Annotated in this window: 201 protein-coding genes, 7 tRNA genes, 1 other RNA gene and 1 pseudogene (2 of these 210 only partly in view); 75 read left to right on the forward strand and 135 right to left on the reverse strand. The window is 67.7% G+C overall.

Annotated elements, in window-relative coordinates:
• The 4 genes in view from J2X20_RS04640 to J2X20_RS04655 are tightly spaced (at most 25 nt apart) and all read right to left on the reverse strand, a layout consistent with a single transcriptional unit that may run on beyond the window.
• Positions 1-508, reverse strand: the start of a protein-coding gene (locus J2X20_RS04640; RefSeq protein ID WP_310261506.1) for an ABC transporter substrate-binding protein. Its footprint begins 1,052 nt before the window's first position; 508 of the gene's 1,560 nt are visible here — the first part of the coding sequence; the start codon lies at positions 506-508; the stop codon falls past the left edge of the window.
• A complete protein-coding gene (locus tag J2X20_RS04645; RefSeq protein WP_310261510.1) occupies positions 505-2,514 on the reverse strand; it encodes an amidohydrolase family protein in 2,010 nt (669 codons plus the stop codon). Before J2X20_RS04645 ends, J2X20_RS04640 begins: the two co-directional genes overlap by 4 nt.
• A gap of 25 nt (positions 2,515-2,539) precedes the next feature.
• Complete coding sequence (gene rnhA, locus J2X20_RS04650) at positions 2,540-3,025, reverse strand: ribonuclease HI (protein WP_310261512.1); 486 nt, start codon at positions 3,023-3,025, stop codon at positions 2,540-2,542.
• Entirely contained in the window at positions 3,022-3,726 is a 705-nt protein-coding gene (locus J2X20_RS04655; RefSeq protein ID WP_409034128.1) for a class I SAM-dependent methyltransferase, read from the reverse strand. Before J2X20_RS04655 ends, rnhA begins: the two co-directional genes overlap by 4 nt.
• Positions 3,727-3,766: 40 nt before the next feature.
• Here J2X20_RS04655 and gloB point away from each other — a divergent pair, with 40 nt between their 5' ends.
• Together gloB and J2X20_RS04665 are read left to right on the forward strand one after the other, a co-directional pair.
• On the forward strand, positions 3,767-4,552 hold the full coding sequence (gene gloB, locus J2X20_RS04660) for a hydroxyacylglutathione hydrolase (protein WP_310265096.1): 786 nt from the start codon (positions 3,767-3,769) through the stop codon (positions 4,550-4,552).
• On the forward strand, positions 4,549-6,120 hold the full coding sequence (locus J2X20_RS04665; RefSeq protein ID WP_310261518.1) for a transglycosylase SLT domain-containing protein: 1,572 nt from the start codon (positions 4,549-4,551) through the stop codon (positions 6,118-6,120). Before gloB ends, J2X20_RS04665 begins: the two co-directional genes overlap by 4 nt.
• Before the next feature lie 13 nt (positions 6,121-6,133).
• Here J2X20_RS04665 and J2X20_RS04670 read toward each other — a convergent pair whose 3' ends face one another.
• The 4 genes from J2X20_RS04670 to dnaX are packed head-to-tail and all read right to left on the reverse strand — an operon-like array spanning position 6,134 to position 9,353.
• The gene (locus J2X20_RS04670; RefSeq protein WP_310261521.1) at positions 6,134-6,526 is read right to left on the reverse strand and encodes an MAPEG family protein; all 393 of its coding nucleotides are present in this window, start codon (positions 6,524-6,526) and stop codon (positions 6,134-6,136) included.
• Positions 6,527-6,541: 15 nt separating this feature from the next.
• Complete coding sequence (gene recR, locus J2X20_RS04675; protein ID WP_310265105.1) at positions 6,542-7,129, reverse strand: recombination mediator RecR; 588 nt, start codon at positions 7,127-7,129, stop codon at positions 6,542-6,544.
• Positions 7,126-7,452: a YbaB/EbfC family nucleoid-associated protein gene (locus tag J2X20_RS04680; protein ID WP_310261524.1), complete on the reverse strand. Its 327-nt coding sequence runs from the start codon at positions 7,450-7,452 to the stop codon at positions 7,126-7,128. Before J2X20_RS04680 ends, recR begins: the two co-directional genes overlap by 4 nt.
• A 14-nt stretch (positions 7,453-7,466) precedes the next feature.
• Entirely contained in the window at positions 7,467-9,353 is a 1,887-nt protein-coding gene (gene dnaX / locus J2X20_RS04685) for a DNA polymerase III subunit gamma/tau (protein WP_310261527.1), read from the reverse strand.
• Between the two features lie 45 nt (positions 9,354-9,398).
• On the opposite strand from dnaX, the gene J2X20_RS04690 reads away from it, so the two are divergent.
• Both J2X20_RS04690 and J2X20_RS04695 read left to right on the forward strand, forming a co-directional pair.
• Entirely contained in the window at positions 9,399-10,508 is a 1,110-nt protein-coding gene (locus J2X20_RS04690) for an AIR synthase-related protein (protein ID WP_310261529.1), read from the forward strand.
• Positions 10,509-10,510: 2 nt separating this feature from the next.
• Positions 10,511-10,897 carry a SirB2 family protein gene (locus J2X20_RS04695; protein ID WP_310261532.1) on the forward strand — a complete coding sequence of 129 codons (387 nt, stop codon included), beginning with the start codon at positions 10,511-10,513 and terminating at the stop codon, positions 10,895-10,897.
• Here the strand turns inward: J2X20_RS04695 and J2X20_RS04700 are convergent.
• Complete coding sequence (locus J2X20_RS04700) at positions 10,872-11,447, reverse strand: TetR/AcrR family transcriptional regulator (protein WP_310261535.1); 576 nt, start codon at positions 11,445-11,447, stop codon at positions 10,872-10,874. The genes J2X20_RS04695 and J2X20_RS04700 overlap by 26 nt on opposite strands.
• 85 nt (positions 11,448-11,532) lie before the next feature.
• On the opposite strand from J2X20_RS04700, the gene J2X20_RS04705 reads away from it, so the two are divergent.
• Complete coding sequence (locus J2X20_RS04705; RefSeq protein WP_310261539.1) at positions 11,533-12,000, forward strand: nuclear transport factor 2 family protein; 468 nt, start codon at positions 11,533-11,535, stop codon at positions 11,998-12,000.
• A gap of 20 nt (positions 12,001-12,020) precedes the next feature.
• Positions 12,021-12,118: signal recognition particle sRNA small type (gene ffs / locus J2X20_RS04710), an RNA gene on the forward strand.
• A 118-nt stretch (positions 12,119-12,236) separates the two neighbouring features.
• Here ffs and J2X20_RS04715 read toward each other — a convergent pair.
• The 7 genes from J2X20_RS04715 to J2X20_RS04745 all read right to left on the reverse strand — a co-directional run bounded on the left by J2X20_RS04715 (position 12,237) and on the right by J2X20_RS04745 (position 22,824).
• A complete protein-coding gene (locus J2X20_RS04715; protein WP_310261543.1) occupies positions 12,237-12,656 on the reverse strand; it encodes a hypothetical protein in 420 nt (139 codons plus the stop codon).
• Between the two features lie 24 nt (positions 12,657-12,680).
• Positions 12,681-13,616, reverse strand: coding sequence for an OmpA family protein (locus J2X20_RS04720; protein WP_310261546.1), 936 nt, complete (start codon positions 13,614-13,616; stop codon positions 12,681-12,683).
• 19 nt (positions 13,617-13,635) lie between these two features.
• Entirely contained in the window at positions 13,636-14,004 is a 369-nt protein-coding gene (locus J2X20_RS04725) for a DUF4398 domain-containing protein (protein WP_310261549.1), read from the reverse strand.
• 193 nt (positions 14,005-14,197) lie between these two features.
• A complete protein-coding gene (locus J2X20_RS04730) occupies positions 14,198-16,579 on the reverse strand; it encodes a protein kinase domain-containing protein (RefSeq protein ID WP_310261553.1) in 2,382 nt (793 codons plus the stop codon).
• A gap of 9 nt (positions 16,580-16,588) precedes the next feature.
• Positions 16,589-18,358: a serine/threonine protein kinase gene (locus J2X20_RS04735; protein ID WP_310261556.1), complete on the reverse strand. Its 1,770-nt coding sequence runs from the start codon at positions 18,356-18,358 to the stop codon at positions 16,589-16,591.
• A 214-nt stretch (positions 18,359-18,572) separates the two neighbouring features.
• Complete coding sequence (hrpA, locus tag J2X20_RS04740) at positions 18,573-22,406, reverse strand: ATP-dependent RNA helicase HrpA (protein ID WP_310261559.1); 3,834 nt, start codon at positions 22,404-22,406, stop codon at positions 18,573-18,575.
• Positions 22,407-22,431: 25 nt separating this feature from the next.
• The gene (locus tag J2X20_RS04745) at positions 22,432-22,824 is read right to left on the reverse strand and encodes a VOC family protein (protein WP_310261562.1); all 393 of its coding nucleotides are present in this window, start codon (positions 22,822-22,824) and stop codon (positions 22,432-22,434) included.
• Positions 22,825-22,912: 88 nt separating this feature from the next.
• Between J2X20_RS04745 and argA the strand changes: the two genes are divergently transcribed.
• The 14 genes from argA to J2X20_RS04815 all read left to right on the forward strand — a co-directional run bounded on the left by argA (position 22,913) and on the right by J2X20_RS04815 (position 43,477).
• A complete protein-coding gene (gene argA / locus J2X20_RS04750; protein ID WP_310261564.1) occupies positions 22,913-24,256 on the forward strand; it encodes an amino-acid N-acetyltransferase in 1,344 nt (447 codons plus the stop codon).
• 80 nt (positions 24,257-24,336) lie between these two features.
• Positions 24,337-24,615 carry an oxidative damage protection protein gene (locus tag J2X20_RS04755; RefSeq protein WP_310261567.1) on the forward strand — a complete coding sequence of 93 codons (279 nt, stop codon included), beginning with the start codon at positions 24,337-24,339 and terminating at the stop codon, positions 24,613-24,615.
• A 404-nt stretch (positions 24,616-25,019) separates the two neighbouring features.
• Positions 25,020-25,316 carry an H-NS histone family protein gene (locus tag J2X20_RS04760; protein WP_310261568.1) on the forward strand — a complete coding sequence of 99 codons (297 nt, stop codon included), beginning with the start codon at positions 25,020-25,022 and terminating at the stop codon, positions 25,314-25,316.
• A 315-nt stretch (positions 25,317-25,631) separates the two neighbouring features.
• Positions 25,632-28,793, forward strand: coding sequence for a putative bifunctional diguanylate cyclase/phosphodiesterase (locus tag J2X20_RS04765; protein WP_310261571.1), 3,162 nt, complete (start codon positions 25,632-25,634; stop codon positions 28,791-28,793).
• A gap of 9 nt (positions 28,794-28,802) precedes the next feature.
• Positions 28,803-30,707: a DNA primase gene (dnaG, locus tag J2X20_RS04770; protein ID WP_310261573.1), complete on the forward strand. Its 1,905-nt coding sequence runs from the start codon at positions 28,803-28,805 to the stop codon at positions 30,705-30,707.
• Positions 30,708-31,055: 348 nt separating this feature from the next.
• On the forward strand, positions 31,056-33,305 hold the full coding sequence (gene rpoD, locus J2X20_RS04775; protein WP_310261578.1) for an RNA polymerase sigma factor RpoD: 2,250 nt from the start codon (positions 31,056-31,058) through the stop codon (positions 33,303-33,305).
• Positions 33,306-33,467: 162 nt separating this feature from the next.
• A complete protein-coding gene (locus tag J2X20_RS04780) occupies positions 33,468-34,436 on the forward strand; it encodes an adenylate/guanylate cyclase domain-containing protein (RefSeq protein ID WP_310261581.1) in 969 nt (322 codons plus the stop codon).
• 3 nt (positions 34,437-34,439) lie between these two features.
• A complete protein-coding gene (gene hemH, locus J2X20_RS04785; RefSeq protein WP_310261584.1) occupies positions 34,440-35,522 on the forward strand; it encodes a ferrochelatase in 1,083 nt (360 codons plus the stop codon).
• Positions 35,519-35,941 carry an RNA-binding S4 domain-containing protein gene (locus J2X20_RS04790; protein WP_310261587.1) on the forward strand — a complete coding sequence of 141 codons (423 nt, stop codon included), beginning with the start codon at positions 35,519-35,521 and terminating at the stop codon, positions 35,939-35,941. Before hemH ends, J2X20_RS04790 begins: the two co-directional genes overlap by 4 nt.
• A gap of 81 nt (positions 35,942-36,022) precedes the next feature.
• On the forward strand, positions 36,023-36,547 hold the full coding sequence (gene grpE / locus J2X20_RS04795; protein WP_310261591.1) for a nucleotide exchange factor GrpE: 525 nt from the start codon (positions 36,023-36,025) through the stop codon (positions 36,545-36,547).
• A 36-nt stretch (positions 36,548-36,583) separates the two neighbouring features.
• Positions 36,584-38,581, forward strand: a complete 1,998-nt coding sequence (gene dnaK, locus J2X20_RS04800) for a molecular chaperone DnaK (protein WP_310265107.1) — start codon at positions 36,584-36,586, stop codon at positions 38,579-38,581.
• A gap of 68 nt (positions 38,582-38,649) precedes the next feature.
• Positions 38,650-39,801, forward strand: a complete 1,152-nt coding sequence (gene dnaJ / locus J2X20_RS04805; RefSeq protein WP_310261594.1) for a molecular chaperone DnaJ — start codon at positions 38,650-38,652, stop codon at positions 39,799-39,801.
• A 254-nt stretch (positions 39,802-40,055) separates the two neighbouring features.
• On the forward strand, positions 40,056-41,696 hold the full coding sequence (locus J2X20_RS04810; protein WP_310261597.1) for a response regulator: 1,641 nt from the start codon (positions 40,056-40,058) through the stop codon (positions 41,694-41,696).
• A gap of 89 nt (positions 41,697-41,785) precedes the next feature.
• Entirely contained in the window at positions 41,786-43,477 is a 1,692-nt protein-coding gene (locus tag J2X20_RS04815; protein WP_310261601.1) for a phosphoethanolamine transferase, read from the forward strand.
• Here J2X20_RS04815 and J2X20_RS04820 read toward each other — a convergent pair.
• Positions 43,474-44,598 carry a PA0069 family radical SAM protein gene (locus J2X20_RS04820; protein ID WP_310261604.1) on the reverse strand — a complete coding sequence of 375 codons (1,125 nt, stop codon included), beginning with the start codon at positions 44,596-44,598 and terminating at the stop codon, positions 43,474-43,476. The two genes, J2X20_RS04815 and J2X20_RS04820, sit on opposite strands and share 4 nt — an antisense overlap.
• A gap of 97 nt (positions 44,599-44,695) precedes the next feature.
• Here J2X20_RS04820 and J2X20_RS04825 point away from each other — a divergent pair, with 97 nt between their 5' ends.
• The 4 genes and pseudogenes from J2X20_RS04825 (at position 44,696) to J2X20_RS29525 (ending at position 49,068) form a co-directional block, all read left to right on the forward strand.
• The gene (locus J2X20_RS04825; protein WP_310261606.1) at positions 44,696-45,445 is read left to right on the forward strand and encodes a hypothetical protein; all 750 of its coding nucleotides are present in this window, start codon (positions 44,696-44,698) and stop codon (positions 45,443-45,445) included.
• 77 nt (positions 45,446-45,522) lie between these two features.
• Positions 45,523-46,809, forward strand: a complete 1,287-nt coding sequence (locus tag J2X20_RS04830) for an MFS transporter (RefSeq protein WP_310261607.1) — start codon at positions 45,523-45,525, stop codon at positions 46,807-46,809.
• A 255-nt stretch (positions 46,810-47,064) separates the two neighbouring features.
• Positions 47,065-47,856, forward strand: a pseudogene (locus tag J2X20_RS29520) (PAS domain-containing protein); the annotation flags it as partial.
• Complete coding sequence (locus J2X20_RS29525; protein ID WP_476453985.1) at positions 47,851-49,068, forward strand: ATP-binding protein; 1,218 nt, start codon at positions 47,851-47,853, stop codon at positions 49,066-49,068. The pseudogene J2X20_RS29520 and the gene J2X20_RS29525, both read left to right, overlap by 6 nt.
• A gap of 6 nt (positions 49,069-49,074) precedes the next feature.
• Here J2X20_RS29525 and dnaB read toward each other — a convergent pair whose 3' ends face one another.
• From dnaB to ppsA, 7 genes are all read right to left on the reverse strand, one after another.
• A complete protein-coding gene (dnaB, locus tag J2X20_RS04840) occupies positions 49,075-50,499 on the reverse strand; it encodes a replicative DNA helicase (protein WP_310261613.1) in 1,425 nt (474 codons plus the stop codon).
• A gap of 155 nt (positions 50,500-50,654) precedes the next feature.
• Positions 50,655-51,107, reverse strand: a complete 453-nt coding sequence (rplI, locus tag J2X20_RS04845; RefSeq protein WP_310261617.1) for a 50S ribosomal protein L9 — start codon at positions 51,105-51,107, stop codon at positions 50,655-50,657.
• A gap of 12 nt (positions 51,108-51,119) precedes the next feature.
• Positions 51,120-51,410: a 30S ribosomal protein S18 gene (rpsR, locus tag J2X20_RS04850; protein WP_119045494.1), complete on the reverse strand. Its 291-nt coding sequence runs from the start codon at positions 51,408-51,410 to the stop codon at positions 51,120-51,122.
• Positions 51,411-51,455: 45 nt separating this feature from the next.
• Positions 51,456-51,749, reverse strand: coding sequence for a primosomal replication protein N (priB, locus tag J2X20_RS04855; protein WP_310261623.1), 294 nt, complete (start codon positions 51,747-51,749; stop codon positions 51,456-51,458).
• Positions 51,750-51,799: 50 nt separating this feature from the next.
• Positions 51,800-52,162 carry a 30S ribosomal protein S6 gene (rpsF, locus tag J2X20_RS04860; protein WP_119045492.1) on the reverse strand — a complete coding sequence of 121 codons (363 nt, stop codon included), beginning with the start codon at positions 52,160-52,162 and terminating at the stop codon, positions 51,800-51,802.
• A 300-nt stretch (positions 52,163-52,462) separates the two neighbouring features.
• Entirely contained in the window at positions 52,463-54,520 is a 2,058-nt protein-coding gene (locus tag J2X20_RS04865; protein WP_310261626.1) for a sodium:solute symporter family protein, read from the reverse strand.
• A gap of 73 nt (positions 54,521-54,593) precedes the next feature.
• The gene (gene ppsA, locus J2X20_RS04870) at positions 54,594-56,990 is read right to left on the reverse strand and encodes a phosphoenolpyruvate synthase (protein ID WP_310261629.1); all 2,397 of its coding nucleotides are present in this window, start codon (positions 56,988-56,990) and stop codon (positions 54,594-54,596) included.
• 306 nt (positions 56,991-57,296) lie between these two features.
• Between ppsA and J2X20_RS04875 the strand changes: the two genes are divergently transcribed.
• From J2X20_RS04875 to J2X20_RS04885, 3 genes are read left to right on the forward strand one after another with little or no spacing between them, the layout of a single operon-like run.
• On the forward strand, positions 57,297-58,598 hold the full coding sequence (locus J2X20_RS04875; protein WP_310261631.1) for an HD-GYP domain-containing protein: 1,302 nt from the start codon (positions 57,297-57,299) through the stop codon (positions 58,596-58,598).
• 44 nt (positions 58,599-58,642) lie between these two features.
• Positions 58,643-59,464, forward strand: coding sequence for a posphoenolpyruvate synthetase regulatory kinase/phosphorylase PpsR (ppsR, locus tag J2X20_RS04880; RefSeq protein WP_310261633.1), 822 nt, complete (start codon positions 58,643-58,645; stop codon positions 59,462-59,464).
• The gene (locus J2X20_RS04885) at positions 59,464-60,348 is read left to right on the forward strand and encodes an EamA family transporter (protein WP_310261636.1); all 885 of its coding nucleotides are present in this window, start codon (positions 59,464-59,466) and stop codon (positions 60,346-60,348) included. Before ppsR ends, J2X20_RS04885 begins: the two co-directional genes overlap by 1 nt.
• Positions 60,349-60,350: 2 nt before the next feature.
• Here J2X20_RS04885 and J2X20_RS04890 read toward each other — a convergent pair whose 3' ends face one another.
• The 5 genes from J2X20_RS04890 to J2X20_RS04910 form a co-directional block, all read right to left on the reverse strand.
• The gene (locus tag J2X20_RS04890) at positions 60,351-60,680 is read right to left on the reverse strand and encodes a hypothetical protein (protein ID WP_310261638.1); all 330 of its coding nucleotides are present in this window, start codon (positions 60,678-60,680) and stop codon (positions 60,351-60,353) included.
• 14 nt (positions 60,681-60,694) lie between these two features.
• Entirely contained in the window at positions 60,695-62,164 is a 1,470-nt protein-coding gene (glgA, locus tag J2X20_RS04895; protein ID WP_310261640.1) for a glycogen synthase GlgA, read from the reverse strand.
• A complete protein-coding gene (gene glgC, locus J2X20_RS04900; RefSeq protein ID WP_310261642.1) occupies positions 62,161-63,420 on the reverse strand; it encodes a glucose-1-phosphate adenylyltransferase in 1,260 nt (419 codons plus the stop codon). The genes glgA and glgC overlap by 4 nt, the downstream gene beginning before the upstream one ends.
• 77 nt (positions 63,421-63,497) lie before the next feature.
• Complete coding sequence (locus J2X20_RS04905) at positions 63,498-64,640, reverse strand: PepSY-associated TM helix domain-containing protein (RefSeq protein WP_310261645.1); 1,143 nt, start codon at positions 64,638-64,640, stop codon at positions 63,498-63,500.
• On the reverse strand, positions 64,637-64,813 hold the full coding sequence (locus J2X20_RS04910; RefSeq protein WP_310261648.1) for a hypothetical protein: 177 nt from the start codon (positions 64,811-64,813) through the stop codon (positions 64,637-64,639). Before J2X20_RS04910 ends, J2X20_RS04905 begins: the two co-directional genes overlap by 4 nt.
• A gap of 180 nt (positions 64,814-64,993) precedes the next feature.
• Between J2X20_RS04910 and J2X20_RS04915 the strand changes: the two genes are divergently transcribed.
• Positions 64,994-67,117 (forward strand): TonB-dependent siderophore receptor, encoded by a 2,124-nt coding sequence (locus J2X20_RS04915; RefSeq protein ID WP_310261651.1) that lies wholly within the window; start codon positions 64,994-64,996, stop codon positions 67,115-67,117.
• 42 nt (positions 67,118-67,159) lie between these two features.
• Here J2X20_RS04915 and J2X20_RS04920 read toward each other — a convergent pair whose 3' ends face one another.
• The 3 genes from J2X20_RS04920 to J2X20_RS04930 form a co-directional block, all read right to left on the reverse strand.
• Positions 67,160-68,320, reverse strand: coding sequence for a DUF2325 domain-containing protein (locus tag J2X20_RS04920; RefSeq protein WP_310261654.1), 1,161 nt, complete (start codon positions 68,318-68,320; stop codon positions 67,160-67,162).
• Positions 68,321-68,379: 59 nt separating this feature from the next.
• Positions 68,380-68,568, reverse strand: coding sequence for a hemin uptake protein HemP (hemP, locus tag J2X20_RS04925; RefSeq protein WP_310261656.1), 189 nt, complete (start codon positions 68,566-68,568; stop codon positions 68,380-68,382).
• A 146-nt stretch (positions 68,569-68,714) separates the two neighbouring features.
• On the reverse strand, positions 68,715-69,794 hold the full coding sequence (locus tag J2X20_RS04930) for a porin (RefSeq protein WP_310261660.1): 1,080 nt from the start codon (positions 69,792-69,794) through the stop codon (positions 68,715-68,717).
• A gap of 209 nt (positions 69,795-70,003) precedes the next feature.
• Between J2X20_RS04930 and J2X20_RS04935 the strand changes: the two genes are divergently transcribed.
• Complete coding sequence (locus J2X20_RS04935; protein WP_310261663.1) at positions 70,004-70,675, forward strand: ion channel; 672 nt, start codon at positions 70,004-70,006, stop codon at positions 70,673-70,675.
• 9 nt (positions 70,676-70,684) lie between these two features.
• Here the strand turns inward: J2X20_RS04935 and J2X20_RS04940 are convergent, their stop codons facing one another.
• From J2X20_RS04940 to rpsB, 17 genes are all read right to left on the reverse strand, one after another.
• Positions 70,685-74,017, reverse strand: a complete 3,333-nt coding sequence (locus tag J2X20_RS04940; protein WP_310261666.1) for a YCF48-related protein — start codon at positions 74,015-74,017, stop codon at positions 70,685-70,687.
• 140 nt (positions 74,018-74,157) lie between these two features.
• A complete protein-coding gene (locus tag J2X20_RS04945; protein WP_310261669.1) occupies positions 74,158-74,928 on the reverse strand; it encodes a TrmH family RNA methyltransferase in 771 nt (256 codons plus the stop codon).
• A complete protein-coding gene (gene rnhB, locus J2X20_RS04950; RefSeq protein ID WP_310261671.1) occupies positions 74,925-75,566 on the reverse strand; it encodes a ribonuclease HII in 642 nt (213 codons plus the stop codon). Before rnhB ends, J2X20_RS04945 begins: the two co-directional genes overlap by 4 nt.
• Entirely contained in the window at positions 75,538-76,662 is a 1,125-nt protein-coding gene (gene lpxB / locus J2X20_RS04955; protein WP_310261674.1) for a lipid-A-disaccharide synthase, read from the reverse strand. The genes rnhB and lpxB overlap by 29 nt, the downstream gene beginning before the upstream one ends.
• 3 nt (positions 76,663-76,665) lie before the next feature.
• Entirely contained in the window at positions 76,666-77,454 is a 789-nt protein-coding gene (gene lpxA, locus J2X20_RS04960) for an acyl-ACP--UDP-N-acetylglucosamine O-acyltransferase (protein WP_310261677.1), read from the reverse strand.
• 4 nt (positions 77,455-77,458) lie between these two features.
• Positions 77,459-77,941 carry a 3-hydroxyacyl-ACP dehydratase FabZ gene (gene fabZ / locus J2X20_RS04965; RefSeq protein WP_310261680.1) on the reverse strand — a complete coding sequence of 161 codons (483 nt, stop codon included), beginning with the start codon at positions 77,939-77,941 and terminating at the stop codon, positions 77,459-77,461.
• Positions 77,938-78,996 (reverse strand): UDP-3-O-(3-hydroxymyristoyl)glucosamine N-acyltransferase, encoded by a 1,059-nt coding sequence (gene lpxD / locus J2X20_RS04970; RefSeq protein ID WP_310261683.1) that lies wholly within the window; start codon positions 78,994-78,996, stop codon positions 77,938-77,940. Before lpxD ends, fabZ begins: the two co-directional genes overlap by 4 nt.
• A gap of 12 nt (positions 78,997-79,008) precedes the next feature.
• Positions 79,009-79,515, reverse strand: a complete 507-nt coding sequence (locus J2X20_RS04975; RefSeq protein ID WP_409034129.1) for an OmpH/Skp family outer membrane protein — start codon at positions 79,513-79,515, stop codon at positions 79,009-79,011.
• Positions 79,516-79,517: 2 nt separating this feature from the next.
• The gene (gene bamA, locus J2X20_RS04980) at positions 79,518-81,800 is read right to left on the reverse strand and encodes an outer membrane protein assembly factor BamA (RefSeq protein ID WP_310261690.1); all 2,283 of its coding nucleotides are present in this window, start codon (positions 81,798-81,800) and stop codon (positions 79,518-79,520) included.
• Between the two features lie 95 nt (positions 81,801-81,895).
• Positions 81,896-83,266 (reverse strand): RIP metalloprotease RseP, encoded by a 1,371-nt coding sequence (gene rseP / locus J2X20_RS04985; protein WP_310261692.1) that lies wholly within the window; start codon positions 83,264-83,266, stop codon positions 81,896-81,898.
• Positions 83,263-84,429, reverse strand: a complete 1,167-nt coding sequence (ispC, locus tag J2X20_RS04990; protein ID WP_310261695.1) for a 1-deoxy-D-xylulose-5-phosphate reductoisomerase — start codon at positions 84,427-84,429, stop codon at positions 83,263-83,265. The genes rseP and ispC overlap by 4 nt, the downstream gene beginning before the upstream one ends.
• Positions 84,426-85,262, reverse strand: a complete 837-nt coding sequence (locus J2X20_RS04995) for a phosphatidate cytidylyltransferase (RefSeq protein ID WP_310261697.1) — start codon at positions 85,260-85,262, stop codon at positions 84,426-84,428. Before J2X20_RS04995 ends, ispC begins: the two co-directional genes overlap by 4 nt.
• A 10-nt stretch (positions 85,263-85,272) precedes the next feature.
• Positions 85,273-85,992, reverse strand: coding sequence for a polyprenyl diphosphate synthase (uppS, locus tag J2X20_RS05000; RefSeq protein ID WP_310265109.1), 720 nt, complete (start codon positions 85,990-85,992; stop codon positions 85,273-85,275).
• Positions 85,993-86,003: 11 nt separating this feature from the next.
• Positions 86,004-86,564 carry a ribosome recycling factor gene (gene frr, locus J2X20_RS05005; RefSeq protein ID WP_310261700.1) on the reverse strand — a complete coding sequence of 187 codons (561 nt, stop codon included), beginning with the start codon at positions 86,562-86,564 and terminating at the stop codon, positions 86,004-86,006.
• A gap of 20 nt (positions 86,565-86,584) precedes the next feature.
• A complete protein-coding gene (gene pyrH / locus J2X20_RS05010; RefSeq protein ID WP_310261702.1) occupies positions 86,585-87,295 on the reverse strand; it encodes a UMP kinase in 711 nt (236 codons plus the stop codon).
• A 92-nt stretch (positions 87,296-87,387) separates the two neighbouring features.
• Positions 87,388-88,281, reverse strand: a complete 894-nt coding sequence (tsf, locus tag J2X20_RS05015) for a translation elongation factor Ts (RefSeq protein WP_310261705.1) — start codon at positions 88,279-88,281, stop codon at positions 87,388-87,390.
• Positions 88,282-88,350: 69 nt separating this feature from the next.
• Positions 88,351-89,097: a 30S ribosomal protein S2 gene (gene rpsB, locus J2X20_RS05020; RefSeq protein WP_310261709.1), complete on the reverse strand. Its 747-nt coding sequence runs from the start codon at positions 89,095-89,097 to the stop codon at positions 88,351-88,353.
• Between the two features lie 311 nt (positions 89,098-89,408).
• Between rpsB and J2X20_RS05025 the strand changes: the two genes are divergently transcribed.
• Together J2X20_RS05025 and J2X20_RS05030 are read left to right on the forward strand one after the other, a co-directional pair.
• A complete protein-coding gene (locus J2X20_RS05025; RefSeq protein ID WP_310261711.1) occupies positions 89,409-90,659 on the forward strand; it encodes an NAD(P)/FAD-dependent oxidoreductase in 1,251 nt (416 codons plus the stop codon).
• 10 nt (positions 90,660-90,669) lie between these two features.
• On the forward strand, positions 90,670-92,022 hold the full coding sequence (locus J2X20_RS05030) for an NAD(P)H-hydrate dehydratase (RefSeq protein ID WP_310261714.1): 1,353 nt from the start codon (positions 90,670-90,672) through the stop codon (positions 92,020-92,022).
• 3 nt (positions 92,023-92,025) lie between these two features.
• On the opposite strand, the gene rnr is transcribed toward J2X20_RS05030, so the two are convergent.
• Positions 92,026-94,326 (reverse strand): ribonuclease R, encoded by a 2,301-nt coding sequence (gene rnr, locus J2X20_RS05035; RefSeq protein ID WP_310261717.1) that lies wholly within the window; start codon positions 94,324-94,326, stop codon positions 92,026-92,028.
• Between the two features lie 68 nt (positions 94,327-94,394).
• On the opposite strand from rnr, the gene J2X20_RS05040 reads away from it, so the two are divergent.
• A tRNA-Leu gene (locus tag J2X20_RS05040) sits at positions 94,395-94,479 on the forward strand.
• Between the two features lie 263 nt (positions 94,480-94,742).
• Here the strand turns inward: J2X20_RS05040 and J2X20_RS05045 are convergent.
• From J2X20_RS05045 to J2X20_RS05140, 20 genes are all read right to left on the reverse strand, one after another.
• Complete coding sequence (locus tag J2X20_RS05045) at positions 94,743-95,264, reverse strand: phosphoribosyltransferase (RefSeq protein WP_310261720.1); 522 nt, start codon at positions 95,262-95,264, stop codon at positions 94,743-94,745.
• A 31-nt stretch (positions 95,265-95,295) separates the two neighbouring features.
• Positions 95,296-96,627 (reverse strand): adenylosuccinate synthase, encoded by a 1,332-nt coding sequence (locus tag J2X20_RS05050; protein WP_310261721.1) that lies wholly within the window; start codon positions 96,625-96,627, stop codon positions 95,296-95,298.
• 44 nt (positions 96,628-96,671) lie between these two features.
• On the reverse strand, positions 96,672-97,835 hold the full coding sequence (locus J2X20_RS05055; RefSeq protein ID WP_310261723.1) for an ATP phosphoribosyltransferase regulatory subunit: 1,164 nt from the start codon (positions 97,833-97,835) through the stop codon (positions 96,672-96,674).
• 73 nt (positions 97,836-97,908) lie between these two features.
• On the reverse strand, positions 97,909-98,091 hold the full coding sequence (locus J2X20_RS05060) for a DUF2065 domain-containing protein (protein WP_310261726.1): 183 nt from the start codon (positions 98,089-98,091) through the stop codon (positions 97,909-97,911).
• A complete protein-coding gene (hflC, locus tag J2X20_RS05065) occupies positions 98,088-98,984 on the reverse strand; it encodes a protease modulator HflC (protein WP_310261728.1) in 897 nt (298 codons plus the stop codon). Before hflC ends, J2X20_RS05060 begins: the two co-directional genes overlap by 4 nt.
• A 15-nt stretch (positions 98,985-98,999) precedes the next feature.
• Complete coding sequence (gene hflK, locus J2X20_RS05070) at positions 99,000-100,247, reverse strand: FtsH protease activity modulator HflK (protein ID WP_409034131.1); 1,248 nt, start codon at positions 100,245-100,247, stop codon at positions 99,000-99,002.
• Positions 100,244-101,485 carry a GTPase HflX gene (gene hflX, locus J2X20_RS05075; protein ID WP_310261731.1) on the reverse strand — a complete coding sequence of 414 codons (1,242 nt, stop codon included), beginning with the start codon at positions 101,483-101,485 and terminating at the stop codon, positions 100,244-100,246. Before hflX ends, hflK begins: the two co-directional genes overlap by 4 nt.
• A 10-nt stretch (positions 101,486-101,495) precedes the next feature.
• The gene (gene hfq, locus J2X20_RS05080) at positions 101,496-101,738 is read right to left on the reverse strand and encodes an RNA chaperone Hfq (protein ID WP_056198163.1); all 243 of its coding nucleotides are present in this window, start codon (positions 101,736-101,738) and stop codon (positions 101,496-101,498) included.
• 81 nt (positions 101,739-101,819) lie between these two features.
• Positions 101,820-103,157 carry a ribosome biogenesis GTPase Der gene (gene der, locus J2X20_RS05085; RefSeq protein WP_310261744.1) on the reverse strand — a complete coding sequence of 446 codons (1,338 nt, stop codon included), beginning with the start codon at positions 103,155-103,157 and terminating at the stop codon, positions 101,820-101,822.
• Positions 103,154-104,290, reverse strand: coding sequence for an outer membrane protein assembly factor BamB (gene bamB / locus J2X20_RS05090; RefSeq protein WP_310261746.1), 1,137 nt, complete (start codon positions 104,288-104,290; stop codon positions 103,154-103,156). Before bamB ends, der begins: the two co-directional genes overlap by 4 nt.
• A complete protein-coding gene (locus J2X20_RS05095) occupies positions 104,287-104,958 on the reverse strand; it encodes a YfgM family protein (RefSeq protein ID WP_310261749.1) in 672 nt (223 codons plus the stop codon). The genes bamB and J2X20_RS05095 overlap by 4 nt, the downstream gene beginning before the upstream one ends.
• A gap of 43 nt (positions 104,959-105,001) precedes the next feature.
• Positions 105,002-106,309 carry a histidine--tRNA ligase gene (hisS, locus tag J2X20_RS05100; protein ID WP_310261754.1) on the reverse strand — a complete coding sequence of 436 codons (1,308 nt, stop codon included), beginning with the start codon at positions 106,307-106,309 and terminating at the stop codon, positions 105,002-105,004.
• On the reverse strand, positions 106,306-107,568 hold the full coding sequence (ispG, locus tag J2X20_RS05105) for a flavodoxin-dependent (E)-4-hydroxy-3-methylbut-2-enyl-diphosphate synthase (RefSeq protein ID WP_310261757.1): 1,263 nt from the start codon (positions 107,566-107,568) through the stop codon (positions 106,306-106,308). The genes hisS and ispG overlap by 4 nt, the downstream gene beginning before the upstream one ends.
• Positions 107,565-108,488 (reverse strand): RodZ domain-containing protein, encoded by a 924-nt coding sequence (locus J2X20_RS05110; protein WP_310261759.1) that lies wholly within the window; start codon positions 108,486-108,488, stop codon positions 107,565-107,567. Before J2X20_RS05110 ends, ispG begins: the two co-directional genes overlap by 4 nt.
• A gap of 3 nt (positions 108,489-108,491) precedes the next feature.
• A complete protein-coding gene (gene pilW / locus J2X20_RS05115; RefSeq protein ID WP_310261762.1) occupies positions 108,492-109,283 on the reverse strand; it encodes a type IV pilus biogenesis/stability protein PilW in 792 nt (263 codons plus the stop codon).
• Between the two features lie 29 nt (positions 109,284-109,312).
• Entirely contained in the window at positions 109,313-110,422 is a 1,110-nt protein-coding gene (gene rlmN / locus J2X20_RS05120; RefSeq protein ID WP_310261765.1) for a dual-specificity RNA methyltransferase RlmN, read from the reverse strand.
• Between the two features lie 39 nt (positions 110,423-110,461).
• Positions 110,462-110,890, reverse strand: coding sequence for a nucleoside-diphosphate kinase (gene ndk, locus J2X20_RS05125; protein ID WP_132574374.1), 429 nt, complete (start codon positions 110,888-110,890; stop codon positions 110,462-110,464).
• Between the two features lie 83 nt (positions 110,891-110,973).
• Positions 110,974-112,947: a pseudouridine synthase gene (locus J2X20_RS05130; protein ID WP_310261770.1), complete on the reverse strand. Its 1,974-nt coding sequence runs from the start codon at positions 112,945-112,947 to the stop codon at positions 110,974-110,976.
• A complete protein-coding gene (scpB, locus tag J2X20_RS05135; protein ID WP_310261772.1) occupies positions 112,944-113,672 on the reverse strand; it encodes an SMC-Scp complex subunit ScpB in 729 nt (242 codons plus the stop codon). Before scpB ends, J2X20_RS05130 begins: the two co-directional genes overlap by 4 nt.
• A 250-nt stretch (positions 113,673-113,922) precedes the next feature.
• On the reverse strand, positions 113,923-114,921 hold the full coding sequence (locus tag J2X20_RS05140; protein ID WP_409034132.1) for an RluA family pseudouridine synthase: 999 nt from the start codon (positions 114,919-114,921) through the stop codon (positions 113,923-113,925).
• 43 nt (positions 114,922-114,964) lie between these two features.
• On the opposite strand from J2X20_RS05140, the gene J2X20_RS05145 reads away from it, so the two are divergent.
• On the forward strand, positions 114,965-115,780 hold the full coding sequence (locus J2X20_RS05145; protein WP_310261777.1) for an outer membrane protein assembly factor BamD: 816 nt from the start codon (positions 114,965-114,967) through the stop codon (positions 115,778-115,780).
• A gap of 248 nt (positions 115,781-116,028) precedes the next feature.
• Here J2X20_RS05145 and J2X20_RS05150 read toward each other — a convergent pair whose 3' ends face one another.
• Both J2X20_RS05150 and J2X20_RS05155 read right to left on the reverse strand, forming a co-directional pair.
• The gene (locus tag J2X20_RS05150) at positions 116,029-117,990 is read right to left on the reverse strand and encodes a DNA repair helicase YoaA (protein WP_310265113.1); all 1,962 of its coding nucleotides are present in this window, start codon (positions 117,988-117,990) and stop codon (positions 116,029-116,031) included.
• Between the two features lie 342 nt (positions 117,991-118,332).
• Complete coding sequence (locus J2X20_RS05155; protein WP_310261781.1) at positions 118,333-118,536, reverse strand: YdcH family protein; 204 nt, start codon at positions 118,534-118,536, stop codon at positions 118,333-118,335.
• 61 nt (positions 118,537-118,597) lie between these two features.
• Between J2X20_RS05155 and J2X20_RS05160 the strand changes: the two genes are divergently transcribed.
• Positions 118,598-119,368 (forward strand): PP2C family protein-serine/threonine phosphatase, encoded by a 771-nt coding sequence (locus J2X20_RS05160; protein WP_025564417.1) that lies wholly within the window; start codon positions 118,598-118,600, stop codon positions 119,366-119,368.
• Here the strand turns inward: J2X20_RS05160 and J2X20_RS05165 are convergent.
• From J2X20_RS05165 to J2X20_RS05185, 5 genes are all read right to left on the reverse strand, one after another.
• The gene (locus J2X20_RS05165) at positions 119,365-119,952 is read right to left on the reverse strand and encodes a hypothetical protein (RefSeq protein ID WP_310261789.1); all 588 of its coding nucleotides are present in this window, start codon (positions 119,950-119,952) and stop codon (positions 119,365-119,367) included. The genes J2X20_RS05160 and J2X20_RS05165 overlap by 4 nt on opposite strands.
• Positions 119,949-121,049, reverse strand: a complete 1,101-nt coding sequence (zapE, locus tag J2X20_RS05170) for a cell division protein ZapE (protein ID WP_310261792.1) — start codon at positions 121,047-121,049, stop codon at positions 119,949-119,951. Before zapE ends, J2X20_RS05165 begins: the two co-directional genes overlap by 4 nt.
• A gap of 52 nt (positions 121,050-121,101) precedes the next feature.
• Positions 121,102-122,523: a dihydrolipoyl dehydrogenase gene (gene lpdA, locus J2X20_RS05175; RefSeq protein ID WP_310261795.1), complete on the reverse strand. Its 1,422-nt coding sequence runs from the start codon at positions 122,521-122,523 to the stop codon at positions 121,102-121,104.
• A gap of 18 nt (positions 122,524-122,541) precedes the next feature.
• On the reverse strand, positions 122,542-123,810 hold the full coding sequence (gene odhB, locus J2X20_RS05180; RefSeq protein ID WP_310261800.1) for a 2-oxoglutarate dehydrogenase complex dihydrolipoyllysine-residue succinyltransferase: 1,269 nt from the start codon (positions 123,808-123,810) through the stop codon (positions 122,542-122,544).
• Positions 123,811-123,900: 90 nt separating this feature from the next.
• A complete protein-coding gene (locus J2X20_RS05185; protein WP_310261804.1) occupies positions 123,901-126,756 on the reverse strand; it encodes a 2-oxoglutarate dehydrogenase E1 component in 2,856 nt (951 codons plus the stop codon).
• A 298-nt stretch (positions 126,757-127,054) separates the two neighbouring features.
• Here J2X20_RS05185 and J2X20_RS05190 point away from each other — a divergent pair, with 298 nt between their 5' ends.
• Positions 127,055-127,897, forward strand: coding sequence for an isopenicillin N synthase family dioxygenase (locus J2X20_RS05190; RefSeq protein ID WP_310261806.1), 843 nt, complete (start codon positions 127,055-127,057; stop codon positions 127,895-127,897).
• Positions 127,898-127,941: 44 nt separating this feature from the next.
• On the opposite strand, the gene J2X20_RS05195 is transcribed toward J2X20_RS05190, so the two are convergent.
• Positions 127,942-128,535 carry a 3'-5' exonuclease gene (locus J2X20_RS05195; protein WP_310261809.1) on the reverse strand — a complete coding sequence of 198 codons (594 nt, stop codon included), beginning with the start codon at positions 128,533-128,535 and terminating at the stop codon, positions 127,942-127,944.
• Between the two features lie 68 nt (positions 128,536-128,603).
• A complete protein-coding gene (locus J2X20_RS05200; protein ID WP_310261811.1) occupies positions 128,604-129,170 on the reverse strand; it encodes a DUF1579 domain-containing protein in 567 nt (188 codons plus the stop codon).
• A gap of 47 nt (positions 129,171-129,217) precedes the next feature.
• Between J2X20_RS05200 and J2X20_RS05205 the strand changes: the two genes are divergently transcribed.
• Positions 129,218-129,628: a winged helix-turn-helix transcriptional regulator gene (locus tag J2X20_RS05205; RefSeq protein ID WP_310261813.1), complete on the forward strand. Its 411-nt coding sequence runs from the start codon at positions 129,218-129,220 to the stop codon at positions 129,626-129,628.
• A 3-nt stretch (positions 129,629-129,631) separates the two neighbouring features.
• Here J2X20_RS05205 and J2X20_RS05210 read toward each other — a convergent pair whose 3' ends face one another.
• Together J2X20_RS05210 and J2X20_RS05215 are read right to left on the reverse strand one after the other, a co-directional pair.
• Entirely contained in the window at positions 129,632-130,282 is a 651-nt protein-coding gene (locus tag J2X20_RS05210; RefSeq protein ID WP_310261817.1) for a dihydrofolate reductase family protein, read from the reverse strand.
• A gap of 121 nt (positions 130,283-130,403) precedes the next feature.
• Positions 130,404-131,447, reverse strand: coding sequence for a hypothetical protein (locus tag J2X20_RS05215; RefSeq protein ID WP_310261819.1), 1,044 nt, complete (start codon positions 131,445-131,447; stop codon positions 130,404-130,406).
• Between the two features lie 65 nt (positions 131,448-131,512).
• Here J2X20_RS05215 and pdxR point away from each other — a divergent pair, with 65 nt between their 5' ends.
• The 4 genes from pdxR to J2X20_RS05235 are packed head-to-tail and all read left to right on the forward strand — an operon-like array spanning position 131,513 to position 136,445.
• Positions 131,513-132,961, forward strand: coding sequence for a MocR-like pyridoxine biosynthesis transcription factor PdxR (gene pdxR, locus J2X20_RS05220; protein ID WP_310261822.1), 1,449 nt, complete (start codon positions 131,513-131,515; stop codon positions 132,959-132,961).
• An 8-nt stretch (positions 132,962-132,969) separates the two neighbouring features.
• Positions 132,970-133,260: a hypothetical protein gene (locus tag J2X20_RS05225; RefSeq protein WP_310261825.1), complete on the forward strand. Its 291-nt coding sequence runs from the start codon at positions 132,970-132,972 to the stop codon at positions 133,258-133,260.
• A 57-nt stretch (positions 133,261-133,317) separates the two neighbouring features.
• Positions 133,318-134,886 (forward strand): ABC transporter substrate-binding protein, encoded by a 1,569-nt coding sequence (locus J2X20_RS05230; RefSeq protein ID WP_310261827.1) that lies wholly within the window; start codon positions 133,318-133,320, stop codon positions 134,884-134,886.
• Positions 134,883-136,445 (forward strand): ABC transporter substrate-binding protein, encoded by a 1,563-nt coding sequence (locus J2X20_RS05235; protein ID WP_310261830.1) that lies wholly within the window; start codon positions 134,883-134,885, stop codon positions 136,443-136,445. Before J2X20_RS05230 ends, J2X20_RS05235 begins: the two co-directional genes overlap by 4 nt.
• A 35-nt stretch (positions 136,446-136,480) precedes the next feature.
• Here J2X20_RS05235 and J2X20_RS05240 read toward each other — a convergent pair whose 3' ends face one another.
• Positions 136,481-136,855, reverse strand: a complete 375-nt coding sequence (locus J2X20_RS05240; protein WP_310261832.1) for a nuclear transport factor 2 family protein — start codon at positions 136,853-136,855, stop codon at positions 136,481-136,483.
• A 173-nt stretch (positions 136,856-137,028) separates the two neighbouring features.
• Here J2X20_RS05240 and J2X20_RS05245 point away from each other — a divergent pair, with 173 nt between their 5' ends.
• The 3 genes from J2X20_RS05245 to J2X20_RS05255 all read left to right on the forward strand — a co-directional run bounded on the left by J2X20_RS05245 (position 137,029) and on the right by J2X20_RS05255 (position 140,473).
• On the forward strand, positions 137,029-137,994 hold the full coding sequence (locus J2X20_RS05245) for a LysR family transcriptional regulator (RefSeq protein ID WP_310261836.1): 966 nt from the start codon (positions 137,029-137,031) through the stop codon (positions 137,992-137,994).
• Between the two features lie 94 nt (positions 137,995-138,088).
• Positions 138,089-139,654 carry an ABC transporter substrate-binding protein gene (locus tag J2X20_RS05250; protein WP_310261839.1) on the forward strand — a complete coding sequence of 522 codons (1,566 nt, stop codon included), beginning with the start codon at positions 138,089-138,091 and terminating at the stop codon, positions 139,652-139,654.
• A 168-nt stretch (positions 139,655-139,822) separates the two neighbouring features.
• Positions 139,823-140,473 (forward strand): trimeric intracellular cation channel family protein, encoded by a 651-nt coding sequence (locus J2X20_RS05255; RefSeq protein ID WP_310261842.1) that lies wholly within the window; start codon positions 139,823-139,825, stop codon positions 140,471-140,473.
• Positions 140,474-140,531: 58 nt separating this feature from the next.
• On the opposite strand, the gene J2X20_RS05260 is transcribed toward J2X20_RS05255, so the two are convergent.
• The 5 genes from J2X20_RS05260 to J2X20_RS05280 all read right to left on the reverse strand — a co-directional run bounded on the left by J2X20_RS05260 (position 140,532) and on the right by J2X20_RS05280 (position 147,218).
• Entirely contained in the window at positions 140,532-142,292 is a 1,761-nt protein-coding gene (locus J2X20_RS05260) for a beta-1,3-glucanase family protein (protein ID WP_310261846.1), read from the reverse strand.
• A 330-nt stretch (positions 142,293-142,622) separates the two neighbouring features.
• A complete protein-coding gene (locus J2X20_RS05265) occupies positions 142,623-143,576 on the reverse strand; it encodes an NAD(P)H-dependent flavin oxidoreductase (protein WP_310261848.1) in 954 nt (317 codons plus the stop codon).
• A gap of 10 nt (positions 143,577-143,586) precedes the next feature.
• A complete protein-coding gene (locus J2X20_RS05270; protein WP_310261850.1) occupies positions 143,587-145,374 on the reverse strand; it encodes an acyl-CoA dehydrogenase in 1,788 nt (595 codons plus the stop codon).
• 77 nt (positions 145,375-145,451) lie between these two features.
• The gene (locus tag J2X20_RS05275) at positions 145,452-146,384 is read right to left on the reverse strand and encodes an electron transfer flavoprotein subunit alpha/FixB family protein (RefSeq protein WP_310261852.1); all 933 of its coding nucleotides are present in this window, start codon (positions 146,382-146,384) and stop codon (positions 145,452-145,454) included.
• Positions 146,385-146,462: 78 nt separating this feature from the next.
• Positions 146,463-147,218, reverse strand: coding sequence for an electron transfer flavoprotein subunit beta/FixA family protein (locus tag J2X20_RS05280; protein ID WP_310261853.1), 756 nt, complete (start codon positions 147,216-147,218; stop codon positions 146,463-146,465).
• A 174-nt stretch (positions 147,219-147,392) separates the two neighbouring features.
• Here J2X20_RS05280 and murI point away from each other — a divergent pair, with 174 nt between their 5' ends.
• Positions 147,393-148,220 carry a glutamate racemase gene (gene murI / locus J2X20_RS05285; protein WP_310261856.1) on the forward strand — a complete coding sequence of 276 codons (828 nt, stop codon included), beginning with the start codon at positions 147,393-147,395 and terminating at the stop codon, positions 148,218-148,220.
• Between the two features lie 5 nt (positions 148,221-148,225).
• Here the strand turns inward: murI and J2X20_RS05290 are convergent.
• The 12 genes from J2X20_RS05290 to J2X20_RS05345 all read right to left on the reverse strand — a co-directional run bounded on the left by J2X20_RS05290 (position 148,226) and on the right by J2X20_RS05345 (position 159,456).
• Positions 148,226-148,314: transfer RNA gene (locus J2X20_RS05290), tRNA-Leu, on the reverse strand.
• A gap of 68 nt (positions 148,315-148,382) precedes the next feature.
• Positions 148,383-148,458 (reverse strand) — tRNA-Gly (locus tag J2X20_RS05295).
• Between the two features lie 46 nt (positions 148,459-148,504).
• Positions 148,505-148,580 (reverse strand) — tRNA-Gly (locus J2X20_RS05300).
• A 23-nt stretch (positions 148,581-148,603) separates the two neighbouring features.
• Positions 148,604-148,677: transfer RNA gene (locus tag J2X20_RS05305), tRNA-Cys, on the reverse strand.
• Positions 148,678-148,751: 74 nt separating this feature from the next.
• Positions 148,752-148,827 (reverse strand) — tRNA-Gly (locus J2X20_RS05310).
• Positions 148,828-148,932: 105 nt separating this feature from the next.
• Complete coding sequence (gene lon / locus J2X20_RS05315) at positions 148,933-151,347, reverse strand: endopeptidase La (protein ID WP_310261859.1); 2,415 nt, start codon at positions 151,345-151,347, stop codon at positions 148,933-148,935.
• A gap of 71 nt (positions 151,348-151,418) precedes the next feature.
• Positions 151,419-152,687: an ATP-dependent Clp protease ATP-binding subunit ClpX gene (gene clpX / locus J2X20_RS05320; RefSeq protein ID WP_310261862.1), complete on the reverse strand. Its 1,269-nt coding sequence runs from the start codon at positions 152,685-152,687 to the stop codon at positions 151,419-151,421.
• A gap of 133 nt (positions 152,688-152,820) precedes the next feature.
• The gene (gene clpP / locus J2X20_RS05325; RefSeq protein ID WP_310261864.1) at positions 152,821-153,429 is read right to left on the reverse strand and encodes an ATP-dependent Clp endopeptidase proteolytic subunit ClpP; all 609 of its coding nucleotides are present in this window, start codon (positions 153,427-153,429) and stop codon (positions 152,821-152,823) included.
• A gap of 113 nt (positions 153,430-153,542) precedes the next feature.
• Positions 153,543-154,856, reverse strand: coding sequence for a trigger factor (gene tig / locus J2X20_RS05330; RefSeq protein WP_310261869.1), 1,314 nt, complete (start codon positions 154,854-154,856; stop codon positions 153,543-153,545).
• Between the two features lie 29 nt (positions 154,857-154,885).
• Positions 154,886-154,972: transfer RNA gene (locus J2X20_RS05335), tRNA-Leu, on the reverse strand.
• A gap of 145 nt (positions 154,973-155,117) precedes the next feature.
• Complete coding sequence (locus tag J2X20_RS05340; protein ID WP_310261872.1) at positions 155,118-158,303, reverse strand: efflux RND transporter permease subunit; 3,186 nt, start codon at positions 158,301-158,303, stop codon at positions 155,118-155,120.
• A gap of 13 nt (positions 158,304-158,316) precedes the next feature.
• Complete coding sequence (locus J2X20_RS05345; RefSeq protein WP_310261875.1) at positions 158,317-159,456, reverse strand: efflux RND transporter periplasmic adaptor subunit; 1,140 nt, start codon at positions 159,454-159,456, stop codon at positions 158,317-158,319.
• 144 nt (positions 159,457-159,600) lie between these two features.
• Between J2X20_RS05345 and hpnC the strand changes: the two genes are divergently transcribed.
• The 3 genes from hpnC to hpnE are packed head-to-tail and all read left to right on the forward strand — an operon-like array spanning position 159,601 to position 162,562.
• Positions 159,601-160,425 (forward strand): squalene synthase HpnC, encoded by an 825-nt coding sequence (gene hpnC, locus J2X20_RS05350; RefSeq protein ID WP_310261877.1) that lies wholly within the window; start codon positions 159,601-159,603, stop codon positions 160,423-160,425.
• Entirely contained in the window at positions 160,422-161,270 is an 849-nt protein-coding gene (hpnD, locus tag J2X20_RS05355) for a presqualene diphosphate synthase HpnD (protein ID WP_310261881.1), read from the forward strand. The genes hpnC and hpnD overlap by 4 nt, the downstream gene beginning before the upstream one ends.
• Entirely contained in the window at positions 161,267-162,562 is a 1,296-nt protein-coding gene (gene hpnE / locus J2X20_RS05360; protein ID WP_310261884.1) for a hydroxysqualene dehydroxylase HpnE, read from the forward strand. Before hpnD ends, hpnE begins: the two co-directional genes overlap by 4 nt.
• On the opposite strand, the gene J2X20_RS05365 is transcribed toward hpnE, so the two are convergent.
• Entirely contained in the window at positions 162,484-163,587 is a 1,104-nt protein-coding gene (locus tag J2X20_RS05365; protein WP_310261885.1) for a TIGR03790 family protein, read from the reverse strand. The two genes, hpnE and J2X20_RS05365, sit on opposite strands and share 79 nt — an antisense overlap.
• Before the next feature lie 70 nt (positions 163,588-163,657).
• On the opposite strand from J2X20_RS05365, the gene J2X20_RS05370 reads away from it, so the two are divergent.
• Positions 163,658-164,428, forward strand: coding sequence for an IclR family transcriptional regulator (locus J2X20_RS05370; RefSeq protein WP_310261887.1), 771 nt, complete (start codon positions 163,658-163,660; stop codon positions 164,426-164,428).
• Between the two features lie 21 nt (positions 164,429-164,449).
• Here J2X20_RS05370 and J2X20_RS05375 read toward each other — a convergent pair whose 3' ends face one another.
• The 5 genes from J2X20_RS05375 to pssA all read right to left on the reverse strand — a co-directional run bounded on the left by J2X20_RS05375 (position 164,450) and on the right by pssA (position 170,751).
• Complete coding sequence (locus J2X20_RS05375) at positions 164,450-165,085, reverse strand: hypothetical protein (RefSeq protein WP_310261890.1); 636 nt, start codon at positions 165,083-165,085, stop codon at positions 164,450-164,452.
• Between the two features lie 14 nt (positions 165,086-165,099).
• Positions 165,100-166,104 (reverse strand): D-alanyl-D-alanine endopeptidase, encoded by a 1,005-nt coding sequence (gene pbpG, locus J2X20_RS05380; protein WP_310261893.1) that lies wholly within the window; start codon positions 166,102-166,104, stop codon positions 165,100-165,102.
• A 397-nt stretch (positions 166,105-166,501) separates the two neighbouring features.
• Complete coding sequence (locus J2X20_RS05385; RefSeq protein ID WP_310261896.1) at positions 166,502-168,043, reverse strand: 2-isopropylmalate synthase; 1,542 nt, start codon at positions 168,041-168,043, stop codon at positions 166,502-166,504.
• Positions 168,040-169,728, reverse strand: coding sequence for a 2-isopropylmalate synthase (gene leuA / locus J2X20_RS05390; RefSeq protein ID WP_310261899.1), 1,689 nt, complete (start codon positions 169,726-169,728; stop codon positions 168,040-168,042). The genes J2X20_RS05385 and leuA overlap by 4 nt, the downstream gene beginning before the upstream one ends.
• A 198-nt stretch (positions 169,729-169,926) precedes the next feature.
• A complete protein-coding gene (pssA, locus tag J2X20_RS05395) occupies positions 169,927-170,751 on the reverse strand; it encodes a CDP-diacylglycerol--serine O-phosphatidyltransferase (protein WP_310261902.1) in 825 nt (274 codons plus the stop codon).
• 71 nt (positions 170,752-170,822) lie between these two features.
• Between pssA and J2X20_RS05400 the strand changes: the two genes are divergently transcribed.
• Positions 170,823-171,158, forward strand: coding sequence for an NIPSNAP family protein (locus tag J2X20_RS05400; protein WP_310261904.1), 336 nt, complete (start codon positions 170,823-170,825; stop codon positions 171,156-171,158).
• Between the two features lie 3 nt (positions 171,159-171,161).
• Positions 171,162-171,569 (forward strand): DUF1810 domain-containing protein, encoded by a 408-nt coding sequence (locus J2X20_RS05405; RefSeq protein ID WP_310261907.1) that lies wholly within the window; start codon positions 171,162-171,164, stop codon positions 171,567-171,569.
• 57 nt (positions 171,570-171,626) lie between these two features.
• Here J2X20_RS05405 and ilvC read toward each other — a convergent pair whose 3' ends face one another.
• From ilvC to J2X20_RS05420, 3 genes are all read right to left on the reverse strand, one after another.
• Entirely contained in the window at positions 171,627-172,643 is a 1,017-nt protein-coding gene (gene ilvC / locus J2X20_RS05410) for a ketol-acid reductoisomerase (protein ID WP_310261911.1), read from the reverse strand.
• A gap of 49 nt (positions 172,644-172,692) precedes the next feature.
• Complete coding sequence (gene ilvN / locus J2X20_RS05415) at positions 172,693-173,184, reverse strand: acetolactate synthase small subunit (protein ID WP_310261914.1); 492 nt, start codon at positions 173,182-173,184, stop codon at positions 172,693-172,695.
• Between the two features lie 166 nt (positions 173,185-173,350).
• Positions 173,351-175,138 carry an acetolactate synthase 3 catalytic subunit gene (locus J2X20_RS05420; protein ID WP_310261917.1) on the reverse strand — a complete coding sequence of 596 codons (1,788 nt, stop codon included), beginning with the start codon at positions 175,136-175,138 and terminating at the stop codon, positions 173,351-173,353.
• Between the two features lie 230 nt (positions 175,139-175,368).
• Between J2X20_RS05420 and J2X20_RS05425 the strand changes: the two genes are divergently transcribed.
• The 8 genes from J2X20_RS05425 to J2X20_RS05460 all read left to right on the forward strand — a co-directional run bounded on the left by J2X20_RS05425 (position 175,369) and on the right by J2X20_RS05460 (position 180,449).
• Complete coding sequence (locus J2X20_RS05425; protein ID WP_310261920.1) at positions 175,369-175,935, forward strand: RNA polymerase sigma factor; 567 nt, start codon at positions 175,369-175,371, stop codon at positions 175,933-175,935.
• Positions 175,932-176,405 (forward strand): DUF3619 family protein, encoded by a 474-nt coding sequence (locus tag J2X20_RS05430; RefSeq protein ID WP_310261924.1) that lies wholly within the window; start codon positions 175,932-175,934, stop codon positions 176,403-176,405. Before J2X20_RS05425 ends, J2X20_RS05430 begins: the two co-directional genes overlap by 4 nt.
• 55 nt (positions 176,406-176,460) lie before the next feature.
• Entirely contained in the window at positions 176,461-177,237 is a 777-nt protein-coding gene (locus J2X20_RS05435; RefSeq protein WP_310261927.1) for a DUF3106 domain-containing protein, read from the forward strand.
• A complete protein-coding gene (locus J2X20_RS05440; protein ID WP_310261929.1) occupies positions 177,234-177,746 on the forward strand; it encodes an RDD family protein in 513 nt (170 codons plus the stop codon). Before J2X20_RS05435 ends, J2X20_RS05440 begins: the two co-directional genes overlap by 4 nt.
• The gene (locus tag J2X20_RS05445) at positions 177,743-178,120 is read left to right on the forward strand and encodes a diacylglycerol kinase (RefSeq protein ID WP_310261931.1); all 378 of its coding nucleotides are present in this window, start codon (positions 177,743-177,745) and stop codon (positions 178,118-178,120) included. Before J2X20_RS05440 ends, J2X20_RS05445 begins: the two co-directional genes overlap by 4 nt.
• A gap of 18 nt (positions 178,121-178,138) precedes the next feature.
• Entirely contained in the window at positions 178,139-178,924 is a 786-nt protein-coding gene (locus tag J2X20_RS05450) for an AraC family transcriptional regulator (RefSeq protein ID WP_310261933.1), read from the forward strand.
• 65 nt (positions 178,925-178,989) lie between these two features.
• Positions 178,990-179,601, forward strand: a complete 612-nt coding sequence (locus J2X20_RS05455; RefSeq protein WP_310261936.1) for a LysE family translocator — start codon at positions 178,990-178,992, stop codon at positions 179,599-179,601.
• Positions 179,602-179,666: 65 nt separating this feature from the next.
• Entirely contained in the window at positions 179,667-180,449 is a 783-nt protein-coding gene (locus J2X20_RS05460) for a substrate-binding periplasmic protein (RefSeq protein ID WP_310261940.1), read from the forward strand.
• A gap of 3 nt (positions 180,450-180,452) precedes the next feature.
• On the opposite strand, the gene J2X20_RS05465 is transcribed toward J2X20_RS05460, so the two are convergent.
• A complete protein-coding gene (locus J2X20_RS05465) occupies positions 180,453-180,791 on the reverse strand; it encodes a P-II family nitrogen regulator (RefSeq protein ID WP_268151514.1) in 339 nt (112 codons plus the stop codon).
• 33 nt (positions 180,792-180,824) lie between these two features.
• Positions 180,825-182,819 carry an NAD(+) synthase gene (locus tag J2X20_RS05470; RefSeq protein ID WP_310261943.1) on the reverse strand — a complete coding sequence of 665 codons (1,995 nt, stop codon included), beginning with the start codon at positions 182,817-182,819 and terminating at the stop codon, positions 180,825-180,827.
• Between the two features lie 61 nt (positions 182,820-182,880).
• Here J2X20_RS05470 and J2X20_RS05475 point away from each other — a divergent pair, with 61 nt between their 5' ends.
• A complete protein-coding gene (locus J2X20_RS05475; protein WP_310261946.1) occupies positions 182,881-184,041 on the forward strand; it encodes a GNAT family N-acetyltransferase in 1,161 nt (386 codons plus the stop codon).
• A 16-nt stretch (positions 184,042-184,057) separates the two neighbouring features.
• Here the strand turns inward: J2X20_RS05475 and ppa are convergent, their stop codons facing one another.
• Positions 184,058-184,588 carry an inorganic diphosphatase gene (gene ppa, locus J2X20_RS05480; protein ID WP_310261949.1) on the reverse strand — a complete coding sequence of 177 codons (531 nt, stop codon included), beginning with the start codon at positions 184,586-184,588 and terminating at the stop codon, positions 184,058-184,060.
• Positions 184,589-184,749: 161 nt separating this feature from the next.
• Between ppa and J2X20_RS05485 the strand changes: the two genes are divergently transcribed.
• Together J2X20_RS05485 and J2X20_RS05490 are read left to right on the forward strand one after the other, a co-directional pair.
• On the forward strand, positions 184,750-186,915 hold the full coding sequence (locus J2X20_RS05485; protein WP_310261951.1) for a sodium-translocating pyrophosphatase: 2,166 nt from the start codon (positions 184,750-184,752) through the stop codon (positions 186,913-186,915).
• Positions 186,916-186,990: 75 nt separating this feature from the next.
• A complete protein-coding gene (locus J2X20_RS05490) occupies positions 186,991-187,833 on the forward strand; it encodes a J domain-containing protein (protein WP_310261954.1) in 843 nt (280 codons plus the stop codon).
• A gap of 38 nt (positions 187,834-187,871) precedes the next feature.
• On the opposite strand, the gene J2X20_RS05495 is transcribed toward J2X20_RS05490, so the two are convergent.
• Genes J2X20_RS05495 through J2X20_RS05505 form a run of 3 tightly spaced genes read right to left on the reverse strand, consistent with a single transcriptional unit; the run spans position 187,872 to position 191,620 of the window.
• A complete protein-coding gene (locus J2X20_RS05495; protein ID WP_310261957.1) occupies positions 187,872-188,306 on the reverse strand; it encodes a hypothetical protein in 435 nt (144 codons plus the stop codon).
• 50 nt (positions 188,307-188,356) lie between these two features.
• On the reverse strand, positions 188,357-191,062 hold the full coding sequence (locus tag J2X20_RS05500; protein WP_310261959.1) for a protein kinase domain-containing protein: 2,706 nt from the start codon (positions 191,060-191,062) through the stop codon (positions 188,357-188,359).
• A gap of 3 nt (positions 191,063-191,065) precedes the next feature.
• On the reverse strand, positions 191,066-191,620 hold the full coding sequence (locus tag J2X20_RS05505) for an ECF-type sigma factor (RefSeq protein WP_310261962.1): 555 nt from the start codon (positions 191,618-191,620) through the stop codon (positions 191,066-191,068).
• Positions 191,621-191,840: 220 nt separating this feature from the next.
• Between J2X20_RS05505 and J2X20_RS05510 the strand changes: the two genes are divergently transcribed.
• A complete protein-coding gene (locus tag J2X20_RS05510) occupies positions 191,841-192,353 on the forward strand; it encodes a diguanylate cyclase domain-containing protein (RefSeq protein ID WP_310261964.1) in 513 nt (170 codons plus the stop codon).
• 10 nt (positions 192,354-192,363) lie between these two features.
• Here J2X20_RS05510 and J2X20_RS05515 read toward each other — a convergent pair whose 3' ends face one another.
• The 6 genes from J2X20_RS05515 to J2X20_RS05540 form a co-directional block, all read right to left on the reverse strand.
• Entirely contained in the window at positions 192,364-193,074 is a 711-nt protein-coding gene (locus tag J2X20_RS05515) for an ABC transporter ATP-binding protein (RefSeq protein ID WP_310261967.1), read from the reverse strand.
• Positions 193,071-193,841 carry an ABC transporter ATP-binding protein gene (locus J2X20_RS05520; RefSeq protein WP_310261970.1) on the reverse strand — a complete coding sequence of 257 codons (771 nt, stop codon included), beginning with the start codon at positions 193,839-193,841 and terminating at the stop codon, positions 193,071-193,073. Before J2X20_RS05520 ends, J2X20_RS05515 begins: the two co-directional genes overlap by 4 nt.
• A complete protein-coding gene (locus tag J2X20_RS05525) occupies positions 193,838-195,133 on the reverse strand; it encodes a branched-chain amino acid ABC transporter permease (RefSeq protein ID WP_310261973.1) in 1,296 nt (431 codons plus the stop codon). Before J2X20_RS05525 ends, J2X20_RS05520 begins: the two co-directional genes overlap by 4 nt.
• Positions 195,133-196,092 carry a branched-chain amino acid ABC transporter permease gene (locus tag J2X20_RS05530; RefSeq protein ID WP_409034155.1) on the reverse strand — a complete coding sequence of 320 codons (960 nt, stop codon included), beginning with the start codon at positions 196,090-196,092 and terminating at the stop codon, positions 195,133-195,135. The genes J2X20_RS05525 and J2X20_RS05530 overlap by 1 nt, the downstream gene beginning before the upstream one ends.
• Positions 196,093-196,225: 133 nt before the next feature.
• Positions 196,226-197,482: a branched-chain amino acid ABC transporter substrate-binding protein gene (locus J2X20_RS05535; RefSeq protein WP_310261979.1), complete on the reverse strand. Its 1,257-nt coding sequence runs from the start codon at positions 197,480-197,482 to the stop codon at positions 196,226-196,228.
• An 87-nt stretch (positions 197,483-197,569) separates the two neighbouring features.
• Positions 197,570-199,216, reverse strand: coding sequence for a 3-(methylthio)propionyl-CoA ligase (locus J2X20_RS05540; RefSeq protein WP_310261981.1), 1,647 nt, complete (start codon positions 199,214-199,216; stop codon positions 197,570-197,572).
• A 134-nt stretch (positions 199,217-199,350) separates the two neighbouring features.
• Here J2X20_RS05540 and J2X20_RS05545 point away from each other — a divergent pair, with 134 nt between their 5' ends.
• From J2X20_RS05545 to J2X20_RS05570, 6 genes are all read left to right on the forward strand, one after another.
• Positions 199,351-200,799, forward strand: coding sequence for a protein adenylyltransferase SelO (locus tag J2X20_RS05545; RefSeq protein ID WP_310261984.1), 1,449 nt, complete (start codon positions 199,351-199,353; stop codon positions 200,797-200,799).
• Positions 200,796-201,212, forward strand: a complete 417-nt coding sequence (gene msrB / locus J2X20_RS05550; RefSeq protein ID WP_310261986.1) for a peptide-methionine (R)-S-oxide reductase MsrB — start codon at positions 200,796-200,798, stop codon at positions 201,210-201,212. Before J2X20_RS05545 ends, msrB begins: the two co-directional genes overlap by 4 nt.
• On the forward strand, positions 201,209-201,841 hold the full coding sequence (locus J2X20_RS05555; protein WP_310261988.1) for a septation protein A: 633 nt from the start codon (positions 201,209-201,211) through the stop codon (positions 201,839-201,841). Before msrB ends, J2X20_RS05555 begins: the two co-directional genes overlap by 4 nt.
• The gene (locus J2X20_RS05560; protein WP_310261990.1) at positions 201,838-202,098 is read left to right on the forward strand and encodes a BolA family protein; all 261 of its coding nucleotides are present in this window, start codon (positions 201,838-201,840) and stop codon (positions 202,096-202,098) included. Before J2X20_RS05555 ends, J2X20_RS05560 begins: the two co-directional genes overlap by 4 nt.
• 76 nt (positions 202,099-202,174) lie before the next feature.
• Positions 202,175-202,978 carry a peptidylprolyl isomerase gene (locus J2X20_RS05565; protein WP_310261992.1) on the forward strand — a complete coding sequence of 268 codons (804 nt, stop codon included), beginning with the start codon at positions 202,175-202,177 and terminating at the stop codon, positions 202,976-202,978.
• 77 nt (positions 202,979-203,055) lie between these two features.
• A complete protein-coding gene (locus J2X20_RS05570; RefSeq protein ID WP_310261995.1) occupies positions 203,056-204,282 on the forward strand; it encodes a cystathionine gamma-synthase family protein in 1,227 nt (408 codons plus the stop codon).
• Here J2X20_RS05570 and J2X20_RS05575 read toward each other — a convergent pair.
• Positions 204,279-204,950, reverse strand: a complete 672-nt coding sequence (locus J2X20_RS05575; RefSeq protein ID WP_310261999.1) for an ABC transporter ATP-binding protein — start codon at positions 204,948-204,950, stop codon at positions 204,279-204,281. The two genes, J2X20_RS05570 and J2X20_RS05575, sit on opposite strands and share 4 nt — an antisense overlap.
• Between J2X20_RS05575 and J2X20_RS05580 the strand changes: the two genes are divergently transcribed.
• Entirely contained in the window at positions 204,949-205,593 is a 645-nt protein-coding gene (locus J2X20_RS05580) for an arylesterase (RefSeq protein ID WP_310262002.1), read from the forward strand. The two genes, J2X20_RS05575 and J2X20_RS05580, sit on opposite strands and share 2 nt — an antisense overlap.
• Positions 205,594-205,599: 6 nt before the next feature.
• Here the strand turns inward: J2X20_RS05580 and J2X20_RS05585 are convergent, their stop codons facing one another.
• Positions 205,600-207,663, reverse strand: a complete 2,064-nt coding sequence (locus J2X20_RS05585) for a DUF6600 domain-containing protein (RefSeq protein WP_310262005.1) — start codon at positions 207,661-207,663, stop codon at positions 205,600-205,602.
• Positions 207,664-207,736: 73 nt separating this feature from the next.
• Entirely contained in the window at positions 207,737-208,276 is a 540-nt protein-coding gene (def, locus tag J2X20_RS05590) for a peptide deformylase (protein ID WP_310262008.1), read from the reverse strand.
• A 47-nt stretch (positions 208,277-208,323) separates the two neighbouring features.
• Between def and J2X20_RS05595 the strand changes: the two genes are divergently transcribed.
• The 6 genes from J2X20_RS05595 (at position 208,324) to J2X20_RS05620 (ending at position 216,247) form a co-directional block, all read left to right on the forward strand.
• A complete protein-coding gene (locus J2X20_RS05595) occupies positions 208,324-209,283 on the forward strand; it encodes an MBL fold metallo-hydrolase (protein WP_310262011.1) in 960 nt (319 codons plus the stop codon).
• 290 nt (positions 209,284-209,573) lie between these two features.
• Complete coding sequence (nirB, locus tag J2X20_RS05600) at positions 209,574-212,096, forward strand: nitrite reductase large subunit NirB (protein ID WP_310262014.1); 2,523 nt, start codon at positions 209,574-209,576, stop codon at positions 212,094-212,096.
• 16 nt (positions 212,097-212,112) lie between these two features.
• Positions 212,113-212,436: a nitrite reductase small subunit NirD gene (nirD, locus tag J2X20_RS05605; protein ID WP_310262016.1), complete on the forward strand. Its 324-nt coding sequence runs from the start codon at positions 212,113-212,115 to the stop codon at positions 212,434-212,436.
• A gap of 29 nt (positions 212,437-212,465) precedes the next feature.
• Positions 212,466-213,278 (forward strand): formate/nitrite transporter family protein, encoded by an 813-nt coding sequence (locus J2X20_RS05610; RefSeq protein ID WP_310262018.1) that lies wholly within the window; start codon positions 212,466-212,468, stop codon positions 213,276-213,278.
• A gap of 7 nt (positions 213,279-213,285) precedes the next feature.
• Complete coding sequence (locus J2X20_RS05615; protein WP_310262020.1) at positions 213,286-215,013, forward strand: bifunctional protein-serine/threonine kinase/phosphatase; 1,728 nt, start codon at positions 213,286-213,288, stop codon at positions 215,011-215,013.
• A gap of 124 nt (positions 215,014-215,137) precedes the next feature.
• Positions 215,138-216,247, forward strand: coding sequence for an EAL domain-containing protein (locus J2X20_RS05620; protein WP_310262023.1), 1,110 nt, complete (start codon positions 215,138-215,140; stop codon positions 216,245-216,247).
• A gap of 18 nt (positions 216,248-216,265) precedes the next feature.
• Here the strand turns inward: J2X20_RS05620 and J2X20_RS05625 are convergent, their stop codons facing one another.
• The 12 genes from J2X20_RS05625 to J2X20_RS05680 all read right to left on the reverse strand — a co-directional run.
• Positions 216,266-216,508, reverse strand: coding sequence for a DUF2789 domain-containing protein (locus tag J2X20_RS05625; RefSeq protein ID WP_310262026.1), 243 nt, complete (start codon positions 216,506-216,508; stop codon positions 216,266-216,268).
• A 34-nt stretch (positions 216,509-216,542) separates the two neighbouring features.
• On the reverse strand, positions 216,543-217,424 hold the full coding sequence (yddG, locus tag J2X20_RS05630) for an aromatic amino acid DMT transporter YddG (RefSeq protein WP_310262028.1): 882 nt from the start codon (positions 217,422-217,424) through the stop codon (positions 216,543-216,545).
• Between the two features lie 38 nt (positions 217,425-217,462).
• Positions 217,463-218,935, reverse strand: a complete 1,473-nt coding sequence (gene ntrC / locus J2X20_RS05635) for a nitrogen regulation protein NR(I) (protein ID WP_310262031.1) — start codon at positions 218,933-218,935, stop codon at positions 217,463-217,465.
• Between the two features lie 34 nt (positions 218,936-218,969).
• Positions 218,970-220,067, reverse strand: a complete 1,098-nt coding sequence (glnL, locus tag J2X20_RS05640; protein ID WP_310262034.1) for a nitrogen regulation protein NR(II) — start codon at positions 220,065-220,067, stop codon at positions 218,970-218,972.
• A gap of 26 nt (positions 220,068-220,093) precedes the next feature.
• Complete coding sequence (locus J2X20_RS05645) at positions 220,094-220,588, reverse strand: hypothetical protein (protein ID WP_310262036.1); 495 nt, start codon at positions 220,586-220,588, stop codon at positions 220,094-220,096.
• A 99-nt stretch (positions 220,589-220,687) separates the two neighbouring features.
• The gene (glnA, locus tag J2X20_RS05650) at positions 220,688-222,103 is read right to left on the reverse strand and encodes a type I glutamate--ammonia ligase (protein ID WP_310262039.1); all 1,416 of its coding nucleotides are present in this window, start codon (positions 222,101-222,103) and stop codon (positions 220,688-220,690) included.
• Positions 222,104-222,267: 164 nt separating this feature from the next.
• A complete protein-coding gene (locus J2X20_RS05655) occupies positions 222,268-223,059 on the reverse strand; it encodes a competence/damage-inducible protein A (RefSeq protein ID WP_310262042.1) in 792 nt (263 codons plus the stop codon).
• Positions 223,060-223,064: 5 nt separating this feature from the next.
• Complete coding sequence (locus J2X20_RS05660) at positions 223,065-223,898, reverse strand: EI24 domain-containing protein (protein WP_310262044.1); 834 nt, start codon at positions 223,896-223,898, stop codon at positions 223,065-223,067.
• Positions 223,898-224,872: a sterol desaturase family protein gene (locus J2X20_RS05665; RefSeq protein ID WP_310265115.1), complete on the reverse strand. Its 975-nt coding sequence runs from the start codon at positions 224,870-224,872 to the stop codon at positions 223,898-223,900. The genes J2X20_RS05660 and J2X20_RS05665 overlap by 1 nt, the downstream gene beginning before the upstream one ends.
• A complete protein-coding gene (locus J2X20_RS05670) occupies positions 224,872-225,708 on the reverse strand; it encodes a polysaccharide deacetylase family protein (RefSeq protein WP_310262047.1) in 837 nt (278 codons plus the stop codon). The genes J2X20_RS05665 and J2X20_RS05670 overlap by 1 nt, the downstream gene beginning before the upstream one ends.
• The gene (locus tag J2X20_RS05675; protein WP_409034133.1) at positions 225,705-226,691 is read right to left on the reverse strand and encodes a YncE family protein; all 987 of its coding nucleotides are present in this window, start codon (positions 226,689-226,691) and stop codon (positions 225,705-225,707) included. Before J2X20_RS05675 ends, J2X20_RS05670 begins: the two co-directional genes overlap by 4 nt.
• A gap of 69 nt (positions 226,692-226,760) precedes the next feature.
• Positions 226,761-226,969, reverse strand: partial view of a TIGR00266 family protein gene (locus J2X20_RS05680; RefSeq protein ID WP_310262050.1) — the final stretch only. Its footprint extends 604 nt past the window's final position; the window shows 209 of its 813 coding nt (coding positions 605-813); its start codon lies off the right edge, out of view — the gene reads right to left on this strand; it ends in the stop codon at positions 226,761-226,763.

The raw sequence follows: 226,969 nt of genomic DNA on the forward strand, positions 1-226,969 counted from the left end.
CAAAGCTCAGCGCCGACAAAAAGGACGCATCGCGCTCGGCCAGCGTGAAGCGGACCTGGTGCTCGCCCAGCTTCTCGACTTTGGTGATGAGCTTTTCCCAGCCGAAGGACACCACATAGGGCGACACGCTGGGGAAGGCCTTGGCGAAGGCGCTGTCACGGCTGAGCAGGCGGCCGAAGGTGAAGAGCACGTCGTCGGCATTGAACTCGCGCGTCGGCTTGAAGCCTTCGGCGCTGTGCCAGGTCACACCCTTGCGCAGCTCGAAGGTATAGGCCAGGCCGTCTGGGCTGACGCTCCAGCTGGTGGCCAGGCCCGGAATGAGCTGATCGGTGCCACGCTTGACCTCGATCAGCGTGCTGAAGATGGGCAGATGGGCGACATGGTCGATGCCACTGTCGGTCATCGCCGGGTCGAAGGTCTTGGGGCTGCCCGCGGCGCAGAAGCGCAGCGTGGTGTCGGCCTGCGCGATCAGCGGCAGGGTCAAGAGCAAGGCCGCGAGACGCTTCACTTGACCACCTCTGCTGAAGGCACGAAAGGCAGGATGCCCATGGTCTGGTAGAGGGCCGACGGCGACAGGGCCTGCTCGCCCTTGATGACGAGGGCGATGCGGCGGATGGCGCGGATGTCGGCCACCGGATCGCCGTCGACCAGCACGAGGTCGGCACGCTTGCCGCGCTCGATGCTGCCGATCTCGCCCAGGCGGTCGCTGTACTTGGCGCCGTTCCACGTCGCGATCTTCAGCGCCTGCGCGGCCGGGATGCCGGCCTGCACATAGAGCTCCAGCTCGCGCTGGAAAGCGAAGCCCGGCGTCGCGTCGGTGCCGGCCACCAGCGGGATGCCCGCGGCATGCATGCGGCGCAGCAGGTCCATCATGACCTTCCAGCTCGCCCCCCAGCGCTTGGCCTTGGCCTCGTCCAGGTCGACCTCGGCCGACAGATAGCCGCGCTGCACGACGGCGGGCAGATTGGCCGCCACCATCACATAGCTCGGGCTGGGCTGGCCCTGGCGCTGGGTGTAGGTGGCCTCGAAGGCCGTCATGGTCGCGTCGACGACGGTGCCCTTCTTTTTCAGCAGGGCGATGAAGTCCTGGGTGCGGCGATCGTTGAGCTTGAGGTCGGCCGCCTTGTCACCGACGAGGTTGAAGCGCAGCAGGGTGCGCGTGTCGTCACCCTTGCCGACCAGGAAGTTCAGCGTGACCTGGTTGATGTGGTGCAGCTCGTCGTAGCCGGCCTCCACCGCCTGGCGCGCCGTCATGAAGGCCGGCACATGGCCGCCGGTGCGCAGGCCCAAGCTCCGCGCATGGGCCACCATGGGCTTGACCCATTCGGGACGGATGGAGTTGTAGAGCTTGAGCTGGCGATAGCCGCGGGCGGCATACCAGTCGATGGCGGCGAGAGCATCGGGCAGGTTGTCGGGCACGAAGTCGGCCTGCGACGAGAAGGGGCTCTTGCCTTCGATGAAGCCATTGGCCGCGATGCGCGGGCCCAGCACCTCGCCGCGCTCGATGCGTCCGCGCAGCTCGGCCAGGTCGGCATTGCTGTTGCCGACATCGCGCACGGCCGTCACGCCCGAGGCCAGGTTGAGCAGCAACGCGCTGGCATCGAGATGGGAGTGCATGTCGATGAAGCCGGGCAGCAGGGTGCGGCCTTTGCCGCTGATGCGCTGCTCGGGCGCGGCACTGGTCAGGGCGCCGGGCTTGGCGATGGCCGCGATGCGGCCCTCGAACAGATAGACGTCGGACGGGCCGCGCAGCACGGCCGCTTGCGAGTCGAACCAGCGCACGTTCTCGATGACGGTGAGGCCGGGCAGCGGTTTGGGCAGCTCGGTCGCGAGCTTCTGCAGCCGCGCGATCTGGGCCGCCTTCTGCGCATCGGCCAGGCGGTCCAGCTCGGCTTCGAAGCCCTGCAGCAGCGTGCCGCCCCAGCCCGGGTCCACCTTGGCGAACAAGGCCTGGTTGTCCTCGCGCAGCCAGAGGTAGCTCGGATCGAGGTCGAAGCCCTGGATGGCATAGAGGCCGACCTCGAAGCTGGCGCCGGCCGGCTTCAGTGTCTGCACCCGCTCGATCGAGATCTGGCCCACCGGCAGGGCCGCGGCGCGATGGCCGGGGCGTTGCAGCAGGGTCCTGGCCAGGCGGCCGGCCCAGGCGGGCGTGGACTGCACCGGCAGATAGACGAGGTCGCGCCCCGCCCCGGGCCGCTCGCCCTGGTCGACCGGCGAGCGCCACGCGGCGCGGCCATCCTTGAGCGTGAAGCTCTCGTCGATGCGCGCGCCATAGGTCGACACGCCCTCGGTGCGATAGCTCAGCCAGGCGCCATCGGGGGCGAACTCGACGACTTCCTTCTGGTCGGGGCCGCGGCCGTTGTTGCGGTAGCTGTGGTCGGTCTCCAGCCGCGTCGCCGTCTCGTTGACCAGCAGACGCCCGCAGCTGACCTTGGCACACATCACCGTGTAGGTCTGAGCCTGGGCAGCGCCTGCCAGCATCAGCAGCGCGATCAACGGGGTCAGGAGCTTCATGGGCACGTTTCCCTTTTTGGGGGCTTCAGGTGGCGCGCACTTTACTGAGGGAGGCGACGCCCTTGTTGGCCAGCATGTCAGCGCGCTCGTTGCCGGGGTCGCCGGCATGGCCCTTGACCCAGCGCCACTCCACGCTGTGCAGTTTGCGCAGCGCGTCCAGGCGCTGCCAGAGGTCGGCGTTCTTGACCGGCTTGCCGTCGGCCGTCTTCCAGCCGCGGCGCTGCCAGTTGGTGATCCATTCGGTGATGCCCTTGCGCACGTATTCGCTGTCCAGGTAGACGACGACATCGCAGCTGCGCTTCAGCGACGCCAGGGCCTCGATAGGGGCGGTCAGCTCCATGCGGTTGTTGGTCGTCTCGCGCTCGCCGCCGAAGAGTTCCTTGTCGTGGCCACCGCTGGACAGCCAGGCGCCCCAGCCGCCGGGGCCGGGGTTGCCCTTGCAGGCGCCGTCGGTGTAGATGGTGACCTGGGGCTTCTTGATGGCCAGCGCAGGCTTCGGTGTTTCGGTCATTCTTCTTTGTGGTGATTGTTCAGCGCGACGGCCGGTGCGGTCTTGGCCGCCACGCGCTTGTTCTTGGCCAGGCCGATCATGCGCATGCCCTGCACGCGCTTGACTGCCTGGATGAAATACACGGCGCCCAGCACCGGCCACCAGCGCGAGCCGACGCCGTCGACCCAGCGCCAGCGCTGCAGCCAGGCCTCGGAGCGCAGCGGCGGCCGGTAGATGCCGAAGCGCGCGGCCTCGACGTCGAAGCTCAGCAGCTTGAGCCAGTCGCGCATGCGCCAGTAGCCGATGAAGTCGCCCTCGCGCGGCAGGTAGGGCTCGCCGCGGCGCTTGAGGCGGCCCAGCTTCTGGCGCAGCCCCCAGAGGCTGGCAGGGTTCAGCCCGAAGACGATGAGGCGGCCTTCGGGGCGCAGCACGCGCTCCACCTCGCGCAGCAGGGCATGGGCGTCGCAGGCCAGCTCCAGCGCATGCGGCAGCAGCACGAGGTCCAGGCTTGCACTCTCGAAAGGCAGGGCGTCGAAGTCGCAAAGCAGGTCACGGCCGACCAGCCAGCGATGCGGCATGCGGTTGGTCAACAGACCGTCGAGTTCGGGCAGGCCGAGTTGTAAGGCGTGAAACCCGAACAAATCGGTCACGGCCGCATCCACCTGGGCTTGTTCCCAGGCCAGCAGATGACGGCCGGGCGGTGTCTGCAGCCAGGCTGCCAAATCTATACTCGGCGCTTTATCTGTCATGGGTGATGCGCCTTTGACGCTGACGCCGATTCCTGCTTTTGACGACAACTACCTCTGGCTGCTGGACAACGGCCGCGAGGCCCTCGTCGTCGATCCCGGTGACGCCGCGCCCGTGGTGGCAGCGCTCGACGCCCGGGGCCTGACGCTGGCGGGCATTCTATTGACCCACCACCACGGCGATCACGTCGGCGGCGTGAACGCGCTGCGGCCGCGCCTGCAGGGTCCTGTCTACGGCCCCGTGCACGAGCAATTGCCCGAGCCGGTGCAGCGCCTGCACGGCGGCGACAGCGTCGAGCTGCTGGGCCTGAAGTTCGCCGTCATGGACGTGCCCGGCCATACGGCGGGTCACATCGCCTACTTTGCCGCCGCGGTGCCGGGTGGCGACCCGCTGCTGTTCTGCGGCGACACGCTGTTCAGCGCCGGCTGCGGCCGCCTCTTCGAAGGCACGCCGGCGCAGATGCACGCATCGCTGCAGTCGCTGGCCGCCTTGCCCTCCGCGACGCGCGTCTGCTGCGCCCATGAATACACCTTGTCCAACCTGCGCTTTGCACGCGAGGTGGACCCCGGCAACGCGGCCCTCCTTGCCTATGCCGCCTGGTGCGAAGCGGAGCGCGCCGCCGGCCGCCCCACGCTGCCGGGCCGCATCGGCAACGAGGTTCGCATCAACCCTTTCCTGCGCTGTACCGAGCCGGCCCTGCGGGACGCCGCGCGTCGCCACGCCCCCCTCAAACTTCCGGCCGCGCCCAGCCCGGTCGACGTCTTCGCCACGCTGCGCGAATGGAAGAACGGATTCCGATGACGCTGATTTCCCGACTCACCCCGCTGGCGGCCGCCCTGCTGCTCGCCGCCTGTGCCACCACCTCCCAGCCCGCGCCGGACGAAGCGCCGGCAGCCCCGCTCTCCCCACCCGCCGCCCAGGCCGTCGCCAGCATCACGGCCGAACCGACCCCGCCCGCCGTGCCGGCGCGCGCCATGGCCGCCCAACTGCTGGAAGACAACCTGCGCCCCGGCGAGAAGATCGACCTCGACAACCCCGACGTGAACGCCGACCTGTGGGCCCGCGTGCGCAAGGGCTTCCAGCTGCAGGACCTCGATGACGACTGGGTGCGCAAGGCCGAGGCCTGGTACAGCGCCCGGCCCGACTACGTCGAGCGCATGACCACACGCGGCAGCCGCTATCTCTTCCACATCATGGAGGAGGTCGAGAAGCGCGGCATGCCTGCTGAGCTGGCCCTGCTGCCCTTCATCGAGAGTGCCTTCGTCACCCACGCTGTGTCGACGGCCAAGGCCACCGGCATGTGGCAGTTCATGCCCGCCACCGGCCGCGACTTCGACCTGAAGCAGAACATCTTCCGCGACGACCGCCGCGACGTGCTCGCGTCCACGCGCGCCGCACTCGACTACCTCGGCCGCCTCTACAAGCAGTTCGGCGACTGGCATCTGGCGCTGGCCGCCTACAACTGGGGCCCGGGCAATGTGCAGAAGGCCGTCGCCCGCAACCAGAAACTCGGCCTGCCGACCGATTACGCCAGCCTCAAGATCCCCGACGAGACGCGCTACTACGTGCCCAAGCTGCAGGCCGTCAAGAACATCGTCTTCGCGCCCGACCGCTATGCGCTGACCCTGCCGGTGGTGGCCAACCACCCCTATTTTCTCAGCGTCAAGATCGAGCGCGACATCGACGTGTCCCTCGCCGCCCAATTGGCCGGCATCTCGCTGGAGACCTTCCAGCAGTTCAACCCGCAGATGAACAAGCCGGTCATCCTGGCCGCCGCCACGCCGCAGGTGCTGCTGCCCTATGACCAGGCCAGCGCCTTTGCCGAGAACCTGGCGCGCCACAGCGGCCCCATGGCCAGCTGGACGGCCTGGGTCGTGCCCAAGACCATGAGCCCGGGCGAGGCCGCCAAGCGCGCCGGCACCAGCGAGGCCCTGCTGCGCGACATCAACAGGATCCCGCCCAAGATGCTGGTCAAGGCCGGCTCCACGCTGCTGGTGCCGCGCGGCGAGCATGTGCATGCCGATGTGTCCGAGCGCCTGGCCGACAGTGCCAGCCTCAACCTCGCACCCGATGCGCCGCCGCTGCGCCGCGTCAGCCTCAGGGCCGGCAAGGCCGACACCGTGGCCGTCATCGCGGCGCGCTACAAGGTCAAGGCCGAACAGGTGGCGCAGTGGAACAAGATAGGCGCCAACGGCCGCTTCAAGCCCGGCCAGGCCATCGTCGTCTACACGGCGACCGCACCGGCCAAGGCGCCCGTGGCCAGGAACACCACGCCCGCCAAGAGCGTGAGGGTGGCGGCAGCCAAGCCGCAACCCAAGGCCAAGGTGGCCGGCAAGGGCCGCACCGTCGTGGCCGCGGCCACGCCCTGAAGGCCTGCTAGCCCTAGCTGACGAAGAAGAGGGCGACGCAGGCCGCCAGGCCTGCTGCCCACACCAGTGAGCGCAACGAGGCCAGGTCGGCCAGATAGAGGGCGATGAAGCCCAGGCGCGCGGCGATGAAGCCCATCGCCAGCGCGTCCACCGTCGCCTGGCTGGCCTGGTGCTGGTGAGCCACGAACAGCCCGGCCATGAAGATGGGCAGGGCCTCCCAGCTGTTGGCCTGGGCCGAGTTCGCGCGCGCCTGCCAGCCGCTCAGATTGGCCAGCCATTCGCGCGGCCGGTGGTTGTCGAAGCCGCCGTCACGGCGCCGCTTGCCGAAGCCCTTGGACTTGGCCAGCCAGGTGCAGCCCAGGGGCAGCAGGCAGGCCACCAGCAGACAGATCTGGGCCATCGTCATCGGGATCTCCTCCTCTTATCGGCGGTCACTCAAGGCATGGGCGATGGTGCCCAGGTCCACGTATTCGAGCTCACTGCCCACCGGCACGCCGCGCGCCAGCCGCGTCGACTTGATGCCGCGGGCGCGCAGGGCCTCGGCCAGCACATGAGCCGTGGCCTCGCCCTCGGCCGTGAAGCTGGTGGCGAGGATGACCTCCTCGACGCCTTCTTCACCCGCCCGCGCCAGCAGCTCTGCCGCGCCGATCTGACGCGTGCCGACACCGTCCAGCGGGCTCAGCCGTCCGAGCAGCACGAAGTAATAGCCGCGATAGGAGGCCGTGCGCTCCAGCGCCGCCTGGTCGGCCGGCGTCTCCACCACGCACAGCAGCCTGGCATCGCGCTCGGCATCCGCGCAGACACTGCAGATCGGCGTCTCGCTGAAGGTGTGGCAGCGCTCGCAATGCTTGATGCGCTCACCCGCCGCCGCCAGCGCGTCGGCCAGGCGCGGCATGGCCAGCCTGTCGTGCTGCAGCAGGTGATAGGCCATGCGCTGGGCCGATTTCTGGCCCACGCCGGGCAGGCGCTTGAGCGCCTCGATCAGCGATTCAAGCGCCGTCAAGATCAGAAGGGAAATTTCATGCCCGGGGGCAGCGGCATGCCTTGCGTGAGCTTGCCCATCTTCTCGGCGCTGGTGGCCTCGGCGCGGCGGGCCGCATCGTTGAAGGCAGCGGCGACGAGGTCTTCCAGCATGTCCTTGTCATCGGCCAGCAGGCTGGGGTCGATGGTGACGCGGCGGACTTCGTTCTTGCAGGTCATCAGCACCTTGACGAGGCCGGCGCCGCTCTGGCCCTCGACCTCGATATTGGCGAGTTCTTCCTGCGCCTTCTTCAGGTTGTCCTGCATCGCCTGGGCTTGCTTCATCAAGCCGGCGAGTTGGCCCTTCATCATGATCGTGTCCTTGTCTAGGGAGTGGGAGTCAGCACGGGCTGCACGGAGCCCGGCAGGATGCGTGCCGACGGGAATTGGGAAAGCAGCGTCCGCGTCATCGGATGCTGGGCGGCCAGGTCCTCGGCCGCGCGTTGCTGGGCCTCGGCACGGGCGACCGTGCGCAGGGCGATGGAGTCTTCGGCGACGCCGGCCTCGATGTCGAGCTTGGCGTTCAGCGCCGCCTCGAGCTTGCTGACCAGGGCCGGCGCGCGCAGCGATTCGCGCTCGACGCGCAGCTTCCAGACCTCGCGGCCATCGACGCTGCTGCAGCCCAGGGCCTGGGCCTGACGGGCCAGCTCGCCCGTCATGCCGACGAGATTGACCGCCGCGATGCGCTCGGCCCATTGGCCCCCCTCGGGCGTCTCGCGCAGTTCGGCGCGGCGCGGGGTTTCGGACTCACGGGCAGCAGCGGGCGCCGCGGGTGCCGGTGCGTCATCGGCGTCCATCCACGGCGGTGGCGCGTCATCGGGAGGCGCACCATCGAAGTCCGCGGCCTCGTCTTCGGCCAGGGCCTCGACCGGCTTGGGGCGCAGGCGATCGCTGAGCCGGGGCGCGGCCGGTGGCTCGGCGACCGCGGGCGCGGCCACCACCGGTGCAGGGGCCACGGGCCTGGGTGCGACGACGGGCGCAGTCACGGGTGCAGCAACCGGTGCAGCCATGGCCACCGGGGGCGTCACCTTGGGCAGGGGCACGGCGACGACGGCCTTGGCCACCGCCGGCGGCCTCACCAGGGCCGCGGCCTTGACGGCCTTGGGCTGGGTGCCGGCCGGCCGGAAGGCCAGCATGCGCAGCAGCACCATCAAGAGGCCCGCGTATTCGTCGGGCGCCAGATGCAGCTCGGCGCGGCCATGCAGGGCCATGCTGTACATCAGCTGGATCTCGTCGGCCGGCAGCAGAGTGGCCAGGCGGCGGATCTCGGCGGTCTCGGTGTCGGCGTCGTCCAGGGCCGAAGGCGCAGCCTGGGCCAGGGCCATCTGCTGCAACAGCGTCGCCAGGTCCTCCAGCGTGCCGGCGGCCGACAGGCCCGCGCCACGCAGCGCATCGGCCTGGGCCACGACAGCCTCGCCGCTGGCCGCCGCCAGCGCATCGACGATGGCCACCACATGGCCACGGTCCACGCTGCCCAGCATCTGGCGCACGCCGGCTTCGGAAAGCGCCCCGGCGCCGAAGGCAATGGCCTGGTCAGTCAGCGACAGCGCATCGCGCATGGAGCCGCGCGCCGCACGCGACAGCAGGCGCAGGGCGCCAGGCTCGGCCGGCACGCTCTCGGCGCCCAGCACATTGCCGAGGTGCATCTGCACGTCCGCCGCGGCCATGGGGCGCAGATTGAACTGCAGGCAGCGCGACAGCACGGTGACGGGCACCTTCTGCGGGTCGGTCGTCGCCAGCACGAACTTCAGGTAGTCGGGCGGCTCCTCCAGCGTCTTCAGCATCGCGTTGAAGGCGGTGTTGGACAGCATGTGCACTTCGTCGATCATGTAGACCTTGAAGCGCCCGACCACCGGCTTGTAGACGGCCTGGTCCAGCAGCTGCGAGATCTCCTCGACACCGCGGTTGGAGGCCGCGTCCAGCTCCACATAGTCGACGAAACGGCCGGAATCGATGTCCCGGCAGGCCGGGCAGACGCCGCAGGGCTGGGCCGTGATGCCGCCCGTGCCGTCAGCTCCGGTGCAGTTCAGGCTCTTGGCCAGGATGCGCGACACCGTCGTCTTGCCGACGCCCCGGGTGCCGGTGAACAGATAGGCGTGGTGCAGCCGGCCCTGGGTCAGGGCATTGGCCAGGGCTTGCACGACATGCTCCTGGCCGACGAGCTGCTCGAAACTCTGCGGACGGTATTTGCGGGCCAGGACCTGATAACTCATGGGGCAGGATTCTATGGGTGGGGCCACCGGGGATAATCCCGCGCCATGACCTCGCAAGCCCCCCTCACCTACGACCAAGCCGGCGTCAATTACGACCTGATCGACCCGCTGAAGATCACGGCCCAGCGTGCCGCCGCCGCCACCGCCTCCCACCTCGCCGGCCACGGCTTCAGCGAGGTCAAGGCCTCGCGGGGCGAATCGGCCTATGTCGTGGACGTGGGGCCGTTCTACATCGCCTCCATCGTCGAATGCCTGGGCACCAAGACCCTGGTGGCCGACGAGATGGCGAAATTGACGGGCAAGAGCTTCTTTGCCGGCATCGCCCAGGACACCATCGCCATGGCGGTCAACGACCTGATCACCGTCGGCGCCACGCCCCTGGTCGTGCAGGCCTACTGGGCCGCCGGCGGCAGCGACTGGTTCGGCGACGCCCAGCGCGCGCAAGCCCTGGTGGCCGGCTGGAAGGCCGCCTGCGACACCTGCCAGGTCGCCTGGGGCGGCGGCGAGACGCCGGCCCTGGCCGGCATCGTCGAGGACGGCCGCATCGACCTGGCCGCGTCCTGCACCGGCCTCATCAACCCCAAGGAACGCCTGTCGGTGGGCGACAAGCTCGGTGCCGGTGACGCCATCGTGCTGCTGGCCTCCAGCGGCATCCACGCCAACGGCCTGAGCCTGGCCCGCAAGCTGGCCGAGCGCCTGCCCCAGGGCTATCTGACCGAGATCGAGCCCGGCGTGACCTATGGCGAGGCCCTGCTGGCCCCCACTGCGCTTTACTCGCCCGTCACCGAGGCGCTGTGGAAGGCCGGCATCGCGCCGCACTACTGCGCCAACATCACCGGCCACGGCTGGCGCAAGCTGCTGCGCCACCCCAGCGCCCTCACCTACCGCATCCACACGGTGCCGCCCAAGACGGCGGTGCTGGACTTCATCCAGAAGCAGGCCGGCCAGGACGACCGCGAGGCCTATTCGACGCTGAACATGGGTGCGGGCTTCGCCATCTTCGTCAAGGCCGAGGACGCCGAACGCACCGCGCAGATCTCGCGCGACTGCGGCATCGAAGCCTGGGTGGCGGGCAAGGTCGAGGCGGGTGAGAAGCAGTTGCTGATCGAACCACTGAACATCCGCTTCAGCGAAGACGACCTCGCGCTGCGCTGAACGTGAGTTGGTACTACACCCAGATGATCCAGTGGCATGTGCTGCTGGCCTGGTGCAGCGTGGGCCTGTTCTTTGTACGCGGCCTGCTGGTCCAGTTTGGCCCGCCGCCGGCGCAGGCCTTTGCCAAGGACGCGCGCCTCTTGGTGGTGGTGTTCGGCGTCAATGCCTGTCTCGTCGTCACGGGCCTGAGCCTGTGGGGCTCCATTGGCTACAACCCCATGCGCGACTGGTGGCTGGGCATCAAGCTGGTCGCGCTGGTGGGCTACATGATTTGCGGCCACTGGGCCATGAGCCAGGCGCGCCTGCACCTGCTGGGCTATCTCACCGCCTTGGCGCTGCTGGCCCTCGCGATGGACCTTTCGATCAACCGGCAGTTCCTGCCGGGCTGAGCACCGACTTCAGCAGCAGCGACAAGGCCGCCAGCGCGGCCTCGGTGTCGCCGAGCACCTGCGCCTGAACGATGGCGCCATCCACCGCCAACGCCAGGGCGCTGGCCCGCGCAGCGCGCCCGCGGCCGGGAGGCAAGACCCTGGCAATCGCATCGGTCATGTCCTGCTTGTGGGCGCGCGCTGCGTCCACCACGCCAGCATGCACGGGCCCGACCTCGCCCACGCTGTTGATGAAGGCGCAGCCCCGGTAGTCGGCGCTGCAGAACCATTCACGCAAGGCCGGCACGATGGCCAGCGCCGTACCGCCATGGCGTGCCAAGGCGTCGCTGAACCAACCCATCCAGAGCCGATGACGGCGCCCGAGAAAGGCGACGATGAGGTCGTCCTTGCTGGGGAACTGGCGATAGAAGGTGACCTTGGTGACGCCGGCCTCGGCGATCACGCGGTCGATGCCGGTGGCGCGGATGCCGTCGCGGTAGAACAGACCGTAGGCGGCGGCCAGGATGCGCTCGCGCGGCGTGGCATCGGATGAAGCAGGAACATCAAGCATTCGGACCAGTGTAGACCGACCTGTCCACATGCCCTAGACTCGTCTGTAGACAGACCTGTCTACATCATCACTTCACCACGCCATCATGGACACCAAGCCACCCCTGCCCCCATTCACTCGCGAATCTGCCGTCCACAAGGTCCGCCTTGCGGAAGACGCCTGGAATTCCCGTGACCCGGCGCGCGTCGCCCAGGTCTACACGGAGGACACGCGCTGGCGCAACCGCGCCGAATTCCTCGCTGGCCGCGAACAGGTGAAGGAATTCCTCGCCCGCAAATGGGCCCGGGAACTCGACTACCGGCTCATCAAGGAGCTGTGGATTCACGACAGCCACCGCATCGCCGTGCGCTTCGCCTACGAGTGGCATGACGATTCCGGCCAGTGGTTCCGTTCCTACGGCAACGAGAACTGGGAGTTCAACGACGCCGGCTTCATGCAGCGCCGCTTCGCGAGCATCAAGGACCTGCCCATCGCCGCCACAGATCGCAAATTCTTCTGGCCACTGGGCCGCCGACCGGACGACCACCCGGGGCTTTCAGAGCTGGGCTGCTGAGCCCGACTACAATGCACCTCGACGGGCCTCCCCGCATGGAAGCGCGCCCAACCGGGTCAGGTGGGGAACCAAGCAGCCCTAAGCGTTGCAACCAGTGCCGGGGGTAAGGCTCGTCACCCTCCCCTTCTTCGGCCCTCGAGCGAGGGGCTCGCTTCGCCGGTGACCCGCACAAGGCAAGCGGCCGGCGTCTGCTTGAGCAGGCCGGCCGATCGAGTCTCAGCAAAACGAGGGGCGTTTCAGCCGCCCGGCGACTTCGGAATGTCGGTCGAGCGCACCACCAGCGTCGTCAACTGGCCGCCCCCCTCCACGCTGCCCGTGACGATGCCTTCGCGCACACGGCGCTCGCACATCTCGCGATCTTCCACAGGCTGGGCCTGGCAGCGCTTGAGCGCGTTGTTGGCCCACTGATCGGGCCGGTCCCCCGGCGAGATCAGCTTGCCCTGGCGGGCCTGCGCATAGGCCGCGCCAGCTTCCTTCAGGCAGACGTCGCGCGGCTGGTTGGTCTGGCCGGTCATGCAGTTGGCGCGTTCGCGCTCGTACTGCAGGCGCAGCGGATCGACATTCTTGGCTGCCTTGGGGGCGGCCTGGGCAACGCCGCCCAGGGCAAGCAGGGCGGCTGCCAGCCAGGCGGCGGTATGACATCGGCGCATGTTCATGGTGATCTCCTTCAAGGTTCAGCCTCAGCCGCGGGCGCGCACCGGCTGGTTGTCGTTCGAGATATAGACCTCGACGCGGCGGTTCATGGCGCGGTCGGATGTGCTTGAGTTGCTGGCCACCGGATAGGCCTCGCCATAGCCGCGGGTCGCGACACGGGTCGGGTCGACACCCTGAGCACGCAGCGCCTCAGCCACGGCCTGCGAGCGGCGTTGCGACAGCGTCAAGTTGGCCGAGTCGCTGCCGACGCTGTCGGTGAAGCCCTCGATCAGCACGCGGCGGTCGGGATGCTGGTTCAGGTAGTGCGCCAGCTTGGCGATGGACGCCTGGGCCGCTGGCTTGATCTCGGCGCGGCCGAATTCGAACAGCACGTCGCCCAGCGTCACCAGCATGCCGCGATCGGTCTGCTTGGCCTGCAGGTCGGCCAGCTCCTGCGCCAGCGCTGCGGCCTGGGCCTGGGCATTGGCGGCCTGGGCTTGAGCGTTGGCAGCGTCTGCATTGGCAGCGGCGGCCTGCTGGCGGGCAGCATTGGCATCGGCGCTGGCGTTGGCAGCCGCGATCTGCGCATTGGTGGCCTGGGCCTGCGCCACATTGGCGCGGTTGGCGTTGGCATCGGCGCGGGCGCGCTCACGGTCGGCCTCGGCCGCCTTGATGGCCTCTTCCTGCGTCGCGGCGCGGCCAATGGCCATGGCGGTGCGGGCCTGGGTGGCGGCCACATAGGCGGCGGAGTCGATGTCGGCCGGCGCTTCGCGCTTGGCACTCAGCTCCTCGGCGCGGCGCAGCGAGTCGGAGGCCTTCTTGATGTCCAGCGAGGCGTACTTCAGCACGGCCGGATCGGCCTCGGCGCTGTGCACGGTGGAACGCGCTTCACGCAGGGCGGGCGTGACGGTGGGGGCGCTGGCGCAGCCGGCGAACAGTGCAGCGGCGGCGGCCAGGGTGGTCAGTTGGGCAAGGGTCTTCATGGCGGGTCCTTTCGATGAATCAGGAACGGTTCAGCTGCACCTGCAGCTGCCGGATGCTTTCGTTCACCTCGGCCAGGGCGCGGCTGGAACGGGCGGAGCGTGCCGTCGCCTGGGCGAGGGCGGCATCGGCCGCTGCCTCGTCGGCCAGCTGGCGGGCCGCCACATAGTCCTTGCGGGCCATCGCGGCGTTGGCTCGGGCCAGCTTGTCGCGGGCCGTGGTCAGCTCGGCCGGTGCTTCGGCAGCGTTGCCGGAGGCTTGATCGACGGCGGAATTGGCCACCGCCATCTGTTCCTTGGGCGCGTCGCCGTGGGTGGCGCACGCCGACAGGGCTGCGGCGGCAAATGCCGCCAACAAAACAGCCCGGCCATTCATCGATTGGTGATTCATACGAACTCCTGTGGTTTAAATACCCGGCGTTCGCGCATCACGGCCCCGCCGGGCTCGGGTTCTCTCAGGATGCAGATCGAGTATTCGCCATCGCCCCTGCCCGCCCAGTCAGCGGGCCGGTGCGACACCGGTCAGCCTGAGGCCTCAAGAGTTGTGGGATATGCCCTACACCCCTGTCGGGAGGGCGTTGGACTCAGCCGGTTGCCTGCCTGAAGGCCATCACGGCCTGGTTGCGCAGGGTGCGGAGCAAGGACAGCTCCTTCTCGCCCAACTGCACGACGCCGGCCTGGGGGTGGTCGGCATAGATCAGCCCGAGGGGTGAGCCCTTGAGCATCAGCGGCAGCAGCAGAAAGCTCTGCGCCTTGAGTTCACCGCGGAACCAGCTCGGCATGCGGGAGGCGATGTTGTCCGCCCGTGCGTCCTGGATCAGCGTGTCGGCGCCTTTCAGGCAGACGGCGGCGATCAGATCCAGGGGCTGGGTCGCGAGGTCCACGCGCAGCAGCGGGGCCAGGCGCTCGACATCGGCGCCGACGCCGAGCCGACCCGTCAACGCCTGGCCACGCGCATCGCGCAGGCAGAAGACGACGCGACGAAAACCCAGGGCGCGGTAGATGGTCTCCAGGATCATGCGCAGCACGGCATTGAGCTGGAAGTTGTCGACCATGGCGTCGGTGATGTCCTGCACGCCGGCGGCCAGCAGCTGGGTGGCCTGTTCGGCGCGCGAGACGGGGGCGGTGTCCTGGGTGCGCTCCATGACGACGGTGGGCGCAAGCTCGTGGGCCGTCAGCGAGTCGTGCACCGACGGGGTCAGCGGCGCCAGCAGACGCTGGGCGCGCGAGTCGCGCGGCAGGCGCAGCTCCAGCGCCTCGGTGGTCTGGGCGAGATGCTGGCGTGCGGTGTCGGCCGCCTTCTCGAAGGTCTCGGCACTGATGCCCAGCGCCCGCGAATGCCGCTGGGCCATCGCACGCAGCCTGGCATGGGCCTGCTCCGGCGGCGTGTTCAGGATCAGGTCGGCCATGTCGTTGCTGGCGCGGGCCAGCCAGCGCTGGCGCTCGGTGCCATCGTCCAGCGGCCGCTGCGGCGGCTCGCCGCTGGGGCGGCGCATGGCGCGCTGCAGGCTGTCCGGCAGCCCCCATTGCTTGGCCACGCCCAGGCCCAGGGCCTCATAGCTCATGCCCAGCACCTGGGCCGAGGCCGAGGCCTCGCTGAGCGCGGCCTGGCCATCCTCGGCGGGGCTGACGAGGCGGCGCACGGCGTCGGCTTCCTCGGGGAAATAGAACTCGGTCAGCGAACGACCGAGGTGATGGAACATCGCGCCGAGGAAGGCCTCCTCGGCCTCGCGGGGATTGGGGCAGAGCTCGCGCGCCAGCGAGGCTGCCATCAGCGAGCGCAGATAGTCCTCGCGCAGCCGCTTGGCATGGCCCTTGTTCTCCATGCGCTCCAGCAGCACCAGGCTGAGGGCCAGGTTGCGGATGCCGGCGAAGCCGATCAGTGCCACCGCCCGCGACACCGTGCTGATGCCGCCACCGCCCGTGTGCCGGTACTGGGCCGTGTTGACCAGGCGCAGCAGCTTCTGCGTCAGTGCCACGTCCTTGAGGATCTCGTTGGACAGATTGGCCAGGCTCTCGTTCTCGGACTGCGTCAGGCGCTGGATGCGGCCGATGGCATCGCTCAGCGCCGGGAAGTCGCTCTTGTGGCGCATGCGGCGCAGCAGGAAATCCAGCACCGGCGCGTCCTGGGCTTCGGCGTCGGGCTCGGCCACCGGGCGCAGCCAGGCGGCCAGCGCATCGCGCAGCAGGGCGGCGCTGGGCCAGCGCGCGGAGGGCTCGCGGGCCAGGCCGCGCTGCACGATGGCGCGCAGGGCGTCGTCCACGCTGGGGTCCAGGCCGGAGGGCAGGACGAGGTCGGTGGTCTGCACGCGCTGGATGGCGCGCCAGGGATCGGGATCGTGGTTGAGGCGCTGACCGCTCAGCATCTCGGCCAGCATCACGGCGGCCGCGAACACGTCCATCTGCGGATGCGGCGGCGCGCCGCGCGCGGCCTCGGGCGAGATATAGCCGGGCGTGCCGACGACGCGTGACGGCGCGTTGGCATCGGTCGACACCCGCGCGGCGATGCCGAAGTCCATCACACGCGGCCGGCCGCGCGCGTCGATCAGGATGTTGCTGGGCTTGAGGTCGCGGTGCACCAGGCCGGCGGCATGAGCGGCGGTCAGGCCGTCCAGGATGCCCAGCATCAGCGTGACGGCCTCGGCCGTCGTGGGCTTGGGCCCGGCGCGCAGGCGCTGGCTCAGCGTGCCGCCGCTGACGTATTCGAAGACGAGGTAGGACCAGCCCCCCTGGGTGTCGGCCTCGAAGACCGGCACGATATTGGGATGGGTCAGGCGGCTGACGGCCCGGGCCTCGTGCAGCCATTCGTCGACGCTGCCGGGCTCGGCCATGGCCTTCAGCAGCTTGACGGCCACCTCGCGGTCCAGCAGCGGGTCATGGGCCAGCCAGACCGTGGCCTGGGCGCCCTCGCCCAGGCGCTGCAGCAACCGGAAGCGGCCGAGCTGGGGAGGCAGGTCGTCGGCCATGGCGCGGGTCTAGGAGCCGCCGCGGGCGGACAGGCGATCGCGCAGGGAGCCCGCCGGCGCGGAAGCCTCGGCGGCGGGGGCAGCCGGCGGCTTGCTGGCGCCGGGGTTGAGGGCTTCCATGACCTCGCGCAGGCCCACGCCCAGTGCCTTGGCGTAGCGGCGCGTGGCGGCCTCCACGCCCGCGCGGCGGCGCGCCTCGGGCTGGCCCAGGGCGTCGACCAGCTCGTTGGCGAAGCTGCAAGTCAGGCGCAGCGTGTCGGCATCGCTGCGCGGCGGATGCACGGCGGCGTCCAGCGGCTGGCGGCGGATCATCTGCAGCAGCTCGTCACCCAGGCCCCAATGGCGGGCGACGGCGCTGCCCAGGGCGTCGAGGTCGCAGCCGAGCACGGCATAAGCCGCGGCCTGCTCGCTCATGGACGGCGGATTGGGCTGCTCCTCGGTGGCCTCGGGCGGCACCATCAGCTGGCGGATCTGCTGGGCGTCGTCGGGGAAGTGGTATTGCAGCAGCAGGCGCCCCAGGTTCTGCATGACGGTGATGAGGTGCACGACCTCGCCGTCATAGCCCGCCGGGCGCAGGGCCTGGGCTACCTGGGCGGCCTTGGTCACGCGGGCCATCAGCTGGCGCAGCATCTCGGCGGCCACCGGCGGCAACGGCCCCGGCCAGGGCTTGAGGGAGTTCGCGGCGTATTGCAGCCCGTCCAGGCCCAGCATCTGGATGGCGCGCTGCATGTTCAGGATGGTCTGGCCCTGGTGGCCGGAAGCCTTCAGCGCGTTGTTGACGCGGCGCACCAGCTCCAGGCTGAGGGCCATGTCCTTGAGCACATATTCCGACAGCGCGCTGGCATGCTGGGCCTCCAGGCCCGAGCCGCCGGTGAAGCGGTGCATGCCCGAGGTCGTCGTCGGCAGATGACCAATGCGTTGCAGCTTGTCCAGCAGCAGCACGATGGGCCCGCCGTCGTCATAGGCCGCGGCCTGGCGCCAGCCGTCCAGGGCGCGCCAGAAGCTGCGCGCCAGGTGATAGCGCTGGCGCAATTGGCGGTCGGTGGCGCGGTTGCAGATGGCGCGCAGCGGATCGGGGATGGGGTGGGGTGTCTCCCAACCCAGGCGCACCATCTCGCGGCCCACCGGCTGCATCTGCTGCACGACATGCTGCAGATCGTTCTCCTCCAGCACGGGCTTGCCGCTGAGGATGCGATGGAGCAGCAGGCCGACGCAGAGCACGTCCTCCTCGGCCGACTCGCGCACGGCGCGGCGCGTCACGGCATTGAAGTCGACGGTGGCGGGGAAGACTTCCTGCGCGACCTCGAGGCCGATCAGGCGCACCTTGTCGCTGGCGTCGATGACGAGGCTGGCGGTCTGGATGTCGCGATGGGCATGGCCGGCATCGTGGGCAAAGGCCAGGCCTTCGAGCAGCTGGGCAATCCAGCCGGCCGCGTCGATAGGCAGGGGGGCGGGCTGGCGGGCCAGGCGCTCGTCCAGGGTCTCGCCCAGGGCACGGTCATAGGCCACATAGGGCCAGTTCTCGACCTGGCCGATCTCGAAGGGCGGCGCGAGATTGGGGTGCTGGATGCGCTCTGCCCCCTGGGCCATGCGCAGCCAGTGCTCCAGGGCTGCGGCGCTGTTGGGCTTGTCGCGCGGCATGCACAGCACCAGCTCCTGGCCATGGCGCGGGTCGAAGACGCGCCAGATCAGGCTGCGAGCGCTCTTGGACAGCAGGGCGCGCAACTCGAAGTGGCCAAAGCCTTTCAGCGGTGGGGCGGCAGGGCTGGTTTCAGGCACGGCGGACGTGGACAGGCTGTAACAGTTGGTGTCCCTGCATTGGACTCCAGGCTAGAGGGACCGAGCTTGCAGCCAAGCGTCGAAATGCGACGGATTTCCTCCCCATCCCACCGCAATCGCCGGCTTGTGTGCATGAGCTCACAGTCTGCCGCTTGTACACCTGCGCCCGCCACGGGCACGTCAGTCAAACCCTGGTTTCACCGCAAAGCTGGCCTCAACTTGTCAGCTGAGACCAAACCTTGTCGAGTCGTTTCACGCTCACCGGCTGCGGCGTCCTGAGCTCCTGAGCAAACAGGCTGACACGCAACTCCTCCAGCTGCCAGCGGAAGTCGTCCAGCCGCGCATCCTTCACCCCCTTGAGCTCGGCCAGGCGGCGGGTGTAGCGCTGCTCCAGGGGCTTGACCTCGCTCATCAGCTTGGCATCGCGGGCCGCGTCGGCGCGCAGCTTGTCCAGCCGCGCCGTGATGGCCTTGAGGTAGCGCGGCAGATGCTGCAGCTGGGCCCAGGGCGTGTCCAGCGCAAAGCGCTTGGGCACCAGGCGCTGCAGCTGGGCGGTGATGTCGTCCGCGACATCCTTGGCCGGGCGCGAGTCCTTGAGCTTGCGCGTGGCGTTGGCCAGCTCCTGCAGCACGGCATGCGCAGCACGGGCCACTTCCTGGGCGATGAGGTTGAGCCGGCTGCGGCCTTCCTCGATGCGCTTCTTGAAGCTCATCGCATCGGTGGGCAGCGGGTCGCCCAGGAAGGCGCGGTCCAGGGCCACGCCGATGATCTGGTCGCGCAACTCCTCGGCCGTGCCCAGGCCCATGTAGAGGACCGACATGCGCTGCAGGTCGGGAATGTTCTTCTCCAGGAACTTCAGCGGCTCCTTGAGCTGCAGCGCGATCAGGCGGCGCAGGCCGGCGCGGTGCCTGGCGGCGGCCACTTCGGGCTCGTCGAAGACCTCGATCTCGACCGCATTGCCCTTGTCGATCAGGGCCGGGAAGCCGATCAGCGTCTGGCCACCCTTGCGCACTTCCAGCAGCTCGGGCAACTCGCCAAAGCTCCAGTCCGTGTAGCTCTGGCTGGCATCACGGGCGGGCGCGGCGGGCTTGACGATCTCGGCGCGGACGCCACGTTCGGGCTGGGGCTTGGGAGCCGGTTCGGCAGCCGGCAGCTTCAATGCCGCCAGCGCCTGGAAGGCCGACCTCGCCTGCCCGCCCAGCTCCGCCTTCAGCGCGGCGAGCTGCCGCCCCTGCCCCAACTGACGGCCATGCTCGTCAACGATGCGGAAGTTCATGAACAGATGCGGCGGCAGCTGCTCCAGCTTGAAGTCGTTGCGCTGCACGGCGAGCTGGGTGCGGTCTTTCACGGCCCTGAGCAGCGTGTCCACCAGCCCCCCCTGGCAGAAGGGCTGCAGCTCGATGAACTCGGCGACAAAGTCCGGCAGCGGCGTCAGCCGCGCGCGCGGCTTCTGATGCAGGCTCTTCAGCAGGGCCGTCACCTTCTGGGCCAGCATGCCGGGCACCAGCCATTCGGCACGCTCCTCGCTGACCTGATTGAGCGCAAAGATGGGCACGGTCACGGTCAGCCCGTCGCGGGCGTCGCCGGGCTGGTGCAGATAGTTGGCCGCGCAATCGACGCCGCCCAGGCGGATGACCTTGGGAAAGGCCTCGCTGGTGACGCCGGCGGCCTCGTGACGCATCAGTTCGTCCTGGCTGAGCTGCAAGAGCTTGTCGTCGCTCTTGCTGGCCTCGCGCCACCACTTCAGCAGCGTGGCGCCGGAGAAAACGTTGGCCGGCAGCTTGTCGTCGTAGAAGGCGTAGATGAGCTCATCGTCCACCAGCACGTCCTGGCGGCGCGACTTGTGCTCCAGCGCCTCGACCTTGCCGATCTGGCGCCGGTTGTGGCCGATGAAGGGCAGCTGCTTGACGAGATCCTCGGGCAGATCGTCGTTGACCAGGCCCTCGCGGATGAAGATCTCGCGCGCCGCCTTGGGGTCGACGCGACCGAAATTCACGCGCTTGTTGCTGTACAGCACGATGCCGTACAGCGTCGCCCTCTCCAGGGCCACCACCTCCGCGGCCTTCTTCTCCCAGTGCGGCTCCAGCAGCTGGGTCTTGATCAGGTGGCCGGCAATGGGCGGCAGCCATTGCGGCTCGATATTGGCGATGCCGCGGCCATACAGGCGCGAGGTATCGACCAGCTCGGCCGCGACGATCCAGCGGCCGGGCTTCTTGGACAGATGCGCGCCGGGGTGGCGCCAGAACTTGATGCCGCGCGCGCCGAGGTACCAGTCCTCGTCGTCGCTCTTCTGGCCGATATTGCCGAGCAGGCCGGCCAGCATGGACAGATGCACCTGCTCATAGGTGGCCACGCTCTGGTTGAGCCGCCAGCCCTGCTCGGCGACGACGGTGTGCAGCTGGGAATGGACATCGCGCCACTCGCGCACGCGGCGCGGGCTGACGAAGTTGTCGCGCAGCAGCTGCTCGTGCTTGCGGACCGACAGCTTGTGGCCGCCCTCCTCGCCCTTGGATTCGCCCAGCCATTTCCACAGCTTGAGATAGCCCATGAACTCCGACTTCTCGTCATCGAACTTCTTGTGCTTTTCGTCGGCCGCCTGGGCCTGCTCCATCGGCCGGTCGCGCACGTCCTGGCCCGACAGGGCCGAGGCGATGACCAGCACCTCGGTCAGCGCGTCGCGGGTGCGGGCCTCCAGGATCATGCGGCCCACGCGCGGGTCCAGCGGCAGGCGCGACAGCTCCTTGCCCAGGGGCGTCAGCTCGTTGGCATCGTCCACGGCGCCCAGTTCGGCCAGCAATTGGTAGCCGTCGGCAATCGCCTTGGGGCGCGGCGCCTCCAGGAAAGGAAAGCGCTCCACGTCGCCCAGGTGCAGGGCCTTCATGCGCAGGATGACGCCGGCCAGGCTCGACCGCAGGATTTCCGGGTCGGTGAACTTGGGCCTCTCGTTGAATTCCTTCTCGCTGAAGAGGCGGATGCAGATGCCATTGCTGACCCGCCCGCAACGGCCCGCGCGCTGGTTGCTGGCGGCTTGGCTGACGTTCTCGATCAGCAACTGCTCGACCTTGTTGCGATAGCTGTAACGCTTGACGCGCGCCAAGCCGGGGTCGATGACGTAGCGGATGCCCGGCACCGTCAGCGACGTCTCGGCCACATTGGTCGCCAGCACGATGCGGCGCTGGCCGTGGGGCTCGAAGACACGGTCCTGCTCCTGCTGGGACAGGCGCGCGAACAGCGGCAGCACCTCCACGCCCGGCGGGTGATGCTTGCGCAGCGCTTCGGCCGCTTCGCGGATCTCGCGCTCGCCGGGCAGGAAGACCAACACGTCGCCGCCGCCCTCGCGCCACAGCTCGTCCACCGCATCGGTGATGGCGTTGTTGAGATCGTATTCGCGGCTCTCCTCGAAGGGCCGGTAGCGCTGCTCGACCGGGTAGAGGCGGCCCGACACCATCAGCACCGGCGCCGGCCCCTTGGCCGACTCGAAATGCTTGGCGAAGCGGTCGGCGTCGATGGTGGCCGACGTGACAACGATCTTCAGGTCGGGCCGACGCGGCAGCATCTCACGCAGATAGCCGAGCAGGAAGTCGATGTTGAGGCTGCGTTCGTGGGCCTCGTCGATGATCAGCGTGTCGTAGGCCTTCAGCAGCGGGTCGCTCTGGGTCTCGGCCAGCAGGATGCCGTCGGTCATCAGCTTGACCGAGGCGCCCTTGGACAGGCGGTCCTGGAAGCGCACCTTGTAGCCGACGACATCGCCTAGCGGCGTCTTCAGCTCCTCGGCGATGCGCTTGGCCACGCTGCTGGCGGCAATCCGCCGCGGCTGGGTGTGGCCGATCAGGCCGCCGCCGTTCAGGCGCCCACGGCCCATCGCCAGCGCGATCTTGGGCAGCTGGGTGGTCTTGCCGGAGCCGGTCTCGCCACAGACGATGACGACTTGATGCTCGGCCATGGCCGCCATGATTTCGTCGCGGCGCGACGAGACCGGCAGGCTTTCGGGGAAGGAAATGGAAAGAGCCGGTTGAGGCAACCGGCTCTCGGGTCGTTCGGAATTCATTGAGGCGGGATTGTCCCGCAGAGCGTCACTCGGTCCGCGGGAAGTAGCTGATGACCTGGATGACGGCGCCCTGGGGGTCCTGCAGCACGGCCATGCGGCCGATGGTGGGGATGTCGAAGGGACCGGCGCAGACCGTGCCGCCCAGGCTCTTGGCCTTCTCCACCGTGGCGTCGCAGTTCTCGACGGTGACGTAGGCGCCCCACATGGCCGGGCCAGGCGCCGGGGGCGTCATGACGCCGCCCACCGCGACCTCGCCCACCTTGATGACGTGGTAGTCGCCCTGGCCCATGTTCATGGTGTCGAAGGTCCAGCCGAACAGGCTGCCGTAGTACTCGCAGGCGGCCTTGGGATTGGGCGTGCCCAACTCGTTCCAGCTGAAGGCGCCGGGGGTCATGTAGACGTCTTGATAGTCCTTCATCGCGGTCTCCTTGGGGGTGGGAGGCGCATCGTCGGCAGCAGGCATGACAGCGTCAAGTCCGGTTCGTCAGGCTTCACAATTCGTCCCCATGACCGGTCTTGTCTTTCCCCACACCTTCGTGCCCTGGTTCCGCGCCGTGGCGCCCTATATCCACGCCTACCGCGGCGAGACCTTTGTCGTCGGCATGCCGGGCGAGCTGGTCGCCGCGGGCAAGCTGAACGCCTTCGTGCAGGACCTGGCCATCCTGCACGCCATGGGCATCAAGATCGTGCTGGTGCATGGCTTCCGGCCCCAGGTCAACGAACAGCTGGCCGCCAAGGGCCAGGTGCCGCGCTACAGCCATGGCCGCCGCATCACCGACGCCGTCGCCCTGGACTGCGCCCAGGAGGCCGCCGGCCAGCTGCGCTTCGAGATCGAAGCCGCCTTCAGCCAGGGCCTGCCCAACACACCCATGGCCAATGCCACGGTGCGGGTCGTCTCGGGCAATTTCCTGACCGCCCGGCCGGTCGGCATCGTCGACGGTGTCGATTTCCAGCATTCCGGCCTGGTGCGCAAGGTCGACGGCGCCGCCATCCAGCGCGCCATCGACATCGGCGCCATCGTGCTGCTGTCGCCCTTCGGCTTCTCGCCCACGGGCGAGGCCTTCAATCTGTCGATGGAGGACGTCGCCACGTCCACCGCCATCGCCCTGCAGGCCGACAAGCTGCTGTTCGTCTGCGAGGTCGACGGCGTGCCGGAGAACCCGGACGACCCGGAAAGCCCCATCGACACCGAACTGGCCGTGGCCGACGCCGACCGCATGCTGGCCAAGGCCGCCCCCAATCCCGAGCCGACCGACGTGGCCTTCTATCTGCGCCACTGCGCCGAGGCCTGCCGCGCCGGCGTCGAGCGCTCCCACATCATCCCGTTCGCGGTGGACGGCGCCCTGCTGCAGGAGGTCTACACCCACGACGGCATCGGCACCATGGTCGTCGACGAGAAGCTGGAGAGCCTGCGCGAGGCCAGCGCCGACGACGTGGCCGGCATCATCCAGCTCATCGAGCCCTTCGAGCGCGACGGCACCCTGGTCAAGCGCAGCCGGACCGAGATCGAACGCGATGCCGAGCTCTATACCGTCATCGAGCATGACGGCGTCATCTTCGGCTGCGCAGCGCTATACCCTTATGTCGAGGCGCGCACCGCCGAAATGGCGGCGCTGACCGTCTCCGCCGAAGTGCAGGGCCAGGGCGACGGCGACCGCCTGCTGAAAAGAATCGAGCAGCGCGCCAAGGCCATGGGCCTGGACAGCATTTTCGTGCTGACCACGCGCACCATGCATTGGTTCATCAAGCGCGGTTTCCAGCAGGTCGACCCCGAATGGCTGCCCGAGGAACGCAAGCGCAAATACAACTGGGACCGCCGCTCGCTCGTGCTGGTCAAACGATTCAACTAGCCCCACCGGGCTGGCCCAAACGGCCTGCGCGCTAAAGTGCTGGCCGTTTCCCTTTTCTCTCGTGTTTGTAGGAGTCCGTCATGCCCCGCACCGTTCAATGTGCCTATCTGAAGAAGGAAGCCGAAGGGCTGGACTTCCCGCCCTACCCCGTCCAAACCGAACTCGGCAAAAAGGTCTGGGAAAACGTCAGCAAGGAAGCCTGGGCGGCCTGGATGAAGCACCAGACCATGCTCGTCAATGAAAACCGCCTGAACCTCGCCGACCAGCGTGCCCGCCAATACCTGATGCGCCAGGCTGAACAGTTTTTCTTCGGCACAGGTGCCGAAGCGGTGGCGGGCTATGTCCCGCCAGCGAACTGAGCGGGACTCAGTTGAAAAACTGGGGGAGCGCTCACCTACGCGCAGCGCAGGTGATGCGATCACAGCAATTCTTCTTCGGCACGGGTGCCGAAGCGGTGGCGGGCTACGTCCCGCCCGCCAGCGAATAAGCGCGGCGCAATTCAGCGCCCATACACAGAGGGCCGGGACGAAAGTCGCCGGCCCTTTCTCATTCAACCGCCCCGCCCGCGGCCAAGCCGATTGGGCAATTAACCCGAACTCGCGAGAAACTCGTCGCAACCGGCCAACGAAAACCCTTGCATTTATCCACCCCGTCGCGATTTAATTCGTCCACGGAGATACTCGCGGCCCGCCGCCCCAGCTCCAAGGCCGCCGCGGGCAACCGTTGCGGGCCTCCCCGCTCAAATCGCAAGAGGAATAGCAGCATGTCCACCCTGAAAGAACTCCTGGCTCAGCGCGAAGCCCTTGATCAGCAGATCAGCCAAACCAAGGACCGCGAACGCAGCGAGGCAGTGGCCAAGGTGAAATCCCTGATGAGCGAATATGGCCTGACGGTGGCCGACCTCAGCATGCGCACGCCCAAGCCGGCCAAGGTGTCCAAGGTGGCGGCCAAGTATCGCAATCAGGCCACCGGCGAAACCTGGAGCGGCCGCGGCCTGCAGCCCAAATGGCTGAAGGCGGCCATTGCCGGCGGCGCCAAGCTGACCGATTTCGCCGTCTGACCCGGAAATCCCGGCGCCGTTTCGACGGCCGGGTTTGAAAAGATTTCCGCCGCCCGCCTGCAGCGCGGGCCGCCAGCAGGGCCATCCATCTACGGGATGGCCCTTTTCCTTTTTGGTGCATGTCACGCCTAAACTGCGCCATGCCTTTCGTCACGCCGTCCGAAGCCCAAATCTCGGGGTTTTCACCGAGATCGATGGGCCATGGCGGCGATGAGATTGCGCCAATGCCCGGCCGCTGCCCTCTTTCTCCATTCATCCTGGCATCGCTGCGCTGGCGCGCGTTGACCCGGGTATCGGCCTGAGGCCCGCCGAGACATGGATCTGCATTCCGGCGTCCCGGAATCCATCGACGGCCAGGCGCCTGACCTGAGCGTCCAGGCGCCGCCGTCATCGACCCTGCCACCCGGCCCGCGCCGCATCCACGACCGCCGCGGCTGGCGCCGGCTGCGCCGTGTCGGCCTGGGCGCCCTGGCCGGCCTGGGGGGCGGCGTCATCACCGCCTGGGGGCTGGCCGCCGACGCCCTGCCGCCGCTGCTGCGCATCCCGCAGCCCGCCGCCGCCGCGCCCGCCCAGGATCTGCTGCTGCCCTTGCTGCTGGCGGCCCTGGGCCTGCTGGCGCTCTGGCGGCTGAGTGCCTGGGTGCTGCCCCTGGTCATGGCCGGCCTGCTGCTGGGCGGCGGGCTGCCCCTGCTGGTCCGTTCGCCCGCCGACCCCGCGGCCGCGCTGGACCTGCTGCTGTCGGCCCCCGTGCTGACGGCACTGGCGCTGCCGCTGCTGGCTCTTGTCCTGAACCGCACCCTGCTGCGCCGCCTGCGCCTGACGGGCCGGCTCGCCGGCCGGCGTGAAGTCCTGCTTTTCGGCCTGTTGGGCGGGCTGGCCGCGCCGACGCTGGCCGGCCTGTTCACCCTGGCGGCGCTGAAGGCCGGGGGCTTGAGCTGGCCCGTCGCGCTGGTCGGCGCCCTGGAGTTGGCAGCCGCCTGGGGCTTTGCGCTGCTGAGCACCGGCACCATCCTGCAGGCCAGCACCCAGCGCCCACGCCGCGGCGGCCGCTGGACGGCCCGCGTGCTCACCGCGGTGGCCGTGCTGGCCCAGGCGGGCCTGGCCTGGCTGCCCGAGCCCGGTGCCGCCTTGCTGCTGCCCCATCTGCTGCTCTGCCTGCACGCCCTGCAGGCATCGCCACGCACCAACGCCCTGCTGGGCGCCGGCCTGCTCGGCCTGTGGGCGCTGAGTGCGCCGCCGACCCTGGTCTCCTACGCACTCGGGGGCGGCCTGGCCTTGCTGCCCCTGGCCCTCATCGCGCTGAGCCACCACCAGTTGCGCGACCGCGACGGCTGGCGCAGTGCCCTCGACGCCCAGGGCCTGGCCCTGGCCGAGTGGCGCCTGCCTGAAGGCCGCCGCCATGCCTCGGCGCGCTGGCAGGCCCTGACGACGCCCGTCGACGGCACCAAGGCCGGCACCGCACCGCTGGACTGGGTGCGCCTGGCCCACCCGCGCGACCGCGAGCCGCTGCGCCGGGCGCTGCGCGAGCTGCTGGGCGACCCGCAACGCAAGCAGCTCGGCCTGTCGCTGCGCCTGGCGGCGGACGGCGGCGACTGGCGCTGGCATGAATTGCAGGCCCATGTGCCCCTGCGCGACAACCGCGGCCGTGCCCGCGGCCTCATCGCCACCCTGGCCGACGTCAGCTGGCGCCACACGGCCGAAGAGCGCGAGCGCATGTCGGCCACCCTCTTCCAGCAGGCCAGCGAGGGCCTGGCCATCGTCGACACGCAGTGGCGCATCGTCGAGGCCAACCCTGCCTATTGCGACATCCTCCATGCCCCCCGCGAAGCCCTCGTCGGCCGGGTGGCCACGCCGCTGAGCATCGCCAATCTGCAGCGCAGCGGCCACCAACCCGCCGAGTTGCAGGCCGCCCTCAACGACGGTCTGTCCTGGAGCGGCCAGTTGCATGCCGAGCTGGACGACGGTGGCCAGCATGTCTTCGCCGCCAAGCTCAGCCCCGTGCCTGAGTCCGAAGGCGTCAGCCCGCGCTGGCGGCTGCTGAGCCTGACCGACCTGGGCGAAAGCATCCGCCAGCAGGACTTGCTGCGCCGCAGCCTGCGCTTTGACGTCGCCACCGGGCTGCCCAACCGCGACGAGTTCATGCGGCGGCTGCAGCAGGCCCTGAGCGCGGCCAACCGCGACGGCTTCAAGCTCGTCATCGGCCTCATCGACCTGGACGAGTTCGCCCGCGTCAATGCCGAGCATGGCCCGCTGGTCGCCGATGCCGTGCTGCTGCAGCTCAGCGGCCGGCTGCAGGCCACGCTGCGCGGCTCGCGCGGCGCAGCGCCCGACACCGCCGACCAGCTCGCCCGCCTGCATGGCGACGAGTTCGCCGTGCTGATGCGCGTGCAGACGCCGGAGGAAGCCCAGCGCGCGTCGGACCGCCTGCTGGGCCTGCTGTCCACGCCGGTGGCCATCCGCGAAAGCCGGGTCGGCAACGGCCTGGCCATCGAGATCGGCGCCAGCATGGGCGCCACCCTCTATCCCCAGGACGACGCCGACCCCGAGACCCTGCTGCGCCACGCCGGCCACGCCCTCTACCGGGCCAAGCACGCCGGCCGCGGCGGCATCCAGTTCCACGACACGACGCTGGACCAGCGCGACGAGGCCGGGCTGATCGCCGTCGCCCGCCTGCAAAAGGCCCTGGACAGCAACGAACTGCTGCTGCACTACCAGCCGCAGATCGACCTGCGCACCGGCCAGGTCATGGGCGTGGAAGCCCTGCTGCGCTGGCAACACCCCGAGCGCGGCCTGCTGGCGCCGGCCCATTTCCTGCCCCTCGCGGAGACGACCGGCCTGGCCGTGCAGATCGGCGACTGGGTCATCGAGCAGGCTCTGGCCCAGGCGACGGCCTGGCTGCGCGCCGGCGTCAACGACGGCAAGGGCCTGCCGGTCAGCGTCAACGTCGGCGCCCGCCAGTTGCGCCGCCACGACTTCCCGCAGCGCCTGCAGGAACTCATCCAGCGCCAGTCGCCCGAGGTCGCCCACCTGCTGCACCTGGACGTGCTGGAGTCCGACGCTCTGGCCGAGACGGTTGCCACCCAGGCCCTGATCCAGCGCTGCCTGGGCCTGGGCGTGGGCATCGCGCTGGACGACTTCGGCGCCGGCTACTCGCGGCTCAGTTCGCTGAAGCGCCTACCCGTCGACACCCTCAAGCTCCACCGCAGCTATGTGCAGGGCATGCTGGGCGACGCCCAGGACCTGTCGCTGGTGGAGAGCGTCATCGGCCTGGCCCGCAACATCGGCTGCGCCGTGCTGGCCAAGGGCGTCGAAAGCCGGGCCCATGCCCGCGAGCTGTTGCGCCTGGGCTGCCGCCTCGGCCAGGGCAATGGCATCGCCGCCGCCATGGCGCCGTCGGCGCTGCCGGGCTGGATGGATGCCTTCGGCAACGGCGACTGGGTGGGCCAGTTGCGCAGCCCCTCCCAGGCCAATCTCTAAAATCCACGGGTGATCCCGCCCGGCTTTATCCATGACCTGCTGGCCCGCGTCGACATCGTCGAGGTGGTGGGCCGCCACGTCGACCTGAAAAAGGCCGGCATCAACCACAAGGGCCTGTGCCCCTTTCACGGCGAGAAGTCACCCAGCTTCATCGTCAGCCCCAGCCGCCAGACCTATCACTGCTTCGGCTGCGGCGTGCACGGCAACGCCATCGGCTTCCTGATGGAACACACCGCCGCCACCTTCGTCGAGGCGGTGGAAGACCTGGCCCAGCAGGTCGGCATGGTGGTGCCCCAGGACGAGCGCAGCCCCGAGCAGCGCGAGCGCGCCAAGGCCGAGAAGGCCAGGCAGCAGAGCCTGACCGACGTGCTGGCGCGCGCGGCCGACTTCTACAAGGCCCAGCTGCGCAAGTCGCCCCGGGCCGTGAGCTATCTGAAAGGGCGTGGCTTGACGGGCCAGATCGCCGCCCGCTTCGGCCTGGGCTATGCGCCCGAGGGCTGGCGCTCGCTGGCCAGCGGCTTCCCGTCCTATGACGACCCGCAGCTCGTCGAGTCCGGCCTCGTCATCACGCCCGACGCCGAGCCCGGCGAGGACGCCAAACGCTACGACCGCTTCCGCGACCGCATCATGTTTCCCATCCGCAATGTGCAGGGCGAGGTCATCGGCTTCGGCGGCCGGGTGCTGGACAAGGGCGAGCCCAAATACCTGAACTCGCCCGAGACGCCCGTCTTCAGCAAGGGCCGCGAGCTTTACGGCCTGTATGAAGGCCGCCAGGCCATGCGCCAGCGCGGCTACGCCCTCGTCGTCGAGGGCTATATGGACGTGGTCGCCCTGGCCCAGTACGGCATCGGCAATGCCGTCGCGACATTGGGGACGGCCTGCACGGCCGACCACGTGCACAAGCTGTTCCGACATACGGAATCGGTCGTCTTCAGCTTTGACGGCGACGCCGCCGGCCGTCGCGCCGCCGTGCGGGCGCTGGAAGCTGCCCTGCCCCATGCGACCGAGACGCGCAGCGTCAAATTCCTCTTCCTGCCGACCGAGCACGACCCCGACTCCTATGTCCGGGAACTCGGCACCGAGGCCTTCGAGCGCTGCGTCGAGACGGCGGTACCGCTGTCTCGCCAGCTCATCGCCGTCGCCGGCGAGGGCTGCGATCTCGGCACCCCCGAAGGCCGCGCCCGCATGTTGAACCAGGCCCGGCCGCTATGGAATCTGCTGCCCGACAGCCTGCTGCGCCGGCAATTGCTGGGCGAACTGGCGCGACAGGGGCAGATGCCCGAAGCCGAATTGCAGGCGCTGTGGTTGGGCGAACCGGCGCCGGCCGTTGGTCCAGGCACGTCGACCGAAGCCTCGCCCGACAAACCTCGCTCCCAACCCAAGGGCGAGTGGAAGCCGAAGGGGGAGTGGAAAGCCAAAGGCGACTGGAAGCGCAAGGGTCGGGACGAAGAACCTCGCCCCGCCGGCCCGCGCGCCGCGCCCGCCACCGCGGCCGACCACACCGTGCGCCTGTTGCTCCAGCACAGCGAGCTCTGGGACGGCCTGACCGCCGAAGACCACACGCTGCTGCACGACCTGCCCGGCGAACACGGCGACCTCATCCGCTGGCTGGAACGCGAGCTGACCCATCATGGCGCCATGCCCTGGGCCGCCGTCGAAGCCGGCCTGGCCGCCGCCGACTTGGCTGACGCGGCCGGCCGGGTCATCCGCCCCGCCCGTGACCTGGGCGTCGAAGCCGAGCCAGCCAAGGAGCTGGCCGCCACCTTGCGCCAGCTCTGGCTCAGCCACGTCAAGGCCGAAATCCAGCGCCTGCTCGCCCAGCCCCGGCTGAGCGACGCCGACCGCCTGCGCTATCGCCAGCTGTGCCAGCGGGCTGACGAACTCAAGGGAGCCGGCGGCGCGGAAGCCGCCTGATCAGGGTTTACCTGTCACAGTTTTGCAATTCGAGTGCAAATCGCTGATAATCTTGTGTTTTCCGCGCGCGTCAACAAGAGTGACGGCAGAGAAATGCCGGACCCGGCCACCCAGCGACACTGGGCAACCCGATCAGGGTTTTGATGGCCAAAATATCCGCCAGCTCTGCATACCAAACGATCACGCCAGCTTGTTCGCGCCACGCCAGGGTCCCTCGATCACGCGCTGATTGACACCCTGACGACGAAAGCCACCGCCCCCATGCCCCGCCGGTTTGATGCCGAGCCCGGGCTGGCCGCGGTGGCTGCTGCATTTCTGAATTGACCCGCGCAAACCCGAAGGACCTGCATGACCGCCAAGAAGACCGCGCCCAAGGCCACCCCCGCCGAAGAACTCAAGAAGAAGCCTGCTGCCAAGACGGCAGCGGCCGAGGCGCCTGCCAAGAAGGCGGCTGCAGCCAAGCCGGCCGCGAAGACGGCCAAGGCTGCCGTGGCTGAGGAAGACAAGCCCAAGCGCGGCCGCAAGCCCAAGGCGGAAACCACGTCCAAGAAGACCGCTGGCAAGAAGGAAGCCGAGGACGAGGAGGACTTCTCCGACATCGACGCCGAGCTGGAAGTGGAAGGCGAAGAGGCCGAAGTCGAAGAGGTTGCTGCGGTCGAGGAAGAGACCGTCAAGGCCAAGCCCCTGCGCATGAAGGTCAGCCGCGCCAAGGAGCGCGCGCTGATGCGTGAGTTCGGTCTGGAAGAGACCGCACTGACCGAAGAGGAAGCCGTCAAGCGCCGCTCCGAGCTGAAGACCCTCATCAAGATGGGCAAGACGCGCGGCTTCCTGACCCATCAGGAAATCAACGACCACCTGCCCGAGAAGCTGGTCAACGAGGAAATCCTCGAGGCCATCGTGTCCATGTTGAACGACATGGGCATCGCGGTGTATGAGCAGGCCCCCGACGCCGCCACGCTGCTGATCCAGGGCAATGCGACGACGACGTCGACCGAGGAAGAAGCCGAAGAAGCCGCCGAAGCCGCCCTGTCCACGGTGGACTCCGAATTCGGCCGCACGACCGACCCGGTGCGCATGTATATGCGCGAGATGGGCACGGTCGAACTGCTGACCCGTGAAGGCGAAATCGAGATCGCCAAGCGCATCGAAGGCGGCCTGCAGGCCATGATGCTGGCCATCTCGGCCTCGCCGACGACCATCGCCCACATCCTCGAGTACGCCACCAAGATCCGCGCCGGCGAGATGCAGATCTCCGACGTCGTCGACGGCTTCGTGGCCGAGGACGAGGCCGACGACTACGTGGCCGAGGAAGACTTCGACGAGTTCGACGAGGAAGACGACGACGACGGCAACGGCGGCTCCAAGGCCCTGACCAAGAAGCTCGAGGAGCTGAAGAACGCCGCCCTGGTCAAGCTGGACTCCATGTCCGCCGCCTTCGACAAGATGCGCAAGGCCTTCGAGAAGGAAGGCTACAAGTCGGCCTCCTACAACAAGGCCCAGCAGGCCATCAGCGCCGAGCTGATGACCATCCGCTTCACGGTCAAGACGATTGAAAAGCTCTGCGACATCCTGCGCTCGCAGGTGGACGACGTGCGCCGCTACGAGCGCGAGCTGCGCAAGATCGTGGTCGACAAGTGCGGCATGCCGCAGGACCACTTCATCAAGACCTTCCCGCCCAACGCGCTGAACCTGAAGTGGGCCGAGAAGGAAGTCGCTGCTGGCAAGAACTACAGCATCATCCTGAGCCGCAACCTGCCGCCGGTGCAGGAGCTGCAGCAGAAGCTCATCGACATCCAGGCCAAGGCCGTGGTGCCGCTGGACGACCTGAAGGACATCAACAAGAAGATGAACGAGGGCGAGAAGGCCTCTCGTGACGCGAAGAAGGAAATGATCGAGGCCAATCTGCGCCTCGTGATCTCCATCGCCAAGAAGTACACCAACCGCGGCCTGCAGTTCCTGGACCTGATCCAGGAAGGCAATATCGGCCTGATGAAGGCGGTGGACAAGTTCGAATACCGCCGCGGCTACAAGTTCTCGACGTATGCGACGTGGTGGATCCGCCAGGCCATCACCCGCTCCATCGCCGACCAGGCCCGCACCATCCGCATCCCGGTTCACATGATCGAGACGATCAACAAGATGAACCGCATCTCACGCCAGCATCTGCAGGAGTTCGGCTACGAGCCGGACGCCCCGACGCTGGCCGAGAAGATGGAGATCCCGGAAGACAAGATCCGCAAGATCATGAAGATCGCCAAGGAGCCGATCTCCATGGAGACGCCGATCGGCGACGACGACGACAGCCACCTGGGCGATTTCATCGAGGACACCAACAACACGGCGCCCATCGAGGCCGCCATGCAGGCCGGCCTGCGCGACGTGGTGAAGGACATCCTCGACTCGCTGACGCCGCGCGAAGCCAAGGTGCTGCGCATGCGCTTCGGCATCGAGATGCAGAGCGACCACACGCTGGAAGAAGTCGGCAAGCAGTTCGACGTCACGCGTGAGCGCATCCGCCAGATCGAGGCCAAGGCGATCCGCAAGCTGAAGCATCCCAGCCGCTCAGACAAACTCCGCACGTACTTGGACAACCTGTAAAGGGTGGCCGAGGACGTGGCCGCCGCCAGGCGGTGCGGGCTGCTTGCAGATCGCATGGAGTTTGCGCCCCGACTTGCAACGCAAGGCGGGGCACAAATTGCGCTGCCAAATGACAACAAAGGCCGGCCTGTCCGGCCTTTCTTACGCCGATAAACTGTCCCCATGACCGCGATCCGCGAGCGCACCGTCCTTTTTGCCGACCTGCGCGGCAGCACCGGGCTGTACGAGGCCCTCGGGAATGCCGAAGCCAGTGGCATGGTCACCCAGACCGTCGGCCAGATCAGCGAAGCCGTACTGGAGAGCGGCGGCCAGTTGATCAAGACCCTGGGCGACGGCCTGATGGCCGCCTTCGACACGCCGCGCGACGGCGTGCGCGCCGCCCAGCGCATGCAGGAAATGCTGGAACGTACCGTGCAGCGCGCACGCCGCCAGAGCAACCCCTCCATGCTGGCATTGCGGCTGCAGGTGGCGCTGGCGCGGGGCGAGGTGGTCGAGCTCAATGGCGACTGCTTCGGCGACGCCGTCAACGTCGCAGCCCGCCTCATCGATCACGCCGGCGACGGCGAGATCCTCATCACCGCCGAGGTGCTGGCGGGGCTGCACCACGCCTCCAAGGGGCGCTTTCGCAGCCTGGACCGCATTTCCGTGCGCGGCCGCATCGAGCCCGTGCACGTCTACCGCATGGACGCCGCACCTCTGGTCAGCGCCGACGACACCGCCACCCAGTTCGGCGAACCCATGCGCTCGACCGAGCCCGATGGCATGCGCCTGATCTGGGGCGACCTGGACCGTGTCTTCGACATCGGCGCCATGCCCATCGTGCTGGGCCGCAGCGTGCAGGCCACCTATTGCATCACCGACGCCCGCGTGTCGAGATCGCATGCCCGCATCGACTGGCAGGGCAGCAGCTTCGAGCTGACCGACCTCTCCTACAACGGCACCTATGTGCGCTTTGGCGATTCGGGCGAGCTGCTCAGCCTCAAGCGCGGCAGCTGCACCCTGCACGGCAGCGGCATCATCGGCCTGGGCGGCCTGCCCACCGACGAACAGTCGCCCATCGTGCGCTTCGAGGTGCTGCACTTCTACGACACCGAGCCCCAGCCCTTCGGCGGCCCACGCTCAAGGCGCTGATCCATGGCCTTTCTCCCCGAACCGCCGCAGCGCCACGGCGCGGCGCCCGCTGGCCCCGACGTCGCCGTGCTGCTCTGCAATCTCGGCACCCCGGACGCACCGGACGCACCGGCTCTACGCCGCTATCTGGCCCAGTTCCTGGCCGACCCGCGCGTCGTCGAGATCCCGCGGCTGATCTGGCTGGTCATCCTGCACGGCATCATCCTGCGCATCCGACCGGCCAAGTCGGCAGCCAAATACGCCACCGTCTGGACGCCCGAGGGCTCGCCGCTCAAGGTCTGGACAGAGAAGCAGGCCAAGCTGCTGCAGGGGCGCCTGGGCGTGCGCGTGGCCATGGCCATGCGCTATGGCCAGCCGGCCATCGCCGCAACCCTGGATGCACTGAAGCGCGACGGTGTGCGCCGCGTCCTCGTGCTGCCGGCCTACCCGCAGTACTCGGGCGCGACGACGGCCAGCGTCATCGACGACGTGGCGCGCTGGACGCTGCAGACCCGCCACCTGCCGGAGCTGCGCTTCATCAACCGCTATCACGACGAGCCCGGCTACATCGCCGCGCTGGCCCAGACCGTGCGCGAACACTGGCAGCGTGAAGGCCGCGGCGACAAGCTGGTGATGAGCTTTCACGGCATGCCCGAGCGCACCCTGCACCTGGGCGACCCCTACCACTGCGAATGCCTGAAGACCGGCCGCCTGCTGGCCGAGTCCCTGGGGCTGAAGGACGGTGAGTGGCTGGTGACCTTCCAGAGCCGCTTCGGCAAGGCCAAATGGCTGGAGCCCTACACCGAGCCCAGCCTGGTCAAGCTGGCCAAGGGTGGGCTCAAGACCGTGGACGTCATCTGCCCCGGCTTCGCGGCCGACTGCCTGGAGACGCTGGAAGAGATCGACCAAGAGGCCCGCGCCGCCTTCCTGGCCGCCGGCGGCCAGCGCTTTGCCTATATCCCCTGCCTGAACGACCACCCGGCCGGCATCAAGGCCCTGGCCAAGCTGGCCGAGCGGCATCTGCAGGGCTGGACCACGGAAGCGCCGCACCCCGACACCCTGGCCCTGCAGCGCCAGCGCGCCCTCGCCGCGGGAGCCAAGCAATGAGCGAAGCGCCCACGGCGATGCGCCTGGACAAATGGCTCTGGGCCGCGCGCTTCTACAAGACCCGCGCCCTCGCCGTCGAGGAGATCAACCTCGGCCGCGTGCGCATCGGCGGCCAGCCCGTGAAGCCGGCTCGTGACGTCAAGGTCGGCGACCTGCTCAATATCCGCATCGGCCAGATGACCCGCGAAGTCGAGGTCAAGGGCCTGTCCAACCAGCGCGGCCCCGCCCCGCAGGCCCAGGCCCTCTACGCCGAAACCCAGGCCAGCATCACCGCTCGCGAGGCCGCCGCCGAGGCCCGGCGCCTGGCGCCGGAGCCGGCTGACACCATCATCCAGGGTCGTCCGACCAAGCAGGACCGGCGCCGCTTGGCAGACTGGGACCGATGGTCCGTCTCGCTGGATGATGAAGATCCGGGTTGACCCGGATAATTCGTTTTGAATCTCCCCTCTTGAAACCAGGGCATCGCGCCCCATGTCGACGCGATTGCCCCTTTTTCTGCCATGACGACCGAGAACCCCCTGCCCGAAGACGCAGCCGGCGCCGCCGAGCCCACGGCCGCCGAGTTGAACCCCGAGATCAAGATCGCCGAGCTGGAAGGGCGCCTCGCCGAGATGAGCGACGCCTATCTGCGCGCCAAGGCCGAGGCCGAGAACACCCGCCGCCGTGCCGACGAGGACGTGGCCAAGGCCCGCAAATTCGCCGTCGAGGCCTTTGCCGAGGCCATGCTGCCCATCATGGACAGCCTGGAGGCGGCCATCGCCACGCCCAGTGCCAGCGTCGAGACCGTGCTGGAAGGCGTGCACGCCACGCGCCGCCAGCTGTCCAGCGCCCTGGAGCGCAACAAGGTCGTCGAGATCAATCCCGGCCAGGGCGCCAGGTTCGACCCCCACCAGCACCAGGCCATCTCCATGGTGCCGGCACCGGGCCAGGAGTCCAACACCGTCGTGACCGTGCTGCAGAAGGGTTTCCTGATTGCCGACCGCGTGCTGAGGCCCGCACTCGTGACGGTTGCCGCACCGAAGTAATACACAAGCCGCCGCTCTCTTGAAACGGCGCGACTTATCCACAACTCGAATACATCAACAAATCTTCAGGAGTTCCAAATGGGAAAGATCATCGGCATTGACCTGGGCACCACGAATTCGTGCGTGGCCGTCATGGAAGGCAACACCACGCGCGTCATCGAGAACGCCGAGGGCGCCCGCACCACGCCGTCCATCATTGCCTACCAGGAAGACGGCGAGATCCTCGTCGGCGCCTCGGCCAAGCGCCAGTCGGTGACCAACCCGAAGAACACGCTGTACGCCGTCAAGCGCCTGATCGGCCGCAAGTTCTCCGAGAAGGAAGTGCAGAAGGACATCGATCTGATGCCCTACACCATCGCCGCCGCCGACAACGGCGACGCCTGGGTGGAAGTGCGCGGCAAGAAGTTCGCGCCGCCCCAGGTCTCGGCCGAAGTGCTGCGCAAGATGAAGAAGACCGCCGAGGACTACCTCGGCGAGGAAGTGACCGAGGCCGTCATCACGGTGCCGGCCTACTTCAACGACGCCCAGCGCCAGGCCACCAAGGACGCCGGCCGCATCGCGGGCCTGGACGTCAAGCGCATCATCAACGAGCCCACCGCCGCGGCCCTGGCCTTCGGCCTGGACAAGCATGGCAAGGGCGACCGCAAGATCGCCGTCTATGACCTCGGCGGCGGCACCTTCGACGTGTCCATCATCGAGATCGCCGACGTCGACGGCGAGATGCAGTTCGAAGTGCTGTCGACCAACGGTGACACCTTCCTGGGTGGCGAAGACTTCGACCAGCGCATCATCGACTACATCATTGCCGAGTTCAAAAAGGACCAGGGCGTCGACCTGACCAAGGACGTGCTGGCCCTGCAGCGCCTGAAGGAAGCCGCCGAGAAGGCCAAGATCGAGCTGTCCAACTCGTCGCAGACCGACGTCAACCTGCCCTACATCACGGCAGATGCGACCGGGCCGAAGCACCTGAACGTCAAGCTGACCCGCGCCAAGCTGGAGTCCCTGGTGGACGAACTGATCGAGCGCACCATCGCTCCCTGCCGCACCGCGGTCAAGGATGCTGGCGTCGCCCTGTCCGACATCGACGACGTCATCCTGGTCGGCGGCATGACCCGCATGCCCAAGGTGCAGGACAAGGTCAAGGAGTTCTTCGGCAAGGAACCGCGCCGTGACGTGAACCCCGACGAGGCCGTGGCCGTCGGCGCCGCCATCCAGGGCCAGGTCCTGGGCGGCGAGCGCAAGGACGTGCTGCTGCTGGACGTCACCCCGCTCTCCCTGGGCATTGAGACCCTGGGCGGCGTGATGACGAAGATGATCAAGAAGAACACGACCATCCCGACGAAGTTCAGCCAGACCTTCTCCACCGCCGACGACAACCAGCCGGCCGTGACCATCAAGGTCTACCAGGGCGAGCGCGAGCTGGCCCAGGCCAACAAGTCGCTGGGCGAGTTCAACCTCGAAGGCATCCCGCCGGCCCCGCGCGGCGTGCCCCAGATCGAGGTCAGCTTCGACATCGACGCCAACGGCATCCTGCACGTCGGCGCCAAGGACAAGGGCACCGGCAAGGAAAACAAGATCACCATCAAGGCGAACTCGGGCCTGTCCGAAGCCGAGATCGAGAAGATGGTCAAGGACGCCGAAGCCAACGCGGCCGAGGACAAGAAGAAGGTTGAGCTGGTGCAGGCCCGCAACCAGGCCGACGGCATGGTCCACAGCGTGCGCAAGTCGCTGAGCGAGCATGGCGACAAGCTGGACGCTGGCGAGAAGGAAAAGATCGAGGCCGCCGCCAAGGAACTGGAAGAAGCCATCCAGGGTGACGACCAGGCCGCCATCGAGGCCAAGACCGAAGCCCTGATGACGGCCAGCCAGAAGCTGGGCGAGAAGATCTACGCCGACCAGCAAGGCGCTCAGGCGGCCGCTGCGGCCGCGGGTGCTGCCGAGCAGCCCCAGGCCGCACCGCAAGGCGAAGCCAAGCGCCCGGCCGACGACAACGTCGTGGATGCCGAGTTCAAGGAAGTCAAGGACAACAAGTAATCCTTCGATGACGTCACAGCCCGGGAGCGCCTCATAGCGCCCTCGGGCTTTTCCCTTGAAAGAGAAGCATGGCTTCCAAGCGCGATTACTACGAGATCCTGGGCGTCGCCAAGAACGCGTCCGAGGACGACATCAAGAAGGCCTACCGCAAGCTGGCCATGAAGTTCCACCCCGACCGCAACCAGGGCGACGGGGCGAAGAAGGCCGAGGAACAGTTCAAGGAGGCCAAGGAGGCCTACGAGATGCTGTCCGATGCGCAGAAGCGCGCGGCCTATGACCAGTACGGCCATGCCGGCGTCGACCCCAACATGGGTGCCGGCCGCGGCGGCCCGGGTGCGGAGGGCTTTGGCGGCTTCGCCGAGGCCTTTGGCGACATCTTTGGCGACATCTTCGGCGGCCAGGGCGGCCGGCGCGGCGGTGCAAGCGGCCAGCAGGTCTACCGCGGTAGCGACCTCAGCTATGCGATGGAGATCACGCTCGAGGAGGCCGCCCGCGGCAAGGAGACGCAGATCCGCATCCCCAGCTGGGAAGGCTGCGAAACCTGCGGCGGCACCGGTGCCAAGCCGGGCACGAGCGCCAAGACCTGCGGGTCATGTGGCGGCTCGGGCACGGTGCATATGCGCCAGGGCTTCTTCAGCATCCAGCAGACCTGCCCGCACTGCCACGGCACCGGCAAGATCATTCCCGAGCCCTGCACCACCTGCAACGGCCAGGGCAAGGTCAAGAAGCAGAAGACGCTGGAGGTCAAGATCCCGGCCGGCATCAACGAGGGCATGCGCATCCGCTCGGCGGGCAATGGCGAGCCCGGCGTGAACGGCGGTCCGGCGGGCGACCTCTACATCGAGATCCGCATCAAGCAGCATGAGATCTTCGAGCGCGACGGCGACGACCTGCACTGCACGATGCCGGTGTCCATGATCACGGCGGCCCTGGGCGGCAACATCGAGGTGCCGACCCTGGGCGGCAAGGCCGAGATCGAGCTGCCCGAGGGCACCCAGCACGGCAAGACCTTCCGCCTGCGCGGCAAGGGCATCAAGGGCGTGCGCTCCAGCTACCCCGGCGACCTCTATTGCCACATCGCGGTGGAGACGCCGGTCAAACTCACCGAGCACCAGAAGAAGCTGCTCAAGGAACTCGACGAGTCGCTGAAGAAGGGCGGCGAGCGCCACTCGCCCAATGCCAAGAGCTGGACGGATCGGGTCAAGGACCTGTTCAAGTAAGCCGGCTCCAGCGCCACCAGCCGCGGCACCCGCCCAGGGTCCCGCGGCTTTTTTGCGCCCTCAGCTTGCGTGTCATGCGAAGCCCGCCTGCGTCGTAAATCACGCCGCGCACCAAAAAGGCGAGTAAACGAGATCTCCCGGCTTGACTCAGAAACCCTAAAGTCAGCGGACTGTCACCGCAATGACTCATAAGTGATTCGATCTGCGCGTTTCCCGATCACAGTCCACGGCGTTTCGCCGGGGAGGGAGGCCGCATGTTCCTGATGGACCAGACCATCCAGGAAGCGTCGGCGCTGATCATCGACAGCAATGCCAATTCGCGCAGCCTGATGTCGGCGCAGTTGCGCGACCTCGGCGTCGGCACGGTCAAGCAGACGCCGCGCGTCAAGGACGCCCGCGTGATGCTGGAGCACCAGACCTTCGACATCGTGCTGTGCGACTACCACTTCGACAGCAGCGACAGCTCGGGCCAGGACCTGCTGGACGAATTGCGCCGCGAAGGCCTGCTGCCCTATTCCACCGTCTTCGTCATGGTGACCAGCGAGGCCACCTATGCCAAGGTGGCCGAAGCCGCCGAAGCGGCGCTGGACGCCTATCTCATCAAGCCCTACACCAGCGCCAACCTCGCCGAGCGCCTGGCCAGCGCCCGCCAGCGCAAGCGCATCCTGAAGGGCATCTTCGAGGCCATCGAGAACCAGGACTTCGAGACCGCCGCCAACCTCTGCCTGGCGCGCTTCGAGGCCAAGGACAAATACTGGCTCTACGCCGCCCGCATCGGCGCCGAGCTGCTGCTCAGGCTCAAGCGCTTCGACGACGCGCGCACCCTCTACGAGGCCATCATCGCCGCCAAGACCGTGCCCTGGGCGCGGCTGGGCGTGGCGCGCACGGAGGTGGCCAGCGGCAATCTGCAGGCTGCGCGCCGCACGCTGGAAAACCTCATTGGCGAACTGCCCGACTACGCCGACTCCCACGACCTGATGGGCCATGTGCAGATGGAACAGGGCGACTTGGCCCAGGCGCTGAAGACCTACCAGACCGCCGCGACGCTGACACCCGGCTGCCTGCTGCGCCTGCAGCGCTGCGGCACCCTGGGCTTCTACGCCGGCCAGCGCGCCGAGGCGGTGAAGATGCTGGAGCGGGCCATGTCCCAGGGCCTGCGCTCCAAGCTTTTCGACATGCTCAGCCTCGTCCTCGTCGGCCTGATGCGCTTCGACGCCAAGGACTTCAAGGGTTTCAAATACACCCACGACGCCCTCATCGCGGCGCTGGAGCGCGCGCCGGGCTCCATCCGGCTGCAGCGCTTCGACCTCGTGTTCCGCGGCCTCGCCTGCCTGCTGGAGCGCCGCGTGGGCCAGGCCCTGGTCTTCGCGCGCGAGTTCACCGAGCACGCCGATGCCGGCAACTTCGACCTTGAGGCCGCCTCGCTGCTGACGGCACTGTGGATACGCCTGTCCAGCCAGGAGGTCGAGCTCGAGGAGATGATGCCCATCCTCAAGGGCCTGGGCACCCGCCACTGCACGGCCAAGGCCAGCACCGAGATCCTGGTCTCCATGTCCGAGGGCCACCAGGGCGCGGCCGATCAGTTCCGCGACTGCCACCAGCAGATCTTCAACGTCGCCGAGACGGCCATGCGCTATTCGCTGCGCGGCAGCGCCAAGGCGGCCGTCGAACTCCTCATCCAGCAGGGTGAGGCCACGCGCAACGCCAAGCTCATCGACATGGCCGGCCTGGTGCTGAAACGCCATGCCGAGAAGATCGAGGGTGCCGAAACGCTGGCCGAGCAGATCGACGCGCTGCATGGCCGCTACGTGAAGCCGATGACCGGTGGACCGTCCAAGGCACGGGCCGCGGGCGGCGTCACACTGCGCACCTCGGCGGCCGCCGTCGCCGCCTGAACTGACCCGGCCCTGTCAGCCGCGTATCACCTGAGGCGGTGGTCACACGGCGCCGCGAGAATGCGCGCGCCGTCCCCAAGTTACTTTCAATGCCTCTGCTCAAGCGCCTGCTGGCCTGGTTCCAGCCCGACACCTCGCGTCCCCTCACCCAGGCCTGGCTGGCCGCCCTGTGGATGGGCCTGCTGGCCAACTGGCCGCTGTGGAAACAGCTGCAGGCCCTGCCGGAGATCAGCGGTGCGCGCGGCGCCCTCTTCATCGTCGCCTTCGCCGGCATGGTCACGGCCGCCAGCGGCGCCCTGCTGAGCCTGCTGGCCTGGCCCCGCCTCATCCAGGGTCTGCTCGTCGTGCTGCTGCTGGCCAGCGCCGCGCTGGCCCATTTCATCGGCAGCTACGGCATCGTCTTCGACCCCACCATGGTCGTGAACATGCTGCAGACCGACGCCCGCGAGACGCGCGACCTGCTGAGCTGGCGGCTGCTTGTGAGCCTCGTCCTGCTCGGCGCCCTGCCCGCCTGGTGGCTGCTGCGCCGGCCCCGGGCGCCTGCCCAGGCCTTCGCCAAGCGGCTGGTTGGCAACCTGGCCGCCTGCGGCCTCGCCCTTGTGGCCATGGTGCTGCTGGCCCTGGCCGTGTTCGCCGACCTGTCCTCGACCATGCGCAACTACAAGACCATCCGCTACATGGTCACGCCGCTGAACGCCGTCTATTCGGTCAGCAGCGTCGCGCTGCGCCGTCAGGCCGCGCCCAGTGGCCCGCCGGCCGTCATCGGTGCCGATGCACGCCTGCTGCCGCGTGCCGAGGGCGCCAAGTCGCCGCTGCTGCTGTTCGTCGTCGGCGAAACGGCGCGGGCCATGAACTTCAGCCTCAACGGCTATGCGCGGCCCACCAATCCCGAGCTGGCCAAGTTGCCCGTGGTGAGCCTGCGCCAGGTCGCGTCCTGCGGCACGGCCACGGCGGCCTCCCTGCCCTGCATGTTCTCGCCGCTGGGCCGCACGGCCTTCGGCGATTTGAAAGGCACACAGGAGAACCTGCTCGACGTGCTGCAGCGCGCAGGCCTCGCCGTGCTGTGGCTGGACAACCAGAGCGGCTGCAAGGGCCTGTGCGACCGCGTGCCCAACAGTCCCACGTCCAGACTGCCGGAAGGTGCCGCGCCGCTGCCACCGGGTCTGTGCAGCAAGGACGAGATGGGCGAGGAGGAATGCTTCGACGAGTCGCTGCTGCATGAGCTCGACAAGCGCATCGCAGCCCTGGACCCGGAGCGCGTCCAGCGCGGCCTCGTCCTCGTCATGCACCAGATGGGCAGCCACGGCCCGGCCTATTTCAAGCGCTCGCCGGCCGACCTGAAACCCTTCCAGCCCGAGTGCAAGAGCAACGCCCTGCAGCAGTGCGAGCGCCAGCAGGTCGTCAACGCCTACGACAACACCCTGGTGACGACCGACCGCCTGCTGGCCCGCTCCATCGCCTGGCTGCAGACCCAACAGGCCCGCTTTGACACCGGCATGCTCTATGTCTCCGACCACGGCGAATCGCTGGGCGAGAACGGCCTTTATCTGCACGGCATGCCGTATGCGATGGCCCCGGCCGAGCAAACCCATGTGCCGATGGTGCTGTGGGTGCCCGAGGGTGGGGGTGTGGCCGCTTCGCTGAAGCCCGGCTGCCTGCAGTCCCTGCGCGACAAACCGGCCTCGCATGACAACCTCTTCCACACGGTCATGGGCTGGGTAGGAGCGAGAGCGGACGTCTACAAGCCGGAGTGGGACTTGCTCGCCAGCTGTCGAAGCTAGAAAAGGTCGCCTTGCGCCGAAGGCTTGCGCGGCGGCTTGAACAAGGCCAGTTGCACAGACCGTCGTTTGTTGCGCAGGCCCAGCTTGCGCACTGCACGCTGGAAACGCGCCTGCATCAACTGGGCCCAGACGCCCTCCCCGGTGAAGCGGGTGCCGAAGCGCGCATCGTTGTCCTTGCCGCCGCGCATGTCGCGGATGCGGGCCATCACGCGGTCGGCGCGGTCGGGGAAGTGGCGCTGCAGCCAGTCCTGGAACAACGGGTTGACCTCCCAGGGCAGGCGGATGGGGATGCTGAAGGCACTGCTGGCGCCAGCGGCATGGGCGGCTTCCAGGATGCGCTCCAGCTCGGGCTCGTTGATGAAGGGAATGATGGGCGACACGCTGACGCCCACCGGCACGCCGGCTGAAGCCAACGCCTGGATGGTGCGCAGCCGCCGCGCCGGCGCCGCGGCGCGCGGCTCGAGGATGCGTGCAAGTTCGTTGTCCAGCGTCGTGATCGACAGATAGACCGACACCAGGCCCTGGGCCGCCATCGGCGCGATCAGGTCCAGTTCGCGCTCGATGCCGCTGCTCTTGGTGACGACGGAGAAGGGGTGGCTGGTTTCGGCCAAGACCTCGACGATGCGCCGCGTGATGCCGAGCTTGCGCTCGATGGGCTGGTAAGCATCGGTGGCCGTGCCCAGCACCAGCGACCGTGGCTCGTACCGCGACCCCGCCAGCGTCTCGCGCAGCCTCTCGGCGGCATTGACCTTGGCGACGATGCGGGTCTCGAAGTCCAGGCCCGGCGACAGATTCAGATAGCTGTGTGTGGGCCGCGCAAAGCAGTAGACGCAGCCATGCTCGCAACCCCGATAAGGATTGATGGAGTAGTCGAAGGAGATGTCGGGCGACTGGTTGCTGGTGACGATCTTCTTGGCGTATTCCTCGATGACCTCGGTGGCCGGCGGCAGATGCTCCTCGGCGGCCTCCTGATCCAGCGAACCCCAGCCGTCGTCGTACTGCTCGCGCTCGCGCTGCTCGAAGCGATGCGGCATGGCCGTGGCCGTGCCGCGGCCCTTGATGGAGTCGAGGGGAACGAGGCTGGGCTGGGCAGCGGCAATGCGGGTGGGAGCGGGTGGCATGCTGTAAATATATACAGTATTCCTCGGGGCTTCCAGGCAGAAATTGCCGCCTCCTGGGGATGGTGGCTGCGGCGAGGCCTTGGGTAGAGTCCGCGCGATGTCCCGCCCTGTCACGTGGCCTTTGCCGCTGCTCCTCCTCACCCTGGCCGCCACCTGCGGCGCCACGCCACCGCTGCCATCGCCCGGCAACTACCGCATCGACGGCGAGGCCCATATGCGCAGCGGCAGCGGGCCGACGCTGGCCGAACGCATCGAACGTTGGGACGGCAGCAATGGCAACCGCGTCGTCACCACCGTGGCCGGTGGCCGATCGCAGCAACAGACCTATGCCGGCACCGAGCCGGTGACATGGTGCGTGCTGGGTGTCTCGGTGCCGGCCAACCAGCTGCCCGACCGCTGCAAGACGCGCTGGTGGCCGGCCCAGGGCGGCTCTGAACTGCAGGCCGAATGCCAGGCCGGGCGCCTGCAGGAGCACTGGAAGCAGATCGACGCCAAGACCTGGGAGCGGCAGATGACGTTCACGCCAGGCCCGGGTGGCGGCAATGACCCCGCAGCAGCGCTTGCCATGGTCGAGAAAGGCCTGTCGCCGGCCGAGGCCGCCAAGGCGCGCGCGGCCATCGCCGCCCTGCCCTCGGCCCAGCAGCGCGCCGCCGCCATGGCGCCGGTCTACGAGAAGATCGAGGCCACCATCCGCAATGGCACGCCCGAGCAGGCGGCCGAGGCGCGCCAGCAGCTGGCCGCCCTGCAGGCCGCCCAGGGCGGCGGTGGCGGCGTGGTCTGGACGACGACGCTGACCGAGCGCTGGACGCGCATCGCCGAAGCCTGCGCGCCGCCGCGCAAGCCCTGACCCGGATCTGCCGGGATACTGCGTGAGACCGCTGCCGCACCGCTTGGCAGCGACCTGGTCTCCGTGGACTCGGCTCGATGACTATTTCGGAAGCGATGGCCGGCACGCCGCAGCGCCTGCGTGACCAGCGCGACTATCTGCGCCTGCTGGGCGCCCGCGTAACGGGCGGTGCGGCCAACCAGATGTTGATGGTGGCCCTGGGCTGGCAGATGTATGACCTGACCGCCAGCGCCTGGGACCTGGGCCTGGTGGGCCTCGCGCAATTCCTGCCGGCCCTGCTGCTGACCCTGCCGGCCGGCCACCTCGTCGACCAGCGCGACCGCCGCCTGCTGCTGGCGGCCAGCTTGGGGCTGCAGCTCATGGTGGCGGCCTGCCTGGCCCTGTCCAGCGCCGGCGCCTGGGTGGGACCGAACATGATCCTGGCCCTGTCCATCCTGCTGGGTTGTGCCCGGGCCCTGCAGATGCCGTCGCAGCAGGCCCTGATGCCCATGCTGGTCACGCCCGCCCTGCTGCCCCGCGCAGTGGCTGCGGCGAGCTCGACCATGCAGGCAGCCATCATCGCGGGGCCCGCCCTCGGCGGCGCGCTGTATGCGCTCGGCCCGTGGGCGACGGGCGCCATGGCACGGGGCGATGCCGCGCACTGGGGCGCCGCCATCGTCTATGGTGTGTCGCTGCTGCTGCTGGCCGTCGCCATCACCGGCGTGCTGACCATCCGACACCGCGCCGCGCAGCCACGCCGCGCCGCGCCCGACCTGGCCCAGCTGACGGCCGGCATCCGCTTCATCTGGCAGCGCCCGGTCGTGCTCGGCGCCATTTCGCTGGACCTGTTTGCCGTGCTGCTCGGCGGCGCCACCGCCCTGCTCCCCATCTTCGCCAAGGACATCCTGCACACCGGCCCTGAGGGCCTCGGGCTGCTGCGCTCGGCACCGGCGCTGGGCGCCGTGGTCGTCGGCATCTGGCTGGCCCGCCACCCCATCGCGCGGCGCGCCGGCCACTGGCTGCTGGGCGCGGTGGCCGTGTTCGGCCTGTCCATGATCGCCTTCGCGCTGAGCCGGTCCTTCCTGCTCGCCTTTGCCGTGCTGGCGCTCAGCGGCGCGGCCGACATGTTCAGCGTCGTCATCCGCCAGTCGCTGGTGCAGTTGGAGACGCCGGACGAAATGCGCGGTCGCGTCGGCGCCGTCAACTCGGTCTTCATCGGCGCCAGCAACCAGCTCGGCGAGTTCGAATCGGGCGCTACAGCCGCCCTGCTCGGCCCGGTGGGCTCGGTGCTGCTGGGCGGCATCGGCACGCTGGCCGTCGTTGCATTGTGGTTCAGGTGTTTCCCGGCGCTGGCGCAGCGGGACCGGCTGCTGCCTTGGGGGTGAAGAGTAGGCCCAGGCCTACGCCAGCATGCGGCATCGGAGAGATGGCCATGCGATGCGCCGAGGCCTAGATTTGATTCGTCGAAGGCCAGGAGCTGTAGCCTCAACAGGTCGCTCCACAGGCCAACGACTGAAGGCCCGATGCCATGCGTCGGGCCTTCTCTTTTGTTCGCCCTGCAGGCATGCGCCTTGCCCGTTCGCCACTGCGTGCAGGCACACTGCGGACGCTCATCAACGCCCCAATCCGAAAAGGTCCCATTGAAAGCCGACGACCAAGGTCTGCAGCACAGCGAGGAACGCTTTCGGCTGCTGGTGGACAGCGTGCGCGACTACGCGATCTTCATGCTGGACCCCGAAGGCCATGTGCTGACCTGGAATGCGGGCGCCGAACGCTTCAAGGGATACCGGGCCGACGAGATCATCGGCAGCCATTTCTCGCGCTTCTACCCGCCGGACGCGCTGGCCCGGCAGTTGCCCGCGCATGAGCTGGAGATGGCGACGCGCGAAGGCGCCTTCGAGGACGAGGGCTGGCGGGTGCGCAAGGACGGCTCGCTCTTCTGGGCCAATGTCGTCATCACGGCGATGCGCGACCCGACCGGGCGGCTGGTGGGTTTCGCCAAGGTCACGCGCGATCTGACGCAAAGACGCAACCACGAGGAGGCGCTCAAGCGCAGCGAGGAACGCTTTCGGCTGATGGTCGAGGGCGTGGCCGACTACGCCATCTTCATGCTCGACGTGAACGGCCGCGTGGCCTCGTGGAACGAGGGGGCTCAACGCATCAAGGGCTATGCGGCCGACGACATCCTCGGCAAGCATTTCTCCGTCTTCTACCCGAGCGAGGTGCGCGAAAGCGGCTGGCCCGAGTACGAGCTTCAGCAGGCCCAGGAGACGGGGCGCTTCGTCGACACCGGCTGGCGGCTGCGCAAGGACGGCACGACCTTCTGGGCCCAGGTGACCATCACGGCGCTGCGCGACGAGAGCGGGCGCCTCATCGGCTACGCCAAGCTGACGCGCGACCTGACGGCCAGCATGCGCATCGAGGCCATGGAACTGGCCAACCGCGAGCATGAAGAGATCCTGAGCGCCGAGCGCAATGCCCGCATCGCCGCCCAGCGCGCCACCCGCATCAAGGACGAGTTCCTGGCCACCCTGTCGCACGAGCTGCGCACGCCGTTGACGGCCATTCTTGGCTGGACCCAGGTGCTGCTGCGGGCCAAGCCGGGCGACGAGCGCGTCAACCTGCAGCGCGCCATCGAGGTCATCGACCGCAATGCCCGCTCCCAGGTGCAGCTCATTGATGACCTGCTGGACCTGAACCGCATCATGACCGGCAAGCTGAGGCTGGACCTGCAGCAGCTCGGCATGGCCAACGTCATCCAGGCGGCCGTCGAATCCGTCGCGCCCGCGGCGTCGGCCAAGGGCGTGGCGCTGCAATCGCTGCTGGACGGCGGCCCCGCCATGGTCAATGGCGACAGCGGGCGGCTGCAGCAGGTGGTGTGGAACCTGTTGAACAACGCCATCAAGTTCACGCCCGCCGGTGGCCGCGTGCAGGTGCTGCTGCAGCGCGTCGACTCGCATGTCGAGTTCAGCGTCAGCGACACCGGCATCGGCATCCCAGCCTCCTTCCTGCCGCAGGTCTTCGACCGCTTCACGCAGCAGGATGGGTCCACCTCGCGGGTCCATGGCGGCCTGGGCCTGGGCCTGGCGATCTGCAAGCAGCTCGTCGAACTGCACGGCGGCAGCATCCGTGCGGAGAGCGCGGGCGAGGGCCAGGGGGCGAGCTTCTTCGTCAGGCTGCCGCTGTCCATCCTGCAGACGGCCGAGGAGCGTGCGCACGACCCCGCCTCGGCCGATGCGCGGGCCAGCGAGAACCTGGCCCTGCCCAAGCTGGACGGCGTGCACATCTTCGTGCTTGACGACGAGCCCGATGCACGCAGCCTGCTGTGCCGCATCCTGGCGGATCAGGGCGCCCGGGTGGTTGCCTTCGCCTCGGCCCAGGAACTGCTCCAGGCCGTCCAGCTGTCGCGCCCGACCGTCATCGTCAGCGACGTCGGCATGCCGGGCGTGGACGGCTACCAGATGATCCGCGCCCTGCGCGCCACGGAGACGCGGGACTCGCGCATTCCGGCCCTGGCCCTCACGGCCTTCGCCCGCGCCGAGGACCGCAAGCGCTCGCTGCTGGCCGGCTTCCAGGCCCACCTGGCCAAGCCCTTCGACGTGGCCGAACTCATCCTGCTGGTGGCCAATCTGGCGGAGAAATAGCGCGGATCAGTACTCGTCGCGCTCCACGCCCACATAGCCGGGCGCGAGGTTCTCGAACTTGGTGTGCATGCGCTGAAAGGCGAGCTTCACGGTACCCACCGGGCCGTTACGCTGCTTGGCGATGATGATCTCGGCCACGCCCGGCTCCTTGCACTCATCCTTCGTGTAGTACTCATCACGATAGATGAACATGATGATGTCCGCGTCCTGCTCGATGGCGCCGGATTCGCGCAGGTCGGACATCATGGGGCGCTTGTCGGGGCGCTGCTCCACCGAGCGGTTCAGCTGCGACAGCGCGATGACCGGGCACTTCAGCTCCTTGGCCAGTGCCTTCAGACCGCGCGAGATTTCACCCAGCACGGTGGCGCGGTTTTCCTCGCTGCCGCCGCCGTTGCCGGACATCAGCTGCAGGTAGTCGATGACGATGAGGCCGAGCTGGCCGCAGATGCGGGCCTGGCGGCGCGCACGGGCGCGCACTTCCGAAGGGCTCAGGCCCGGACTCTCGTCGATGAAGATGCTGGACTTGCCGAGCTTGTCGACGGCTTCGGCCAGGCGGCCCCACTCGTCATCCTTCAGCTGGCCGGTGCGCAGATGGCTCTGGTCGATGCGGCCGATGGAGCCCACCATACGCAGGGCGAGCTGGGCGGCGCCCATTTCCATCGAGTAGATGACGACGGGCAGGCCTTCGCTGATGGCGACGTTCTCGGCGATGTTGACGGCGAAGGCCGTCTTGCCCATGGAGGGGCGGGCCGCCAGCACGATGAGGTCGCCGGGCTGCAGGCCGGCCGTCTGGCGGTCCAGGTCGTAGAAGCCGGTGCGCACGCCGGTCACGTCCTGGGCACCGCTCTCGGCCAGCTCGTTGACGCGATCCATCAGCGCGATCATCAGGTGATCGATGGCCTGGAAGCCCTGCTTGCTGCGCGAGCCTTCTTCACCGATCTTGAAGATCTTGCCCTCGGCCTCGTCCAGGATCTGCGTGACGGCGCGGCCTTGCGGGTTCATCGCGGCGGTGGCGATCTCGTCGGACGTGGAGACCAGCTTGCGCAGGATGGCCCGCTCGCGAACGATCTCGGCATAACGGCGCAGGTTGGCGGCACTTGGCACGCTCTGGGCCAGCGCGTTCAGATAGGCCAGGCCGCCGCACTCCTCGGCACGGCCCACCGAGGTCAGCTCGTCGAAGACGGTGACGACGTCGGCCGGCTTGCCCGCGTTGATCAGCTTGCCGACGGCCGTGTAGACATGCTTGTGCTCGAAGCGATAGAAGTCGCTCTCGGTCAGCAGGTCGGCAGCGCGGTCCCAGGCCGAGTTGTCGATCAGCAGGCCACCGAGCACGCTCTGCTCGGCCTCGACCGAGTGCGGCGGCACGCGCAGGCGCGAGACCTCATCGTCATGCGGTGCGGCGGAGGAGGAAGCAGGGAAGATCGCGGACATGCCTGTGGACAAACCTGTGGACGAGCTGGGTGTGACCGGTGGGTTGAGCGGGACAACTCAGACCATAAAGACCGAAGGCCGAAACCCTGAGGGTATCGGCCTTCGTTGGATGATGCGGCGACCAAGTGTCACCGCGCCATCAGGGGAAGCGAGATTTACTCGGCTTCGGCAACCACCTGGACGGTGATTTCCACGACCACGTCGGTGTGGGCGGCAACGCTCACCGGGAACTCGCCGACGGCCTTCAGCGGGCCGTTGGGCAGGCGCACTTGCGACTTGGCGACGGCGGTGCCGGCCTTGGTCAGCGCGTCAGCGATGTCGGCGTTGGTGACGGAGCCGAACAGGCGGCCATCGACACCGGCCTTCTGGGCGATGCGAACCGTGGTGCCGGCCAGCTTCTCACCCAGCTTCTGGGCTTCGGCCAGCTTGGCGGCGGCGATCTTTTCGAGTTCGGCGCGCTTGGCTTCGAATTCCTTGATCGCGGACTCGGTGGCGCGGCGAGCGGCCTTGGTCGGGATCAGGAAGTTGCGGGCATAACCGTCCTTGACCTTGACGACGTCGCCGAGGTTGCCGAGGTTGGCCACTTTTTCGAGCAGGATCACTTGCATGTCGTCAGCTCCTTAGACCTTGTGCTGGTCGCTGTACGGCAGCAGGGCCAGGAAGCGCGCACGCTTGATGGACACCGTCAGCTGACGCTGGAAGAAGGCGCGCGTGCCGGTCAGGCGAGCGGGCGTGATCTTGCCGTTTTCGGAGATGAAATCGCGCAGGGTGTCGATGTCCTTGTAGTCGATCTGCTCGACACCGGCGACGGTGAAGCGGCAGAAACGCTTGCGACGGAACAGCAACGATTGTTGGTTGCGCTTGGGCTTCTTGTCCTTGGAGAAGCGACCTTTGCCACGAAGAGGGGGCATGTTGGACCTCTGTTAAATCTATCCGGATTCAATAAATTCCGGGTTCTAGGAAGCAGCGGGTTCGATCACGGTGACGTGGGCGATGAAGCCCCGGCCGTTGCGCTGGTGGGTCAGGAAGCCGCGAAAGATCGCGGTGCCACCGACTCCCAGCGCCTGCAACTGCTTGGCCACCTCGCCCACCGCGACCGCCTTGATCTCCAGGGAGATCTTGCGCGGCTTGCCGGCTTCGATGACTTCGGACTCGGCCTTGAGGCTTGCGTCCAGGGCCATCAGCCCGGCGGGGGTGTAACGGATCAGACCGAGTTGCTGGATCTGCGCCTGCAGGTGAAGCTGGTTCACTCCGTAGGCACGCTGCTCGAAAAACCTGGTTCTTCAGCGATGAGCAGTGCTCAGGCCGCTTCCTGTTGCGGAGCCTTGCGGGCTTCTTCGCGCTCGACGGCCTTCATCATGACCGAGGGGGTCGTGATGGCCTTGTCCTGGACCACGGTGAGGTGGCGCAGCACGGCGTCGTTGAAGCGGAAGCCGGTCTCGAGCTCAGCCAGGACTTCCTTGCTGCACTCGATGTTCAGGCACAGGTAATGGGCCTTGGCGAGCTTCTGGATCAGGTAAGCCATCTGGCGACGGCCCCAGTCCTCGACTCGGTGCACGACACCACCACCGGTGGTGATCAGGCCCTTGTAACGCTCCAGCATGGCCGGAACTTGTTCGCTTTGATCCGGATGGATCAGCAGAACGATTTCGTAGTGACGCATATTGACTCCTTGTGGATTCCAGCCCGGCGTTGTCGGAATGAACTGTCGGTCTGTGGAAGCCGCGCCACGGCGTCTACACGCGGTGCGGCAAGGGGGAACCAAGGATTCTAGCCTGGAAGGCGAAAACGGCCAAATCCAGGCTGACGGCGATCATTGGTTTTGCGGGCCGAGCGCCGGGCCGCTCCCTAGCCGGCCCACTCTGGCGATGTGCTTGACGGTCGAGCCGGCAAGCATCGCCGTCCCCTCGGGGGACCGACTAGCCCTGCCCGCGTACAGCGGGGCAGGACTGGGCGAGGGGCTTCAGACGCCTGGACGGCTGCGCAGGCTGTCAATGAAGTCACGGTCGCGCTGGCTGGGCGCGGGCGTCAGCAGGCTGACGATGGCAAGCAGCAGGGCGCCAGCGGGCACGCCGAAAAGACCGGCCGAGGCGGGCTGGATGTCCCAGATCAGCGTCGCCGGCCCGGGCAGACCGATCAGGGCCCGCGCGCCGGGATGGGCCATGAAGAGATAACCCAGGCAGACGATGAGGCCGGCCAGCATGCCCGCCAGCGCGCCCGCACGGTTGGCGCGGCGCCAGAACACGCCGGCGACCAGGGCCGGGAAGAAGGTCGAGCCGGCAATGGAGAAGGCGGCCGTGACGACCGCCAGGATGTCGGCTGGCCGGCTGGAGGCCACCGCCGCCGCCGCCAGCGCCGCCGCCAGCAGCAGGGCCTTGGACAGCGTCACCCGCCGCGTGCGCGAGGCTTCGGGGTTGACGGCCTTGTAGTAGAGGTCGTGGGACAGCGCGCTGGAAATGGCCAGCAGCAGACCGTCCGCCGTGGACAGCGCCGCCGCCAGCCCGCCGGCCGCCACCATGCCGGAGATGACATAGGGCAGGCCGCCGAGTTCGGGCATGACCAGCATGACGAGGTCGGGATGCAGGCGCAGCTCGCCCAGTTGCAGACGGCCGTCGCCATTCAGGTCCACGGCCGACAGCAGGGCCGGGTCGACGCGCTGCCACTGGCGTATCCAGGCCGGCAGCTGGTCGAAGGCCGTGCCGACCAGGCCGTTGAAAACCTCGGTCTTGACCATGACGGCCAGGGCCGGCGCCGTCAGATAGAGCAGGCAGATGAAGACCAGGGACCAGGCCACCGACTGGCGCGCCGTGCTGACCGAACTGGTCGTGTAGTAGCGCGTCAGCAGATGCGGCAGGCCGGCCGTGCCGACCATCAGGCACAGGGCCAGGGCGATGAAGTTGCGCCGCGCCGCGCTGGCCTGCTCGCGCTCGGGCGGGCTGCCGTCGGGGTTGCCGGCAAAGGGCTGGGTGTGGGGCACCAGGCCCGACAGCGGCTGGGCCAGCAGGGCCTCGCTGGCCTGTTCGCGCCGCCAGCGCTCCTCGGCCTCGGGCGGCGTGCGCGGCAGGGCCGCGCGCTGCTTCTCGGCTACCTGGATGCGGGCCAGCGGCGCGTCCTGTGCCTTCAGGGCCGCGACCTGGGCCGCCGCCCTCGCCTGCTCGTCGGCCAGGGCCTGGGGCACATCGGCCAGGCGCGCGGCGGCGGCATCGGCGCGCTGCTGGTGGATGGCGCGCACCTGCAGCTCGCCCGGGTCGCGCATCAGCTCGCGCTCGCGCTCGGCCAGCTGGTGCAGTTGCTGGCCGTAGACGAGCTGGGGCAGCGGCCAGCCGGTCTGCTTGACGCTGAGCCAGATGACCGGCACCAGATAGGCCAGGATCATGATGAGGTACTGGGCCACCTGGGTCCACGTGACGGCCCGCATGCCGCCCAGGAAGGAGCAGACCAACACGCCGCCCAGGCCGACGAAGACGCCGACCTCGAAGCCCAGGCCCGTCAGCCGCGTCGTGATCAGGCCGACGCCGTAGATCTGCGCCACCAGGTAGACGAAGGACACCAGGATGGCGGCGCAGGCCCCGACGATGCGCAGCGCGCGGCTGTCGAAGCGCTCGGCGAGGAAGTCACCCAGCGTGAACTGCCCGAAGCGGCGCAGATAGGGCGCGATGCACAGGGCCACGAGCACGAAACCGCCGGTCCACCCCAGCACATAGGCCAGGCCCGCATAGCCGCTGGCGTAGAGGGTGCCGGCCAGGCCGATGAAGGTCGCGGCACTCATCCAGTCGGCGCCGGCCGCCATGCCGTTGTACAGCGGCGGCACGCGCCGGCCGGCGACGAAATACTCGGCCGGGTCGGTGGTGCGGCACAGGATGCCGATGACGGCGTAGACGAGAACGGTCGCGCCCAGGAAGGTGTAGCCGATCCAGGCCTTGGGCAGGCCGCGCTGCTCGGCCAGGCCCAGGCCGACCACCAGCGCGATGAAGCTCAGTGCGAAAAGGAAATAGCGGCGGTGGAGGTGGCGGGCGGGCACGGCCGCGATCATGGCAATAAAAAAGCCCGGGCTCCCTTACGGAGAACCCGGGCTGCTCGTCAATCGCGAAGCCTTACTTGGCCGCGAGACGCTGCCAGGTCTCGATGACCGTGTCGGGGTTCAGGGAGATGGACACGATGCCCTCCTCGGCCAGCCAGTCGGCGAAGTCCGGGTGGTCGCTGGGGCCCTGGCCGCAGATGCCGATGTATTTGCCGGTGGCGCGGCAGGCGCGGATGGCGCGCGAGATCATGGCCTTGACGGCCGGGTCGCGCTCATCGAAGTCGCCCGCCAGTTGCTCCAGGCCGGAGTCGCGGTCCAGGCCCAGCGTCAGCTGCGTCAGGTCGTTGGACCCGATGGACATGCCATCGAAATGCTCCAGGAACTGCTCGGCCAGGATGGCGTTGCTCGGCACCTCGCACATCATGATGACGCGCAGGCCGTCAACGCCGCGCTTGAGGCCGCGGTCGGCCAGCATCGCGACGACCTTCTCGGCCTGCTTCACGGTGCGCACGAAGGGCACCATGATCTCGATGTTGGTCAGGCCCATCTCCTTGCGCACCCGCTTGAGGGCCTCGCACTCCATCGCGAAGGCGTCCTGGAAGTCGCCGCTGATGTAGCGCGATGCGCCGCGGAAGCCCAGCATGGGGTTCTCTTCGTCCGGCTCGTAGCGGCTGCCGCCGATGAGCTTGCGGTACTCGTTGGACTTGAAGTCCGACAGGCGCACGATGACGGGGCGCGGGAAGAAGGCGGCGGCAATCGTCGCGATGCCTTCGGCCAGCTTGTCCACATAGAAGGCGCGCGGTGAGGCGTGGCCGCGGGCCACCGACTCGACGGCCTTCTTCAGGTCGGCGTCGATGTTGGGATAGTCCAGGATGGCCTTGGGGTGGACGCCGATGTTGTTGTTGATGATGAACTCGAGGCGAGCCAGGCCCACGCCGCCCGAGGGCATCTGCGCGAAATTGAAGGCCAGCTGCGGGTTGCCGACGTTCATCATGATCTTGATGGGGCAGTAGGGCAGCTGGCCGCGGTGCACCTCGCTGATCTCGGTCTCCAGCAGGCCGTCGTAGATGTAGCCGGTGTCGCCTTCCGAGCAGGCGACGGTGACGAGCTGGCCGTCCTTGAGCTTTTCGGTCGCATCGCCGCAGCCGACGACGGCCGGGATGCCCAGCTCGCGCGCAATGATGGCCGCGTGGCAGGTGCGGCCGCCGCGGTTGGTCACGATGGCGCTGGCGCGCTTCATGACCGGCTCCCAGTTCGGGTCGGTCATGTCGGTGACGAGGACGTCGCCCGGCTGCACGCGCTCCATCTCGGCGACGCTGTCGACCAGGCGGACCGGGCCGGTGCCGATCTTCTGGCCGATGGCGCGGCCCTCGGCCAGCACGGCGCTGTGGGCCTTGAGCTTGTAGTGGTGCTCGACCTGGCCGGCGGCCTGGCTCTTCACCGTCTCGGGACGGGCCTGCAGGATGTAGAGCTTGCCGTCGACGCCGTCGCGGCCCCATTCGATGTCCATCGCGCGGCCATAGTGCTGCTCGATGATCATGGCGTACTGGGCCAGCTCGGTGACCTCGGCGTCGTTCAGCGAGTAGCGGTTGCGGTGCTCGGGCACCGTGTCCACCGTCTTCACGAGCTTGCCGGAAGCGGCCTTTTCCTCGGGCGACGCGAACTCCATGCGCAGCAGCTTGGAGCCCAGGTTGCGGCGGATGATGGCCAGCTTGCCCGCCTTCAGCGCAGGCTTGTGGACATAGAACTCGTCGGGATTCACGGCCCCCTGCACCACCGTCTCGCCCAGGCCATAGCTGGAGGTGATGAAGACGACTTCCTGGAAGCCGCTCTCGGTGTCGATGGTGAACATGACGCCGGCCGAGCCGAGGTCGCTGCGCACCATGCGCTGCACGCCGGCCGACAGGGCCACGTCGCCATGGGCAAAGCCCTTGTGCACGCGATAGCTGATGGCGCGGTCGTTGTACAGCGAGGCGAAGACCTCGCGCATCTTGTGCAGCACCTCGTCGATGCCGTGCACGTTCAGGAAGGTCTCCTGCTGGCCGGCGAAGGACGCGTCCGGCAGGTCCTCCGCCGTGGCGGAGGAGCGCACGGCAAAGGTCGCGTCGGGGTTGTCGGCCGTCAGCTGCGCGTAGGCGGCGCGCACGCCCGCCTCCAGGTCGGCCGGGAAGGGCTGGTTCTCGATCCAGCCACGAATCTCGGCGCCGGCCTCGGCCAGCGCGCGGACGTCGTCGGTGTTGAGCGTGGACAGGCGCGCCGCAATGCGCGCGTCCAGGCCCTCATGCTTGAGGAACTGCCGGAAGGCATGCGCCGTGGTGGCGAACCCTCCGGGGACGCGCACGCCGCTGGCGGCGAGCTGCGAGATCATTTCGCCGAGGCTGGCGTTCTTGCCGCCAACTGCCTCGACATCGCTCATCCTCAGGTTCTCAAACGGTACGACCAGGGCGGTCGCCTCGAACAGGGTGGACATGGGAAAACTCCGGGAGGTTGAAAAACCGGTGTCGTCGCGTCGTCCGCGCCCAATGCCGAGCCAGGCTCAAGGCAAGCGCAGCTCCGTCCATTTCTGGATTCTTCTAGGAGGAGGGAGGCGCGCATGGGCTGATCGCGAGGAATTGCGGCGGATTCTAGGCTGCGGGTTTCATCCGGGTACGAAGAAAGGCCGTGCAATAAGTCCGCCCGCGCCGCCGTGCCCCCTCTTTGAGGGTGTCGTGAAAACGTTGTCAAGCGACTGATTCATATCAAGCGCCCCAGGGGCGAGCCTGTGCACAATGTCCGCGTGACCGCCGACGAAACCGCCCCGGAAGAAGTCAACCCGCACTACCTGGATCATGTGATCCGTGTGTCGGAGTCGCGCGCAGTCGAGGCTGCCGAGGACATCGTCAGCCAGAACGGCATCAAGCTGCTCGCCAAGGGCGCCCGGATCAACGACAAGGTGCGCGAGCGCCTGCTGATGCACAAGCTGCAAAAGCCCCTGGAGGATTGCATCCAGGTCACCCAGGGCGTCATGCCCGAGAGCTTCGGCCCCCTGGGCGAGGCTCTCTTCGAGCAGCACCCACTGCTCAAGGCCCTTTGCGCTCATGACCTCTACCCCAGCGCCCCGAAGACGCTGGCCACCCTCAAGCTCAGCATTCCGGTGCAGTCGCTGCTGACCGTCTATGCCGAACATCAGGGAGAACGGCTCAAGCACACGGCCGGCGTGGCCATGCTGGCCCTTGCGCTCGCCCGGCGAATGCTGCCCGGCGAGACCGAGCGCCATCGCATGCTGGCCCTGGCCGGTTTGCTGCACGACGTGGGCGAGCTCTATATCGACCCGCAGTTCATGCGCCCCGGGACGCCGCTAGGCCCACCAGAATGGCGCCACGTGGCCTCCCACCCCATCGTTGCCGAGCGCGTGCTGCGCAATATGCCGGGCGCCGGCAAGGAGATCGCCAGCGCAGTTCTGCACCACCACGAGAGGCTGGACGGCTTTGGCTATCCGCGCGGCGTCCAAGGCACGGCCCTGCCCCTGAACGGCCAGATCCTGGCCGCCGCCGAATGGCTGATGGCCCTCATCGAGACCAGCATGACGCCGATCACGCGCGCCAGCGTCGCCACCCGCCTCATTCCCGGCGAATTCAGCCGCGAGCTGACCGAGGCCATTGCCGCAGCCGCGCTGGCGGACACCTCGCCGGCAGCCGTCGTGGCCGACCCCATGCCGTTGGAGTCCGCGATCCCGCGGGTCATCGGCATCGCGTCCACCCTCGAGCGCTTTCGCGAAGCCCGGCCCTGGATCGACAAGCACATTGCCGCCGCGCGGCCGGGCCTGCGCGCCGTGCTGGAGGCCGGCCTGCAGCGCCTGCTGCGCATCCAGACCGCCTTCTCCAGCACCGGCTTGGATACGCACGACCCCGACGCCCTCGTCGCAGGCCTGGCCGAGCAGCGGGATCCCGAGCTGCAGGTCGAGCTCATGACGGTGGTGGGCGAACTCGAATGGCGGCTGCGCGAACTCGAGCGCGAGTCCCTGCTGCGCGCCGGCCTGCTGCCCGCCGAGGAAAGCGCCGTCATGCGCGAGCTGATCGGCAAGCTCAAGGGCGAGTAGGCCTCGCTATCATGGCTTCGCCCTGAACTTCGCGAGCAGTAGCCATGACCGCCAGAACCGTTTACTTCGTCTCTGACGGCACGGGCATCACCGCCGAGACCTTCGGCAACTCCATCCTTGCCCAGTTCTCCATCAAGGCCCGGCATGTGCGCCGACCCTTCATCGATTCGGCCGAGAAGGCCCACGCCGTCGTCGCCGAGATCAACGAAGTCGCCATGCGCGAAGGCCAGCGCCCCATCGTCTTCGCCACGCTGGTGGACCGCGACGTGCTCAAGGTCGTGCGCGAGCATTGCCAGGGCAAGGTCATGGACATGTTCGGCACCTTCATCGAACCGCTGGAAGACGAGTTCGGCATCAAGAGCAACCACCGCGTGGGGCGCTTCTCGGACGTGGCCGAGAGCAAGGAGTACCACGACCGCATCGAGGCCATCAATTTCTCGCTGGCCCATGACGACGGCCAGTCAGCACGCAACCTCGACGTGGCCGACGTCATCCTCGTCGGCGTGTCGCGCTCGGGCAAGACGCCGACGTCGCTGTATCTCGCCATGCAGCACGGCATCAAGGCCGCCAACTACCCGCTGATCCCCGAAGACTTCGAGCGCCGCAAGCTGCCGGCGCCGCTGCTGCCGCACAAGCGCAAGTGCTTTGGCCTGACCATCGACCCCGAGCGCCTCTCGTCCATCCGCAATGAGCGCCGCCCCGGCAGCAAATACGCCGACTTGCTGAACTGCCGCTACGAGGTCAACGAGGCCGAGGCGATGATGAAGCGCGACGGCATCTCCTGGCTGTCGTCCACGCACAAGTCCATCGAAGAGATCGCGACGACCATCCTGCGCGACATCCGGCCGGATCGACTGATGTACTGATGCCGGTCCACGCCCTCCTCCTCGTCCTCACCGCCGCCCTCCTCCACGCCGTCTGGAACCTCGCCGCCAAGCGCTGGGGCGGCGGCACGCATTTCGTCTTCAGCTGCGCCCTGGGCGTCTGCGTGCTGTGGCTGCCCGCGGTGCTGTGGGTCGGGCTGGACGAGTTGCCGCGCTGGTCCTGGCTGGCCTGGGGCTTTGTTGCCGCCAGCGCCGTCGTGCACCTGGGCTATTTCAACTGCCTGATCGCTGGCTACCGCGCCAGTGACCTGACGGTGGTCTACCCGGTGGCACGCGGCAGCGGGCCGCTGCTGTCGGCCGTGGCCGCGGTGCTGCTGCTGGGCGAGCAGCTGGGCGCCAGCGGCACGCTGGGCCTGGCCGGTGTCGTCGGTGGCATCCTGCTCATCACCATGGGCCCGCGCCTGATCGGCCGCGGCGTAGCCCATGAACCCGAGGCCGCCAGACGCCGCCGCCATGGCCTCTACTGGGGCGCGGCGACCGGCACGCTGATCGCCGGCTACACCGTGCTGGACGGCTATGCCGTCAAGGTGCTGGCCATCTCGCCACTGATGCTGGACTACTTCGGCAATGTGCTGCGCGTGCCGTTGCAGCTGCCGACGCTGCTGCGCCAGCCGCAGAGCTTCTGGCCAGAGCTGCGCCGCTCATGGAAGGGCGTGCTCGCCGTCGCGGGCCTGGGACCGCTGGCCTACATCCTGGTGCTGCTGGCCATGCGCGAGGCGCCGCTGTCGCGCGTGGCGCCGGCCCGCGAAGTGTCCATGCTGTTTGCGGCGCTGCTGGGCGGGCAGTTGCTGGGCGAAGGCGAGCGGGGCTGGCGAATTGCCGGCGCCGCGCTGATTGGCGCCGGGGTCATTGCGCTGGCGGTTTGAGGTCAGGGCGCCAGCATCGACGCATTGATCGCGCCGCACTCCGCATCGTCGTCATCGAAGATCACGATGAACCAGAAGGACTGCTCGGGCGAGCCATGTTCTTCCTTGAGTTCGGAGGCCGGTCGGGAGAGCTTGAGCTTCAGGTCGAGCGACAGCTCCTCGGCCGCGACGAGGTCCCCGCGTGCCACGGCCTCGAGCTGGGCCGGGCTGTCGCGGAAGTCCAGCAGCACGACGAGATCATTGGTCTGGAAGTGGCGCTGAGCGGCCTGCGCGAAATCGGTGACGCGCGCGTCGAGGAGGTCCTGGATGCGGTCAGGGACGGGTTGGCTCATGACGGGATGATGGCTCAGAACCCACCCACCGGGATCACTTCGCGATACACGCCCAGGTAGCGCACGGCGGCGTCGTCCCAGCCAAAATGCTGGCGCATCGCCGCCTCACGCACGCGAGCCCAATACTCCTGGCGACTCCATAGCGCAAACGCGCGGCGCAGCGCGCGGCGGTAGGCGTCGACGTTGAAGGCGTTGAATACAAAGCCCGTTGCCGTACCGGCAGCGAGATCCTCCAGCGTCGTGTCGACGATGGTGTCGGCCAGGCCGCCGACGCGATGCACCAGCGGCAAAGCGCCATAGCTGAGGCCGTAGAGCTGGGTCAGGCCGCAGGGCTCAAAGCGGCTGGGCACCAGCATCACGTCGCTGCCGGCATAGATGCGGTGGGCCAAGCCTTCGTCCATGCCGGTGCGGCGGGCCACCTGGCCCGGGTGCCTCGCGGCGGCAGCGGCAAACTCGGCTTCCAGGCGCGCGTCGCCGCTGCCAAGGATGACAAGCTGGCCGCCAGCATCGATGAGGTCGTTCAGCGCCTCCAACACCAGGGGCAGGCCCTTCTGCTCGGTCAGGCGGCTGACGATGCCGAACAGCGGCGCGTCGGCTTTCACCTCCAGTCCGCATTCGCGCTGCAGCGCGGTCTTGCAGGCTGCCTTGCCCTCAGGGCTGTCGGCGCTGTAGGCCTGGGCAATGCTGCGATCGTGGGCGGGCGACCAGACGACGTAGTCGACGCCATTCAGGATGCCCTGCAGCACATCGGCGCGATGGCGCAGCAGGCCGTCGAGGCCGCAGCCCTGTTCCGGTGTCTGGATCTCGCGGGCATAGGTCGGGCTGACCGTCGTGATCGCGTCGGCGAAATGCAGGCCGGCCTTCATGAAGCTCACCTGCCCATAGAACTCCACGCCCTCGACGGCGTAGTGGGCCGGCGGCAGGCCGAGGTCGCAGAACTGCTCGGCCGGGAACAGCCCCTGGTAGGCGAGGTTGTGAACGGTGAAGACCGTGCGCGCCTCGGTGCGGCGGCGGGAGTGGCTGGCGGCGATGTGGGCGCAGGCCAGGCCGGCATGCCAGTCGTGGGCATGCACGATCTGTGGGCGCCACGAGGCGTCCACACCTTCGGCCAGGCGCGCCGCGGCCAGGCCCAGCAGCGCAAAGCGCCGGTGGTTGTCGGCATAGGCCACGCCGACGGCATCGCCATAGGGGTTGCCGGGGCGGTCGAAGAGGCCGGGCGCGTCCAGCACGTAGACGGGCACGTCGAAACCCGGCAGGCGGCCCCGCAGCAGCGCCGCCCTGCCCTCGCTCCATGGCAGGGCAACGGGCGCGACGGCGCATTCATTCGTCAGCGATTCGCGGATGGCCGGAAAGCCCGGCACCAGCAGGCGCGGCTCGGCGCCCGCCGCTGCCAATGCGGCGGGCAAGGCTCCCGCCACGTCGGCCAGGCCGCCCGTCTTCAGCAGCGGGAACAGCTCCGCGCTGACCTGGAGAACTCTCGTCACAGCCTGGACAGCATCTGCTTGGTGATCAACACGACACCATTCTCCGTGCGCTCGAAGCGCTCGGCATCCAGGGCCGCGTCCTCGCCGACGACGAGGCCGTCGGGGATCTCGCAGCCGCGGTCAACAATGACCTTGGTCAGTCGGCAATGCCGCCCGATCTCGACGCCCGGCAGCAGCACGCACTGATGGATGTTGCAGAAGGAGCGGATGCGCACGTTGTTGAACAGCACCGACTGCACGACATGCGAGCCCGACACGATGCAGCCCGCGCTGACGATGGTGTTGACCGTCATTCCGTGCATGCCGTTGTGGTCGGGAATGAACTTGGCCGGCGGCAGCTGGCGCTGATAGGTCCAGATCGGCCAGTCGGTATCGTAGATGTCGAGCTCGGGGCTGATCGAGGCCAGGTCCAGATTGGCGGCCCAGAAGGCGTCCAGCGTGCCGACATCGCGCCAGTAGGGCGTGGCGCCATTGGGGTTCATGATGCAGCTCATGCCGAAGGGATGAGCCACGGCGCGGTTTTCGGCCACGACCTTGGGGATCACGTCCTTGCCGAAATCGTGGCTCGAGCTGGCATCAGCCAGGTCCTCGGCCAGCAGGCGGTAGAGATAGTCGGCATTGAAGACATAGATGCCCATGCTGGCCAGGCAGACGCCCTCACGGCCGGGAATGCAGGGCGGGTCGGCGGGCTTTTCCTTGAAGGCGGTGATCTGGCGCGTGTCGTCCACGGCCATCACGCCAAAGGCGCTGGCCTCGCCCTTGGGCACCTCGATGCAGCCCACCGTGCAACCCGCGCCGGTCGCCACATGGTCGACCAGCATGCTGGAGTAGTCCATCTTGTAGATGTGGTCGCCCGCCAGCACGACGATGTAGTCGGCGCCGGTGCTCTGGATGATGTCCAGGTTCTGGAACACCGCGTCGGCCGTACCGCGGTACCAGCTCTCTTCGTCGACGCGCTGCTGGGCCGGCATCAGGTCGACCGTCTCATTCAGCTCGGCGCGCAGGAAGCTCCAGCCGCGCTGGATGTGGCGCAGCAGCGAATGGCTCTTGTACTGCGTGACGACGCCGATGCGTCGGATGCCGCTGTTGACGCAGTTGGAGAGCGCGAAGTCGATGATGCGGAATTTGCCGCCGAAGTAGACGGCCGGCTTGGCGCGTGAGTCGGTCAGCTGTTTGAGGCGGGAGCCGCGGCCGCCGGCCAGGACGAGGGCAATGGCGCGACGGGACAGCTGGTGCGGCGAGGGGACGGTGGCCATGACGGGACGGCGAGTGGCGGACCGCCCCAGTCTGCGGGGGCGGCCGGCCAGCCGCCAGGGGGAGTTCCCCGCAAATCCTAAACAGTGGCTTCGGGCTGTATCAAGGCGCGCGCCGCGGCAGGCAACTGGCGTCGCTTCTTCAGCCACAGGTAGAGGCCGCTGCCCAGCACGAGGATGGTGACCCCGTCGAGCAAGGCCCAGATGATCTTCATCGGCATGCCACCGTAGTCGCCAAAGTGCAGGGGCTGGGACACCAGCAGCGCCGTCACATACCAGGGCAGCGCGGGTGCCACGGTCACCTCGGCGCTGCGTGCGTCCACCAGCACCGGCTGCAGCAGCTTGGCCGTCAGCGGCGTGTTGCCCTTCATGAAGAAGGTGACATGGTGGGGGCTGGAGAAGGCGGTGCCGGGGAAGGCGATGAAGCTCAGCTTCTTGTCCGGCAGATGGGCCTGCGCAGCCGTCAGCGTGCGCTGCAGCGGCGCGCGTTCGGACTCGGGCACCAGGGGCTGGCCCTTGTACGGCGCGAGCAGGCTGCTGAGCTGGTCGTACTGCCAGTACTTGATCAGCAGATCGGCCCAGGTGTTGATGACGCCCGTGGCGCCGACGACCAGGGCCCACACCAGCGTGACGATGCCCAGCAGGTTGTGCAGGTCCAGCCAGCGCGTGCGCGGGCCGCTGGCCTGGCGCACGCTGCCGAAGGCGAGCTTGCGCATGAAGGGCGCATAGAGCACGACGCCGGAGACGATGGCGATGACGAGCAGCAGGCCCATGAAGCCGAGAAACAACTTGCCGGGCAGGCCGGCGAAGAGGTCGATGTGCAGCCGCGTCATCCAGTACATGAAGCCTTCGTCGAAGCGGGGCTCCGCCAGCACCGTGGCGCTGCGGCCGTCCACGGCGACGGAGCGGTAGTCGTCGGTCGGGTCGGGCGTGGGCGTCAGCGTCACATACCAGAGCCGGGCGTCCTCCTCGTCGGGGGACACGTACTGCACGATGCGCTCCGGATGGCGTGCGCGGCCGGCCGCGACGACGGCGTCCAGCGCCGCCAGGCCGGACTTGGCCTGGGCCTCGGGCAGTTCGACGGCCTTGCCCGTCAGGTGGGCAATCTCATGCGCAAAGATCAGCGGCAGGCCGGTCAGGCACAGCAGCAGCATGAAGGCGGTGCAGATCAGGCTGCTCCATTTGTGCAGCCAGGCCCAGACGCGCAGGGAGCGGGCGGTCATGGCTTGGCCTTGCACAGGCTGTGACGCGTGCCGACGAGCAACGGCAGGCCCAGCGCGAACCAGGACCAGCCGTCGCCCCAGCTGTCGGAGACCAGGGCGCTGACCAGGCCCGTCGCGGTGAGGACGGCCAACGCCACGGGCCAGGCCCAGACGCGGCGGAAATGAGAGGACATGCGATCTCCTGCGCGGCCGGCGGGTCGATGGGACGCCGACTAAAAGTCTGATTATTTTATGCCAATCTACATGCGAATCATTCGCATTTGTATTTATGATGGCGGCGTTTTCCTCCCCAACCGGGGTGGACCGCTACGCCGCTCGGGCGCTGCCATGCCTCCCATCCCCCAGGCTTTCCCATGCAGAACAAATTCCTGATGAGCGCCTGCGCCGCCGCCGCGACCTGCGCGGTGTGGGGCGACGCCATCGCCCAGGCCCAGGCTCCCACCCAGCAGATCGAATCCGTCGTCGTGACGGGCAAGCGCGCCAACCACATCTCCAAGGGCGCCACCGGCTTGCCGATGGAGCTCAAGGACACGCCGCAGAGCATCAGCACCCTGGACAAGGAAGACCTGGCCAACTTCGGCCTGACCGGCAGCAACGAGGCCCTGTCGCTGGCCACCGGCATCAATGTCGAGCAGTACGAGACCAACCGCGCCACCTTCAACTCGCGCGGCTTCGAGATCCAGTTGACGCAGGTCGACGGCGTCGGCATGAGCAATGACTGGGGCACGGTCGTCGGCCGTCAGGACACCTATTTCTTCGAGCGCATCGAGCTGATCCGCGGCGCCAACGGCCTGCTGACCGGCGTGGGCAATGCGTCGGGCACCATCAACTACGTGCGCAAGCGCCCGACCAACAAGGACGGCGGCGAGATCAGCGTCAGCGCCGGCTCCTACGACATGCGCCGCGTCGCGCTGGACTACAACAAGGTCTTCAGCAGCGACGGCTCCTGGGCCGGCCGCCTCGTGGCCGCTGACGAGGACAAGGACTCCTATGTCCGCGCCCTGCACGACAAGCGCTCGACGATCTATGGCGTCGTCGACGGCCAGATTGGCGACAACGGCGTGCTGACCATTGGCGCGACCTTCCAGGACGCAAAACAGCGCTCGCCGATGTGGGGTTCGCTGACCCTCGTCTACGCCGACGGCCGTCTGGCCGACTTCCCCGCGTCGTCGTCCACCTCGCAGGACTGGACCTTCTGGAACATCCGCTCCAGCAACGCCTTCGTCGAATACGCGCAGGCGCTGAATCCCGACTGGGAAGCCAAGCTGACCTACAACGTGCGCCACGCCAAGGAGGCGGCACGGCTGTTCTACGCCTTCCCCTTCGGCGCAGGCCTGAACAACGACAACACCGGCCTCTACGGCTGGCCCTACAGCAGCCGGGTCATCACCGACAACCAGCTGTTCGACGCCAGCGTCAACGGCCGCTTCGAAGCCTTCGGCCGCTCGCACACGCTGATCGCCGGCATCAGCCGCTCCCACCAGGAAGCCAAGACCGACACACAGTCCTACGACACGACCAAATACCAGTTCCTGCCCTTGCCGACCTTCCCCTACCCGGGCAATGCCTATCCCGAGCCGGTCTGGGGCGAGTTCTCGCCGGCTTCGGGCGGCGAGCAGACGTTGACGCGCTTCTACGCTGCCACTCGCCTGGCGCTGACCGACCAGGTCAAGGCCATCGTCGGCATCAACGCCATCAAGCTGGTGCGCACCGGCAGCTCGCGCTATGGCAGCGTCTCGCCCGGCGACCCGGTCTACCCCGCCACCCGGGAGACCAGCCCCTATTTCGGCCTGACCTATGACATCACGCCGAATGTGCTGGCCTATGTTTCGCACTCGGACATCTTTCAGAACCAGGACCAGAAGGGCATCGACCTGAAGACCTATCTGGCGCCAATGAAGGGCGTGAACCGGGAGCTGGGCGTCAAGGCCGAATGGTTCAACAAGCAGTTGCTGACGACGCTGGCCGTCTTCCGCGCCGAGCAGCATGGCCTGGCCACCGTGGCCGGCACCAAGCCCGACCCGGACAACAACAACCAGCCCATGGACTACTACGAGGGCCGGGACGTGAAGTCCAGGGGCATCGAGTTCGAAGCCAGCGGTCGCATCGTCAAAGACACCCGGTTCACGCTGGGCGCCACCCATCTCCGCCTCAAGGGGCCGGATGGCAACGACACCTACGAGTGGATACCGCGCACCACGGTCAACTTCCTGGTTGACACCCGGCTGCCCGCCCTGCCCCGGCTGAATCTCGGCGTGGCCGGCCGCTGGCAGTCCGACATCAGCAAGAAGGGCGGTGCGCGCCAGGACTCGTATGCGCTGGTCAACGCCTTCGCCGCCTATGACGTGACCGACCGCGCCACCGTGAGGCTCAATGTCAACAACCTGTTCGACAAGAAGATCATCCGCGGCCTGGCCTACGGCGCGCTCTACAACGAGCCACGCAACTACGCGGTCACGTTGGACTACAAGCTCTGACGAGAGCCCGAGCCCGTCAGGCCTCGGGCTGCAGCACCGGACTCATGGGGTCTCCATGGCCACCTGCGTCAGCGCACGCTCGAAAGCGCTGCGGCTGGGCGTCTCGACAAAGACACAGCGCTTGCCGTGGCGCTTGCAGTGGTCCTTCACGCGCCAGTAAGCGTCGTGGCTGATGCAGCCGGTCTGGCAGATGACCAGATCGGCCGCCGCGAGCTGGGGCTCCAACTGGGCGGGCTTGTGCTCGCTGCCGCCATCGTGATGCAGGAACTGCGCGCCGCAGTCCTCCACCGCCTGGCGGTATTGCGGCACGCTGCCGCCGCGCCCGCCGACGCAGAGCACGACGCGGCGTTCCAGCTTGACCGGTTCGTCGGGCAGCGCCTCCTCTACCGGCGCTGCCGGCTCCGCGGTCTCCGCCGGCTGGCGCGATGCGAGCCGGTTGACCTCACGCTGCAACGCCTGGTTGCGTCCCAGCTGCTCGGCCAGGCGCTCGCGCAGGGCCTCGCGTTCGGGCAGGTCGGGCCGCACAGCCTGCCAATGGGCGAGCTGCTCGTTGGCCTGGGCCAGCTGGGTCTGCAGGCTGATCTGGGCGGCGCGCAACTGCATGCGCTCCTGCTCCCAGGCCTGCTGCTCGCGGGCGCGTTCGAAGCTCCAGCTGGTGACGCGCTGCTGCACCTCGGCGTAGTCGCGCGCCAGCGCCTGGTGCTCGATGGCCAGCTCGCGGTGGCGGGCCACATCAATGCGCTGAGCGGCGCCAACTTGGTGCTGCAGCATGTGGACCTGGCCGAGCACGCGCATCTCCAGCCATTCGTCGCAACGCGCATGCGTCAGCGTTGCCCAAAGCGCGCCGGCAATCTCGCCCTGGGCGGCACGGTTGCGCCACCAGATCATCAGGCTGTCGCGACACTTGGCCTGGACAGCACTGCGCACGTCAAGGGCGAACCGTTGCTCCAGGTCCTTCTGCAGCGCCTCGGACACCGCGTTGCGGCGCGCAGCGGCGGTGACGAGGCTGCAGTGCAGCGTGTAGTCGTCCTCGTCGCCTTGCAGCACCAACAGCTTCTTCGCGAGCACGCGAACACGCTCCAGCGGTACGCAGACGCCGACGACAGGGCAATGCGCATGGCTGCCCAATTCCCATAGGCGACGACGGCGCGAACCGGTGGTGTGAGGAAGCGCAGCGTGCGCGGCGCAGCAGAGGTCGGCCATTCAGGGGTCTCCGGAAGGGGAACGCTGGCGGGCGACGGCTGGCTGGCGCGAGATCAGGCTTACTTGGTCAGGATGAGCTTGCCGAGCGAGGTGACGCGCAGGCGGTAGACCTGCTCATGGTGGACGATGAACACCTCACCGCGCTTGCCGAGCAGCGTGGCGCTGTCGATGCGGCGGGCCTCGCCCACGCCCTGGGCGGCAGGCGTGGGCCGTGCCGGGGGTTGGGGGGACTGGGGATCAGCAGGCATGCTCCACTGTAATGAGAATCATTCTCGATTGCAAGCAGCATCCTGACTCGGGCCGCGGCGTGGCCGGAACAAAAAAGCCCGCCTCGGGGGAGGCGGGCCAAAAGCAACGCGGGGATGGGATCGCGTGCCTAGGAGGAAAGGTCAATTCAGAAGCTGTGGCGGATGCCGGCCACGACCTCGGTCAGGTTGCGGTCGCTCGCGTTGGTCAGACCCACCGGGATGGAGCCGGCCGCACGGTCCACATAGCCCACGCCGTCGTTCTTGAAGCGAGTCAGGGAGCTGTACAGCGCGGTGCGCTTGGAAAGGTCGTACTGGTAGCCCACGCCAAAGGCCTGGGTCTTGCCGTCGGCCAGAGCGCCGTCGTTTTTGCTCTCGACGTATTGGCCCTTGAACAAGTGCTGGCCCATGCGGTAGCTGGCACCCAGCCAGTAACCCTTGCCGTCGCGGTCGGCGAGCGTGCGGTCGTTGACTTCCATCAGGCCACCGTTGAAGCGGAAGTTGTTCCAGTCGTAGGCCGCGGCAGCGGACACCGTGCGCAGGTTCTGCCCGAGCGCGTCGGCCTTGTCGTCCACGATGGACAGCATGGCGTCGACGCCGTGGCCGGTGTAGCGGCCATAGATGTCGGCAACGCGGTTGCCCTTGGTGTCGCCCGCCACCTCGCCCATGCCCCACAGCGCACCGGCACTGAAGCCGCCGTAGTTCTGCGACTCCAGCTTCACCGAGTTGTTGACCCGGGCCGGGCCGCCATTGCCGGTGGCAGAACCATTGCTGCCGCGCACAGGCTCGTAGCCGCCGAAGCCGCCAATGACGGCGGTGCTGGCGCCGGTGCCGACGTTGGAGAACTGGCTGAACTCATTCGTCAGCGTGTAGACACTGCCGTATTGGCGGCCCAGCGACACCTTGCCGTAGGGTGTGGCGAGGCCCACCAGGGCCTGGCGGCCCCAGAAGGCATTCTGGCCATAGCTGCCGTCATCCACATTGATGCCCGACTCCAGCGTGAAGAAGGCCTTCAGTCCACCGCCGAGGTCCTCGCTGCCGCGCAGGCCGAAGCGCGAACCTTGCAGTCCACCTGACTGCACGCGCGTCAGCGTGGACGCGCCGTCGAGCACCTGCACATTGGCATCAAGAATGCCGTAGAGCGTCACCTGCGGACCCGAGGACTGGGCCAAGGTGGCGGAACTGGCGGCCAGGGCCAGGGCGGAGAGGGCGAAAGTCTTGTACTTCATGGTCATGTCCTTGGATGTCTTGCGGTCGCTGAAGCGCCACCGCACAGGCCAGGACATCGGGGACGGTCCTGAGATCAAAAGACCGGGACGCTGGAACGGACTGTTCCGGAATTACTGTCAATGACGCGTACCGACATGCGGCATCCGCGTGACGCGCAAGTTGAGCGTGAGCCACCGATGACGAGCAACGCCAGACGCAGAATGCCGCCATGCCCGGCCGTCACCTGGAACTCCTCGCCCTCACGCGTCGCCATCCCTCGGCCGTGCTGCTCCTTGTGCAGCTCACCGGCCTGCTGCTCTACCCCTTGCTCGAGTCCACGCGCGCCGGCCCGTTGGCCCTGAGCGCCTTCGGCATCGTGGTGCTGGTGTTCACGACCGGCATGGTGCGCCGCACGCCCGGCTTGACCTGGCTGAGCGTCTGCCTCGCCCTGCCAGCCATCGTGCTGTTGCTGTTGCAGGGCCTGCTGGACATGCACTGGCTGCTGCCCTGGTCGGCGGCGCTGGAGGCCCTGTTCTACTTCTACGCCGCGGGCAGCCTCGTCGCCTACATGATGGGCGACATGCACGCCACGACGGACGAGCTGTTCGCCGCCGGCGCCAGCTTCACGCTGCTGGCCTGGGGCTTTGCCTACAGCTTCGTGGTGCTGCAGTCGCTGCAGCCCGGCAGCTTCTCGGCCGCAGTCAATGCAGAGCAGCCACGCAGCTGGACGGAGCTGATGTTCCTGAGCTTCGCGCTGCTGTCCAGCACCGGCATCGGCGATGTCATCCCGCTGCGGCCGCTGGCCCGCGCGCTGTGCAGCCTGGAGATGTTCGTCGGCGTCATGTATCTCGCGGCCGTGGTGTCGCGGCTGATCGGGTTGACGCTGCTGCGACGAGAGTGATCCCCTGGCTCAATAGCCGTTGCCGACGAACACCCGGCCGTCACCGCCCACCAGGACTGGCTGGCGGGAGCCGGTGAAGCCCGGTGTCAGCCAGAAGCCCTCGACCAGGAAGTCGACATCGCGATTCCAGGTCTCTCCGCCATCGCTGCTGCGATACACGGCTGCATGGCTGGCCATGATGCCGGTCTGCCCGTCCGCCGAGAAGCGGATGGTGAAGAAGTTCTCCATCGGGACCGGCTGCGTCCTCACCCGGCGCCAGGTCTGGCCGGCATCGTCGCTGCGGTTCAGCGCACCAAGGGCGTCCAGGATGAAAACCGTCGAATCGCTGGCCCAGGCGACGTAGACGCCGCGAGTGTCGGGGTAGGCGCCTGCACTCCAGGTCTTGCCGCCATCCATGCTGCGGTGAACGTGGCCGTCGTTGGCAACGGCCAGCACCCTGTTGCCGCGCGCAGCCACCGCGTACAGGCCGAGGTAGCGCGGGTAGCTGACGGCCAGGGTGCGGGTCCAGCTGCTGCCACCGTCCGCCGTGCGCCAGGCCCCGTCTTCGGCAATCATGACCGCCGTGTTCCGGTCGACCATCGCCAGCACGCTGTTGCCGCCGCTCAAGCCGTTCTCGCTGCTGATCGGTGGCGCCGGCAGCTGGGTCCAGCTGCGCCCGCCATCGGTGGTGCGCAGCAGCGGTCCGTTGGACTGGGCCACCATGCCGACCTGGGCATCGGCGAAGGACACGCTGCTCGGGTTGTAGATCGAGTTGACGTTGAACTGCTGCAACGGCTGCCAGTGGAGGCCGCCATCGGTCGTCTGGAACAAGCTCATCTTGCCCCCCACGTTGCCGAAGGCGATGCCGCGTGCATCGTTGTCCGGGAACTCGATACCCCAGAACTGGACACCGTCCAGGCCCTGGCTGCCGTAGGGCTTGCTCCAGGTGTCGGCCAGGTCGCTGCTCTGCCTGATTTCGCCGTGGGAGTTGACCCCCAGCGCCAGGCCTTCCGTCGAGAAGGCCACGTCGGTGAGCATGTGCGGGCTGCTGCGTTTGACCCAGGTCTTGCCGCCGTCGACGGAGCGCACACCGCCCCATGCATCGAAGCCGATCTTGCCATCCGGGGTGAACCGCAGCGCATACGGCGTGCTGTTGGTGCCCGGCACCGCCGGCAATTCCTGCCAGGTCACGCCGCCATCGCTGCTGCGCGCGAATTTGCGGCCGCTGGCCATCAGCGTCTGGTCGTCGAGGTAGACAACCTCCGTGCTGGTGGTGGGCACGAAGGCCAGGAAGGACTGCGGCAGATCCACCGCCTTCCAGGTCGCGCCGCCGTCGCTGCTGCGGAACCAGTTGTCCTCGCCGATGGCGAAACCCTGCTGGCCGCGCAGCGCCATGCCGCTCAACTTTTCGAACGGCCGGGCCGCATCGACGGAAGCCAGGGGCGTCCAGGTCAGGCCACCGTCGACGCTGCGGAAGGCACCGTTCTTGGCACTCATCACGCCGATGCTGGCGTTGCGGAACGACAGCGAATAGACCCAGCCGGTCGTCGGGATGGTGATCGGGCGCCAGGTCAGGCCGGCATCCTCGGAACGCATCAGGGTGCCGTTGTCGCCGGCGGCCAGCACGGTGCGCGCATCGAGCACGGCGAGCTGCGAATACCGTGGCCGACCGGCCATGGGTTCCTGCGCGAACTGCCAGCTCGCACCACCGTCGGCGGTGCGGACGATGACCCCCAGGTGGCCCACGGCCACCGCGACCTTGGTGTCGAGCCAACGCACGGCGAGCAGCGCGCTGCCGACGAAGCTGGGCGACACCGCCACCCAGCGCGCCTTGCGGATGCGGGCGGCATTGCTGTAGGCCGAACCCACCACATTGCTGAACCTGGCGCGCAGCAGCTGCAGGTCGTCGGCACGGCTGGGTGACCAGGTGTAGCTCGCGGCCGTTGCGCCGGAGATGTCCTGCCAGGTCGCGCCTTCATCACGGCTGGACTGCCACTGCACGCTGGGCGCCGGCTTGCCCGACGCGGCCACCGTCAAGGTCACGGAAGACTGGCTGATGCCCGAGACCACGTCCTTGGGATGGAGCGTCACTTCCGGCGCCGTCTGCACCGTCAGTTTTGCCGTGGAGGAAAGCATGCTCCACAGGCGGTTGTCGGCGACGACGCGGAACAGCTTGCCATCGTCCGCCGCAACGGTGGTCGACAGCTCCAGGCGCGTGCCGGTGGCGCCGTTGATGTTGGTAAAGGTCTTGCCATCGTCCAGGCTGACCTGCCACTGCAGGGTCGGCGTCGGGGTGCCGCTGGCCTCGACCTCGAAGGCCACGGCCTGGGCCAGATTCACCGTCGCCGCCTGGGGCTGGCGCACGAAGGTCGGCGCCACGGGCGCGATGACCGTCAGCCGTGCCACGGCGCTGGTTTCGCTGCCCTGGGCGTTGGTGGCCACTGCCCGGTAGCGGCGGCCGTTGTCGGCCTGCGCAATCGCGTTCACAGCCAGCGTGGAGGTCGTCGCGCCACTCACCGGCGACCAGGATTGCCCGTCCAGGCTGGTTTCCCATTGCAGCGTCGGCACCGGCTCGCCGCTGGCAGTCGCCGTGAAGGTGGTGCCGTCGCCGGCCACGACGCTGCGGTCCTGCGGCTGGGCCGTGAACAGCGGCTTGGCCAGCGCCGGCAGCACGCTCAGCGTCACGGCGCGCGAGGTCACGCTCGCCAGGCTGTTGCGCACCACCACGCGGTAGAGCTTGCCGCTGTCGGCCAGGGTGGCGGTGGGCAGGGTCAGCGTCTCGGTCGTGGCACCGGCCACATCGGCCCACGCCAGGCCGTCGCTGCTGCTCTGCCATTGGTAGGCGACGTTGGTGCCGCCGGCAGTGACGCTGAGGCTCGGCGCCTGGCCCACGCGCGCCTGCACGTCGCTCGGCTGCACGGCCACGCTTGCCGGAACGGGCGGCGTCACGCTGAGCGTGGCCGCGGAGCTGGTCAGCACCACGGCGCCGGCCTTGACCTGAGCGCGGTACTGGCGGCCGTTGTCGGCCTCGGTCAGGCCGGTCAGCACCAGCTCGGCCAGCGTGGCACCGGCGATGTCCACCCATTGCGAATCGGCGCCCAGGCGTTGCCACTGGAAGCTGGCGGCGCCATTGGCAGCGACGCGGAAGGTGGCCCCGCTGCCCGTCACGACGCGCTGGTCGGCGGGCTGCTGGGTGATGGCCAGGCTGGGCTGGGTGACGGCATCGCCGCCACCTCCTCCGCCGCCGCAGGCGGTCAGCACCAGCATCGCCAGCACGGCGGCAAACCAGCGCAGCGACCGCTGCAAGCCGCCCATGGCAAGGGCTCGGGCCTCGAAGCGCCCAACGGCGAAGCTGATATTCATGGAACTCCCTGTTCATCCTTGTCCGCGCGCGAGCACTGCCGGCCCGTTGGCGTCGCCCCAGGATAGGGGCGGGGAAATTTTCTGCGAAACAGCGGCGGAGCCCGTGCGGCCGGGGCGCCAGCCCCCTCAACCCAGGGATCTCAACCCTTGCGACGCTCGCTCTCGTACAGGCAGATCGCCGCGGCTGCCGCCACGTTGAGCGACTCCTCGCCGCCGGGCTGAGGGATGCCGACCCGCAATGCGCAACGCGCCATCAGCTCGGCAGACACGCCCTGCCCTTCGTGGCCCATGACCCAGGCACAGGGGCTGGGCAGGGCGGCGCGGTGCAGCGGCTCGCTGTCGTGCGAACTGGTGGCGACCAGAGGCACCGACAAGGCCTGCAGATCGGCCTCGGCCAGGCCCTCGATGAGGCGCAGGCCGAAGTGAGCGCCCTGCCCGGCCCGCACGACCTTGGGCGACCACAGCGCAGCCGTGCCCTTGATCGCCAGCACCTGGCTCACGCCGAAGGCCGCCGCGCTGCGCAGGATGGCGCCGACATTGCCGGCGTCCTGCAAGCGGTCCAGCACGACGCTGGCGGCGTTCGCGTCAATGGCGGGTGCGGCAGGCAGGGTCAGCTCGGCGCCGATCTGCGCAGGCGACTCCAGGCCGCTCAGGCCCTTGAACAGAGCCGTCGGCACGACCAGGGCCCGCAGCGCGGACTCTGCGAGCGCTGCCAGGGTCGCGTCCTGCATCGCGGCTTCCGTCAGCACGACGAGGGCCGGCTGCCAGCCGCGCTGCAGGGCCGCGCGCAGCAGATGGTCGCCCTCGATCCAGACGCTGCCGATCTTGCGGTAGCCGCTCGCATCCACGGTCAGCTTGCGCAGGCGCACCAGGGCCGGGTTGTCGCGCGAGGTGATGTGGTCGAGCTTCATGCCAGCGGGTTGATCGTCACGTCAATGCAGACCTCGCGCACCGGCGCGAAGCTGCGGCGGTGCCAGGGGCTGGCGCCGTGCTGCTTCAGCGCCGCCAGATGCTCGGGCGTGCCATAGCCCTTGTGGGTGGCGAAGCCGTACTGCGGATGGCTGGCATGCATCTGCTCGCAGAACAGGTCACGCGCCACCTTGGCCAGGATGCTGGCCGCCGAGATGGCTTGCACGGTGGCGTCACCCTTCACGATGGCCTCGGCCGCCATCGGCAGCACGGGCAGGCGGTTGCCGTCGATGCGCACCAGGGCGGGCTTGAGGCGCAGGCCATGCACGGCCCGCTGCATGGCCAGCATGGTGGCCTGCAGGATGTTGATCTGGTCGATTTCCTCGGTCGTCGCGTGCGCGATGCAGCAGCACAGGGCCTTGGCGCGGATTTCGTCATAGAGCTTGGCGCGTTTGGCGGCCGTCAGCGCCTTGGAGTCGGCCAGCCCCCGGATGGGCTGCAGGTCATCGAGGATGACGGCAGCCGCGAACACCGGGCCAGCCAGCGGGCCGCGACCAGCCTCGTCCACGCCAGCGACGAGGCCGGGCGGCGTCCAGTCGAGGGACACCTGCTCAGGCAGCGATGAGCGTCGCGATCGCATCGCTGGCGCGCTGCGCCGTGTCCTGGCGCAGCAGCTCGTGGAGTTGGACGAAGCGCGCCTGCAGGGCGGCGCGCCGCGGCGCGTCGGCCAGCAGGCCCTCGGCCTCGCGCGCCAGGGCCTCGGGCGTGCAGGCCTGCTGGATCAGTTCGGGCACGAGGAATTCCCGCGCCAGGATATTGGGCAGGCCCACCCAGGGCAGCAGACCCTTGCCCTTCATGCGCCACCAGTTCAGCGCATTCATGCGGTAGGCGATGACCATGGGCCGCTTGAACAGCGCGGCCTCCAGCGTGGCCGTGCCGCTGGCGACCAGCGTCAGGTCGCAGGCGGCCAGCACGGCATGGGACTGGCCGTCGACGAGCTGGATGTCGGCACCGCCCAGCATGGGTTCGACCAGGCCACGCAGACCCGGCACGATGGGCATGACGAAGCGGCGGCCCGGCCTGGCCAGCAGCCGGGCGGCACCGATCAATGCCGGCGCGATGTAGTTGATCTCGCTCTTGCGGCTGCCGGGCAGCAGGGCGATGACGGTGTCGCCGTCAGCAAGCTTCAGGGCCCCGCGGGCGGCCGCGCGCGGCGCCTCCATCGGGATGGCGTCCGCCAGCGGGTGGCCGACATAGGTCGCACCGATGCCGGCCTTGTGCAGGATCTCGGGCTCGAAGGGGAAGAGGCAGAGCACATGGTCGGCCGCCGCCTTGATCTTCACGACGCGCTCGGGCCGCCAGGCCCAGATGGACGGGCAGACGAAGTGGACGGTCTTGATGCCGGCCTCGCGCAGCCGCGTCTCCAGGCCGAAGTTGAAGTCGGGGGCGTCGACGCCGATGAAGACATCGGGGCGGCTCGAGATGAGGCGCGTGCCGAGCTGCTTGCGGATGGACAGCAGCTCGCGGATGTTCAGCAGCGCGTCCACATAGCCAAAGATGGACAGCTTGCTGTGCGGCCACCAGGTCTCAAAGCCCTGGGCGATCATCTTGGGGCCGCCTATGCCCTGCGACGTGAGTTCGGGCCAGCGCGCACGCAGGCCCTGCAGCAGCAGGCCGGCCAGCAGATCACCGCTGGCCTCGCCGGCCACCATGCCGAGGCGGGGCGCTGCTTGCATCGATCAGCGAACGATGCCGCGGGTGGACGCGGTGAGGAATGCGAGCATGTTGTCGATGTCGCCGTCGGCCGCGCCATCTTCCGTGCCCTTCAGCGCTGCGATGGCCGCCTTGGCCTCGTCCAGCGTGTGGCCGCTGCGGTAGAGCAGCTTGTAGATCTGGCGGATGACGGCTATGCGCTCGCTGCTGAAGTCGCGGCGCTTGAGGCCGACGACGTTGACGGCGCGCGCCGCCAGCGGGTTGCCGTCCACCGTCATGAAGGGCGGCACGTCCTGGGCCACATGGGCCTGGAAGCCGATCATGGCGTGGTCGCCGATGCGCATGCGCTGCAGGATGCCGGTCAGGCCGCCGATGGTGACGTGGTTGCCGACCTGCACATGGCCGGCCAGCGTGGCGTTGTTGGCCAGCACGCATTCGTTGCCGATGACGACGTCGTGGGCCAGATGGCAGTAGGCCATGATCCAGTTGTCGTGGCCCAGCGTCGTCTCGCCGCGGTCCTGGACCGTGCCGACGTTCAGCGTGCAGAACTCGCGAATCGTGTTGCGGTCGCCGATGACCAGCGTCGTCGGCTCGCCGGCGTACTTCTTGTCCTGGTTGGCCGCGCCGATGGAGCTGAACTGGAAGAAGTGGTTGTCGCGACCGATGGTCGTGTGGCCTTCGATGACGACATGCGGGCCGACCTTGGTGCCGGCACCGATCTTCACGTGCGGGCCGATCAGCGAATAGGCGCCGACCGTGACCGACGAGTCCAGCTCGGCGGCGGGGTCGACGATGGCGGTCGGATGGATGCTCATCAGATCAGTCTTGGATACGGCGCATCGTGCACATCAGCTCGGCCTCGGCAGCCACCTGCTCACCCACCAGGGCACGAGCCGCGAACTTGTAGATGCCAGCCTTGGCGCGGCCCAGCGTCACTTCCAGGATCAGCTGGTCGCCCGGCTCGACCGGGCGCTTGAAGCGCGCGCCATCGATGCCGGCGAAGTAGACGACCGACTTCTCGTCCAGCACGATGCCCACGCTCTCGATGGCCAGCAGCGTGGCGGCCTGGGCCAGGGCCTCGAGCACCAGCACGCCCGGCATCACGGGCCGATGCGGGAAATGGCCGAGGAAGAAGGGCTCGTTGATGGAGACGTTCTTGATGGCGCGGATGCGTTCGCCCTTGATGAGCTCCACGACGCGATCCACCAGCAGGATGGGATAGCGGTGCGGCAGGCGCCTGAGGATTTCGTGGATGTCCATCGTCGTCGGGACAGGGGTCGGGGTCGTCGTTTCGTCGTTCATTTCTTCTCCAGCGCGCGCACGCGTTCGCGCAGGGTGCTGAGCTGGCGCAGGGTGGCCGCGTTCTTCTGCCAGCTCGAATTCTCTTCGAAGGGATAGGGGCCGCTGTAGACACCGGGCTCGCTGATGCTGCGCGTCACGGTCGTCGCGGCCGAGATGTGCACGCCGTCCACGATGACCAGGTGGCCGATGATGTTGGCGGCACCACCGATGGTGCAGTTGGCACCGATGCGCGTCGAGCCCGCGACGGCCGCGCAGCCGGCCATGGCCGTGTTGCGGCCGATGTGCACGTTGTGGGCGATCTGGATCTGGTTGTCGAGCTTGACGCCGTCCTCGATGACGGTGTCGGAAAGCGCCCCGCGGTCGATGCAGGTGTTGGCGCCGATCTCGACGTCGTCGCCGATCGTCACATTGCCGAGCTGCTCGATCTTCACGTAGCCGCTCTTGCTGGGCGCAAAACCGAAGCCGTCCGCGCCGATGACGGCGCCGCTGTGCACCAGGCCACGCGCGCCGATGCGGCAGCCATAGCCCAGCACGACGCGCGGCGCCAGCCGCGTGTGGTCGCCAACGATGGCGCCCCGTTCAACGACGCAATGCGCGCCGATGCGGGCCTGGTCGCCGATGACGGCACCTGCCTCGATGACGGCCAGCGGTCCGATCTCCACGCCCTGGCCCAGCCTGGCGTCGGGCGACACGATGGCACTGGCATGCACACCGGCCTGGGGCGAAGGCCGCGTGCGAGCAGCCCACCACTGCGTCAGGCGGGCGAAGTAGAGATAGGGGTCGGGCGTGACGATGGCCGCGCCGCGGGCGGCCGCCGCCTCGGCCATCGACGGCGACACGATGACGCAGGCAGCGGCCGTCGTGGCGAGCTGGGCCTGGTAACGCGGGTTGGCGAGGAAGCTGATGCTCTGGGCGTCGGCCTCGTCCAGCGGCGCGATGCGGGCGATGCGAATCTCGGACCCACCAAGCAAATCGCCGCCCAAGGCGGCGATCAGCTGAGACAGCGCGACCGCTGTCGTTTCGCTGGACCCGAGCGCGACGTTTGTCGGGCTCATGGCGGGCTCGGTTTACTTCTGCGCGTTCAGCGCGTCGATCACCTTCTTGGTGATGTCCACGCGGGCGCTGAAGTGGATGGCGTCCTGCAGGATCAGGTCGTACTTCTCGGCCTCGAAGATCTGCTTGATCACGCGGTTGGCCTTCTCGACCACGGTGGACAGCTCCTCGTTCTTGCGCTGGTTCAGGTCTTCCTGCCATTCGCGGCGCTTGCGCTGCAGATCGCGCTCCTGCTCGACGACATCGCGCTGGCGGCGGTTGCGCTCGGCCTCGGACAGCGTCGGGGCGTCCTTCTCCAGCTTCTCGGCGGCGCCGCGCAGTTTGGTCTCCAGATCGCGCAGGTCCTTCTCGCGCTTGCCGAACTCCGTCTCCAGCTTGATCTGGGCTGCCTTGGCCAGGTTGGCCTCACGCAGCACGCGCTCGCTGTTGACGTAGCCGATCTTCAGTTCCTGGGCTTGCACCACCGTGGTGGCCACCATCATCGACGCGGCCAGGGCCATCGATTGCAAGAGCTTGCTCATCATCAGAATGCAGTCCCGATCTGGAATTGGAATTTTTCGATTCTATCCGTCCGCGCTTTGCGGATCGGTTTGCCGTAACTCAGGCGCAGCGGGCCCATCGGCGAGATCCAGGACAGGCCGATACCGGCGGACATGCGCAGCATGTCGCGGCCCTCGTTGTCCTTGCCGTTGGTCAGCGTGTTCCAGTTGAGCTTGGCGTCCGGGCCCCAGACGCCGCCGAGGTCGGCGAAGCCGAAGATGCGGAAGCTCTTGTCGTTGCCGCTGCCCGGCACCGGCAGGTAGAGCTCGGCGTTGGTGTTGAAGCGGCGGTTGCCGCCGATATAGGAGCCGGTCGGGTCCACCGGACCCAGTGAGCCGGCTTCGAAGACGCGCACCGAGCCCAGGCCGCCGCCGTAGAAGTTCTTGAAGATGGGATAGGGCTTGCCGCCCAGGCCCACGCCCCAGCCCAGTTCGCTGTTGATGCCCAGCGTGATCTTGTTGGTGATCTCGAAGTACTGCTGGTATTGCAGGTTGATGCGGGCGAACTTGGCGTCGCCGATGGCACTGGTCTCGACGTTGACGCGCTGGTACTTGCCCTTGAGCGGCGAGATGACACTGTCGCGGCTGTCGCGCTGCCAGCCGATGGTCAGCGGGATGGAGTTGCTGCGCTGGCCGAACTGGTTGACGAACAGCAGATAGCTGTTGGGCAGGCCCTTGGACGTCGTGATGTCGGTCTGCTCGTAACCGACGCCGAAGAAGACGGTGTCGACTTCCGAGAAGGGCACGCCGAAGCGGATCGCGCCGCCCTTGGTGACGTACTGGTATTCCTCGCCCAGCGTGTTGATCGGGCGCGTCGTGCGGTAGAACACGTCCAGCGAACGCGACACGCCGTCGACCGTGAAGTAGGGGTCGACCGTGCTGACCTGCAGCTGGCGGCCGGTGCGGGCCGTTGCGACGTCGATGCCGAGGTAGTTGCCCGAGCCGAAGACGTTGTCCTGGCGGATGGAGCCGGTGAAGGACAGCTTGGTCTGGCTGGAGTAGCCGGCGCCGACCGTGATGGCGCCGGTGGGGCGCTCGACGACGGTCAGCAGCACGTCGACCTGGTCCTGGGCGCCCGGCACCTCCTGGGTGTCGATGGTGACTTCCTTGTCCTTGAAATAGCCCAGGCGTTCGACGCGGTCACGCGAGGACTTGATCTTCTGGCCGTCATACCAGGCCGCCTCGAACTGGCGGAACTCGCGGCGGATGACCTCGTCGCGGGTGCGCGAGTTGCCGGAGATGATGACCTTGCGCACATAGACGCGGCGCTGCGGTTCGGCGACGAAGGTGACGACGACCTGGCCGGTGGCGCGGTCGATGTCGGGCTTGCTGTCGACACGGGCGAAGGCATAGCCATAGGTGCCGAACAGGTCGCTGAAGGCGCGCGTCGTGTTGGCCACCAGTTCGCCCTGGTAGGCCTCGCCGGGCTTCAGGAAGACGAGGTGCTTGAAGTCTTCCTCGCGGCCCAGGTAGTCGCCTTCGAGCTTGATGCCGGTGACGGTGTAGGGCTGGCCTTCGCTGACCGTGATGGCGATGCTGATGCTCTGCTTGTCCGGCGAGATCGTCACCTGGGTGGAGGTGACGGCGAACTCCAGATAGCCGCGGTTCAGGTAGTAGCTGCGGATGGTTTCCAGGTCCGCGTTCAGCTTGGCGCGCGAGTAGCGGTCGGTCTTGGTGTACCAGGTCAGCCAGCCGGTCGTCGTCTGCTCCAGCAGGCCCTGCAGCGTGCTCTCGGAGAAGACCTTGCTGCCGAGGATGCGGATCTCGGCGATCTTGGCCGGCTCGCCCTCGGTCACGTTGAAGCTGACGTTGACGCGGTTGCGCTCGATGGGCGTGATCGTCGTCGTGACCTCGGCGCCGTAGAGGCTGCGCGTGAGGTACTGGCGCTTCAATTCCTGCTCGGCGCGGTCGGCCAGGGCTTTGTCGAAGGGCTTGCCTTCGCCGATGCCGACGTCCTTCAGCGACTTGCTGAGGGCCTCGGTGTCGAACTCCTTCAGGCCGACGAAATTGACGTTGGCGATGATGGGGCGCTCGTCGATGATGACGACGACGGCATTGCCGTCGATGCTGATGCGCACGTCCTTGAACAGGCCGGTGGCGAACAGGGCGCGCAGGGCGGCGGCGCCTTTTTCATCGTTGTAGGTGTCGCCGATGCGAAAGGGCAGCGAAGCGAACACGGTGCCCGGGTCGGTGCGCTGCAGGCCCTCGACGCGGATGTCCTTCAGCACAAAGGGGTCGACCGCCCAGGCGAGGCCGGACTGGAACATCCCCGTGACAGCCAGAGCCAGCAAGCCGAGGCGGAAGGGGCGACGCTTCGCTCCCGAACTGAAAGAAAAGGACATGGGAACCGGGAGTTTCAGTGTCAATGCCAGCCCGTCAGACGGGAGGCAATGTCGTTGGTAAAGGCCAAGGCCATCATCAGCACCAGGATCAGCGCACCAGCGCGCTGCAGTTGCCGTTGCCACCATTCGGAGACGGGGCGGCCGCTCAGACCCTCAAAAAGATGATACATGAGGTGTCCTCCGTCGAGCATCGGCAGCGGCAGCAGGTTCAATACGGCAAGACCCAGGGAGATCCGCGCCAGGAATTCCAGATAGGGCACAAGCCCGGCGCGGGCGGATTGTCCTGCGGCATCGGCAATCGCCAAGGGCCCGCCAAGGTTCTTTACCGAAGCCTCGCCGACCAGCATGCGGCCAAGCAGGCGCACCGTCGTGGCGGCCATGTCCCAGCTCTGGCCGAGGCCGCGCCACAGGCCGTCGGCAAAGCCATAGCTGACGAAGACGCGCTCGGCCTTGCTGGCCGGCAGGATGTCCAGCCTCGCCACCTTGCGCCCGCCGTCGTCGGCGAGGCGCGGCGTCGGCTTCAGTTCGACGACCTGGCCGGCACGCTCGACGCGCCAGACCATGGTGCGCGGCTGCTGGCCGTCATGGGAGCGGCGGATGGCGTCGCGCAGGAAGGCCGAATCCGGCACCAACTGGCCGTCCACGCTCAGCACGCGGTCGCCGGCCATCAGCCCGGCGGCGGCGCCAGGGCCACCGGCCGTGACCTGGCTCAGCACCGGATCGGCCAGCGGCAGCAGGCCGATATCCATGAACAGCCGGGCATCCGGCGCACGGCCGGCCAGGCGCTCGGTCTCGAGGTGGACGCTGCGCGAGCCATGGCCCTGGGCGTCGCTGACTGTCAGATGCAGCGACTCGCCCAGGGCCTGGGCCCGCGCCACGGCGGACTGCAGATCGGACAGGGAGTCGACGTCCTGCCACTGCTGGTTGTCGGGCGAGGTGGCCCGCACCCAGTCGCCCGCATGCAGGCCGGCGCGTTCGGCGAGCGATCCGGCCGGCGGCGTGCCGAGCACGGCCTTGGGCACCTCGGAGCCTATCCAGGCCACCGCGGCGAACAGCAGCACGGCCAGCAGCCAGTTGGCCAGCGGGCCGGCCGCGACGATGGCGGCGCGCTGGCGCAGCGGGCGCTGGCTGAAGGCCTGCTCGCGCTCGGCCGGCGCAACCGGGCCGTCGCGCTCGTCCAGCATGCGCACATAGCCGCCCAGCGGCAGGGCGCTCAGCGTGAATTCGGTGCCGTTGCGGCCCACGCGGCGCCAAAGCACGCGGCCAAAGCCGATGGAGAAGCGCAGCACCTTGACACCACAGGCCCGTGCGACGCGGTAGTGACCCCATTCATGGATGGCGATCAGCAGCGCGAGCGCGACGAGAAAGGCCGGGATATCCGAAAGGCTCATAGCAGTCGCCGGGCATGCTCGCGGGCGCGCGCATCCAGGTCCAGCAGCGCCTCGATGCTGGCGCAGTCGCCGGGCTGAACGTCGGCCAGACATTGCGAGTTGACCGCATGGATGCGATCAAAGCGCAGGCGGCCGTTCAGGAAGGCATCCACGGCCACCTCGTTGGCGGCATTCAGCACCGTCGTGCTGCCCTCCGGCGCCCGCAGGGCCTGCCAGGACAGGTGCAGGCCGGGGAAGCGGACGGCATCGGCCTCCTCGAAGCTGAGGCCGGGTGTGGTCAGCAGGTCCAGGCGGCTGGCGCCCGAGGTGATGCGCTCGGGGAAAGACAGGCCGTAGGCGATGGGCACGCGCATGTCGGGCGTGCCCAGCTGGGCCAGCACCGACTGGTCGCGGCAGACCACCATGGAATGGATGATGCTCTGCGGATGGATGATGACCCTGATCTGGTCGGGCGTCAGATTGAAGAGCCAGCGCGCTTCGATGACCTCGAGCGCCTTGTTCATCATGGTGGCCGAGTCCACCGAGATCTTGCGGCCCATGACCCAGTTCGGATGGGCGCAGGCCTGGTCGGGCGTCACATCGGCCAGGGTCTGGGGATCGCGGTTGCGAAAAGGGCCGCCCGAGGCCGTCAGCACGATGTGGTCGATGCGCTGGGGCCAGGCCGTGCGGTCTTCGGGCAGGCACTGGAAGATGGCCGAATGCTCGCTGTCGATGGGCAGCAGCGTCGCCCCGCCCTCCTGCACCGCCTGCATGAACAGGGCACCGCCGACGACGATGGCCTCCTTGTTGGCCAGCAGCAGGCGCTTGCCGGCGCGCGCCGCGGCAATCGCCGGCGCGAGGCCCGCGGCACCGACGATGGCCGCCATGACAGCGTCGACGTCCGGGTGAGCGGCGATGTCGGCCAGGGCCTGGGCGCCATCCAGCACCTCGGTGCGGCTGCCGGCCTCGCTCAGCCGCCCGCGCAGACGGGCCGCGGCATCGCGCTCGGGCATGACGGCGAAGCGTGGCTTCCAGGTCAGGCACTGGGCCAGCAGCTCGTCGACGCGGCTCATCGCGCTGAGCGCAAAGACCTCGTAGCGCTCGGGATGGCGGGCGATGACGTCCAGCGTGTTCGCACCGACCGAGCCGGTGGAGCCGAGGACACAGACGCGTTGACGATTCATAGGCTGATCAGCGCAAGCGCCAACGGGAAAACCGGCAGCAGCGCATCGATGCGGTCCAGCACGCCGCCGTGGCCGGGCAGCAGACCGCTGCTGTCCTTGGCGCCGACGGCCCGCTTGACGAGGGATTCGAACAGATCACCGACAACGCTCATCGCAGCCAGGAAGACCAGGGCCAGCAGGGACACCCAGCCATGGCGCTGCACCAGCAGGGTGTAGAGGCTGGGGGAGTCGACGGCCAGGTTCACGTCGATGACGTGCACCCAGAAGAAGCCCAGCAGGATGACGCCGGCCAGACCGCCCCAGACCCCCTCCCAGCTCTTGCCCGGGCTGATGGCCGGCGCGAGCTTGCGCTTGCCGAAGGCCCGGCCGCAGAAGTAGGCCGCGATGTCCGCCATCCAGACCAGGCAGAACACCGACAGGATGAAATTGATGCCATGCACCTTGGCCTGCACGATGGCCAGCCAGGCGCCCCACAGCAGCAGCGCGCCCAGGGCCAGGCGGGCGCCACGGGCGATGCGCGGCCAGCCGGTCGGGCCGGCGCGCAGCGCATAGGCGCCGCCCAGCACCCAGACCAGGCTGGCCAGGGACCAGACCCAGGCCGGCGGAGCGTTCAGGCCGCCGATCAGCAGCGTCCAGACGCAGGCCAGGGCCAGGGCCACGCCGCCGGCGATCGCGCCGGTGCCGGGCAGGCCGTTGAGCTTGACCCATTCCCAGCCGGCCGCGCCCATCATGACGACGGTGACCCAGGCAAAGGGCCAGGGCGAAGCCTGGAAGAGTACTGGCAGCAGGATGGCCAGCAGCACGACGGCGGTGATGACGCGCGTTTTCAGCATGGCCAGCCTTTCAGGCAGCGGGGGTTTCTTTCACGCCGCCAAAACGGCGGTCGCGCTCGTGGAAAGCCGCGATGGCCGCATCCAGCTCGCGCTCACCGAACTCGGGCCAGAGGCAATCCGAGAACACGAACTCGGTGTAGGCGGCCTGCCAGAGCAGGAAATTGCTGATGCGCACCTCACCGCCGGTGCGGATGAAGAGGTCGGGGTCGGGTGCATAGCTCATGGCCATGAACTCCGACAGGCGCGCCTCGGTCAGTTCGGCAGCCGGCACGCCGGCCTCGATGGCCTTGCGGCAGGCCTGCACGATGTCCCAGCGGCCGCCGTAGTTGAAGGCGACGTTGAGCGTCAGCTTGGTGTTGTGCAGGGTGCTGCTCTCGGCCTCGTTCCAGGCATTGCGCAGCTTGTCGGACACCGCGTCGCGGTCACCGACGATGCGGATGCGCACGCCCATGGCGCCCATCTTGGCCAGATAGCGGCTCACCGCGGCCAGCACCAGGCCCATCAGGCCCGAAACCTCGTCGCTGGGCCGCTTCCAGTTCTCGCTGGAGAAGGCGAAGACGGTCAGATGCTCGATATCGCGGTCGATGCAGGCCTGGACGACCTTGACGAGGCTGTCCACACCGGCCTTGTGGCCGAAGAAGCGCGGCAGGAAGCGCTTCTTGGCCCAACGGCCGTTGCCATCCATGACGATGGCGACATGGCGCGGCGGCGCCGGGCGGTCTTGCGCCATGAGGACGGCGCTCAAACCGCGAGGATCTCGGCTTCCTTGCCCGAGATCAGCTTGTCGATCTCGTTGATCACCCGGTCGGTGAGCTTTTGCACCTCGTCGAGGCTGCGGCGCTCATCGTCCTCGCCGATTTCCTTGTCCTTCAGCAGCTTCTTGGCGTGCTCGTTGGCGTCGCGGCGCAGATTGCGCACGGCCACCTTGGCGTCTTCGCCGATATTGCGCACGACCTTGGTCAGGTCCTTGCGGCGCTCTTCGGTCAGCGGCGGCATCGGCACGCGGATCAGGTCGCCCTGGGAGGCCGGATTCAGGCCCAGGTCGCTTTCGCGGATGGCCTTCTCGATCTTGGCGCCCATGCCCTTTTCCCAGGGTTGCACGGAGATGGTGCGAGCATCCAGCAACGTCACATTGGCCACCTGCGAGATCGGCACCATGGAGCCGTAGTAGTCGACGTTGACCTGATCCAGGATGCCGGGGTGGGCACGGCCGGTGCGGATCTTGTGCAGTTCGTTCTTCAGGGCTTCCACCGACTTGGCCATTTTGGCCTCGGCGTTCTTCTTGATGTCGGCAATGCTCATGATCAGTCTCTCTGGTTCGCTTAAACGTGGACGAGCGTGCCCTCGTCTTCGCCCTGCACGACACGCTTCAGGGCACCCGGCTTGAAGATGCTGAAGACCTTGATCGGCAGCTTCTGGTCGCGGCACAGCGCGAAGGCGGCGCCGTCCATGACCTGCAGGTTGCGGGTGATGGCCTCGTCGAAGGTGATGCGCGAGTAGCGCGTCGCGTCGGGGTTCTTCTTGGGGTCGGCCGTGTAGACGCCATCGACCTTGGTGGCCTTCAGCACGATCTCGGCACCGATCTCGGCACCGCGCAGGGCCGCGGCCGTGTCGGTCGTGAAGAAGGGGTTGCCGGTGCCGGCGGCGAAGACGACGACCTTGCCCTCTTCGAGGTATTGCAGGGCCTTGGGGCGCACATAGGGCTCGACGACCTGCTCGATGGCGATGGCGGACATGACGCGGGCCGTCATGCCTTCCTGGCGCATGGTGTCGGCCAGGGCCAGGGCGTTCATCACCGTGGCCAGCATGCCCATGTAGTCGGCGGTGGCGCGGTCCATGCCGACCGAGCCGCCGGCCACGCCGCGGAAGATGTTGCCGCCGCCGATGACGACGGCCACCTCGATGCCCATCTGCGTCACTTCGCGGATCTCCTGCACCATGCGCACGATGGTCGCGCGGTTGATGCCGTAGGCGTCGTCGCCCATCAGGGCTTCGCCGGAGAGTTTGAGCAGGATGCGCTTGTACGCGGGCATGGTGTCCTCAGTAGTGGGGGCCTATGGTGGGCCGCAAGTTTAAAGGGCGCCAACTTGGCGCCCCTTCATTTCGTACGATTTCGCAAGCGTCTTTACTGACCCTTGGCAGCTGCCACCTGGGCCGCCACTTCGGCCGCGAAGTCGTCAACCTTCTTCTCGATGCCTTCGCCAACGACGTAGAGCGTGAAGCCCTTGACCGTCGTGTTGGCCGACTTCAGGTAGGCGCCCACGGTCTGCTTGCCGTCGGCGGCCTTCACGAAGACCTGGTCCAGCAGCGAGACTTCCTTCAGGAACTTCTGCACCGAGCCTTCGACCATCTTGGCGACGATGTCGGCCGGCTTGCCGGATTCGGCGGCCTTCTCGGTGGCGATCTTGCGCTCCTTCTCGACCAGCTCGGCCGAGACGTCGGCGCCCGACAGGGCGGCCGGCTTCATGGCGGCGATGTGCATGGCCACGTCCTTGGCGGCGACGTCGTCACCTTCGAACTCGACCATCACGCCGATGCGGGTGCCGTGCAGGTAGGAAGCCAGCTTGCTGCCAGCGTAGCGCTGGAAGCGGCGGATCGTCATGTTCTCGCCGATCTTGCCGATCAGGCCCTTGCGCACGTCTTCCACGGTCGGGCCGAAGCCTTCTTGCGACAGGGGCAGGGCCGACAGGGCGGCCACGTCGGCCGGGTTGGTTTCAGCCACCAGGCCGGCCAGGGCGGACACGAAGGCCAGGAAGGCGTCGTTCTTCGAGACGAAGTCGGTCTCGCAATTGACTTCGATCAGGGCGCCATTGCCGCCGACGACGGCGGACGACACCACGCCTTCGGCGGTGATGCGCGAAGCGGCCTTGCCGGCCTTGTTGCCCAGCTTGACGCGCAGGATCTCTTCAGCGCGGCCCAGGTCGCCGTCGGCCTCGGTCAGCGCCTTCTTGCACTCCATCATCGGCGCGTCGGTGCGGGCACGCAGTTCGCCCACCATGCTTGCAGTGATTGCAGCCATTTCTATCTCCAGATTTCGGTTGGCAAAAGGGGCCTCGCGGCCCCTTTCAGATGCGGGGTCGAGAAGGCTTCAGGCCTCTTCGGAAACCTCGACGAACTCGTCGCCAGCGGGGGCGACGGCGGCCAGCACGTCATTCGTGGCGTTGGCCTTGCCTTCCAGCACGGCGTCGGCGACGGCGCGGGCATACAGGGCGACCGCCTTGGCGGAGTCGTCGTTGCCGGGGATGACGTAGTCGATGCCGATGGGCGAGTGGTTGGTGTCAACCACGCCGATGACGGGAATGCCCAGCTTCTTGGCTTCGGCCACGGCAATTTTGTGATAGCCGACGTCGATGACGAAGATGGCGTCCGGCAGGGCGGTCATGTCCTGGATGCCGCCGATGTTCTTTTCCAGCTTGGCGATGTCGCGCTGGAACAGCAGGGCTTCCTTCTTGATCGCGGGCTGGGTGCCAGCCTCGACCTGGGCCTGCATGTCCTTGAGGTTCTTGAGGGAGGTCTTGACCGTCTTGAAGTTGGTCATCATGCCGCCCAGCCAACGCGAGTCGACGTAGGGCATGCCGGCGCGCTGGGCTTCGGCGGCGATGAATTCGCGGGCCTGGCGCTTGGTGCCGATCATCAGGATCGTGCCGCGCTTGGCAGCCAGCGAGCGGATGAACTTCATCGCATCGTTGAACGCGGGCAGCGTCTTCTCGAGGTTGATGATGTGGATCTTGTTGCGATGGCCGTAGATATACGGGGCCATCTTGGGATTCCAGAAGCGGGTTTGGTGGCCGAAATGGACGCCGGCTTCCAGCATCTCGCGCATCGTGACAGACATGGTCTTGCTCCGAAGGTTGTGTCTAAAATCCGGCCCGAATTGCGTTGCAGCGCCTGGAAACAACCGTTTCGAGACTGCCGCAAGCCGCAACACCTTAGGTGGCCGGTTTGCGATTTGTTGCGACGAGTGGCCGTCAACGCCCGTTGACCGCTGCACCCCTCACAACCGTTTTGCCTTGAGTTGCGCAGCTCCAAGAGCCACTCCCTCCGGCAAAACCCGCAGAGTATACACAACTTCATGCCCCTCCTCAGCCGACGCCGCGCCCCCGCGGTCGCCAGCGCGCCCTTCCCGACTGCCTTCAGGGTGTCCGCTTGACGCGCAGCGTCGCCGTGGTGGGCGCCGGCCTCGCCGGCGTCACGACGGCCTATGAACTGGCTGCCCTGGGTCTCAAGGTCCAGGTCTTCGAACGCGGCGGCAGCGTGGCCGAACAGGCCAGCTTCGCCAGCAGCGCCCTGCTCTCCCCCTTCGTGCCCGACCTGGCCGACACGGCGCCCCCGGCGCCGGTGGGCTTCAGGTTCGCCCGTTGGCGCGCCGGCCGCAAAGGCGGCGAGGCCCCCGGCCAACTGGCCGCGTTGAGCCAGCTCAGCCTGGCGCGCACCGCCGAGCTGCGCCGTGAGCTGGGGCTGGATGACGAGGCCAGCCAGGGCCTGCTCGTTGCGCTGACCGACGCCAAGCGCGTGGCCGCCGCCGAGGCGCGGCTGGAAGGCTGGAAGGCCCTGGGCCTGCAGGTCGAACTCATCGAGGCCGGCGAGGCCCGGCTGCGCGAACCCGGCCTGAATGCCGATGCACCGCTGTCCGCCGCCCTGGCCCTGGCCCACGGCGGCGCGGGCAACGCCCGGCTGTTTGCCCAGCAGTTGCGCCTGCAGGCCCAGCGCCTGGGCGCGGAGTTCCGCTTCCACACCACCGTGCGCGCCATCGCCGCCGACGGTGCCGGCCTGAACCTGCGCCACGAGTACACCCCGCCCATGGAGGCGCCGACGCGCGGCCCCGAGCGTGAGGCCGGCGACACCCTGCCCCAGTTGCTCGGCCCACAGGACTCGCGCTTCGACGCCGTCGTGCTCTGCAACGGCCTGGAAGCTCCGGCCCTGCTTGGCCAGCGCCTGCCCTTGTCGGCCCATCACGAGACCTCGGTCACCGCGCCGCTGCGCCTGCTGGAGGCCCACCCCGACCTCGGCCCCAAGGCGGCCTGGGTCGACCCTTCACGCGGCCTGACGGTCACTCGCACCGGCCAGCGCGTGCGCGTGACCGGCGGCCTCACGGTCACCGATGTACGCGCCAGGGTCACGCCCGACTTCGAGACCCTGCATCGCGGCCTGCAGCACTGGTTTCCCGGCTCGGTCCTGCACCAGCAGGTGCAGCAAGGCCAGAGCCGTCGCGCGCTGACCGCCGATGGCCTGCCGCTGCTTGGCGCCAGCGGCCGCCCGGGCCTGTGGCTCAACCTGTCGCCCGGCGGCCAGGGCTGGGGCCTGGCCTGCGGCAGCGCCCAGGTGCTAGCGCAGCTGATCGCCGGCCAGGCACCAGCGCGCGACATTGCCGCCCTCGGCCCGCAAAGACTCGCCTAAGCTCGTGGGCATGCGCGCGCTGCTGCCCACCACCGCCTCCCTGCCCCTTTTCAACGTCGCCGCCAGCCGGCGCATCGAGGCGCGCGCCCTCGTCCATTCGCCCGACCTGATGGAGCGTGCCGGCCTGGCCGTCGCCAAGCTCGCGCTGGCGCTGCGCCAGGGCCAGGGGCCGGTCTGGATTGCCTGCGGCCCGGGCAACAACGGCGGCGACGGGCTGGTGGCTGCAAGGCGTCTGGCCGAGGCCGGTGTGCCGGTGCACGTCAGCCACGAGGCACCGGCCTGCCCCTCCCTGGTCATCGACGCGTTGCTGGGCCTGGGCCTGAACCGCGGACCGTCGGCCGAGATGCTCGTCACCATGGCCGCGATGGCCGCCTGCGGCGCACCCATCCTCGCCGTGGACCTGCCCAGCGGCCTGCTGGCAGACACCGGCCAAGCCGCCGGCGACCATGCCGTGCACGCCGACCACACGCTGACGCTGTTGACCCTCAAGCCCGGACTCTTCACCGGCGAGGGCCGTGCGCACGGCGGGCGCATCTGGTTCGACGACCTGGGCATCGCGCCCGACGAGCCGCCCACGGCTGACTTGCTGGGGCCCGGCGCCCCCCCCCACCGCAGCCCCACCAGCCACAAGGGCAGCCATGGCCAGGCGCTGGTGGTGGGCGGCGCACCCGGCATGCAGGGCGCCGCGCGTCTGGCCGCCCGCGCAGCGCTGGCCTGCGGCGCCGGTCGGGTCTATGTGGACCTGTTGGGCCTGGACGCCGGCGAAGTGGCCGATGCCGGCCGGCCCGAGCTGATGCGCGGCCGCCTTGCCGACGTCCCTCAGGCCGTGGGCGTCATTGGCTGCGGCGCCGGCAACGCCATCACGCCCGCCCTGCCCGCGCTGCTGCGGACGCTGCCGCGCCTGGTCCTGGACGCCGACGCGCTGAACGCCGTGGCCGCCGACGCAGCCCTGCAGGCGCTGGTGAGCGCGCGCCCCGCAGGGACCACGCTGATGACGCCGCATCCGCTCGAAGCCGCACGCCTGCTCGGCCGCGACACGGCCACGCTGCAGGCCGACCGCCTCGCCGCAGCGAATGCGCTGGCGACACGCTTCAATGCCAGCATCGTGCTCAAGGGCTCGGGCAGCGTCGTTGCATCGCCGGGCGAGCGGCCCGCCATCTGCGCCAGCGGCGGGCCGGCCCTGGCCACGGCCGGCAGCGGCGATGTGCTGGCCGGTTGGCTGGGCGGCCTCTGGGCCCAACAGCCCACACTCAGCGCCCACGCGGTGGCCTGCGCCGGCGTGGACGCACACGGCCGCGCCGGCGAGGTTGACGGCGTGCTGCGCGCCGGCGACCTCATAGACCGCCTGGCCGCTCAGCGCTGAGGCTCAGCGCCGCTTGCGCGGCGCCGGCTTGGCCGCCGTTTTCTTGGACGCCTTGTTGGCAGCCTTGCGCGCCGCCTTGACGGGGTGCAGGCCGGCGACGACGGCCTTGCGGCTCTGCTTCACGTCGCGGTCGGTCTGGCGCACCTCCTCCAGCGACTCCACCGCGGTCTTGGGTGCGCGCTTCTTGGCTGGCGTCTTGCCCGAAGGCTTGCCCGCCGAACCACGGCTCGGGACCCGCAATTCGTCGCTGTCGCGCACCAGGCGGAAGTCGATGCGGCGCCCGTCCAGATCCACGCGGCTGACCTGCACCTGCACGCGCGCGCCGGTGGCGTAGCGAATGCCGGTGCGCTCGCCGCGCAGCTCCTGGCGCACCTCGTCGAAGCGGTAGTACTCGCCGCCCAGCTCCGTGATGTGAACCAGGCCCTCGACGTAGAGCGCGTCCAGCTGCACGAACAGCCCGAACGATGTGACCGCGCTGACCGTGCCGGCGAACTCCTCGCCGAGGCGGTCGCGCATATAGCGACATTTCAGCCAGGCCTCGACATCGCGGCTGGCCTCGTCGGCGCGGCGTTCGTTGGCACTGCAATGCGCACCGACGACCTCCCAGCGCTCGGCCTCGTTGCGAGCATCGGCCGGATTGGGCGGCGGCGGGCGGCCCGGGCGCTTGGGCGCCTGCGGCACGTTCATCTTGGACGCGTCCAGCGTGTAGCGCTTGCCCGCCAGCAGGCCCTTGATGACGCGGTGGACCAGCAGGTCGGGATAGCGCCGGATCGGACTGGTGAAGTGGGTGTAGGCCGGATAGGCCAGGCCGAAGTGACCGGAGTTGGTGCCGGTGTAGATGGCCTGCTGCATGGAGCGCAGCAGCATGGTGTGGATCTGCTGGGCGTCTGGCCTGTCCTTGGTGGCCTCGGCCAACTGCTGGAACTCGCGCGGCGACGGATCGTCGGAGATGCCCACCGAGATGCCAAGAGAGCGCAGATAGTTCTGCAGGGTCTGGCGCTTTTCCGGTGTCGGGCCTTCGTGCACGCGGTAGAGCGAGTGGTGCTTGGATCCCTGGATGAAGTCCGCCGAGCAGGTGTTGGCGGCCAGCATGGCCTCCTCGATCAGCCGGTGGGCGTCGTTGCGCGTGCGCGGGATGATCTTCTCGATGCGGCCGTTGTCGTCGCAGACGATCTGCGTCTCGGTGGTCTCGAAGTCGATGGCGCCGCGACGCTGGCGCTCGCCCAGCAAGGCCCGATAGACCTCGTGCAGATGCAGCAGATGAGGCACCAGTTCGCGCCGCTTGGCCGCCTCGAGGCCATGGGTGTTGGCCAGGATGGCTGCGACCTCGGTGTAGGTGAAGCGCGCATGCGAGCTGATCACCGCCGGATAGAACTGGTAGGCGGCGACCGTGCCGTCGCTGGACACGAGCATGTCGCAGACCATGCTGAGCCGGTCTTCGTAGGGGTTCAGCGAGCACAGGCCGTTGGACAACTTCTCGGGCAGCATCGGGATGACGCGGCGCGGGAAGTAGACCGAAGTGGCGCGCTCATAGGCATCGGCGTCCAGCGGCTCGCCGGGCTTCACGTAATGCGACACGTCGGCGATGGCCACCAGCAGGCGCCAGCCCTCGAAGGCCTTCTTGCCGCGGCCCTGCTTGAAGGGCTCGCAGTAGACGGCGTCGTCGAAGTCGCGTGCGTCCTCGCCGTCGATGGTGACCAGAGGCACGTCGCGCAGGTCGATGCGGTGCTTGAGGTCCACGGCACGCAGTTTCTCGGGCAGCTTGGCGCTCTGCGCCAGCGTGTCGGGGCTGAAGCGGTGCGGCACGTCGTACTTGCGCACCGCGATCTCGATCTCCATGCCGGGGTCATCGATCTCGCCCAGCACCTCGACCACGCGGCCTACGGGCTGCGAATACAGCGAGGGCGGCTCGGTCAGCTCGACGGCGACGACCTGGCCGGCCGTGGCGTTGGCGATGCCGTTCTTGGGGATGAGGATGTCCTGGCCCATGCGCCGGTCTTCGGGCGCGACCAGCCAGATGCCCGACTCCAGCAGCAAGCGACCGATCAGCGGGCGCTTCTTGCGCTCCAGGATCTCCAGCACCTTGCCCTCGGGGCGGCCGCGCTTGTCGAAGCGCACGACGCGCACGCGCAGGCGGTCGCCGTGCATGACGGCATGGGTTTCCTGCGAGGACAGATAGATGTCCGAGGAGCCGTCGTCGGGGATCAGAAAGCCATGGCCGTCGCGATGGCCTTGCAGCGTGCCTTCGACTTCGCCGAGCAGGCCCGCGCCGTCGCCCGTAGGCGATGCAGTTGTGTTCTTCAAGTTTTTGATGATATAGTCTCTGTTTTCCTGAAACGGCTCAGGACTTCGCTAGAAGTTTTGAGCACCTTGCCCAGGTGGCGGAATTGGTAGACGCACTAGTTTCAGGTACTAGCGGGTAACTCCGTGGAGGTTCGAGTCCTCTCCTGGGCACCAAACAAAAGACAAAAGGCCAGCACGAAAGTGCTGGCCTTTTGTCTTTTGGTGTCCAGGAGAGGACTCGAAAGGCGCGTCGTCATGGACCGAGGACAAGCCAGTGGCTTGTCCGACGCCTCGACGAAGGCTTCGCGCCTGTGGCGCGGGGCCGACCGCCGGCGGGGTCGCGGGACGTGACCGAGTCCCCGACGATGGGCCCTCGATGGGCCCTTCGTCGAGTGGTGGCACAAACCGAACTCCGATCCGCGCCACAAGTCCAAACCTCAAACGACGAACTTCTTCGCCAGCGCCTCCGGCCCCATGCCGTCGTACTCCTCGAACGGCTGATGGATCCACGGCGAGGTTTCCAGCATCTCGCAGTAGTAGTCCGGCGTATAGGCCGAGACCTTCTTCGTCCAGATGACCGCGGAACGCAGTTCGGTGATCGACGGCATGCCGCGCAGGCGCTCCACCACGGCCTTCAGCGTGACGCCGGAATCGGCCAGGTCGTCGACCAGCAGCACGCGGCCGGCCAGTTCGCCCTTGGGCATGGTGATGTACTTGGCCATGTCCAGGCGGCCCTGAATGGTGCCGGCCTCGGCGCGGTAGGAGCTGGTGGACATGATGCCCAGCGGCTTGTCGAAGACACGCGACAACACATCGCCCGGGCGCATGCCGCCGCGGGCCAGGCAGAGGATCTGATCGAACTGCCAGCCCGAGGCGTGCACCTTGAGCGCCAGGCGCTCGGTCAGCAGGTGGTACTCGTCCCAGGATACGTAGAGGTGTTTGCCGTCGTCGGTCAACATGGTGGCGTTGTCTCCGTTGGTGTGATGGTAATCAGGCGGAATAAGGATGGCGCAGCACGATGGTGTGCTCGCGGTCGGGGCCGGTCGAGACCATGTCGATGGGCGCGCCGATGACCTCTTCCACGCGCTTCAGATAGCTGCGCGCATTGGCCGGCAGCGCGTCCCAGGACGTCGCGCCGAAGGTGGTCTCGGTCCAGCCCGGGAAGGTCTCGAACACCGGTTCGCAGGCTTCGATCTCATCGCCGTCCAGCGGCAGGATGTCCAGCAGACGGCCATCGAGCTTGTAGCCCACACACATCTTGATCTCGGTCAGGCCGTCCAGCACGTCGAGCTTGGTCAGGCACAGGCCGGTGATGCCGTTGATGATGATGGAGCGCTTCAGTGCGGCGGCGTCCAGCCAGCCGCAGCGGCGGGCGCGGCCCGTGACGGTGCCGCGTTCCTGGCCGACGGTGGACAGGTGGTAGCCGACGGTGCCGGGCTGCTCCCAGTCCAGCTCGGTCGGGAAGGGACCGGAGCCGACACGCGTCGTGTAGGCCTTGGTGATGCCCAGCATGTAGTGCAGCATCTGCGGGCCCACGCCGGCACCGGCGGCGGCATTGCCCGCCACGCAGTTGCTGGACGTGACGTAGGGATAGGTGCCGTGGTCGATGTCCAGCAGCGTGCCCTGGGCGCCTTCGAAGAGGATGTTGGCGCCGGCCTTGCTGGCCTTGTGGATCAGGTAGCCGACGTCGGCCAGCATGGGCTTGATCTGCTCGGCCATCTTCATGGCCTGCTCGAAGATGGGCTCGAAGGCGAGCGGCTCGCCCTTCAAATAGCCCGACAGCGCGAAGTTGTGCAGGTCCAGCAGCTCGCGCAGCTTCTTGGCGAAGCGCTCGGGGTGCTTCAGGTCCTGGGCGCGCAGGGCGCGGCGGGCGACCTTGTCTTCATAGGCCGGGCCGATGCCCTTGCCGGTGGTGCCGATCTTGCCGCTGCCGCTGGTCTCGCGCAGTTGCTCGCGCGCCTTGTCCACGGCGACGTGGAAGGGCAGGATCAGCGGGCAGGACTCGCTGATGAAGAGGCGCGAACGCACCTCGACGCCGGCCTTCTCCAGGCGCTCGATCTCGGACAGCAGATGGGTCGGGTCGACCACGACGCCGTTGCCGATGTAGCAGGCCACGCCGTCGCGCATGATGCCGCTGGGGATGAGCTGCAGCGCCGTCTTCACGCCCTTGATGACCAGGGTATGGCCGGCGTTGTGGCCGCCTTGGAAACGGACAACACCTTGTGCATGGTCCGTCATCCAGTCAACGACCTTGCCCTTGCCCTCGTCGCCCCACTGGGTGCCGACGACGACCACATTGCGTCCACGCGCGGTTTGGCTCATGTTGATTGCCTGTCTTGCTTGAAAGGATTGGTGGTCGCCGCGCCTTACAGCGTCCGGACAACCCACTGAGTGTGCTCGCGAACCAGCTCGCGGTCACAGTCGAATTCATCGGCCTCGTGCTCATGCCCGGGCAAAACGCACACCACGGTTTCACCCTGCTCGCGCAGGGCGCGCACGGCCTGGCGCAGCGAGGCGTCCTCGCCCCAGGGGGCGCGCACGGCGGCGCGCAGGGGCGTGGCCGGCACCAGGGTCACCAGCGTCTTCAGGTCCAGGCTGAAGCCAACGGCCGGGCGACGGCGGCCGAAGGCTGCCCCCACCTCGTCGTAGCGGCCACCGCGCAGCACGGCGTCGGAGCAGCCCGAGGCATAGGCGGCGAAACGGATGCCGGTGTAGTAGGCATAGCCCTGCAGGTCGGCCAGGTCGAAGCCCAGCGCCACCTCGGGGTGGACGGCGGCCAGATGGCCGGCCAGCCAGTCCAGGTCGGCCAGGGCCGCCTTGACCAGCGGATGATCGGGCAGGCGGCGCGCAGCCTCGGCCAGCACCTCGCGGCCGCCGAAGAGGCTGGGCAAAGCCAGCAGCGCGTCGCGCGTCACGGCGGGCATGTTTGCGGTCAGGTCGGCCAGCACGCCCATGTCCTTGGCCGCAAGGGCTGCGGTCAAGGCAGCCAGGGTGTCGGCGGGCAGCTTGACGCCGTCCAGCACGCCCTGCAGCAGGCGGGCATCGCCCAGGTCCAGCATGACGTCGCTCAAGCCGGCGCGGCGCAGTGCATCCAGGGCCAGCTCATGCACTTCCAGGTCGGCTTCCAGGCCGGCATGGCCGTAGATCTCGACGCCGAACTGCAGCGGCTCGCGGCTGGTGTTCAGGCCGTCGGGCCGCGTGTGCGCCACGGGGCCGCAGTAGCACAGCCGGGTCACGCCCTGGCGGTTCAGCAGGTGGGCGTCGATGCGGGCGACCTGGGGCGTCGTGTCGGCGCGCAGGCCGAGCGAGCGACCGGAGAGCTGGTCGACCAGCTTGAACAGCTTGATTTCCGAGCCGCTGCCCGTGCCGGACAGCAGGGAGTCCAGATGCTCCAGCAGCGGCGGAATGACGAGCTCGCAGCCATAGCTGCGGGCCATGTCGAGCAGCTCTCTACGCAGCTCTTCGATGCGGCGTGCCTGCGACGGCAGGACATCGGCGATGTGCTCGGGCAGCAGCCAAGCAGAGGACATGGGCGCAGGCTAGGCGGTTAAAAACGGCATTGTACCTATGCCCTCCCCCGCCCCAGCGCCACGAGCCTTCAGATCAGCGCAACCACAGCAGTCCAAAAACACCCATCAGGATGCTGGCCAGGCCGATGAAGCGGATCTGGCCATCGCTCATCGCCAGGATGCGGCTGAAGACCTCACGCCAGCGCGCCGGACTGATCAGGGGCATCAGCCCCTCGATGACCATCACCAGCGCGAGCGCGGTCAGCAGCTCGTTCACTTGCGCGCGGGCGCGGCGGCAGGCGTGGAGCCGGAACCCCGCATGGCCTTGAAGAAGTCGCTGCTGGGGTCGACGACCATCACGTCGCTCTTCTTGCTGAAGCTGGCGCGATAGGCCTCCAGCGAGCGGTAGAACTGGGCGAACTGCGGGTCGCGGCCGAAGGCTTCGGCGTACAAGGCCGAGGCCTTGGCATCGCCCTCGCCCTTGATCAGCTGGGCGTCGCGATAGGCCTCGGCGACGATGATTTCACGCTGGCGGTCGGCGTCGGCCTTGATCTTCTCGCCCTCGGCGGCGCCGGTGGAGCGCGTTTCGTTGGCCACGCGCTTGCGCTCGGACTCCATGCGGCGATAGACCGAGTCGGTGATGGTGGAGGCGAAGTCCACGCGCTTGATGCGCACGTCGACGACCTCGATGCCGAACTGCTTGGCCTCATCGGCCAGGCGCTTGCGCACGTCGTTCATGATCTTGTCGCGCTCGGCGGACAGCACGCCGATGACGGTGCGCTTGGTCACTTCCTCGTTGAAGGCGGCCTGCACGATGGGAGCCAGGCGGTTCTCGACGTTGCGGATGTCGGAGCCGTTATTGCGGATGAACTGGCGCGGTTCGGTGATGCGCCACTTGATGAGCCAGTCGATGACCAGGCTCTTCTTCTCGGCCGTGAAGATGGGGCGCGATTCGGGGCTGTCCAGCGTCTGCACGCGGCGGTCCAGCATGACGACGTTCTGCACCGGCGGCGGCAGCTTGAACTTCAGGCCCGGCTCGACGACGACTTCCTTGATCTCACCCAGCGCATAGATGACGGCGAACTGGCGCTGGTCGACGATGAAGAGCATCGACGACAGCAGCATCAGGACGACGATGGCGCCGGCGAGGATGGCGGCAATACGGTTCATTCGGATGGTCCTCGATCAGCGGCCGTCGCGGCTGCGCTGGTTGTCACGGCTGCGCAGGTCGTTGGTGGCGGGCAAGGTCTGCGGCTCGGGCACGGTAGCCGGCTGCGGCGCCGACACGGTCACGCTGCCGCTGCCGCCCTGCTGCAGCAGCTTGTCCAGCGGCAGGTAGAGCAGGTTGGAGCCGCTCTTGCTGTCCACCATGACCTTGCTGACGTTGGTGTAAACCTGCTGCATCGCATCGATGTAGAGGCGGTCACGCGTGACCTGGGGCGCCTTCTGGTATTCGGTCAGCACGCTCTTGAAGCGCTGCGCATCACCTTCGGCCGTCGCGATGACGCGGGCCTTGTAGCCCTCCGCCTGCTCGCGCAGGCGAGCCGAGTCGCCACGGGCGCGCGGGATCACGTCGTTGGCATAGGCCTGGGCCTCGTTCTTCAGCTGCTCGCGGTTGGCGTTGGCCTTGAACGCGTCCTCGAAGGCGGCCTGCACCTGCTCGGGCGGCTGCACGCTCTGCACGTTGACGTTCTTGATCTGGATGCCGGCCTTCAGGCGGTCCAGCTGGGCCTGGATGGACTTGACGAGGTCGGTGGCGATGGCGTCGCGCTGCTCGTAGAGCACCGAGTCCATGGTGTTCTTGCCGACGATCTCGCGCACGGCCGACTCGGCGGCCAGCAGCACGGCCTGCTCGGGGTCGCGGTTCTCGAACAGGAAATCGCGCAGGTCGCGGATGGTGAACTGCACCGTGAAGCGGATGTCGACGATGTTCTCGTCCTGGGTCAGCATGGACGAGTCGCGCAGGCCGGTGGCCGCGACGACGGAACTGCGGCCGACCTCGACCTGGCGCAGCTGCGAGACCGGCTGGATCTCGTGCGCCTGGAAGGGGTAAGGCAGGCGCCACTGGAAGCCGGCCTCGACGGTCTTGCTGTACTTGCCGAAGGACGTGACGACGCCCTGTTGGCCTTCCTGCACGATGAAGAAGCCGCTGGCCAGCCAGCCCAGGGCGACGACGCCGGCGATGAGGCCGACTCCGATGCCCGCGCCCTTCATGTCGGGCGAGCCGCCCGAACCACTGGGCCCCGAGGGCCCGCCCGACTTGCCACCGAACATGCCCGAGAGCTTGCGGTTGAAGTCGCGCCAGAGCTCGTCGAGGTCGGGTGGACCGTCGTTGCGGCCGTTGTTCAGCAGGCGCCCCGCGGCGCGGGCGACCGGCGTCATCAGACGCTGGGCCCAGGTGCTGCGGGGCGTGGTGTGGGGAGTGCTGCTCATGCCTGGGAAGGGTCTGAGGAAGAAGAATCAAGATCCGACGGATCAACGTCGAAACGTGGGTCCCGCTCGTCGGGAATCAAGGGCTGGGCCTGCATGGCCGTCGCAATCAGCTGGCGCAGCTCGGCCAGGCCGCTGCCGTCCAGGGCGCTGACGAAGACGCGCGGCGTCGGTTCGGTGCTGCCGTTGGCGCGCAGCACGGCGTCGACCACGTCGCGCGGGCGCTGGTCGTCGGGCAGCAGGTCCTGCTTGTTGTAGACCAGGATCTGCGGCACGCCGGCGGCGCCGATTTCCTCGAGCACGCGCTCGACTTCGACCATCTGCTCCTCCAGCACCGGGCTGGCGGCGTCGACGACATGCAGCAGCAGGTCGGCATCGGCTGCCTCCTGCAGCGTGGCGCGGAAGGCCTCGACGAGCTTGTGCGGCAGGTCGCGGATGAAGCCGACCGTGTCGGACAGCGAGACGCTGGCCGCCGCCTGCTCGAGGTAGAGGGAGCGGGTCGTGGTGTCCAGCGTCGCGAACAGCTGGTTGGCCGCATAGGCGCGCGCCTTGGTCAGCGCGTTGAACAGCGTGCTCTTGCCCGCGTTCGTGTAACCGACCAGGGAGACCTTGAAGACGCCGTTGCGCGAACGCGAGCGGCGCTGGGTGCTGCGCTGCTTCTGTACCTGCTTGAGGCGGTCCTTGGTCTTCTTGATGCGGTCGTCGATCATGCGACGGTCCAGCTCGATCTGGGCCTCGCCGGGGCCGCCGCGCATGCCGATGCCGCCGCTCTGGCGCTCCAGGTGGCTCCAGCGCCGCACCAGGCGCGTGGCCAGGTATTGCAGCCGCGCCAGCTCGACCTGCAGCTTGCCCTCGTGGCTCTGGGCACGGGCGGCGAAGATCTCGAGGATCAGTGCGGTGCGGTCGGCCACGGGCACGCCGAGGACGCGCTCCAGGTTGCGCTGCTGGGCCGGCGAGATGGCCTGGTCGAACAGCACCGTGTGGGCCTGGTGGGCCTGCACGAGCAGCTTGATCTCGTCGGCCTTGCCGGAGCCCACGAACAACGCCGCGTCGGGCGCCTGGCGGCGCGCGATGATCTTGGCCACCGGCGTGTCGCCGGCGGATTCGGCCAGCAGCGCGAGTTCGTCGAGGCTTTCGTCGAAGCCCTGGGCGGAGCGGTGGCGACCGAAATCGACACCCACAAGAATGGCGCGCGCCGCCTCGGAGGGCGGCGTCGCGTCGTGGGCAGAGGTCGAGGACAAGGGGTGGGGATCAGGCGTCCGCGGGAGCGTCGCCGGCGTGGAAGTTGACTGCGCGGCCCGGCACGACGGTCGAGATCGCGTGCTTGTAGACCATCTGCGTCACGGTGTTGCGCAGCAGGACAACGTACTGGTCAAACGATTCGATGTGGCCCTGGAGCTTGATGCCGTTCACGAGGTAGATCGAAACGGGCACATGCTCTTTGCGAAGCAGGTTCAAAAAGGGGTCCTGCAAAAGTTGGCCTTTGTTGCTCATCGGTATGCTCCGAGTTATCGGGGGGGATGGGGACTACGGGTAAGACCTTAACACAGCGTCTGAGCCCCTCCAGAGGTCAGCCTAGGTCTTTTCGTCGAAGGGATTCTTCGAAGAACGTAGCTCAATCTTCAGCGGCGTTCCAACCAGCTTGTAGTGGGCACGGATGCGCCCTTCCAGATAACGCTTGTAGACCTCGGTGACGCCGTCCAGCGCATTGCCGTGGATGACGACGATGGGCGGATTCTGGCCGCCCTGGTGGGCGTAGCGCATTTTGGGACGGGAAACGCCCGAGCGCTTGGGCTGCTGGTGCTCGACGGCCTCCTGGATGAGGCGGGTCAGCACCGGCGTCGTCATCTTGCGGTAGGCCGACGCATAGGCATCGGCCATGGCATTCCACAGCTGCGACAAGCCCTGGCGCTTCAGCGCCGAGATGTTGTGCATGGGCGCGAACTTCAGGAAGGCCAGGCGCTGCTCGATCTGGCGCTTCAGCGTCTCGCGCTGGTAGCTGTCGACGGCGTCCCACTTGTTGCAGGCCAGCACGACGGCGCGGCCGCTGTCCAGGATGTAGCCGGCGATGTGGGCGTCCTGGTCGGTCACGCCCTGGGTGGCGTCCAGCAGCAGCAGCACGACATGGGCGTCGGCAATCGCCTGCAGGGTCTTGACGACCGAGAACTTCTCGATGGCCTCGAAGACCTTGCCCTTGCGGCGCAGGCCGGCGGTGTCGATGAGCTTGAACTTCTGGCCGTTGCGCTCGAAGTCGACCGAGATCGCATCGCGCGTCGTGCCCGGCATGTCGAAGGCGACGAGGCGCTCCTCGCCCAGCCAGGTGTTGATCAGCGTGCTCTTGCCCACATTGGGGCGGCCGGCGACGGCCAGGCGGATGACATCGTTCTGCTGCGGCCCGGCGCCGAATTCCTCGCTGGTGTCCTCGAAGGGCTCCAGCACGGCGTCCAGCAGGCTGCGGATGCCCTGGCCGTGGGCCGACGAGATCGGGTGCGGCTCGCCCATGCCGAGCTCGTGGAACTCGGCCAGCAGCGGCGAGTCGCTCATGCCTTCGGCCTTGTTGACGGCCAGGTGCACACGCTTGTTGACGCTGCGCAGGTAGCGGGCGATGTCGCTGTCGTGGGCCGACAGGCCCAGGCGGATGTCGACGACGAAGATAACTGCATCGGCCTCGGCGACGGCCTGCTTGGTCTGCTTGGCCATCTCCTTGACGATGCCGGTGCTGCTGTCGGGCTCGAAGCCGCCGGTGTCGATGACGATGAACTCGCGGTCGCCCAGGCGGCCGTCGCCGTAGTGGCGGTCGCGCGTCAGGCCGGCGAAGTCGGCCACGATGGCGTCGCGCGACTTGGTCAGGCGGTTGAACAGCGTCGACTTGCCCACATTGGGGCGGCCGACCAGAGCGATGACTGGTTTCATTCGGCCTTGACCGCGAACAGGCCGCCGTTCTTGGTGGCGGCCAGGGCCGTGTCGCCCTGCAGGGCGATGGTGACGACCGGGCTGCCGTCGGTGGCCAGGCGCGAGCGCGTCTTGCCGGTGTCGCGGTCCAGCAGATGCAGCTGGCCCTCGTAGTCGCCGATCAGCACCTGCGTGCCGATGACGACGGGCTCGGAGAGCTTGCGGCGCTGGAACTGGTCGGCCGACCAGGCCAAGTCGCCGTTGGCCAACTTCCAGGCCGACAGGCGGTCGGAGGCATCGCCGGCGACGACGACTTGCGAGTCCGCACCGATGCCATTGGTGCCGCCCACAACGCGGTTCCACAACGCGCTGCCGCGCTCGGCGTTGATGCAGCCCACCGAGGACTGGAAGGCGCGGGCGCAGATCAGGTCGCCCTGGCGCTGGGCCGGGCCGACCAGATCGGCCAGGCGCTCGACCTCGTTGGTGCCGCGCGGCGTGGCCACGCTGGCCTCCCAGCGCAACTGGCCCTTGACCGGGTCGACGCCCGCCAGGCGCGGGCCCTGGCCGACGACCAGGGTGTCCTTGTAGGCCAGCAGCACACCGGCTTTGGCCAGGGTCAGCGGCTCGCCGGGGCGCTTGAGTTCCCAGATCTTGCGGCCGTCCAGGGCGTCGAAGGCCAGCACCTGGCGGTCCAGGGTCAGCGTGAAGACACGCTCGCCGGCCACCAGCGGCGCAGCGACGACGGGGGTCGGCAAGGCCTTCTTCCAGACCACGCGGCCAGCGTCCAGCACGATGAGTTCGTTGTCACGGTTGACGACGGCGGCAAAGCGGCCGTCGCTGCCGATGCCGGCCAGCAGCTTGGCGCCGACATCGCCGCGCCACAGCTCGCGGCCGTCGGCGGCCGACAGGGCACGCACCTGGCCGTCGACGCTGGCGACGACGAAGCGGTCGCCCGGCGTCGCGATGCTGAGCGGGAAGGTGATGTCGCCACCCCGGGCGCTCCAGACGATGCGGCCGCTGGCCGGGCCGGACAGGGTCTCCAGAGGGGCCGGCTTGCTCTTCTCGTCGCCGAACCAGCTGTTCCACGTCGAGCTGATGGTGGAACAGCCGGTCAGCGAAGCTGCCAGCAGGGCGATCAGCGCGACGCGCTTCATTGCGCGGCTCCGTTGGCCTCGACGGCCGTCGGGACGCCCAGCGTCGCCAGCTTGGCCTCGATGATGCTGCGGTAGTTCTGGGTCTTGTCCATGCCGGCCAGGGCCTTCTGGTACTCGGCCTTGGCGGCGTCGCGCTTGTCCTGCAGCAGCAGCAGGTCACCGCGGCGATCGGCCACCAGGGCGGCGAAGTCGGCCGACTTGATGGCGTCCAGGGTCTTGGCGGCCTCGTCATAGGCCTTGGCGTCGAGTTGCAGGCCGGCCAGGCGCAGGCGGGCGACATCGCGGTAGGGGCCGCCTTCGGAACCCTGCTCGGCCACCCAGGTCAGGCTTTGCCTCGCGTCGTCGGCCTTGCCCTTGTCCAGTTGCAGCTTGGCGACCTGCAGGCCGGCCTGGGCCGCATAACCGGTACCGCCGTAGCGGGCTTTCAGGTCACCTGCGGCGATCGAGGCCTTGTCGACGTCCTGAGCCGCCACGGCGCGGTCGAACTCGTCATACATCGCGGCGGCCTTGGCGGCCTGGTCGCGCTGGTACCAGTTCCAGCCCTGCCAGGCGGCAAAGGCGGCCAGGACGGCCGTGATCACCCAGGTGATGAGGTTGCCCCAGCGCTTCCAGAACGCTTTGAGTTGTTCAAGTTGTTCTTGTTCTTCGAGGTCGAGATGGGCGGCCATGGGAAAACTTCGAGGGAAGGAAAGGGGCTTGGGAGGCCCGGGATTATGCGGGGAGGAGGTCGGCGGCCCAGGAGGCCACGTCGGCGAGCGGCCGGCTGACCTGTTCGCCACCTTCGCGCAGGGGTTTGACGGCCACCTCGCCACGGGCCAATTCATCGGCACCGAAGACGAGAGCAAAGCGCGCGCCGGAGGCGTCGGCCTTCTTGAACTGCGACTTGAACGAGCCGCCGCCGGCATGCATCTGCACGCTGACGCCGGCTTTGCGCAGGGCCTCCAGCACCGGGAAAGCCTGCGGCAGGGCCGCGGCGTCGGGCAGGATGGCGTAGGCCTGGGGCGCGGCCGACGGCACGGGCAGGCCGATCTCATCGATCAGCAGCAGCAGGCGCTCGATGCCCAGACCAAAGCCGACCGCCGGCGTCGGCTTGCCGCCCAGCTGCTCGAACAGGCCGTCATAGCGGCCACCACCACAGACCGTGCCCTGGGAGCCGAGCTGGTCGGTCACCCATTCGAAGACGGTCAGGTTGTAGTAGTCCATGCCGCGCACCAGGCGGGTGTTGACGCGGTATTCCAGGCCGGCCGCGTCGAGGATGGCGCGCACGGCGTTGAAGTGGGCCAGGGTCTCAACGCCCAGGAAGTCCATCAGCTTGGGCGCCGCTTCGATGACGGGCTGCATCGCCGGGTTCTTGCTGTCCAGGATGCGCAGCGGGTTGCTGTGCAGGCGCTTTTTGCCGTCCTCGTCGAGCTTGTCGGCATGGGCTTCGAAGTGGGCGATCAAGGCGGCGCGGTGGGCATTGCGCTCGGCCGGCTGGCCCAGTGAATTCAGCTCCAGGCGCACATGCTGGCCAACCACCAGGCCCAGGGCCTGCCAGAGCCGGCGCACCATCAGGATGATCTCGGCGTCCACGTCCGGCCCGGCGAAGCCCAGGGCCTCGACATCGAGCTGGTTGAACTGGCGGTAGCGGCCTTTTTGCGGTCGCTCATGGCGGAACATCGGGCCCATGGTCCACAGCCGCAGCGGGCCGTTGTAAAGGGCGTTGTGCTCGACCATGGCGCGCACGATGCCGGCCGTGGCCTCAGGACGCAGCGTCAGCTGGTCGCCGTTCATGCTGTCGGTGAAGGAGTACATCTCCTTCTCGACGATGTCGGTCACCTCGCCCAGGCCGCGCACGAACAGCGCCGTGGGCTCGACGATGGGGGTCAGCATGTACTGGTAGCCATAGCTGCCCAGCACCTTGCGCAGCGTGGTCTCGAACCAGCTCCACAGTTCGCTGCTGGGCAGCTTGTCCTTGCGGGTGACGCTGGCCGGGAGGATGTCGTTCATCCCCTTCACGGCCTGGATCTGTTTGCTCATGCGGTAGCCGTGGCGCCGAAGCGCTTCTCGATGTAGTTCTCGACCAGGGCGTGGAATTCGGCGGCGATGTTGTCGCCGCGCAGGGTCACGGCCTTCTCGCCGTCGATGAAGACGGGCGCCGCCGGCGCCTCGCCGGTGCCGGGCAGGCTGATGCCGATGTCGGCATGCTTGCTCTCGCCCGGACCGTTGACGATGCAGCCCATGACGGCCACCTTCATCTCCTCGACACCCGGGTATTTGTTGCGCCAGACCGGCATCTGCAGGCGCAGGAAGTCGTCGATCTGCTTGGCCAGCTCCTGGAAGGTGGTGCTGGTGGTGCGGCCGCAGCCCGGGCAGGCCGTCACGCTGGGGTTGAAGTGGCGCAGGCCCAGCGACTGCAGGATCTCCAGCGCCACGACCACTTCCTGGGTGCGCGACTCGCCCGGCTGGGGCGTGAGGCTGACGCGGATGGTGTCGCCAATGCCTTCCTGGGCCAGGATGCCCAGCGCCACCGACGAGGCCACCGTGCCCTTGGTGCCCATGCCGGCCTCGGTCAGGCCCAGGTGCAGGGCGTAGTCGCAGCGGCGGGCCAGCTCGCGGTAGACGGAGATCAGGTCCTGCACGCCGCTGACCTTGCAGCTGATGATGATGTTGTCGGGGTTGAGCCCCAGCTCGGTCGCATAGGCGGCCGAGGTCAGGGCCGACTCGACCAGGGCCTGGTACATGACCGGCTTGGCGTCCCAGGGCTGGGCGCGGCGGGCGTTCTCGTCCATGAACTGGGCGAGCAGCTCCTGGTCCAGGCTGCCCCAGTTGACGCCGATGCGCACGACCTTGTCGTACTTCATGGCCGCCTCGATCATCTGGGCGAACTGCTTGTCCTTCTTCTCGCCCTTGCCGACATTGCCGGGGTTGATGCGGTACTTGGACAGGGCTTGCGCCATGGCCGGGTAGTCGGTCAGCAGGCGGTGGCCGTTGTAGTGGAAGTCGCCCACCAGGGGCACGTCGATGCCCATGCGGTCCAGCTGCTCGCGGATATAGGGCACTGCTTCAGCCGCCTCGGGCGTGTTGACCGTGATGCGCACCATCTCCGAGCCGGCGATGGCCAGCTCCTTGACCTGGATGGCCGTGCCGATGGCGTCCACCGTGTCGGTGTTGGTCATGGACTGCACGCGCACCGGCGCGTCACCGCCGACCGTGACGACGCGGCTGCCCCAGACCACGCGGGCCTGGCGGCTCTTGCGCGGCGCAGGAGCCGCCTCGGGAATGATCCATTCGCTCATTTCAACTCCAGTCGAGCGACGTTGTCCTTGCTTCGCGCGGCCAGGTCGATGGCGGCACCGCGCCATTCGATCTGCGTGCCACTCACATTGCCGACGCGCACCTTGTAGGGTGCCGCGCCGCTGTATTCCTGCTGTTCGCCCGCGCGCAGCACACGCGACAGCAGCAACTGGCCCTGGGCATCGGCCACCTCGATCCAGGTGTCGGCCGTCGCCGTCACGCGCAAGGCGCTGCCGGACGTGGCACTGACCGTGGTCTTGAGAGCCGGCACCGAGGCGAGCGCAGCGGCCGGCGGCGGGGCGACCTCGCGCACCTGCAGCGGCGCGGAGGCGATCGGATCCGGCGCCGAGGCGGGCGCCGCCACGACCGGCTCCGAGGCCGCCGGGGCCGGCACGTAGTCGACGACGGGCGCGCTGGCCGCGACGATGACGCCCGAGGCGGCCGTCGGCGCGGCGGAACGTTCGAGCCAGCCGGCCGGAATCCAGTAGACGGCCGCAGCGGCGATCAGCAACAGCAGCGGGCCCCAGACGACCGGCCGGGCCACCAGGGCCAGAACGCCACCGTCGATGGGACCGGCGCCGCGCTCGCGGAAGGGCTGGTTGAGGCCGGGGCGCACATCGAACTCGCGGTCACGCGTGCGCGGCAGCATGGCCAGCACCGGCGCCGGATCGACCTTGAGGGCGCGGCACATGGCCGTGGCCAGGGCGCGGGCGAAGGTGGCGTCGGGCAGCTCGTCGAAGCGGTCGGCCTCCAGCGCCTCGAGCTTGGCCTGCGGCACCTTGAGCATGACGGCCAGGGCGGCAATATGCAGGCCGCGCTGCTGGCGCACATTCCTGAGCCAGGCGCCGGCGCTGGCAGCCTGGCTGGCGGATCCCTCGGAGATGGGTTGCATCGTCTCGTTCTTGTTGTCGGTCGCGGTCACGGCTTATTCGTCGTAGCGGCCGGCGTCCAGGGACTGGGTCTCGGGCGCCTGGGGGTAGCGGCGGCGCAGCTTCATGGCCAGCTCGTCCACCATGTTCGCGTTGCCCAGCTTGCGCTCGACGCGCAGCTGCAACCACAGGCTCTGCGCATTGAGCTGCTCGGGCTGGTCATTGACGCGTTTCACATAGAAGCGCGCCCGCTCCAGCTCACGGTTGCGGTAGAGCACCTCCGAGAGGTTCATCGCGATGGCGGGGTTGGCGGGGTCCAGCTCGAAGGCGCGCGTCAGCGTCTTCTCGGCCACCAGCATGCGGCCCGAACGCGCCTCGCAGACGCCCTTGGCCAGCAGGGTACGGGCCGGCGCGCGATAGGTGGACTGGCCCAGGGCCTGGTCGAACAGCGAGTCCGCCGTCGGCCAGCGCTGCTGCTGGCACATGAACCAGCCGTAGTTGTGCAGGGTGTCGGGATCGTTGGGGTAGACGACCAGGGCGCGGCGGAAGGCATCCTCGGCAAGCTGGTGCTCGCCCATGGCGCCGTAGATCAGGCCGCGCAGATTGACGGCCTCGCGCATGTCGGGCTTGGCCTGCAGGGCCAGCTTGAGCTCGTCCAGGGCGGTATTGAACTGCCCGCGCGAGAAATAGCCCTGGGCCAGCTCCAGCCGGATGCCGGCCTTGCGGTCGGCGTCGGTCTGGTCGGAGTCCGTCTTGATCTCGCGTTCGGCGCTGGGCCCGGTGCCGCTACCGGTGCTGGCACAGGCGGCCAGGAGGGCGGTGGTCAGAACGATCAGCAGTCGCTTCATCAAATCCTCTAAGGTGGCACCAGGGGGCATCAGGTGGATTTGGCCACCGTGACGGGTGCCCTGACCATGCGGATATGCGCGCGGGTGCGGTCCTGGACCTCACCGGCCAACTGGCCGCAGGCGGCGTCGATGTCGTCGCCACGCGTCTTGCGCACCGTCGTGACGATACCGGCCTGGATCAGCACCTCGGCAAAGGCCTGCACGCGGGCATTGGTGCTGCGTGTCAGGCCCGAGGCCGGGAAGGGATTGAAGGGGATCAGGTTGATCTTGCAACTCACCTTGCCCTTGAGCAGCTTGACCAGCTCACGGGCCTGCTCGGGCGAATCGTTCACCTCCTGCAGCATGCAGTACTCGAAGGTGATGAAGTCGCGCGGCGCCTTCTCGAGATAGCGGTTGCAGGCGTCGAGCAGCTCGGCGATGGGGTATTTCTTGTTCAGCGGCACGAGCTGGTCGCGCAGCGGATCGGTCGGCGCATGCAGGCTGACCGCCAGGGCCACGGGGCAGTCTTCGCGCAGGCGGTCGATCATGGGCACGACGCCCGAGGTCGACACCGTCACGCGGCGGCGGCTCAGGCCATAGCCATGATCGTCCAGCATGGTCTTGAGCGACGGCACGAGCTGGTCGTAGTTCTGCAGCGGCTCACCCATGCCCATCATCACGACGTTGGAGATGACGCGCTCATCGGTGTTCTGGCGCTTGCGCAGGCTGTGCTCGGCAAACCAGAGCTGGGCCGTGATCTCGGCCGTCGTCAGGTTGCGGCTGAAGCCCTGGTGGCCCGTCGAGCAGAAACGGCAACCGACGGCACAGCCGGCCTGGCTGGAGATGCACAGGGTGCCGCGATCATCCTCTGGGATGAAGACCGCCTCGACGGCATTGCCGGCGCCGACGTCGAACAGCCATTTGATGGTGCCATCCGCCGAGACATGCTCGGAGATGACGGCGAGGCCCTGAATGAGGGCCCGGCCGCTGAGCTTCTCGCGCAAGGACTTGGCGAGATCGGACATCTGGTCGAAGTCCGACGCGCCCTTCTGGTGGATCCAGCGGAACAGCTGGGTCGCACGGAATTTCTTTTCGCCCAGTTGCTCGCAGTAGGCGGCCAGGCCTGGCAGATCGAAACCGAGCAGGTTGACCGCGTCCATACGAACTTTCTGGGCCGGGGTCACCGACCCCGTTGGGGATCAGCGACCCGAGTAGACGTTCATGCCGGGGAAGAAGAAGGCCACTTCGACGGCGGCCGTCTCGGCGGCGTCGGAGCCGTGCACGGCGTTGGCGTCGATGCTGTCGGCGAAGTCGGCGCGGATGGTGCCCTTCTCGGCCTTCTTGGGATCGGTGGCGCCCATCAGGTCACGGTTCTTCAGGATGGCGCCTTCGCCTTGCAGGGCCTGGATCATCACGGGGCCGCTGATCATGAAGTTGACCAGGTCGTTGAAGAAGGGGCGGGCCTTGTGGACGGCATAGAACTGCTCGGCCTCGACGCGCGACAGGTGCACCATCTTGGCAGCCACGACCTTCAGGCCAGCGGCTTCGAAGCGGGCGTAGATCTGGCCGATGACGTTCTTTGCCACGGCATCGGGCTTGATGATGGACAGGGTGGTTTCGATCGCCATGGGATTCTCCTGATGGGGCGTATTGGACAAAGCCTGCGATTGTAGCGGGCAGGGATGACCCTAGTTGCGGTTTACGCCCGGTTTCAGCGGTGACGCCCACCGAATCCGCCGCCCGAACGGCCACCACCGCCGCCGCCCTTGCCGCCACGGCCGCCGCCGCCACCGCGGCGCAGATAGGCGTCGCCGCCGATATAGCCCACCGAGGTCTGCATCGGATCGGGTTCACGGGGGCCGTTGCCCTTGTTGCCACCGCCCTTGGGCCGGTCGTGCTGCTGGCTGCCGCCGGCGCCAAAACCCTGCGGCAGACCGCGCTTGCCGCTGGTCGCGTGGCGGCGGTCGAAGGTCTGCTCCAGCGGATTGACGTGGTGCGGGATGAAGCCGTCGTCCTCGTCGTCGTCGTCGCGACGCTGGACACGCTCCTCGCGGGGCGGACGCGGCTGCTGCGGCTCGGGCGGGCGGCTCGGGCGCGGGCCGACGCCGGCATGGCGGTCATCGTTGCGGCGCTTGTTGCGGTCGTTCTTGTTGCCCTGCTGCTGGCCCTTGCCCTGCTGACCTTGGCCCTGGCCCTGCTGCTGGCCCTGGCCACTGTTGTTGGTGTGGCCGGCCAGGCGGCGGATGATGCGCACATCGTCGTCGCCCAGCTCCACCCAGACGCCGCGCTTCAAGCCGCGCGGCAGCACGACGGTGCCGTAGCGGATGCGGATCAGGCGGCTGACCACCATGCCGACGGCTTCGAAGAGCTTGCGCACCTCGCGGTTGCGGCCTTCGGTGATGACGACGCGGTACCAGCGGTTGGCGCCTTCGCCGCCGCCATCCTCGATGCTCTTGAAGGATGCCGTCTGGCCGTCGACATTGACGCCCTCCAGCAGCCGGGCGCGCTGCTCGTCGCTCAGCGACCCCAGCACGCGGGCCGCGTACTCGCGCTCCACGCCGAAGCGCGGGTGCATCAGCTGGTTGGCCAGCTCACCCGAGTTGGTGAACAGCAGCAGGCCTTCGGTGTTGATGTCCAGGCGGCCGACGGACTGCCACTTCTGGCCCTGCACGCGCGGCAGGGTGCGGAAGACCGTCGGACGGCCTTCGGGGTCGTTGAAGGTCGAGACCTCGCCGGTGGGCTTGTGATAGGCCAGGATGCGCGGATTCGGCGGCGAGATGCGCACGCGCACTTCCTTGCCATTGACGCGCACGCGGTCGCCGAAGGAGATGCGCTGGCCGACATGGGCCACTTCGCCATTCACTTCGATCTTGCCCTCGGCGATCCATTCCTCGATGTCGCGGCGCGAGCCGATGCCGGCCTGGGCCAGCACCTTCTGCAGCTTGGGTGCGTCGGCGTCGGGCGCCAGCACCCGCTTGCTCTCGCCTTCGCCGCCCTCTTCCGCCACCTCTTCCGGCTCGGGCCGCAGTTGCGGCGGCTCGCCGACCGGGCCTTCCGATTCCGCATCCAGATTGCCCGACAGCACATCGGCAAAGCGCGCCCCCGCGGCCTCGACGAGTTCCGGCGCCAGGGCCGGGCCCGGCAACTCGCCACCGCCACCGCCGCCGCCAGCAGTCGCCTGTGCAGCAGCCTGGCGCTCGGCGCGCTCCTTGCGGTTGCGGCGGCGGTTGCGGCTGCGGCCGCCGCGCTCGCCGTCTTCGCCCTCGCCTTCCTCATCCCCCTCCTCGTCCGCGTCGCCATCCTGCTGCGCAGACGGCGCGGCGGGCGCCTCGGCGGCCAGCGTGAAGACGGGCGCCGGCGCCTCGACCGGAGCCGGCGCTTCGGCGACGGGCGCAGCCTCCTCGGCGGCCGCAGCCGTCTTGCGCGGCGCGCGCTTGCGGGCCGGTGCCGGTGCCTCCTCGGCCGCCGCGGCTTCGGGCGCGGGCGCCGCCTCTTCCGCCACGGCCTCGGCCGCCTTGCGGCGGGTGCGCTTCACGGGCACGGGCGCCTCGGCAGCCTCGGGCGCGACTTCGGGAGCCGCCTCGACGGCGGCCTTGGCCGGCGCGCGGCGGCGCTTGGGCGCGGCGGGCGCTTCGGCGTCAGCGGTGGGAGGCAGGGACTTGTCTTGATCGGCGGCGTCGTTCATGCGGATTCGGGCTGGGTTTGCGGGGGCGGATCTTCGGGATCGGGATTGGGGAGAGCGGGCGTACCGTCGTCGCCAAACAGGCTCAGGGACGGTGCGGGCGCTTCGGCGGCGGCGGCTTCGACAGCCACCGCTTCGAGGGCGGGTTCTTCGGGCGGCGCCTCTTCGGCGGTGTCCAGCAACTGGCCCTGCAAGGCTTCGAAGGCCGGCGCTTCGCCGCCGACCTCCAGGGCCGGCAGCTGTTCCAGGCTGGCCAGGCCGAGGTCGTCGAGGAAGGACTTGGTCGTCGCGTACAGGGCCGGGCGGCCCGGCGTCTCGCGGTGGCCGATGGCCTCGATCCAGCCGCGGTCCTCGAGCTGCTTGACGATCTGGCTGGCGACGACGACGCCGCGGATGTCCTCGATGTCGCCGCGCGTGACCGGCTGGCGGTAGGCAATGATGGCCAACGTCTCGAGCACGGCGCGCGAATAGCGCGGCGGCTTTTCGGGATGCAGGCGGTCGAGGTATTCGCGCAGCTCGGGGCGGCTCTGGAAGCGCCAGCCCGAGGCCAGCGCCGTCAGCTCGACGCCCTTGCCTTCCCAGTCGCGGCTCAGCTCGTCGAGCAGGCTGCGCACGGTATCGGCACCGAGCTCGTCGGCGAACAGGCTGCGCATCTCGCGCAGCGTCAGCGGCTGCGAGGCACAGATCAGCGCGGTCTCGAGGACGCGCTTGGCATCCTGGGTATTCATGAACGCAAGTGCGCCCTCAATCAAGCCAAGTCTGGCAATCCGTCCGGGCCTGGGCGCTCACAGCGTTCATCAGGCGAAGCGGACGGGGTCTGTCCGGGCGTCAGCTTGGGGCTCAGCAGCCTTCCAGCGGGACGCGATCGGGGTGGTTGACCGGCGGGCGGATGGACTGCTGACCGCGCGGGTCGCGCCCCATCTTGTCGACTTCGGGGCGCGCTGGCTGCCACGACAACCGAGATGCATTGTAGCCATGTCAGTCGGGCAGGTCGGCAGCAGCGATTTCGGCCCACGCGGCGGCCATGTCCGCGGGCAGCGGCGCGGTCAGCACCAGGGCCTCGCCCGAGACCGGATGGGTGAAGGACAGGCGCGCCGCATGCAAGGCCTGGCGCGCCAGGCCCAGGGCGGGTGCGCCGCCGTACAGCGTGTCGGCCACCATGGGGTGGCCACTGTGCATCAGGTGCACGCGGATCTGGTGGGTGCGGCCGGTGTGCAGCACGCAATGCACGGCACTGATCGGCCGGCCATTCACCTCACCCACGCCGAGCGGGAAGAAGTCGGTGCGCGCCGGCTTGCCCAGGTTGGCGGGGGCGATGGCCATCTTGACGCGCGACACCGGATCCCGGCGCATGGCCTGGTCGACCGTGAAGTCCTCCTCGATGCGCCCCCAGGCCAGGGCCAGGTATTCGCGGTGCACCTCGCGCGCGGCGATGACGCGGCTCAGGGCCGTGACGGCCTCCAGCGTCTTGCCGACGACCATCAGGCCGCTGGTGTCCTTGTCCAGGCGGTGCACGATGCCGCCGCGCGGCAGCGTGGCCGCGGCGGGGTGGTGGGCCAGCAGGCCGTTCATCAGCGTGCCCGACCAGTTGCCCGCGGCCGGGTGCACGACCAGCCCGGCCGGCTTGTTGACGACGGCCAGGTGCTCGTCCTCAAAGACGAAGTCCAGGGCCATGGCCTCGGCGCGGAAGGCGCGGCTCTCGTCGGTGGGCTGCAGCTCGATTTCAACGCGCTGGCCGGCCCGCAGCTTGTGGGCGGCCTTGGTCAGCAGCTTGCCATCCACCGTCACGCAGCCGCGCTCGATGAGGGCCTGCAGATGGTTGCGCGAGAACTCCGGCGCCTGCGTTGTCAGCCAGCGATCCAGGCGCTCGCCATGGCCGCTGGCGTCGACTTCCGCGGCACGCCGCTCGGCCTCGCCAACATCCTCGGCATCCTGCTCGAAGTCCTGTGGACCCCCCACCCTATACTCCGCGTCCATTGTTCTCCGTGACCAGCCGGCAGCACCGCCGTCGACTTCAGACATGTTTGTTGAGAAATTCAAGGCCGGCCGCATCGTCGCCGGCGCTGTGCTGATGGCCCTTGCCCTGGGCCTGAGTGGCTGCGGCTCCACGGCCAAGGAGGATCCGAACTCCCAGGCGGCACTGGACAAATTGTATGCAGACGCCAAGGACGACCTGAACGCCGGCAGCTACGACCGCGCGATCAAGTCCCTGGAGAAGATCGAAGGCCGCGCCGCCGGCACCACCATGGGCCAGCAGGCGACGCTGGACCTGGCCTGGGCCTACTACCGCACGGCCGAGCGCGCCCAGGCGATCTCGACACTGGACCGCTTCATCAAGCTCAACCCCTCCAGCCCGGCGATGGACTATGCCCTGTACATGAAGGGCATCGTCAATTTCAACGAGGACCTCGGCCTGTTCGGCCGCATCGCCAACCAGGACGTGTCCGAGCGCGACCAGCAGGCCTCGCGTGAAGCCCTGCTGGCCTTCCGCCAGCTCGTCGAGCAATTCCCCGAGTCCAAATACTCGGCCGAGGCGACGACCCGCATCAACTTCATCACCAACACCTTGGCGGCCTACGAGATCCACGTCGCGCGCTACTACTTCAACCGCAAGGCCTATGTGGCCGCGGCCAACCGCGCCCAGGGCGCCGTAGCGGAGTTCCAGTACGCGCCTGGCATCGAGGAAGGCCTGTTCATCATGGGCGAGAGCTATGACAAGCTCGGCCTGACCCAGCTGCGCGACGACGCCCGCCGCGTGCTGGACAAGAACTTCCCCGACAGCGTCTACGCCACGGGCAACGCGAACAAGCGCAAACCGTGGTGGCAGCTCTGGTAAGTTGAATTGAACGGGCCGCTCAGGCCCGTTTTCTATTCCGGGCCGAGCGCCGGGCCGCTCCCAAGCCGGCCCGACTGGCGATGCCGCGAGCATTGCCGTCCCCGCGGGGGCTGAGGCTGGACACGGCAAGTCCTGTGGACTGGGTGTGCCTGCCGAAGAGCAGCCGCTCCGTCGGCTGCGCGGTCTGCAAGACCGACCAGACTCGCTCGCGTTCAGCGATGCGAGTCTGGGCGCGGGGCAGTTTCACTTCAGGCCCGTTCTTCATTCAGGCGCTGCAACCACTCCAGCGCCTCGGCCTCGTTGGCCACCGGTGTCATCGGCGGCAGGGCTGCGCGCAGGCGGCGGCCATAGTTCATGCCCGCCATGCGCGGGTCGCAGACCACCAGCAGGCCGCGGTCGGTCTCGGTGCGGATCAGCCGCCCGGCGCCCTGCTTCAGCGCAATCGCCGCCTCGGCAACGAAATACTCGGCGAAGGCATTGCGCCCCTGCGCCTCCAGGCGCTGCACGCGCGCCTCCACGAGGGGATCGTTGGGCGGCGGGAAGGGCAGTTTGTCGATGACGACGCATTGCAGCGCATCACCCGGCACGTCGATGCCTTCCCAGAAGCTGGCCGAGCCGACCAGCACGGCGGCCGGGTTCTCGAGAAAGCGTTGCAGCAGCATGCGTTTGGGCATGCTGCCCTGCTGCAGCACGGCGATGGCGTCGCCCGCCTCCTCGAAGCGCTCGCGCAGCGCATCGGCCACGGTCTGCAGATTGCGCAGCGTCGTCGTCAGCACAAAGGTGCGGCCACCCAGGGCGCGCGCCAGCCGCGAGGCCAGCAGCGCGACGCTGGCCGGATGGCTGGGCTCGGCAGGCTTGGGAAAGCCGCGCGGCACATAAAGGCGCGCATGGGCCGGATAGTCGAAGGGGCTGCCGACGCGCAGCACTTCGGCGTCGCTGAGCCCGGCCGGCTCGGTGAACCAGGTCAGGCCCTCGTCGTCGCCCAGCGTGGCCGAGGTGAACACCCAGGCCTTGGGTGGGCCTTCGAGCTGCTGCTGCATGGCCTCACGGATGTCCAGCGGCGACTCGACCAGGCGGGCCGAATGCGGGCTGATGTCGATCCAGCGTACGTCGCCCGGGTCGGGCTGGGCGGCGAAGGTCTTGGCCAGCTCGCGCAGCTCCAGGGCACGCTCGCAGAGGCGGGCAAAGTCGGGCGCCGCATCGCGCACGGCGGTCAGGGCCTCGAGGGCGGCCGCGGTGGCCTGCTCGACACCGGCCAGGGCTGCCGCGAAGCCGGGCTGTGTCGCCCTCTCCTTCCAGCCCAGCTTCAGCGTGCCGCGCAGCTCGCGGCCGGCGGTGGCCAGCGGCCCCGCAGCCGCCAGGCGCAGCTCGCGCGCGGCCTTCTCGACGCCGGCTTGCAGGCCCTGCCAGTCATGCACGCCGCGGGCATGGGCCAGGCCCTGGGCCAGGGTGTCGCGGGCGAAATCGATCAGCGAGGCCGTGCCCAGCACCGTGCCGAGGAATTGAACGCCGGCTTCGGCCAGCTGGTGGGCTTCGTCGAAGATGGCGATCTCGACACTGGGCAGCAACTCGGCGACACCGGTATCGCGCAGCGTCATGTCGGCGAAGAAGAGGTGGTGGTTGACGACAACAACGTCGGCATCCATGGCCTCGCGCCGCGCCTTCACCACGTAGCAGGCCTTCCAGTCGGGGCACTCCTGGCCCAGGCAGTTCTCGCGGCTGGAGCTGACGATGGGAATGATGGGTGAGCGCTCGTCCAGGCCGTCGATCTCGGCAAAGTCGCCCGTCGTCGTGCCCAGGGCCCAGCGCTCGATGCGCGCCAGCGACAGGGCCGTGCGCCGGTCGGGAAATTCGCCCGAGACGCGCGCCTCCTTCATGCGGTGCAGACAGAGGTAACTGCCGCGGCCCTTCAGCAGGGCCAGGCGCACCGGCGTGTTCAGCGCCTTCATCAGCCGCGGCAGGTCGCGCATGAAAAGCTGGTCCTGCAGGCTCTTGGTGGCCGTGCTGATCAGGGTCCGGCTGCCGGCCAGCAGGGCCGGCACGAGATAGGCAAAGGTCTTGCCGACGCCGGTGCCGGCCTCGACGACCAGGGCCCGGCGGCGCGCCAGGGCGCGGGCGACGGCCCGGCTCATCTGCAGCTGGGGCTCACGGGGCTTGTAGCCGGCATCCAGCCGCGCCAGCGGGCCGTCGACGTCGAAGGCGGCCAGCACGGCCTGTTCGAGTTCGTCGGCGGGAGGCGGGGCGGGAGGGGTGGCCTGATCGAGGGCGTCGAGCCAGTCGTCAATGGAGTGTGTTTGCACGCCGGTCATGGCCCCCGTTGCCCCGCAAAAGCCGTGGATGCAAGGCGCAAACCGCTGCCGGGCTCGCCGCCCGGCGAGGATTTGCAACGCCGCAGACGCTGTTTTTGCGGGGCAACCCGAAGGGCAAGGCAGCCCAGCGACGCACTCGTTGTTGCGCGACTGGTGCAGGCACCCGGCCTGCACTGCGTCGCACGTCTAGATTGCGTCGCTGGGCTGCCTTGCGGGCGCCATGACCGGCGCGCAAACACACTCCTAGGCGAGGTCATCGGGTTCCGAGGTCGCCTCCAGCCGGGCAATCATGTCCTTCAAGGCCAGGCGGCGCTTTTTCAGCCGCTGCAGTGCCAACTCGTCCACCGGCGGTTGTTCGACCAGTCGGTCGATCATTGCGTCGAGGTCGGCATGCTCCATGCGCAACTCGATGAGCCGCCGCGGCAACGAGTGAAGTTCTTCATCCATCCGGGGTTTACGAGTGCAGGCGGCGACGGGGCGAAAGCGGCTGGCCCAGTATAGTTTTCGCATGGCCTCTCCCACCGCCGTCGGATTCCGACTCACAGCCGCCACCGGCACCCATCGCGGTGACCGGGCCTATCAGCAGGACCAGGTGGCCGTCATCGCCCATCCACGCGTTGCGGGTTGCGTGATGGGCATCGTGGCCGACGGCATGGGCGGCAAGAGCGGCGGGCGCAAGGCAGCCGACCAGGTCATCCTGACGGCGCAGCAGCTCTTCGAGCGCTATTCGCCCGAGGACGAGTTGCCGGCCGAACTGCTCAGCCAGATCGCCGCCGAGGCGCATCTGATGATCAAGCTGACGGCCATCTCCGCCGAGGAGGAGCCGCACAGCACCATCGCCGGCTTCGTCATCACCAGCGACCGCTGCGCCCACTGGATCCACTCCGGCGACTCGCGCATCTACTGGTTCCGTGGCGCCCGCCTCGTCAAGCGCTCCATGGACCATTCCTATGTGCAGCGCCTCGTCGACGAGGGCCAGCTGACCGAGGCCGAGGCCAGCTCCCACCCGCAGAGCAATCTGCTGACGGCCTGCCTGGGCACGGTACAGGATCCGACCTCGACGTCGGAGCGCTTCGAAGGCCTGGAGGTCGGCGACACGCTGATGTGCTGCAGCGACGGCCTCTGGCACTACTTCACCGCCCAGGAGCTGGGCAGCGTGCTCTACAGCCTGCCGCCGCGCGAAGCGGCCGAGTTGCTGGTCAGCAAGGCGCGCCAGCGCGCGCGGGGCGGCGGCGACAACCTGTCCATCGCCATCGTCAAGCTCGAAAACCTCGACTAATTCTTCGACGCTGCGGACGCGCCCGGCAAAGGCAGGGGCGCAGCCGCGGGCTTGGTACGGTTCCTCAACCTGGCCTCATGCTCGGCAAGGCGCTGCTGCTGGCGTTGCTGGCGCGCTTCGGCCTGCTCGCGCCGTTTGGCGGCCTCGGCATCGGCCTTGTGCTCGGCTTTCAGGCGAGTCTGCTCGGCGGCCTGCGGGCTGAGGGCCTTGGGCGTGCGGGCTGGCGCTGAGGCGGGTGGCGCCGAAGGCGGTGCCATCAGCAGCTTCTCGCGCTTCTGCCCCTCATCCTGGGCCGCAGCGAGCTCACGCTCCCGCACGCGCTGCGTCTGGGCCGCCGAGCGCTCGCGCCGCTCTTCGGCCGCCAGCTCATGCTCACGTTTGACCAGCGGCGCCAGCGCGTCGTGACGGCGGCGGCGCACATCGTCCAGGCAGGCCGACACCGAAAACTGCTGTTGACACGCCGCCTTCTCGCGATCGAAGCGCTGCTCGACGGCGGCACGCTGGGCCGCGACTTCGCTTCGCGTGGCCGGTTGGGCCGCAGCGGCAGTGGCGATCAGGGCAAGGATCAGGGGGCGCAGGCTCATGTCAGCGAAGTATCGACCTCGCGGCGGGCGAGCGCGAGGTACTCGGCTGATCTCATTTCCTGCAAACGCGACACGGTGCGCGGGAATTCATGGGCCAGCGGGCCCTCGGTATAGAGCTGTTCCGCCGGCACGGCGGCCGAGATGATGAGCTTGACGCGGCGGTCGTAGAGCACATCCACCAGCCAGGTGAAACGGCGCGCCTCGCTGGCCAGGCGCACGGGCATCTCGGGCACCTCGGACAGGATGACGGTGTGGAACTGGCTGGCGAGCTCCAGGTAGTCGTTCTGCGAACGCGGGCCGCCACAAAGGGTTGCGAAATCGAACCAGACGACACCGCCGGCGCGCCGCCGCGCATAGAGGGCGCGGTGCTCGATCATCAGCTTGCGGTCCTCGTCCTGGGCCTCCGCGAGCGATTCGAAAGCCTGGGTCAGCGCCGCCTCGGTGTCATCGTTCAGCGGCGTCAGATAGAGGTTCATGTCCTCCAGCGTGCGGCGCCGGTAATCGGTGCCGGCGTCGACGTTGATGACCTCGAGGTTGGCCTTCAACAGCTCGATGGCCGGCAGGATGCGGTCGCGGTGCAGGCCGTTGGGATAGAGCTCGTCCGGGTGGAAGTTGGACGTCGTGACGATGCTGACGCGATTGCGGAACAGCGCGTCCAGCAGGCGGTGCAGGATCATCGCGTCGGTCACGTCGGCGACGTGGAACTCGTCGAAGCAGATCAGCCGGAACTTGCGCGCAATGCGCTTGCCGAGTTCCTCCAGCGGGTCGGCGATGCCCTTGAGCTCCTGCAGCTCACGGTGCACCTCGCGCATGAACTCGTGGAAGTGCAGCCGCGTCTTGCGCTGCAGCGGCACGGCCTGGAAGAAGCAGTCCATCAGGAAGCTCTTGCCCCGCCCCACGCCACCGTACATATAGACGCCGCGCGGGATGGGCGGGCGCACCAGCAGCTTGGTGACCGCATTGGCGCGGCGGGCCTTGTAGCTGGCCCACTCGTCCTGGCAGCGCTGCAGCGACGCAATCGCGCGCAGCTGCGCCTCGTCGGCCGTGAAGCCGCGCTCGGCGAGAGTCTGCTGATAAAGCTCGGTGACGGTGGTCATGGCAAAAAAAGGGGCGACTGCATGGCCGCCCCTTGTTGCTCTCGCTTCTCGATCAGAAGTTCAGCGTGCGCTTGTCGACGGCCAGCGCGGCTTCCTTGGTCGCCTCGCTCAGCGACGGATGCGCGTGGCAGATGCGGGCGATGTCCTCGGCCGAGGCCTTGAACTCCATCGCGACGACCGCTTCCGAGATCAGCTCGGACGCGAACGGGCCGATGATGTGCACGCCCAGGATCTCGTCGGTCTTGGCATCGGCCAGGAACTTGACGAAGCCGGTCGTGTCGCCCAGAGCCCGCGCCCGGCCATTGGCCAGGAAGGGGAACTGGCCGGCCTTGTAGGCCACGCCTTCGGCCTTGAGCTGCTGCTCGGTCTTGCCGACCCAGGCGATCTCGGGGCTGGTGTAGATGACCCAGGGGATGGTGTTGAAGTTGACGTGGCCATGCTGGCCGGCCATGCGCTCGGCCACGGCCACGCCTTCTTCCTCGGCCTTGTGCGCCAGCATGGGGCCGCGCACCACGTCGCCGATGGCCCAGACGCCCGGCAGATTGGTCTTGCAGTCGTCATCGACGACGATGGCGCCACGCTCGTCCAGCTTCAGGCCGACGGCTTCAGCGCCCAGGCCGATGGTGTTGGGAACCCGGCCGATGGAGACGATCAGCTTGTCGATCTCCAGCGTCTTGGCCTCGCCCTTGGCATCGGTGTAGGCGACGCTGACACCCTTCTTCGAGCTCTTGACCTCGCCGACCTTGACGCCGAGCTGGATGTCCAGGCCCTGCTTCTTGAAGACCTTGGCGGCCTCCTTGGCGACGCTCTCGTCCACCGCGCCGAGGAAGGCCGGCAGGCCTTCCAGCACGGTCACTTCAGCGCCCAGGCGGCGCCAGACCGAGCCCATTTCCAGGCCGATGACGCCGGCGCCGATCAGGCCCAGCTTCTTGGGCGTGGTGCCGACGCGCAGCGCGCCGTCGTTGGACAGGATGTTCTCTTCGTCGAAGGGCACGCCGGGCAGGGCGCGGGCGTTGGAGCCGGTGGCGACGATGATCTGCTTGGAGGCGATGGTTTCCTCGCCGGCCTTGAGCTCATAACCGCCATCCTTGGCGGCGACGAAGGAGCCACGGCCGTGGAAGAAGGTGACCTTGTTCTTCTTGAACAGGTAGACGATGCCGTCGTTGTTCTGCTTCACGACCTGGTCCTTGCGGGCCAGCATCTTGGCGACGTCGATCTTGACGTTGTCGGCCGTGATGCCGTGGTCGGCGAAGTGGTGGTTCAGCTGCTCGTAATGCTCGCTGGACTGCAGCAGGGCCTTGGACGGGATGCAGCCGACATTGGTGCAGGTGCCGCCGAGGGCGGGGCCGCCCTTGTCGTTCTTCCACTCGTCGATGCAGGCCACGTTCATGCCCAGCTGGGCCGCGCGGATGGCGGCGATATAGCCGCCGGGGCCGCCGCCGATGACGACGACGTCGAATTGCTTGGTAGTCATGCTCGTCTGTCCTTTGGCTTAGATGTCGAACAGCAGGCGAGCGGGGTCTTCCAGCGCTTCCTTCATCGTCACCAGGCCCAGCACGGCTTCGCGGCCGTCGATGATGCGGTGGTCATAGGACATGGCGAGGTAGTTGATGGGGCGCACCACGACCTGGCCGTTCTCGACGACGGCACGGTCCTTGGTGGCGTGCACGCCCAGGATGGCCGACTGCGGCGGGTTGATGATGGGCGTGGACAGCATGGAGCCGAAGACGCCGCCATTGGAGATGGAGAAGGTGCCGCCCGACAGGTCGTCCAGCGACAGCTTGCCGTCCTTGGCCTTCTGGCCGAACTCGGCGATCTTCTTCTCGATGTCGGCGAAGCTCATCTGGTCGACATTGCGCAGCACCGGCACGACGAGGCCGCGCGGCGAGCCGACGGCGATGCCGATGTCGAAGTAGCCGTGGTAGACGATGTCGTTGCCGTCGACCGAGGCGTTCAGCACCGGGTACTTCTTCAGCGCGGCGACCGCGGCCTTGACGAAGAAGCTCATGAAGCCGAGCTTGACGCCGTGTTCCTTCTCGAACTTCTCCTGGAACTTCTTGCGCATCTCCATGACCGGGGCCATGTTGACTTCGTTGAAGGTGGTCAGGATGGCGTTGGTGGCTTGCGACTGCAGCAGGCGCTCGGCGATGCGGGCGCGCAGGCGGGTCATGGGCACGCGCTGCTCGGGGCGGTCGCCCAGGTTCTGCTGGACAGGCGCGGCCACGGCCGGCAGGGGCTTGGCGACGGCGGGCGTGGCGGGCACGACCAGAGGAGCCGCTGCAGCAGCGGGCTTGGCACCGGCAGCCAGGGCGTCGCCCTTGGTCACGCGGCCGTCCTTGCCGGAGCCGGCGACGTCGGTCGCGGCCAGGCCCTTCTCGGCCAGGATCTTGGCGGCGGCGGGCATGGCCACGTCGCCCTTGTTGCCACCGGTGGCGGCAGCCGGCGCAGCAGGCGCAGCAGCGGCAGCAGCAGGCGCGGCGATCGAGGCCGTCGTGGCGGGCGCGGCGACGCCGGCCTTGCCTTCGGTGTCGATCTTGGCGAGCAATTGCTGGCTGGTGACAGTGCTGCCGTCAGCGACGCCGATCTCGGCCAGCACGCCGGAGGCGGGTGCGGGGACTTCGAGCACGACCTTGTCGGTCTCGATCTCGACGAGGGTCTCGTCGACAGTGACGGCTTCGCCGGGCTTCTTCTTCCAGGTCAGCAGCGTGCCCTCGGAAACGGATTCGGAAAACTGGGGAACTTGGACGTCAACGATGGCCATGGTGTGAGGCTCCGTGTTCTTTATTCGGTGTGATGCGGTGCAGGCGCGAACGAGCGCAGCGCCATCGGGAGGGCGCTGCGTGCTGCGGTCTTATTTGGTGAGGATGAAGCCCTTGAGCTTGGCGAAAGCCTGATCCAGCAGCGCCTTTTGCTGCTCCTGGTGCAGGTGGGCATAGCCACAGGCCGGGCTGGCGCTGGCCGGGCGGCCGGCGTAGCCGAGCTTCTGGCCTTCCGTCATGTTCTCGTGCACATAGTGCTGCACGAAGAACCAGGCACCCTGGTTCTGCGGCTCGTCCTGGCACCAGACGATGTCGGTCGCGTTCGGATACTTCTTCAGCTCGGCCGCGAAGGCCTTGTGCGGGAAGGGATAGAGCTGCTCGACGCGGACCACGGCCACGTCATTGGCCTTCTTCTCGGCACGCGCCTTGACGAGGTCGTAGTAGACCTTGCCCGAGCAGACGATGACGCGCTTGACCTTGTCGCCCACGATGTCGGCGCTCTGCTCACCGATGATGGTCTTGAACTCCCCCTTGGTGAAGTCCGACAGCGGCGAGGTCGCATCCTTGGCGCGCAGCAGGCTCTTGGGCGTCATGATGACCAGGGGCTTGCGGAACATGCGCAGCATCTGGCGGCGCAGCACATGGAAGATCTGGGCAGCGTTGGTCGGCTGCACGATCTGCATGTTGTTGTCCGCGGCCAGCTGCATGAAGCGCTCCAGGCGGGCCGAGCTGTGCTCGGGGCCCTGGCCTTCGTAGCCGTGCGGCAGCATCATGGTCAGGCCGTTGGAGCGGCCCCACTTCACTTCGCCGGAGGCGATGAACTGGTCGATGACGACCTGGGCGCCGTTGACGAAGTCGCCGAACTGGGCTTCCCAGATGGTCAGCGTGTTGGGCTCGGCGGCGGCGTAGCCGTATTCGAAGCCCAGCACCGCTTCTTCCGACAGGATGGAGTCGATGACGGTGAAGGGGGCCTGGCCTTCGGCGACGTTCTGCAGCGGGATGTAGGTGCCGGCATCCCAGTTGGCACGGTTCTGGTCGTGCAGCACGGCATGGCGGTGGGTGAAGGTGCCGCGGCCGCTGTCCTCACCGGACAGGCGCACCGGGTAGCCCGAGGCCACCAGCGACGCGAAGGCCATGCTCTCGCCCATGCCCCAGTCGATGTTGCTCTCGCCGCGGCCCATGGTGGCGCGGTCGGCGTAGAGCTTGGCGACGAGGTTGTGGGGCGCGAAGTCCTTGGGCAGCGTCGTCAGCTTTTCGGCCAGGCGCTTCCACTCGGTGACGGGGATGGCGGTGTCGCAGTTGTCCGTCCACTTCTTGCCCAGGAAGGGCGACCAGTCGGTGGCGAACTTGCTCTTGAAGTTGGTCAGCACCGGGTCGACGGTGTGGCGGCCTTCGTCCATGGCGGCGCGATAGGTCTTGACCATCTCGTCCGGGCCCTCGGCGGGCAGCACGCCCTGGGCGACCAGCTTGTCGCCATAGACCTTGCGCGTGCCGGGGTGGGCGGCGATCTTCTTGTACATCAGCGGCTGGGTCAGGGCCGGCGTGTCCTGCTCGTTGTGGCCCAGCTTGCGGAAGCAGACGATGTCCAGGACGACGTCCTTCTTGAACTCGACGCGGTAGTCCATGCACAGCTGCGTGGCCCACACGACGGCTTCGGGGTCGTCGCCGTTCACGTGCAGCACCGGGGCCTCGATCATCTTGACGACGTCGGAGCAGTACCAGGTGGAGCGCAGGTCGCGCGGGTCGCTGGTGGTGAAGCCGATCTGGTTGTTGATGACGATGTGGACCGTGCCGCCCGTGCGGTAGCCGCGGGTCTGGGCCATCGCCAGGGTTTCCTGCACGACGCCCTGGCCACCGAAGGCCGCGTCACCGTGCACCAGCACCGGCAGCACCTGGGCACCGGCGCTGTCGCCACGCCGGTCCTGGCGGGCGCGCACGCTGCCTTCAACGACCGGGTTGACGATTTCCAGGTGGGAGGGGTTGAAGGCCAGGCTCAGGTGCACCGGGCCGCCAGGCGTGGACACGTCGGAGCTGAAGCCCTGGTGGTACTTCACGTCACCGGCGGGCAGGTCCTCGGCGGCCTTGTGCTCGAACTCGGCGAACAGGTCGGCGGGCATCTTGCCCAGGGTGTTGACCAGCACATTCAGGCGGCCGCGGTGGGCCATGCCGATGACGATCTCCTGCACGCCGCGCTCGCCGCCGCGCTGGATCACCTCGTCCATGGCGGCGATGAAGCTCTCGCCGCCTTCCAGCGAGAAGCGCTTCTGGCCGACGTATTTGGTGTGGAGGAAGCGCTCCAGGCCTTCGGCCGCGGTCAGGCGGTCGAGGATGTGCTTCTTCTCTTCGGCGGTGAAGGTGGGCTTGCCGCGCGCCTTCTCCAGGCGCTCCTGCCACCAGCGCTTCTCGGCCGGGTCGGAACCGTGCATGAATTCGGAACCGATGCTGCCGCAATAGGTCTCGCGCAGGGCCTGCACGATCTGGCGCAGCGTCATCGTCTCGCCACCGAAATAGCTGTTCACGGCGCTGAACGAGATGTCCATGTCGGACTCGGTCAGGTCGTAGAACGCGGGGTCGAGTTCGGGAATCTTGGGGCGCTCGGCGCGCTTGAGGGGGTCCAGCTCCGCCCAGCGGTTGCCGAGGAAGCGGTAGGCCGCGATCAGCGACTGGACATGGACCTGCTTGCGGGCGACGGCGAGGTCGGCGCTGCTGGCCTTGTTGGCGAAGGCATTGGCCTTGGCGCGTTGGGCGAAAGACTCGATGACCGGGGCATGGGCCACGTCACGTGACTCGCTGCCGTCCACGGCCGGGACATGCTGCAGCGCATCGAAATATGTGCGCCAGTTGTCCGGGACGGAACCGGGGTTGTCGAGGTAAGCCTCGTACATCTCCTCCACGTACGGGGCATTGCCACCGAACAGGTAGGAGTTCGACCTGTATTGCTGCATCATCTTTCGCTCACCTCATACCCCGGTTTCCAGGGAGTTGGCTGGTTGAAGAACCTTCCGCGACACGGCTCGACCGGTTGGCGGATTGCGACCCACCTCTGCTGTCGCCAGCAAAAGGGACGGGAAGGACCGAAAAGTCTCAGGGGCCGAACTCTAGCACCCCGGGTTTGCCCGACAAGCTGCGTGGGATGCGACAAAGTTCACTGTTCGCTGTAGGCAAAAGTTGACTGCCCCGTAAACTTGGCACCCGCGACAGCCCCGCGATTGAATGGCTGCGCCACGGGACAACAAGGAATCCCACATGCAAGTCCAGGTCGTCGATTACCGCGCGCCCGACGCGGCCGAGAAGTTCACCCGCTCCCTGCACGAGACGGGCTTCGGCGTGCTGACCAACCACCCCATCCGCCAGGCCCTGGTCGAGAAGATCTATGCCGACTGGCTGGCCTTCTTCAACGGCGACGGCAAGGACGCCTACGCGTTCTCCAAGGAAACCCAGGACGGCTGGTTCTCCACCGAGATTTCCGAAACTGCGAAGGGTTCCAAGCAGAAGGACATCAAGGAGTACTTCCACATCTATCCCTGGGGCCGCATCCCGCCCCAGCTGAAGGAAGACGCCCTCACCTACTACCGCGAGGCCAATGCGCTGGCCGAGGAACTGCTGAGCTGGGTCGAGAAGTACACGCCGCCCGACATCGCCAGCCGCTACCGCGAGCCGCTGTCCAACATGATCAAGGGCAGCACCAAGACCCTGCTGCGCGTACTGCGCTATCCGCCGTTGACCGGCAACGAGCCGGCCGGCTCCATCCGCGCCGCGGCCCATGGCGACATCAACCTGCTGACCATCCTGCCCGCCGCCAACGAGCCGGGCCTGCAGGTGCTGGGCAAGGACGAGCAGTGGCACGACGTGCCCTGCGACTTCGGCACGCTGACCATCAACATCGGCGACATGCTGCAGGAGGCGTCCGAAGGCTATTACCCGTCGACCCAGCACCGCGTCGTCAACCCGACCGGCGAAGGCGCCAAGAAGAGCCGGGTGTCGCTGCCCCTCTTCCTGCATCCGCGCGACAACGTGGTGCTGAGCGATCGCTACACGGCGGACAGCTATCTCAATGAGAGGCTGCGCGAGCTGGGTGTGAAGACGTGAGGCAGGCCGTCTTCAACAGCAAAGGGCGCCATGGGCGCCCTTTTTCATGGGGCCGTCATCGCCTGCAGCGCCCGATACACCAGCAGCGAAGCATGCGCGTCGTTGGCCGCGTACTGCAGCTGCTGGGGACTGAGCTTGCGATTGGCCCAGTTGGACGTGGTGACCTTCTTGGACTTGGGCATGCGCTGCCCCAGCACGACGGCGACGGCGACTTTGAGGCCGACGGCCTGCTTGAAACCCAGGCGCCTCACCATGTGGGAGACGTCGACGCCACCGCTCAGCTGCACGCCCAGCTTGCGGTGCAGGGGCACGCGGTCGGAGACGATGCCGAAACCCACCTTGGCGATGGCGTCGGACTCCAGCATGGCGCGCAGGAAGTCTGCGGTCTCCGGCGCTTCCGTGTGCACGATGAAGGCGTGCTCCGTGGTGGCGAACTGCACGATATGCGGCCCGGTCTGCTCACCGCCGGCGACGAACATGGGTTTGGTCTCGGTGTCGAAGCCCACATGCCCAGCGCGGCGAAGCTCGGTCTCGGCGAACACGCATTGGTCCGCGCTGCGAAGCACGTGGATGCGCTCGAGCGGCAGCGCCGGGTAGGCCGGCAAGGCCGCGATCTGTTCGCTGGTGGGTCTCTCCATCGCCGCAGTATGCAGGGGCGGCTCCCTGCCTCCACAGATCTGATGTCAGCGGCCCTGGCCAGTGCGCATCAGGCGCGCGTATCCACCGCCACCCAGTTGAGCTCCCAGGTCTTGCCGCCATCGGCGGAGAACGCCTGCTCGAAGTGGCGGCGCTCAGGGCTCAGGGACTCGATGACGAAGCGCACCAGGATGGGCCGGCCGTTGAAGTCCTCGGCGCCGTAGAACAGGCCCCGCGGGCTGCCGCCGAAACCACCCACCATGGGCGCGGCGAGCGTGCCGGAGGCGGCGTTGGAGAAGTTGAGCGTCCAGCGCCGGTTCTGCACCTCGAAGAGCCGCAGCGACAGGCCCTGGATGCGCCCCTCGGGGCCGGCCACATCGAGCTCCACGAGGTTGGCGCGGCCACCCAGGATGGGACGCACCAGGCTCGTGCCGGAATACTCGGCCCACAGGTCCGATCCGCTCAGCGGTCGCAGGCGACGGCGCAGTGAGGTGCGCCAGCTGCCGTGCTCGAAGTCGAAATCCTGCGGCTGGCCGGCCGGCGTCGCGGGCAGCGTGGGCGCGGCGACGGCACCAGCAGCGGCACCGGCAGTAGCGAGCGCAGCGACGGCGGTGCGGCGGGTGGGTGATGCGGGCATGGGCTTGCTGGGGTGACTAGACTGACCGATCCACTCTACGCAGCCCCATGCCCACCGCCAAGAAGGCACCTGCAGGTAACCGCCCCCGCCGGGCTCGTGGCAACGCCATCCCGGGCTGCGCGCTGACGGCCGCGCTGGCGGCCATCGGCGGCCGCTGGAAGCTCTTCGTCGTGTACCGCCTGGCCGGCGGTCCCTTGCATTTCGCCGCGCTGCGGCGCCGCCTGCCCGAGGTGTCGGCCAAGGTGCTGGCCGAGCAGCTGCGCGAGCTGCAGGCCGACGGCCTCGTCAGCCGCGAGCGCACCGGGCCCGTACCTGCCGTCGTGCGCTATGCCCTCACGCCGCACGGGCTATCGGTGCTGCCGGTGGCCGAAGCCATCCGCGGCTGGGGCCTGGCGCATCAGGCGGAGTTCGCATCCGGGACGCGTGATGTCGCCCCTGACGCGCGCGCCGCCTGCTGAAGCTCAGCCCGACCTCGCCATCACCACATGCAGGGCCTGCGCCGTGCCCACACGCTCGGTGACACGCCAGCCCATGGCAGGCAGGTCCAGACCGGCCAGCAGTGCCTCACCGCTGCCAAGCAGCACCGGCGACATGGCCAGATGCATCTCGTCGATCAAACCGGCCTGCAGAAACTGGCGGATGGTCGAGACGCCGCCGCCGATGCGCACGTCCTTGCCGGCGGCCGCTTCCTTGGCGCGCCGCAGCGACGCCTCGATGCCTCCGGTCACGAAATGGAAGACCGTGCCGCCCTCCATCTCCAGCGGCGGCCGCTCGTGGTGGCTCAGCACGAACACCGGCACGTGATAGGGCGGGTTGGACCCCCACCAGCCCTTCCAGCTCTCGTCCGGCCAAGGGCCGCGCACCGGGCCGAACATATTGCGGCCAAGGATCCAGGCGCCGACGTTTTCGAAGCTGCGCGCCGCAAAGCGATCGTCGGCGTCCGTGCTCCCGTCCTCCCCGCCTCCGACCATCCGCTGGAAGGTGCGGGTCGGGAGGAACCATTCATGCAGGCCCTCGCCGCCCACGCCCAGCGGCGCTTGCAGGCTCTGGCGGGGTCCGGCCCCGAAACCGTCGAGGGAAATGCTGAAGGCGGCAACTCTGACCTTGGACATCTTGAACTCTCCTGTCGTGTAGCGTGACCGGGCGACGCCTCGGCGAGGCGCACCGTCCTGAAGGAAGGGCATGACGGCGCCATCATCCTGGTTTGAACAAAGTCATGGCCTGGCTCCCCTGTCAATTGCCGGTGATCCGCAGGCCGCACAGGCCCGCCACGATCGCGACCGACACACTGGCCGACACCGCCAGCCCCGCCAGCCAGACACGGTTGACGCCCGCCGGCGGCCGGCCATGCGCCAGCAGCACGCTGCGCAGGCCGCAGCACAGATGCGCGAGCACGCAGAACACGCCCAGCGCATAGTGCGGCAACAGGCGGATGTTCCAGGCGTCCAGCAGCAGGCCCTGCGGCGCGCCGGAAGCCCAGGCCCAGTCCGTCGCAATGCCCTGCAGTGCGCGCGCCGACACCAGGGCCGAGTTCATGTGCGTGAGCAGGAAGAAGCCGAGGTAGACACCCGTCGCCACCTGCACGGCGCGGTAGCCATCCATGCGCTGCCGGCTCCAGCGCCAGGCCAACCGGCTGCCGAGGCTGAGTTGCAGCAACAGCAGCGCCACCAACATGGCCTCCACCGCAGGCAGGCGGTAGACGCCGCGCCCGACCTTCATGACCGCGGCATGCGCCTGCGGCCCGAGCAGGCCGAACAGGTGGTTGGCGAGGTGGAACGCGACGAAGGCCAGCAGCATCGCCGCCAACAGGCCGTGGGCGACGCGCGCGGTCGCGTCCGCAGGCTGGGCGGCAGGGGGCTCGACCCTGCGCGAGCCTGCCCACGCCCACAGGCCGGCGGTCAGCCACGCCACCACCCAGGCCAGTGGCTCGGCAACCGGGCGGCCCAGCACACTCAACAGGAAGGCGCAGAACACGAACAGCGGCGGCGCCGCCACGCTCATCAGCGCCAGCCGGCGCGTGCGCAGCTCGAAAGCCGAGCCGGGCACCGCACCGGCTGCACGCAGCCACAGCAACGCCGCGAGCAGCGGCATGGCGAAGGCGGCCAGCAGCGGCAGCGCGGCGAGTGGCCACTGCGGGCCGCTGGCATGGAAGGCCCGCAACCAGAAGGGATAGGCCATCGCAGCCAAGGCCGGCGCGAGAGCCACGGCCTGGCGGGCCGCCGGGACGGGAGCCGGCGTGCCAAGCCCGTCGTCAGATGATCGAAGCTGCATGTCCATGGCTGCAACTCTCCCGGAGAATGGCCTGCTCAAACAGAGCCAAATCCTCGCGAATTGACTGGGCCATGACTCAACTGCCACCGCCGTCCCCGCTGGGTGCGCTGCGCCTTGAAGCCGCGTCGGCCCAGCCGCTGCAGGAGCAGGTCTACCAGCGCATCCGCGAGGCCATCGCTGAAGGCCGACTGGCGCCCGGCGAGCGCCTGCCGTCCACGCGCAGCCTGGCAGCCCAGCTCAACGTGGCCCGCGGCACGGTCGACGCGGCCTACGGGCGGCTGGCGGGCGAGGGCTGCGTCCTGGGCCGCGGAGCGGCCGGCACCGTCGTGGCGCCCAGCCTCCGGCCGGCCAACCTGGCGCCCGCCCGGGTGCCTGCCGTTGCGCAGCCTGCGGCGTTCACCCTGCCCGACGACTACCTCTGGCCGTTTCGCGGCGGCCTGCCGGCGCTGGACCTGTTCCCGCGCACGCTGTGGGCCAGCCTGACGGCCAGCGCGGCACGACGTCTGGACGCCCAGCGCTTCTGCTACCCCGACCCGCGCGGCCTGCCGGAATTGCGCGCTGCCATCGCGGCCTATCTGCTGGTGTCGCGCGGCATTGCCTGCGACTCCGCCCAGGTTTTCGTCACGGCCGGCTATCAGGCCGCGCAGCAACTGGTCGTGGGCCTGGTGGCGCCGCCGGGCGCGGAGGTCTGGTTGGAGGACCCCGGTTATCGCTTCGCCCGCCGGGCGCTGGAGGCGGCGCAGCTGCGGCTGGCCTTCATCCCGGTCGATGCGGCCGGCATGGACGTGGTCTACGCTCGGCAACACCACCCGGCCGCCTGGCTGGCCGTCGTCACGCCCGGCCACCAGAGCCCGCTCGGCGTGGCGCTCTCGGCCCAGCGCCGCCAGGCCCTGCTGGATTGGGCCCAGGCCGGCGATGCCTGGGTGCTGGAGGATGATTACGACAGCGAGTTCCACTATGTCGGGCGCAAGCCGGCGGCACTGAAGAGCATCGACCGGCACGACCGCGTGTTCTACGCGGGCAGCTTCAGCAAGACCCTGTTCCCCGGGCTGAGGCTGGGCTATCTCGTCGCGCCCGCCGCCTGGGTCGAGGCCGCGACCGCCGCGTGCGAACTCTGCCACCGCGGCCATGCCCAGCAGGAGCAGGCCGCCGTGGCCGCCTTCATGGCCGGCGGCCACTACGCCCGGCACCTGCGGCGCATGCGGCTGCGCTACGCCGAGCGCAGCGCGGCGCTGACCCGCGCACTGCAGCAGGAATTCGGCGGCAGCATCGAGCTGGCGGCTCCCGAAGGTGGGCTCACGCTGCTGGCCCGCTTGCCCGGGCGCGAGCCGGACACGGACCTGGTCTTGCGTGCTCGCACCCAAGGCTTGGCGCCGTCGGCACTTTCCGCCCATGCCGTACAGCACGAGGCGGGCCAGGGCCTGTTGATCGGCTTCACCAATGTCAGGCCCGAACAGGCGACCGAGGTGGCAAGCCGATTGCGGCAGGCGTTGCAGTCCGGGCCGTCTTGCGGCCCATGATTCCAGCCATGGACCCGACACGGATCATCCGGATCCACCCCGACGCGCCGCCCAAGCCGGGCCTCGGAGCACCCTGCAATGGCTGCGGCGTCTGCTGCCTGGCCGAGCCCTGCCCGCTGGGCGTCATCCTGAGCCGGCGCCTCAAAGGTGCATGCGTCGCCCTGCGCTGGGACGGTGCACGTTATGTGTGCGGCGCGCTAGCGGCACAGCCGAGCGGGCTGCGAGGCTGGCTGGTGAAGCGCTGGATTGCTGCCGGCGTCGGTTGCGATTGCTCACTCGAACCCGCGGGCAAGCCCTAGCGGACACCCGGGGGGGCGCGGCTACATTTTTCGGCTTCGACGCACCGAGGACGCCGCATGAAATCCCTGCTCCGACTCCTGCCCCTGCTGGCCGCGCTGACGCTTGGCGTGGCCACCGCCAACCCGCTGCGCTGGGCCGCGCAGAACGACATCCTGACGCTGGACCCGCATTCGCAGGACCACAACACCTCCAACGCCATCGGCGCCCATATCTACGAGGGCCTCACCCGGCTGGGCAAGGAGTACCGGCCCGAGCCGTCCCTCGCCACCAAGTGGACCTATCTCTCCCAGACGCAAGTGCGCTTTGACCTGCGCAAGGGCGTCAAGTTCCACGACGGCTCGCCCTTCACGGCCGACGACGTGGTCTTCAGCTTTGGTCGCATCACCCAGCCCCAGGGCACCAAGCAGACCTATGTGTCGGGCATCAAGGAGGTCAAGAAGATCGACGACCACACCGTCGACCTCCTCCTCGAGGCGCCGACGCCGATGCTGCTGCAGAACATCATCAGCTTCCCCATCATGAGCAAGGCCTGGTCGACCAAGAACAACACGACCAACACCCAGGACTACAAGGCCAAGGAGGAGAACTACGCCTCCCGCAACGCCAACGGCACCGGCCCCTACAAGCTGGTCAGCTGGCAGCCCGACCAGGCCGTCAAGATGGTGGCCAACAAGGACTGGTGGGACAAGAACCCGGGCAATGTCACCGAGCTGAGCTATCTGCCGATCAAGAGCGCGCCGACGCGCGTGGCCGCCCTGCTGTCGGGCGACGTCGACCTCGTCACCGACCTGCCGCCCCAGGATTTCTTCAAGCTCAAGGAGGAAGGCAAGGTCAAGCTGCTGGAAGGCTCGGAGATCCGCACCGTCTTTTTCGTCATGGACCAGGGCAGCGAGGAACTGCGCGAGTCCAGCGTCAAGGGCAAGAACCCCTTCAAGGACAAGCGCGTGCGCGAGGCCCTGAACCTGGCCCTGGACCGCGAGGCCATCAAGCGCAGCATCATGCGCGGCCTGTCGGTGCCGGCGGCGCTGATGATCGCGCCCGGCGTGAACGGCTATGACGCGGCCCTGGACGCACCGCTCAAGCCCGACCTCGACAAGGCCCGCAAGCTGCTGGCCGAAGCCGGCTACCCGCAAGGCTTCGAGGTACCGCTGCACTGCCCCAACAACCGCTATGTCAACGACGAGCAGGTCTGCCAGGCGGCGGTGTCGATGTGGGCCAAGATCGGCGTCAAGGTGAGGCTGATCGCCGCGCCCTTCTCCACCCACAGCCAGACCTTCCAGCGCGGCGAGTCGCCCTTCTACATGCTGGGCTGGGGCGTTTCCACCTATGACGCCCTCTACGGCATGCAGGCCTGGGGCCATACGCGCACCAATGGCGCCGACGGCAACTTCAACTTCGGCAAGGTCAGCGATGCCACGCTGGACGCGCTGATCCAGAAGATCAAGTTCGAGCCCGACGTGCCCAAGCGCAATGCCCTCATCAAGGAGGCCCTGCTGCGCATCCGCGATGAATACCTCTTCGTGCCCATCCACCACCAGATCCGACCCTGGGCCATGAAGCCGGGCGTGGACACCATCCACCGCTCGAATGACTATTTCGAGGCTCGCTACACGACTGTCAAGTGAGGATCCTCGCCGTCCTGGCCTGTGGGCTGTTCGCCGCCCTGTCGGCCGGCGCGGCTCCACTGCGCTGGGCGGCGCAGAACGACATCCTGACGCTGGACCCGCATTCGCAGAACCACACCACCTCGCTGACCATCGCCGCCCAGGTCTACGAAGGCCTGACGCGGCGCGGCGAGAACCACCAGCCCGAGCCCTCGCTGGCGACGCGCTGGACGTACATCTCGCCGACGCAGGTGCGCTTCGAGCTGCGACGCGGCGTCAAGTTCCACGACGGCAGCGCCTTCACGGCGGATGACGTCCTCTTCAGCTTCGCGCGCATCCGCGAGCCCCAGGGTGCGATGCAGGCCTATGTCTCGGGCATCCGCGAGATCCGCAAGCTCAACGACTACAGCATCGACGTGATGCTGGAGGCGCCGACGCCGCTGCTGCTGCAGAACCTCGTCAGCTTCTGCATCATCAGCCGGGCCTGGGCGCTGAAGAACAACGCCGGCCATGTCGAGGACTTCAAGGCCAAGGAGGAGGGCTACGCTTCGCGCAATGCCAATGGCACTGGTCCCTACAAGCTGGTCAGCTGGCAGCCCGACCAGGCCGTGCAGATGGTCGCCAACAAGGACTGGTGGGACAGCAACAAGGGCAACATCACCGAACTGAGCTATCTGCCTATCAAGTCGGCGCCCACGCGCGTGGCGGCCCTGCTGTCGGGGGATGTCGATCTCGTCACCGACGTGCCGCCCCAGGACTACCAACGCCTCAAGGCGGACGCCCGCCTCAAGCTGATGGAGGGCACCGAGGTGCGCACCGTCTTCTTCGCGATGGACCAGGCCAGCGACGAACTGCGCGACGCCAGCGTCAAGGGCAGGAACCCCTTCAAGGACAAGCGCGTTCGCGAGGCCCTGAACCTGGCCCTGGACCGCGAGGCCATCAGGCGCAGCATCATGCGCGGCCTGTCGGTGCCGGCGGCGCTGATGGTGGCGCCGGGCGTCAACGGCTACGACGCGGTCCTGGACACACCGCTGAAGGCCGACCCCGACAAGGCCCGCAGGCTGCTCGCCGAGGCCGGTTACCCGCAGGGCTTCGACGTGCCGCTGCGCTGCCCCAACAACCGCTACGTCAACGACGAGCAGATCTGCCAGGCGGCGGTGGCCATGTGGGCGCGCATCGGCGTGCGGGCGCGGCTCAATGCCCAGCCCATGAGCCTGCACATCCAGGCTCTGGAGCGCTTCGAGTCGCCCTTCTATCTGATCGGCATCGCCATGCCGACCTATGACGCCCACCAGGGCCTGCAGGGCTGGGGCCACAGCGTGGACTCGCGCGGCAACGGCGGCCAGAACTTCAGCCGTCTCGCCGACCCGACGCTGGATGCCCTTGTCGAGCGCATTCAGTTCGAGCCCGACGTCAGCGCGCGCAATGCGCTGATCCGCGAGGCCCTGCTGCGCGTGCGCGATGAATTCCTCTTCATCCCGGTGCACCACCAGATCCGGCCTTGGGCCATGAAGCCCGGCGTGCGGACCCTGCACCGTTCGAACGATACGTTTGAGGCGCGCTTCACCTCGGTCAACTAGCTCGAGTCTGCCTCGGTATCCGCACGCGAAGCGCTTCAATCGAAGTTGTGGGCGACGAAGGACGACTTGTTGGTGATCAGCCAGCTGCCCGCCAGCCGATGCAAGACGAAGTGATCGTTGAACAGCTTCTTCCCGATGCGCACCCTCACCGTGGCGGTGGACAGGCTGTCCGAGATGTTCTCGGTGCAGAGGATGGCCTCTTCTCTGGGCGCGCCAGTCGAGCGGGGACTCGGCCGCGCATGGATGAGCGCCGCATAGTCTGGCGCCGACAGGGTGTTGAGCTGGCCGTCCTGCAGCCATTGGACCAGGCAGCTCGGATGGAAGACCTGGTTGAAATCCCGGCTCTCGGGCTCGTAGGCCAGATGGAAATAGTCCTCGATCAAAGCGACGATGGCTTGGGTCTGTGTCATGGTTGGGTTTACTCAGTGGTCGAACGACCCACATGTTGAAAGCTCCTCCCGCCCTCGCCTACTGCGACGCGGTTATCGCAGCCATGATCGGAACGCATCGATAGGGCAGGCTCGATGGAAGGGAACGGCGCTTCGAGTCCAATAGCCGGAGCGCGGCCACTACCGGAACGACCATGGAAGACCTCGACGGCGGATTTGTCAGCGACTTGCTTGCCCTTGCCGCCGTGGCCGAATCCAGGAGCTTTGGTCGTGCGGCACTGCGCCTGGGCAAGACCCAACCCGCGGTGAGTCGCGCCATCCAACGGTTGGAGGACCGCCTGCGGGCGAAGCTGGTGCATCGCAGCAGCCGGCACGTCGAAGTGGCAGACGCCGGACACGAGCTGTTGTCAAAGGTACTGCCCCTGCTCCAGGGGATCGAAGACGCTGCCGTCGGAGCCTCAGGCCAGGCCGCAGCCGTCAAGGGAACGCTCCGTGTGGCCTGTGACGCCGTCTTTGCCCGCCTGGTATTGGCGCCGGAATTGGCCCAGTTCCTGAAGTGCCACCCCGGACTTCAACTGAAGTTGGAGACCAGGAACGACCTCTCGGACCTCGTGAGCGATGGCTTTGATCTGGCCATACGGTTTGGACCACCCTCCCTGTCGACCCTGGTCTGTCGCCGGCTCTACAGCCCGCGGGTCCTGACCGTGGCCGCGCCGTCCTACCTCGCGCAACGGGGTAGGCCGAAGGCGCCCAGGGATCTGGTCGAAGATGGTCACGAGTGCATTCTGGCCATCGACCCAGCCACCGGCAGGTCCTTCGACTGGGAGTTCTGGCGCGGCGATGAGAAGGTCAAGGTGGCCGTGAGCGGCAGCCTGACCGTCACCGAAGCGGGCACCAAGATTGGCGCCTGCCTTGCGGGCCATGGCATTGTCCAGGTGATCGACCTCGGCATCGACGCCCACCTGCGCGCGGGCACGCTGGTGCCCGTTCTGGCGGACTGGCCTGACGAAACCTTCCCTCTCTACGTCTATTACCCCAGTCGCGACCACGTTCCGGCCAAGGTCAGGGCGTTCATCGACTTCGTGGCCGGCATGATGACGGGCTTGCAATCACCGGCGCCCGCCAACCGACCACCCGTCACCGAGCAAGCGGCGCTGTGACCCCAGCCCCAGCAGGGAAACAGTCCGGCAACACCCCGGAAACCCATCGGCAATCAGCGATCATCGCGGCTCCGAATCAACGAGGATTCCCAAGATGAAGCTGCGTCTGGTCGCCGCCGCCCTGCTGGCGTGCGCATCCCTCACCGCCAATGCCAACTCGCTGCGCTGGGCCGCGCAGAACGACATCCAGACGCTGGATCCGCATTCGCAGAATCACTCGGCGACGTCGACCATCACGGGCTATGCCTACGAGGGCCTGACCCGCTACACCGAGAAGTTCGACGTCGAGCCGGCGCTGGCCACCAAGTGGACCTATGTGACGCCCACCCAGCTGCGCTTCGACCTGCGCCGCGGCGTCAAGTTCCACGACGGTACGCCCTTCACGGCGGATGACGTCGTCTTCAGCCTGCAGCGCATCAAGCATCCGGCCAGCAACATGATCATCTACGCCTCCGGCATCAAGGAGGTGAAGAAGATCGACGACTACACGGTGGACTTCATGCTCGAAGGTCCCAACCCCGTGATCACGCGCAACCTGACCTATGTGCGCATCCTCAGCAGGGCCTGGGCGGCCAAGAACCGCTCGGAGAACCCGCAGGACTTCAAGGCCAAGGAAGACACCTACGCCTCGCGCAACGCCATGGGCACGGGGCCGTTCAAGATCGTCAGCTGGACGCCCGACCAGAAGATCGCCATGGTGGCCAACAAGGACTGGTGGGACAAGCCCAAGGGCAACATCAGCGAGGTCACCTATCTGCCCATCAAGTCCGACGCGACCCGCGTGGCCGCCCTGCTCTCCGGCGACCTCGACCTGCTGACCGACCTGCCGCCCCAGGATGTCGCCAAGCTCAAGGCCGACCCCCGCCTGAAGGTCATCGACGGCCCGGAGAACCGCACCATCTTCTTCGCGCTGGACATCGGCAGCGACGAGCTCAAGGGCTCGAACGTGAAGGGCAAGAACCCGCTGAAGGACAAGCGCGTGCGCGAGGCCATGTCGCTGGCCATCGACCGCGAAGCCATCAAGCGCAGCCTGATGCGCGGCCTGTCCATCCCGGCCGGCATCATGGTGGCGCCGGTGGCCTACGGCTGGTCCCAGGAGCTGGACACGGTGGCCAAGTCCGACTTGGCCCGTGCCAAGCAGCTGATGGCGGAAGCCGGCTACGCGGAGGGCTTCGAGACGCCGCTGGCCTGCCCGAACGACCGCTACGTCAACGACGAGGAGATCTGCCAGGCCGTCGTCTCCATGTGGGCGCGCGTCGGCATCAAGGCCAAGCTCAGCACCCAGCCCATGACCCAGCACTCGGCCGCCATGCAGCGCTACGAGCTGCCGCTGTATATGTACGGCTGGGGTGTGACGACCTTCGACGCGCAATACACGCTGCAGGACATCGTCCACACCAAGACCGGCGGCGCAGACGGCAAGGGCAATTTCTCGCGCGTCAGCGATGCCAAGGTCGACGCCCTGGTGCAACAGATGAAGGTCGAGACCGACGTGCCCAGGCGCCTGGCGCTGATGCAGGAGGCGCTCAAGCGCACCCGCGACGAGTTCCTCTTCATCCCCATCCACCACCAGGTGCGCCCCTGGGCGATGAAGGCCGGCGTGACGATTCCGCATTCGGCCAACGACGCGCCGCAGGCCAAATGGGCCACGGTGAAATGATGCCCCTCGCCCAGTCTCGCTCCGCTGGACGCGAGCGCGCCTGGTCGGTCCCCGAGGGGACGGCGATGCTTGCCGGATTGACCGGCAAGCACATCGCCAAAGGCGGGCCGGCTAGGGCGCGGCCCGGCGCTCGGCCCGCAAGCTACAGCGTCACTCGATGATCCGAGAGTGAAACCTCCCGTCATCAACTTCTCGACGATCCAGTCCGTCGTCGAGATCACCGCCACCCTTGCCTTCGCGCTGTCCGGCCTGCTGGCCGGCGCGCGCAAGCATCTCGACGTCGTCGGCTTGTGCATCGTGGCGGGCCTGTCGGCCTTCGGCGGCGGCACGCTGCGCGATGTGCTGCTGGACCGGCGGCCCTTTTTCTGGGTTGAGCACGCCGACTGGCTGTGGGCACTGATGGCCCTGTCCTTCGCTGCCATGCTCTTCCTGCGCCGACGCCACCTGGCGCTGACGGAGAAGGCCATCCAGTGGCCCGACGCCTTGGGTCTGGGCCTGTTCACCGCCAACGGCGCGCTGATCGCTCTGGACCTGGGCCAGCCGCCCATCGTCGCCGTGCTGATGGGCGTGATCACGGCCACCTTCGGCGGCGTGCTGCGGGACATCGTCTGCAACGAGATTCCGGCTGCCTTCCACGACCACCGGCCCTACGCGCTGTGCAGCTTCGTCGGGGGCTGGGTGCTGGTGGGCGCCGTGCAGCTGCAAGCGCCGCAATGGGCGGTCATCAGCGCTGCAGCGGCAACGGCCGTGCTGCTGCGCGGGCTTGCACTCTGGACCGGTTGGACGCTGCCAGCCTGGCGCATCAACGCCAGGCGCTGAACGGATCCGCAAAAGAAAAGGCCCCGCAACGCGGGGCCTTGTTCATGGCGTAGTGGGCCTACCAGCCGATGGTGTAGGTCACCGTCGTCGGGGCCTGGGTGTGCAGCGACGGGCTGAAGTCGCCGACGTCGTCATACGCAAAGCCATAGGCCTTCTTGTTGATGCTGTGGTCATGCCAGAACTTGGCGTACCAGTTGCCCAGCGTGCCCGACGGGTAATGGGCAGACTGGACGTACCAGTTGGCTGGCGTTTCCATCACGTGGCGATTCAGCGCGGCGCAGATCTGGGCCTGGATCTGCAGCTGCGTGCCCGTGTTGGTCGGGTTGCCGCTCGCGTCGGCCAGCAGGCCGGCGCCCAGCAGCACCATGGCCGTGTCGGGCTTGCCGTTGATGTAGAAGGTGCCGGCCGGCGAGCCGCCCGTGAAGGTGAAGCGGTCCCCGCTGACGCGGCCGCGGAAGGTGCCCAGGTTCTGCAGCGTGAAGACCAGGTCTTCGTTGCGGTAGCGCGCCCAGACGGCGTCGATATAGGGCTGCAGATAGTTGGCGTTGGCCTGGCCGGGTTTGAAGCTGGCGTGAGCCGGGGCCATGATGCGGTACGGTGAATAAGGCGACTGGGCCAGCGGCTTGAACTGCGTGGGCACCTCGGCAATGAACTTGCTGAAGAGCTGGTCGCGCGTCTCGGCCAGGGCCTCGCCCACGGTCTGGTCATAGCCACCCAAGCCCTGCACGCGCAGCTTCAGCGGGAAGCCGAAATGGTCGACGCGCGTCGTGTTGATGAAGATGCCGGGGTCCGGGCGGCCCTGCGGGATGATGGCCATCTCGCCGAAGTCGAAGTAGACGTCGATGTTGGGATCGGTCGGGTTCTCGATGTTGGCGCCGGCATAGCCGATGTTGCCGTTGCCATCGACGACGACCTTGATGTACATCGGCGAGCCCACCGACAGCAGCACGCGGGCCGAATTCAGCGCCGGGATGGTGATGGAGCGGGTGTTGCTGAGCTTGTGGAAGTAGTTGGTATAGGTCTGGCCTCCCTTGGTCAGCGCGCCGTTGTCGGCCGTGGACATGGGAATGAAGTTGCCCGAGGCATCCACGCGCACGAACTTGTCGGTGCTCCAGTCCTTGCCAATGATGGCCCAGTAGACCTGATCGTCGGCCCAGCGGCCGCCGGTCTGGTTGACGATGTTGAAGGTGGTGCGGCCGTTCCAGGTGCCGCTGGCCTGGCCGACCTTGTACGAGGACGTCAGGTCGTTGAAGCCACGGTTGACGAGGTTGGGCTCGTTGGCTGCCAGGACCAGCGAGGAGCCGCCGTAGTTGACGTCGTTGTACAGCGTGACCTGGTAGCCCGACTGCACCTTGACGGAGGAGACGCGGTCGTTCCAGGCCGTGCCGATCCAGCTCGAATCGGCGCTGACGCACAGGCTGGCGCCGGTGTAGTTGATGTCGGCGTAGAAGCAGATCGGACCGCTGGCCGTGTCGCCGCCCACCGTGTACGTGAACTTGGGCGTGTCGTAGGCCGGCGTGCCGTTGTTGTAGGTGAACCAGTAGCCGATCACGTTGCCGCTGGCGACGGTGAGCTTCTGTTCATAGCGGCCGTTGGCGGCCGTCATGCGGATGTTCTGCTGGGCGCCGTTGTTGACCGTGTAGTGGGCATCGACCCAGGTGGTCGACACATTGGACTTGAACCAGATCGTGGCCGTGGTGCCGCTGACCTCGACACCCTGGGTGTAGTCCTGGGCCAGGGCCGGCGTGGCACCGAGCAGGCCGAGGGCCAGCAACCAACAAGCGCCGAGCAGGCGCAAGCAACGCAAAACAAGATTCACCTTTGTCTCCTTGCCCGCTCGTCGTGGGGATCGGCGGGTCGTTCGGGTCCCAACGCTGGGAGGGCGGATTGGCCCTTCCCCGGCCGGCGTCTCGACTGCGAAGACCTACTGCTCTCCCCCGCATGCAGCCGCTGCAAGGGTCAGGTCGCCATCGGAAAGCATTTATGAAAGCGCTTTCAAATTTGCCTGCCATCCTCCTGGGAGAAGCAAGAAAGCGGTTTCATGGAAAACCCGTGCGAGACGTTTTCATGCGTCGCCCGCTTCAGGGACAGGAAATCCACCAAAAGCAACGGCCGCCTCGAGGGCGGCCGTTGCAGCTTCAGGTGCGGATCAGCTCAGGGACAGGCGCTGCCGCGCTGCCGCGTACTCGCGCTTGAGACGGCCGATCAGCTGCGCCGCCGGCACAACCTCCTTGACCGCGCCAATACCCTGGCCGCTGCCCCAGATGTCCTTCCAGGCCTTGGCCGCGCTGCCACCGAAGTTCATCTTGCTGGGGTCGCTCTCCGGCAGGTTCTCCGGGTCCAGGCCCGCCGCGACGACGGAGCCGCGCAGGTAGTTGCCATGCACGCCGGTGAAGAGGTTGCTGTAGATGATGTCGTCGCTGTTGCTGGCGACGATCATCTGCTTGTACTCCGCGCTGGCGCGCGCCTCTTCGGTCGCGATGAAGGCCGAGCCGATATACGCCAGGTCGGCACCCATGGCCTGGGCGGCCAGGATGGCGTCGCCCGTGCCCATGGAGCCCGACAAGGCCAGCGGGCCATCGAACCATTCGCGGATCTCGTGGATCAGCGCGAACGGGCTTTTCACGCCCGCATGGCCGCCCGCACCGGCCGCCACGGCGATGAGGCCGTCGGCGCCCTTCTCGATGGCCTTCCTGGCGAACTTGTTGTTGATGATGTCGTGCAGCACGATGCCGCCCCAGCCATGCACGGCCGCGTTCACGTCCTCGCGCGCGCCCAGCGACGTGATGACGATGGGCACCTTGTACTTGGCGCAGACCTGCATGTCGTGCTCGAGGCGCTCATTGCTCTTGTGCACGATCTGGTTGATGGCAAAGGGCGCGGCCGGCTTGTCCGGATTGGCGCGGTTGTAGGCCGCGAGCGTTTCGGTGATCTCGGCCAGCCACTCGTCGAGCAGTTCGGCGGGCCGGGCGTTGAGCGCCGGCATGGCGCCGACGACGCCGGCCTTGCACTGCTCGATGACGAGCTTGGGGTTGCTGATGATGAAGAGCGGCGAGCCGATGACCGGCAGCGGCAGGTTCTTCAGGATCGGTGGCAATGCCAATTCAGTCTCCTCAGAAGGATTCGAGCGACAGCTCGGTCACGCTGTCCGCGCCGTCCACGATGGCGGCACGCAGCGATGCGGTGCGCGGCAGGATGTGTTCGGCATAGAAGCGCGCCGTCGTGATCTTGGCGGCCATGAATTCCTTGTCAGTCGCCAAGGCGTCTTCCGCGGCCATCAGGGCCCGCGCGAGTTGCCAGCCGGCGACGAGATTGCCCGCCAGCATCAGATAGGGCACCGAGCCGGCATAAGCGGCATTGGGATTGCCCTTGGCGGAACCGGCGATGAAGTCGACCACGGCCAGAAAGTCCTCGCGCGAGCTGCGCAGGGCCTTCAGCACCGCGCGGGCGGCGACGCTGTCGCGCTTGGCCAGGGCGCCTTCCGTCACTTCGATCTGGCCGGCGATGCCGCGCGCCAGCTGGCCGCCGTCGCGCGAGGTCTTGCGGCCGACGAGGTCGTTGGCCTGGATGGCCGTCGTGCCTTCGTAGATGGTCAGGATCTTGGCGTCGCGGTAGTACTGGGCCGCGCCGGTCTCCTCGATGAAGCCCATGCCGCCGTGCACCTGCACGCCGAGCGAAGTGACCTCCAGGCTCATCTCGGTGCTGTAACCCTTCACCAGCGGCACCATGAAGTCGTAGAAGGCCTGGTTCTGCTTGCGCGCCTCGGCATCGGGATGATGATGGGCGGCGTCGAACGCAGCCGCAGCGGTACTCGCCATCGCGCGGCAGCCCTCGGTCAGCGAGCGCATGGTCATCAGCATGCGGCGCACATCGGGGTGGTGGATGATGGCGGCGCTGCCGGCCACCGAGCCGTCCACCGGGCGGGACTGCACCCGGTCCTTGGCGTAGGCCACGGCCTTCTGGTAAGCGCGGTCGGCGATGGCGATGCCCTGCAGGCCGACGCCGTAGCGGGCCGCGTTCATCATGATGAACATGTACTCCAGGCCGCGGTTTTCCTGGCCGATCAAGGTGCCGATGGCGCCGCCGTGGTCGCCGAACTGCAGCACGGCCGTCGGGCTGGCCTTGATGCCCATCTTGTGTTCGATGGACACGCAGTGGGCGTCGTTGCGCGCGCCCAGCGAGCCGTCGGCATTGACCATGAACTTGGGCACCAGGAACAGGCTGATGCCCTTCACGCCCTCCGGCGCGCCGGCCACGCGGGCCAGCACGAGGTGGACGATGTTCTCGGCCATGTCGTGCTCGCCATAGGTGATGAAGATCTTGGTGCCGAAGATCTTGTAGCTGCCGTCTCCCTGAGGCTCGGCGCGCGTGCGCACCAGGGCCAGGTCCGAGCCGGCCTGAGGCTCGGTCAGGTTCATCGTGCCCGTCCACGAGCCGTCCAGCAGCTTGGGGATATAGACGCTGCGCTGCTCGTCGCTGCCCGCGGTCAGCAGGGCTTCGACGGCGCCGTCGGTCAGCAGCGGGCACAGCGCGAAGCTCATATTGGCCGACTGCAGCATCTCGTTGCAGGCCGCCGCAATCGTCTTGGGCGCGCCCTGGCCACCGAACTCGGGCGGGTGCACCAGGCCCTGCCAGCCGCCTTCGCCATAGGCCCGGAAGGCCTCCTTGAAGCCGGGCGTCGTCGTGACCACGCCGTCCTTCCAGCTCGACGGGTTCTTGTCACCCTCGAAGTTCAGCGGCGCGATGACGTCCTGGGTCAGCTTGGCGCATTCGTCCAGCACGGCAGCGGCGGTGTCCAGGCCGAAATCGGCGAAGGCAGGGATCTGTTGGGTCAGCGTCTCCAGGCCAGCGAGGTGCTGGATGTTGAAGAGCATGTCCTTGACGGGGGCTTGGTAACTCATTTGTTCCTCCTGGCGGAAACAAAAAGGGCGCCGCGACGACGAAAGTCGGGGCGCCCGATGTGGTCAGCGTGGGCTGTTTACAGCGCGGCGACGAGTTCCGGCACGGCCGTGAACAGGTCGGCTTCCAGGCCGTAGTCGGCCACCGAGAAGATGGGCGCTTCCGGATCCTTGTTGATCGCGACGATGACCTTGGAATCCTTCATGCCGGCCAGATGCTGGATGGCGCCGGAGATGCCGCAGGCCACATAGAGCTGGGGCGCGACGATCTTGCCGGTCTGGCCGACCTGCCAGTCGTTGGGGGCGTAGCCGGCGTCCACGGCGGCGCGCGAAGCGCCGAGTGCAGCGCCCAGCTTGTCGGCCAGCGGCGTCAGCACTTCCATGAACTTGTCGTTCGAGCCCAGGGCACGGCCGCCGGACACGATGATCTTGGCGGCGGTCAGCTCGGGGCGATCGCTCTTGGTGACCTCGCGGCCGACAAAGCTGCTCTTGCCCGAGTCGGGCGCAGCGGCCGCGGATTCCACGGCGGCCGAGCCACCGGTGGCAGCGGCCGGGTCGAAGCCGGTCGTGCGCACGGTGATGACCTTGGTGGCGTCGGCGCTCTGCACGGTGGCGATGGCGTTGCCGGCGTAGATCGGGCGCTCGAAGGTGTCGGCGCTGACGACCTTGGTGATGTCGCTGATCTGGCCCACGTCCAGCAGGGCAGCGACGCGCGGGGCGACGTTCTTGCCGGCGGCGGTGGCGGGGAAGAGGATGTGGCTGTAGCTCGAGGCCAGCGCGATGACTTGCGCGGCGACGTTCTCGGCCAGGCCTTCGGCCAGGGCGGCGGAGTCGGCGTGCAGGACCTTGGCGACGCCAGCGATCTGCGCGGCGGCCGCGGCGGCGGCGCCGGCGTTGTGGCCGGCCACCAGCACGTGCACGTCGCCGCCCAGGGCAGCAGCGGCGGTGACGGTATTCAGGGTGGCGGCCTTCAGGGTGCCGTGGTCGTGTTCAGCAATGACGAGTGCGGTCATTTCAATATCTCCAAATTCTTTTGAATCAGTTGAGGACAGAGCACGCGGCTGCGCCGCGCGGTCTGTCCCGCAAGGTCATCAGATCACCTTGGCTTCGGTCTTCAGCTTGGTGACGAGGGTGGCCACATCAGGCACCTTCACGCCAGCGCCACGCTTGGGCGGCTCGCTGACCTTCAGCGTCTTGATGCGTGGCGTCACGTCCACGCCCAGGTCGGCGGGCTTGACGACGTCGAGCTGCTTCTTCTTGGCCTTCATGATGTTGGGCAGCGTGACGTAGCGCGGCTCGTTCAGGCGCAGGTCGGTCGTCACGACGGCCGGCAGGCTCAGCGACACGGTCTCGAGGCCGCCGTCCACTTCACGCGTCACGTTGACCTTGTCGCCGGCCACTTCCACCTTGGAGGCGAAGGTGCCTTGCGGCATGCCGGTCAGCGCGGCCAGCATCTGGCCGGTCTGGTTGCAATCGTCATCGATGGCTTGCTTACCCAGAATGACCAGCGAGGGGCCTTCCTTGTCCACCAGGGCCTTCAGCAGCTTGGCGACGGCCAGGGGCTGCAGCTCCAGGTCGGCGGGCGTCTCGACCAGGATGGCACGGTCGGCACCGATGGCCATGGCGGTGCGCAGGGTTTCCTGGCACTGCGTGACGCCGCAGGACACGGCGATCACTTCGGTGACGGCGCCCTTCTCCTTCAGGCGCACGGCCTCTTCGACGGCGATCTCGTCGAAGGGGTTCATCGACATCTTCACGTTGGCGATATCAACGCCCGTACCGTCGCTCTTGACGCGCACCTTGACGTTGTAGTCGACGACGCGTTTGACAGGGACCAAGACCTTCATCGAAAACTCCAGCTCGAATTGACGTAAACGTTAATCAGATTCTAAGGGTCGCTCCGGGCGGAGCCGCGCATAAAAAAGCACGATCGTTCGATTCTAGCCAGACCCTTGTTGGCGGTGGACGAAGCTTTTTTGGAGAGGCCTCTCGAAATCGTGAAGCTAGACTGCTTTTTGCCCATGCAGATTGAACCCAACACGCGCCGCGAGATCGGCGTCTTCGACTCCGGCGTCGGCGGACTGACGGTGCTGCGCGAGTTGCGCGAGCAGTTGCCCACCGCGCGCCTGCGCTACCTGGCCGACACCGCCTATGCGCCCTATGGCAACCGCAGCCCCGAGGACATCCGTGCTCGCAGCATCGCCATAACCGAACATCTGATCGAGTGCGGCGCCGAACTCATCGTCGTGGCCTGCAACACAGCCACGGCTCATGCCATCGAGGCGCTGCGCGAGCGCTGGCCCACCCTGCCCTTCGTCGGCACTGAGCCTGGCATCAAGCCCGCCGTTGCGGCAACGCGCAATGGCCGCATCGGCCTGCTGGCAACGCCCGCGACGGCGGCCAGTGCAAGGCTGCGCGCCTTGATTGACAGGCATATAGGCGATCGACAGGTCGTCGTGCAGGGCTGCGCCGGCGTCGTCGATCACATCGAGGCCGGCGACCTGGACAGCACCGAGCTTCGGGCTCTGGTCGAGCGCTATTGCGAGCCCTTGCGCGCGGCCGGCGTCGACACCGCCCTGCTGGGCTGCACTCACTATCCATTCATCGAGCCGCTGTGGCGAGCGGCGCTGGGTGCCGATGTTGAATTGCTGCGTATCGAGACCGCTGTCGCGCGTCGCGCGGTCAGCCTGTGCCCCCCCACTGACGGCGCACCCGCACTGGACATTGAGACCAGCGGCGATCCGGTCGCCCTGCAGGGCTGGATCAGCCGAGTGCTGGGCTGGCAGGACACGGCCGTCCACGCCTGGCAGCCCGAAAACAGGAACGGCCAGCAGGTGCTGACCGTTTGAGGAGTTGGTGCGCGGGACGGGACTTGAACCCGTACGTCCCTTTCGAGACGGCGGATTTTAAGTCCGCTGCGTTTACCGATTTCGCCACCCACGCGGCGAGCGGATTATCCCGGCCGCACAAAAGAAAACGGGAGACTCGATCGCTCGAATCTCCCGTGAATTTGGAGCGGGTAACGAGGCTCGAACTCGTGACCTCAACCTTGGCAAGGTTGCGCTCTACCAACTGAGCTACACCCGCGCATTTCGCCTGGCCTTGCGGCCAAACATCGGTGCGACCGATTTTTTGGAGCGGGTAACGAGGCTCGAACTCGTGACCTCAACCTTGGCAAGGTTGCGCTCTACCAACTGAGCTACACCCGCATGGTGCCTAAAAGCGAATTTTTTGGAGGCGCGGTCCGGAGTCGAACCGGACTAACCGGATTTGCAATCCGGGGCATAACCGCTTTGCTACCGCGCCGCCGTAAAACCCAATCAAAGCCGTTGGTGCGACTCTGATGAAAAAGGGAAGCCGGGGCTTCCCTTTTGAAAAACTGGAGCGGGTAACGAGGCTCGAACTCGTGACCTCAACCTTGGCAAGGTTGCGCTCTACCAACTGAGCTACACCCGCATTGCTTACGCAATTTCGCTAGAACACTTGGATCACTCTTTGCGATCTAGCGAAGCTGGCATTGTAATCCAATTTTTGGTCGGCTGACAAGCCAGCGGCACTTCTTCAGTGAGGGACCACCGTGGTCTTGGCGGCGCCATCTTCCGGCTTGGCCGCGGCGACGGGGACTTCCTCGTCGGGCAGCGGCGTCGGCGCGGCTTCCAGTGCGACCTCGAGCACGCGCTCGATCCAGCGCACCGGCACGATCTCCAGCTGGTTCTTCACGTTCTCCGGAATGTCCTGCAGGTCCTTGACGTTCTCTTCCGGGATCATCACGGTCTTGATGCCGCCGCGGTGGGCCGCGAGCAGCTTCTCCTTCAGGCCACCGATGGCCGTGACTTCGCCGCGCAGTGTGATCTCGCCGGTCATCGCGACGTCGGCACGCACCGGGATGCCGGTCAGCGCGGACACGAAGGCCGTCGTCATCGCAGCACCCGCGCTCGGACCATCCTTGGGCGTCGCGCCATCGGGCACGTGGACGTGCACGTCGCGCTTCTCGAAGACCTCGTCCTTGATGCCGAGACGACGGGCGCGCGAGCGCACCACCGTGCGAGCAGCCTCGACCGACTCCTTCATCACATCGCCGAGCGAGCCCGTGCGGATGATGTTGCCCTTGCCCGGCATCGCGGTGGCTTCGATGGTCAGCAGATCGCCGCCCACTTCGGTCCATGCGAGGCCGACGACCTGGCCGACCTGGTTCTTCTTCTCGGCACGGCCGAAGTCGTACTTGCGCACGCCCAAGAAGTCGTTGAGGTTGTCCTCGGTAACCGTGACCTTGCCCTCATAGGTCTTGAGCTGGATGCCCTTGACCACCTTGCGGCAGATCTTGGACATCTCGCGCTCGAGCGAGCGCACGCCGGCTTCCCGCGTGTAGTAGCGGATGATGCCGCGCACGGCAGACTCGGTGACTTCCAGCTCTTCGTCCAGCACGCCGTTGTTCTTGCGTTGCTTGGGCAGCAGATAGGTCTGGGCGATGTTGACCTTCTCGTCCTCGGTATAGCCCGACAGGCGAATCACTTCCATGCGGTCCAGCAGGGCCGGCGGGATGTTCATCGAGTTGGACGTGGCGACGAACATCACATCGGACAGGTCGAAGTCGACCTCGATGTAATGGTCACCGAAGGTGTGGTTCTGCTCGGGGTCCAGCACCTCCAGCAAGGCCGACGACGGGTCGCCACGGAAGTCCATGCCCAGCTTGTCGATCTCGTCGAGCAGGAACAGCGGATTGCGCGTGCCCACCTTGGTCAGCGACTGCAGCACCTTGCCCGGCATGGAGCCGATATAAGTGCGGCGGTGGCCGCGGATCTCGGCTTCATCGCGCACGCCGCCCAGGGCCATGCGGATGAACTTGCGGCCGGTGGCGCGGGCCACGCTCTGGCCGAGCGAGGTCTTGCCGACACCCGGAGGGCCGACCAGGCACAGGATGGGCGCCTTGACCTTCTCGACGCGCTGCTGCACCGCGAGATATTCAAGGATGCGGTCCTTGACCTTCTCGAGGCCATAGTGGTCTTCGTTGAGCACGTCCTCGGCGTTCTTGAGGTCGTGCTTGATCTTGGTCTTCTTGCTCCAGGGCAGGTTGACCAGGGTGTCGATGTAGTTGCGCACCACCGTCGCTTCGGCGGACATGGGCGACATCAGCTTGAGCTTCTTCAGCTCGGCGTCGGCCTTCTTGCGCGCTTCCTTGGGCATGCGGGCCGCGAGAATCTTCTTCTCGAGCTCCTCCATGTCGGCGCCTTCTTCGCCGTCGCCGAGTTCCTTCTGGATGGCCTTGACCTGCTCGTTCAGGTAGTACTCGCGCTGGCTCTTCTCCATCTGGCGCTTGACGCGGCCACGGATGCGCTTTTCGACCTGCAGGATGTCGACCTCGTGCTCGAGCAGGTCGAGCAGCTTCTCCAGGCGCTTGGCCACTTCGGCCAGGTCCAGCACGGCCTGCTTGGCATCGAGCTTGAGCGGCAAGTGGGCGGCGATGGTGTCGGCCAAGCGGCCCGGATCGTCGATGCCGCCGATGGACGTCAGGATCTCGGGCGGGATCTTCTTGTTGAGCTTGACGTACTGGTCGAACTGCTGCGTGACGGCGCGGCGCAGGGCCTCGACCTCGGGCGCGTGCTCGGTCTCGGGCGGGATGGGCGTGACCTCGGCGACGAAGTGCTCGCCGGGCTCGGTGATGGACAGGGTCGTGGCGCGCTGCAGGCCTTCGACCAGCACCTTCACGGTGCCGTCGGGCAGCTTGAGCATCTGCAGGATGCTGGAGACGCAGCCGACCTCGAACATGTCTTCGGGCTTGGGCTCGTCCTTGCCGGCGGCCTTCTGGGCCACCAGCATGATCTGGCGGCCTGCCTCCATCGCGGCCTCAAGGGCCTTGATGGACTTGGGGCGCCCGACGAACAGCGGGATGACCATGTGCGGGAAGACGACGACGTCGCGCAGCGGCAGCAGCGGCAGCGTGATGGGGTCGGCGGGAAGGATGGGATGTCCGGACATGAAGACCTCTCTTTCTCAGGCCGATGTGCGGCCTGAGGGGGCGATTGCAAGTTGGAGGGCTCAGTGGCGGTTTACGCGCTGGCCTTTTGTTCGCGGTAAACCAGCAAGGGACGTGCCGAGGCGTCCTCGATGTTGTGTTCGTCCAGCACGACCTTCTCGACACCTTCCAGCGCCGGCAGGTCGAACATGGTGTCGATCAGGGACTGCTCCATGATGGAGCGCAGGCCGCGCGCGCCGGTCTTGCGCGCCAGCGCCTTGCGGGCGATGGCGGCGAGTGCCGGCTTGCGGATCTCGAGCTCTACGCCGTCCATCTCGAACAGCTGCTGGTACTGCTTGACCAGGGCGTTCTTGGGCTCGGTCAGGATCTGCACCAGGGCGTCCTCGGTCAGCTCGCCGAGCGTGGCGACGACGGGCAGGCGGCCCACCAGTTCGGGAATGAGGCCGAACTTGATGATGTCCTCGGGCTCGCATTCGCGGAAGACCTCGGAGACACGGCGTTCGCTCTTGCTCTTCACCGTGGCGCCGAAGCCGATGCCCGACTTCTCGCTGCGGTTCTGGATGACTTTCTCCAGGCCGTCGAAGGCGCCACCGCAGATGAACAGGATGTTGGTCGTGTCGATCTGCAGGAAATCCTGGTTGGGGTGCTTGCGGCCGCCCTGCGGCGGCACCGAGGCCATCGTGCCTTCAACGAGCTTGAGCAGGGCCTGCTGCACGCCCTCGCCCGACACGTCGCGGGTGATGGACGGGTTGTCGGCCTTGCGCGAGATCTTGTCGATCTCGTCGATGTAGACGATGCCGCGCTGCGCACGCTCGACGTCGTAATTGCAGTTCTGCAGCAGTTTCTGGATGATGTTCTCGACGTCCTCGCCGACATAGCCGGCTTCGGTCAGCGTCGTCGCGTCGGCGATCACGAAGGGCACGTTCAGCAGGCGCGCCAGCGTCTGCGCCAGCAGCGTCTTGCCGGAGCCGGTGGGACCGATCAGCAGGATGTTGCTCTTGGAGAGCTCGACCGAATCCTTGGTCGTGCTCATGTGGCGCAGGCGCTTGTAGTGGTTGTAGACGGCCACGGCCAGCGTGCGCTTGGCGACGTCCTGGCCGATGACGTATTGATCGAGGCTGGCCTTGATCTCGCTGGGCACGGGCAGGTCGGACTTGCCGGCGCGCGCGGCAGGCGCCGGCGCCGGGATCTCGTCACGGACGATGTCGTTGCACAGCTCGATGCATTCGTCGCAGATGAAGACCGAGGGACCGGCGATCAGCTTTTTGACTTCATGCTGGCTCTTGCCACAGAACGAGCAGTACAGAACTTTTTCGCTGGAGGTGCCTTTTTTGTCGGCCATGGGGTCTGCTCGGGATGCCAGTGGTCAGGCGGGTGCCTGAAATGATGATAGTCCAAACGATCTCGGGGCCCTCGTAGGGATAAGGGCCCCGATTGCGCTGCGAATCCGGGGGCCAGTTACGGCCCCTCACAACTCAGGGCCGGTGTTCCAGCACCTGGTCGATCAGGCCGTAGGTCTGGGCCTCGGCCGCGGACATGAAATAGTCGCGCTCGGTATCCGACTGGATTTTCTCCAGGGTTTGGCCGGTGCGCTCGGCCAGGATGCGATTCAGGGTCTCGCGAGTCTTCAGGATTTCACGCGCATGGATTTCGATATCCGTGGCCTGGCCCTGAGCGCCGCCCAGCGGCTGGTGAATCATCACCTTGGCATTGGGCAGGGAGAAGCGCTTGCCCTTGGCACCGGCCGCGAGCAGGAAAGCGCCCATGCTGGCCGCCATGCCCATGCACAGGGTGGACACCTCAGGCTTGATGAACTGCATGGTGTCGTAGATCGACATGCCGGCCGACACGCTGCCGCCCGGGCTGTTGATGTAGAGCGAGATCTCCTTGTCAGGGTTCTCGCTTTCCAGGAACAGCAGCTGGGCGACGACGAGGTTGGCCACCGCATCGTTGACGGGGCCCACCAGGAAGACGATGCGCTCGCGCAGCAGGCGCGAATAGATGTCGTAGGCGCGCTCGCCACGGCCGGACGTTTCGATGACCATGGGCACCAGGCCCAGGTTGGTGGTTTCGAGAGCGCTCATTCAGGTCCTTGAAAACAGATTCAGCATCAGCCGTTATGGGGGCAGATTATGAGGTTGCAAGCAAAAGGGCGCCGAGCCTCGCGGCACGGCGCCCTTGATGCAGCCAGGGGCTATCAGTTGCCGGCGGCCATCAGCTCGTCGAACGGCAGCGCCTTGTCGGTCACCTTGGCCGTGGACAGCACGTAGTCCGTGACATTGTTCTCGACGACGACAGCCTCGACTTCGGCCATGCGCTCACGGTCACCCAGGTACCAGCGCATCACTTCAGCGGGCTTCTCGTAGCTCTGCGAAAGCTCTTCGATGTGGGCCTGCAACTGGGCCGGCTTGGCGAACAGGTTGTTGGCCTTCACCAGCTCGGAAACCACCAGGCCCAGGCGCACGCGGCGCTCGGCCTGGGGCTTGAAGATGTCGGTGGGGATCTCGGCCTTGTCGGCATCCTTGACGCCGCGCTTCTTCAGGTCCTCACGGGCCTGCTCGACCATGCGGGCGGCTTCGCCTTCGATCAGCGCATTGGGCACTTCCAGCTCGGAGGCGGCCACCAGGGCGTCCATGACGGCACCCTTGTTGCGGGCCAGCACGCGGAACTTCACTTCGCGCTCGAGGTTCTTCTTGATGTCGGCGCGCAGGCCTTCGACCGTCGCGTCCTTGATGCCCAGGGACTTGGCGAAGGCCTCGTTCACCTCGGGCAGGTGCTGGGCTTCGATCTTCTTGACGGTGACGAGGAAGTCGGCTTCCTTGCCGGCCACGTCCTTGCCGTGGTAGTCCTCAGGGAACTGCAGCGGGAAGGTCTTGGACTCGCCGGCCTTCATGCCACGCACGGCAGCGTCGAACTGCTCCAGCATCTGGCCTTCGCCGATCAGGAACTGAAAAGCCTCGGCCTTGCCGCCGGGGAAGGGCTCGCCGTCGATCTTGCCTTCGAAGTCGATGGTGACGCGGTCGCCGGCCTGGGCCACATCGGCAGCCGGGCGCTGGGCGAAGCTGCGCCGCTGCTTGCGCAGGATTTCGACGGTCTTGTCGATGGCTTCGTCGGTGACTTCGCTGGTGACGCGCTCGACTTCAGCGGCGGCCAGGTCGCCGATCTTGACTTCGGGGTAGATCTCGAAGATCGCGTCAAAAGCCATCTGGCCTTCGGGAGCTTCGTTCTTCTGCTCGATGCGCGGAGCGCCGGCGACGCGCAGCTGGGCTTCGTTGGCGGCGGTCATGAAGGCCTGGCCGACCTTGTCGTTGACGACTTCGTACTGCACCGAGTAGCCGTAACGCTGGGCGACGACATTCATCGGCACCTTGCCGGGGCGGAAGCCGTCGGCCTTGACGGTGCGGGCCAGCTTCTTCAGGCGCGACTCGACTTCGTTGTTGATGTCAGCGGCCGCCACGTGCAGGGTGATGCGGCGCTCCAGCTTTTCGAGGGTTTCGACGGTGACGGCCATGATGGACTCGGGAAACAGTTGAAGGACAGTGGTGCGCGGGGCCGGACTCGAACCGGCACGCCCGTGAAGGCGTCAGGACCTAAACCTGGTGCGTCTACCAATTTCGCCACCCGCGCAACGGGTTGGTTTTTGTCGGGTTGCTTCAGGAAGCAACCCTTTTGGGACGATTCAGGCGATTCGGCAAACCGGCGATTGTAGCGACCCCGCGCGGTCTACCGGCCGCCCCGATGCGCGGGGCGGCAAAACCCTGAAGAAACGGCGTCAGGCCTGGCCGGGGATTTCGCTGTCGACGAACTGGGTTTGCAGCCGGCTGTGCTCTTCTTCCCGAGGCCGCATGACGCGGAACCAGGCCGCGTACATGGCCGGCAGGGCCAGCAGCGTCAACACGGTGGCGACGATGAGGCCGCCCATGATGGCCACCGCCATCGGGCCCCAGAACACGCTGCGCGACAACGGGATCATGGCCAGCACCGCCGCCGCCGCCGTTAGCACGATGGGACGGAAGCGCCGCACCGCCGACTCGACGATGGCCGACCAGTCCGGCACGCCGCGGGCGCGATCCTGCTCGATCTGGTCGATCAGGATGACCGAGTTGCGCATGATCATGCCCATCAGCGCGATGACGCCCAGCAGCGCAACGAAGCCGAAGGGCCGGTTCAGCACCAGCAGCGCCATGGCCACGCCGGCGATGCCCAGCGGGCCGGTCAGGAAGACCAGCATGGCGCGGCTGAAGCTCTGCAACTGCAGCATCAGCAGCGTGAAGGTGATGAAGAGCATGATGGGCACGCCAGCCGCGATGGAGCCCGTTCCCTTGCTGCTCTCCTCCACGGCGCCGGCGATCTGGATGCCGTAGCCGGTGGGCATCTGCTTTTGCAGCTCATCCAGCTTGGGCCAGACCTCCTTGGTCACTGTCGCGCCCTGAAGGCCTTCGGCGACGTCGCCCTGCACGGTGACGGCGTAGAGCCGCCCCTCGCGCCACATCACGCCCGGCTCCCAGTCGAACTCGACCTTGGCGATCTGCGTCAGCGGAATGGCACGGCCGGTGCTCGCCGGCACATAGGCATTGGCGATGTCGGTGATGACGGCGCGCTCGTCCAGCGGCTGGCGCAGCACGATGTCGATGAGCTTGTCGGCTTCGCGGTACTGGCCGATGACGGTGCCCGACAGCAGGGTGCGGGCCGACTGCGCCAGGCCCTGGCTGGACACGCCGAGCGCCCGCGCCTTGTCCTGGTCGATCTTGAGGCGCAGCATCTTGACGTTCTCGTTCCAGTTGTCATTGACGCCGCGCATGTTCGGGCTAGCGCGCAGGATGTCCTTGGCCTTGTCGGCCCAGTCGCGCACGATCTTGGGGTCGGCGCCGGTGACGCGGAACTGCACCGGATAGGGCACCGGCGGCCCGTTGGGCAGCAGCTTGACGCGGCCGCGCGCATCCGGGAATTCTTCGGCCAGCACGGCCGGCAGGCGCTTGCGCAACTCCTCGCGAGCCGCCAGATCCTTGGGCAGCAGGATGGACTGCGTGACATTGGCCTGCGGGAAGATCTGGTCCAGCGGCAGATAGAAGCGCGGCACGCCGGAGCCTATCCAACTCGTCACGCTGGCAATGCTCGGCTCCTTCAGCATGCGCGCCTCGAAGCGCTTGGCCAGGGCCTCGGTCTCCTGGATGGTCGAGCCCTCGGGCAGCCACAGGTCGACCAGCACCTCGGGGCGGCTGGAGTCGGGGAAGAACTGCTGCTGCACGCGGCCCATGCCGAGGATGCCCAACGCGAACACCAGCAGCGTGATGCCAATGGTCTTCCAGCGGTTCTCCACGCACCAGCGCACCACGGCGCGAAAGCGGTTGTAGAAGGGGGTGTCGAAAAGCTCGTGCACCTCGCCGTCCGCAGCCGGCTTGCTCTTTAGCAGCAGGGCGCCAAGATAGGGCACGAAATAGACCGAGACGAGCCAGGAGATGACGAGCGAGGCCGCGGTCACGGCAAAGATGGCGAAGGTGTATTCGCCCACCGTCGACTTGGCCAGGCCGATGGGCAGGAAGCCCACCGCCGTGATCAGCGTGCCGGTCAGCATGGGCATGGCCGTCACGTCGTAGGCAAACGTGGCCGCGTGCATCTTGTCGTAGCCCTCTTCGAGCTTGCGCACCATCATCTCGACGGCAATGATGGCGTCGTCCACCAGCAGGCCCAGCGCGATGATCAGCGAGCCCAGCGAGATCTTGTGCAGGCCCACCCCCCAATAGAACATGGTCGTGAAGGTGATGGCCAGCACCAGCGGGATGGTGATGCCGACGACGAGGCCGGGCCAGATGTCGATGCGCAGCGGCTTGGTGTGCAGGCCCAGCGAGATGAAGCTGACCGCCAGCACGATGACGACAGCCTCGATGAGCACATGCACAAACTCGCCGACCGAGGTCGTCACGGCCTTGGGCTGGTCCTGGATCTGCTCGAGCTGGATGCCGGCCGGCAACTCACGCTCTATGCCCTTGAGGGCGATGTTCAGCGCCTTGCCCATCGCGATGATGTCGCCGCCCTTGGCCATGGACACGCCCAGCGCCAGCACTTCCTTGCCCTGGTGGCGCACCTTGGTGGCCGGCGGGTCGACGTATGCGCGCTTGATGTCGGCGATGTCGCCCAGGCGCATCTGGCTGGCCACGCCGGTCTGCGGGTTGATGGCGCGGATGGGCACCTCGGCCAGGGCCTGGGCTGTCGTGAACTGACCCTGCACGCGGATCTGGAAGTTGGCGCTGCCGGCGTTCAGCACACCGGCGCCCTCGACGGCGTTCTGCGCGCCGATCTGATTGATGACCTGGTTGAAGTCCAGGCCCAGCTGGGCCAGGCGCTTTTGCGAGACCTCGATGAAGACCTTCTCGGGCTGCACGCCGAAGATCTCGACCTTGGCTACATCCTTGACCTGCAGCAGGGCCTGGCGCACGCGGTCGGCATGCTCGCGCAGCTCCTCGCGGCTGAAGCCGTCGGTCGACAGCGCGTAGATGGAGCCGTAGACGTCGCCGAACTCGTCGTTGAACACCGGGCCCAGCACACCCTGGGGCAGGGTCGAGCGCATGTCGCCGATCTTCTTGCGCGTCTGGTACCAGAGGTCGGCGACCTCCTTGGGCGGCGTGTTGTCCTTGACCTGGAAGACCGTCAGTGACTCGCCCGGCTTGGTGTACGAACGGATCTTGTCCGCGTGGTTCACCTCCTGCAGCGTCTTCTCGATCTTGTCGGTGACCTGGTCGGCCATCTGCTGGGCCGTGGCGCCCGGCCAGAAGGCCTGGATGACCATGGCACGGAAGGTGAACGGCGGGTCCTCGTCCTGGCCAAGCTGGAAATAGGCGACGAAGCCCATCAGCATCAGCACCACCATCAGGTAGCGCGTCAGGGCCGGGTGCTCGAGCGCCCAGCGCGAGAAATTGAAGCCGCCGACGTGGGGCTGCTTGGTGATATCGGGACTCATATGCGGCCCCGGCTCAGCGTGAGGCCGCAGAAGCCGCGGCAGCCGTCGGCGCCGCCGTCGTGCGCGGCGGCACGTAGCGCTTGACCTTCTGGCCTGGGCTGAGCACATGCACGCCCGCGACGACCACCTCCTGGCCGGGGCTCAAGCCGCCGGCAATGATGACCTCGTTGCCGTCGGCGCCGCCCACCTGCACGGCCACCGGTTTGACGGTCATCGAGGCGCCGTCCAGCGTCCAGACCGAGGTCTTGCCGCTTTGCTGCAGCACCGCCGCCAGGGGCAGCTTGATGACGCCGACCCTCTGCGGCAGGTCAAGCACCACGGTGGCGGACTGGCCGAGCCTGACGTCCAGCTTGCCGGCGTCGGCCTTGATGAGAAAGGTGCGGGTGACAGGGTCGGCTGCGGCGGCGACCTCGCGCAGCGTCAGCGGCCAGGTCTTGTCGCCGCCCCACAGGCGCACCTTGAGCGCACCGGCCAAGCCGGCGGCCGCCTTCACGGGGCCGATCTGATCCTCAGGCACGGAGAAGACGATGTCGCGTGGACCATCCAGGGCCACGGTGACGACCGGCGTGCCGGCGGCCAGCACCTGGCCGGGCTCGGCGTTGATGCCGGTGACGACGCCGGCGGCGTCGGCCAGCAGCTGGGCATAGCCGGCCTGGTTGCCCTGCACGTCGGCTTGCGCCTTGGCCTGCTCGAGCTGGGCCTGGGCGGCCTTGAAGGCCGAGTCGCGCCGCTCCAGCTCGGCGGCGCTGATGAAGCCCTGGCGCTGCAGATCGACGAAACGCTTGTAGTCCTGGCCGGCCTGGTCGCGGTTGGTGCGCGCGGCCATGACGGCGGCACTGGCGGCCGCTTCGGCCAGCTTCAGGTCCTGGGCGTCGATGCGGGCCAGAGCCTGGCCGGCCTTGACCGAGTCACCCAGGTTCACGGAACGGCTCAACAGCTTGCCGCTGACGCGGAAGGACAGGCGGGATTCGATGCGCGGCCTCACCTCGGCCGCATACTCATGGCTGGCATTGGCCGCGCCGGCATTGACGAGTTGCGTGCGCACAGCGCGTTCCGGCTCGGGAGCGGCAGGCTGCTTGCCACACCCGGACAACAGTGCGGAAAGCAGCGTCGCCAGCAGCAGGGGCGGCGCGAGACGCAGAAGATGGGGCATGCAAACCTCGGCAGGGTGAAACGACCAGCCCTGAAATTTAATGACCGGCGGGTCAGTAATGTATTCAGACCCTGTGACAACTGTCAAACCTCGCCGAATTTCGCTGGTACACCGGGGCTTTGCAAGCGGAACTTGAGAAAAAGCTTGAGCGTCGACCATTACGAGAACTTTCCCGTTGCTTCCGTGCTGTGCCCGCCCGCCCTGCGGCCGGCGGTGGTTGCCGTCTACCACTTCGCGCGTACGGCGGACGACCTCGCCGACGAGGGTGACGCCGCCACGGCCGAGCGCGCCCAGGCCCTGCGCGACTACCGCGCCGACCTCGCTGCGGTGGTGGCCGGCCAGGCGCCCTCGTCGCGCTGGCCCCAGGTCTACGGGCCGCTGGCGCACGAGCTGTACCGGCTGCAGCCGCCGCTGCTGCATGACCTCCTCGACGCCTTCGAGCAGGACCTGACCCCGCCGCGCTACCGCGACCGCGCCCACCTGCTGGACTACTGTCGCCGCTCGGCCAACCCGGTGGGACGGCTGCTGCTGGGCCTGTACGGCGTGAGCGACGCCATCTCCCTGCAGCGATCGGATGCGATCTGCTCGTCGCTGCAGTTGATCAACTTCTGGCAGGACTTCAGCCGCGACGGGCCCAACGGCCGGCTCTATGTGCCGCACTGCGACCTGGACCGGCATGGCGTGAGCGCCGCGGATGTGCTGGCCTGCCGAGACAGCCCCGCGGCCCGCGCCCTGATCACTGACCTCTGCGCCTGGGCCCGCGCCCTGATGCTGGAGGGGGCGCCCCTGGCCCTGACCCTGCCCGGCCGCGCCGGCTGGGAGCTGCGCCTGGTCGTGCAGGGCGGCCTGCTCATCCTCGACAAGATCGCGGCGCGTCATCACGACAGCCTGCTGCACCGCCCTGCCTTAAGGGTTTGGGACGGGCCTCGGCTGCTGTGGCGCGCCCTGACAATGCGGGCCGCACCATGAGCCCAGAGCAATACGTCCAAGAGAAAGCCGCCGCGAGCGGCTCGAGCTTCTACTACGCCTTCCTGTTCCTGCCGCCGCCGCGGCGGGCGGCGATCACGGCCTTCTATGCCTTCTGCCGCGAGGTGGACGACGTCGTCGACGAAACCCACGACGCCGGCGTCGCCGCGACCAAGCTGGCCTGGTGGCGCAAGGAGGTGGCCAGCGCCTTTGCCGGCCAGCCCAGCCATCCGGTCATGAAGGCGCTGATGCCTCATACGGCCACCTACGACATCCGCCTCGAGCACCTGAACGCCGTCATCGAAGGCTGCGAGATGGACCTGCAGCAGACGCGCTATCTCGACTACCCCGGCCTGGCGCGCTATTGCCACCTGGTCGCTGGCGTGGTGGGCGAAGTCGCCAGCGCCATCTTCGGCCGCACGCAGCCGCAGACCGTTGAGTACGCTCACAAGCTGGGCCTGGCCATGCAGCTGACCAACATCATCCGCGACGTCGGCGACGACGCGCGGCGCGGCCGCATCTATCTGCCGGTGAACGAGCTGCAGCAGTTCGGCGTCAAGGCCAACGAGATCCTGCTGCGCAGCAAGCCCTGGGGTTACAGCGACCGCTTCACGGCGCTGATGAAGTTCCAGGCCGAGCGGGCACACAAGCTCTACGACGAAGCGCTCGCACTGCTGCCCGCAGCCGACCGCGCGGCGCAGAAGCCCGGCCTGATGATGGCCAATATCTACCGCGCCCTGCTGGTCGAGATCGAGCGCGAGGATTTCCAGGTGCTGCACCAGCGCATTGCCCTCACGCCGCTGCGCAAGCTCTGGATCGCCATGAAGACGAATTGGCGAGGCCGGTGAGCCGCGTCGCCATCGTCGGTGGCGGCTGGGCGGGCATTGCAGCCGCGGTCGCGCTGGCCGATGCCGGCCATGACATCACCGTCTTCGAGATGGCGCCCCAGCTGGGGGGCCGCGCGCGCAGCGTCGCTGGCGAGCCGCCCTACGACAACGGCCAGCACATCCTCATCGGCGCCTACCGCGACAGCCTGGCGCTGATGGCGCGCCTCGGCGTCGACGCAAGCCGCGTGCTGAAGCGCCTGCCGCTGGCCCTGCCCTACCCCGGCGAGCCAGGTCTGCGGTTGCCGCCGGGGTCGCCGCTGATCGCCTTCACGCGCGGCGTGCTCGCGCACCGCGGCTGGCCTTGGTCAGCCCGCCTGGGCCTGCTGATGGCCGCGGGCGGCTGGCTGGCGCGGGGCTTTCGCTGTGATGCCAGCCTCAGCGTTGCCGATCTTTGCGCTGGCCTGCCCGCCGCCGTGAAGCGGGATCTTGTCGAGCCGCTGTGCGTGGCCGCGCTGAACACGCCGGCACCCCAAGCCAATGCCCAGGTCTTCCTGCGCGTGCTCAAGGACGCCCTCTTCAGCGGCCCCGGCAGCGCCGACCTGCTGCTGCCGCGCCGGGCACTGTCCGAGCTGCTGGCCGGCCCCGCGACGGTCTGGCTGGGCGAGCGGCTGCGCCTGGCCACCCGCGTACAGCGCATCGAGCCCGGCTGGCGTGTCGATGGCGAGGCCTTCGACGCCGTCGTGCTGGCCTGCACCAGCGTCGAGGCCGCACGACTGACGGCCGAGCTCGCGCCGGCCTGGTCGGCCACGGCCGGCGCCCTGGGCTTCGAGCCCATCATCACCGTCTACCTGAGCAGCCCCGGCAGCGCCCTGGCCTCACCCATGCTGGCCCTGCGCGAAGGGCCGGACGCGCCGGCCCAGTTCGTCTTCGACCATGGTGCATTGGGAGGCGCTCCAGGCCGCTTCGCCTTTGTCGTCAGCGGCGCGGCGGCCTGGGTCGAACGCGGCGGCTGCGCGGAAGCCGTCCTGGCCCAGGCCAGGCGCGAGATCGACTGGGCCACGCCCCCCGTCATCGACAAGGTGCTGACCGAGAAGCGCGCCACCTTTGCCTGCACGCCGGGCCTTCAACGGGCCACCGGCCGCATCGCACCGGGCCTGTGGGCCGCGGGCGACTACATTGCCGGCCCCTACCCTGCCACGCTGGAGGGCGCCGTACGCGCCGGCCTCGCGGCTGCTCAGGGCGTGGGTGCCGATGCCGGCGCTGGAACGGGAGCAAAGGGCGCCGCCAGCGGCTCGCCGACAAACACGCCCTGAGCCGGCCAGGCCACGCTGTGCCAATAGGCCTCCAGCGCGCTGACGCCCTGGGCATAGGCCGCGATCAGCATCTGCGGATGCGGAAACTTCTGCAGATGGTTGCAGGGCTCGCTGACGGTGCCGTAGCTGGCCGTCGCACCGGCGTCGATCCAGTCAAGGATGTTCATCTGCCCTTCACCAGCGGGCTTGTCGAGCTGGCCGCCAAAAGAGGTCAGGTGGTCAGCCAGCGCACCAGGCAGCCATTCACCGCCCAGCGGTGACGGCACGCGGGCAAGGCCCGTTTCATAAACCAGGATGCGGCGCATGGCCGGCAACGCATTGCTCTTCACCCGTGCCACCTCGAAGCCCGCGGCGCCGGGCACGGGGCCGGCCGGCGGGAACAGGCGTTCGCGAACACTGCGCGCGGCGTCTGGCGTCGAAGCCAGATAGGCCATGGCCGGCTCGGCACTGCCGGCGGCCAGCGTGTGGTCGGCGGCCATGCCACGCTCGATCATGGCCATGGCGGCGGGCACCGAACGGGCCGCCAATTGCATGGTGGGCCGCAGACCGATGACCAGCCAGGGCTTGGCGCCGAAATAACTCGTGTAGGCGCTGGTGCGCGTGGCGGCGCAGGACTGCGCGCAGACGTTGGGCTGCAAGCCCTGCCCCAACGCGCTGGTCAATGAATTGCAGTCGACGGCATAGGGCTGCACCCAGGCCAGAGCCAGGCCGTTGACGTGCTCGGGCATCTGGTTGCGGATGGCCTGGTCCAGCGCCGTGAACTCCTCGCGCGTGAGGTTGGCACGCAGCGGCAGCTGCACGCGCACGATCTGCTCCGCCGGGATCCCGCGGCGCCTGGCGTAGTACTCGCCTACGGCGACCGAATAGGGGTCGGCGGTGTTGATGACCAGGCCCAGCTCGTTGGCCGTGATACGGCCGTACAGCCGCGGCACCCGCGCCCAGCGCGCCTCTCCAGGCGCCGCTGCTGCAGAAGAAGCCGGCTCGGCGGCCCACGCCGGCGCCGCGCAAGCCAGCACCAGCGCCATTGCCGTTTGCCACCTCCTGAAGCCCGCTTTCGCCATACAAAACACAGGCAATCTCCCCCACAATGACGGCATGAAATCCAAAGAGGCCCAGCAGACCCCGGCGATCCAGGTGCTGGAGCGCATGTTCTCGCTGCTGGACGTACTGGCCCAGCACCAGGATCCGGTCTCGCTGAAGGCCCTCTCCGAGGCCACCGGCCTGCACCCCTCCACGGCCCACCGCATTCTCAATGACCTGACCCTGGGCCGCTTCGTGGATCGACCCGAGGCCGGCAGCTATCGCCTGGGCATGCGCATGCTGGAGCTGGGCAATCTGGTGAAGGCCAGGCTGGACGTGCGCGACGCCGCCCTGCCGGCCATGCGCGAATTGCACAAGTTCACCCACCAGCCGGTCAATCTCTCGGTGCGCCAGGGCGACGAGATCGTCTATATCGAGCGCACCTACTCCGAACGCTCCGGCATGCAGGTCGTGCGCGCCGTCGGTGGCCGCGCGCCCTTGCATCTCACGTCGGTCGGCAAGCTCTTCCTGGCCAGCGACGACAGCCCGCGCGTGCGTGCCTACGCCACGCGCACCGGACTGTCGGGCCACACCCGCAACAGCCTGACGGACATCGGGTCGCTCGAGCGCGAACTGGCCATGGTGCGCCAGCGGGGCATCGCCCGCGACGACGAGGAGCTGGAGCTGGGCGTGCGCTGCATGGCCGCCGGCATCTACGACGACCAGGCCAAGCTGGTCGCCGGCCTGTCCATCTCGGCGCCGGCCGACCGCCTCGAGGAAAGCTGGGTGGTGCGGCTGAAGGAAACCGCGGCGCAGATCTCGGCGGCGCTCGGCCATCGGGCCTGAACCCGGGCTCGGCCGGGCCGGTCAGCGCTTGGTGCCAGGCCTGAAGATGAGGCCCATGTTGAGCATCGATGTTTCCGCCGTGACCGGGATGACGGCAACAAAAAGCTTGCCGCCCTCGACCATCCATTCCGACGTCGCAGACAAGCCGGGGAAGCCGGTTTCCTTGGTCTTGAGCTCGCTGGTGCTTGGCTGACCGTACTTGCGGCCAAGGAATTGGGTCAATCTTTCAAACGCAGCCAGATTGCCGGTGTTGCTGCTCAACTGAAGATCGAGCACCTTCCCGTCACCGACCCGCTCGAAAAGAACCGACTTCAAGCCTCTGTCGCCGTCAAAGGCGTACTGGACAGCGAAGTCGAAGCCCGCAACCCTCGCTTCCCGCTTTCGCGTCAGCGACTGGATCCTGCTTTCGCCAGTGGGAGCACCCAGGTCCGGAACAAGGCGCTTGAGGTCTTCGGGGGACATGCCCTGGCGCAAGCCTTCCCAAGGCAAACCGCCGGCGCCAGTCTGGATGGGCGTCGCCACCTGCGCGCTCACCGCCGCCCCCTCACAGGGCGAACTCTGATAGCTGATGCTGCCGCCCTTGACGCATTTGTAGACGGACTGCGCAGGGCTCGCCAATGCCGCCATCAGCCCACACAGGGCGAGGGCAGCCCTCACGCCGGGGCGGCGAATCACAACTTCGTCGATGCCGTCGCGGCTTGGCCGGCATCCGGCACCGTCGCCAGCCACTTGCGCATACGCTCGGCATCGGCGATCCGCGAGGCCTTGCCGCTGGAATCCAGGAACACCATGATGAGCTTGCGGCCCGCCATGCTGGCCTGCATGACCAGGCACTTGCCGGCTTCGTTGATGAAGCCGGTCTTCTGCAGGCCGATGTCCCACAGCGGGTTGGACAGCAGGCCGTTGGTGCTGCGGAACTGCACCAGGCGCTTGCCCAGGGCGACGCGGGCCTCGCGCGAGGTGGACAGGTCGCGCAGCAGCGGCACCTGGCTGGTCACATTGACCAGCTTGGCCAGGTCGGCAGCGCTGCTCTGGTTGCGGCTGGACAGGCCGGTCGGCTCGACGTAATGGGTGTCGCTCATGCCCAGGGTCTGGGCCTTGGCGTTCATGGCGTCAACAAAGGCCTCCAGGCCGCCGGGGTAGTTGCGGCCCAGGGCATGGGCGGCACGGTTCTCGCTGGCCATCAGGGCCAGGTGCAGCATTTCGCCGCGCGTCAGCGTCGTGCCGACGGCCAGGCGGGAACGGGTGAACTTCTCGGTGTCGATGTCGTCATCGGTGACCGTGATCTTCTCGTCCAGCGACAGGCCGGCTTCCACGACCACCAGGGCCGTCATCAGCTTGGTGATGGAGGCGATGGGCAGGACGGCCTGGGGGTTCTTGGAGAACAGCACCTCGTTGGTGTCCTGGTCCAGCACATAGGCGACGCTGGACTTCAGGGCCAGGGGGTCGTCCACCTGGTGCAGGCCGGCCACCTGGCCGAAGGTCGGCACGGCCGGAATGACGGGGGCCGCCGCCTTGCGCAGCACGACCGAGCGCACCTTGCGAGCAGGAGCCGTGGCCGTCTTGGCGGGCGTACGGGTGGCCTTGGAGGGGGTGGAGTCTGCGGCGGCCGTGGCGGCGCCAGGCAGTGCGGCCAGGAAGGCGAGGCTCAGAAAAGCGGCGGCAAATGTCTTCAACGGAGGTCCCCAACGCAGGGCGGCAGTGTACGTGACGCCAAAAGTACCGACAAGATAAGAACTTAAGTGAGATACCTCAAGTGAATTCCGGTCCCGTACTGACGGGCCATGCACCCAGGCTTGCCACCGGCTCTTTCGCTTCGCAGCGGGCTCCAAACGCACGCAAGTAGGCCTTGGCTGACAAGCTAGGGGTATCGGGACCGGCCCGAATGCCCACTTTTGCTTCCCAACCGACCCGCACGCTGCTCACGGGCCACCCATGGGCTGAATTCTGCGGGGGTTAGCAGTGGTTTGAAGCAGGAGCAGACGGGGCTTTCCGCGCCAGATTGCGCAAGCGCGTGAAAACGTTTGTGAGCGCCGTGACCGCGGTCACGGCGGTTACAAGGCCGCCGCTCGACTAGCCCTGGGCGGCGACCCGTTCCGCCTTGCTCTGCAGCTTGTTCAGTGCGCTGAGATAGGCCTTGGCCGAAGCCACGATGATGTCGGGATCGGCACCGACGCCGTTCACGACCCGGCCGGCATGCTGCAGGCGCACGGTGACTTCGCCCTGGGACTCGGTGCTGCCGCCGGTGATGGCGTTGACCGAATACAGCAGCATCTCCGCCCCCGACTGCACGACCGACTCGATGGCCTGCAGCGTCGCGTCGACCGGGCCGTTGCCGTCGCTCTCGGCGCGGTGCTCCTGGTGGCCGACGGCGAAGACGATGGCCGCATGCGGACGCTCGCCGGTCTCGCTGCGCTGGGCCAGCGACAGCAGGCGGTAATGCTCGGCGTCATTGATGACGGACTCGTCCATGACGAGGGCGACGATGTCCTCGTCGAAGATCTCGTTCTTGCGGTCGGCCAGGTCCTTGAAGCGCACGAAGGCGTTGTTGACCTCGGCCTCACTCTCCAGCTGGATGCCCAGTTCCTGCAGGCGCTGCTTGAAGGCGTTACGGCCCGACAGCTTGCCCAGCACGATCTTGTTGGCCGCCCAGCCCACGTCCTCGGCGCGCATGATCTCGTAGGTGTCGCGGGCCTTCAGCACGCCGTCCTGGTGGATGCCGCTGGCATGTGCAAAGGCATTGGCGCCGACAACGGCCTTGTTGGGCTGCACGACGAAGCCGGTGGTCTGCGAGACCAGCTTGGAGGCCGGCACGATCTGCGAGGTGTCCAGGCCCACATCCAGGCCGAAATAGTCGCGCCGCGTCCTGACGGCCATGACGACTTCTTCGAGCGAACAATTGCCGGCCCGCTCACCCAGGCCGTTGATGGTGCATTCCACCTGGCGGGCGCCGCCGATCTTCACGCCGGCCAGCGAATTGGCCACCGCCATGCCCAGGTCGTTGTGGCAGTGCACGCTCCAGATGGCCTTGTCGCTGTTGGGCACCTTCTCGCGCAGCCGGCGGATGAAGTCGCCATACAGCTCGGGGATGGCATAGCCGACGGTGTCGGGGATGTTGATGGTGCCGGCGCCTTCCTTGATGACGGCCTCACAGACGCGGGCCAGGAAGTCGATGTCGGAGCGGTAGCCGTCCTCGGGCGAGAACTCGATGTCGCCGCAGAGGTTGCGCGCGAAGCGCACGGCCAGCGTCGCCTGCTCCAGCACCTGCTCGCGCGTCATGCGCAGCTTCTTCTCCATGTGGAGCTCGCTGGTCGCGATGAAGGTGTGGATGCGGGCGCGGTGCGCGGGCGCCAGGGCCTCGGCCGCACGCGAGATGTCGCGGTCATTGGCGCGGGCCAGCGAGCAGACCGTGCTGTCCTTGACTGCCGCGGCAATCGCCTTGACCGCCTCGAAGTCGCCATTGCTGGATGCCGCAAAGCCGGCCTCGATGATGTCGACCTTCATGCGCTCCAGCTGGCGGGCGATGCGCATCTTTTCCTCGCGCGTCATGGACGCGCCAGGCGACTGCTCGCCGTCGCGCAGCGTGGTGTCGAAGATGATGAGCTTGTCGGTCATCGCACGTTTTCCTCTCGAATCTGGGGCACGGCCACCGGTGCACGCGACAGGCCTGACAGGATGGCCTGCATGGACGCACGCACGATGCTGCCATCAATACCGACGCCGTGGCGAGTCACGTCACCCACGCGCAGCTCCAGATAAGCAACCGCCCGCGCATCAGCGCCGCTGCCGATGGAGTGCTCGTGGTAGTCCAGCACGCGCACCTCCTGCCCCAGTCGTGAAGACAAGGCATTGACGAAGGCGTCGATGGGGCCATTGCCCTCGCCCTGCACATGGCCCATCCAGCCACCCAGCACGACCTCGGCCGACAGGCGCATCGCGCCGCCCGCCACCTCGGTCATCTGCGGCTGCACGACGGAGGCGCCGGCGTTGCCGATGCCGTATTCGCGCTCGAAGATGGCATAGAGGTCCGCCGCGGTCAGCTCCTTGCCGGCGTCGTCCATGACGCGCTGCACGACCTGGCTGAACTCGATCTGCAGGCGGCGCGGCAGCTCCAGCCCGTATTCCGCCTCGAGCAGATAGGCGATGCCGCCCTTGCCGGACTGGCTGTTCACGCGGATGACGGCGTCATAGCTGCGGCCCAGGTCCTTGGGATCGACGGGGAGATAGGGCATGTCCCAAATCTCCCCCTCCTGGCGAGCCGCGAAGGCCTTCTTGATGGCGTCCTGGTGGGAGCCGGAGAAGGAGGTGTAGACGAGGTCGCCGACATAGGGGTGGCGCGGATGCACGGGAATCTGGGTGCAGTGCTCGACGCAACGGCGCACCTCGTCGATGTCCGAGAAATCGAGCTGCGGATCGACACCTTGCGTGTAGAGGTTCAGCGCGATGTTGACCAGGTCGACATTGCCAGTGCGCTCGCCATTGCCGAACAGGCAGCCTTCGACCCGATCGGCACCGGCCATCAGAGCGAACTCGCCAGCCGCCGTGCCCGTGCCGCGGTCGTTGTGCGGATGGACGGACAGCACGATGCTGTCGCGACGCGCGAGGTTGCGGTGCATCCACTCGATCATGTCGGCAAAGATGTTCGGCGTGCTGTGCTCGACGGTGGACGGCAGGTTGATGATGCACTTGCGCTCGGGCGTCGGCGCCCACACGGCGGTGACGGCATCGACGACGCGCTTGCTGAAGGCCAGCTCGGTGCCGGAGAACATCTCGGGTGAATACTCGAAGCGCCAGTCCACGCCCGGCCGCGCGGCAGCCAGTTCCTTGATCTGGCGGGCATGCGAGGCCGCGAGCTCCACGATGCCGTCTTCGTCCGTGCCCAGCACCACACGGCGCATGATGGGCGCGACGGCGTTGTAGACGTGGACGATGACGCGCCTGGCGCCATCCAGCGATTCGAAGGTGCGCTCGATCAGGTGGGCGCGCGCCTGGGTCAGCACCTGGATGGTCACATCCTCGGGGATGTGGCCGCCTTCGATCAGCAGGCGGATGAAGTCGAACTCGGTCTGCGAGGCCGACGGGAAGCCGACCTCGATCTCCTTGAAGCCGATCTTCACCAGCTGCTGGAACATGCGCAGCTTGCGCTCGATGTCCATGGGCTCGATCAGGGCCTGGTTGCCGTCACGCAGGTCGGTGCTCAGCCAGATCGGCGCGCGGGTCAGCACGGCATCGGGCCAGGTGCGGTCCGGCAGAGCGACAGGGGCGAAGGGGCGGTACTTTTGCTGCGGTTGCTTCAACATGGTGAGTCCATCCGGTGGGGGTGGGCGCAACCAGCAGCCTTTGAAAACACGAACGGCCCGCTGCGGTTGCATACGGGCCGTTGGGGTCAGGTGTGAGCGTACGTGCGCGACTGACTAGCGAACCCGTGGTTCCTCTAGGGCTAGTAGCAGGCTAATTCGCGTGGCGCGGCTCATGGGTCGGGAATCTAGCACGAAAGCCTATTGATGCAAGCCACGTTCATCGGGCTCGTCGGTGCTGGTGGAGATGACGCTGACGGGCTTGCCCTTGGACTTGCGCCAGCCGTAGATCACATAACCGGACAGCCCGTACACGCAGAAGATCACGAACAACACGGTGGGCGGATCGAGGGCGATGAGGCCGATGCCGAGCATGATGGCCACCAGCACGATGAAGGGCACGCTGCGCCGGCGGTCGAAGACTTTGAAGCTGTAGAAGGGCGCATTCGTGACCATCGAAAGCCCGGCGAACAAGGTCACGCCAAACGCAACCCAGCGCAGCCAGGGCATGTTGCCCACGCCGGAATACCAGGGCGCGTCGATCGCGCACCAGATCAGGCCCATGACGATGGCCGCTGCCGCGGGGCTGGGCAGCCCCTGGAAGAAGCGCTTGTCGACCACGCCGATGTTGACGTTGAAACGCGCCAGGCGCAGGGCCGCGCCGGCGATGTAGACGAAGGCCGGGATCCAGCCCGGCTTGCCCATGTCCTTCAAGGCCCACATGTAGATGATGAGGGCCGGCGCGGCGCCGAAGGCGACCATGTCGGACAGGCTGTCCATCTGCTCGCCGAAGGCCGACTGGGTGTTGGTCATGCGCGCGACGCGACCGTCGAGGCTGTCGAGGATGGCGGCGGCGAAGATGGCGACGCAGGCCACTTCGAAACGGCCGTTGATCGCCATGACGATGGCGTAGAAGGCGCTGAACAGCGCGCTCAGCGTGATCGCGTTGGGCAGGGCATAGATGCCTTTGCGGCGGGGACGGACGGCGAGGCTGGGCTCGTCGTCCTCGGTGGGCTCAGGGGTCATGGTCGGCAGGATAGCTGACAGATCCCGGCAAATGACGCTCCTAGCATTGCCGAAAACGACAGGAGACCGCCTTGAAGCTCATCGAAGTCCGCAGCTACCGCCTCAAGCCCGACTGTGCCGATCGCTTCGTCGCCGCCGTGCGCGTGGCCCTGCCGCTGGTGCGTGCCAGCGGCATGGACGTCGTGGCCTTCGGCCGCTCCGACCACGAGGAGGAGAGCTTCTTCCTGATCCGCGCCTTTGACAGCCGCGAGCAGTTGGTGGCTCAGCAAGATGCCTTCTACGGCTCCGCCATCTGGCGCGAAGGCCCACGGCAGAAGCTGGTGGACTGCCTGGACACCTATCTGAACACCCTGCTGTGGCTGCCTGAAGAAGCGGTCGAGGCGCTGCGGGCCAATCACCAGCCCTGAGCCATGGACAGCCTGGACCGCTTCATCCATGCCCAGGAAGGCCACTACGAACAGGCCCTGGCCGAGCTGAAGGCCGGCCGCAAGACCAGCCACTGGATCTGGTTCGTGCTGCCGCAGTTGCGCGGCCTGGGGCGCAGCGCCATGGCCCATGAATACGGCATCGCAGGCCGCGCCGAGGCCGAGGCCTATCTCGCCCACCCGCTGCTGGGCGGACGGCTGCGCGAATGCGTGCAGGCCATGCTCGCGCACTCGGGAGAGTCGGCGGCCGCCATCCTCGGCGACATCGACGCGATGAAATTCCGCTCCTGCCTGACGCTGTTCGACGCGGTGTCGACGGAACCTCTCTTCGGCCAGGCCCTGGACGCGTTCTACGCTGGCCAGCGGGACGCGGCCACGCTGGCTCTGCTCTGAAAACAAAAAGGCCGGCGCCTCGCGGCACCGGCCCAAACGATCCGGAAAAGCCAGGTCTTAGTTCTTGGCTTTGTCGACCAGCTTGTTGGCCTTGATCCAGGGCATCATTTCGCGCAGCTTCTCGCCGACCTGCTCGATGGGGTGCTCGGCGGTCAGCCGGCGGCGGCTGATCAGCGTCGGAGCGCCGGCCTTGTTCTCGAGGATGAAGGACTTGGCGTATTCGCCGGTCTGGATGTCCTTCAGGCACTGACGCATCGCGTTCTTGGTGGCCTCGGTGACGACGCGCGGACCGGTCACGTACTCGCCGTACTCGGCGTTGTTCGAGATCGAGTAGTTCATGTTGGCGATGCCGCCTTCGTAGATCAGGTCCACGATGAGCTTGAGCTCGTGCAGGCACTCGAAGTAGGCCATCTCGGGCGCGTAGCCGGCTTCCGTCAGCGTCTCGAAGCCCGCCTTGATCAGCTCGACCGCGCCGCCGCACAGCACGGCCTGCTCGCCGAACAGGTCGGTCTCGGTCTCTTCGCGGAAGGAGGTCTGGATGATGCCGGCCTTGCCGCCGCCGTTGGCCGCGGCATAGCTCAGGGCCAGGTCACGCGCCTTGCCGGTCTTGTCGGCGTAGACGGCGATCAGGTGGGGCACGCCGCCACCTTGGCGGTAGGTGTTGCGCACCGTGTGGCCCGGGGCCTTGGGAGCGACCATCCAGACGTCCAGGTCTTCGCGCGGCTGCACCTGGCCGTAATGGACGTTGAAGCCGTGGGCGAAGGCCAGCGAGGCGCCCTGCTTGATGTTGGGCTCGACTTCCTTCTTGTAGACGTCGGCGATCTGCTCGTCGGGCAGCAGGATCATGACCACGTCGGCCGACTTCACGGCTTCGGCGATCTCGGCGACCTTGAGGCCGGCGCCTTCGGCCTTGGACCAGGACGCGCCGCCGCGACGCAGGGCGACGGTGACCTTGCAGCCGCTGTCGTTGAGGTTCTGCGCGTGGGCGTGGCCTTGTGAGCCGTAGCCGATGATGGTGACGTTCTTGCCCTTGATGAGGCTGAGATCGGCGTCCTTGTCGTAGTAGACGTTCATGATGGGTCGCTCCAGGAAAAAACTGTGAATGTGTGGGGGTGAAGACGGATCAGACGCGCAGGATGCGCTCGCCGCGGCCGATGCCGCTGGCACCCGTCCGTACGGTTTCGAGGATGGACGCGCGGTCGATCGCGTCGATGAAGGCGTCGAGCTTGCTCGCGTCGCCGGTCAGCTCGATGGTGTAGGTCTTCTCGGTGACGTCGATGACGCGGCCGCGGAAGATATCGGCGGTGCGCTTGATCTCCTCGCGCTCCTTGCCGACGGCGCGCACCTTGATGAGCATCAGCTCGCGCTCGGTGTAGTTGCCCTCGGTCAGGTCGACGACCTTGACGACCTCGATGAGGCGGTTCAGGTGCTTGGTGATCTGCTCGATGACTTCATCGGACCCGGTGGTCACGATGGTCATGCGCGACAGCGACGGGTCTTCCGTCGGCGCGACAGTCAGGCTCTCGATGTTGTAGCCACGGGCCGAGAACAGGGCCACAACGCGCGACAGCGCGCCCGGCTCGTTCTCGATGAGCAAAGCAATGATGTGTTTCATGAGGGATGTCGTCCTTCGCGCTCTTCAGTGCCGCTGGCGGTAACCAGCGGACCTTGGCTGCGGGTTCGAGTGAAGTGAATCGCTGCGGGTGTCGGACTGCTTGCGCTTTTCACCGGCAACCCCGACTGGCGCGGTAACGCCAGCCAGAGCCGCGGATTTCAGGCGCTCACAGGTCTTCCGAACCCAGCAGCATCTCGGAAATGCCCTTGCCCGCCTTGACCATGGGCCAGACGTTCTCGGTCGGATCGGTTCGGATGTCGAGGAACACCGTGCGGTCCTTCAGGCGCATCGCTTCCTTCAGCGCCGGCTCGACGTCGCTGGGCTTCTCGACCAGGATGCCGACGTGGCCATAGGCCTCGGCCAGCTTCACGAAGTCGGGCAGCGCGTCCATATAGCTGTGCGAGTAGCGGCCCTCGTAGTCGAGCTGCTGCCACTGGCGCACCATGCCGAGGTAGCGGTTGTTCAGCGAGACGATCTTGACCGGCGTCTTGTACTGGAAGCAGGTCGACAGCTCCTGGATGCACATCTGGATGCTGCCTTCACCGGTGACGCAGAACACGTCCGAGTCCGGTTTGGCCAGCTTGATGCCCATCGCATACGGCAGGCCCACGCCCATGGTGCCCAGGCCGCCGGAGTTGATCCAGCGGCGCGGCTGGTCGAACTTGTAGTACTGCGCGGCCCACATCTGATGCTGGCCGACGTCCGACGTGATGTAGGTATCGCGGTCGCGGGTCAGGCGCCACAGCGTGTCGACCACCATCTGCGGCTTGATGACCTCATCCGAGCCCTTGAAGGCCAGGCAGTCACGACCGCGCCATTCGTTGATCTGGCTCCACCAGGCATTGACGGCAGTCGCATCCGGCTTGGCCTGGGCTTCCTTCAGCTGAGCGATCAGCTCCTGCAGCACGTCCTTCACATCACCCACGATGGGGATGTCGACACGGACGCGCTTGGAGATCGACGAGGGGTCGATGTCGACGTGGATGATCTTGCGCTCGACCGAGCCGAAGTGCTTGGGGTTGCCGATGACGCGGTCGTCAAAGCGCGCACCCACGGCCAGCAGCACGTCGCAGTGCTGCATGGTCATGTTGGCTTCGTAGGTGCCGTGCATGCCCAGCATGCCCAGGAAACGCGGGTCGGTGCCGGGCATGGCGCCCAGGCCCATCAGCGTGTTCGTGCAGGGGAAGCCCAGCATGTCCACGAGCTGGCGCAGCTCGGCCGTCGCCTCGCCCAGGATGACGCCGCCACCGGTGTAGATGTAAGGACGCTTGGCCTGCAGCAGCAACTGCACGGCCTTGCGGATCTGGCCGCTATGGCCCTTCTTCACCGGGTTGTAGGAGCGCATCTCGATGCGGTCCGGGTAGCTGAACGTCGTCTTGGCCAGCGACACATCCTTGGGGATGTCCACGACGACCGGGCCGGGACGGCCGGTGCGGGCGATGTGGAAGGCCTTCTTCAGCGTCAGCGCCAGGTCGCGCACGTCCTTGACCAGGAAGTTGTGCTTGACGATGGGGCGGGTGATGCCGACGGTGTCGCACTCCTGGAAGGCGTCCAGGCCGATGGCGGGGGTGGGGACCTGACCCGTGATGATGACCATCGGGATCGAGTCCATGTAGGCCGTCGCGATGCCGGTCACGGCATTCGTCACGCCCGGGCCCGAGGTGACCAGCGCCACACCGACCTCGCCGGTCGCGCGGGCAAAGCCGTCGGCGGCATGGACGGCGGCCTGCTCATGGCGAACCAGCACGTGCTGGATGCTGTCCTGCTTGTAGAGGGCGTCGTAGATGTAGAGCACCGCGCCGCCGGGGTAACCCCAGAGATGGCGCACCCCTTCGGCCTGCAGGCAGCGAACGAGGATCTCGGAGCCGTTGAGCTCCGCGGTGGTGGAATTGGGGGATTGGGAATTCGGCTGCGCCAGGGCGGCGCGCTTGATATCCGCGGCAGACATGTCCATTTTTCGAACCTCTGTGAATTTCTCTAACGAAAAACCATTGGTGCCCCTCTTCTCGCCCTCGTGAGGCGGATTCGGAACCTGCGCGATCAACCGGTGGGGCCCGAGTCGGGCGGCCACGGTGAGAGCAATAACTCTTTGTGCGAAGCAACATTATGCCGAGCAAAAACGTGTGAGCCTTCGTATCAGACGAATGCCATAATCCGCGTTGCTGTTTGGACCCCGCTCCAGCCTTGGCCACCGACAAAGAACTCAACGATTTCCTGCGTGCCGTAGACCGCCGCGCCTTCAAGCGCACGGCCTATCTGGTTCGAGACGACGATTCCGCCCTGGACATCGTGCAGGACGCCATGATCAAGCTGGCCGAGAACTATTTCGACCGCCCTGCGGCCGAATTGCCCCTGCTGTTCCAGCGCATCCTGTCCAACGCGACGATGGACTACTTCCGTCGTCAGAAGACGCGCAACGCGGTCATGACGAATATGTCTGACTTCGAGGGCAGCGATGGCGACGGCGACTTCGACCTGCTCGAGATCCTGGAAACCCGGGACGGCGCCATGGGCGCCCTCAGTGCAGCCGACGAGGTCAGCCGGGCGCAGATCTTGCAGTCCATTGATGCGGAAGTTCAGCAACTCCCAGCGCGTCAACGCGAAGCCTTCCTCCTGCGTTACTGGGAGGAACTGGATGTTGCAGAGACCGCCTCTGTGATGGGTTGCTCGGAGGGCAGTGTCAAAACTCACTGTTCCCGTGCCGTCCACTCGCTGGCGAAGTCGCTCAAGGCCAAGGGGATCACGCTATGAAGTCGCCGCAAAATTTTTCCACCCTCCCTGCCGACCTGGACGCTCGCGTCACACGTTTCGGCCTGCGCATTGCCGCCGGCCTGACCGAGCGCAATGCCTCACTGCCCCACGATGTGTCCGAGCGCCTGCGCTTCGCGCGTGAGCAAGCCTTGGCCCGCGCCGCCCAGGCCCGCGCGGCGCGCACCTCGGTGAGCACCGCCAGCCCCGGCGTGGTGCAGATGGGTTCGACGCTGGCCTTGAGCGGCGGCCCGCGCGGCGCAGACGGCGGCAACGGCCTGTGGGCCAAGCTGGTATCCGCCCTGCCCCTGCTGGCACTGTTGGCCGGCCTGCTGCTGATGCAGCAGGGCCAGATCCACGAACAGATCGTCGCCGCGGCCGAAGTCGACACCGCCTTGCTCAGCGACAACCTGCCGCCCTCCGCCTTCCGCGACCCAGGTTTCGCTGAATTCCTGAGAGATGGTCAAGAATGACCGGATGCCCATGAGTCGAGCCGCGCGGACAGTGTCCGCCCCTCTCCGTCCCCTGATGGCCCTGCTGCTTGTCGCAGCGGGGTTTTCTGCTTTTGCACAGGCCCAGGAAGCGGCCTCGGCGCCTGAGGCAGCAGCAAGCGCGCCAGCGCCGGTGGCAGCGCCGGCCAAGCCGCGTCCCGCGACCACCGTCATGCCGCCGGTCTCCGCGCTGGCCGCCGTGCCGAACTGGCAGTCGCTGACGCCGACCCAGCGCGAGTTGCTCGCCCCGCTGGCCAAGGACTGGGACAAACTCGGCCCCAACCAGCGCAGCAAATGGCTGAACGCGACGCCGCGACTGGCCACGCTGCCGGAACCCGAACTCGCCCGCCTGCATGAGCGCATGCGGGATTGGGCCTATCTGACGCCGGCCGAACGCGTGGATGCCCGGGTCAGTTTCCAGGTCGCCAAGCAGGTGGACGCCGAGGAGCGCCAGGCCAAGTGGGAGGCCTATCAAGCCTTGCCCCCCGAGAAGCGCCAGGAACTGGCCGACAAGGCCGTCGCACGCCGCCAGGCCAAGGCGAGTGCTCCGACGCCCAAACCTCCAGTCGCGGCTGGCCCCAAGTCCAATATCGTGCCGGCCGCGCCCAAGATGGTCACGCCGGTCCCGGTGGCGGGCAGCCTGGTGCAGGCCAAGCCGGGCGCCACGACGGTGCTGATCACGCGCGGCCTCGCCCGCCCCGCCCACCACGCGGCAGGCGAGGCCAAGGTCGTGGCCGACCCATCGCTGGTCGATCCCAAGACACTGCTGCCGAAATCGCTGAAGGCGCCGCCCGCGTCCGCTCCGCGCACATGACGGCGTTGGTCGACACGAACGCCGCGCCCGCGGGCCTGGCGCGACGTTTCGCGGCCTTTCTCTATGAAGGCGTGCTGCTGTTCGGCGTGATCTTCTTCGCCGGCTTTCTGTATTCGGTGCTCACCCGCCAGCAGCATGCCCTCGAGGGCCGGGCGGGGTTGGGTCTCTTCCTTTTCTTTGTACTCGGCCTTTACTTTGTCGGTTTCTGGACCCACTCGGGGCAGACCCTGGCAATGAAGACTTGGCATCTGCGCGTCGTCACCGCGGGCGGCCAGCCTCTGGCCTGGGGCCGCGCGTTGCTGCGTTATCTGCTGAGCTGGCTGTGGTTCCTGCCTGCCCTCGTCAGCGTCTGGGCCCTGGGACTGCATGGCGGCGGAGCCATCGTCGGGAGTCTGGTCGCCGGCATCGCGGCCTATCTGCTGATCGCGCGCCTGCACCCACAGCGGCAATTTCTGCACGATACGATCGCCGGCTCTCGCGTCATCACCCAGCTCCCGCAGCGTTCATGAGCAACCCCCACAAAGGTCGCACCGGCCTTGATCGCGTCATCCATGCCGCCGGCTATTCCTGGGCCGGCCTCAAGGCCGCTTACACGGGCGAGAGCGCCTTTCGCCAGGAGACCTGGCTCTGCATCATTGCCGCGCCACTGGCGTTCTGGCTGGCCAAGACCTGGGAGCAGGCGGCGCTGCTGCTGGGCTCGCTGCTGGTGGTCCTCATCGTCGAGTTGCTGAATTCGGCGATCGAGGCGGTCGTCGACCGCGTGTCCTTCGAGCGGCACGAGCTGTCCAAGCGCGCCAAGGACATCGCCAGCGCCGCTGTGCTGATGGCGCTGGTGCTGGCCGCCGGCATCTGGGGCAGCGCCATCTGGCAGCACCTGCGTTGACGATGTGACACTCGGGCCATGACTTCGGCCCGAGGCTTCCAGTTGCTGTGCTCCGCTATGCCCGGCGTGGAAGTCGTCGCGGCCGACTCGGCCCATGCCTTCGGCCGACACACGCACGACCAGTTCGGCATCGGCCTGATCGAGCGCGGCGCCCAGAAGTCGGCCAGCGGCCGTGGCATGGTCGAGGCGGGCCCGGGCGACATGATCACCGTCAACCCTGGCGAGGTACACGACGGCAAGCCCTTCGACTCAAGCGGCCGGCGCTGGCGCATGCTCTACGTCGATCCGGATCGCGTCCTCGATGCGGCCCAGGACATCGCGCCAACCACCGCCTTCGAGTTCACATCACCGGTCATCCGCGACGCCGTGCTGGTTGCGCGCTTTCGGGCCCTCTTCGAAGCGGCGACGGCCGACGGCGCGCTGCGCTCCGAGACCGCGCTGCTGGCCCTGATCGCCCGGCTGCTGCAGCCCGTGCCAAGCGAGCGCCCCGCCCTCGCCGCTGGCGTTGCCGCGGCCCGCGAACGCATCGATGACGACCCCAGCGCCACGCCCACGCTCGCCGCAATGGCCGCCGACGCAGGACTGAGCCGCTACCAGTTCCTGCGCGCCTTCACCCGCCTCACCGGGCTGCCGCCCCACGCCTATCTGCTGCAGCGCCGCGTTCAACATGCCCGCGGGCTGGTACGGGGCGGCATGGCACTCGTCGATGCCGCCGCCGCCAGTGGTTTTGCCGACCAGAGCCATATGACTCGCTGCTTCGTGCGCAACTTCGGGCTCACACCCGGTTCGTTCTCCGCCACCTGAAATTTCGTTCAAGACCGCGCCCAGGCGACTGCCGCAGCATGGTGCATCCACCCAGGAGCACCTGCATGAACTTCGAATTCCTGACTGTCTCTCTGCTCGTCGTCGCCTCGCCCGGCACCGGCGCGGCCGTGACCATCGCCACCGGCCTGACGCGTGGCACGCGCACCGCGGTCATCGCCGCCTTCGGCTGCACCCTCGGCATCGTGCCCCATATGCTGGCGGCCGTGACGGGCCTGGCCGCCCTGCTGCATGCCAGCGCCCTCGCCTTCGAGACCGTGAAGTTTGCCGGCGTCGCCTACCTGCTCTACATCGCCTGGATGACCTGGCGTGAGCGCGGCGTCATGAAGATCGAGGCCGATGGCGTGGAGCGCTCGAGCTGGCAGGTCATCCAGCACGCCGTGCTCGTGAACCTGCTCAATCCCAAGCTGTCGATGTTCTTCCTGGCTTTCCTGCCGCAGTTCATCGCCAGGAACGAGGCCGCGCCGACGCTGGTCATGCTGCAGCTCTCAAGCATCTTCATGGCCATGACCTTTGCGGTGTTCGCGGTCTACGGCGTCTTTGCGGCACGCATGCGGCAGCATGTGCTCGGCAGCCCGACGGTGATGGCCTGGTTGAGGCGCAGCTTTTCAGCCACCTTCGTGGCGCTGGGGCTGAAGCTGGCGCTGACGCAACGCTGAGGCGCGGCGCATGGCGCCGCGCAGGACCAGGGGCTATGCTGACAGACCACCTGTCGAGGCCGGCCGTGCGAAAAGAGTTCCTGCTGCACTGCTGTTTCGCCGCCTGTGCGCTCAGCGCCGGGGCCGAGCCCCTGCGTCACGTGGAATTCGGGACCCAGCTCTTTCCGCCGTATGTCGTCGAGCTGCAGGAGCGCGCTTCTGGCCCCATGGTCGACGTGCTGAACGCCGCCTGCAGAAGCCTGGGCTGGAATTGCAACGCACGCATCTACCCCTGGCGCCGCGCCGTCGACCTGATGGAGCGGGCCGAAATCGACGGCCTCTTCCCGCTGCTGGACGTCCCCGCCCGCCATGAGCGGATGTGGATGAGCGTGCCAGTGGTCGACGGCCGCTATGTCTTCTTCTCGCGCCGCGGTGTGGACTTCGCCTACCGGGGCCCCGAATCCCTGGCCGGCCACGAGATCGGTGTCTTCGGTCCCTCGGGCACATCGATGACACTGCAGGATCTGGCCGCCGGTGCGCAGGCCAAGGTGAGGCTGGAGCGCGACAACCTCGTCGCGCTGAAGATGCTGGCCGCGGGTCGCTACGGCGAGCGGGGCCTGGTGTTCGCCAACGAACAGGTGGCCCTGTGGCTGTTGGCCAGCAATGCGATGACCGGCCTGCAGTCCTCCGGAGGCGCCAAGGACATCTACTACGTCTTCGGACTGACGCGCCGGCGCGTGTCCGCCGCGGATTCCGCAGCCTTTGACGAGGCGCTCAAGGAACTGTGCCGAACAGGCCAGACGGCCGAGCTGGTCAAACCCTATGGCGTGCCGGCCTCGGCCTGCACGACCGCGCCGGTGCGGCGCTGAGTTTCAGACGGCGGCTTCGTCGGTCTCGCCGGTGCGGATGCGGATGACCTGCTCGACGGGCACGACGAAGATCTTGCCGTCGCCGATCTTGCCGGTCTTGGCCGCCTTCAGGATGGCGTCGATGCAGCGGTCGACCTCATCGTCCTTCACGACGACCTCGACTTTGACCTTGGGCAGGAAGTCGACGACGTACTCGGCACCACGGTAGAGCTCGGTGTGGCCCTTCTGGCGACCGAAGCCCTTGACCTCGGTGACCGTCAGGCCCGAGGCGCCCACCTCGGCCAGCGCCTCGCGGACCTCGTCGAGCTTGAAGGGTTTGATGATGGCGGTGATCTGCTTCATGGGGCGAGGCTCCTGATTTCGTCTGTCGTCGATTTAAGCACGTTCGTCCGGGATGCGGTCCACGTCGGCGAGCCAGACAACGGCTTCGGAATCGCTGGGGGCCCGCCAGTCGCCGCGCGGCGACAGCGAGCCGCCGCTGCCCACCTTGGGCGCATTGGGCACGCAGCTGCGCTTGAACTGGCTGCCCTTGAAAAAACGCTGCACGAAGATGCGCAGCACGCGCTTGATCTCGGCGAGCTGGTAGACCTCGCTCCAGGCGTGGCGAGCCAGGAAGGCGATCTTGGTTGGCGTGTAGCCATGGCGCAGCGTGTAGAACAGATTGAAGTCCTGCAATGCATAGGGCCCCACCGTCGCCTCGGTGCTCTGCAGGCCGCCGGGCACCAGTTCGGGGCTGATCTCGGTGCCGAGGATGTCCAGCAGCACCTGGGTGTCGGTGCCGGCGCCCAGTTGCCCGGTCTCGGCCACCCAGCGCACCAGGTGCTGGATCAGCGTCTTGGGCACGCTGGCATTGACGTTGTAGTGCGACATATGGTCACCCACGCCATAGGTGCACCAACCCAGGGCGAGCTCGGAGAGGTCACCCGTGCCAAGCACCAGGCCGCCGCTGAGGTTGGCCAGTCGGAAAAGATGGCTGGTGCGCTCGCCGGCCTGAACGTTCTCGAAGGTGACGTCGTAGACGGGCTGATCGTCGCGATGCGGGTGGCCGATGTCCTGGAGCATCTGCGCGCAGCTCGGCCGGATATCGATCTCGCGCGCCTCGCAGCCCACGGCCGCCATCAGGCGCAGCGCCTGCTCGCGCGTGCGCTCGCCGGTGGCAAAGCCCGGCATGGTGACGCCGATGATGTTGGTGCGTGGCAGGCCCAGCGCGTCCATGGCGCGCGCCGCCACCAGCAGCGCATGCGTGGAATCCAGTCCGCCCGAGATGCCGACCACGAGCTTCTTGATGCCGCTCGAGGCCAGGCGCTGGGTCAGGCCCTGGACCTGGATGTTGTAGACCTCCTGGCAGCGCTCGTCACGACGGCTGTGGTCGGCCGGCACATAGGGGAAGCGTTCGACGCGGCGCCGCAAGGCCAGCGGCTGGTCACGATCGAGATCCAGCTTGAAGGGGACTTGCCGGAAGGCATTCACCTGCGCCGCATGCAGGCGGACGGAATCGCCGAAGCTCGTCTGCCGCATGCGCTCGCGAGCCAGGCGCTCCAGGTCCACATCCGCCGTCACCCGATGCGAGCCGCGCAGGAAACGTTCGGACTCGACGAGCAGCTCGCCGTTCTCGCAGACGAGGGCCTGGCCATCCCAGGCCAGGTCGGTCGTCGACTCCCCGGCGCCGGCCGACGAATAGACATAGGCCGCCAGGCAGCGCGCCGACTGCTGCGACACCAGCTGGCGCCTGTAGGCGGCCTTGCCGATGACGACGTTGGACGCCGACAGATTGACGAGCACGGTGGCGCCAGCCAGGGCCGCAAAGGAGGACGGCGGGATCGGCGTCCACACGTCTTCGCAGATCTCCACATGCAGGCGCAGCAGCGGCAGGTCCTCGGCGCTGAAAATCTGGCGGCTGCCGAAAGGCACCTGCTGGCCCAGCAGCGCCACGGTGTCGACCGTGGCCTCCTCGCCCGAGCAGAACTGGCGCGCCTCGTAGAACTCGCCATAGTTGGGCAGGAAGGTCTTGGGCACCACGCCGAGGATGCGGCCGCGCAGCAGCACGACGGCGCAGTTGAACAGGCGCTGCTCGACGCGCAGCGGCATGCCGACGATGGCCACCAGGGACAACTCGGCTGTGGCCGCCAGCACCTCGGCCAGCGCCGCCTCGCAGCCGTCGAGCAAGGCGCGCTGCTGGAAGAGGTCGTCGCAGCTGTAGGCCGACAAGCCCAGTTCGGGGAAGGCCATGACGGCCACGCCCTCGGCGGCTGCGTCCTTCAGCAGGGCAATCGTCTGCGCGGCGTTGAACATGGGATCGGCCACGCGGCATTGGGGCACGCCCACGGCGACGCGGGCGAAGTCATGGTTGTAGAGATTGTCGAAACGCATAGGGCATCAGCAAAACCCCAGTCTAGTGCGGCGTTCCCCGCCTGCATTCCAATAGACCGCCATGCCCACCCTCCGCGTCCACGATTCGCCTGCCGACCTGGCGCCCGACGCCTGGAATCGCCTGCTCGCCGCGTCGGCGCGGCCCACGCCTTTCATGCGCCACGAATACCTGCAGGCCCTGCACGACTCGGGTTCGGCTGTGGCCAAGACCGGCTGGCGGCCCAGCTTCCTGAGTGTCTGGGAGAACGGGCAGTTGCTCGCTGCCTGCCCGGCCTATCTGAAGACGCACAGCTATGGCGAATATGTCTTCGACTGGGCCTGGGCCGACGCCTACCACCGCCATGGCCTGAGCTACTACCCCAAGCTGCTGGTGGCCGTACCCTTCACGCCGGTGCCGGGCAGCCGGCTGCTGGCGGTGGACGCGGACGCACGCGCCCTGCTCGCCCAGGCGCTGCGGGCGCTGGCCAAGGAGACCGAGGCATCGTCCCTGCATGTACTGTTCGGCGACGAGGCCGACCAGGCGGCGCTGGCTGCCGCCGGCTGCTCGGCACGGGCCGGCGTGCAGTTTCACTGGACGGCCGAGGGCGACGCCGACTTCGCCGGCTTCCTGGCCCGGCTGCAGCGTGACAAGCGCAAGAAGATCCAGCAGGAACAGCGTCGCGTGCGCGAAGCCGGCGTCGTCTTCGAGGCCGCCACCGGCGCGGACCTGGTGACCGAGGACTGGGACTTCTTCTACCGCTGCTACCAGCAGACCTACCGCGAGCACCACAGCAAGCCCTATCTGAGCCGCGACTTCTTCGCCCGCATGGCAAGCGACATGCCGGACAACTGGCTGTTGTTCACCGCCCGCCGCGACGGTGAGCGCGTGGCGGTGTCACTGCTTGCGCTGGATCCCGAGCGCCGCGCCGCCTTCGGCCGCTACTGGGGCGCCGTGGAGCACATCCCCAACCTGCATTTCGACGCCTGCTACTACCAACCGCTGGCCTGGTGCATCGCCAACGGCTATGAGCGCTTCGAGGGCGGCGCCCAGGGCGAGCACAAGATGGCCCGCGGGCTGATGCCGACGCCCACCGCCTCCAGCCACTGGCTGGCCCATCCGTCGTTTGCCGATGCCGTCAACGACTTCCTCACCCGTGAGGGCGAGGCCATGTCGGGCTATATCGACGAGTTGAATGACCACGCGCCCTTTAAAGCAAAAGACGCCGCGGATGCGGCGTCTTGAGCGGGGGCGGGAAGGATCAGGCCTTGGCGTAGTTGGCCATGCCCTCGGTGATCTCGGACTTGGCCTTCTCCGGGCCTTCCCAGCCCTTGACCTTGACCCACTTGCCCTTCTCCAGGTCCTTGTAGTGCTCGAAGAAGTGCTGGATGGCGGCCAGGCGGGCCGGGTTCACGTCCTCGATCTTCTGCCAGTGGTCGTACATGGGCAGGATCTTGCTGGTGGGCACGGCCAGCAGCTTGGCGTCGCCACCGGCCTCGTCGTCCATCATCAGCACGCCCAGGGGGCGGCAGGTCACGACAACGCCGGGCGTCAGCGCGAAGGGGGTGATGACCAGCACATCGACCGGGTCGCCGTCGTCCGCCAGCGTCCTGGGGATGTACCCGTAGTTGCAGGGGTAGTACATAGGCGTCGTCAGGAAGCGGTCGACGAACAGCGCACCGCTCTCCTTGTCCACCTCGTACTTGATCGGGTCGGCATTCATCGGGATTTCGATGATGACGTTGAACTCGTCGGGCACCTTGGCGCCGGGGGTCACGTTGTGCAGGCTCATGGTCGTTTTAATGGCTAAGGAAAACCCGCATTCTAGGTTTCCCCAACAACGCTGGTAAACGCGCAAGCCCGGGGCCAAACCCGGCCCTTAAGCTCGGCCGCCGAGCCCAGGCATACCCTGCCGCCGGGCCACAGATGACACGCTAAACAGGAGACTTGTACATGTCGACGGAAATGGCGCTGTATTTCGCGCTGGCTTGCGGCCTCGCGGCCGTTCTTTATGGCTTCATACAAAGAAGCTGGATCCTGAGCCAAGACGCGGGCAATCCGCGCATGCAGGAGATCGCCACCGCGATCCAACAAGGCGCCGCGGCCTACCTGGGCCGGCAATACCGCACCATCGGCATGGTGGGTGTCGTGCTCGCCATCGCCATCGCGGCGTCGGGCCTGGGCACGACGACGGCCATCGGCTTCGTCATCGGCGCAGTGCTGTCGGGCATCTGCGGCTTCATCGGCATGAACATCTCGGTGCGCGCCAATGTACGCACCGCCCAGGCCGCCACCAAGGGCATAGGCCCGGCGCTGGACGTGGCCTTCAAGGGCGGTGCCATCACCGGCATGCTGGTGGTGGGCCTGGGCCTGCTGGGCGTGGGTGGCTTCTACATGGCCATCGGCGGCGGGCATGACAGCGCAGCCCTCAAGCCCATGCTGGGCCTGGCCTTCGGCTCGTCCCTGATCTCCATCTTTGCCCGTCTGGGCGGCGGCATCTTCACCAAGGGCGCCGACGTCGGCGCCGACCTGGTGGGCAAGGTCGAAGCCGGCATCCCCGAGGATGACCCGCGCAACCCGGCCGTCATCGCCGACAACGTCGGTGACAACGTCGGCGACTGCGCCGGCATGGCCGCCGACCTGTTCGAGACTTATGCCGTCACGCTGATCGCCGCGATGGCCCTCAGCGCCCTGATGGTGGTGGGCGGCTCGGCCCAAGCCGGCGTCGTCTACCCGCTGGCCCTGGGTGGCGTGTCCATCATCGCCTCCATCATCGGCTGCTACTTCGTCAAGGCCAGCGAGGGCATGAAGAACGTGATGCCGGCTCTCTACAAGGGCCTCATCGTGGCCGGCGTGCTGAGCCTGATCGCCTTCTTCTTCGTCACCAAGGCCATGTTCCCCGGTGACATCGAACTGAGCACCGGCGGCACGACCAATGCGATGGCCCTGTTCGGCGCCTGCACCGTGGGCCTTGTGCTGACGGCCGCCATGGTCTGGATCACCGAGTACTACACCGGCACGCAGTACCACCCGGTGCAGCACGTGGCCCAGGCCTCCACCACCGGCCATGGCACCAACGTCATCGCCGGCCTGGGCGTGTCGATGAAGTCCACCGCCTGGCCGGTGCTCTTCGTCTGCGCGGCCATCTTCGCGGCTTTCAAGCTGGCGGGCCTGTACGGCATTGCCGTCGCGGCGACGTCCATGCTGAGCATGGCCGGCATCATCGTGGCCCTGGACGCCTACGGCCCCATCACCGATAACGCCGGTGGCATTGCCGAGATGGCCGAGCTGCCTGCCGCCGTGCGTGACGTGACCGACCCGCTGGATGCCGTCGGCAACACCACCAAGGCCGTCACCAAGGGCTATGCCATCGGCTCCGCCGGCCTCGCAGCCCTGGTGCTGTTCGCCGACTACACGCACGCGCTGGAAGCGCGCGGCATGCATGTCGCCTTCGACCTGTCCGACTACAAGGTCATCCTCGGCCTGTTCATCGGCGGCCTGATCCCCTATCTGTTCGGCGCCATGGCCATGGAAGCCGTGGGGCGTGCGGCCGGTGCCGTCGTCGTCGAGGTGCGCAAGCAGTTCGCCGACGGGGCCATCATGGCCGGCCAGCGCAAGCCCGACTACAGCGCCGCGGTCGACATGCTGACCACCGCTGCGATCAAGGAAATGGTCGTGCCGTCGCTGCTGCCCGTGGCTGCGCCCATCATCGTCGGCCTGACGCTGGGCCCCGCGGCCCTGGGCGGCCTGCTGATGGGCACCATCGTCACCGGCCTCTTCGTGGGCATCTCGATGTGCACCGGCGGCGGCGCCTGGGACAACGCCAAGAAGCTGATCGAAGAAGGCTTCACCGATGACAAGGGCGTCGTGCACCGCAAGGGCGGCGAGGCGCACAAGGCCGCCGTCACCGGCGACACCGTGGGCGACCCCTACAAGGACACCGCCGGCCCGGCCGTCAACCCGCTGATCAAGATCATCAACATCGTGGCCTTGCTGATCGTGCCGCTGCTGCCGCTGCCTGCGGGCAGCAAGGCGCCCGAGCCCGCGGCGGCCACGGCCGTCGTGGCGGCGCCGGCCGCCAGCATGGCGGAGATGCCTGCCTCGGCGGCATCGCAGTAAAGCTCGCGTAAACCCGGCAATTAACGGCCCGTTCGCGGGCCGTTCCTACGTCCGGGCACGGCAGAATCGCAACTCATGGCGAGCATGGCGATCACCCGGCACGAACTGACGCGGCGACGCGAGCAATTGCAGGACCTGCAGCGCTATCTCGTCGTGTTGGAGGCCGACCACGACGGCGCCCGCGCCAAGCTGCTGGGCTTTCGCCAGCGCTACCTCGAGGCCCTCGGGCCGCTGATGCGCGAGCTCGATGAACTCGAGGCCCAGCTCCACCAGGCCACCGCCCTGCTGTCAGAGGCATTGAAGCGTCAGGGTGTCGACGCGCCGGTCACGAACACGCCTGGCGCCAAGGCCTGGCCCGACATCCCCGCCCTGCCCGAAGCGACGCCGCTGCCCCCCGAGCCCACCGGCCCGACCATGGACCTGCCGCCGCCCAGCCTGAAGACGCTGTATCGGCGCGCGGCCATGCGCTTTCACCCCGACCTGGCGCCCTCCGGCCCGGAGCGCGAGGTCTGCGAGCAGCGCATGATGATCGTCAACGAGGCCTATGCGAACAGCGACCGCGCCAGGCTGGAAAGCCTGCTGCTGGCCGCTGGCGAGGCGCCGGAGAAGGTCATTGGCGGCCCCGCAGACGCCGTGCGCGCCTGGCTGGGCCTGTGCGAGCACATGGTGCAGGGCCGCATCCGCATCGTGCAGGCGCAGACGGCCCTGCTGCACAACCTGCAGATGCACCAGCTGCGCGTCGCCATCGAGCGCGCCGAGGCCGGCGGCATGAAGCCGCTGGACATCATGGCCGCGCGGCTGCGCGCCCAGATCACCGAGCGCCGCCAGGAGCTCTATATCGGGGAGCGCCTGCAGCCCGACTCGGACCTGGCCGCGAGCTTCATCAGGCAGCGCCAGGCCCGCATCGGCGGCCGCTGAGCCTGACCTCCCGCATGAGGCGGGAGGCGCTTTCCCACTCAGCGCTCGTCGTTCTGGGTCTGCGGGTCGGCGCTGGGGTAGAAGTTCACCATGTCGCCTGCATCGTTCACCTGGACAAACAGCAGGACCACGCCGCGCGTGGTGTAGTTGTTGGGGCCCCAGGGGATGACGACGCCATCCACCCAGACGTCGCCCGCCTGCGCGCGGGTGGCCGGCAGATAGTTGTAGGGGTTCATGGTCGGGTCGTTGCCCACGGTCTTCGCCGCGGCGCCGACCAGACGCAGGCTCTCACCATCCACGACCGCTTCGGTGAAGTTGATGGCCAGTTCGCCGGCCTGCCCGGTGGGCGTCGACGTGGTGAGGAGGGCGTCGGGCGGCACCTGCAGGCCGTTGCCGTCGACATAGGTGCATTGCGAAAGACCGCCGGCAGTGCTGGTGACGGTGACGGTATAGGGGGGAACAAAGGTCGGCACGGAAACTCCTTGGGCTGGGAATGGAAAGGCGCTGGACGGCCAGCGCGAGGTCAGGAATCACGTTGATGCTGCAGCCAGGCCTGAGCGGCCTGCCAGTCGGACCGCTCGCCGGCTCGCGGGTCCAGGCAGCTCTGCACCTGCAGCCATCGCTGCGTCAGTTCTGCATGGGATTGCGACCAGCCGGCGCGAAGCTGCAGCAGCCCCTGGGCGCGGCCACAGGCGGCCTGCCGGTCCGATGCATCGGCCGCTTCAGGTCGCGCCTTGAGCAACTGCAACCGCACGGCGGCATTCAAGGTTTGCAGGGGTGTGGCTTCGGGGCGGCTGGCAATCACCGCGTCCAGCCGCTGCTCAGCCCGCGACAGGGCCTGCCTCCAGGCGCTGCAGTCCGCCGGAGCACATCCAGGCCCCACCATCATTTCAACCAGGGCCACCCAGAGCGGCAACCAGTTCTCCAGAGGCGGCTTGCCGGGGCGCAGGCCATCCAGGGTCTGAAGCAGCAAGCCGGCCTGGCGGACGCGTGCGGCAGGCGTCAGATCGCGCCGCTGCGCCAGCAGATCCGCCTCGATATCCAGGGCGAGCACGGCCCAGCTGATATTGGCCGGATCGCCGCGGCTCAGTTGGTCCGCCGCGGCCTTGGCCCGCGTCAGTGTCGGCATGGCGTTCCGGCCCGCCCCGAGCTGGGAACGGCTCAGCTGGGACAGCAGGCTCGCTTCCCGCTTCAGCCATTCCAGGTCTGCCGGATGCTGCAGGCGCAAGGACCGGACGCGAGACAGCGCACGCTCGAAGGTCTGCGCGGAGCCTTCGTAGCGGCCCGTCTGCTGCAGCAGACGGCCGATCCAGCTGACGGTGTCGCTCCAGTCACTCTGCAGACTCGCATCGTCGGGCCGCCCCTCCAGCACCGACTCCTTCAGCGCCAGCGAGTGCCGGAAAGCCTGCTCCGCCTCGGCGAACTGGCCCCGCCCCAGGCGCAGGCTGCCCAGGCTGTTCTCGGCATAGGACAGTTCGAGCTGCGCGTCCGCGTCCTTCGCGTCCACCTGCAACCACTTCGCGCTCACATCACGGTAGCGGGTCCAATGCTGCTCGGCCTTGTCCAGTTGGCGCTGGCGGAAGAACACCTCACCCTGCCAGAACGCGGCGGCGCCCTGCGCCTTGCGCCAGGCCGCCGTCATGTCAGCGTTCGGCGGATCGCCCTGCAGCAGCTCGGTGGCCGACTCCAGCGGCTCCAGCGCGGCCTCGAGCTCGCGTTTGGACACCCTCACTTCGCCAATCACGGTCAAGGCCTTGGCGCGCTGCAGCCGGTCGGCCGGGCTCAGCGTGCCGCCGCCGTCCAGCACCTTCAGCGCCTTGCCACCCACGCTGTCCAGCAGCTCCAGGCGGCCGATGGGGCGCAGCTTGTCGGCGAACTCCCCCAGCATGAAACTGAGCACATCCTCGGCCTGCTGGCGGCGGGCCTGGGCCTGCTGCTCGGCCTGTTCGGCCCGGTGGGCTTGCAACAGACTGGTCGTCGTCAGGGCGAGCAAGGCACCCACGGCCAGACCACCGGCCGCCACGGCCCCGCGGTGGCGGCGCACGAAACGGCCCAGCACATAAAGGCGGCTGTCCGGGCGCGCCCGGATGGGCTCGTGGTCCAGCCAGCGCTGCAGGTCCTCGGCCAGGGCCTGCGCGTTGGCATAGCGTTCAGCCGGCGTCTTCTTCAAGGCCTTGGCGACGATGGTGTCGAGGTCGCCACGCAGGCGCCGGGCCTGGCTCGCGATGACCGTGTCGTCCTGGCTGGCCGCCACATCCGACAAGCGCTTGGGCACCTGCTCGACGACGGCCTTGAGCCGGTCCAGCTGGGTCTGGGTGTCGTCTGCGGTGGGGTGATGGCCGCCCAGCAGCAGATACAGCAGCACGCCCAGGGCATAGACGTCGGTGGCCGTCGTCACGTCGGCCTGCTGCACCTGCTCGGGCGCCGCGAACTGCGGCGTGAAGGCGCTGCCGGCGCGCTGGGTCAGTTCGGTGGCGGCGGCGCCTTCGCTGGCCTGGGTCGCGTCGGCCAGCAGCTTGGCGATGCCGAAGTCCAGCAGCTTCACATCGCCGTCGCGCGTGACGAGGATGTTGCTGGGCTTGAGGTCGCGGTGCAGGATCAGCCTCGCATGAGCGTGCGCCACGGCAGCCAGCACGTCCAGGAACAGGCGCACGCGGGCTTCGACGTCGAGCTGATGCTGGCGGCAGTAGACGTCGATGGGTTGGCCGTCCACATACTCCAGCACCAGATAGGGCTGCTGGCCCTCGTGCACACCGGCGTCCAGCAACCGGGCGATATGCGGGTGGGACAGCCGCGCCAGGATCTCGCCCTCGCGCGCGAACCGGCCCGCATCGCCGCGCCCGAACAGGCCGGCCATCAGGAACTTGACGGCCACCTGACCTTCGAAGCGGCCATCGGCGCGGCGCGCCAGCCAGACCGTGCCCATGCCGCCCTGGCCGAGCTGACGCTCCAGCAGATAGGGGCCGATGGCCTGACCGGCCAGATCGGGCGGTGGCGAGGTGTCGTCGGGTACCGAGGCCAGCGCCTCCTGCCATTGGGCGACCACGGGCTCGCTCAGGAAGCCCTGGCTCTGCAGCTCGCGCGCCCGCGCCAGCATCCGCCCCAGCTGCTCGGCCGCCTCGGGGTCTTCCAGCTGCAGCTGGGCCAGGCGCTCTTCACGCTCGGCATAGGACAGATCCAGCAGCTCGTCCAGCAGGGGGCTCAGCGCCAGCCAGCGTTGCCTGTCCATGGATCAGGCGGCCAAGCTCAAGGAGAGGAAGAGGCGCGCCTTCTGCCAGTCGCGCTGCACGGTGCGTTCGGTCACGCCCAGGGCCTCGGCGATCTCCGGCTCCCGCAGGCCGGCGAAGTAGCGCATCTCGACGACCTGGGCCAGGCGGGGCTCGAGCTGGGCCAGTTCGTCCAGGGCCTCGTGCACGCGCAGCACATCCTCGTCACCCTGCGGTAGCTGGTCGGCCAGCACGGTGTCCAGCGTCAGATGGGCCTCACCGCCGCCGCGCCGCTCCGCTCGGCGGGCGCGCACCAGGTCGACGACAACCGAGCGCATGGCCTGGGCGGCGTAGGCGAGGAAGTGGCGCCGGTCCGGGAACTCGGCGCCTGGGGTGCCAGCCACGCGCAACCAGGCCTCGTGCACCAGGGCCGTCGTGTCCAGCAGGGTCAGATGACCCGCGTCGCGGACATGGCGGCGCGCCAGGCGCTGCAAGTCCACATAGAGCTGTGCCACCACCTGGTCGGCGGCGGCGCGATCGCCCAGCCGGGCGGCCTGCAGCAATTGGGTGATGGCTTGCACGGCCGGACTCTAACGGCTTGTAACGCCGGCTCGTGGGCTGGTGAAGGGCCCCCGGGCCGGCTGGCGACAAATATTTTTGCGTCCCGATGTCGGGTTTGTCGGACCGCCACCGTTTTGATGGATGAGGAGCGACGGCCAAGCGGGGCCAGGGAGCCGGCTCAAGCCGGGGCCGCGCCGCCGCCGCGCCTCAACCTTCCACGCCAACCCACCCACCGACGCCATGTCCCAAGCCCCCCAGCTCGTCAACAACCTCCCTGCTTCCGAGCGTGCCGGCATGTACACGCAGCTGCCACAGGCTGACTCGACCGCCGCCTTCGGCCTGCGCGTGTCGCGCCAGTTCGCGCAATGCCGCCGCAAGGGTGAACAGCTCGCCCTGCTGTGGCTGGAGATCGAACTGCGGACTCGCCCCGACAACAGCCTGGGCCCGGCCGAGCGCGACCACCTGATGCAGACCGTCAGCCTGCGCCTGCGCAACCGCGTGCGCGGCGCGGACGAGGTGGTGCATATGGGCGAGCAATGCTTTGCGGTGCTGCTGGTGGCCGCCGGCGCGGCGGAGGCGGGGCTGGTCGAGCAGCGGCTGCGGCAGGCGCTCCGGGGCGCTTATGGCGTCGACGGCCGGCTGATGCAGGTGGGTGTGCGCCTGGGGACGGCGGTCTATCCGCAGGCCGGGCGCAATGGTGCCGAGCTGGCGGAAGCGGCGCGCGCCAATCTGCCGGAGGCGGGTGGCGACTGAGCGCCTTGCCTTACACCTCCAGCCACTCCTTGCGGATGTAGGCGTTGGCGCGCAGGTCGGCCGGCGTGCCCTCGAAGACGATGCGGCCGTGCCCCATCACATAGCAGCGCTCGGAGATCTCCATTGCGATGGCCAGCTTCTGCTCGACCAGCAGCACCGCAATGCCGCGGTTCTTCAGCTCCTTGAGGTACTCCGCCACCAGCTCGACGATCTTGGGTGCCAGGCCCTCGGTGGGCTCGTCGATCATGATGAGGTCGGGGTCGCCCATCAGGGTGCGGCACAGCGTCAGCATCTGCTGCTCGCCGCCGGACAGCACGCCAGCCTCGGTGTGCTGGCGCTCCTTGAGCCGCGGGAACATCTTGTACATGTCCTCGAAGCTCCAACGCGGGGTCTTGTTCCTGGTCTTCTCGCCCAGCATCAGGTTCTGGTGCACCGTCAGCTTGGGGAAGATGTCGCGGTTCTCGGGCACATAGCCGATGCCCTGATGGGCGATCTCGTAGGCCTTGCGGCCCACCAGTTCCTGCTCACCCCACTGCACCGAGCCCTTGGCGTCGACCTGGCCCATGATGGTCTTGACGGTGGTGGAGCGGCCGGCGCCGTTGCGGCCCAGCAGGCTGACGATCTCACCGGGTTTCACCTCCATGCTGACGCCGTGCAGCACATGGCTCTTGCCATAGAAGGCATGGACGTTGTCCAGCTTCAGGAGTCTGCCTTCGCTCATGCTGCCGCCGCCTGTGTTTCTGCGAGCACGGAGCCCAGATAGGCCTCCTGCACCCGCGCATTCGCGCGCACCGCATCCGGCGTGTCGAAGGCAATGACCTCGCCATAGACCAGCACTGCGATCTTGTCGGCCAGGCCGAAGACGACGCCCATGTCGTGCTCCACCGTCAGCAGGGTCTTGCCCACCGTCACGTCGCGGATCAGCTGAATGAAGCGCTTGGTCTCGCTCTTGCTCATGCCGGCCGTGGGCTCGTCCAGCAGGATGACGCTGGAGCCGCCGGCAATGGTGATGCCGATCTCCAGCGCCCGTGCCTCGGCATAGGTCAGGTTCATGGCCAGCACGTCGCGGCGCTTGTCGAGCTTGATCATCTCCAGGATCTGCTCGGTGCGGTCGTTGGCGTCGTCCAGGTCGGCCAGGAACTTCCAGAAGGCGTAGCGGTGGCCCAGGCTCCACAGCACGGCGCAGCGGATGTTCTCGAACACCGACAGCCGCGTGAACAGGTTGGAGACCTGGAAGCTGCGCGACAGGCCCTGGCGATTGATCTCGAAGGGCTTCTTGCCGTCGATGCGCTGGCCATGCAGATGGATCTCGCCCGAGGTCGGCGCGAAGCGGCCGCTGATCAGGTTGAACAGCGTGCTCTTGCCGGCACCGTTGGGGCCGATGATGGCGACGCGCTCGCCGGCCTGCACGGCCAGGTTGGCGCCGCGGATGATCTCGCTCTTGCCGAAGCTCTTGCGCACGTCGCGCAACTCAAGCGCGTGGCTCACAGGGCTTCCCTCCGCTTGATTTCCTTCTCGATGTCTTCCTGGATCTCGCCCCACTCGTGCACGTACTGGCGGCGCACCAGTTCGAAGAGCGCAACCCCGATGACGATGAGGAAGCCGGCGCCGAACCAGGCGTCCAGGCCGGCGCTGTTCAGGGTGGCGCCCATGAACCTCAGCTCCGGGCCCAGGGCCTCGTTGAGCTGGCGGTGGTAGACCATCTCGATCATGGTTGCCGCGCCGATCAGGGCCGCCAGGGCCGTGCCGGCCAGCGCAAGATACGAGGTCCAGAGCTTCTTGAACTTGCCAAAGGCCGCGACGCGCAGATTCATCAGGATCAGGCTCGCGAAGCCACCCGGCGCGTACATGACCATGAAAAGGAAGATCAGGCCCAGGTAGAGAAGCCAGGCCTTGGTCAGCTCCGACAGCAGCACGCCGCAGAAGACCATCAGCACCGCACCGATGATGGGGCCGAAGAAGAAGGTCGCACCGCCGAGGAAGGTGAACAGCAGATAGGCCCCGGAGCGCGACGCATGCAGCACCTCGCCGTTGACGATCTCGGTGTTGATGGCGCCCAGGCCGCCCGCGATGCCGGCGAAGAAGCCCGAGATCGTGAAGGCCATGAAGCGCACCCAGTGGGTGTTGTAGCCGACGAACTCGACGCGCTCGGGGTTGTCGCGCACCGCGTTCAGCATGCGGCCCAGCGGCGTGCGCGTCAGCGCGAACATGGCCGCCGTGCAGATGAAGCAGTAGATGGCGACGAGGTAATAGACCTGGATCTGCGGCCCGAAGCTGATGCCCATCAGCGGCTTGCCGATGACGCGGTTGCTGGACACGCCGCCCTCGCCGCCCGAGAACTCCGGCAGCATCAGCGCCAGCGCGAAGACCAGCTCGCCGATGCCCAGGGTGATCATCGCGAAGGGCGTACCGGCCTTCTTGGTCGACACATAGCCCAGGATGGCCGCAAACACCAGGCCGGCCAGGCCGCCCACCAGCGGAATCAGGCTGACCGGCACACCCAGGGTCCCCGCGCCGGCCATGTTCAGCGCATGGATGGCCAGGAAGGCGCCCATGCCGCTGTAGACGGCATGGCCAAAGCTCAGCATGCCGCCCTGGCCGAGCAGGATGTTGTAGGCCAGGCAGGCGATGACGCCGATGCCCATCTGCGTGAGCATGGTCTGGGCCAGGCCACTGGTCCAGATGCGCGGCGCGACGAAGAGGATGAGGGCGAACAAGCCCCAGACGATCCAGCGCCCGACGTTATGGGGCTTGAAATGGAATTCCTTGGCCTGGCTCATCAGTCCTCCCGGGTTCCCAAGAGGCCCTTGGGCCGGAAGATCAGGATCAGCACCATCAGCAGATAGGGCAGGATCTGGGCAACGTCCTTCAGCGCCAGGCGCAGCACCGGGTAGCCGGGCGTTTCCGGCGTGACGGTGAAGCCCATCGACGTCAGCGCGGAGGCGAGCGAGGCGTCCACCGTCAGCGGCAGCGTCTGCAGCAGGCCGATGACGAGAGAGCCGACAAAGGCGCCGGCCAGCGAGCCGATGCCACCGACCACCACCACCACGAAGATGATGGAGCCGACGATGATGGCCATGTTCGGTTCGGTGACGAAGGTGATGCCACCGATGACGCCGGCCAGCGCCGCCAGCGCGCAGCCGCTGCCGAACACCAGCATCAGCACGCGCGGCACGTTGTGCCCCAGGGCTTCAACCATCTCGGGGTGGGTCAGCGCGGCCTGGATGACGAGGCCGACGCGGGTGCGCGTCAGCAGCAGCCACAGGGCCAGCAGCATCAAGAGGGCCACCAGCATCATGAAGGCCCGCGTCAGCGGGAAGGTGGAGCACAACGCCGCGGCGCAGAGCTCGGGCGCGGCCTTGCCCAGCGCAAAGGACATGCCCTGGCCCGGCGTCGAGATGATGGTGAAGGCCGAACCCTGCAGCACCTCGGGCGGCGTGAAGGGCACGGCCGTGCGCCCCCAGATCAGCTGCACCAACTCCAGGATCACATAGGACAGGCCGAAGGTGATCAAGAGCTCGGGCACATGGCCGAACTTGTGCACCCGCCGCAGCGCCAGGCGCTCGAAGCCCGCGCCCAGCATGCCGACCGCGATCGGCGCCAGCAGCAAGGCCGGCCAGAAGCCGAGGATGCCGACCAGGGTGTAGGCGATATAGGCGCCCACCATGTAGAAGCTGGCGTGCGCGAAGTTCAGCACGCCCATCATGCTGAAGATCAGCGTCAGGCCCGAGCTCAGCATGAAGAGCAGCAGGCCGGACGACAGGCCGTTCAGCAGATTGATGAAGACTTGATCCAAGGCGGTGGCCGGCAAAGTCAGGAGGATCGCGCCACCGCTCGCGAGCGGGGCGCGGTCGAGTCAGGCACCCAGGGGCTCAGGGCCTCTTCATCTGGCAGGACGTCGGCGTCGACGACACATAGCTGTCGTACATCTTCACTGGCGCCAGCGTCATGCCCGTCTTCTCGGGGCTGTAGGGGTATTTGGCATCGGCCTTCTGCCAGACCGAGATGAACAGCGGCTGCTGCAGCTGGTGGTCGGTCTTGCGCATCGTCACTTCGCCGTTGAAGCTCTTGACGCTCAGGCCTTCCATGGCCGCGGCGACCTTGACCGGGTCGGTGGACTTGGCATTGGCCATGGCCTGGCTCAGCAGCGTGTAGATGTGCTGCACGCTCAGCGTGTACATGTCGTCGTTGAACTTCTTGTTGTATTCCTCGGCATCCTTCTGCGCCTGGCCACCCATGTTGTAGTGGCTGTAGGCCACCTGGAAGACGCGGCCCGCGCCGCCCGTGCCCAGCGCCGTCGGCGTGCCCGAAACGCCGGTGTAGTAGGTGAAGAACTTGCCGTTGTAGCCGGCCTCGTTGGCGGCCTTGACGAGCAGGGCCAGGTCCGAGCCCCAGTTGCCGGTGATGACGGTGTCGGCGCCGCTGGCCTTGATCTTGGCGACATAGGGCGCGAAGTCGCGCACCTGGGCCAGCGGGTGCAGGTCCTCGCCGACGATCTGCACGTCGGGGCGCTTGCGGCCCAGCATCTCCTTGGCGTACTTGGCGACCTGGTGGCCGTGGGCGTAGTTCTGGTTGAGCAGATAGACCTTCTTGACGTCGGCCTGGTCCTTCATGAAGGTGGTCAGGGCTTCCATCTTCATCGACGTGTCGGCGTCGAAGCGGAAGTGCCAGTAGCTGCACTTGCTGTTGGTCAGGTCGGGGTCCACCGCCGAGTAGTTCAGGTAGACGATTTCCTTGCCCGGGTTGCGCTCGTTGTGCTTGGCCACGGCATCGCTCAGGGCCAGCGCGACGCTGGAGCCGTTGCCCTGCATGATGTAGCGGATGCCCTGGTCGGCCGCGGCCTTCAGCAGGTTCAGCGACTCGGCGGGGCTGAGCTTGTTGTCGAAGGTGACGATCTCGAACTTCACGCCGGCCGGGTTGCTCTTGTTGAACTTCTCGCCGAGGAACTGGAAGGTCTTGACCTGGTTCTGGCCCACCGGGCCCATCAGGCCGGAGAGCGCGTCGATGTAGGCCAGCTTGACTGTCTCGCCCTTCTGCGCATGGGCGGCACCGGCCGTCAAGGCCAGCACGGCAACGGCCGTCAATGCGCGCGGCAGGCGGCGGACTTGGGCCGAAGTGATGTCGAACATGCTTGTCTCCTGTTGTGGCTCTGAATGTGAACGAAAGTTAATCCAGCCCGGCTGCCATGCAGTCCCGTGCTTACCCCAGACGACGGCTCAAGCCGTCGGCAGCACGTGACTCAGGAACTGCTCGCGCAGCTTGAGCTTCTGCACCTTGCCGGTGGCCGTGTGCGGAATCTCGGTGACGAAGACGATGTCGTCGGGAATCTGCCACTTGGCGATGCGGCCCTCGTAGAAGGCCAGCAATTCCTCGCGCGTGACGGTCGCCTCGGGCTTCTTCACGACGACCAGCAGCGGCCTCTCGTCCCACTTGGGATGCCTGGCGGCAATGACGGCGGCCTCGTGCACGGCCGGGTGAGCCATGGCGATGTTCTCGAGGTCGATGGAGGAGATCCACTCGCCGCCGGACTTGATGACGTCCTTGCTGCGATCGGTGATCTGCATGAAGCCGTCGGCGTCGATGGTGGCGACGTCGCCGGTCGGGAACCAGCCGGGCTCGCCATCCACGCTGACCAGCGGCGACTCGTCGTGGTTGAAGTAGCGGGAGATGACCCAGTGGCCGCGCACGACGAGGTTGCCCGAGCTCTGGCCGTCCCAGGGCAGGGAGCGACCCTCGTCGTCGATGATGGCCATGTCCACGCCGTAGACGACGCGGCCCTGCTTCTCCAGCAGGCGCTGCTGGGCTTCGGCCGGGAGGTCGAGCTGGCGCGTCGTCAGCTTGGACAAGGTGCCCAGCGGCGACATCTCCGTCATGCCCCAGGCATGGATGACCTCGACGCCATAGTCCTGCTGCAGCGACTTCATCATCGCCGGCGGGCAGGCCGAGCCGCCGATGACGGTGCGCTTGAAGGTCGAGAACTTGAGGTTGTTGGCCTTGACGTAGTTCAACAGGCCCAGCCAGACGGTGGGAACGCCGGCGCTGAAGTTGACCTTCTCGCTCTCGAACAGCTCGTACAGGCTCTTGCCGTCCAGATGCGGGCCAGGCAGCACGAACTTGCAGCCGACGATGGCCGCGCTGTAGGGCAGGCCCCAGGCGTTCACATGGAACATCGGCACGACGGGCAGGATGACGTCGCGGCTGGAGCAGTCCATCGCGTCCGGCAGGGCTGCTGCGTAGGCATGCAGCACCGTGGAGCGATGGCTGTAGACGGCCCCCTTGGGGTTGCCGGTGGTGCCGGACGTGTAACAGATGCTGGAGGCGGTGTTCTCGTCGAACTGCGGCCAGACGTAGTCGCCGGTCTCGGCAGCCAGCAGGTCCTCGAAGCACAGCAGATTGGGGATGGCCGTGTTCGCCGGCATGTGGGCGCGCGAACTCATCAGCACAAAGTGCTTCACCGTCTTCAGCGCCGGCGCGATCTTTTCGACCAGGGGCAGGAAGGTCGCGTCAAAGCACAGCACGCGGTCTTCGGCGTCGTTGGCGATCCAGACGATCTGCTCGGGGAAGAGGCGCGGGTTGATGGTGTGGCAGACCAGGCCCGAGCCCGAGCTGCCGTAGTAGATCTCCATGTGGCGGTGGCCGTTCCACGCCAGCGTCGCGATGCGGTCGCCGGGCTGGCAACCCAGGCGCGCGAAGGCCTGCGCGGCCTGGCGCGAACGGCGCGCCACCTCGCGCCAATTGCTGCGGTGCAGGTCGCCCTCGACCCGCTTGCTGACGATCTCGGTCTCGCCCGAATGCCGCTCGGCGTGCTTCAGCAGCGACGAGATCAGCAGCGGATCCGACATCATCCGGCCCATCAATGCCATGGTTGTCTCCTGGCGGTCTTATCGACCCAGTCTAGTCGCCACTGTGTTGACTGAAACGTCACAACCGCGACCCTCGGACCCCGGGGAAACACCCAGGTGAGCGAGGTGAAAGGCCCTCTCACTAAACTGGTGCGATGAACCCCTTCGACGGCCTCGCCTGGACCAATCGTTTCGCTGGCCTGGGGCCCGACTTCTTCACCGAGCTGCCGGCCCAGGGCCTGCCCGACCCGCATTGGGTGGCGCAAAGCCCCGACTGCGCCCAGTTGCTCGGTTTGCCCGCCGACTGGACCACACGACCCGAAGCGCTGGCCGCCCTGTCCGGCAATGGCGCCTGGCCCGGCATGCAGCCACTGGCCTCGGTCTACAGCGGCCACCAGTTCGGCGTCTGGGCCGGCCAGCTGGGCGACGGCCGCGCGCTGTGGCTGGGCGAGCTGGACACGCCCTCGGGCCCGCAGGAACTGCAGCTCAAGGGCGGGGGCATGACGCCCTACTCCCGCCGCGGCGATGGCCGCGCGGTGCTGCGCTCGTCCATCCGCGAATTCCTTTGCTCGGAGGCTATGGCGGCGCTGGGTGTGCCGACGACGCGCGCCCTGTGCATCACCGGCTCGCGCCTGCCCGTCATCCGCGAGACGGTGGAGACGGCGGCCGTCGTCACCCGCGTCGCGCCCAGCTTCATCCGCTTCGGCCATTTCGAGCATTTCGCCCACCACGACCAGCTCGATGCGCTGCGCCGCCTGGTGGACTGGTTCATTGCCCATCACGCCCCCGAATGCGCCGACGCGCCCGAACCGGCCGTCGCGCTGTTGCGCAAGGTGTCGCTGCAGACTGCTGACCTCATCGCGCATTGGCAGGCAGTAGGTTTCTGTCATGGCGTCATGAACACGGACAACATGTCCATGCTGGGGCTCACCCTGGACTACGGGCCCTTTGGCTTCATGGATGCCTTCAACCCCGGCCATGTCTGCAACCACAGCGACGACCGCGGCCGCTACGCCTATGCGCGCCAGCCGGCCGTCGCGTTCTGGAACCTGCATGCCCTGGCCCAGGCCTTCGTGCCGCTGTTGGAGGGCGAACAGGAGGCCGCCGGCGAACGGCTGCTGGAGGCGGTGGAGGCCTACCGCGGGCGCTTCGCCGAGCAGATGCTGGGCCGACTGCGCGCCAAGCTCGGCCTGGAGGGCGAGGACGCCGGCGACCAGGCCCTGGCCGACGACTTGCTGAAGCTGATGGCCGCCTCCAGCGCCGACTTCACGATCACCTTCCGCCGCCTGTCCCGTGCGCTGAGCCAGCCTGAGCCGCTGCGCGACATGTTCATCGACCGCGAGGCCGCGGACGCCTGGCTGGCCCGCTGGCGCGCCCGCGTCACGCCGGGTGCCGAGGCGCGCATGCTGGCCATCAACCCGGCCGTCGTGCTGCGCAACCACCTCGCCGAGGGCGCCATCCGTGCCGCCCAGCAGCAGGATTTCACGGAGATCGAACGCCTGTTGAAAGTTCTGAGCCGGCCGTTCGACGAACCCGCAGTCCCCAGCGACGCGGCCCTGCCGCCCGACTGGGCCTCCACCCTCGAAGTCTCCTGCTCCTCATGAACGACAAGCCCTACCCCGTCCAGAAGACCGATGCCGAATGGCGCGAGCAGCTGGACCCCATGCAATACCAGGTCGCCCGCCATGCCGCGACGGAGCGCGCCTTCACCGGCAAGTACTGGGACCACTTCAAGGACGGCCACTACAACTGCATCGGCTGCGGCACGCCGCTGTTCGAGTCGGACACCAAGTTCGACGCCGGCTGCGGCTGGCCGAGCTACTGGGCGCCGGTCAACAGCGAGGTCATCGAGCGCGTCGTTGACCGCAGCCACGGCATGGTGCGCGTGGAAGTGCGCTGCAACAAGTGCGGCAGCCATCTCGGCCACGTCTTCCCCGACGGACCCGAGCCCAGCGGCGAGCGTTACTGCATCAACTCGGCCGCCATCGATTTCGTGAAAGACAATCCCGGCGCATGAAGTTACTGCTCGACTTTCTTCCGCTGATCCTCTTCTTCGTCGCCTTCAAGGGTGCCGAAGGTCATGCCGACGCAGCGGCCGCGTTCTCGACCGAGCATTTCGGCTTCCTCGTCTCCGGCGGCGTCGTCGGCGCCCAGGAAGCCCCCGTGCTGCTGGCCACGCTGGTCGTCATGGTCGCCACGCTGGCCCAGGCGGCCATCCTGAAGCTGCGCGGCAAGAAGATCGACCTGATGCTGTGGATCAGCCTGGTGCTGGTCGTGACCCTGGGCGGCGCCACCGTCTGGTTCCACAACGAGACTTTCATCAAGTGGAAGCCCACCGGCCTGCACTGGGCCATGGCGCTGACGCTGTGGATCTCCCAGGCCTGGTTCGGCAAGAACCTGATCCAGGCCATGCTCGGCACCGAGCTGCAGCTGCCCGACGCCATCTGGCTGCGACTGAACCGGGCCTGGGTGCTGTTCTTCGCCGTCATGGGCGTGGCCAACCTCTACGTGGCCTATCACTTCTCGACCTCGGCCTGGGCCAACTTCAAGGTCTTCGGCGTGACCGGCCTCATCGTGCTGTTCACGCTCGCCCAGGGCCTCTACCTCAGCAAGCATCTGCCGCCCGAAGAGGACACGCCGTCGTGATCGCCACCGAGATCGAACGCCGGCTGCGCGCCGAGCTCGCGCCGACCGAACTGAGCATCCGCGACGACAGCGCCCAGCATGCCGGTCACGCCGGCGCCCGCGAGGGCGGCCACTTTCACGTGGCTGTCCGGTCGGACCGCTTTACCGGCCTGCAAAGATTGGCCCGTCACCGCCTCGTTTATCATTGTTTGTCCGACCTGATGCAGCGCGGCATCCACGCGCTGGCCATCGACGCCCGCGCCCCGGGTGAACCCTGAGCCAGGTCGAGCATGATTGAACCGCGCGCCCCGCAGCCGGGCGCGATTTTTTTAGCCTGATTCACACCCCCCATCCATGAAGAAGCTTGCGCTCGCCGCCGTCGTCGCGGCCTCCATTTCGGCATTGCTGCCGGCTGCCGCAATCGCGCAGAACGTCGCCACCGTCAACGGCAAGCCCGTGCCCAAGGCGCGCGTCGAGACGCTGATCCAGCAGGTCACCAAGAGCGGCCAGCAGCAGCGCTCGCCCGAGCTCGAAGCCCAGGTCAAGGACGAGGTCGTCCGCCGCGAGATCTTCATGCAGGAAGCCGAGAAGCGCGGCATCCCCCAGGGCGCCGACTACAAGGCCCAGATGGACCTGGCCCGCCAGATGCTGCTGATCCGCGGCCTGATGGAGGACTTCAAGAGCAAGAACCCCGTCACCGACGCCGAAGCCCAGGCCGAGTACGACAAGTTCAAGGCCGCCAACACCGGCAGCGAATACCGTGCCCGCCACATCCTGGTCGAGAAGGAAGAGGACGCCAAGGCCCTCATCGCCCAGATCAAGGGCGGCGCCAACTTCGAGGAGCTGGCCAAGAAGAACTCCAAGGACACCGGCTCCGCCGCCAACGGTGGCGACCTGGACTTCGCCAACCCGAACAACTTCGTGCCCGAATTCAGCAAGGCCATGACGGCCCTGCAAAAGGGCGAGATGACGCAGGAGCCGGTGAAGAGCCAGTTCGGCTACCACATCATCAAGCTCGAAGACATCCGCCCCGCCACCTTCCCGGCCTTCGACGACGTCAAGGCCCAGATCAAGCAGCGCATCGAGCAGCAGAAGATGGCCGAGTTCCAGGAAGGCCTGATCAAGAAGGCCAAGACGGACTACACCTTCAGCAAGTAAGCCGCCGCGCGGTTCGCTTCCCCGAAGACCCGCTCCGGCGGGTCTTCTGCCATCTGGACCCTGAACCCTTCCACACCATGTCCGACGCCCTCAGCACCCGCCTCGTCCACGCCGCCGGTGGCGACCGCCAATCCGGCGGTGTCCACGTGCCCGTCCACCCTTCGGTGCAATACGCCTACGAGAACGTCGAGGACCTGATCGGCGTCTTCCAGGGCAAGGTCAAGGGCAGCTTCAACTACGCCCGCCAGGGCACACCGACAACGGCGGCGCTGGAGGCCGTCATCACCGAGCTCGAGGGCGGCACCGGCACGGTCAGCTTCGCCACCGGCATGGCGGCCCTCAGCGCCCTCTTCCTGACCCTGCTCAAGGCCGGCGACCACCTCGTCACCAGCGCCCGCGTCTTCGGCAACACCAACAGCCTGTTCCAGACGCTGGAGGGGCTGGGCATCGCGGTCAGCCGCGTCGACGCCGGTGATGTCGCCGCCGTGCAGGCCGCGCTGCGGCCCGAGACGCGCATGGTCTTCGTCGAGACCATTGCCAACCCCAGCACCCGCATTCCCGAGCTCGAAGGCCTGGGCACGCTATGCCGCGAGCATGGCCTGCTCTATGTCGTCGACAACACCGTCACTTCGCCGGCCCTGTGCCAGCCCAGGCGCTTCGGCGCCGGCCTGGTGATGAACTCGCTGACCAAGACCCTGGCTGGCCATGGCGAGGCCCTGGGCGGCGCCATCACCGACACCGGCTGCTTCGACTGGTCGAGCTATCCCAACATCTTTTCGGCCTACCGCCAGGGCGACCCGCGCGGCTGGGGCCTGCAGCAGATCCGCAAGAAGGGCCTGCGCGACATGGGCGGCACCCTGTCCAGCGAGGCCGCCCACCGCATCCTGGTCGGCGCCGAGACGCTGACGCTGCGCCTGCAGCGCAGCAGCGAAACCGCCCTCACCTTGGCCCGCCATCTGGCGGCGCATCCCGCCATCGCCAAGGTGCACTACCCGCTGTTGGAGAGCCACCCCGAGCACGCCGAGGCCAAGGCCTGGTTCGGCAGCGGCTCCTGGATGATGAGTTTCGAATTGCGCGCGCCCGAGCGCATCGTCGAGGTGCTGAACCGCTTGCGCCTGCCGCTCAAGGCCACCGGCCTGGCCGACACGCGCACGCTGATCATCCCCGTCGCGCCGACCATCTTCTGGGAGATGGGCCGCGAAGCGCGCGCCGCCATGGGCATTGCCGAAGGCCTGGTGCGGTTGTCCGTGGGCCTGGAAGCGGCCGAGGACCTGATCGCCGACTTCGACCAGGCGCTCGCTTAAGCCGCGAGGCGCCCGGCTTCGATACGGAGCTGGCGCTCGCAGCGCGCCGCGATCTCACGGTCGTGGGTCACGAGCACCAGCGTCGTGCCGGCTTCGCGGTTGAGTTCGAACATCAGCTCCATCACCGAGGCACCGGTCGCGAAATCCAGGCTGCCCGTCGGCTCGTCGGCCAGCAGCAGGGCCGGGCGCAGCACGAAGGCGCGCGCCAGCGCCACGCGCTGTTGCTCGCCGCCCGACAGCACGCGCGGATAGTGGCCCAGGCGCTCGCCCAGACCGACGCGGGCCAGCATGGCCGCGGCCTGCTCGCGCGCGTCGCGTTCGCCGCGCAATTCCAGCGGCAGCATGACGTTCTCCAGCGCCGTCAGATTGGGCAAGAGTTGAAAGCTCTGGAACACAAAGCCGAGTTCCCGGGCGCGCACGGCGGCGCGCTCGTCCTCGTCCAGCGTGAACAGGTCCTGGCCGCGCAGCTTCACCGAGCCGTCGCTGGGCGTGTCCAGGCCCGCGAGGATGGCCAGCAGCGTGCTCTTGCCCGAGCCGGAGGCGCCGACGATGGCGACCGACTCCTGGGCGGTCAGCTCGAAGCTGATGTCATGCAGAATCGTCAGCTCCCCGGTCGCGTCGCGCACGCGCTTGGTGATCTGGTCAACTTGAACAAGGGCTTCGGGCATGTCGGGACTGCGGCGGCGATGGGTGTTGGCGCACTTTAGCCTGGGGGCTCTGGCGAGCTGGTCGTCAGGGGTTGCTGCGGCCGCCGAGGCGCCGGTGGTGCTGGTCGTCGGCGACAGCCTGTCGGCCGAATATGGCCTCAAGGCCGGCGACGGCTGGGTGGCCCTGCTGCAAAAGCGCCTGGCCGAACAGAAGAAGCCCTACCGCGTCGTCAATGCCAGCATCAGCGGCGACACCACCTCGGGCGGCCGCAGCCGCCTGCCGGTGGCCCTGCGCACCCACAAGCCGGCCATCGTCATCCTCGAGCTGGGTGGCAATGACGCGCTACGCGGCCTGCCGCTGGCGAGCACGCGCGACAACCTGCTGGCCATGGCGCGCGCGGCCCAGGAGGCCGGCGCCAAGGTCGTGATCGCCGGCATGCAGGTGCCACCCAATTACGGCACGGCCTACGGCAAGGAATTTGCCGAGCTGTTCGAACAGGTCGCCAAGCAGGCCAAGGCCGCCCTGGTGCCGTTTCTGCTCAAGGGCGTCGCGGACCGGGCGGACGCCATGGACTGGTTCCAGGGCGACCGCATCCACCCCCTGGCCAAGGCGCACCCGCTGATGCTGGACAACGTCTGGCCGGCCCTGAAGCCGCTGCTGTAAGGGCTTCTAGCGCTCGTTCTGCCGCGGCTGGTCACCGCGGCGCTCCTTGGCCGGGCCGTCCTGGCGGCCGCGCTGCGGACCTTCGTCGCGCGGTTGGGCGCGAGGTTGGGCCTGCGGCTGGGGTTGCGGCTGCGGCACCTGGACGCGCGGAGGCTCGGCCTGACGCTGAGGTTCAGGCTGGGGCATACGGCGCTGCTGTTCCTCACGACGCTGCTGCATCTCGCGCTGCTGCATTTCGCGCTGCTGCATTTCGCGCTGCTGCATCTCGCGCTGTTGTTGCTGCTGCAGATGCTGCTCGCGCTGCTGCATCTCCTCGCGGCGCTGCTGCATCTCACGCTGCTGGGCTTCGCGGTGCTGGGCATCGCGTTGCTGCATCTCGCGCTGCTGTTGGGCTTCGCGTTGCTGAGCCTCGCGCTGCTGGGCTTCGCGCTGCTGCATGTCGCGCTGTTGGGCCTCACGCTGCTGTTGCTGGGCGCGCCAGGGCATGTTGTCGCCGCCGCGCTGCGGCTGCTCCACGCCCGGGCGAGGCTGAGGCTGCTGCTGGGGCAGCTGAGCCTGCTGGGGCTGCGGCACGACGACAGGCATGGCCGGCTGGGCCAGCGCGGGCACCGGAGCCTGCGGTTGCCCTTCGGGGCGATCACGGCGCAGGGGAAGCTGGCCCTGGCTGCGCCAGCCCATATTGGCCTCAGGCGGACGCGGCGTGCGGCGCGGCAGCTCCGCCTCGGGCGGGCGTGTCGGAGCGGCGGGCAGCACCGCGGCGAGGTCGCCACGGCCCGGCGCCGTCGGCAGCGGGCGGTTCCAACCCGGTTCGGGCTTGCGGTCGGGGCCACGCACTGGCAGGGGCTGGATGGCGGCACCAGGTGCCGGCAAGGTGCTGACAGCGGCGGGGACGTCGCGGTAGCGGTGCGGGCGCTGCACGGTCACCGGGTCGCGCACGTCGCGCGGGTCGTTGATGCGGTTCACATAGCGCGGGCTGTGGTGATAGGCCGGCCGGTAGACCTCGCGCGGCGCCAGCGGATACCAGCCGTAGCGCGGCGGCGGCGGGCGGCTGCCGATGCTGATGCCGACGCTGACGGACCCGCTGCCCACCCAGCCCACCAGGGCCGGCGCATAGACGGGCCGATGCACATAGGCCCCTGGGGCCCAGCACCAGCGGCCGCCCCAGTTCACCCAGCGTCCATAGTGGAAGGGCGCGAAGCCCCAGGGGCTGTCGTCCACCCAGGTCCAGCCCCAGTGGCGCGACCAGGTCCAGCGGCCATAGCGGTAGGGTGCCCAGTCGGCCACGGCGATGGTGGTCGGGATCCAGACCGTGCCGTACTCGGGCGCGGTCTCCCAGCGGCCATAGCGGTCCAGATCCTCGGCGCCGGTCATCTCGGGCGAGACATAGCGGGCGACGGGGCGCTCGCCCTCCTCGCGGCTTTCGGCCAGCACCCAGTCGCCGAAGCCATCGCTGTACAGCGGCGAGCGCTCGGCGCGCGGGCCATCGGGCCACCAGAGCTCAACCTGCTCGCCGGTGCCCATGTGCACGGGCGAGGCGGCGCGCGCCCACTCGAAGCGCATGCGGCCCTGCCAGACATAGATCTTGCTGCCACGGTCCAGCTGCTCGACGCGATAGAGGCCTTCGCGCTCGGGCTGGGCCGTGCCCTCGCGGGTGCGCAGCCGCGTCTCAGCGGCGTTCTCGGGCGAGCGCAGGCGCAGGGCGACATCGCCGCGGTCGATCTGCAGCAGGGTCTGGCCTTCGTCGAGCTGGCTCAGCTCCAGGTCGCTGCGCTCGTCGATCCAGATCGTCGTCGAACCGGTGCGCAGGCTGATGCGGGCGCGATCGTCGGTGCGCACGCGGTCGCCTTCGCCGATGGTCTGGTTGCGCGTCAGGCGTGTCCATTCACGGGTGTCGTGGTCGAACAGCCAGGCGTCGCCAATGACGTCGACGACACGGGCCGCACGGGTGGGCGGGTCGCGGTCGGTGTCCTGGGCCTGGACGGCCGGTGCGATGGCGATCAGCAGGGTCAGGGCCAGCGTGCGCCAGCTGCTGCGCTTCAGGACAAGCTTGGATTCGATGGACGTGGTCATGAGCCGATGCTCCTTTACGCTTGCGCAACGCACAAGCCCCGCTCGCGGTGCACCGCGCTTACAAGTTTTGCAATCAGTCGTCGTCCGACGCCGGGTCCAGTTCGGGAAAAAGCACCGAGGTGTAGCCAAAGCGCGCGAAGTTCTTCACCCGCATCGGATAGAGGATGCCGTCCAGGTGATCGCACTCATGCTGCACGACACGGGCGTGGAAGCCGTCGGCGATGCGGTCGATGGGCTGGCCCTCGGCATCGAAACCGGTGTAGCGGATGCGCTCGTCGCGCTCGACGACGCCGCGCAGGCCAGGCACCGACAAGCAGCCTTCCCAGCCCTCGGTGCGGCCGCCGTCCAGCACCTCGATGACCGGGTTGATCAGCACGGTGGGCGGCACCGGCGGCGCGTCCGGGTAGCGGACGTTCTTGGTGTAGCCGAAGATGACCAGGCGCAGGTCCACGCCGATCTGCGGCGCGGCCAGGCCGGCGCCGTTGGCGGCAGCCATGGTCTCGAACATGTCGGCGATCAGCAACTTCAATTCGGGCGTGCCGAATTCGGTGATCGGCTGGGCAACGCGCAGCAAGCGCGGGTCGCCCATCTTCAGAATCTCGTGAACGGCCACCCGGGCCTCCTTCGGCTATCGTGACCGGCGATTCTAGGAAGCCCCGCATGCTTGATTTCATCGAAGACCTCGGCCACGGCATCTACGCCATCGACACCGGCTTCCAGCGCCCGCGCTTCGACGCAGCCTATCTGATGGTGGAGAACGGCCACGCCGCCTTCATCGACACCGGCACCAACCACGCCGTGCCGCGCCTGCTGGCCGCGCTGAATGCGCTGGGGCTGGCGACCGATGCCGTGGACTGGGTCATTCCGACCCACGTCCATCTCGACCATGCCGGCGGCGTCGGCCTGCTGATGGAGGCTCTGCCCCGCGCCCGCGCCCTCGTCCACCCGCGCGGCCTGCGCCATATGGTGGACCCGAAAGCGCTGTGGCTGGGCGCCCTGGCCGTCTATGGCGACGAGGAGATGCAGCGCAGCTATGGCAAGCTGGTGCCGGTGCCGGCCGAGCGCGCCGAGGCCACGCACGACGAGCAGATCGTCCATCTCGCCGGCCGGCCGCTGCGCTTCATCGACAGCCCCGGCCACGCCAAGCACCACCACGCCATCTGGGACGAGAAAAGCCGCAGCTGGTTCACCGGCGACACCTTCGGCCTGTCCTACCGCGCCTTCGACGTCGACGGCCGCGCCTGGATCCTGCCCACCAGCACGCCGGTGCAGTTCGAGCCCGAGGCGCTGAAGGCCACCGTGGCCCGCCTGCTGGCCGCCGAGCCGGTCGCCATGCAGGTCACCCACTACGGCCGCATCGGCGGCTCGGTGGCAGAGGTACAGCGCCTGGCCGCCGTGATGCTGGAGCAGGTGGACGAGATGGTCGCCCTGGCCCAGTTGCTGAAAGACGCGCCCAACCGCCATGAAACCCTCAAGGGCGGCCTGTTGGCCGCCTATCTGGCCCGCGTGCAAGGCCATGGCTACCGCGGCGACATGGCCGCGGCGGCGGATTGGCTGGCCCTGGACGCCGAGTTGAACGCCCAGGGCCTGGAAGTGATGCTGGACCGCCCGGCCCGCTGACGGGGCGACGCGCCCCGTCGCGGTGCATCGCGCCGCACCGCCCCTGTGCCAGCTGCAGGCCGGCTCATGGGTGATGCCCCTTTTCTGGCGCAGGCATGGTCCTTGCGAAGCAGGAGGTGAGGCGCCGCGCTGAAGCGGCCCTCTGCTTCCGCAGAAGCATCGCCAAAGGCGGCGAACCTCATCTTCCGGCCCCGACCGAGCAGACCGCTGCTCTCGGGGCCTTCTTACTGGTGGCTCCGATCCGGCCCTGCAAGGCCGGATCGGCGCAGCCTGCTTCGCCCAGAACAGACATGCAGCACATCGTCCTCATCGGCCACGGAATGGTGGGCCAGAAATTTCTCGAGTCCCTCGCGGAGGGCCCCGCTGCCGCCGACGTGCAGGTGACGGTGCTGTGCGAGGAGCCGCGCCCGGCCTATGACCGCGTGCATCTGTCCGAGTTCTTCTCGGGTAAATCGGCCGAGGATCTGTCCCTGGTGCCCGCGGGCTTCTTCGAGAAGACCGGCTTCCAGCTGCGCCTGGGCGCCAAGGCCGTGGCCATCGAGCGCCGCGACCACAGCATCACGCTGGCCGACGGCGAGGTCATCCATTACGACAAGCTGGTGCTGGCCACCGGTTCCTACCCCTTCGTGCCGTCCGTGCCGGGCCGCGATCGCCCGCACTGCCATGTCTACCGCACCATCGAAGACCTGGAGGCCATGCAGGCCAGCGGCAGGGTCTCCAAGAGCGGCGTCGTCATCGGCGGCGGCCTGCTGGGACTGGAATGCGCCAAGGCCCTGCGCGATATGGGCCTGCACACCCATGTCGTCGAGTTCGCGCCACGCCTGATGGCCGTGCAGATCGACGAGACCGGCGGCCGCGTGCTGCGCGAAAAGATCGAGGCCCTGGGCGTCGAGGTCCATACCAACCGCAACACCGTCGAGATCACCGACGGCGCCATGGCCCGCCACCGCCTCGTCTTCAACGACGGCACCTGGCTGGAAACCGACATGCTGGTCTTCTCCGCCGGCATCCGCCCGCGTGACGAAGTGGCCCGCCAATGCGTGCTGGCCATCGGCCCGCGCGGCGGCGTCGTCATCGACGACCACTGCCGCACCAGCGACCGCAACGTCTACGCCATCGGCGAGGTGGCGGCCTGGAACGAGCAGACCTTTGGCCTGGTCGCCCCCGGCTATGAGATGGCCCGCGTGGCGGCCCGCCACATCGCCGGCGACACCGAGGCCGCCTTCCCCGGTGCCGACCTCAGCACCAAGCTCAAGCTGATGGGCGTGGACGTGGCCAGCATCGGCGACGCCCATGGAAAGACGGCCAAGAGCCGCAGCTACCAGTTCGTCGACGAGCGCAAGCAGGTCTACAAGAAGATCGTCGTCAGCGAAGACGGCGAGAAGCTGCTTGGCGCCGTGCTGGTGGGCGATGCGGCCGAGTACGGCACGCTGCAGCAGATGCAGCTCAACGGCATCAAGCTGCCGGCCGACCCCGAGTTCCTCATCCTGCCCAGCAGCGACGGCAAGGCCAAGGTCGGCCTCGGGCCCGACGCCCTGCCCGACAGCGCCCAGCTCTGCTCCTGCAACAGCGTCAGCAAGGGCCAGATCTGCGCGGCCGTCGGCGAAGGCGCGACGACCATTGGCGCCCTCAAGGCCTGCACCAAGGCCGGCGCCACCTGCGGCGGCTGCGTGCCCCTGGTCACCCAGGTCATGAAGTTCGAGATGGCCAAGCGCGGCATGGCCGTCAACAACCATCTCTGCGAGCACTTCCCGCATTCGCGCCAGGAGCTGTATCACCTGATCCGCGTCGGCGGCATCAAGACCTTCAGCGACCTGCTGCACAAGCACGGCACCGGCTTGGGCTGCGACATCTGCAAGCCCGCCGCGGCCAGCATCTTCGCGTCCTGCTGGAACGACTTCGTGCTGCAGCCCGAACTGGCGGCGCTGCAAGACAGCAACGACTACTACCTCGGCAATATCCAGAAGGACGGCAGCTACTCGGTGGTGCCGCGCATGCCGGGCGGCGAAGTCACGCCCGACGGCCTCATCGCCGTCGGCCAGGTGGCCAAGAAATACGGCCTGTACACCAAGATCACCGGCGGCGCGCGCGTCGACATGTTCGGCGCCCGCGTCGAGCAGCTGCCCTTCATCTGGGAGGAGCTGATCGCCGCCGGCTTCGAGAGCGGCCACGCCTATGGCAAGGCCCTGCGCACGGTGAAGAGCTGCGTCGGCAGCACCTGGTGCCGCTACGGCGTGGACGACTCGGTCGGCCTGGCCGTCGAGATCGAGAACCGCTACAAGGGCCTGCGCGCGCCGCACAAGATCAAGTTCGGCGTCTCGGGCTGCACGCGGGAATGCGCCGAGGCCCAGGGCAAGGACGTCGGCATCATCGCCACCGACAAGGGCTGGAACCTCTACGTCGCCGGCAATGGCGGCATGAAGCCGCGCCACGCCGAGCTGATCGCCAGCGACCTCAGCAAGGCCGACCTGATCAAGTACATCGACCGCTTCCTGATGTTCTATGTGCGCACGGCCGACCGCCTGCAGCGCACCAGCACCTGGCGCGACAACCTCGAAGGTGGCCTGGACTATCTGAAGGACGTCGTCATCAACGACAGCCTGGGTCTTGGCGCCGAGCTGGAGGCGCAGATGCAGGTCGTTGTCGACACCTACCAATGCGAGTGGAAGACGGCCGTCACGACGCCCGAAGTGCGCCAGCGCTTCCGTACCTTCATCAACAGCGAGAAGCGCGACGAGCAGATCGTCTTCGTGCAGGAGCGCGGCCAGATCCGCCCGGCGCGCGCCGAAGAGCGCGATGAAGCCACCGTCTGATCAAGAAGGAAGAGCCATGACCTACACCCCCATCTGCAGCGTCGACGACATCCTGCCCAACACCGGCGTGGCCGCCCTCGTCGGCGAGCGCCATGTGGCCGTGTTCCGCGTCGGCAGCGACCGGTTCCACGCCATCGACAACATCGACCCGCGCTCCGGCGCCAGCGTGCTGGCCCGCGGCCTGATCGGCAACCTGGGCGAACGCATCGTTGTCGCGTCGCCCCTCTACAAGAACCACTTCGACCTCACCACCGGCGAATGCCTGGAAGCCCCCGAGCAATCGGTACGGGCCCATGCGGTGCAGGTGCAGGACGGCCGCGTCCTCGTGGCGCTGAACTGAACAAACCCAGGCGAAAGAGGAGACAACCCATGGCCTACGTCGTACCCACCGAATTCGTGACCAAGATGGTCGATGCCGGTGAATCCAAGCTGCTGATGTCCACGCGCGACACGCTGATCCGGGCCTATATGGCCGGCGCCATCCTGGCGCTGGCCGCGGCCTTCGCGATCACGGTCAGCGTCAACACCGGCAACCCGCTGGTCGGCGCCCTGCTCTTCCCGGTGGGTTTCATCCTGCTCTATCTGATGGGCTTCGACCTGCTGACCGGCGTGTTCACGCTGGTGCCGCTGGCCGTGCTGGACAAGCGTCCCGGGGCCACCTGGGGCGGGTGTTTGCGCAACTGGACGCTGGTGTTCTTCGGCAACTTCGCCGGGGCGATGACGGTGGCTGTCTTCATGGCCATCATCTTCACCTTTGGCTTCAGCGAGGCGCCCAATGCCGTCGGCGTCAAGATCGGCAGCATCGGCGAAGGCCGCACGGTGGGCTATGCGGCCCATGGCGCCGCCGGCATGCTGACCCTCTTCATCCGCGGCGTGCTGTGCAACTGGATGGTGTCCACCGGTGTCGTCGCGGCCATGATGTCGACCTCGGTGTCGGGCAAGGCCATCGGCATGTGGATGCCCATCATGGTGTTCTTCTACATGGGCTTCGAGCACAGCATCGTCAACATGTTCCTGTTCCCGTCAGGGCTCATGCTGGGCGGCAAGTTCACCATCATGGACTATCTGATCTGGAACGAGATCCCCACCGTCGTCGGCAACCTCGTCGGCGGCCTGACCTTCGTCGGCCTGACGCTGTACTCGACGCACTACAAGACGGCCCCCAAGCGCGTGCTGAGCTGACCCGGCCATGGGCGCGGCGCTGAGACTGGCGCTGGGCCAGCACTCCGAGGCTGGCTCCAAGCCGCTGAACCAGGACTTCCACGGCGCGGCCCTGCCGACCGACGCCCAGCGCCGCTCGCGCGGCATTGCGCTGGCGATTGCCGATGGCATCAGCAGCAGCCCGGTCAGCCAGGTGGCCAGCGCGGCCGCGGTGCGCGGCTTCCTGGAGGACTATTACGGCACCTCCGAGGCCTGGACGGTGCGCCGCGCCGCCCAATGCGTGCTGGCCGCCACCAACGGCTGGCTGCACGCCCAGACCCAACGCGGCGACGGCCGCTTCGACAAGGACAGAGGCCATGTCTGCACTTTCAGCGCCCTGGTCTTCAAGGGCCGCGAGGTGCATCTGCTGCATGTTGGCGACACGCGCGCCTACCGCGTCCACCCGACGGCGCTGGAGCAGCTGAGCCACGACCACCGCGTGCGCCTGGACGGCGGCCAGACCTATCTCGGCCGGGCCTTGGGGCTAGGCCCGCATCTGGAGATCGATCACGCCTGCTGGCCCACCGAGGTGGGCGAGACCTATCTGCTGGCCACCGACGGCGCCTACGAGCACCTGGACCCGCTGCTGGTCATCAACACCCTCGCTCGGCATGGCAACGACCTGCAGGCCGCCGCCCAGGCCCTCGTCGCCGCGGCTCTGGCGCGTGGCAGCCAGGACAACGCCACCGTCATGCTGGCCCGTGTCGAGTCCCTGCCCGACCAGCTCAGCCCCCCGGTGCGGCGCGAGCGCCTGCGCCTGCCGCCGCGGCTGGCGCCGCGCATGGAGTTCGAGGGCTATCGCGTCATCCGCGAGCTCTATGCCAGCGCGCGCAGCCAGGTCGTGCTGGCCGTCGACGCCCAGGACCGCGAATGGGCCCTCAAGCTGCCCTCCACCGACATGGGCAGCGACCCCAAGGCGCTGGACCGCTTCGCCACCGAGGAATGGGTGGCCCGACGCGTCGACAGCCCTCACGTCATCAAGGCCGCGCCGGCCGAGAAGCGCCGCGAACACCTCTTCACGGCGATGGAATTCATCACCGGCCAGACCCTGGCCCAGTGGATGACCGACCACCCGAAGCCGGGTCTCGACGAAGTGCGCCAGCTCGTCGACCAGATCGCCCGCGGCCTGCAGGCCCTGCATCGCAAGGAGATGCTGCATCAGGACCTGAGGCCCGAGAACCTGATGATCGACCGCCAGGGCACCGTCATCCTCATCGATCTGGCCTCGGCCCATGTCGCGGGCCTGAACGAGGGCCTGGGCGACGCGCGCGCCACCGACATCGCCGGCAGCCTGCAGTACACGGCGCCCGAATACTTCACCGGCGACGGCGGCACGCCGGTGTCCGAGCTGTTTTCGCTGGCCGTGCTGGCCTACCAGATGCTGACCGGCGAGCTGCCCTACGGCCTGCAGGTGCCCCAGGTGCGCGGCCCGCGCGACCTGCACAAGCTGCAATACGTACCGCTGCGCACCCGCCGCCCCGACCTGCCCGAATGGCTGGACCGCGTTCTGCGCAAGGCCCTGCACCCGCAGCCGGCACGCCGCCAGCAGGCGCTGTCCGAGTTCGCGCACGACCTCTATGCCCCCGGCCCCGAATTCATGAGCCGCGACCGCACGCCGCTGCAGCAGCGCCACCCGCTGCTGTTCTGGCGCGTGCTGACCCTGGGTTTCGGGCTATCGACCCTGGTGCTGCTCGGCCTACGTGTAACGGGCCACTAGCCCCCAAACCGAGGGAAGCACCGGTGCTCATCGCCGGCGAATATGTTTCAGAATGTGCTCATCCCGCAGCCCGCACCGGGAGTGCGGCGCCGCCGATTCGCGGCGGGGAGCGTGGAGGGCATGAATGGGCAGTACGCCGTGGTTTCTGGAGAGCGTGGCCGCCGACGGTGCACGCGTCACGCATCGCATCGACAGGCTGCCGTTCAGCGTGGGTCGCGATCAGGGCAATGACCTGACCATCGAAGCCCAGGGGCTGTCCCGCCGGCACGCCGAGTTGCAGGCCGATGAGGTCGGAGGACTGCTGGTCGTCGACCTGGGCAGCACCAACGGCACTTTCGTCAATCACGAGCGCCTGGCGGGCCCGCGGCAGCTGGCGCCCAACGACATCATCCATTTCTGCACTGCCGAGTTCCGCCTGACCCACGACGAGACCCTGGCCGCGGCCACCGTCTCCGAGCCCCGTCCGATGCGCACGATGGTGGTGCCGGGCACCAACCCCCTGAGCCAGAACTTTGTCCGCCAGGAGGCGCAATTCCTGGAGTTCCTGGGCGGCCGCGGCCTGACGGCGGCGGCGCAACCCATCGTCGATGCCCGCACCGGCCGCCTGCTCGCCTACGAACTGCTGGGGCGCAGCACCCACCCCGACCTGCCCGGCTCGCCCATGCATCTCTTCATGATGGCCGCCACGCTGCGCCGCGAGGCCGAGCTGAGCGAAGCCTTCCGCTCCTACGGCGTGCGGGCGCTGGCACCCAAGGCCCAGGGCGTGCATGTCTTCGTCAATGCCCATCCGAGCGAGACCTTCTCGGAGGCCTTCTTCCAGTCCCTGCACACCCTGCTCGCCCTGCCGGAGCGGCCGAAGCTGGTGGTGGAGGTGCATGAAAGCGCGGTGGTCGAGGTCGAGCGCATGCGCGAGCTGGCCGAGAGGCTCAAGGGCATAGGTGTGGCCTTCGCCTACGACGACTTCGGTGCCGGCCAGGCCCGCCTGAACGAACTGGCCGAGGTGCCGGCCCATTTCGTCAAGTTCGACATGGGCATCGTGCGCAATCTGCATGAGGCCAGCGAGCGCAAGCAGCGCATGGTGCGCGACCTGGTGCGCATGGTGCTGGAGCTGGGCTCCATCCCCCTGGCCGAGGGCGTCGAGCAGGAGGCCGAGGCCGAGATCTGTCGCGACATGGGCTTTCGCCTCATCCAGGGCTATCTGACCGGCAAGCCGGTCATGGTGGACAAGCTGTAGCAGCCCGCCTGGCGGGCGTCAGCCCGGCGCCTGCTGCAATGCCGCACTGAGCCTGTCCACCACTTCGGCCCAATCGGCGTCTTCGAGCAGTTCCTCCCTCAGCAGCGTGGCCTGGGCGGGAGTCCAGAACGAGGCCTCGGCCAAGGGCACGCCGGCCCCGAGCGGCGCATGGGCGCTCAGGAAGGCGGCAATGCCAGCATCGTCGGCTGGCAAACCGAGCTGGCTGAACAGGTCGGAGAAGCTGTGAAACGGGCTGTCCATGGTCTTGATTCCTCCGTGCGTCGACAGTATGGACCTAGCCCCGGCGTCCCGCGACCACCGAACCGACGACCACCAGGGCGGCACCGGCCCAGAAGCTCAGCGGCAGCGCCGTGCTCAGCCACAGCGAGGCGAACAGGGCCGACAGCAGCGGCGTGGCATTGGCGGCCAGGCCCAGGGTGCCGACATTGCCACGCAGGATGGCCAGGTTCCACAGCGCATAGGCCGCGCCGACGGCGCTGCCGGCCAGCAGCACTTGGCTGACTGCAGGCAGCGACCAATGCATGGCCGAGGCGCCGGGCTTGAGCAGATGCAGCGCCCAGAAGGCGACAGCGCTCAAGGCCATGAAGAGCCAGACCCCATTGCAGCCCCGGGCCAGCCGGTTCGTGACCGTGCAATAGAGGGCCCAGGTGAAGGCAGCCCCGAGGGCCAGGCCATAGCTGAGCGGGTTGCCCGCAGCGTGGGCGACAAAGCCGGCAAGCGCGAAGCCGTGGGCCGGCATGCAGGCCACGACGACGCCGGCGAAGGCCAGGGCCAGGCCGGCCAGCAGGGCCGCTCCGACGCGCTGGCCCATGGCGAGCGCCGAACACAGCACCGTCAGGCTGGGCCACAGGTAGTTGACCATGCCCACTTCGATGGCCTCGCTGCGGTTGCGGGCCAGGCCCACGGCCAGCGCGAAGCAGAGCTGGTAGCCGACAAAGAGGACCGTGCCCAGCACCAGGTAGACGGGCGGGAAGGACTTCAGTGGCGTGCGCTTGGTGATGCCGAACAGCAGCAGCGCGCTCAGCGTGTACAGCACCGCCGCGCCGCCGGTCGCCCCCAGATGCTCGGTGATGCCACGCATCGTCCCGACGGACGTGCTCCACAGCAGGATGGCACCCAGGCCCATGGCCAGCGCGACGCGAGAAGAAACGGCCACTCAACAACTCCCCGCAGACCGGGGAGTCGGTCATGCGCTCAAACGTCCAGGCCGAGTTCCTGGATCTTGCGCGTGATCGTATTGCGGCCGATGCCGAGCTTCTGCGCGGCCTCGATGCGGCGGCCCCGCGTGATGTCCAAGGCCGTCAGGATGAGCTGGGCCTCGAACTTCTTGGTCAGCGCATCCCACACATCGGTCTCGCCTGCCGCCAGGCGCGCGCGGGCATCGGCGGCCATGTCGGCCAGCCAGCCTTCGCCGCTGCTGGTGCTGGCAGGCGCAGCAGCGGGCGCGGGCGCCGCGGCGCTGGGCTGAGCGACCGGCGTGCTCGTCATGGCCGTCGTGGACGGCGCCGGCACATAGCCCGGCTGGACCTCATCCGGCAGGTCCTTGGGCTCGACGACCTGGCTGGGCGCCATGACGCTGAGCCAGTGGCAGATGTTCTCCAACTGGCGGACGTTGCCGGGGAAGTCGAAGTTGGTCAGCACCGTCAGGGCCGCGTCGGACAGGCGCTTGGGCTCGACGCCCAGCTCGGTCGCGCTGCGCTGCAGGAAGTGGCGGGCCAGCGAGGGCACGTCCTCGCGGCGCTCGCGCAGCGGCGGCAGGCGCAGGCGAATGACGTTGAGGCGGTGGAAGAGGTCCTCGCGGAACACACCCTGGCGCACGCGGTCTTCCAGGTTCTGGTGGGTGGCCGCGATGACGCGCACATTGCTGCGCATGGGGCTGTGGCCGCCGACGCGGTAGAACTGGCCGTCGGACAGCACGCGCAGCAGCCGCGTCTGCAGCTCGAAGGGCATGTCGCCGATTTCGTCGAGGAAGAGGGTGCCGCCATCGGCCTGCTCGAAGCGGCCGCGCCGCGAGGCCTGGGCGCCGGTGAAGGCGCCGCGCTCGTGGCCGAAGAGTTCGCTCTCCAGCAGGTCCTTCGGAATCGCCGCCGTGTTGATGGCCACGAAAGGCCCTTCGCCACGCGGGCTGTGCTTGTGCAGGGCACGCGCGACCAGCTCCTTGCCCGAGCCGCTCTCGCCCGTGATCATCACGGTGACATTGCTCTGCGACAGGCGGCCGATGGCGCGGAAGACGTCCTGCATGGCGGGCGCCTGGCCCAGCATCTCGGGCACCTGCGCGGCGGCTTCCTGCTCGCCGGCCTCGCGCTGGCTCTCTTCCTGGGCGCGGCGGATCAGCTCGACGGCGCGCGGCAGGTCGAAGGGCTTGGGCAGGTACTCAAACGCACCGCCCTGGAAGGCCGAAACGGCGCTGTCCAGGTCGGAGTAGGCCGTCATGATGATGACAGGCAAGGCCGGCAGGCGGGCCTTGACCTTGGCCAGCAGCTCCAGGCCCGAGCCCCCCGGCATGCGGATGTCGGACACCAGCACCTGTGGCGAGTCGTCATCGAGAGCGGCGAGCATGTCGCGCGCATTGCTAAAAGACCGCACCGGCAGGCCTTCGCGTGCCAGGGCCTTCTCGAGCACGAAGCGGATCGAGTGGTCGTCGTCAACAACCCAGATGGATTTCATGCGGTTCCTCAGCCCCTCCCGTCGGCTTGTGGCGTCAAGGCAAGGGCAGCGTGATTCGGAAATTCGTCAGGCCCGGCTCGCTCTCGCAATCGATCATGCCCTGATGTTGCTGGGCGATCGTCTGCGCAAGCGTGAGTCCGAGTCCCGAGCCGCCCTCCCGTCCCGAGACCAGGGGAAAGAAGATGCGATCCCGGATCTCGGCGGGGACGCCGGGACCGTTGTCCTCGATATGCAATTCCAATGCCAAGCGCCAGCGCTGCTTGCCGATGGTGACCTGGCGAGAGACGCGGGTGCGCAACACGATCTGGGCATCGCCGGCCGAAATGCGCGAACCCAGCACCTGAGCGGCGTTCTGCACGATGTTCAACACCATCTGGATCAGCTGCTCGCGGTCGCCGCGGAAATCGGGCAGGGAGGTGTCGTAGTCGCGCTGGATGACCAGGCCCTTGGGATGCTCGATGAGCACCAGCGCCCTCACCCGCTCACAGATCTCGTGGATGTTGACGTCGCCGACGACCTGGGCCTTGCGGTGCGGCGCCAGCAGCCGGTCCACCAGGCTTTGCAGGCGGTCGACCTCGTGGACGATGACCTGGGTGTATTCGGTCAGCTCCGCCTGGCCGGTCTGCAGCTCCAGCGCCAGCAGCTGGGCCGCGCCGCGGATGCCGCCCAGCGGGTTCTTGATCTCGTGGGCCAGGTTGCGCGTCAGCTCCTTGGTGGCCTGCACCTGGTCAAGGCTGCGCTCATCGCGGTCCTGGCGCGCCTGCTGGGCAATCTCGATGAGCTCCACCAGCACGCGCGGCTCGCCGTCGTCGCTGGCGTCCATCTGCGACACGATGACGTGCACGGGCAGCCCATCCTCATGGGCCCAGGCGCCGCGGCGCAGCAGGGCATCGAAGCGGCTGCTGGAGTAGTGGTTGGCGGCCACGCCGGCCAGGGTCTCCAGCAGGCGCTGGGCGTCGTCGAACCAATCGGCCAGTTGGGCCTTCTGCACGGTGCGGCGCGACAGGCGCATGCCGTTCTCGAAGGCGGCATTGGCAAACAGGCATTCGCCGTCGGCGCGGGCGACCACGACCATGGTCGCCAGCAGGTCCAGGCCGGCGAACTCGGCCGGCAGCAGGGGGGTATCAGTCATGGCGCACACCGGCGCCGGGCCGATGTTCAGGAAGGTAGTTTGGCGATTTCGCGCTTGAGCGCCTGGATATCGGCCTCGTGGCGGGCGATGCTGTCCTTGAGCTCGGCCATGCGGTCCAGATAGCGCTGGTAGTTGCGCTCGTCGCCCCGGCGCTCGCCCTGGCCGTTGCTGAACTCCTTCTGGGCCGCGCTAAGGCGCTCCTCGGCCGCGCGCAGCTCGGTCTGCAGCACGCGCCGGCGCTCGTCGTCGCGAACGCGCTGCTGGCCGGCATCGACGCGGCTGTCAGCACCACGCTGCCCCTCGGCCACCGGGGCGCCGGGCGCCGCGGGGCGCGGCTTGGGCGACTGCAGCACGGTGATGGGCGTGCCCTCGATGGTCCTGCAGCCCTTCTCGTTGGCTTCCTTGGCGGACAGAGCATCGGTGTAGAGCACCGGCGGGCCGGGGCAGCGGTAGACGGTGCCTTCGGCCTGCGCGCCCAGGCTGGCCAGAACGAGCAGCGGTGCCAGCAATCGATTCAGCATGGCGGGATTGTGGCTCAGCGGCATCAACAAAAAAGGGGCCGCAGCAGCGGCCCCCTTCGCCGGGGATGTCCAAGGCAGCGGTGAGGCTGCCCATGGTCATCACAGCGCGTAGTACATGTCGAACTCGACCGGGTGGGTCGCCATGCGGAAGCGCGTCACTTCCTGCATCTTCAGGTCGATGTAGGCGTCGATGTAAGAGTCGGTAAACACGCCGCCCTTGGTCAGGAAGGCGCGGTCCTTGTCCAGATAGTCCAGGGCCTGGTCGAGGCTGTGGCAGACGGTCGGGATCTTCGCGTCTTCTTCCGGCGGCAGGTGGTAGAGGTCCTTGGTGGCGGCTTCGCCCGGGTGGATCTTGTTTTCCACGCCGTCCAGGCCGGCCATCAGCAGAGCCGAGAAGGCCAGGTAGGGGTTGGCGGAAGGATCCGGGAAACGCGCTTCGATGCGGCGGCCCTTGGGGTTGCCGACATAGGGGATGCGGATCGAGGCCGAGCGGTTCTTGGCCGAGTAGGCCAGCTTGACCGGGGCTTCGAAGCCGGGGACCAGGCGCTTGTAGGAGTTCGTGCCGGGGTTGGTGATGGCGTTCAGCGCACGGGCGTGCTTGATGATGCCGCCGATGTAGTACAGGGCGAACTCGCTCAGGCCGGCATAGCCGTCACCGGCGAACAGGTTCTTGCCGTCCTTCCAGACGGACTGGTGAACGTGCATGCCGCTGCCGTTGTCGCCCACCAGGGGCTTGGGCATGAAGGTCGCGGTCTTGCCATAGGCGTGGGCGACGTTCTGGATGATGTACTTCTGCAGCTGCAGCCAGTCGGCGCGCTGCACCAGCGAGCTGAACTTGGTGCCGATTTCCATCTGGCCGGCGTTCGCCACTTCGTGGTGATGCACTTCGACCGGGATGCCCATCTGTTCGAGGATCAGGCACATCTCCGAGCGCATGTCCTGGCCGCTGTCGACCGGGGGCACGGGGAAGTAGCCGCCCTTGACGGTGGGACGGTAGCCGCTGTTGCCGTGCTCGTATTCCTTGGACGAGTTCCAGGCGCCTTCCTCGGACTCGATCTTGAAGAACGAGCCGGACATCTCATTGCCCCAGCGCACGCTGTCAAAGATGAAGAACTCGGGTTCCGGACCGAAATAAGCCGTGTCGCCCAGGCCGGAGGCCTTCAGATAAGCCTCGGCGCGCTTGGCCAGCGAACGCGGATCGCGCTCATAGGCCTTGCCGTCGGCGGGGTCGACGACGTCGCAGGACAGGATCAGCGTCGGCTCTTCGAAGAAGGGGTCGATGTTGGCCGTGTTCGGATCGGGCATGAGCAGCATGTCCGAAGCCTCGATGCCCTTCCAGCCGGCGATCGAGGAGCCGTCGAAGGCGTGACCCGACGTGAACTTGTCTTCGTCGAAATGGGAAACGGGCACGGAGACATGCTGCTCCTTGCCACGGGTGTCGGTGAAGCGGAAGTCAACGAACTTGACTTCGTTGTCCTTCACCATGCTCATCACATCGGCGACGGTCTTGGCCATCAATAGCTCCTAGCGGGATCGGTCAGGGGTGGGTTGCCGCCGCCGACGCACACGCGCCTGCGGCCACGGGGGGATTCAAAGCAGGTTGCATGCCAGATGCACCGACATGGGTAGTGCCCGGCAACGCCGGGCATTATGTGGCGGCAGGGGTTACGGCGCGAGAACTATCGCACCAGCTCGGTGCTGATGGACGCACCAAACTGGATCACGCCCTGTTTGAGGGCGTCATAGGCCGGCGAGAGCTGCTCGGCGTCGCCCTTGACGCCGAGTTCGATGCAGCGGCCCCACTGCGGATGATCCACGCTCGGCAGGCTGAACACCTTGACGCCGGGAAAGCCGGTCTCGACGGCCTCCATCAGCGGCGTCAGGCTGGCTTCCATGGCGCCCTGCACGATCAGCGAGCGCTCGATGACGCCGACCTGACGGTGCAGTTGCGGATAGCGGTCCAGCACCCAGGCCATCATCGGATGGGCCATGACGGGGAAGCCGGGCACGAAGTGGACGTTGCCGACGTAAAAGCCCGGGATCTTGTTGAAGGGGTTGGGGATGATGCCCGCCCCCTCGGGGAAGACGCCCATCTCCAGACGGCGATGCGTGTCGGGCTCATCGGGGCCGACGGTCTTGCCCTGTTCGGCCGCCATCTGCTGGATGCGCTGCCAGATCAGCTCGCGCGCCTCGGGGTGCAGGGCCAACGGCCGGCCCAGGGCCATGGCGGCGGACTGGCGGGTGTGGTCGTCCGGCGTGGCGCCGATGCCGCCGCAGCTGACGATGAGGTCGCCACTGGCAAAGGCCTCGCGCAATCTGCCGACCAGCAGCTCGCGGTCGTCGCCCAGGTACTGCGCCCAGGCCAGTTGCATGCCGCGCTGGGACAGCAGTTCGATGAACTTGGCCAGGTGGGAGTCCTGGCGCTTGCCGGACAGGATCTCGTCGCCAATGATGATCAGTCCAACTTGCATGCGTTTCAGTTCTCCAGGAGGACGGCGGATTCGGCCACCGGTTCCGCCGCCCTTCGCGCCTGCAGGGCGGCGAGTGCGTAATGCGTGAACCAGGCGGTGGAGAAGGCGAACACCAGCGTATACAGCCAGATCGCCAGCAGTACGACAAAGGGGGCAAAGATGATGGCAGCCACGCCGGCAACGGCCCAGATCAGCGACGGCACCGCGCCGAGATAACCGCAGACCACGCCCATGGCCAGCATGGGCGCGCGGTGCTCCTTCAGCAGGGCGCGGCGCTCCTCGCTCGAGGCATGGTCGGCCAGCACATCGAAGCCGAAGACGCGGTAGGTCAGCCAGCCCCAGATCAGCGGTGGCAGCACCATGACCAGCGGCGGGATCAACCACAGCGGCATGGACAGGATGATGAGCACGAGGGCGATCAGCGTGGCGCCCAGCGATGCCGCGACGCTCTGCATCAGCGTGCCGCCGCGCTTCTTCTCCAGCAGCGGAAAGCGGCGCTGAGCCACCAGGCGCACGATGGCCGGGGTCATGAACAGCGCGACCAGCAGCAGGCTGAGCAGGATGACGACGGGCAGCAGGCCTGCCAGCACGACCATGCCGGTCAGTGCGCTGCGGAAGGACTGCAGGCCGAAGCTGTCCAGCCATTGCAGCAGGCTCTCGATGAGATGCCAGCTCTCCAGCGTCGCCCGCACGCTGGCGTTGGCGGTCTCCCAGAAAAAGAACATGAAGGCGAACACCAGGCTGCCGGCGACGACCAGGGGCAGCAGCGACAGGCCGATGACGCGCGGGTGCAGGCAATACGCGACGGCACGCCAGAAGGAGTCGACGAGGCTTTGCATCAAGCAGTTTTCCTGAACGAGCCGAACAGCCGGACCAGCCCCAGCCATTGCTGGCGCCAGAAGCCGGTGCCGTAGTCGCGGCCGCCCTCCTCTGGGAGCTGGTCGCGCACGCCGGTGGCGTCGAAGCGGTTCTCGAAACTGGCCGTGCGGAACAGCAGATCCCACAGCGGCAGCAGTACGCCGAAGTTGTGGCCACCCAGGGTGCCACGGCCGCCGGACTCATGGCCGATGCCGATGCTGTGGTGCAGGCGATGAAAGCGCGGGCTGATCAGCAGCTTCTCGCCGATGCGCCCGAAGCTGATGCGCGCATTCGCATGCTGCAGGCTCTCGTGCAACTGGGTGATGACGGTGATGGCGACGAACTGACCCGGCTCCACGCCGATGAGGCGGGCCAGCAGGGCCAGTGCGGTGCCCAGCAGCACATCGTCCAGCAGATGGTTGCGGTTGTCGCTCCACATCGTCATCTGGCGCTGACTGTGGTGCAGGCTGTGCAGGGCCCACCACCAGTTGAACTGATGCTGGGCGCGATGCAGCCAGTAGCCGACGAAGTCGAAGACGACGAGATACAGCAGCAGGCTGACCCAAGCGATGTCGGTGACGCCGGGCCAGAGGCCGTCCAGCTGCCAGGTCGGCAGGCCAGCCATGCGCAACTCGGCGGCGATGCCATCCCACAGCGGCTCGATGCTGAAGAACATCAGCAGGCGCACCAGGCCGAGGCGGTGGATCAGCGTGTAGATGACATCGGTGCGCACGGCCGCGTGGTCGGTGATGGGCTCGACGGGCCAGCGCCTCTCCAGGATGCCGATGCCGAGCACGATGACGGCGACCTGGATCAGGCCGAGCAGCAGCCAGCCGGTGGCATCGAAGGCGTCTTCCAGCAGATTGCCAAAACCCAGGGCGAACACCACCGGCTGCACGATGGACTCGTAGAGCCACAGCTGCAGGCTGTCAAAGGTATTGGAGATCCAGTCGATCACGGCTTGCGGGCGTAGGTCTTGGCGCCTGACCGCAGGGCAACCTTGCTGTCCTTGGTCTCGGCGGTTTTGAACAGGCTGGCAAAGCGCGGATGCTCGCGCAGCGGTGCAAAGCATAGGCCCCGCTGCTCCAGGCCCGTCATCAGCGGCTCAAGCACCGCAGGCGCCCAGGGGTCTTGGCGCTCCCAGATGCCGAGATGGGCGAGCAGGATGTCGCCCGGCTTGATGTCGCGCAGCGCCTTCTCCAGCAGCTGGGCATTGGGGTTGGTCTGGCTGGGCAGTTCGTCGCCCAGGAAGCCGGCGCGGCTCCAGCCCACATGCGTGAAGCCGCAGGCCTTGGCGGTGTTCAACAGGGCTGTCGATGAGCGGCCGGCGGGCGCGCGGAAGATGGGGCCCAACGGCTTGCCTGTCATGGCCGTGAAGCGCTCGCCGACCTTCTTGAGGCTTTCGCAGTACTGCTCGGGCGTCAGCTCGCGCACGACGGGCGGGTTGACGCCGGCCTGGGTCTTGACCTTGAAACGCACCACCTTGCCGTCGGCATCCAGCACGTCTTCCAGGAAGATGTCGTGGTCCCAGGTGTGGGATCCGAAGTCATGGCCCTCGGCCGCGCGCTCGCGCCACCAGGGCGCCCAGGTCTCGTCCAGCGTCGTGCCGCCGGTCAGCGTGGGCTCGCTGGCGAGGAAGAAGGTCGCCTTGGCGTTGTGCTTCTTCAGCGTCTCGGCGATCAGCGGCGCGACACCCATATGGCCGGTGTCGAAGGTGAGATAGACCGGCTTGTCGCAAGACGGTTGCGCTGCGGCCGTGGTGACCGCCAGCGCGAGGACCCAGGCTTTCATAGACGTGGCTGATGGTCCAGCGTCCAGATGCCATGTGGCGACTTGCCCACCTTGACCTGCTTGACGACCTTGCGCGTGGCGGTGTCGATCTGCGTGACCTTGCCGGCCCAGCGCGAGGTGACGAGCAGGGTCTTGCCGTCGGTCAGCAGCTCCATGTCGTCGGGGCCGGCCGGCGCGGGGAACTGGTCGACGACGGCCAGCGTCGTCAGGTCGATCTTGCTGATGGTGTTGGCCGCACGGTTGCTGACCAGCACATGGCGCTTGTCGCCCCAGGCGCGGAAGGAATGAGCGCCGGCGCCTGTCAGGATGCGCTTGGCCAGCTTGGGCGCGCCAGCGCCACTGACGTCCCAGACCTCGACGAACTTGTCGCCCGTCAGGCCGACCAGCAGGAACTTGTCATCCGGCGTCAGATAGATGTCGGCCGGCATCTTGCCGACGGCCTGCTTCCACTTGACGTTCTGGGTCGCCAGGTCGATGGCCAGCAGCTCATCGCTGTCCTGCAGGCTGGCATAGAGCGTGGTGCTCTTGGTGTCGATGTTGAGGTGACTCGGCGTCTTGGGTGCCGGGATGCGCTTGACCAGCTGAAGCGGCTCCGTGGCGGCGCTGCCCTGCCAGCGGTAGAGGTCGACGCGGTCCAGCCGGTTGGAGGCGGTGACGAACCACTTCATGTCCGGCGAAAAGCGCAGGTGGTAGGGATCGGGAATGCCCCGCACCACGCGCTGGACCTCGGCCGTGCGCGGATCGATGAAGGTCAGCGAATCGGCCAGGGCGTTGGCGACGATGAGGGACTTCTCATCGGGCGACAGATAGAGGTGGTGGGGTTCCTTGCCCGTCGGGATGCGCTTGACGACGGAGAAGCTGACCGGGTCGACGACCGAGATGTCGGCATCCAGGGAATTGAGCACGAAGACCGGCGGGCGGCCGTTGGCCTGGGCCAGGCCGGCCAGCAGCATCAGGAGCGCGAAGGCGCTGCGACGAAACATCAGGAGTCCTTGCAAAGCAAAAAGGGCGGCAGTTGCCGCCCTCTACAACGCCGCAGTTTACCGGGGCGCTTACTCGTCATCGCCTCCAAGGATGCCGCCCAGCAGGCCGCCACCGGCAAAACCACCGAGAACCGAGCCCTCTTCCTTGTGGCCGCCCATCTGCGGCGCGGCGGCAAAGATGCGTGAAGCCAGGCGCGAGAAGGGCAGGCTCTGCAGCCAGATCTCGCCCGGACCGGTCAGCTTGGCCAGGAACAGGCCTTCGCCGCCGAACAGCGCCG

The sequence above is a fragment of the Roseateles saccharophilus genome, assembly GCF_031458095.1.
Lineage (GTDB): Bacteria > Pseudomonadota > Gammaproteobacteria > Burkholderiales > Burkholderiaceae_C > Pelomonas > Pelomonas saccharophila_A.

What these genes read in the sequence shown, in the direction of transcription:
- ilvN (WP_310261914.1), bottom strand. Translation starts at nt 173,184, where the DNA reads ATGAAACACATCATTGCTTTGCTCATCGAGAACGAGCCGGGCGCGCTG.
- ppa (WP_310261949.1), bottom strand. Translation starts at nt 184,588, where the DNA reads ATGAGCCTGCACAACGTGACCCCCGGCGCCAAGGTGCCCGACGAGTTC.
- lpdA (WP_310261795.1), bottom strand. Translation starts at nt 122,523, where the DNA reads ATGACTACCAAGCAATTCGACGTCGTCGTCATCGGCGGCGGCCCCGGC.
- J2X20_RS05565 (WP_310261992.1), top strand. Translation starts at nt 202,175, where the DNA reads ATGAAGAAGCTTGCGCTCGCCGCCGTCGTCGCGGCCTCCATTTCGGCA.
- J2X20_RS04935 (WP_310261663.1), top strand. Translation starts at nt 70,004, where the DNA reads ATGCCCGGCCGTCACCTGGAACTCCTCGCCCTCACGCGTCGCCATCCC.
- J2X20_RS05615 (WP_310262020.1), top strand. Translation starts at nt 213,286, where the DNA reads ATGGGCGCGGCGCTGAGACTGGCGCTGGGCCAGCACTCCGAGGCTGGC.
- J2X20_RS05675 (WP_409034133.1), bottom strand. Translation starts at nt 226,691, where the DNA reads ATGTTTCGTCGCAGCGCCTTCGCGCTCCTGATGCTGCTGGCCGGCCTG.
- grpE (WP_310261591.1), top strand. Translation starts at nt 36,023, where the DNA reads ATGACGACCGAGAACCCCCTGCCCGAAGACGCAGCCGGCGCCGCCGAG.
- rpsF (WP_119045492.1), bottom strand. Translation starts at nt 52,162, where the DNA reads ATGCGTCACTACGAAATCGTTCTGCTGATCCATCCGGATCAAAGCGAA.
- J2X20_RS05200 (WP_310261811.1), bottom strand. Translation starts at nt 129,170, where the DNA reads ATGCCCGCATCACCCACCCGCCGCACCGCCGTCGCTGCGCTCGCTACT.
- hisS (WP_310261754.1), bottom strand. Translation starts at nt 106,309, where the DNA reads ATGAGCAAACAGATCCAGGCCGTGAAGGGGATGAACGACATCCTCCCG.
- J2X20_RS04705 (WP_310261539.1), top strand. Translation starts at nt 11,533, where the DNA reads ATGGACACCAAGCCACCCCTGCCCCCATTCACTCGCGAATCTGCCGTC.
- J2X20_RS04760 (WP_310261568.1), top strand. Translation starts at nt 25,020, where the DNA reads ATGTCCACCCTGAAAGAACTCCTGGCTCAGCGCGAAGCCCTTGATCAG.
- J2X20_RS05280 (WP_310261853.1), bottom strand. Translation starts at nt 147,218, where the DNA reads ATGAAGGTCTTGGTCCCTGTCAAACGCGTCGTCGACTACAACGTCAAG.
- J2X20_RS05030 (WP_310261714.1), top strand. Translation starts at nt 90,670, where the DNA reads ATGCGCGCGCTGCTGCCCACCACCGCCTCCCTGCCCCTTTTCAACGTC.
- J2X20_RS05595 (WP_310262011.1), top strand. Translation starts at nt 208,324, where the DNA reads ATGCTTGATTTCATCGAAGACCTCGGCCACGGCATCTACGCCATCGAC.
- J2X20_RS05575 (WP_310261999.1), bottom strand. Translation starts at nt 204,950, where the DNA reads ATGCCCGAAGCCCTTGTTCAAGTTGACCAGATCACCAAGCGCGTGCGC.
- J2X20_RS05470 (WP_310261943.1), bottom strand. Translation starts at nt 182,819, where the DNA reads ATGCGTTTCGACAATCTCTACAACCATGACTTCGCCCGCGTCGCCGTG.
- dnaB (WP_310261613.1), bottom strand. Translation starts at nt 50,499, where the DNA reads ATGTCCGCGATCTTCCCTGCTTCCTCCTCCGCCGCACCGCATGACGAT.
- J2X20_RS04830 (WP_310261607.1), top strand. Translation starts at nt 45,523, where the DNA reads ATGACTATTTCGGAAGCGATGGCCGGCACGCCGCAGCGCCTGCGTGAC.
- ppsA (WP_310261629.1), bottom strand. Translation starts at nt 56,990, where the DNA reads ATGTCCACCCTGTTCGAGGCGACCGCCCTGGTCGTACCGTTTGAGAAC.
- J2X20_RS05140 (WP_409034132.1), bottom strand. Translation starts at nt 114,921, where the DNA reads ATGGACGCGGAGTATAGGGTGGGGGGTCCACAGGACTTCGAGCAGGAT.
- ndk (WP_132574374.1), bottom strand. Translation starts at nt 110,890, where the DNA reads ATGGCGATCGAAACCACCCTGTCCATCATCAAGCCCGATGCCGTGGCA.
- J2X20_RS05580 (WP_310262002.1), top strand. Translation starts at nt 204,949, where the DNA reads ATGTCGGGACTGCGGCGGCGATGGGTGTTGGCGCACTTTAGCCTGGGG.
- hflK (WP_409034131.1), bottom strand. Translation starts at nt 100,247, where the DNA reads ATGAGCAGCACTCCCCACACCACGCCCCGCAGCACCTGGGCCCAGCGT.
- J2X20_RS05510 (WP_310261964.1), top strand. Translation starts at nt 191,841, where the DNA reads ATGTCCCAAGCCCCCCAGCTCGTCAACAACCTCCCTGCTTCCGAGCGT.
- J2X20_RS04725 (WP_310261549.1), bottom strand. Translation starts at nt 14,004, where the DNA reads ATGAATCACCAATCGATGAATGGCCGGGCTGTTTTGTTGGCGGCATTT.
- J2X20_RS04715 (WP_310261543.1), bottom strand. Translation starts at nt 12,656, where the DNA reads ATGAACATGCGCCGATGTCATACCGCCGCCTGGCTGGCAGCCGCCCTG.
- J2X20_RS05475 (WP_310261946.1), top strand. Translation starts at nt 182,881, where the DNA reads ATGCCCACCCTCCGCGTCCACGATTCGCCTGCCGACCTGGCGCCCGAC.
- msrB (WP_310261986.1), top strand. Translation starts at nt 200,796, where the DNA reads ATGAACGACAAGCCCTACCCCGTCCAGAAGACCGATGCCGAATGGCGC.
- J2X20_RS05385 (WP_310261896.1), bottom strand. Translation starts at nt 168,043, where the DNA reads ATGACCGACAAGCTCATCATCTTCGACACCACGCTGCGCGACGGCGAG.
- J2X20_RS04810 (WP_310261597.1), top strand. Translation starts at nt 40,056, where the DNA reads ATGTTCCTGATGGACCAGACCATCCAGGAAGCGTCGGCGCTGATCATC.
- J2X20_RS05435 (WP_310261927.1), top strand. Translation starts at nt 176,461, where the DNA reads ATGGCCCTGCTGCTTGTCGCAGCGGGGTTTTCTGCTTTTGCACAGGCC.
- J2X20_RS05405 (WP_310261907.1), top strand. Translation starts at nt 171,162, where the DNA reads ATGGACAGCCTGGACCGCTTCATCCATGCCCAGGAAGGCCACTACGAA.
- J2X20_RS05130 (WP_310261770.1), bottom strand. Translation starts at nt 112,947, where the DNA reads ATGAACGACGCCGCCGATCAAGACAAGTCCCTGCCTCCCACCGCTGAC.
- J2X20_RS05345 (WP_310261875.1), bottom strand. Translation starts at nt 159,456, where the DNA reads ATGCCCCATCTTCTGCGTCTCGCGCCGCCCCTGCTGCTGGCGACGCTG.
- J2X20_RS05275 (WP_310261852.1), bottom strand. Translation starts at nt 146,384, where the DNA reads ATGACCGCACTCGTCATTGCTGAACACGACCACGGCACCCTGAAGGCC.
- J2X20_RS05195 (WP_310261809.1), bottom strand. Translation starts at nt 128,535, where the DNA reads ATGGAGAGACCCACCAGCGAACAGATCGCGGCCTTGCCGGCCTACCCG.
- pyrH (WP_310261702.1), bottom strand. Translation starts at nt 87,295, where the DNA reads ATGCCCGCGTACAAGCGCATCCTGCTCAAACTCTCCGGCGAAGCCCTG.
- J2X20_RS05240 (WP_310261832.1), bottom strand. Translation starts at nt 136,855, where the DNA reads ATGACACAGACCCAAGCCATCGTCGCTTTGATCGAGGACTATTTCCAT.
- bamA (WP_310261690.1), bottom strand. Translation starts at nt 81,800, where the DNA reads ATGTTCCAGTCCGGCCTCGCCTGGGCGGTCGACCCCTTTGTGCTGAAG.
- hfq (WP_056198163.1), bottom strand. Translation starts at nt 101,738, where the DNA reads ATGAGCAACAAAGGCCAACTTTTGCAGGACCCCTTTTTGAACCTGCTT.
- J2X20_RS05095 (WP_310261749.1), bottom strand. Translation starts at nt 104,958, where the DNA reads ATGGCCGCCCATCTCGACCTCGAAGAACAAGAACAACTTGAACAACTC.
- glgC (WP_310261642.1), bottom strand. Translation starts at nt 63,420, where the DNA reads ATGGCCACCGTCCCCTCGCCGCACCAGCTGTCCCGTCGCGCCATTGCC.
- zapE (WP_310261792.1), bottom strand. Translation starts at nt 121,049, where the DNA reads ATGACCACCGTCACCGAGCTTTATCAGCAGACTCTCGCCGAGCGCGGC.
- J2X20_RS04815 (WP_310261601.1), top strand. Translation starts at nt 41,786, where the DNA reads ATGCCTCTGCTCAAGCGCCTGCTGGCCTGGTTCCAGCCCGACACCTCG.
- ntrC (WP_310262031.1), bottom strand. Translation starts at nt 218,935, where the DNA reads ATGAAATCCATCTGGGTTGTTGACGACGACCACTCGATCCGCTTCGTG.
- J2X20_RS04645 (WP_310261510.1), bottom strand. Translation starts at nt 2,514, where the DNA reads ATGAAGCTCCTGACCCCGTTGATCGCGCTGCTGATGCTGGCAGGCGCT.
- J2X20_RS05610 (WP_310262018.1), top strand. Translation starts at nt 212,466, where the DNA reads ATGGCCTACGTCGTACCCACCGAATTCGTGACCAAGATGGTCGATGCC.
- tig (WP_310261869.1), bottom strand. Translation starts at nt 154,856, where the DNA reads ATGGCCGTCACCGTCGAAACCCTCGAAAAGCTGGAGCGCCGCATCACC.
- pdxR (WP_310261822.1), top strand. Translation starts at nt 131,513, where the DNA reads ATGACTCAACTGCCACCGCCGTCCCCGCTGGGTGCGCTGCGCCTTGAA.
- J2X20_RS05155 (WP_310261781.1), bottom strand. Translation starts at nt 118,536, where the DNA reads ATGGATGAAGAACTTCACTCGTTGCCGCGGCGGCTCATCGAGTTGCGC.
- J2X20_RS05670 (WP_310262047.1), bottom strand. Translation starts at nt 225,708, where the DNA reads ATGAAAGCCTGGGTCCTCGCGCTGGCGGTCACCACGGCCGCAGCGCAA.
- J2X20_RS05190 (WP_310261806.1), top strand. Translation starts at nt 127,055, where the DNA reads ATGCAAGTCCAGGTCGTCGATTACCGCGCGCCCGACGCGGCCGAGAAG.
- J2X20_RS04975 (WP_409034129.1), bottom strand. Translation starts at nt 79,515, where the DNA reads ATGAGCAAGCTCTTGCAATCGATGGCCCTGGCCGCGTCGATGATGGTG.
- hemH (WP_310261584.1), top strand. Translation starts at nt 34,440, where the DNA reads ATGGCCTTTCTCCCCGAACCGCCGCAGCGCCACGGCGCGGCGCCCGCT.
- nirD (WP_310262016.1), top strand. Translation starts at nt 212,113, where the DNA reads ATGACCTACACCCCCATCTGCAGCGTCGACGACATCCTGCCCAACACC.
- rpsR (WP_119045494.1), bottom strand. Translation starts at nt 51,410, where the DNA reads ATGCCCCCTCTTCGTGGCAAAGGTCGCTTCTCCAAGGACAAGAAGCCC.
- J2X20_RS04820 (WP_310261604.1), bottom strand. Translation starts at nt 44,598, where the DNA reads ATGCCACCCGCTCCCACCCGCATTGCCGCTGCCCAGCCCAGCCTCGTT.
- J2X20_RS04765 (WP_310261571.1), top strand. Translation starts at nt 25,632, where the DNA reads ATGGATCTGCATTCCGGCGTCCCGGAATCCATCGACGGCCAGGCGCCT.
- hflC (WP_310261728.1), bottom strand. Translation starts at nt 98,984, where the DNA reads ATGAACCGTATTGCCGCCATCCTCGCCGGCGCCATCGTCGTCCTGATG.
- J2X20_RS29525 (WP_476453985.1), top strand. Translation starts at nt 47,851, where the DNA reads ATGGAACTGGCCAACCGCGAGCATGAAGAGATCCTGAGCGCCGAGCGC.
- J2X20_RS04665 (WP_310261518.1), top strand. Translation starts at nt 4,549, where the DNA reads ATGACGCTGATTTCCCGACTCACCCCGCTGGCGGCCGCCCTGCTGCTC.
- J2X20_RS05225 (WP_310261825.1), top strand. Translation starts at nt 132,970, where the DNA reads ATGGACCCGACACGGATCATCCGGATCCACCCCGACGCGCCGCCCAAG.
- dnaJ (WP_310261594.1), top strand. Translation starts at nt 38,650, where the DNA reads ATGGCTTCCAAGCGCGATTACTACGAGATCCTGGGCGTCGCCAAGAAC.
- ppsR (WP_310261633.1), top strand. Translation starts at nt 58,643, where the DNA reads ATGACCGCCAGAACCGTTTACTTCGTCTCTGACGGCACGGGCATCACC.
- murI (WP_310261856.1), top strand. Translation starts at nt 147,393, where the DNA reads ATGCAGATTGAACCCAACACGCGCCGCGAGATCGGCGTCTTCGACTCC.
- J2X20_RS05585 (WP_310262005.1), bottom strand. Translation starts at nt 207,663, where the DNA reads ATGACCACGTCCATCGAATCCAAGCTTGTCCTGAAGCGCAGCAGCTGG.
- J2X20_RS05530 (WP_409034155.1), bottom strand. Translation starts at nt 196,092, where the DNA reads ATGCTGAGCTCGGGCCTGACGCTGATCTTCAGCATGATGGGCGTGCTG.
- clpP (WP_310261864.1), bottom strand. Translation starts at nt 153,429, where the DNA reads ATGAGCGCTCTCGAAACCACCAACCTGGGCCTGGTGCCCATGGTCATC.
- J2X20_RS05655 (WP_310262042.1), bottom strand. Translation starts at nt 223,059, where the DNA reads ATGCAAGTTGGACTGATCATCATTGGCGACGAGATCCTGTCCGGCAAG.
- J2X20_RS04690 (WP_310261529.1), top strand. Translation starts at nt 9,399, where the DNA reads ATGACCTCGCAAGCCCCCCTCACCTACGACCAAGCCGGCGTCAATTAC.
- J2X20_RS05205 (WP_310261813.1), top strand. Translation starts at nt 129,218, where the DNA reads ATGCCCACCGCCAAGAAGGCACCTGCAGGTAACCGCCCCCGCCGGGCT.
- J2X20_RS04755 (WP_310261567.1), top strand. Translation starts at nt 24,337, where the DNA reads ATGCCCCGCACCGTTCAATGTGCCTATCTGAAGAAGGAAGCCGAAGGG.
- J2X20_RS05045 (WP_310261720.1), bottom strand. Translation starts at nt 95,264, where the DNA reads ATGTTGACCGACGACGGCAAACACCTCTACGTATCCTGGGACGAGTAC.
- J2X20_RS04720 (WP_310261546.1), bottom strand. Translation starts at nt 13,616, where the DNA reads ATGAAGACCCTTGCCCAACTGACCACCCTGGCCGCCGCCGCTGCACTG.
- J2X20_RS04905 (WP_310261645.1), bottom strand. Translation starts at nt 64,640, where the DNA reads ATGACCGCCCGCTCCCTGCGCGTCTGGGCCTGGCTGCACAAATGGAGC.
- rpsB (WP_310261709.1), bottom strand. Translation starts at nt 89,097, where the DNA reads ATGTCTGTCACGATGCGCGAGATGCTGGAAGCCGGCGTCCATTTCGGC.
- J2X20_RS05245 (WP_310261836.1), top strand. Translation starts at nt 137,029, where the DNA reads ATGGAAGACCTCGACGGCGGATTTGTCAGCGACTTGCTTGCCCTTGCC.
- glnL (WP_310262034.1), bottom strand. Translation starts at nt 220,067, where the DNA reads ATGACTGATACCCCCCTGCTGCCGGCCGAGTTCGCCGGCCTGGACCTG.
- frr (WP_310261700.1), bottom strand. Translation starts at nt 86,564, where the DNA reads ATGAGCATTGCCGACATCAAGAAGAACGCCGAGGCCAAAATGGCCAAG.
- glnA (WP_310262039.1), bottom strand. Translation starts at nt 222,103, where the DNA reads ATGGCCAAGACCGTCGCCGATGTGATGAGCATGGTGAAGGACAACGAA.
- J2X20_RS05490 (WP_310261954.1), top strand. Translation starts at nt 186,991, where the DNA reads ATGGCGAGCATGGCGATCACCCGGCACGAACTGACGCGGCGACGCGAG.
- pilW (WP_310261762.1), bottom strand. Translation starts at nt 109,283, where the DNA reads ATGAAGCGACTGCTGATCGTTCTGACCACCGCCCTCCTGGCCGCCTGT.
- rplI (WP_310261617.1), bottom strand. Translation starts at nt 51,107, where the DNA reads ATGCAAGTGATCCTGCTCGAAAAAGTGGCCAACCTCGGCAACCTCGGC.
- J2X20_RS04940 (WP_310261666.1), bottom strand. Translation starts at nt 74,017, where the DNA reads ATGAATATCAGCTTCGCCGTTGGGCGCTTCGAGGCCCGAGCCCTTGCC.
- lpxD (WP_310261683.1), bottom strand. Translation starts at nt 78,996, where the DNA reads ATGAGCCCGACAAACGTCGCGCTCGGGTCCAGCGAAACGACAGCGGTC.
- hrpA (WP_310261559.1), bottom strand. Translation starts at nt 22,406, where the DNA reads ATGAATTCCGAACGACCCGAGAGCCGGTTGCCTCAACCGGCTCTTTCC.
- rnhA (WP_310261512.1), bottom strand. Translation starts at nt 3,025, where the DNA reads ATGACCGAAACACCGAAGCCTGCGCTGGCCATCAAGAAGCCCCAGGTC.
- J2X20_RS04790 (WP_310261587.1), top strand. Translation starts at nt 35,519, where the DNA reads ATGAGCGAAGCGCCCACGGCGATGCGCCTGGACAAATGGCTCTGGGCC.
- rseP (WP_310261692.1), bottom strand. Translation starts at nt 83,266, where the DNA reads ATGAGCCTTTCGGATATCCCGGCCTTTCTCGTCGCGCTCGCGCTGCTG.
- J2X20_RS05620 (WP_310262023.1), top strand. Translation starts at nt 215,138, where the DNA reads ATGGGCAGTACGCCGTGGTTTCTGGAGAGCGTGGCCGCCGACGGTGCA.
- J2X20_RS05450 (WP_310261933.1), top strand. Translation starts at nt 178,139, where the DNA reads ATGACTTCGGCCCGAGGCTTCCAGTTGCTGTGCTCCGCTATGCCCGGC.
- bamB (WP_310261746.1), bottom strand. Translation starts at nt 104,290, where the DNA reads ATGAAGCGCGTCGCGCTGATCGCCCTGCTGGCAGCTTCGCTGACCGGC.
- J2X20_RS05535 (WP_310261979.1), bottom strand. Translation starts at nt 197,482, where the DNA reads ATGTTCGACATCACTTCGGCCCAAGTCCGCCGCCTGCCGCGCGCATTG.
- J2X20_RS05210 (WP_310261817.1), bottom strand. Translation starts at nt 130,282, where the DNA reads ATGTCCAAGGTCAGAGTTGCCGCCTTCAGCATTTCCCTCGACGGTTTC.
- J2X20_RS05420 (WP_310261917.1), bottom strand. Translation starts at nt 175,138, where the DNA reads ATGGACATGTCTGCCGCGGATATCAAGCGCGCCGCCCTGGCGCAGCCG.
- J2X20_RS05440 (WP_310261929.1), top strand. Translation starts at nt 177,234, where the DNA reads ATGACGGCGTTGGTCGACACGAACGCCGCGCCCGCGGGCCTGGCGCGA.
- J2X20_RS04930 (WP_310261660.1), bottom strand. Translation starts at nt 69,794, where the DNA reads ATGAAGTACAAGACTTTCGCCCTCTCCGCCCTGGCCCTGGCCGCCAGT.
- J2X20_RS05545 (WP_310261984.1), top strand. Translation starts at nt 199,351, where the DNA reads ATGAACCCCTTCGACGGCCTCGCCTGGACCAATCGTTTCGCTGGCCTG.
- lpxA (WP_310261677.1), bottom strand. Translation starts at nt 77,454, where the DNA reads ATGAGCATCCATCCGACCGCCATCGTCGACCCCGCCGCCGAGCTGGAC.
- rpoD (WP_310261578.1), top strand. Translation starts at nt 31,056, where the DNA reads ATGACCGCCAAGAAGACCGCGCCCAAGGCCACCCCCGCCGAAGAACTC.
- ilvC (WP_310261911.1), bottom strand. Translation starts at nt 172,643, where the DNA reads ATGAACGTCTACTACGACAAGGACGCCGATCTCAGCCTCATCAAGGGC.
- uppS (WP_310265109.1), bottom strand. Translation starts at nt 85,992, where the DNA reads ATGGCGCAAGACCGCCCGGCGCCGCCGCGCCATGTCGCCATCGTCATG.
- ispC (WP_310261695.1), bottom strand. Translation starts at nt 84,429, where the DNA reads ATGAATCGTCAACGCGTCTGTGTCCTCGGCTCCACCGGCTCGGTCGGT.
- J2X20_RS05270 (WP_310261850.1), bottom strand. Translation starts at nt 145,374, where the DNA reads ATGAGTTACCAAGCCCCCGTCAAGGACATGCTCTTCAACATCCAGCAC.
- J2X20_RS04945 (WP_310261669.1), bottom strand. Translation starts at nt 74,928, where the DNA reads ATGAAGCTCGACCACATCACCTCGCGCGACAACCCGGCCCTGGTGCGC.
- J2X20_RS05540 (WP_310261981.1), bottom strand. Translation starts at nt 199,216, where the DNA reads ATGGCATTGATGGGCCGGATGATGTCGGATCCGCTGCTGATCTCGTCG.
- fabZ (WP_310261680.1), bottom strand. Translation starts at nt 77,941, where the DNA reads ATGAACGACGAAACGACGACCCCGACCCCTGTCCCGACGACGATGGAC.
- J2X20_RS04730 (WP_310261553.1), bottom strand. Translation starts at nt 16,579, where the DNA reads ATGGCCGACGACCTGCCTCCCCAGCTCGGCCGCTTCCGGTTGCTGCAG.
- J2X20_RS05485 (WP_310261951.1), top strand. Translation starts at nt 184,750, where the DNA reads ATGTCGACGGAAATGGCGCTGTATTTCGCGCTGGCTTGCGGCCTCGCG.
- J2X20_RS05555 (WP_310261988.1), top strand. Translation starts at nt 201,209, where the DNA reads ATGAAGTTACTGCTCGACTTTCTTCCGCTGATCCTCTTCTTCGTCGCC.
- scpB (WP_310261772.1), bottom strand. Translation starts at nt 113,672, where the DNA reads ATGAATACCCAGGATGCCAAGCGCGTCCTCGAGACCGCGCTGATCTGT.
- der (WP_310261744.1), bottom strand. Translation starts at nt 103,157, where the DNA reads ATGAAACCAGTCATCGCTCTGGTCGGCCGCCCCAATGTGGGCAAGTCG.
- hpnD (WP_310261881.1), top strand. Translation starts at nt 160,422, where the DNA reads ATGAGCCCAGAGCAATACGTCCAAGAGAAAGCCGCCGCGAGCGGCTCG.
- dnaX (WP_310261527.1), bottom strand. Translation starts at nt 9,353, where the DNA reads ATGAGTTATCAGGTCCTGGCCCGCAAATACCGTCCGCAGAGTTTCGAG.
- J2X20_RS05230 (WP_310261827.1), top strand. Translation starts at nt 133,318, where the DNA reads ATGAAATCCCTGCTCCGACTCCTGCCCCTGCTGGCCGCGCTGACGCTT.
- rlmN (WP_310261765.1), bottom strand. Translation starts at nt 110,422, where the DNA reads ATGGACGCGGTCAACCTGCTCGGTTTCGATCTGCCAGGCCTGGCCGCC.
- J2X20_RS05465 (WP_268151514.1), bottom strand. Translation starts at nt 180,791, where the DNA reads ATGAAGCAGATCACCGCCATCATCAAACCCTTCAAGCTCGACGAGGTC.
- lon (WP_310261859.1), bottom strand. Translation starts at nt 151,347, where the DNA reads ATGTCCGGACATCCCATCCTTCCCGCCGACCCCATCACGCTGCCGCTG.
- J2X20_RS05050 (WP_310261721.1), bottom strand. Translation starts at nt 96,627, where the DNA reads ATGAGCCAAACCGCGCGTGGACGCAATGTGGTCGTCGTCGGCACCCAG.
- J2X20_RS05525 (WP_310261973.1), bottom strand. Translation starts at nt 195,133, where the DNA reads ATGAGCCAGGCCAAGGAATTCCATTTCAAGCCCCATAACGTCGGGCGC.
- argA (WP_310261564.1), top strand. Translation starts at nt 22,913, where the DNA reads ATGACCGGTCTTGTCTTTCCCCACACCTTCGTGCCCTGGTTCCGCGCC.
- J2X20_RS04885 (WP_310261636.1), top strand. Translation starts at nt 59,464, where the DNA reads ATGCCGGTCCACGCCCTCCTCCTCGTCCTCACCGCCGCCCTCCTCCAC.
- pssA (WP_310261902.1), bottom strand. Translation starts at nt 170,751, where the DNA reads ATGACCCCTGAGCCCACCGAGGACGACGAGCCCAGCCTCGCCGTCCGT.
- J2X20_RS04915 (WP_310261651.1), top strand. Translation starts at nt 64,994, where the DNA reads ATGCAGAACAAATTCCTGATGAGCGCCTGCGCCGCCGCCGCGACCTGC.
- J2X20_RS04920 (WP_310261654.1), bottom strand. Translation starts at nt 68,320, where the DNA reads ATGGCCGACCTCTGCTGCGCCGCGCACGCTGCGCTTCCTCACACCACC.
- J2X20_RS04825 (WP_310261606.1), top strand. Translation starts at nt 44,696, where the DNA reads ATGTCCCGCCCTGTCACGTGGCCTTTGCCGCTGCTCCTCCTCACCCTG.
- J2X20_RS05165 (WP_310261789.1), bottom strand. Translation starts at nt 119,952, where the DNA reads ATGAGCCTGCGCCCCCTGATCCTTGCCCTGATCGCCACTGCCGCTGCG.
- ispG (WP_310261757.1), bottom strand. Translation starts at nt 107,568, where the DNA reads ATGAGCGAATGGATCATTCCCGAGGCGGCTCCTGCGCCGCGCAAGAGC.
- lpxB (WP_310261674.1), bottom strand. Translation starts at nt 76,662, where the DNA reads ATGCAAGCAGCGCCCCGCCTCGGCATGGTGGCCGGCGAGGCCAGCGGT.
- J2X20_RS05370 (WP_310261887.1), top strand. Translation starts at nt 163,658, where the DNA reads ATGAAATCCAAAGAGGCCCAGCAGACCCCGGCGATCCAGGTGCTGGAG.
- J2X20_RS04995 (WP_310261697.1), bottom strand. Translation starts at nt 85,262, where the DNA reads ATGCTGAAAACGCGCGTCATCACCGCCGTCGTGCTGCTGGCCATCCTG.
- J2X20_RS04745 (WP_310261562.1), bottom strand. Translation starts at nt 22,824, where the DNA reads ATGAAGGACTATCAAGACGTCTACATGACCCCCGGCGCCTTCAGCTGG.
- J2X20_RS04910 (WP_310261648.1), bottom strand. Translation starts at nt 64,813, where the DNA reads ATGTCCTCTCATTTCCGCCGCGTCTGGGCCTGGCCCGTGGCGTTGGCC.
- J2X20_RS04680 (WP_310261524.1), bottom strand. Translation starts at nt 7,452, where the DNA reads ATGATGAAGGGCCAACTCGCCGGCTTGATGAAGCAAGCCCAGGCGATG.
- J2X20_RS05250 (WP_310261839.1), top strand. Translation starts at nt 138,089, where the DNA reads ATGAAGCTGCGTCTGGTCGCCGCCGCCCTGCTGGCGTGCGCATCCCTC.
- J2X20_RS05340 (WP_310261872.1), bottom strand. Translation starts at nt 158,303, where the DNA reads ATGAGTCCCGATATCACCAAGCAGCCCCACGTCGGCGGCTTCAATTTC.
- J2X20_RS05445 (WP_310261931.1), top strand. Translation starts at nt 177,743, where the DNA reads ATGAGCAACCCCCACAAAGGTCGCACCGGCCTTGATCGCGTCATCCAT.
- rnhB (WP_310261671.1), bottom strand. Translation starts at nt 75,566, where the DNA reads ATGCGATCGCGACGCTCATCGCTGCCTGAGCAGGTGTCCCTCGACTGG.
- J2X20_RS05055 (WP_310261723.1), bottom strand. Translation starts at nt 97,835, where the DNA reads ATGTCCTCTGCTTGGCTGCTGCCCGAGCACATCGCCGATGTCCTGCCG.
- J2X20_RS05645 (WP_310262036.1), bottom strand. Translation starts at nt 220,588, where the DNA reads ATGCTGAATCGATTGCTGGCACCGCTGCTCGTTCTGGCCAGCCTGGGC.
- J2X20_RS04780 (WP_310261581.1), top strand. Translation starts at nt 33,468, where the DNA reads ATGACCGCGATCCGCGAGCGCACCGTCCTTTTTGCCGACCTGCGCGGC.
- tsf (WP_310261705.1), bottom strand. Translation starts at nt 88,281, where the DNA reads ATGGCTGCAATCACTGCAAGCATGGTGGGCGAACTGCGTGCCCGCACC.
- J2X20_RS05430 (WP_310261924.1), top strand. Translation starts at nt 175,932, where the DNA reads ATGAAGTCGCCGCAAAATTTTTCCACCCTCCCTGCCGACCTGGACGCT.
- J2X20_RS05185 (WP_310261804.1), bottom strand. Translation starts at nt 126,756, where the DNA reads ATGATGCAGCAATACAGGTCGAACTCCTACCTGTTCGGTGGCAATGCC.
- J2X20_RS05455 (WP_310261936.1), top strand. Translation starts at nt 178,990, where the DNA reads ATGAACTTCGAATTCCTGACTGTCTCTCTGCTCGTCGTCGCCTCGCCC.
- J2X20_RS05365 (WP_310261885.1), bottom strand. Translation starts at nt 163,587, where the DNA reads ATGGCGCTGGTGCTGGCTTGCGCGGCGCCGGCGTGGGCCGCCGAGCCG.
- J2X20_RS05145 (WP_310261777.1), top strand. Translation starts at nt 114,965, where the DNA reads ATGTTTGTTGAGAAATTCAAGGCCGGCCGCATCGTCGCCGGCGCTGTG.
- J2X20_RS05625 (WP_310262026.1), bottom strand. Translation starts at nt 216,508, where the DNA reads ATGGACAGCCCGTTTCACAGCTTCTCCGACCTGTTCAGCCAGCTCGGT.
- J2X20_RS05660 (WP_310262044.1), bottom strand. Translation starts at nt 223,898, where the DNA reads ATGCAAAGCCTCGTCGACTCCTTCTGGCGTGCCGTCGCGTATTGCCTG.
- J2X20_RS04890 (WP_310261638.1), bottom strand. Translation starts at nt 60,680, where the DNA reads ATGAGCCAACCCGTCCCTGACCGCATCCAGGACCTCCTCGACGCGCGC.
- leuA (WP_310261899.1), bottom strand. Translation starts at nt 169,728, where the DNA reads ATGTTGAAGCAACCGCAGCAAAAGTACCGCCCCTTCGCCCCTGTCGCT.
- clpX (WP_310261862.1), bottom strand. Translation starts at nt 152,687, where the DNA reads ATGGCCGACAAAAAAGGCACCTCCAGCGAAAAAGTTCTGTACTGCTCG.
- J2X20_RS04700 (WP_310261535.1), bottom strand. Translation starts at nt 11,447, where the DNA reads ATGCTTGATGTTCCTGCTTCATCCGATGCCACGCCGCGCGAGCGCATC.
- J2X20_RS05215 (WP_310261819.1), bottom strand. Translation starts at nt 131,447, where the DNA reads ATGGACATGCAGCTTCGATCATCTGACGACGGGCTTGGCACGCCGGCT.
- nirB (WP_310262014.1), top strand. Translation starts at nt 209,574, where the DNA reads ATGCAGCACATCGTCCTCATCGGCCACGGAATGGTGGGCCAGAAATTT.
- J2X20_RS04670 (WP_310261521.1), bottom strand. Translation starts at nt 6,526, where the DNA reads ATGACGATGGCCCAGATCTGTCTGCTGGTGGCCTGCCTGCTGCCCCTG.
- J2X20_RS05500 (WP_310261959.1), bottom strand. Translation starts at nt 191,062, where the DNA reads ATGGACAGGCAACGCTGGCTGGCGCTGAGCCCCCTGCTGGACGAGCTG.
- J2X20_RS05160 (WP_025564417.1), top strand. Translation starts at nt 118,598, where the DNA reads ATGGCCTCTCCCACCGCCGTCGGATTCCGACTCACAGCCGCCACCGGC.
- hemP (WP_310261656.1), bottom strand. Translation starts at nt 68,568, where the DNA reads ATGCCTGCTGATCCCCAGTCCCCCCAACCCCCGGCACGGCCCACGCCT.
- J2X20_RS05515 (WP_310261967.1), bottom strand. Translation starts at nt 193,074, where the DNA reads ATGAGCGAAGGCAGACTCCTGAAGCTGGACAACGTCCATGCCTTCTAT.
- odhB (WP_310261800.1), bottom strand. Translation starts at nt 123,810, where the DNA reads ATGGCCATCGTTGACGTCCAAGTTCCCCAGTTTTCCGAATCCGTTTCC.
- J2X20_RS05570 (WP_310261995.1), top strand. Translation starts at nt 203,056, where the DNA reads ATGTCCGACGCCCTCAGCACCCGCCTCGTCCACGCCGCCGGTGGCGAC.